Annotated in this window: 217 protein-coding genes and 8 pseudogenes (2 of these 225 only partly in view); 117 read left to right on the top strand and 108 right to left on the bottom strand. The window is 64.7% G+C overall.

The window, feature by feature from the left end; translation table 11 throughout:
• The 3 genes in view from JD971_RS08015 to JD971_RS08005 are tightly spaced (at most 26 nt apart) and all read right to left on the bottom strand, a layout consistent with a single transcriptional unit that may run on beyond the window.
• On the bottom strand, positions 1-722 hold the 5' portion of the coding sequence (locus JD971_RS08015) for a CaiB/BaiF CoA-transferase family protein (protein ID WP_202087142.1). The gene continues 502 nt to the left of window position 1, outside the view; 722 of the gene's 1224 nt are visible here — the first part of the coding sequence; the start codon lies at positions 720-722; its stop codon lies off the left edge, out of view.
• Positions 723-735: 13 nt separating this feature from the next.
• The gene (locus tag JD971_RS08010) at positions 736-1938 is read right to left on the bottom strand and encodes a 3-oxoadipyl-CoA thiolase (RefSeq protein WP_137788344.1); all 1203 of its coding nucleotides are present in this window, start codon (positions 1936-1938) and stop codon (positions 736-738) included.
• Positions 1939-1964: 26 nt separating this feature from the next.
• Positions 1965-2648 carry a 3-hydroxyacyl-CoA dehydrogenase NAD-binding domain-containing protein gene (locus JD971_RS08005; protein WP_202087141.1) on the bottom strand — a complete coding sequence of 228 codons (684 nt, stop codon included), beginning with the start codon at positions 2646-2648 and terminating at the stop codon, positions 1965-1967.
• An 855-nt stretch (positions 2649-3503) separates the two neighbouring features.
• Here JD971_RS08005 and JD971_RS08000 point away from each other — a divergent pair.
• The 7 genes from JD971_RS08000 (at position 3504) to JD971_RS07970 (ending at position 13168) form a co-directional block, all read left to right on the top strand.
• Complete coding sequence (locus tag JD971_RS08000) at positions 3504-4658, top strand: acyl-CoA dehydrogenase family protein (RefSeq protein WP_202087140.1); 1155 nt, start codon at positions 3504-3506, stop codon at positions 4656-4658.
• Positions 4659-4671: 13 nt separating this feature from the next.
• Positions 4672-5421, top strand: a complete 750-nt coding sequence (locus JD971_RS07995; protein ID WP_202087136.1) for an electron transfer flavoprotein subunit beta/FixA family protein — start codon at positions 4672-4674, stop codon at positions 5419-5421.
• A 12-nt stretch (positions 5422-5433) separates the two neighbouring features.
• A complete protein-coding gene (locus tag JD971_RS07990) occupies positions 5434-6366 on the top strand; it encodes an electron transfer flavoprotein subunit alpha/FixB family protein (protein WP_202087135.1) in 933 nt (310 codons plus the stop codon).
• 101 nt (positions 6367-6467) lie between these two features.
• Positions 6468-8099, top strand: coding sequence for an electron transfer flavoprotein-ubiquinone oxidoreductase (locus JD971_RS07985; protein WP_202087133.1), 1632 nt, complete (start codon positions 6468-6470; stop codon positions 8097-8099).
• Between the two features lie 182 nt (positions 8100-8281).
• Positions 8282-9589: a site-specific integrase gene (locus JD971_RS07980; protein WP_202087132.1), complete on the top strand. Its 1308-nt coding sequence runs from the start codon at positions 8282-8284 to the stop codon at positions 9587-9589.
• Positions 9590-9640: 51 nt separating this feature from the next.
• On the top strand, positions 9641-12625 hold the full coding sequence (locus tag JD971_RS07975) for a Tn3 family transposase (protein ID WP_202087131.1): 2985 nt from the start codon (positions 9641-9643) through the stop codon (positions 12623-12625).
• Between the two features lie 6 nt (positions 12626-12631).
• Entirely contained in the window at positions 12632-13168 is a 537-nt protein-coding gene (locus JD971_RS07970) for a hypothetical protein (protein ID WP_202087130.1), read from the top strand.
• On the opposite strand, the gene JD971_RS07965 is transcribed toward JD971_RS07970, so the two are convergent.
• Both JD971_RS07965 and JD971_RS07960 read right to left on the bottom strand, forming a co-directional pair.
• Positions 13123-13722, bottom strand: coding sequence for an MFS transporter (locus JD971_RS07965; protein ID WP_202087129.1), 600 nt, complete (start codon positions 13720-13722; stop codon positions 13123-13125). The genes JD971_RS07970 and JD971_RS07965 overlap by 46 nt on opposite strands.
• 347 nt (positions 13723-14069) lie before the next feature.
• Positions 14070-15425 (bottom strand): IS1380-like element ISPme1 family transposase, encoded by a 1356-nt coding sequence (locus JD971_RS07960; RefSeq protein ID WP_012112698.1) that lies wholly within the window; start codon positions 15423-15425, stop codon positions 14070-14072.
• On the opposite strand from JD971_RS07960, the gene JD971_RS07955 reads away from it, so the two are divergent.
• A complete protein-coding gene (locus JD971_RS07955; RefSeq protein WP_236672347.1) occupies positions 15424-18432 on the top strand; it encodes a Tn3 family transposase in 3009 nt (1002 codons plus the stop codon). The genes JD971_RS07960 and JD971_RS07955 overlap by 2 nt on opposite strands.
• 98 nt (positions 18433-18530) lie before the next feature.
• On the opposite strand, the gene JD971_RS07950 is transcribed toward JD971_RS07955, so the two are convergent.
• The 4 genes and pseudogenes from JD971_RS07950 to JD971_RS07935 form a co-directional block, all read right to left on the bottom strand.
• Complete coding sequence (locus tag JD971_RS07950) at positions 18531-19295, bottom strand: IS6-like element IS6100 family transposase (protein WP_001389365.1); 765 nt, start codon at positions 19293-19295, stop codon at positions 18531-18533.
• A 423-nt stretch (positions 19296-19718) separates the two neighbouring features.
• Positions 19719-21197: pseudogene (gene nylA / locus JD971_RS07945) on the bottom strand (6-aminohexanoate-cyclic-dimer hydrolase).
• Positions 21194-21385, bottom strand: coding sequence for a hypothetical protein (locus tag JD971_RS07940; RefSeq protein ID WP_202087128.1), 192 nt, complete (start codon positions 21383-21385; stop codon positions 21194-21196). The pseudogene nylA and the gene JD971_RS07940 overlap by 4 nt, the downstream one beginning before the upstream one ends.
• Complete coding sequence (locus JD971_RS07935) at positions 21382-22818, bottom strand: amidase (RefSeq protein WP_202087127.1); 1437 nt, start codon at positions 22816-22818, stop codon at positions 21382-21384. Before JD971_RS07935 ends, JD971_RS07940 begins: the two co-directional genes overlap by 4 nt.
• Positions 22819-22997: 179 nt before the next feature.
• On the opposite strand from JD971_RS07935, the gene JD971_RS07930 reads away from it, so the two are divergent.
• Positions 22998-23408, top strand: a complete 411-nt coding sequence (locus tag JD971_RS07930) for a hypothetical protein (protein WP_175217155.1) — start codon at positions 22998-23000, stop codon at positions 23406-23408.
• A gap of 97 nt (positions 23409-23505) precedes the next feature.
• A complete protein-coding gene (locus JD971_RS07925; protein ID WP_202087125.1) occupies positions 23506-24228 on the top strand; it encodes a TolC family protein in 723 nt (240 codons plus the stop codon).
• 18 nt (positions 24229-24246) lie between these two features.
• On the opposite strand, the gene JD971_RS07920 is transcribed toward JD971_RS07925, so the two are convergent.
• The 8 genes from JD971_RS07920 to JD971_RS07885 form a co-directional block, all read right to left on the bottom strand.
• Entirely contained in the window at positions 24247-25011 is a 765-nt protein-coding gene (locus JD971_RS07920) for an IS6-like element IS6100 family transposase (RefSeq protein WP_001389365.1), read from the bottom strand.
• A 155-nt stretch (positions 25012-25166) separates the two neighbouring features.
• Positions 25167-25493: a hypothetical protein gene (locus JD971_RS07915; protein ID WP_202087123.1), complete on the bottom strand. Its 327-nt coding sequence runs from the start codon at positions 25491-25493 to the stop codon at positions 25167-25169.
• Between the two features lie 43 nt (positions 25494-25536).
• Positions 25537-27666 (bottom strand): 3-hydroxyacyl-CoA dehydrogenase NAD-binding domain-containing protein, encoded by a 2130-nt coding sequence (locus tag JD971_RS07910; protein ID WP_202087121.1) that lies wholly within the window; start codon positions 27664-27666, stop codon positions 25537-25539.
• Positions 27667-27925: 259 nt separating this feature from the next.
• On the bottom strand, positions 27926-29305 hold the full coding sequence (locus JD971_RS07905; RefSeq protein WP_202087119.1) for an aspartate aminotransferase family protein: 1380 nt from the start codon (positions 29303-29305) through the stop codon (positions 27926-27928).
• A gap of 179 nt (positions 29306-29484) precedes the next feature.
• Positions 29485-30930, bottom strand: coding sequence for an NADP-dependent succinate-semialdehyde dehydrogenase (gabD, locus tag JD971_RS07900; RefSeq protein ID WP_202087467.1), 1446 nt, complete (start codon positions 30928-30930; stop codon positions 29485-29487).
• A 358-nt stretch (positions 30931-31288) separates the two neighbouring features.
• A complete protein-coding gene (locus JD971_RS07895) occupies positions 31289-32053 on the bottom strand; it encodes an IS6-like element IS6100 family transposase (RefSeq protein WP_001389365.1) in 765 nt (254 codons plus the stop codon).
• 117 nt (positions 32054-32170) lie between these two features.
• Entirely contained in the window at positions 32171-32530 is a 360-nt protein-coding gene (locus JD971_RS07890; protein ID WP_202087117.1) for a hypothetical protein, read from the bottom strand.
• Positions 32527-33129, bottom strand: a complete 603-nt coding sequence (locus JD971_RS07885; RefSeq protein WP_202087116.1) for a nuclear transport factor 2 family protein — start codon at positions 33127-33129, stop codon at positions 32527-32529. The genes JD971_RS07890 and JD971_RS07885 overlap by 4 nt, the downstream gene beginning before the upstream one ends.
• Here JD971_RS07885 and JD971_RS07880 point away from each other — a divergent pair.
• The 3 genes from JD971_RS07880 to JD971_RS07870 all read left to right on the top strand — a co-directional run bounded on the left by JD971_RS07880 (position 33128) and on the right by JD971_RS07870 (position 36222).
• Positions 33128-34483, top strand: a complete 1356-nt coding sequence (locus JD971_RS07880; protein ID WP_012112698.1) for an IS1380-like element ISPme1 family transposase — start codon at positions 33128-33130, stop codon at positions 34481-34483. The two genes, JD971_RS07885 and JD971_RS07880, sit on opposite strands and share 2 nt — an antisense overlap.
• 311 nt (positions 34484-34794) lie before the next feature.
• Positions 34795-35838: an amidase gene (locus JD971_RS07875; protein ID WP_202087115.1), complete on the top strand. Its 1044-nt coding sequence runs from the start codon at positions 34795-34797 to the stop codon at positions 35836-35838.
• Positions 35839-35865: 27 nt separating this feature from the next.
• Positions 35866-36222, top strand: coding sequence for an amidase family protein (locus JD971_RS07870; protein ID WP_202087113.1), 357 nt, complete (start codon positions 35866-35868; stop codon positions 36220-36222).
• A gap of 70 nt (positions 36223-36292) precedes the next feature.
• On the opposite strand, the gene JD971_RS07865 is transcribed toward JD971_RS07870, so the two are convergent.
• On the bottom strand, positions 36293-37735 hold the full coding sequence (locus JD971_RS07865; protein WP_371809747.1) for a xanthine dehydrogenase family protein molybdopterin-binding subunit: 1443 nt from the start codon (positions 37733-37735) through the stop codon (positions 36293-36295).
• Here JD971_RS07865 and JD971_RS17125 point away from each other — a divergent pair.
• The 3 genes from JD971_RS17125 (at position 37664) to JD971_RS07850 (ending at position 39185) form a co-directional block, all read left to right on the top strand.
• Positions 37664-37813 (top strand): ArsR/SmtB family transcription factor, encoded by a 150-nt coding sequence (locus JD971_RS17125; RefSeq protein ID WP_371809746.1) that lies wholly within the window; start codon positions 37664-37666, stop codon positions 37811-37813. The genes JD971_RS07865 and JD971_RS17125 overlap by 72 nt on opposite strands.
• An 83-nt stretch (positions 37814-37896) precedes the next feature.
• Positions 37897-38352, top strand: coding sequence for an SRPBCC domain-containing protein (locus tag JD971_RS07855; RefSeq protein WP_202087101.1), 456 nt, complete (start codon positions 37897-37899; stop codon positions 38350-38352).
• A 266-nt stretch (positions 38353-38618) separates the two neighbouring features.
• Positions 38619-39185 (top strand): recombinase family protein, encoded by a 567-nt coding sequence (locus tag JD971_RS07850; protein WP_202087099.1) that lies wholly within the window; start codon positions 38619-38621, stop codon positions 39183-39185.
• Here JD971_RS07850 and JD971_RS16840 read toward each other — a convergent pair.
• The 3 genes from JD971_RS16840 to JD971_RS07835 all read right to left on the bottom strand — a co-directional run bounded on the left by JD971_RS16840 (position 39171) and on the right by JD971_RS07835 (position 40493).
• Entirely contained in the window at positions 39171-39365 is a 195-nt protein-coding gene (locus JD971_RS16840; RefSeq protein WP_202087097.1) for a recombinase family protein, read from the bottom strand. The two genes, JD971_RS07850 and JD971_RS16840, sit on opposite strands and share 15 nt — an antisense overlap.
• 129 nt (positions 39366-39494) lie before the next feature.
• Positions 39495-39674 (bottom strand): hypothetical protein, encoded by a 180-nt coding sequence (locus JD971_RS07840; protein WP_202087095.1) that lies wholly within the window; start codon positions 39672-39674, stop codon positions 39495-39497.
• Positions 39675-39728: 54 nt separating this feature from the next.
• Entirely contained in the window at positions 39729-40493 is a 765-nt protein-coding gene (locus JD971_RS07835; protein WP_001389365.1) for an IS6-like element IS6100 family transposase, read from the bottom strand.
• A gap of 44 nt (positions 40494-40537) precedes the next feature.
• On the opposite strand from JD971_RS07835, the gene JD971_RS07830 reads away from it, so the two are divergent.
• The 19 genes and pseudogenes from JD971_RS07830 to JD971_RS07740 all read left to right on the top strand — a co-directional run bounded on the left by JD971_RS07830 (position 40538) and on the right by JD971_RS07740 (position 53780).
• Complete coding sequence (locus JD971_RS07830; protein WP_202087464.1) at positions 40538-41284, top strand: flagellar M-ring protein FliF C-terminal domain-containing protein; 747 nt, start codon at positions 40538-40540, stop codon at positions 41282-41284.
• On the top strand, positions 41281-42288 hold the full coding sequence (gene fliG, locus JD971_RS07825; RefSeq protein WP_202087093.1) for a flagellar motor switch protein FliG: 1008 nt from the start codon (positions 41281-41283) through the stop codon (positions 42286-42288). The genes JD971_RS07830 and fliG overlap by 4 nt, the downstream gene beginning before the upstream one ends.
• Positions 42281-42886, top strand: coding sequence for a FliH/SctL family protein (locus tag JD971_RS07820; protein ID WP_202087091.1), 606 nt, complete (start codon positions 42281-42283; stop codon positions 42884-42886). Before fliG ends, JD971_RS07820 begins: the two co-directional genes overlap by 8 nt.
• Positions 42887-42890: 4 nt before the next feature.
• Positions 42891-44240, top strand: coding sequence for a FliI/YscN family ATPase (locus tag JD971_RS07815; RefSeq protein ID WP_202087090.1), 1350 nt, complete (start codon positions 42891-42893; stop codon positions 44238-44240).
• The gene (locus JD971_RS07810; protein ID WP_202087088.1) at positions 44227-44673 is read left to right on the top strand and encodes a hypothetical protein; all 447 of its coding nucleotides are present in this window, start codon (positions 44227-44229) and stop codon (positions 44671-44673) included. The genes JD971_RS07815 and JD971_RS07810 overlap by 14 nt, the downstream gene beginning before the upstream one ends.
• Positions 44666-46285: a hypothetical protein gene (locus JD971_RS07805; RefSeq protein WP_202087086.1), complete on the top strand. Its 1620-nt coding sequence runs from the start codon at positions 44666-44668 to the stop codon at positions 46283-46285. Before JD971_RS07810 ends, JD971_RS07805 begins: the two co-directional genes overlap by 8 nt.
• Before the next feature lie 89 nt (positions 46286-46374).
• Positions 46375-46938 carry a flagellar basal body-associated protein FliL gene (fliL, locus tag JD971_RS07800; protein WP_202087084.1) on the top strand — a complete coding sequence of 188 codons (564 nt, stop codon included), beginning with the start codon at positions 46375-46377 and terminating at the stop codon, positions 46936-46938.
• Complete coding sequence (locus JD971_RS07795; protein ID WP_202087082.1) at positions 46935-47834, top strand: flagellar motor switch protein FliM; 900 nt, start codon at positions 46935-46937, stop codon at positions 47832-47834. The genes fliL and JD971_RS07795 overlap by 4 nt, the downstream gene beginning before the upstream one ends.
• 15 nt (positions 47835-47849) lie before the next feature.
• Positions 47850-48194, top strand: coding sequence for a flagellar motor switch protein FliN (gene fliN, locus JD971_RS07790; protein WP_202087080.1), 345 nt, complete (start codon positions 47850-47852; stop codon positions 48192-48194).
• Positions 48194-48565 (top strand): flagellar biosynthetic protein FliO, encoded by a 372-nt coding sequence (locus tag JD971_RS07785; protein WP_202087078.1) that lies wholly within the window; start codon positions 48194-48196, stop codon positions 48563-48565. The genes fliN and JD971_RS07785 overlap by 1 nt, the downstream gene beginning before the upstream one ends.
• Positions 48566-48606: 41 nt before the next feature.
• Complete coding sequence (gene fliP / locus JD971_RS07780; protein ID WP_202087463.1) at positions 48607-49335, top strand: flagellar type III secretion system pore protein FliP; 729 nt, start codon at positions 48607-48609, stop codon at positions 49333-49335.
• An 11-nt stretch (positions 49336-49346) separates the two neighbouring features.
• Complete coding sequence (locus JD971_RS07775) at positions 49347-49622, top strand: flagellar biosynthetic protein FliQ (RefSeq protein WP_202087076.1); 276 nt, start codon at positions 49347-49349, stop codon at positions 49620-49622.
• A gap of 7 nt (positions 49623-49629) precedes the next feature.
• Entirely contained in the window at positions 49630-50415 is a 786-nt protein-coding gene (fliR, locus tag JD971_RS07770) for a flagellar biosynthetic protein FliR (protein ID WP_202087074.1), read from the top strand.
• On the top strand, positions 50412-51578 hold the full coding sequence (locus JD971_RS07765; RefSeq protein WP_202087072.1) for a flagellar biosynthesis protein FlhB: 1167 nt from the start codon (positions 50412-50414) through the stop codon (positions 51576-51578). Before fliR ends, JD971_RS07765 begins: the two co-directional genes overlap by 4 nt.
• A gap of 45 nt (positions 51579-51623) precedes the next feature.
• A complete protein-coding gene (locus JD971_RS07760; RefSeq protein WP_202087070.1) occupies positions 51624-51779 on the top strand; it encodes a hypothetical protein in 156 nt (51 codons plus the stop codon).
• Positions 51780-51797: 18 nt separating this feature from the next.
• Positions 51798-52190: pseudogene (locus JD971_RS17120) on the top strand (flagellin hook IN motif-containing protein); the annotation flags it as partial.
• A gap of 6 nt (positions 52191-52196) precedes the next feature.
• A complete protein-coding gene (gene fliD, locus JD971_RS07750) occupies positions 52197-53054 on the top strand; it encodes a flagellar filament capping protein FliD (RefSeq protein ID WP_202087068.1) in 858 nt (285 codons plus the stop codon).
• A 4-nt stretch (positions 53055-53058) separates the two neighbouring features.
• On the top strand, positions 53059-53445 hold the full coding sequence (locus JD971_RS07745; protein WP_202087067.1) for a flagellar protein FliS: 387 nt from the start codon (positions 53059-53061) through the stop codon (positions 53443-53445).
• Positions 53446-53516: 71 nt separating this feature from the next.
• Positions 53517-53780, top strand: coding sequence for a DksA/TraR family C4-type zinc finger protein (locus JD971_RS07740; RefSeq protein ID WP_202087066.1), 264 nt, complete (start codon positions 53517-53519; stop codon positions 53778-53780).
• Between the two features lie 98 nt (positions 53781-53878).
• Here JD971_RS07740 and JD971_RS07735 read toward each other — a convergent pair whose 3' ends face one another.
• From JD971_RS07735 to JD971_RS07720, 4 genes are all read right to left on the bottom strand, one after another.
• On the bottom strand, positions 53879-54661 hold the full coding sequence (locus tag JD971_RS07735) for an SDR family NAD(P)-dependent oxidoreductase (RefSeq protein ID WP_202087065.1): 783 nt from the start codon (positions 54659-54661) through the stop codon (positions 53879-53881).
• 85 nt (positions 54662-54746) lie between these two features.
• Complete coding sequence (locus tag JD971_RS07730; RefSeq protein ID WP_236672345.1) at positions 54747-55262, bottom strand: YaiI/YqxD family protein; 516 nt, start codon at positions 55260-55262, stop codon at positions 54747-54749.
• A complete protein-coding gene (locus JD971_RS07725) occupies positions 55262-57103 on the bottom strand; it encodes a DEAD/DEAH box helicase (RefSeq protein ID WP_202087063.1) in 1842 nt (613 codons plus the stop codon). The genes JD971_RS07730 and JD971_RS07725 overlap by 1 nt, the downstream gene beginning before the upstream one ends.
• A 178-nt stretch (positions 57104-57281) precedes the next feature.
• Positions 57282-58982, bottom strand: a complete 1701-nt coding sequence (locus tag JD971_RS07720; protein WP_202087061.1) for a hypothetical protein — start codon at positions 58980-58982, stop codon at positions 57282-57284.
• Positions 58983-59155: 173 nt separating this feature from the next.
• Between JD971_RS07720 and JD971_RS07715 the strand changes: the two genes are divergently transcribed.
• The gene (locus JD971_RS07715; protein ID WP_202087059.1) at positions 59156-62362 is read left to right on the top strand and encodes a helicase-related protein; all 3207 of its coding nucleotides are present in this window, start codon (positions 59156-59158) and stop codon (positions 62360-62362) included.
• A 7-nt stretch (positions 62363-62369) separates the two neighbouring features.
• On the opposite strand, the gene JD971_RS07710 is transcribed toward JD971_RS07715, so the two are convergent.
• The 5 genes from JD971_RS07710 to JD971_RS07690 all read right to left on the bottom strand — a co-directional run bounded on the left by JD971_RS07710 (position 62370) and on the right by JD971_RS07690 (position 66163).
• Positions 62370-62570 carry a hypothetical protein gene (locus JD971_RS07710; RefSeq protein ID WP_202087057.1) on the bottom strand — a complete coding sequence of 67 codons (201 nt, stop codon included), beginning with the start codon at positions 62568-62570 and terminating at the stop codon, positions 62370-62372.
• 117 nt (positions 62571-62687) lie between these two features.
• Positions 62688-63149: a hypothetical protein gene (locus tag JD971_RS07705; RefSeq protein WP_202087055.1), complete on the bottom strand. Its 462-nt coding sequence runs from the start codon at positions 63147-63149 to the stop codon at positions 62688-62690.
• 74 nt (positions 63150-63223) lie between these two features.
• A complete protein-coding gene (locus JD971_RS07700; RefSeq protein ID WP_202087460.1) occupies positions 63224-64417 on the bottom strand; it encodes an NAD(P)/FAD-dependent oxidoreductase in 1194 nt (397 codons plus the stop codon).
• Positions 64418-64422: 5 nt separating this feature from the next.
• Positions 64423-65619, bottom strand: a complete 1197-nt coding sequence (locus tag JD971_RS07695) for an acetyl-CoA C-acyltransferase (protein ID WP_202087054.1) — start codon at positions 65617-65619, stop codon at positions 64423-64425.
• A 91-nt stretch (positions 65620-65710) separates the two neighbouring features.
• Positions 65711-66163 (bottom strand): Lrp/AsnC family transcriptional regulator, encoded by a 453-nt coding sequence (locus JD971_RS07690; RefSeq protein ID WP_202087053.1) that lies wholly within the window; start codon positions 66161-66163, stop codon positions 65711-65713.
• Positions 66164-66371: 208 nt separating this feature from the next.
• Here JD971_RS07690 and JD971_RS07685 point away from each other — a divergent pair, with 208 nt between their 5' ends.
• From JD971_RS07685 to JD971_RS07635, 11 genes and pseudogenes are all read left to right on the top strand, one after another.
• Positions 66372-67649, top strand: a complete 1278-nt coding sequence (locus JD971_RS07685; protein ID WP_371809726.1) for a thiamine pyrophosphate-dependent enzyme — start codon at positions 66372-66374, stop codon at positions 67647-67649.
• Positions 67650-67666: 17 nt separating this feature from the next.
• A complete protein-coding gene (locus tag JD971_RS07680; protein WP_202087459.1) occupies positions 67667-68680 on the top strand; it encodes an alpha-ketoacid dehydrogenase subunit beta in 1014 nt (337 codons plus the stop codon).
• On the top strand, positions 68680-70038 hold the full coding sequence (locus JD971_RS07675) for a dihydrolipoamide acetyltransferase family protein (protein WP_202087051.1): 1359 nt from the start codon (positions 68680-68682) through the stop codon (positions 70036-70038). Before JD971_RS07680 ends, JD971_RS07675 begins: the two co-directional genes overlap by 1 nt.
• Positions 70039-70127: 89 nt before the next feature.
• Positions 70128-70814, top strand: coding sequence for a 2,3-diphosphoglycerate-dependent phosphoglycerate mutase (gene gpmA / locus JD971_RS07670; RefSeq protein WP_202087050.1), 687 nt, complete (start codon positions 70128-70130; stop codon positions 70812-70814).
• Positions 70815-70824: 10 nt separating this feature from the next.
• On the top strand, positions 70825-71313 hold the full coding sequence (gene purE, locus JD971_RS07665; RefSeq protein ID WP_202087049.1) for a 5-(carboxyamino)imidazole ribonucleotide mutase: 489 nt from the start codon (positions 70825-70827) through the stop codon (positions 71311-71313).
• A pseudogene (locus JD971_RS07660) lies at positions 71303-72387 on the top strand (5-(carboxyamino)imidazole ribonucleotide synthase). Before purE ends, JD971_RS07660 begins: the two are co-directional and overlap by 11 nt.
• Positions 72384-72881: a dihydrofolate reductase gene (locus JD971_RS07655; protein WP_202087048.1), complete on the top strand. Its 498-nt coding sequence runs from the start codon at positions 72384-72386 to the stop codon at positions 72879-72881. Before JD971_RS07660 ends, JD971_RS07655 begins: the two are co-directional and overlap by 4 nt.
• Positions 72882-72912: 31 nt before the next feature.
• On the top strand, positions 72913-73839 hold the full coding sequence (locus tag JD971_RS07650; protein WP_202087047.1) for a bifunctional riboflavin kinase/FAD synthetase: 927 nt from the start codon (positions 72913-72915) through the stop codon (positions 73837-73839).
• A 61-nt stretch (positions 73840-73900) separates the two neighbouring features.
• A complete protein-coding gene (gene ileS, locus JD971_RS07645; protein WP_202087046.1) occupies positions 73901-76813 on the top strand; it encodes an isoleucine--tRNA ligase in 2913 nt (970 codons plus the stop codon).
• Complete coding sequence (gene lspA / locus JD971_RS07640; RefSeq protein ID WP_202087044.1) at positions 76810-77334, top strand: signal peptidase II; 525 nt, start codon at positions 76810-76812, stop codon at positions 77332-77334. The genes ileS and lspA overlap by 4 nt, the downstream gene beginning before the upstream one ends.
• A 56-nt stretch (positions 77335-77390) precedes the next feature.
• On the top strand, positions 77391-77804 hold the full coding sequence (locus JD971_RS07635) for a DUF3035 domain-containing protein (protein ID WP_202087042.1): 414 nt from the start codon (positions 77391-77393) through the stop codon (positions 77802-77804).
• A gap of 42 nt (positions 77805-77846) precedes the next feature.
• Here JD971_RS07635 and JD971_RS07630 read toward each other — a convergent pair whose 3' ends face one another.
• A complete protein-coding gene (locus JD971_RS07630) occupies positions 77847-79187 on the bottom strand; it encodes a hemolysin family protein (RefSeq protein ID WP_202087040.1) in 1341 nt (446 codons plus the stop codon).
• A 203-nt stretch (positions 79188-79390) separates the two neighbouring features.
• Here JD971_RS07630 and JD971_RS07625 point away from each other — a divergent pair, with 203 nt between their 5' ends.
• Positions 79391-80068: an OmpA family protein gene (locus JD971_RS07625; protein WP_202087039.1), complete on the top strand. Its 678-nt coding sequence runs from the start codon at positions 79391-79393 to the stop codon at positions 80066-80068.
• A 17-nt stretch (positions 80069-80085) separates the two neighbouring features.
• On the opposite strand, the gene JD971_RS07620 is transcribed toward JD971_RS07625, so the two are convergent.
• Positions 80086-80880, bottom strand: a complete 795-nt coding sequence (locus JD971_RS07620; protein WP_202087038.1) for a 3'(2'),5'-bisphosphate nucleotidase CysQ — start codon at positions 80878-80880, stop codon at positions 80086-80088.
• A 259-nt stretch (positions 80881-81139) separates the two neighbouring features.
• Between JD971_RS07620 and sucC the strand changes: the two genes are divergently transcribed.
• From sucC to JD971_RS07600, 4 genes are all read left to right on the top strand, one after another.
• Complete coding sequence (gene sucC / locus JD971_RS07615) at positions 81140-82339, top strand: ADP-forming succinate--CoA ligase subunit beta (RefSeq protein ID WP_202087037.1); 1200 nt, start codon at positions 81140-81142, stop codon at positions 82337-82339.
• A gap of 71 nt (positions 82340-82410) precedes the next feature.
• The gene (locus tag JD971_RS07610) at positions 82411-83160 is read left to right on the top strand and encodes an electron transfer flavoprotein subunit beta/FixA family protein (RefSeq protein ID WP_202087036.1); all 750 of its coding nucleotides are present in this window, start codon (positions 82411-82413) and stop codon (positions 83158-83160) included.
• A complete protein-coding gene (locus tag JD971_RS07605; protein WP_202087035.1) occupies positions 83157-84086 on the top strand; it encodes an electron transfer flavoprotein subunit alpha/FixB family protein in 930 nt (309 codons plus the stop codon). Before JD971_RS07610 ends, JD971_RS07605 begins: the two co-directional genes overlap by 4 nt.
• Before the next feature lie 72 nt (positions 84087-84158).
• Complete coding sequence (locus JD971_RS07600) at positions 84159-84347, top strand: DUF1289 domain-containing protein (protein WP_202087034.1); 189 nt, start codon at positions 84159-84161, stop codon at positions 84345-84347.
• 22 nt (positions 84348-84369) lie between these two features.
• Here the strand turns inward: JD971_RS07600 and JD971_RS07595 are convergent, their stop codons facing one another.
• From JD971_RS07595 to JD971_RS07570, 6 genes are all read right to left on the bottom strand, one after another.
• Complete coding sequence (locus JD971_RS07595; protein WP_202087032.1) at positions 84370-85125, bottom strand: sigma factor; 756 nt, start codon at positions 85123-85125, stop codon at positions 84370-84372.
• Between the two features lie 107 nt (positions 85126-85232).
• Positions 85233-86474: a DUF445 domain-containing protein gene (locus tag JD971_RS07590; protein WP_236672344.1), complete on the bottom strand. Its 1242-nt coding sequence runs from the start codon at positions 86472-86474 to the stop codon at positions 85233-85235.
• Positions 86475-86510: 36 nt separating this feature from the next.
• Positions 86511-89945 carry an efflux RND transporter permease subunit gene (locus JD971_RS07585; RefSeq protein ID WP_202087031.1) on the bottom strand — a complete coding sequence of 1145 codons (3435 nt, stop codon included), beginning with the start codon at positions 89943-89945 and terminating at the stop codon, positions 86511-86513.
• Between the two features lie 13 nt (positions 89946-89958).
• Positions 89959-91206 carry an efflux RND transporter periplasmic adaptor subunit gene (locus tag JD971_RS07580; RefSeq protein WP_202087457.1) on the bottom strand — a complete coding sequence of 416 codons (1248 nt, stop codon included), beginning with the start codon at positions 91204-91206 and terminating at the stop codon, positions 89959-89961.
• A 258-nt stretch (positions 91207-91464) separates the two neighbouring features.
• Positions 91465-91728 carry a GlsB/YeaQ/YmgE family stress response membrane protein gene (locus JD971_RS07575; RefSeq protein WP_202087030.1) on the bottom strand — a complete coding sequence of 88 codons (264 nt, stop codon included), beginning with the start codon at positions 91726-91728 and terminating at the stop codon, positions 91465-91467.
• Positions 91729-91790: 62 nt separating this feature from the next.
• The gene (locus JD971_RS07570) at positions 91791-92090 is read right to left on the bottom strand and encodes a DUF1153 domain-containing protein (protein ID WP_202087029.1); all 300 of its coding nucleotides are present in this window, start codon (positions 92088-92090) and stop codon (positions 91791-91793) included.
• Positions 92091-92297: 207 nt separating this feature from the next.
• On the opposite strand from JD971_RS07570, the gene mnmA reads away from it, so the two are divergent.
• The gene (gene mnmA, locus JD971_RS07565) at positions 92298-93491 is read left to right on the top strand and encodes a tRNA 2-thiouridine(34) synthase MnmA (RefSeq protein WP_202087028.1); all 1194 of its coding nucleotides are present in this window, start codon (positions 92298-92300) and stop codon (positions 93489-93491) included.
• Complete coding sequence (locus tag JD971_RS07560) at positions 93488-94390, top strand: hypothetical protein (protein WP_202087027.1); 903 nt, start codon at positions 93488-93490, stop codon at positions 94388-94390. Before mnmA ends, JD971_RS07560 begins: the two co-directional genes overlap by 4 nt.
• Here JD971_RS07560 and JD971_RS07555 read toward each other — a convergent pair.
• Complete coding sequence (locus tag JD971_RS07555) at positions 94378-94779, bottom strand: hypothetical protein (RefSeq protein WP_236672342.1); 402 nt, start codon at positions 94777-94779, stop codon at positions 94378-94380. The genes JD971_RS07560 and JD971_RS07555 overlap by 13 nt on opposite strands.
• Positions 94780-94817: 38 nt before the next feature.
• On the opposite strand from JD971_RS07555, the gene JD971_RS07550 reads away from it, so the two are divergent.
• The gene (locus JD971_RS07550; protein WP_202087026.1) at positions 94818-95939 is read left to right on the top strand and encodes a serine hydrolase; all 1122 of its coding nucleotides are present in this window, start codon (positions 94818-94820) and stop codon (positions 95937-95939) included.
• On the opposite strand, the gene JD971_RS07545 is transcribed toward JD971_RS07550, so the two are convergent.
• Genes JD971_RS07545 through pdxH form a run of 3 tightly spaced genes read right to left on the bottom strand, consistent with a single transcriptional unit; the run spans position 95933 to position 98375 of the window.
• On the bottom strand, positions 95933-96733 hold the full coding sequence (locus JD971_RS07545; RefSeq protein WP_202087025.1) for a PhzF family phenazine biosynthesis protein: 801 nt from the start codon (positions 96731-96733) through the stop codon (positions 95933-95935). The genes JD971_RS07550 and JD971_RS07545 overlap by 7 nt on opposite strands.
• 6 nt (positions 96734-96739) lie before the next feature.
• A complete protein-coding gene (locus JD971_RS07540) occupies positions 96740-97735 on the bottom strand; it encodes a cation diffusion facilitator family transporter (protein ID WP_202087024.1) in 996 nt (331 codons plus the stop codon).
• A gap of 10 nt (positions 97736-97745) precedes the next feature.
• Complete coding sequence (pdxH, locus tag JD971_RS07535) at positions 97746-98375, bottom strand: pyridoxamine 5'-phosphate oxidase (protein ID WP_202087022.1); 630 nt, start codon at positions 98373-98375, stop codon at positions 97746-97748.
• A gap of 172 nt (positions 98376-98547) precedes the next feature.
• On the opposite strand from pdxH, the gene JD971_RS07530 reads away from it, so the two are divergent.
• The 4 genes from JD971_RS07530 to JD971_RS07515 are packed head-to-tail and all read left to right on the top strand — an operon-like array spanning position 98548 to position 102333.
• Entirely contained in the window at positions 98548-99525 is a 978-nt protein-coding gene (locus JD971_RS07530; protein ID WP_202087020.1) for a DnaJ C-terminal domain-containing protein, read from the top strand.
• Complete coding sequence (locus JD971_RS07525) at positions 99522-100559, top strand: YihY/virulence factor BrkB family protein (RefSeq protein WP_236672341.1); 1038 nt, start codon at positions 99522-99524, stop codon at positions 100557-100559. Before JD971_RS07530 ends, JD971_RS07525 begins: the two co-directional genes overlap by 4 nt.
• Positions 100556-101392, top strand: coding sequence for an enoyl-ACP reductase FabI (gene fabI / locus JD971_RS07520; RefSeq protein ID WP_236672340.1), 837 nt, complete (start codon positions 100556-100558; stop codon positions 101390-101392). The genes JD971_RS07525 and fabI overlap by 4 nt, the downstream gene beginning before the upstream one ends.
• Positions 101392-102333 (top strand): M48 family metallopeptidase, encoded by a 942-nt coding sequence (locus tag JD971_RS07515; protein ID WP_202087018.1) that lies wholly within the window; start codon positions 101392-101394, stop codon positions 102331-102333. Before fabI ends, JD971_RS07515 begins: the two co-directional genes overlap by 1 nt.
• 8 nt (positions 102334-102341) lie before the next feature.
• Here the strand turns inward: JD971_RS07515 and JD971_RS07510 are convergent, their stop codons facing one another.
• The 20 genes from JD971_RS07510 to JD971_RS07415 all read right to left on the bottom strand — a co-directional run bounded on the left by JD971_RS07510 (position 102342) and on the right by JD971_RS07415 (position 123958).
• A complete protein-coding gene (locus tag JD971_RS07510; RefSeq protein WP_202087016.1) occupies positions 102342-102914 on the bottom strand; it encodes a hypothetical protein in 573 nt (190 codons plus the stop codon).
• A gap of 86 nt (positions 102915-103000) precedes the next feature.
• A complete protein-coding gene (locus tag JD971_RS17115) occupies positions 103001-103882 on the bottom strand; it encodes a cell wall hydrolase (protein ID WP_371809725.1) in 882 nt (293 codons plus the stop codon).
• A 387-nt stretch (positions 103883-104269) separates the two neighbouring features.
• The gene (locus tag JD971_RS07500; RefSeq protein WP_202087012.1) at positions 104270-105826 is read right to left on the bottom strand and encodes a hypothetical protein; all 1557 of its coding nucleotides are present in this window, start codon (positions 105824-105826) and stop codon (positions 104270-104272) included.
• Positions 105827-105853: 27 nt separating this feature from the next.
• Entirely contained in the window at positions 105854-107377 is a 1524-nt protein-coding gene (locus JD971_RS07495) for a cadherin repeat domain-containing protein (RefSeq protein WP_202087010.1), read from the bottom strand.
• A gap of 328 nt (positions 107378-107705) precedes the next feature.
• Positions 107706-107951, bottom strand: coding sequence for a hypothetical protein (locus JD971_RS07490; protein ID WP_202087008.1), 246 nt, complete (start codon positions 107949-107951; stop codon positions 107706-107708).
• Positions 107952-108048: 97 nt separating this feature from the next.
• Entirely contained in the window at positions 108049-109143 is a 1095-nt protein-coding gene (locus tag JD971_RS07485) for an HlyD family efflux transporter periplasmic adaptor subunit (protein WP_202087007.1), read from the bottom strand.
• Between the two features lie 62 nt (positions 109144-109205).
• The gene (locus tag JD971_RS07480; RefSeq protein WP_202087006.1) at positions 109206-111542 is read right to left on the bottom strand and encodes an ATP-binding cassette domain-containing protein; all 2337 of its coding nucleotides are present in this window, start codon (positions 111540-111542) and stop codon (positions 109206-109208) included.
• Complete coding sequence (locus tag JD971_RS07475) at positions 111532-112836, bottom strand: TolC family protein (protein WP_236672383.1); 1305 nt, start codon at positions 112834-112836, stop codon at positions 111532-111534. The genes JD971_RS07480 and JD971_RS07475 overlap by 11 nt, the downstream gene beginning before the upstream one ends.
• A gap of 455 nt (positions 112837-113291) precedes the next feature.
• Positions 113292-113870, bottom strand: coding sequence for a hypothetical protein (locus JD971_RS07470; protein ID WP_202087004.1), 579 nt, complete (start codon positions 113868-113870; stop codon positions 113292-113294).
• Positions 113871-113961: 91 nt separating this feature from the next.
• The gene (locus tag JD971_RS07465; protein WP_202087003.1) at positions 113962-114495 is read right to left on the bottom strand and encodes a demethoxyubiquinone hydroxylase family protein; all 534 of its coding nucleotides are present in this window, start codon (positions 114493-114495) and stop codon (positions 113962-113964) included.
• Positions 114492-114992, bottom strand: a complete 501-nt coding sequence (locus JD971_RS07460) for a disulfide bond formation protein B (protein WP_202087002.1) — start codon at positions 114990-114992, stop codon at positions 114492-114494. The genes JD971_RS07465 and JD971_RS07460 overlap by 4 nt, the downstream gene beginning before the upstream one ends.
• 8 nt (positions 114993-115000) lie before the next feature.
• Entirely contained in the window at positions 115001-116353 is a 1353-nt protein-coding gene (locus tag JD971_RS07455; protein ID WP_202087000.1) for a S41 family peptidase, read from the bottom strand.
• Between the two features lie 76 nt (positions 116354-116429).
• Positions 116430-116924 carry a murein hydrolase activator EnvC gene (locus JD971_RS07450; RefSeq protein WP_202086999.1) on the bottom strand — a complete coding sequence of 165 codons (495 nt, stop codon included), beginning with the start codon at positions 116922-116924 and terminating at the stop codon, positions 116430-116432.
• A 4-nt stretch (positions 116925-116928) separates the two neighbouring features.
• On the bottom strand, positions 116929-117351 hold the full coding sequence (locus JD971_RS07445; protein ID WP_202086997.1) for a 23S rRNA (pseudouridine(1915)-N(3))-methyltransferase RlmH: 423 nt from the start codon (positions 117349-117351) through the stop codon (positions 116929-116931).
• Positions 117352-117396: 45 nt separating this feature from the next.
• Positions 117397-117813 carry a ribosome silencing factor gene (gene rsfS / locus JD971_RS07440; protein WP_202086995.1) on the bottom strand — a complete coding sequence of 139 codons (417 nt, stop codon included), beginning with the start codon at positions 117811-117813 and terminating at the stop codon, positions 117397-117399.
• 129 nt (positions 117814-117942) lie between these two features.
• The gene (locus JD971_RS07435) at positions 117943-118611 is read right to left on the bottom strand and encodes a nicotinate-nucleotide adenylyltransferase (protein ID WP_236672339.1); all 669 of its coding nucleotides are present in this window, start codon (positions 118609-118611) and stop codon (positions 117943-117945) included.
• 29 nt (positions 118612-118640) lie between these two features.
• Entirely contained in the window at positions 118641-119930 is a 1290-nt protein-coding gene (locus tag JD971_RS07430; RefSeq protein ID WP_202086993.1) for a glutamate-5-semialdehyde dehydrogenase, read from the bottom strand.
• Between the two features lie 288 nt (positions 119931-120218).
• Entirely contained in the window at positions 120219-121904 is a 1686-nt protein-coding gene (locus JD971_RS07425) for an AMP-binding protein (protein ID WP_236672338.1), read from the bottom strand.
• A 173-nt stretch (positions 121905-122077) separates the two neighbouring features.
• Positions 122078-122758 (bottom strand): DUF1013 domain-containing protein, encoded by a 681-nt coding sequence (locus JD971_RS07420; RefSeq protein WP_202087451.1) that lies wholly within the window; start codon positions 122756-122758, stop codon positions 122078-122080.
• Between the two features lie 201 nt (positions 122759-122959).
• Entirely contained in the window at positions 122960-123958 is a 999-nt protein-coding gene (locus tag JD971_RS07415) for an NAD(P)H-quinone oxidoreductase (protein WP_236672337.1), read from the bottom strand.
• 185 nt (positions 123959-124143) lie between these two features.
• Between JD971_RS07415 and JD971_RS07410 the strand changes: the two genes are divergently transcribed.
• Together JD971_RS07410 and clpA are read left to right on the top strand one after the other, a co-directional pair.
• Positions 124144-124344 carry a DUF1192 domain-containing protein gene (locus tag JD971_RS07410; protein WP_202086992.1) on the top strand — a complete coding sequence of 67 codons (201 nt, stop codon included), beginning with the start codon at positions 124144-124146 and terminating at the stop codon, positions 124342-124344.
• A gap of 193 nt (positions 124345-124537) precedes the next feature.
• Positions 124538-126920: pseudogene (clpA, locus tag JD971_RS07405) on the top strand (ATP-dependent Clp protease ATP-binding subunit ClpA).
• A gap of 30 nt (positions 126921-126950) precedes the next feature.
• Here the strand turns inward: clpA and coaE are convergent.
• The 4 genes from coaE to JD971_RS07385 are packed head-to-tail and all read right to left on the bottom strand — an operon-like array spanning position 126951 to position 129863.
• Entirely contained in the window at positions 126951-127541 is a 591-nt protein-coding gene (coaE, locus tag JD971_RS07400) for a dephospho-CoA kinase (protein WP_202086991.1), read from the bottom strand.
• Positions 127538-128392 carry a shikimate dehydrogenase gene (gene aroE / locus JD971_RS07395; protein ID WP_202086990.1) on the bottom strand — a complete coding sequence of 285 codons (855 nt, stop codon included), beginning with the start codon at positions 128390-128392 and terminating at the stop codon, positions 127538-127540. The genes coaE and aroE overlap by 4 nt, the downstream gene beginning before the upstream one ends.
• Entirely contained in the window at positions 128389-129012 is a 624-nt protein-coding gene (locus JD971_RS07390) for a nucleoside triphosphate pyrophosphatase (protein ID WP_236672336.1), read from the bottom strand. The genes aroE and JD971_RS07390 overlap by 4 nt, the downstream gene beginning before the upstream one ends.
• Positions 129009-129863 carry a pyruvate, water dikinase regulatory protein gene (locus JD971_RS07385; RefSeq protein WP_202086989.1) on the bottom strand — a complete coding sequence of 285 codons (855 nt, stop codon included), beginning with the start codon at positions 129861-129863 and terminating at the stop codon, positions 129009-129011. Before JD971_RS07385 ends, JD971_RS07390 begins: the two co-directional genes overlap by 4 nt.
• Before the next feature lie 365 nt (positions 129864-130228).
• Here JD971_RS07385 and hemE point away from each other — a divergent pair.
• The 3 genes and pseudogenes from hemE to rho all read left to right on the top strand — a co-directional run bounded on the left by hemE (position 130229) and on the right by rho (position 133254).
• A pseudogene (gene hemE, locus JD971_RS07380) lies at positions 130229-131254 on the top strand (uroporphyrinogen decarboxylase).
• A 61-nt stretch (positions 131255-131315) separates the two neighbouring features.
• Positions 131316-131768 carry a CopD family protein gene (locus JD971_RS07375; RefSeq protein WP_202087446.1) on the top strand — a complete coding sequence of 151 codons (453 nt, stop codon included), beginning with the start codon at positions 131316-131318 and terminating at the stop codon, positions 131766-131768.
• Between the two features lie 229 nt (positions 131769-131997).
• On the top strand, positions 131998-133254 hold the full coding sequence (gene rho / locus JD971_RS07370) for a transcription termination factor Rho (protein ID WP_202086988.1): 1257 nt from the start codon (positions 131998-132000) through the stop codon (positions 133252-133254).
• Between the two features lie 59 nt (positions 133255-133313).
• On the opposite strand, the gene JD971_RS07365 is transcribed toward rho, so the two are convergent.
• Both JD971_RS07365 and JD971_RS07360 read right to left on the bottom strand, forming a co-directional pair.
• A complete protein-coding gene (locus JD971_RS07365) occupies positions 133314-134933 on the bottom strand; it encodes an FMN-binding glutamate synthase family protein (protein WP_202086987.1) in 1620 nt (539 codons plus the stop codon).
• 11 nt (positions 134934-134944) lie between these two features.
• Positions 134945-135643 (bottom strand): dienelactone hydrolase family protein, encoded by a 699-nt coding sequence (locus tag JD971_RS07360; protein WP_202086986.1) that lies wholly within the window; start codon positions 135641-135643, stop codon positions 134945-134947.
• A 103-nt stretch (positions 135644-135746) separates the two neighbouring features.
• Between JD971_RS07360 and JD971_RS07355 the strand changes: the two genes are divergently transcribed.
• Genes JD971_RS07355 through JD971_RS17110 form a run of 5 tightly spaced genes read left to right on the top strand, consistent with a single transcriptional unit; the run spans position 135747 to position 141567 of the window.
• On the top strand, positions 135747-136004 hold the full coding sequence (locus JD971_RS07355; RefSeq protein ID WP_202086984.1) for a DUF6489 family protein: 258 nt from the start codon (positions 135747-135749) through the stop codon (positions 136002-136004).
• 25 nt (positions 136005-136029) lie between these two features.
• Positions 136030-137310, top strand: coding sequence for a tRNA uridine-5-carboxymethylaminomethyl(34) synthesis GTPase MnmE (mnmE, locus tag JD971_RS07350; RefSeq protein WP_202086982.1), 1281 nt, complete (start codon positions 136030-136032; stop codon positions 137308-137310).
• A gap of 54 nt (positions 137311-137364) precedes the next feature.
• On the top strand, positions 137365-139179 hold the full coding sequence (gene mnmG / locus JD971_RS07345; RefSeq protein ID WP_202086980.1) for a tRNA uridine-5-carboxymethylaminomethyl(34) synthesis enzyme MnmG: 1815 nt from the start codon (positions 137365-137367) through the stop codon (positions 139177-139179).
• Between the two features lie 25 nt (positions 139180-139204).
• Positions 139205-139864 carry a 16S rRNA (guanine(527)-N(7))-methyltransferase RsmG gene (gene rsmG / locus JD971_RS07340; RefSeq protein ID WP_202086978.1) on the top strand — a complete coding sequence of 220 codons (660 nt, stop codon included), beginning with the start codon at positions 139205-139207 and terminating at the stop codon, positions 139862-139864.
• On the top strand, positions 139861-141567 hold the full coding sequence (locus JD971_RS17110; RefSeq protein WP_371809745.1) for an AAA family ATPase: 1707 nt from the start codon (positions 139861-139863) through the stop codon (positions 141565-141567). Before rsmG ends, JD971_RS17110 begins: the two co-directional genes overlap by 4 nt.
• Here the strand turns inward: JD971_RS17110 and JD971_RS07325 are convergent, their stop codons facing one another.
• Positions 141568-142050 carry a GAF domain-containing protein gene (locus JD971_RS07325; protein ID WP_202086976.1) on the bottom strand — a complete coding sequence of 161 codons (483 nt, stop codon included), beginning with the start codon at positions 142048-142050 and terminating at the stop codon, positions 141568-141570. It abuts the gene before it with no gap.
• 83 nt (positions 142051-142133) lie between these two features.
• Here JD971_RS07325 and JD971_RS07320 point away from each other — a divergent pair, with 83 nt between their 5' ends.
• Positions 142134-143516, top strand: coding sequence for a sorbosone dehydrogenase family protein (locus JD971_RS07320; protein WP_202086974.1), 1383 nt, complete (start codon positions 142134-142136; stop codon positions 143514-143516).
• Positions 143517-143520: 4 nt separating this feature from the next.
• Here the strand turns inward: JD971_RS07320 and JD971_RS07315 are convergent, their stop codons facing one another.
• Positions 143521-144360, bottom strand: coding sequence for a DUF815 domain-containing protein (locus tag JD971_RS07315; RefSeq protein WP_202086972.1), 840 nt, complete (start codon positions 144358-144360; stop codon positions 143521-143523).
• A 50-nt stretch (positions 144361-144410) separates the two neighbouring features.
• On the opposite strand from JD971_RS07315, the gene JD971_RS07310 reads away from it, so the two are divergent.
• The gene (locus tag JD971_RS07310; RefSeq protein ID WP_202086970.1) at positions 144411-145364 is read left to right on the top strand and encodes an L-threonylcarbamoyladenylate synthase; all 954 of its coding nucleotides are present in this window, start codon (positions 144411-144413) and stop codon (positions 145362-145364) included.
• Positions 145365-145386: 22 nt separating this feature from the next.
• Here JD971_RS07310 and JD971_RS07305 read toward each other — a convergent pair whose 3' ends face one another.
• From JD971_RS07305 to JD971_RS07280, 6 genes are all read right to left on the bottom strand, one after another.
• A complete protein-coding gene (locus JD971_RS07305) occupies positions 145387-145614 on the bottom strand; it encodes a hypothetical protein (protein ID WP_371809724.1) in 228 nt (75 codons plus the stop codon).
• A 173-nt stretch (positions 145615-145787) separates the two neighbouring features.
• Positions 145788-146504, bottom strand: a complete 717-nt coding sequence (locus JD971_RS07300; RefSeq protein ID WP_202086968.1) for a head GIN domain-containing protein — start codon at positions 146502-146504, stop codon at positions 145788-145790.
• A gap of 217 nt (positions 146505-146721) precedes the next feature.
• On the bottom strand, positions 146722-147252 hold the full coding sequence (locus JD971_RS07295; RefSeq protein ID WP_202086966.1) for a CarD family transcriptional regulator: 531 nt from the start codon (positions 147250-147252) through the stop codon (positions 146722-146724).
• 279 nt (positions 147253-147531) lie between these two features.
• Positions 147532-147870 carry a ferredoxin FdxA gene (fdxA, locus tag JD971_RS07290; RefSeq protein WP_202086964.1) on the bottom strand — a complete coding sequence of 113 codons (339 nt, stop codon included), beginning with the start codon at positions 147868-147870 and terminating at the stop codon, positions 147532-147534.
• Positions 147871-147944: 74 nt separating this feature from the next.
• Positions 147945-148253: an RNA-binding S4 domain-containing protein gene (locus JD971_RS07285; protein ID WP_236672335.1), complete on the bottom strand. Its 309-nt coding sequence runs from the start codon at positions 148251-148253 to the stop codon at positions 147945-147947.
• A gap of 13 nt (positions 148254-148266) precedes the next feature.
• Positions 148267-150852 carry a helicase-related protein gene (locus JD971_RS07280; protein ID WP_202086962.1) on the bottom strand — a complete coding sequence of 862 codons (2586 nt, stop codon included), beginning with the start codon at positions 150850-150852 and terminating at the stop codon, positions 148267-148269.
• Between the two features lie 228 nt (positions 150853-151080).
• On the opposite strand from JD971_RS07280, the gene JD971_RS07275 reads away from it, so the two are divergent.
• The 8 genes from JD971_RS07275 (at position 151081) to JD971_RS16835 (ending at position 158532) form a co-directional block, all read left to right on the top strand.
• Entirely contained in the window at positions 151081-152598 is a 1518-nt protein-coding gene (locus tag JD971_RS07275; protein WP_236672334.1) for a M23 family metallopeptidase, read from the top strand.
• A 73-nt stretch (positions 152599-152671) separates the two neighbouring features.
• The gene (gene hemB / locus JD971_RS07270) at positions 152672-153715 is read left to right on the top strand and encodes a porphobilinogen synthase (protein WP_202086959.1); all 1044 of its coding nucleotides are present in this window, start codon (positions 152672-152674) and stop codon (positions 153713-153715) included.
• Positions 153708-154301 (top strand): GNAT family N-acetyltransferase, encoded by a 594-nt coding sequence (locus tag JD971_RS07265; RefSeq protein ID WP_202086958.1) that lies wholly within the window; start codon positions 153708-153710, stop codon positions 154299-154301. Before hemB ends, JD971_RS07265 begins: the two co-directional genes overlap by 8 nt.
• Positions 154298-156505: a fused MFS/spermidine synthase gene (locus JD971_RS07260; RefSeq protein ID WP_236672333.1), complete on the top strand. Its 2208-nt coding sequence runs from the start codon at positions 154298-154300 to the stop codon at positions 156503-156505. The genes JD971_RS07265 and JD971_RS07260 overlap by 4 nt, the downstream gene beginning before the upstream one ends.
• Before the next feature lie 28 nt (positions 156506-156533).
• Positions 156534-157163, top strand: coding sequence for a gamma carbonic anhydrase family protein (locus JD971_RS07255; protein ID WP_202086956.1), 630 nt, complete (start codon positions 156534-156536; stop codon positions 157161-157163).
• Positions 157156-157437 (top strand): DUF167 family protein, encoded by a 282-nt coding sequence (locus JD971_RS07250; protein WP_202086955.1) that lies wholly within the window; start codon positions 157156-157158, stop codon positions 157435-157437. Before JD971_RS07255 ends, JD971_RS07250 begins: the two co-directional genes overlap by 8 nt.
• A complete protein-coding gene (locus tag JD971_RS07245) occupies positions 157430-158188 on the top strand; it encodes a UDP-N-acetylglucosamine 2-epimerase (protein WP_202086954.1) in 759 nt (252 codons plus the stop codon). The genes JD971_RS07250 and JD971_RS07245 overlap by 8 nt, the downstream gene beginning before the upstream one ends.
• Before the next feature lie 35 nt (positions 158189-158223).
• Complete coding sequence (locus tag JD971_RS16835) at positions 158224-158532, top strand: UDP-N-acetylglucosamine 2-epimerase (protein WP_256435299.1); 309 nt, start codon at positions 158224-158226, stop codon at positions 158530-158532.
• Between the two features lie 15 nt (positions 158533-158547).
• Here JD971_RS16835 and JD971_RS07235 read toward each other — a convergent pair whose 3' ends face one another.
• Together JD971_RS07235 and JD971_RS07230 are read right to left on the bottom strand one after the other, a co-directional pair.
• Positions 158548-160149, bottom strand: a complete 1602-nt coding sequence (locus JD971_RS07235) for a cisplatin damage response ATP-dependent DNA ligase (RefSeq protein ID WP_202086950.1) — start codon at positions 160147-160149, stop codon at positions 158548-158550.
• Between the two features lie 18 nt (positions 160150-160167).
• Positions 160168-161223, bottom strand: a complete 1056-nt coding sequence (locus JD971_RS07230) for a ligase-associated DNA damage response exonuclease (RefSeq protein WP_202086949.1) — start codon at positions 161221-161223, stop codon at positions 160168-160170.
• A 221-nt stretch (positions 161224-161444) separates the two neighbouring features.
• Here JD971_RS07230 and JD971_RS07225 point away from each other — a divergent pair, with 221 nt between their 5' ends.
• From JD971_RS07225 to JD971_RS07195, 7 genes are all read left to right on the top strand, one after another.
• Positions 161445-161948: an EF-hand domain-containing protein gene (locus JD971_RS07225; protein ID WP_202086948.1), complete on the top strand. Its 504-nt coding sequence runs from the start codon at positions 161445-161447 to the stop codon at positions 161946-161948.
• 60 nt (positions 161949-162008) lie between these two features.
• The gene (gene dnaQ / locus JD971_RS07220) at positions 162009-162701 is read left to right on the top strand and encodes a DNA polymerase III subunit epsilon (RefSeq protein WP_202086947.1); all 693 of its coding nucleotides are present in this window, start codon (positions 162009-162011) and stop codon (positions 162699-162701) included.
• Between the two features lie 143 nt (positions 162702-162844).
• A complete protein-coding gene (hpf, locus tag JD971_RS07215) occupies positions 162845-163360 on the top strand; it encodes a ribosome hibernation-promoting factor, HPF/YfiA family (RefSeq protein ID WP_371809744.1) in 516 nt (171 codons plus the stop codon).
• Between the two features lie 177 nt (positions 163361-163537).
• Complete coding sequence (locus JD971_RS07210; protein ID WP_202086945.1) at positions 163538-163999, top strand: PTS sugar transporter subunit IIA; 462 nt, start codon at positions 163538-163540, stop codon at positions 163997-163999.
• A gap of 1 nt (position 164000) precedes the next feature.
• The gene (locus tag JD971_RS07205; protein WP_236672331.1) at positions 164001-164519 is read left to right on the top strand and encodes a PaaI family thioesterase; all 519 of its coding nucleotides are present in this window, start codon (positions 164001-164003) and stop codon (positions 164517-164519) included.
• Positions 164476-164865, top strand: a complete 390-nt coding sequence (locus tag JD971_RS07200; RefSeq protein WP_371809723.1) for a DUF1491 family protein — start codon at positions 164476-164478, stop codon at positions 164863-164865. Before JD971_RS07205 ends, JD971_RS07200 begins: the two co-directional genes overlap by 44 nt.
• A gap of 204 nt (positions 164866-165069) precedes the next feature.
• Complete coding sequence (locus tag JD971_RS07195) at positions 165070-165771, top strand: cell wall hydrolase (protein ID WP_202086943.1); 702 nt, start codon at positions 165070-165072, stop codon at positions 165769-165771.
• 82 nt (positions 165772-165853) lie between these two features.
• Here the strand turns inward: JD971_RS07195 and xth are convergent, their stop codons facing one another.
• From xth to JD971_RS07180, 3 genes are read right to left on the bottom strand one after another with little or no spacing between them, the layout of a single operon-like run.
• A complete protein-coding gene (gene xth / locus JD971_RS07190; RefSeq protein ID WP_202086940.1) occupies positions 165854-166630 on the bottom strand; it encodes an exodeoxyribonuclease III in 777 nt (258 codons plus the stop codon).
• 10 nt (positions 166631-166640) lie between these two features.
• On the bottom strand, positions 166641-166973 hold the full coding sequence (gene erpA, locus JD971_RS07185) for an iron-sulfur cluster insertion protein ErpA (RefSeq protein WP_202086938.1): 333 nt from the start codon (positions 166971-166973) through the stop codon (positions 166641-166643).
• Positions 166974-167032: 59 nt separating this feature from the next.
• Entirely contained in the window at positions 167033-167464 is a 432-nt protein-coding gene (locus JD971_RS07180; RefSeq protein ID WP_202086936.1) for a CBS domain-containing protein, read from the bottom strand.
• Between the two features lie 78 nt (positions 167465-167542).
• On the opposite strand from JD971_RS07180, the gene JD971_RS07175 reads away from it, so the two are divergent.
• Positions 167543-167842, top strand: a complete 300-nt coding sequence (locus JD971_RS07175) for a hypothetical protein (RefSeq protein WP_202086934.1) — start codon at positions 167543-167545, stop codon at positions 167840-167842.
• Between the two features lie 18 nt (positions 167843-167860).
• On the opposite strand, the gene JD971_RS07170 is transcribed toward JD971_RS07175, so the two are convergent.
• Genes JD971_RS07170 through JD971_RS07155 form a run of 4 tightly spaced genes read right to left on the bottom strand, consistent with a single transcriptional unit; the run spans position 167861 to position 170949 of the window.
• Positions 167861-168283, bottom strand: a complete 423-nt coding sequence (locus tag JD971_RS07170; RefSeq protein WP_236672330.1) for a ferredoxin — start codon at positions 168281-168283, stop codon at positions 167861-167863.
• Positions 168283-168753, bottom strand: coding sequence for a DUF2497 domain-containing protein (locus JD971_RS07165; protein WP_202086932.1), 471 nt, complete (start codon positions 168751-168753; stop codon positions 168283-168285). The genes JD971_RS07170 and JD971_RS07165 overlap by 1 nt, the downstream gene beginning before the upstream one ends.
• 34 nt (positions 168754-168787) lie before the next feature.
• Entirely contained in the window at positions 168788-170266 is a 1479-nt protein-coding gene (locus JD971_RS07160; protein WP_202086930.1) for a TolC family outer membrane protein, read from the bottom strand.
• Positions 170267-170283: 17 nt separating this feature from the next.
• Positions 170284-170949 (bottom strand): protein-L-isoaspartate O-methyltransferase, encoded by a 666-nt coding sequence (locus JD971_RS07155; protein ID WP_236672329.1) that lies wholly within the window; start codon positions 170947-170949, stop codon positions 170284-170286.
• Positions 170950-171178: 229 nt separating this feature from the next.
• Between JD971_RS07155 and JD971_RS07150 the strand changes: the two genes are divergently transcribed.
• The 3 genes from JD971_RS07150 to JD971_RS07140 all read left to right on the top strand — a co-directional run bounded on the left by JD971_RS07150 (position 171179) and on the right by JD971_RS07140 (position 174960).
• Positions 171179-172705, top strand: a complete 1527-nt coding sequence (locus JD971_RS07150) for a fumarate hydratase (protein ID WP_202087438.1) — start codon at positions 171179-171181, stop codon at positions 172703-172705.
• Between the two features lie 105 nt (positions 172706-172810).
• The gene (locus tag JD971_RS07145; protein WP_202086928.1) at positions 172811-174148 is read left to right on the top strand and encodes a sensor histidine kinase; all 1338 of its coding nucleotides are present in this window, start codon (positions 172811-172813) and stop codon (positions 174146-174148) included.
• A gap of 14 nt (positions 174149-174162) precedes the next feature.
• Positions 174163-174960, top strand: a complete 798-nt coding sequence (locus JD971_RS07140; protein WP_202086926.1) for a LytTR family DNA-binding domain-containing protein — start codon at positions 174163-174165, stop codon at positions 174958-174960.
• Between the two features lie 117 nt (positions 174961-175077).
• Here the strand turns inward: JD971_RS07140 and JD971_RS07135 are convergent, their stop codons facing one another.
• Positions 175078-175425, bottom strand: coding sequence for a UrcA family protein (locus JD971_RS07135; protein ID WP_202086924.1), 348 nt, complete (start codon positions 175423-175425; stop codon positions 175078-175080).
• A gap of 259 nt (positions 175426-175684) precedes the next feature.
• On the opposite strand from JD971_RS07135, the gene JD971_RS07130 reads away from it, so the two are divergent.
• Genes JD971_RS07130 through JD971_RS07120 form a run of 3 tightly spaced genes read left to right on the top strand, consistent with a single transcriptional unit; the run spans position 175685 to position 177742 of the window.
• Entirely contained in the window at positions 175685-175951 is a 267-nt protein-coding gene (locus JD971_RS07130; RefSeq protein ID WP_202086922.1) for a hypothetical protein, read from the top strand.
• An 11-nt stretch (positions 175952-175962) separates the two neighbouring features.
• Positions 175963-176874 carry a diacylglycerol kinase family protein gene (locus JD971_RS07125; RefSeq protein ID WP_202086921.1) on the top strand — a complete coding sequence of 304 codons (912 nt, stop codon included), beginning with the start codon at positions 175963-175965 and terminating at the stop codon, positions 176872-176874.
• Between the two features lie 22 nt (positions 176875-176896).
• Positions 176897-177742, top strand: a complete 846-nt coding sequence (locus tag JD971_RS07120) for a metallophosphoesterase (protein WP_202086920.1) — start codon at positions 176897-176899, stop codon at positions 177740-177742.
• Positions 177743-177835: 93 nt separating this feature from the next.
• Here the strand turns inward: JD971_RS07120 and rpsI are convergent, their stop codons facing one another.
• Together rpsI and rplM are read right to left on the bottom strand one after the other, a co-directional pair.
• Positions 177836-178360 (bottom strand): 30S ribosomal protein S9, encoded by a 525-nt coding sequence (gene rpsI, locus JD971_RS07115; protein WP_202086919.1) that lies wholly within the window; start codon positions 178358-178360, stop codon positions 177836-177838.
• On the bottom strand, positions 178360-178839 hold the full coding sequence (gene rplM / locus JD971_RS07110; RefSeq protein WP_202086918.1) for a 50S ribosomal protein L13: 480 nt from the start codon (positions 178837-178839) through the stop codon (positions 178360-178362). The genes rpsI and rplM overlap by 1 nt, the downstream gene beginning before the upstream one ends.
• A 304-nt stretch (positions 178840-179143) precedes the next feature.
• On the opposite strand from rplM, the gene JD971_RS07105 reads away from it, so the two are divergent.
• Positions 179144-180937 carry a glycoside hydrolase family 15 protein gene (locus tag JD971_RS07105; protein WP_202086917.1) on the top strand — a complete coding sequence of 598 codons (1794 nt, stop codon included), beginning with the start codon at positions 179144-179146 and terminating at the stop codon, positions 180935-180937.
• A 124-nt stretch (positions 180938-181061) separates the two neighbouring features.
• Positions 181062-182141, top strand: a complete 1080-nt coding sequence (locus JD971_RS07100) for an AI-2E family transporter (RefSeq protein ID WP_202086916.1) — start codon at positions 181062-181064, stop codon at positions 182139-182141.
• Positions 182142-182181: 40 nt separating this feature from the next.
• Here JD971_RS07100 and JD971_RS07095 read toward each other — a convergent pair whose 3' ends face one another.
• Positions 182182-182349, bottom strand: a complete 168-nt coding sequence (locus JD971_RS07095; RefSeq protein WP_202086915.1) for a hypothetical protein — start codon at positions 182347-182349, stop codon at positions 182182-182184.
• A gap of 160 nt (positions 182350-182509) precedes the next feature.
• Between JD971_RS07095 and JD971_RS07090 the strand changes: the two genes are divergently transcribed.
• The 6 genes from JD971_RS07090 (at position 182510) to JD971_RS07065 (ending at position 190174) form a co-directional block, all read left to right on the top strand.
• Positions 182510-183448 (top strand): ABC transporter ATP-binding protein, encoded by a 939-nt coding sequence (locus tag JD971_RS07090; RefSeq protein WP_202086913.1) that lies wholly within the window; start codon positions 182510-182512, stop codon positions 183446-183448.
• Entirely contained in the window at positions 183445-184929 is a 1485-nt protein-coding gene (locus JD971_RS07085) for an ABC transporter permease (protein ID WP_202086910.1), read from the top strand. Before JD971_RS07090 ends, JD971_RS07085 begins: the two co-directional genes overlap by 4 nt.
• 109 nt (positions 184930-185038) lie before the next feature.
• Positions 185039-185878: an undecaprenyl-diphosphate phosphatase gene (locus tag JD971_RS07080; protein ID WP_202086908.1), complete on the top strand. Its 840-nt coding sequence runs from the start codon at positions 185039-185041 to the stop codon at positions 185876-185878.
• 123 nt (positions 185879-186001) lie between these two features.
• A complete protein-coding gene (locus tag JD971_RS07075; protein ID WP_202086906.1) occupies positions 186002-186811 on the top strand; it encodes an enoyl-CoA hydratase/isomerase family protein in 810 nt (269 codons plus the stop codon).
• Between the two features lie 100 nt (positions 186812-186911).
• A complete protein-coding gene (locus JD971_RS07070) occupies positions 186912-188354 on the top strand; it encodes an NAD-dependent succinate-semialdehyde dehydrogenase (RefSeq protein WP_202086904.1) in 1443 nt (480 codons plus the stop codon).
• A gap of 323 nt (positions 188355-188677) precedes the next feature.
• The gene (locus JD971_RS07065; protein WP_202086902.1) at positions 188678-190174 is read left to right on the top strand and encodes a CoA-acylating methylmalonate-semialdehyde dehydrogenase; all 1497 of its coding nucleotides are present in this window, start codon (positions 188678-188680) and stop codon (positions 190172-190174) included.
• An 81-nt stretch (positions 190175-190255) separates the two neighbouring features.
• Here the strand turns inward: JD971_RS07065 and asd are convergent, their stop codons facing one another.
• Complete coding sequence (gene asd / locus JD971_RS07060) at positions 190256-191119, bottom strand: archaetidylserine decarboxylase (protein WP_202086899.1); 864 nt, start codon at positions 191117-191119, stop codon at positions 190256-190258.
• A gap of 123 nt (positions 191120-191242) precedes the next feature.
• Between asd and JD971_RS07055 the strand changes: the two genes are divergently transcribed.
• The gene (locus JD971_RS07055) at positions 191243-191950 is read left to right on the top strand and encodes a M15 family metallopeptidase (protein WP_202086897.1); all 708 of its coding nucleotides are present in this window, start codon (positions 191243-191245) and stop codon (positions 191948-191950) included.
• Here JD971_RS07055 and JD971_RS07050 read toward each other — a convergent pair.
• The 6 genes from JD971_RS07050 to JD971_RS07025 all read right to left on the bottom strand — a co-directional run bounded on the left by JD971_RS07050 (position 191929) and on the right by JD971_RS07025 (position 196844).
• The gene (locus JD971_RS07050; RefSeq protein ID WP_202086896.1) at positions 191929-192903 is read right to left on the bottom strand and encodes a nitronate monooxygenase family protein; all 975 of its coding nucleotides are present in this window, start codon (positions 192901-192903) and stop codon (positions 191929-191931) included. The two genes, JD971_RS07055 and JD971_RS07050, sit on opposite strands and share 22 nt — an antisense overlap.
• 78 nt (positions 192904-192981) lie before the next feature.
• A complete protein-coding gene (locus JD971_RS07045; protein ID WP_202086895.1) occupies positions 192982-194166 on the bottom strand; it encodes a sensor histidine kinase in 1185 nt (394 codons plus the stop codon).
• A complete protein-coding gene (locus JD971_RS07040; RefSeq protein ID WP_202086894.1) occupies positions 194163-195170 on the bottom strand; it encodes an ATP-binding protein in 1008 nt (335 codons plus the stop codon). The genes JD971_RS07045 and JD971_RS07040 overlap by 4 nt, the downstream gene beginning before the upstream one ends.
• The gene (locus JD971_RS07035; RefSeq protein WP_202086893.1) at positions 195167-195583 is read right to left on the bottom strand and encodes an ATP-binding protein; all 417 of its coding nucleotides are present in this window, start codon (positions 195581-195583) and stop codon (positions 195167-195169) included. Before JD971_RS07035 ends, JD971_RS07040 begins: the two co-directional genes overlap by 4 nt.
• Entirely contained in the window at positions 195580-195954 is a 375-nt protein-coding gene (locus JD971_RS07030; RefSeq protein WP_202086892.1) for an STAS domain-containing protein, read from the bottom strand. Before JD971_RS07030 ends, JD971_RS07035 begins: the two co-directional genes overlap by 4 nt.
• Positions 195951-196844: an STAS domain-containing protein gene (locus JD971_RS07025; protein ID WP_202086891.1), complete on the bottom strand. Its 894-nt coding sequence runs from the start codon at positions 196842-196844 to the stop codon at positions 195951-195953. The genes JD971_RS07030 and JD971_RS07025 overlap by 4 nt, the downstream gene beginning before the upstream one ends.
• Positions 196845-197003: 159 nt before the next feature.
• On the opposite strand from JD971_RS07025, the gene JD971_RS07020 reads away from it, so the two are divergent.
• The 4 genes from JD971_RS07020 to JD971_RS07005 all read left to right on the top strand — a co-directional run bounded on the left by JD971_RS07020 (position 197004) and on the right by JD971_RS07005 (position 202325).
• Entirely contained in the window at positions 197004-197927 is a 924-nt protein-coding gene (locus tag JD971_RS07020) for an energy transducer TonB (RefSeq protein WP_202086889.1), read from the top strand.
• A gap of 173 nt (positions 197928-198100) precedes the next feature.
• A complete protein-coding gene (locus tag JD971_RS07015; protein ID WP_202086888.1) occupies positions 198101-199408 on the top strand; it encodes an MFS transporter in 1308 nt (435 codons plus the stop codon).
• Positions 199405-200580, top strand: coding sequence for an acyl-CoA dehydrogenase (locus JD971_RS07010; protein WP_202086887.1), 1176 nt, complete (start codon positions 199405-199407; stop codon positions 200578-200580). The genes JD971_RS07015 and JD971_RS07010 overlap by 4 nt, the downstream gene beginning before the upstream one ends.
• Positions 200581-200834: 254 nt before the next feature.
• Positions 200835-202325, top strand: coding sequence for an MFS transporter (locus tag JD971_RS07005; RefSeq protein ID WP_202086886.1), 1491 nt, complete (start codon positions 200835-200837; stop codon positions 202323-202325).
• 38 nt (positions 202326-202363) lie between these two features.
• Here the strand turns inward: JD971_RS07005 and JD971_RS07000 are convergent, their stop codons facing one another.
• The 3 genes and pseudogenes from JD971_RS07000 to JD971_RS06990 form a co-directional block, all read right to left on the bottom strand.
• Complete coding sequence (locus JD971_RS07000; protein WP_202086885.1) at positions 202364-203596, bottom strand: TetR/AcrR family transcriptional regulator; 1233 nt, start codon at positions 203594-203596, stop codon at positions 202364-202366.
• A 107-nt stretch (positions 203597-203703) separates the two neighbouring features.
• Positions 203704-204882, bottom strand: a pseudogene (locus tag JD971_RS06995) (acetyl-CoA C-acyltransferase).
• A gap of 87 nt (positions 204883-204969) precedes the next feature.
• Entirely contained in the window at positions 204970-207978 is a 3009-nt protein-coding gene (locus JD971_RS06990; protein WP_236672328.1) for a TonB-dependent receptor domain-containing protein, read from the bottom strand.
• Between the two features lie 352 nt (positions 207979-208330).
• Between JD971_RS06990 and JD971_RS06985 the strand changes: the two genes are divergently transcribed.
• The 3 genes and pseudogenes from JD971_RS06985 to JD971_RS06980 all read left to right on the top strand — a co-directional run bounded on the left by JD971_RS06985 (position 208331) and on the right by JD971_RS06980 (position 210352).
• Positions 208331-209254 carry an acyl-CoA thioesterase II gene (locus JD971_RS06985; protein ID WP_236672327.1) on the top strand — a complete coding sequence of 308 codons (924 nt, stop codon included), beginning with the start codon at positions 208331-208333 and terminating at the stop codon, positions 209252-209254.
• Positions 209251-209406: pseudogene (locus JD971_RS16555) on the top strand (glutathione S-transferase); the annotation flags it as partial. The gene JD971_RS06985 and the pseudogene JD971_RS16555, both read left to right, overlap by 4 nt.
• A gap of 142 nt (positions 209407-209548) precedes the next feature.
• Complete coding sequence (locus JD971_RS06980) at positions 209549-210352, top strand: glutathione S-transferase C-terminal domain-containing protein (RefSeq protein ID WP_236672326.1); 804 nt, start codon at positions 209549-209551, stop codon at positions 210350-210352.
• An 18-nt stretch (positions 210353-210370) separates the two neighbouring features.
• Here the strand turns inward: JD971_RS06980 and JD971_RS06975 are convergent, their stop codons facing one another.
• Together JD971_RS06975 and JD971_RS06970 are read right to left on the bottom strand one after the other, a co-directional pair.
• Entirely contained in the window at positions 210371-211774 is a 1404-nt protein-coding gene (locus JD971_RS06975) for an aldehyde dehydrogenase family protein (RefSeq protein ID WP_202086884.1), read from the bottom strand.
• A 32-nt stretch (positions 211775-211806) separates the two neighbouring features.
• Positions 211807-212889: a Zn-dependent alcohol dehydrogenase gene (locus JD971_RS06970; protein WP_371809722.1), complete on the bottom strand. Its 1083-nt coding sequence runs from the start codon at positions 212887-212889 to the stop codon at positions 211807-211809.
• A 132-nt stretch (positions 212890-213021) separates the two neighbouring features.
• Between JD971_RS06970 and JD971_RS06965 the strand changes: the two genes are divergently transcribed.
• Genes JD971_RS06965 through JD971_RS06950 form a run of 4 tightly spaced genes read left to right on the top strand, consistent with a single transcriptional unit; the run spans position 213022 to position 217827 of the window.
• Entirely contained in the window at positions 213022-214281 is a 1260-nt protein-coding gene (locus JD971_RS06965; RefSeq protein ID WP_202086883.1) for an acyl-CoA dehydrogenase family protein, read from the top strand.
• A 20-nt stretch (positions 214282-214301) separates the two neighbouring features.
• Entirely contained in the window at positions 214302-215507 is a 1206-nt protein-coding gene (locus tag JD971_RS06960) for a thiolase family protein (RefSeq protein ID WP_202086882.1), read from the top strand.
• Positions 215508-215526: 19 nt separating this feature from the next.
• The gene (locus JD971_RS06955) at positions 215527-216723 is read left to right on the top strand and encodes an acyl-CoA dehydrogenase family protein (protein WP_202086880.1); all 1197 of its coding nucleotides are present in this window, start codon (positions 215527-215529) and stop codon (positions 216721-216723) included.
• A gap of 3 nt (positions 216724-216726) precedes the next feature.
• Positions 216727-217827: an acyl-CoA dehydrogenase family protein gene (locus tag JD971_RS06950; protein ID WP_202086877.1), complete on the top strand. Its 1101-nt coding sequence runs from the start codon at positions 216727-216729 to the stop codon at positions 217825-217827.
• A 103-nt stretch (positions 217828-217930) separates the two neighbouring features.
• Here JD971_RS06950 and JD971_RS06945 read toward each other — a convergent pair whose 3' ends face one another.
• Genes JD971_RS06945 through JD971_RS06935 form a run of 3 tightly spaced genes read right to left on the bottom strand, consistent with a single transcriptional unit; the run spans position 217931 to position 222302 of the window.
• On the bottom strand, positions 217931-219067 hold the full coding sequence (locus JD971_RS06945; RefSeq protein WP_202086876.1) for an acyl-CoA dehydrogenase family protein: 1137 nt from the start codon (positions 219065-219067) through the stop codon (positions 217931-217933).
• Positions 219068-219070: 3 nt separating this feature from the next.
• Positions 219071-220258, bottom strand: coding sequence for an acyl-CoA dehydrogenase family protein (locus JD971_RS06940; RefSeq protein WP_202086875.1), 1188 nt, complete (start codon positions 220256-220258; stop codon positions 219071-219073).
• The gene (locus JD971_RS06935) at positions 220251-222302 is read right to left on the bottom strand and encodes a 3-hydroxyacyl-CoA dehydrogenase NAD-binding domain-containing protein (RefSeq protein ID WP_202086874.1); all 2052 of its coding nucleotides are present in this window, start codon (positions 222300-222302) and stop codon (positions 220251-220253) included. Before JD971_RS06935 ends, JD971_RS06940 begins: the two co-directional genes overlap by 8 nt.
• Positions 222303-222506: 204 nt before the next feature.
• Between JD971_RS06935 and JD971_RS06930 the strand changes: the two genes are divergently transcribed.
• On the top strand, positions 222507-224255 hold the full coding sequence (locus JD971_RS06930) for a class I adenylate-forming enzyme family protein (protein ID WP_202086873.1): 1749 nt from the start codon (positions 222507-222509) through the stop codon (positions 224253-224255).
• Positions 224256-224279: 24 nt separating this feature from the next.
• On the opposite strand, the gene JD971_RS06925 is transcribed toward JD971_RS06930, so the two are convergent.
• From JD971_RS06925 to JD971_RS06910, 4 genes are read right to left on the bottom strand one after another with little or no spacing between them, the layout of a single operon-like run.
• Entirely contained in the window at positions 224280-225062 is a 783-nt protein-coding gene (locus JD971_RS06925; protein WP_202086872.1) for a thioesterase family protein, read from the bottom strand.
• Between the two features lie 33 nt (positions 225063-225095).
• A complete protein-coding gene (locus JD971_RS06920) occupies positions 225096-225911 on the bottom strand; it encodes an SDR family NAD(P)-dependent oxidoreductase (protein ID WP_202086871.1) in 816 nt (271 codons plus the stop codon).
• Positions 225908-226672, bottom strand: coding sequence for an SDR family NAD(P)-dependent oxidoreductase (locus tag JD971_RS06915; RefSeq protein WP_202086870.1), 765 nt, complete (start codon positions 226670-226672; stop codon positions 225908-225910). The genes JD971_RS06920 and JD971_RS06915 overlap by 4 nt, the downstream gene beginning before the upstream one ends.
• 33 nt (positions 226673-226705) lie before the next feature.
• On the bottom strand, positions 226706-227785 hold the full coding sequence (locus tag JD971_RS06910; RefSeq protein WP_202087434.1) for a phosphotransferase family protein: 1080 nt from the start codon (positions 227783-227785) through the stop codon (positions 226706-226708).
• 250 nt (positions 227786-228035) lie between these two features.
• Between JD971_RS06910 and JD971_RS06905 the strand changes: the two genes are divergently transcribed.
• The 3 genes and pseudogenes from JD971_RS06905 to JD971_RS06895 all read left to right on the top strand — a co-directional run.
• On the top strand, positions 228036-228497 hold the full coding sequence (locus tag JD971_RS06905; protein ID WP_202086869.1) for a MaoC family dehydratase: 462 nt from the start codon (positions 228036-228038) through the stop codon (positions 228495-228497).
• Positions 228494-229300, top strand: a complete 807-nt coding sequence (locus tag JD971_RS06900; RefSeq protein ID WP_202086868.1) for a tyrosine-protein phosphatase — start codon at positions 228494-228496, stop codon at positions 229298-229300. The genes JD971_RS06905 and JD971_RS06900 overlap by 4 nt, the downstream gene beginning before the upstream one ends.
• Positions 229297-229544, top strand: a pseudogene (locus JD971_RS06895) (NADPH:quinone oxidoreductase family protein) (it continues 751 nt past the right edge of the window). The gene JD971_RS06900 and the pseudogene JD971_RS06895 overlap by 4 nt, the downstream one beginning before the upstream one ends.

Raw genomic sequence — 229544 nt, 5'->3', positions numbered from 1 at the left:
GCGTGGGCATTGCCCTGGCGATGAGGGACTTTGCCCGAACATAAGTAATTCATGTTCATATTGGCCATCGTCGCCACCTGGACATCAAGCAGGGCCATGTCCACATATTGACCTTCACCTGTCTGGTTACGATAGGCCAGCGCGCCGAGGATACCGATGGTCGTGTAGAGGCCGGTCATGATGTCGGCCACCGCCACGCCTACCTTCTGTGGGCCGCCGCCGGGCAGATCGTCGCGCTCGCCGGTGATGCTCATCAGACCGCCGATACCCTGGATGATGAAGTCGTAGCCAGGCAAGTGGGCCATTGGCCCGGTCTGGCCAAAACCGGTGATAGAGCAGTAGATCAGGCGCGGATTGATCTTCTTCAGCTCATCATAAGACAAGCCGTAGCGCGCCATGTCACCCACCTTGTAGTTCTCAATGAAAACATCGCATTCCTTGACTAGCCGACGGATCACCTCTTGGCCTTCTGGCTTTGAGATGTTGAGTGTCACGGACTGCTTGCCACGATTTGCAGCCAGATAATAGGCTGCTTCCCTAGTGTCATTGCTTACCAGATCCTTCAGGTAGGGAGGGCCCCATCCCCGAGTATCGTCACCACTGCCGGGACGTTCTATTTTGATGACTTCAGCCCCCATGTCGGCCAGCGTCTGGCTAGCCCATGGACCAGCGAGGACACGCGAGAGGTCAAGAACGCGAATATGGGAAAGTGCTCCGGACATGATATTTCCTTGATTACAAGCGTTCGATGACGACAGCTAGGCCTTGGCCGACGCCAATGCACAGACTGAGAACGGCATAACGGCCATTGCGGCGTTCCAGTTCGCGGGCAGCAGTCAACGCCAGGCGGGCACCGGAAGCGCCGAGCGGGTGACCCACTGCAATGGCGCCGCCGTTGGGATTGACGCGCGGGTCATCAAAAGCGACGTTCAGCAGCTTCAGGCAACCGAGCACCTGGGCCGAGAAGGCTTCATTGATCTCGATAATGTCCATGTCCGCCAGAGTCAAGCCAGCGCGGGCCAGCGCCTTGGGAATGGCATAGGCAGGGCCGATACCCATGATGCGCGGCTCGACCCCAGCAACGGCACCAGCAAGGATACGGGCCATCGGCTTGATGCCGGCCCTTTCACCGACAGCCTTGTTGCCAATGAACATGGCGACTGCTCCGTCATTAACACCGGAAGCATTGCCAGCGGTGGTAACGCCGCCCTCAAACAAGGCCTTCAGCTTACCTAACGATTCAAAGGTGCTTTCAGGGCGCGGATGCTCATCTTCGGAAACGATACGCGGCGGCGCCTTGCGACCGGTCGACACTTCTACCGACATGATTTCACCGGCCAGGAAGCCACTGGCCTGGGCGGCGGCGAATTTGGCCTGCGAGGCAGCGGCAAAACGGTCGCTATCCTCGCGGGTGAGCCCCAAGTCGCTGGCGACGTTGTCAGCCGTTTCCGGCATGGTATCGCCACCGTACTGCTTGGTGATGCGCGGATTGGGAAAGCGAGCGCCGATGGCCGAGTCGAAAACCTTGAAGTCCCGACTGAAGGCACTTTCGCTCTTGGCAACGACAAAGGGGGCACGGCTCATGCTCTCGACACCACCGGCGATATAGAGCTCGCCTTCACCGCAACTTACGGCGCGGGCGGCATCAAGCACGGCGGCAAGGCCGCTCGAACACAGGCGATTTACCGTCTGGCCTGGAATGCTAGCCGGCAGACCGGCAAGCAGTGCGGCATGACGGGCAATGTTCCGGCTGTCTTCGCCTGCTTGGCAGGCGCAGCCAAGAACGATGTCTTCGATCTGTTCGGCTGCGAAGGGCGAGTCGGCGACGAGCTTGCGAATGACGCTGGCGATCAGGTCATCGGGACGAACCGTGGCAAGGGCACCTGCCTGGCGACCAAAAGGAGTACGCAGGCCGGCATAGAGATAGGCATCAAGCATATTTTTGTCCTAGAGCAAAAGGTCAGTTATCGGTAGTCAACAGGGAAAGGCTTAGCAGCACAGGGCGTTTCACTGAGGAGGCGCAGAGGTTCAGTCAGGTACCCGCAGCCAGCATAGTTGATTATGAAGCCCGAGGTGTCGCTGGCCCGTACGGGGGTATGCCCCATCTGGCGGGCGATATCGATCAGGGCATCGGCGATATCGTCATTAGTTAGCGGACCGACGATGACTTCGACGATCTTCATCAACGGTACTGGACTGAAGAAATGAAAGTCGGCGACCCGGCCAGGATGAGCACATGACACAGCAATCGCTGTCACCGACAACGATGACGTGTTGGTCGCGAGGATGCACTTGGTGCTGACCACCGCCTCCAACTGCTGGAACAGCTCGCACTTGCTCCTCAATTTTTCGACGATAGCTTCGACGACCACGGTACACGGTGCTAGGTCGGCCAGCGACTCGGCCACGCAGAGACTGGCTACACTCGCCCCAACTGCATCTGCCATCAGCTTGCCCTTGCCCACCAAGGTTTCCAGGGTGGCAACGATGGCGTCCTTCGCCTCCTGTGCACCGCCCGGTCGACTGTCGTGCAGGATGACGGGAATACCTCGTCTTGGGCAGCGATCTGGGCGATACCGCGGCCCATCAGGCCGGTGCCAACAACGCCAAGCAAAGCCGACATCGGGAAATCCGTGTTCATGGATCAACGTCCTGTGTTTGGGTCGTGGCCCAGAAGGTCGAAATGTTCAGCTAACTGACAGCACACACTCTTTACCTGATCACGGGGTGATTTAGCCAAATAACGACAAAACCAGTAGCGTATACCGCCCCGTCTCAATGTTTCGTACAGCGAAATATAGTTTCATTAAACAAACTATTCCGACACGATAATGGAAGAGCAATGAATTGTAAAGAGGCGATAGATTGTGATCTTTCGAGAAATTATCACAAACAAACAGCCTGTATAAAGAGACACACACTTGGCAAGTAACCAATGGGCACGCAGTTTCGCCATGCGAACCGCTATTTCGAAAACTATTGACACAGAGAAAGAGGCTATGACAGGATTCGTTCCAACCCACCCCCGGCTACATCAAAAACCTGCAACAAGGAGAGCTGAGTATTCCAGGGCTTCGGCGTCGATCGGCATCCGCGACAGACTAAGCATGGTTTCTGTCGAAACGATCCGCCGTTCAGCGCCCAGTACGCTGCAAGACGCAGTGGGTGCCCGCCTGGCCCTTGCTGCAACTTCGATAGGGCGAGCCTATGTGGCCGGTCTTCCGGAATTCGAGCGCAACTTTAACTGATGGATCAGATTCGACTGCTTGACGAACAGACAGGGCCCCGGATCAAGGCGGACATCGAGCAAGGACTCCGTGACTACGTCGAGTAGGTGTGCCCTTCCATGCTCCTGATGGCTCAATGATGGCCTTCAACTGCGGCGGCCCAGCATTCATCCTTTCCCGCGAAAAGCTCGAGAGCGACATCGGGCCCAAGCTGGTAAGCCTTGTAAAACGTGTCGGCAGCATCATGGGCCGAACTTGAAATTTTTGGAGACACAGATGATTCGCGACCAGGAAACCCTCACCCTACTTCTGGATACCCTATCCCGCTTCGTGCGGGAACGCCTGATGCCCGCCGAAAACATCGTCGCCGAAACCGACGAAATTCCGGCCGATATCGTTGCCGAAATGCGCGAACTGGGCCTCTTCGGCCTATGCGTTCCAGAGGAATACGGCGGCCTTGGGCTAACCATGGAAGAGGAGGTCCTGGTAGCGTTTGAAATTGCAAAAACATCTCCGGCCTTCCGTTCGTTGATCGGTACCAACAACGGCATTGGCTCGCAGGGGCTGATCGTCGATGGCACTGAAGAACAGAAAAATTATTACCTGCCGAAATTGGCTTCGGGCGAGCTGATAGCCTCGTTTGCGCTCACCGAGCCAGGTTCTGGCTCCGATGCCGCATCGCTGCGCACTTCTGCAGTACGCGACGGTGACTTCTATGTCCTGAACGGTACCAAGCGCTTCATCACCAATGCCCCGGAGGCCGGCATCTATACCGTGATGGCCCGTACCAACCCGGATATCAAGGGAGCTGCCGGCATTTCCGCCTTCATCGTCGAAAAGGGCACACCTGGCCTGTCGTTGGGCAAGCGCGACCACAAGATGGGCCAGAAAGGCGCCCACACCTGCGACGTTATGTTCGATAACTGCCGCGTACCGGCTGCCAATATCATCGGCGACAAGGAAGGTGTTGGCTTCAAGACTGCAATGAAGGTACTCGACAAGGGACGATTGCACATTGCGGCAATTTGCGTCGGCGCTGCCGAGCGCATGCTTGAGGATGCTCTACGTTATGCGATGGAACGCGAGCAGTTTGGCAAACCCATCGCCGAATTCCAATTGATCCAAGCCATGCTCGCCGACAGCAAGGCCGAAATTTACGCGGCACGTTCAATGATTCTTGATGCTGCGCGTCGCCGCGACAACAAAGAGGACATCTCGACCGAAGCCTCCTGCTGCAAGATGTTTGCATCCGAAATGTGCGGTCGCGTTGCAGATCGGGCCGTACAAATTCATGGTGGCGCAGGCTATGTCTCCGACTATGCCATCGAGCGTTTCTATCGTGACGTTCGTCTCTTCCGGATTTACGAAGGCACAACTCAGGTTCAACAACTGGTGATCGCCCGCAACATGATCCGAGACGCCAACCGTTAATGGAAATCCCATCATGAAGATATTCGTACCGATCAAACGAGTTACCGATTACAACGTCAAGGTCCGCATCAAGGCGGATGGTTCGGGTGTTGACCTAGCCAACGTCAAGATGAGCATGAATCCGTTTGACGAAATCGCCGTCGAGGAAGCGGTTCGCCTGAAGGAATCAGGGGTTGCAACCGAGGTCGTTGCCGTATCCTGCGGCGTCTCCGACTGCGTGGAAACCCTCCGTACCGCCATGGCCATTGGTGCCGATCGCGGCATCCTGGTCCAAACTGACGCCGACCTCCAGCCACTAGCCGTTGCCAAGTTGCTCAAGGCATTGTGTGATAAGGAACAGCCACAACTGGTCATCTGCGGCAAACAGGCCATTGATGACGACGCGAACCAAACCGGTCAGATGCTGGCTGCCCTGCAGAACTGGCCACAAGCGACCTTTGCCTCCAAGATCGTGATCGATAACGGCAAAGCGATCGTTACTCGTGAAATTGATGGTGGTCTGGAAACCTTGGCAGTCGGTCTTCCTGCCGTCGTCACTACCGACCTGCGCCTGAACGAACCACGCTACGCCACGCTGCCGAACATCATGAAGGCCAAAAAGAAACCCGTTGATACCGTGACACCAACGGAGCTCGGCGTTGACGTTACCCCACGTCTGGCCACCCTCAAGGTTTCGGAGCCACCCAAGAGAAGCGCCGGTGTTCTGGTTGCCAATGTTGCTGAGCTACTGAGCAAGCTCAAGAACGAAGCCAAAGTGATCTGAGGGAAAATTATCATGACCATTCTCGTCATTGCCGAACACGACAACACCTCCCTCAAGGCCGCCACACTCAACACCGTTACTGCAGCTCAGAAGCTCAGGGGCGAAATCCACGTCCTGGTTGCAGGCGCCAATTGTGCCGCCGTCGCCCAGCAGGCGGCTTGCCTGCAAGGGGTGGTGAAGGTAAAGTTTGCCGACGCGGCACACTACGAAGCACAAACCGCAGAGAACCTGACCTCTCTGATTGTGGCCAACGCTGAAAATTACAGTCACATCCTGGCCCCAGCTACCACCTTCGGCAAGAATCTGCTGCCGCGCGTTGCCGCCTTGCTCGACGTCGCCCAGATCTCCGACATCATCGCTGTCGAGGGCACAGACACCTTTGTCCGTCCGATCTACGCCGGCAACGTCTTGGCCACAGTCAAAAGTACTGATCCGGTTAAGGTCATCACCGTTCGCACCACCGCATTCGACGCCGTTACTAGCGGCGGCACCGCTAGCGTCGGGACCATTGCTGCCACGGCCGATACCGCACAATCCCTGCTCCAGAACAGAGAACTGACCGAGTCCGAACGTCCTGAACTTGGCGCAGCCAAGATTATCGTGTCCGGTGGTCGCGGTCTCGGCAACGGCGAGAACTATCACAAGCTGCTCGAACCGCTTGCGGACAAGCTCGGCGCCGCCCTTGGTGCCTCGCGCGCAGCAGTCGACGCTGGCTTCGTACCAAACGATTATCAAGTTGGTCAGACTGGCAAAATCGTTGCCCCTCAGTTGTACATCGCCATCGGCATTTCCGGTGCCATCCAACACTTGGCCGGCATGAAGGACTCCAAGGTTATCGTTGCCATCAATAAGGATCCGGATGCCCCGATCTTCCAGGTGGCCGATTACGGACTTGTTGGAGATTTATTCGAAATCATGCCGAAGCTAACTTCGGCATTCAACTGATGTGACCTAGGCCTCCGTACCTTCTTCTCCGTGGTCCCTTTGGGGGTGGGAGTAATCTCCCCCCACACTTTTTTAAGCAGATTTATATGCAACGCGAATTCATGGAATTTGACGTCGTTATCGTTGGAGGAGGCCCAGCCGGCCTCGCCTCGGCGATTCGACTGAAGCAATTGGCTGCGGAAAAAGGCAACGACCTGTCTGTCTGCCTGATCGAAAAAGGGGCCGAAATTGGCGCCCATATCTTATCCGGAGCCGTCATGGATCCGCGGGCCCTGACCGAACTGCTGCCCTACTGGCAGACGGATGGTGCCCCTCTTAAAGCCCCCGTTTCCGAAGATCGCTTCTTCATCCTGTCAGAAACCGGCGCCACCAAGGTACCAAACAGTCTGCTGCCGGACTGTTTTCATAATGAAGGCAACTACGTCATTTCCCTGGGTAACGTCTGCCGCTGGCTAGGCGAACAAGCCGAGGCATTGGGTGTCGACATCTACCCTGGCTTTGCTGGTGCCGAAGTTCTGTTCGATGAAAACGGTGCTGTTATGGGAGTCGCCACTGGCGACATGGGGCGTTCACATGATGGCTCGGAAGGTCCGAGTTTTGAGCCCGGGATAGAATTGCATGGTAAATATACCTTCTTCGCCGAAGGCTGCCGAGGCCATCTGGGCAAGCAACTGATCGAAAAGTTCAAACTCAACGCTGGCGCCGACCCGCAAACCTACGGAATTGGGCTCAAGGAGCTGTGGGAAATCCAACCAGACAAGCATCAGCTAGGCTTGGTCATTCACAGTGGCGGCTGGCCAATGCAGTCTGATACCTATGGTGGCGGTTTCCTTTATCATCTCGAGAATAATCAGGTTGCTGTTGGCTTCGTCGTTGGCCTCGGCTACGAGAACCCGCACCTTTCCCCCTACGAGGAATTCCAGCGCTATAAGACACATCCGAAAATCCGCAAATTCCTTGAAGGGGGCAAGCGTATTGCCTATGGTGCTCGTGCCCTGGTCGCGGGCGGCTTGCAAGCACTGCCCAAACTCACTTTCCCTGGAGGTCTACTGGTTGGAGACGACGCCGGTTTCCTGAACGCAGCCCGCATCAAAGGCTCACACTGTGCAATCAAAACCGGCTCTCTGGCCGCAGAGGCCTGCTTCAAAGCGCTGGTAGAGGAGCGCCAGCGTGACGATTTAACAGACTATCCTGAGCTGTTTAAAAACAGCTGGCTGTACGATGAGCTCTACAAGGCCCGTAACTTCAAGCCGTGGATGGCAAAGGGTCTCAAGCTCGGCTCGATCATGTTCGGCATCGACCAACTCGTCTTCCGTGGCAAAGCGCCATGGACCCTACACCACAAAGCTCCGGACCACGCCAAGCTGAAGCCGGCAGCTGAATGCCCAAAGATTATCTATCCCAAGCCGGATGGCATTATCACCTTCGATCGGCTTTCGTCGGTTTTCCTATCCAGCACGAATCATGAAGAAGACCAGCCCTGCCATCTACAGCTGAAAGACGCTTCGGTACCGATCAACATCAATTTGGCCAAATACGCTGCGCCGGAACAGCGCTTCTGCCCGGCAGGTGTTTATGAGGTTTTGCATGACGAGAGCAGCAACAAGCCGAGACTACAAATCAATGCCCAGAATTGCGTGCACTGTAAGACCTGCGACATAAAAGACCCGACTCAAAATATCGTATGGGTAGTCCCGCAAGGTGGCGAAGGGCCGACCTATCCGAACATGTGACAGTTAACTTGTGCTTTGCTGACTATTCTGGTGGTCTATCCGCATCATCATCGCGGAGATGGTGGCCAAACGGAGCGTAAATTGCGGATCAGGACCGATTTTATGCGCATGATTGAGCCTTCAATGGTTGCTTTTCAAGTAAAGCCACCTCAAACAATAGCCCAATTGCATAGCTTGTCTCCATGAAAAAAATTGACGACTACCTCGCAGCAGCCACCCGAGAAAATACGCGGCGTAGTTATTTGACCGCCATTCGGCACTTCGAAGTTGAATGGGGAGGCTTCTTGCCAGCGACAGCTGACAGTATTGCTCGTTATCTGGCCGATCATGCCGAGGTACTGGCGATCACCACGCTACGCCAGCGCCTGGCTGCTCTTGCTCAGTGGCATGTCACGCAGGGTTTCCCCGACCCTACTAAAGCACCAGTAGTACGCAAGGTGCTCAAGGGTATCCAGGCACTCCATCCTGCCCAAGAGAAGCAAGCCACGCCGCTTCAGATTGACCTCCTTACCCAAGTGGTGAATTGGCTGGACCGGGCCATTGAACTGGCGAGCGAGCGCCAAGACACGGGGCGCGTGCTACGTCATGCACGCAACAAAGCCATGCTGCTGCTCGGTTTCTGGCGAGGATTCCGGGGCGATGAATTGGTACGACTGCAAGTCGAGCATGTTGAGGTTGTTCGTGAGCAAGGCATGTCCTGCTACCTCCCGCAGAGCAAGGGGGACCGCAGGCTGCAAGGGCGCACCTACAAGGTGCCAATGCTGTCGCAACTCTGCCCGGTAGCCGCTTACAACAACTGGGTCACGATGGCCGGGTTGTCGAGTGGGCCGGTGTTCCGTGGTATCGACCGCTGGGGGCGTGTACGTGAAACTGGCCTGCACATCAACAGTCTCCTCAAGCTGATGCGCAGCGTATTCAGCCAGGCGGGACTCAACACCCCCGAGTCCTTCAGCAGTCACTCCTTACGCCGAGGGTTTGCCAACTGGGCCAACAGCAGCGGCTGGGACGTCAAAACCCTGATGGAATACGTCGGCTGGAAGGACGTGAAATCCGCCATGCGCTACATCGATGGGACCGACCCGTTTCAACAGCAGCGCATTGAGAAAGACCTGTCCGCCACGCCGCCTTCGCCGGCGTCGGCATCGCCTACAGCTGTAATCGCTTATGTCGAGGATGGGGTCTGTCCTCCGCCGCCGGCGCGGGAAACCGTGCTCGAACTGGATATGGCATTGTCGCGTTTCAGTAGCCAGGTACGCGGATTGACCAAGGCCCACCGGCTGATCGAGGAAATCGGGCTCAGCCCCTTCCGTATGCAGCGGCTCGATAAGGAGGGGACGCACTACCAATTGACCATTACTTCTTCCGATGAAGAGGAACTGGAAGATATTGTCATAAACCTGTTGGACGATATTCACCGGATCGCCGACAATCACCAGTGCTTTCTGGATGCCACACTGCACGATCCAACCGGAGGCCGGCATTGGGATTGAGCCCTGAGCCGACCGATTGACGACTTTGTATTTGCGTTTTCTCGAGCCCGTATGACGACACTGCACGAAACCGCTTATCCAAGGCTCAAGGCCGACCCGACTCCCAAGGAGCTACGGGAGGTTTATACCCCGACTGAGAACGAATTGGCCTTCGTTTTCGATGCCATCCAGCGGCCGGCATCTCGTCTTGCCGTCCTGCTTCACCTCAAACTGTTCCAGCGGTTGGGCTATTTCACCCGCCTAACCGAGGTGCCCGACACCATCAAAAACCATGTTGCCCGCGCGGCAGGCTACCTGAAATTGCCACCAGCGGAGCAACTGGATCGGTACGACGATTCGGGGGCAAAACGTGCCCATATGGGGTTGTTGAGGCAATTCCTCAACGTGCGGGTGCTGGACGACACGGGTAGAACCTGGCTTCGCTCCATTGCAGAAGATGCGGCCGAGACCAAGAATGACGTCCCGGACATCATCAATATCATGCTCGAAGAGCTGGTCCACCATCGGTATGAACTACCGGGCTTCACAACGATGGAACGGATGGCTCAGCAAGCGCGGGAGCAGGTCAATAACAAGTATTACACGGGCATTGCCGATCTGCTTGCTCCCACTGCAAAAACACTAATCGACGACATGCTCAAGGTGCCGACCGGCGCCACGCATAGCGGCTGGCAGGCACTCAAACGGGAACCCAAGAAACCCACCAACAAGGAAGTACGTCAGTACCTCCAACATATTCGCCAGCTGCAGCACCTGGCCGAGCAGTTGCCCGTTATCACCATCCCGGTTCCCAAGCTCCGTTATTTCCGTGCCATGGCCCGAGCCATGAATGCCGCAGAAGTCACCGAACTCAAGCCGATAAAACGCTATGCGCTGGCCGTTATTTTCGTACGCGCCCAGTACAGCAAGACCTTGGATGACGCTGCCGACCTGTTCATCCGGTTGATCCAGAACCTGGAAAACCACGCGCAGCAAAAACTGATCGCCTACCAGCTCGAGCACAGTAAGCGGGCCGACATGCTGATTGGCCAACTGAAGGAGATTTTGCAGGCCTACAGCCTGGAAGGAACCGACACGCAGCGAGTGGACGCTATCGAGAATGTTCTGATCACGGACCTGGTATCGTTGCTGGCCGAATGTGAAGAGCACATGGCGTATGCCGGCAAGAACTACCTGCCGTTCCTGATCCAGCCCTATCGGGCCATACGCGCCTTGCTGCTGAACTGCCTGGAAATCATGGCGCTGCATGCCACCAGTCTGGATCAGACCATGGAGCGCATGATCGCCACGCTCATGTCGCTTCGTTCCAACCGGTTGGAGGTGATCGATACCGCCGCCTTCGGCATTCACCCGGAATCCGATCTGGATTGGTTGTCCGCGCAATGGCGCAAGTTGGTGCTGGTCAAAGCAAAGGGAAAGGACGCGCCGGAAAAGCTCAATCGCAAATACCTGGAACTGGCCATCCTGCTGCAGGTCAAGGACGAATTGAAGTCGGGTGACCTGTGCATCCGCGACGGTGAGCGTTACGATGACTACCGGGAACAACTGATCGATGAGGAGACGTTTTCCCAAGAGCTGGAGGCGTATGGTCAGGTTACGGGATTGTCCACCGATGCAAACGCATTCATTGCCGCCATCAAGAACGAACTGAGCAACTTGGCCGAAGAAGTTGACCGTGGTTTCCCGGAGAATGCCCACGCCGACATCGTAGACGGCCGTCTGGTCCTCAAGAAGGGGCAGCGCGTTGAGGTATCGAGCGTCATCCAGCAACTGGATCAGACGATTACCGATCGCCTGGCCAATCTCAGCATTGTCGATGCGCTTATCGACACCGAACGGTGGCTCAGCCTGCACCAGGACTTCCGGCCGCTTGCTGGCACCGAGAGCCGGCTCGACGATCTGCTGATGCGTTTTATCACGACGCTATTCTGCTACGGCTGCAATCTGGGGCCCACGCAGACCGCCAAGTCCATCAAGAGCTTTAACCGGCGTCAGGTTGCCTGGCTCAACCTCAAGTACGTCACGGAAGAGCTGCTAGACAAGGCGGTCGTCAAGGTGATCAACGCGTACAACCAATTTGAACTGCCCGGTTACTGGGGTAGCGGGAAAAGCGCCTCGGCGGACGGGACCAAATGGAGTGTCTACGAACAGAACCTGCTCTCCGAATACCATATCCGCTACGGTGGGTATGGCGGGATTGGTTATTACCACGTTTCGGACAAATACATCGCGTTGTTCTGCCATTTCATTTCGTGCGGCGTGCACGAAGGTGTCTATATCCTGGATGGCCTGATGGCCAACGCCTCGGACATCCAGCCCGATACCGTACATGGTGACACCCAGGCGCAGAGCTATCCGATATTTGCCCTGGCCCATCTGCTGGGCATCAAGTTGATGCCGCGCATCCGCAACATCAAGGATTTGACGTTTTTCCGGCCTGAGCTTGGGGCGCATTACAAGAACATCGACTCGCTGTTTGGAGGCAATATCGACTGGAAGCTCATCGAAACCCATTTGCCCGACATGATGCGGGTGGCGGTATCGATTAAGTTGGGGAAGATCACGGCCTCCACCATTCTTCGCCGTCTGGGCACCTACAGCCGCAAGAACAAGCTGTACTTCGCGTTTCGCGAGCTGGGCAAGGCTGTACGAACCATCTTTCTGCTCCGCTATATTGGTGATGTCGAGCTGCGCAAGACGATCAATGCCGCCACCAACAAGAGCGAGGAATTTAACGCCTTCGTCAAATGGGTGTTCTTTGGTGGCGAAGGGATCATCGCGGAAAACATCCAGCACGAACAGCGCAAGATCGCCAAGTACAGCCACTTGGTGGCCAACATGCTGATCCTGCACAACGTCGAGCACATGACACGGGTACTTACAGAGTTGAAGCGCGAAGGAATGGACTTGAGCCCGGAGGTGTTGAGCGGCTTGTCGCCCTATCGCACGGCGCACATCAACCGCTTCGGTGATTACACATTGGACTTTAACCGCGAAACCTCCCCACTGGATTTCAGCACCAAGATTCTGGAGTGATGCCGCATGCAGAAAGATGACATCTACCGCCATCACGGCTGGCAATTTGCAGGCAGGAAAGGCATCGACGGCAATGTCCCAGAGGCATGGTTGCCAGTCATCGCCACCCTATGCGCCAAGGTGGCCGCACTTATCCCGGAGGAGCAGCATGGGGAATTTCACTGGCAAGACATCAAGGAGAAGCATGGGAAGCTGGCGGTGGCCTACCATGCGCCGGCAGCCTTGAACGATGCCGTGGATGCTCTGGTCGACCAAGCTGAGTCGGCTTGTGAGCTATGTGCAGAGATGATCCTGACTAAGGTGGATACTATCCGCTGGCAAGACTGCGTCATCCCTATCTGGCGACCGGTAGACAGCCTTGGTAAGCCACTGAGTGGGGGAATCGTCTATCTGGAAGACATGCCTTCCACACTACAGGCACAGTTCAAGGCTTGGCTGGCCCAGCAGCCACTTTCTATTTCCCGTCCACCTTTGGGCCTTCCTCGCCGAGGTGTTAGCTATTTTGCGGCTGACGTTGTAACCGCAATCGAGCAAACGTCCTGATAAGTCTTCAGTCCAAGAAGGGGAGAGCCACCTCCTCGCGCCTTGCAGCAGCGTGGTAAAAATCCATTGAATTTCAATTCACTAGGTGAATTTCGGCTGTTTTTCGTATGAATCCCTGCCGACCCTCCAAAGGCTGTGTGCAGCTTCGCGCTGCCGCGATAGAGCTCAGTCCAGCGTGCCCGCACGAAAGAACTGAAGCTCGGCATGGCGCCGCTGAGCACTGCAAAGGCGAACAGCGTCCAGTTCGGTGCTCTCAAATGGGTTGCCAGCATCAGGCTGATCAGGGCCGACACCGCGACGAACGTTGCCGGCACAAGCACGCGGCGCTGACCATGGCGATCGACGAGCCGCGATACCTGCGGTGCGATCAGGCCGCTCGCCAATGCGAACGTGGCTGCAACGGCGCCCGCGAGCCAGTACTCACCATGCGTCTCGGACAACATCGTCACGATGCCCAGCGTGATCATCGAAAGCGGCATGCGGGCCAGGAAGCCCGCCGCGGAAAACGCCTTGGCGCCAGGCGCCTGGAAAATTTCACTGTATGGATTGCGCATGTAAGTCCCCGAGCACGGAGATAGAGCATTTTGTAGACAAGTGGGATCTCTTGGCATTACAAAAATGCGGCGAAAACAAAAACTTAGAGCGTTTCCGCGTTTCCGTGAAAACCGGAAACGCTCTAGCCGACATTCCCCAAGTGGCCTGCCGCTTGACTTCAAGATCGCCTGATTTTGCTCGCTGGGCAAGCGTTTTTCGCCCCGAGCGGTGTCTGTCGTCGCGCAAACGGCCGAAGTCGGGTGGATCAAGCCTCGAACCCGCAGCATTCTGGCCCGGCAGAGCCGCTTTTCCGCGCGGCAGACGGACCTGTCCTGCCGCTTTCGTTCAGCTTGGGCATGGATCGTGGTCATGCGCATGACGGAGGCGTTCGAAGACGGCGGATGGCGGCAAGGACGGCCCGCACCATCGGGCCGGTGACGGCGACCTCGGCCAACTGGAAGGTAATGGCGCGGGCGTGGCGGACGACGCGGGCGCCGATCTTGATCAGCTTGAGTTGCAGGCTGGTCAACGACCAGTCCGCCATGGCCTCGGGCAGTTCGATGCAGCGCAGGAAGGTTGCCAGGTTGTAGGCCAGCGCGTGCAGTTGCAGCCGCACCTCGTTGTGCCGGAACTTCCGGCATGACAGCCGCGTCCAGCGAAAGGCATATTTGCCTTCCTTGATGTGCTGCTCTGCGGTGCCGCGCTGGTTGTAGAACCTCACCACCCAGTCTGGCTCCATCGGCAGGTTGGTGACGATGAAGCCGACTTTGGGGAACAGCTCGCCCGGATGCCATTCGATCTTGGCGATGACGCGGCGCGGCTTGTCCCAGGACGCCGCCTGATACTCGAAGTCCTCGAAGAACCGTTTGACCTTGGTCAGCGAAGGCCGTCCCACGGGCCGTGTCAGCCGATGCGCGATCTTCTCGCGCAAGACGGCGTTGGCGGGCAGACGGATGGCGTAGAAGAACCTGGCTTCTTCCAGCCGCATATAGATCGCGGGGATCGCGTAGGCAGCGTCGGCCCGGAAGAAGCGTCCACCAAGGTCGCGGCCAGCATATCGGGCAATGACGGGATCAAGGACATCCCGCCAGCCATCGGCGCTGTGGACATTGCCGTTACGCAGGGCGCAGCGCTCCAGCATGCCAAACTGGTTGAACAAGAAGATGGGGTGATAGCAGGTGCAGTCGAAATGCCCGTTCCAGGCAGCACCTTCCTGATCGCCGTGGGTGGGGCTGACCGAGCTGTCCATGTCCAGCACGATGTATTTCAACCCGTTGCGGTCATGAAACCGGTCGATCCATTGGCCGTTCAGATCGGCCAGCGCCGCCCGGTTCGCGGCCAGAGCCAGCGTCTCGGTCTCGAACCGTCCCATCTGCGATGCCGAAGCAGCTTGCGCCTCGACGGCCCTGCCGCCAACGACCTGACGCATCACGGGATCGAGGGCCAAGCGGTCGGCATCGTTCACATCCTCGTATCCGGCCAGTCGTCCGAACACCGATTGCCGGAACAATCCGTCAAGCCGATGGAGCGTGTTCTTCCCGGTGCGGCTGTCTCGCAGCGCCTCCGACGCCAGATTGGACAGGCCGAGCACGTCATCAAGCTCGCGCATCACCAGCAGGCCACCGTCTGAACTGATCTGCGCACCACGGAACTCCAGACGCACACGGCGGTCGAAATCAACCCGATCTCCCCGCGCCAAGCCCGCACCCTCCAGGTGATCCATGAAACGCGCCCCTCGCAGCCGTCAACGCCATGATTTATATGCGAAATATCACGATTACGACAGCGAAATCAGCGACTTACTTGGAGAATGTGGGTTTATGAGTACGGGTATTTCGAGTTCGGACATTGTCGCTCAATGGAGCCTGAGCTTCGCCGACATTGATTTCATCAATTCCAAACCGGCCGCGACGAGGCTCGGCTTAGCCTCGCAGTTGAAGTTTTTCAGCGCTCGCGGTTTCTTCGCTGACGATGGCACATTGATCCCGAACGAAGCTGCCGAATATCTGGCCGAGCAGATCGGCGTCCCAGCCGACGAACTGTCCAGCTATGATTTCGGCGGGAGAACAGCCCGTCGGCATTGCGCCGAGATTTTGCAGTATCTCGGCTTTGGCCGCATGACGCGACAGGACCGCGAAGCGCTTTCTTATTGGATTATCGGCGAGCTTTGCCCGTCCGGACAATCCGTCAGCGCCATGCTTGAGGCGGTGTTCCTCTGGTGCCGGGATCGCAAAATCTACGGTCCGTCTGCCAAGGAGCTTGAACGGCTTGTTCGTTCGCAGCGGCAACAATATCTCGACGGCTGGCTTCATGAGGTGAGCGCAGCGCTTCCGCCTGGGACTGTTGCAGCGATGGAAAGCTCCCTGGCTGACGCGGAAGGGCCGACAGGCTTCAATGCGATGAAAGCAGACGCGGGGCGAGCAACGCTCGACAACATTCTGGAGGTGACCGCTCGGCTTGCGTTCATCCGGAGCCTGAAACTCCCACGGAATATGCTTTCAGCGATCAACCCGGCGTGGATCGAGCATGTTGTCCGCCGCGTTTCCGGCGAAAAGGCGTCGGAGATGCGCCGCCACACGCAGACGCGCCAGCTCGCGCTTTATGCGGTGTATCTGATGGCGCGTGAAACGGCGATGACCGATGCAATGGTCGAACTGCTCGTGGAAACGGTGCACAAGATCGCAACACGGTCGAAACGGAAAGTGGTGGGCGACATCGCCAAGGATGTCGAACGGGTCTATGGCAAGGAACGGCTGCTTGTCGACATTGCCACCGCATCGATTGACGATCCGGACGGTCGCATCTGCGATGTCATCTTTCCGGTTGTCGGCAAGGAAAAGCTGGCGGCGATCATCAAGGAAAGCAGTGCCAAGGGTGCGCTTGACCGCCGCATCTATGCAGTCATGCGCAATTCATGGGCCAATCATTATCGCCGGATGCTACCAAGCCTGCTGTCCGTGCTGGAGTTCCGGTCGAACAATGCGGTTTGGCGACCGGTTTTGTCCGCCCTCGACTGGATCAGGGCGAAGCTGGATGATGGGTGCCGGTTCGTGCCGCAGAAGGATGTGCCGATAGACGGTGTGATCCCGGAAAAGTGGCGCAGTTCGGTCATCGATGGAAATGGTCGCATCAACCGCATCAGCTATGAACTCTGCGTCCTGACCCAATTGCGGGAATGCATCCGGTCCAAGGAAATCTGGGTTGTCGGCGCGGACCGCTACCGCAATCCCGATGATGATCTGCCGAAGGATTTTGCGGTTCGGCGTTCTTCCTATTATTCCCGGCTGAACCTGACGCAAAATGCCCGCGAGTTCGTGGGCTCGATTTGCAAGGAGCTGGAATCCGAACTGCTGCTCCTCAACGAAACAATCCCGCGAAACGAGAAAGTGCGCATCCTCTGGCGCGGCGAAAACCGGATATCGATCACGCCGTCCAAGCCAGCGCCGGAACCGAAGGGGCTGTCCGCCATCAAATCGGAGATTGGACAGCGCTGGCCGATGACGGGCCTACTGGATGTTTTGAAGGAAGCGGCGCTCGACACCGGGTTTCTCGATGCGTTCGAAACCTCGGCCTCCCGTGTCGCCCTTTCCAAGCCTGTTCTGGATCAACGACTGCTTCTTTGCCTCTATGGCCTCGGCACCAATGCCGGGCTGAAGCGGGTGGCCGGTGCCACCACCGATGCCAGCTATGAGGAACTTCTTCATGTGCATCGCCGCTTCATTCACGCGGGCGCTTTGCGGGAAGCCTGCGCTCGGGTTGCCAATGCCACGCTTGCAATTCGCAATGCAGCGGTCTGGGGTGACGCCGGAACGGCCTGCGCATCGGATTCCACGAAGTTCGGGGCTTGGGATCGCAACCTGATGACCGAGTGGCATGCTCGCTATGGCGGGCGCGGTGTCATGATCTACTGGCATGTCGAAAAGCGTGCCACCTGTGTCTATTCCCAACTCAAGCGGTGCTCGTCGTCGGAAGTTGCATCGATGATCGAAGGGGTTCTTCGCCATTGCACCGATCTAGAAATCCAGCGCCAATATGTCGATAGCCACGGCCAGAGCGCCGTTGGTTTCGCCTTCTGCCGCTTGCTCGGCTTTGAACTCGCCCCACGCCTGAAGGCGATTGCCCGGCAGAAGCTGGCACTACCGGATGCGAGCTTCCGGGCAAGTTTGCCGAACCTGCTTCCGATCCTTTCCAACCCGATCAACTGGGAGGAAATCGAGCAGCAATATGACGAAATGGTCAAATATGCCGCTGCCATGCAGACGCGCACGGCCGATCCGGAGGCGATCCTGCGCCGCTTTGCGCGGGCGGAAGTGATGCACCCAACCTACAAGGCGTTGAGCGAACTCGGCCGTGCGGTCAAGACGATCTTTCTATGCCGTTACCTGCGGCAGGAAGCCTTCCGCCGAGAAATCCATGAAGGGCTCAACGTCGTCGAAAACTGGAACAGCGCCAACGGCTTCGTCTTCTTCGGCAAGGGTGGTGAAATGGCGACCAACCGCATTGATGAGCAGGAGGTTTCGGCATTGGCGCTATACCTTCTTCAGGCTTCGCTCGTCTATGTGAACACGCGCATGCTGCAAACGGTGCTTGCCGAGCCAGCCTGGCACGGTCGTATGGCACCGGAAGATTATCGCGGCCTCACACCGCTCATCTACGCTCACGTCAATCCCTACGGCCGGTTCGATCTCGATCTGGACAGCCGGATAGATTTCGGCAAAATCGCAGCCTGAGCGGCGGTGCAGAATGCGCGTTGCAAAACTCAGGCGCAAAATTCGGCTCTGTTGCAAAGATTGGCGGCAGTCAGAGGTAGGCTGTCGCTCTGCGCCGATCAGGCGGCTGCTGCGAAATGGTGGTTGAGCATGCCCATGGCCTCCGTCAGCGCCGAGGGCCCAATGCCAAAAGCTCTCTCCACAAGGCGCACCTCGCCCCTGATGCCGGGCTGCAGGCACCAGGGGCGAGCCTGTCCTTTGCGCAGGGCTCGCATGACTTCGAATCCCTTGATCGTGGCATAGGCCGTGGGGATCGATTTGAAACCGCGCACCGGCTTGATCAGTATCTTGAGCTTTCCGTGATCGGCCTCGATCACGTTATTGAGATACTTCACCTGCCGGTGGGCCGTCTCCCGGTCCAGCTTTCCTTCGCGCTTCAATTCGGTGATCGCTGCACCATAGCTCGGCGCTTTGTCGGTATTGAGCGTGGCAGGCTTTTCCCAGTGCTTCAGGCCTCGCAGGGCCTTGCCCAGGAACCGCTTCGCTGCCTTGGCGCTGCGGGTCGGCGACAGGTAGAAATCGATCGTGTCGCCCCGCTTGTCGACTGCCCGGTACAGGTAGGTCCACTTGCCCCGCACCTTGACGTAGGTTTCATCCAGGCGCCAGCTCGGATCAAAGCCACGCCGCCAGAACCAGCGCAGCCGCTTCTCCATCTCCGGGGCGTAGCACTGGACCCAGCGATAGATCGTCGTATGGTCGACCGAAATGCCGCGTTCCGCCAGCATTTCCTCAAGGTCGCGATAGCTGATCGGATAGCGACAATACCAGCGCACCGCCCACAGGATCACATCACCCTGGAAATGGCGCCACTTGAAATCCGTCATCGTTCCGTCCGTCCAATCTCCGCCAAGCATGCTCAAGCTTCACGATTTTTGCAACAGAGCCCTCTTGCCTGCCGTCGACTGGAAGAGCCCCACGACCGGCTCGATCTGGTAAGCGCATGCTCGAGCGGTACGGCAAGTGGAATACGGCAAGCTCTTCAGTCGGTGGGCGGCGGGTGTGGGAGCGTCTGATCGACGAACTGACGAAGGATTGAGACACTCAGTACCTGATGCTAAGCTCGACCGTGGTGCGAGCTCACAAGCAGGCGACGACAGGCCGGGGTTCCAGCACAGAAAAGAGTGGCCTCAATCCGGCTGTGGGGCGTCCCCGAGGCGGACCTTCACTAAGGCGGTGTGGGGTGCCAGTTGGGGACGAAACCTGGGCCCGGCCCGTATCTGTCAGTAGGACCCCATCTCCCGCAAGCATCAGGCCGCTGGGATCTTCCGCGACGGGTTCAGCAATTGGGGCCGCCGAGCGACCCATGGCAGCGCCCCTTCCAACTGCGCGGCCACCTGAAGGAGGAGGTCCTCGCGTCCATAGGCCGCGACGATCTGCACCCCAATCGGCATCCCATCGCTAGACATGCCGATGGGGAGGGAGATAGCTGCCCCGAAACGTTGAAGGGAACGGTGAAGGCCAGCATCCGCAGACTGCCCGAGATAAGGGCGGTGTGACGCCCTTCCAAGTCGGTTCCCTTGGCGGGCATGAGTTCCCCAATTTCCGGCGTCTGACGCGTTACTGTCGGCAAGATCAGGAGGTCCCAACCCGCCTCCCACCAACGCTCCACCTTCCCAGCGTAGTATCGAAGCTCGTCCACGCACGCGGCGAAGGCGCGCCCCGTGACTTGGTCTGCGCGTTTGACCATTTCCCAACTGGTCCACTCAACGTCATCCTCCGTCAGCGGTACGGCCGATCAGTTCTCCGTTGCGTTCGATCTCTCGCGCGATCGCGACGTCGCAAATCGTCAAGTAGTCCTTGAGGAAGGACCGATCGCCGAGCGCCTCTGGGTAGGCGTCGTTCACGTCATGGCCGAGCGCGGCAAGCGCCGCAGCGGCGCCCCGTGCCGCCGCGGCGCATTCCGGATCCAGAGCGAAGTCGCCAACGGGGTTGTGGGTCAGGACCCCCACGCGGAGACTGCCCGGATTCTCGCTTATGCTCTGGGCGTAGGGCCGTGACGCTGTCGGTGCGCAGAACGTGTCGCCCGGCCGATGGCCGCTGACGACGTCCAGTAACGCCGCGATGTCCCGCACGCTTCGCGCAAAGAGGCCTTCATGGGCGGTTCCTGCGACGTTGTCTGAATCAGTGACCAAGGGGCCTGGGGATATCCGCCCACGCGTCGGCTTGAGGCCGACGACGCCGCAGACGCTGGCAGGTATGCGCACGGAACCTGCCGAGTCATTGCCGTGCGCAACCGGTGACAGAGCCGCGGCTACCGCAGCCCCTGAGCCGCCGCTGGATCCGCCAACCGACCGTCCGAGGTTCCAAGGGTTCCGAGTGGCGCCCCACGCTTCGGGCTCCGTCGTTACCTGCGTGCCCATCTCCGGTGTATTTGTTTTGCCGAGCAAAACGAACCCCGCCGCGCGCATCCGCTGCACGAAATAGGCATCGTGGTCGGCTCTGTAGCCGGACTCTTTCATGCCTTTGATGCTGGACGTGTTGATATCGCCTTGGCTCACGACGGTGAGGTCCTTCAGAAGATAGGGCACGCCAGCGAAGGGCCCGGAGGCCAACTCGCTCTCACGCCGCGCCTTCTCAAAGAGCGGGATGATGACGGCATTGATCTCTGGGTTCACAGCTTGGACATGAGCGATCGTCGCCTCCAGCAGTTCGGTCCGGCTTATCTCTCCCGAGCGCACGAGTTCGGCCTGGGCCGTCGCATCCTGCCAAAGGTCCACCTTGCTCACTGTCGCGCTCCTTCTGTCTGAGCTTGGGTCTGGGTTTGAACCAGCGCCATGCCGCAGCCCAGGGCCAGGGCCGTGCAGACGCGCAAGAATCGTTTCATTGTTTTCCCCTTGATGATGGTGAACTGCGCGAACGGCTGGGTCGACGGCGGCTGCGCCAGCCGCCAACCGATCAGCCGCCGTTGAATCAACGGCCTGGCAACGTCACGGCATGCGCTTGCCAGGGCGCGGCCCGCTCGATCTGGGCCGCCAGCCGCAGAATCTGGTCTTCGCGGCCGAAATGCCCGATCAGTTGGCACGCCAGCGGCACGCCGTCGGGCGTGGCCGCCACCGGCAAGCTCGCCGCCGGCCGCCCCGACGCATTGACGAAGGCCAGGAAGGTGGCGTAGCGCGAAACCGTTTCGCGAAACGCCCAGAAGCCGCCCGTCAGCGCCAGTTCACCCAGGCGCGCCGGCAATTGCGTAAGAGTGGGCGACAGCACCAGGTCCACTCCCTGCATGGCCTGGCTCAAGGCCCGGCCGATGGCATGGAAGCGCTGGATGGCATCCACGTATTGCGTGGCGGCGATGCCCCGGCCGATGTCCAGGCCGTCGCGGATCACGGGTTCCAGGTCGTCATCGCGCAAGGCGCGGCCCAGCACGGCCAGCCGCGCGTCCACCGCCAGCACGATGTTGGTGGCCAGCACCGTGCCATAGGCGCGCACGAAGGCGCCGTAATCGAAATCGGGCAGCGGGCCATCGACCACCTCGTGGCCCAGTTCGCGGCACAACCGCGCGGTGTCTTCCAGCGCCTGGCGGCAGGGATCGGCGATGGGAATGCCGTTGAAGGCGTCGCGCCAGACGGCAATGCGCAAGCGCCCTGCCCCCTGCTCGCGCACCGCATCCAGATACGAACCCGGTAAGGGCGGCGCGGCATACGGCGCACCCGAGGCATAGCCGCTGATCGCGTCCAGCGCCGCGGCGGTATCACGCACGCTGCGCGTGATGACGCCGTCGCACGCCATGCCGCCCCAGCCCTCGCCGCGCGACGGCCCCATGGGCACGCCGCGGCTGGGCTTCAAGCCGAAGACGCCGTTGCAGGCGGCCGGAATGCGGATCGAACCGCCGCCGTCGCTGCCATGGGCCACCGGCACGATGCCGGCCGCCACGGCTGCCGCGGCGCCGCCGCTGGAACCGCCCGTCGAACGGTCGTTGGCGCGCGGGTTGATCGTGGGGCCGCCGTGCACGCTCGATTCGGTGGACGGCCCCATGCACAGTTCGGACACCGTGCTGCGGCCAAAGGGAATCAAGCCGGCGGCGTCGAAGCGTTCGGCCAGCGTCGCGTCGTACGCGTATTCGATATCGGCAAACAGCCGCGAGCCCAGGTTGGACGGAAACCGCCGGCTGGCCAGGCCCAGATCCTTCAATAGAAAGGGAATGCCGCCAAACGGCCCCCGCGCCTGCCAGTGGGCAGCCTCCTGGCGGGCCTGCTCGGGCCGCAGATGTACCAGCGCGCGCAAGGGTGCGCCGCGTTCCTCTGCCAATTGCAGGGCGCATTCCATCAACTGCGCCGAACTCACTTCCTTGTTGGCCAGCATCTCTGCCAGCGCCAACCCATCCAGGGCGGCGTATTGCGCTGCTTGCATGACTTCCTTCCGGCTAGAATCGTTAAGGTATTGTTATGCAATACCTACATACTTCATAAAAATATTCTAGCGGGGCGCTGGCAATTACGGCAACGCGGGCAGCGTCAGGGATTTCCCGGGTCGTTCAAGGAACCCGGAGCCCGCAACCTTCCCATGTGGGAACCGATATACTGGCGCGCATGAATTTCCTGCGTCGGCTTTTCGTCGTGTTGCTGTGCCTGATGCTGCCCCTGACCGGGATGGCAGCCAGCGGGCTGGCGGGCGCCTACGCCATGCCGATGCCGGCCGCGATGGCGGACGATCCCGACTGCGCCCCGATGGCCGACATGCCCGATTGCGCCACGATGGCCCAGGCCTCTTCTCAGGCCTCTCTCCAGGCTTCACCCCAGGCCCCGTCCCACCCCGACGGCCACGGCCATTCTGCCTGCAAGATGACCACCCAATGCCAATTGGGTAGCCTGTACCACCCCACCCCGGCGCCTGCCGCCTACCGCCACGTCGGACTCGCCAGTCCCGTGACGTTCCACTACGCCCAGCCCCTGATCGTCCAGCGCCTGGATGATTTCTGGCGGCCTCCCCGCGTCAATTAACTCCATCGTTCCCAGACGCCCCATCACGGGGTGATGTCGTCCGCTTGTCGGACGCGTGCCTGCGCATTGGCGCAGCGCTTCTCCATGGAGTCGAAAGATGCTTTCGATATTTTCCTCGCCGCATGCGCGGCGCGGCGGCTTGCGCCTGACCGGATGGTTCGCCAGCCTGATCCTCGGCCATGGGCTTGCCTACGGCCAAAGCCCCGGCGTTACGCTCGACGAGGCGGTGCGCCTTGCGACCGTTGAATCGCTTACCATCGAGGCCGCCCAAGCCTCGGTCAATGCCAGTTCGCAAGCGGCCGTGAAGGCCGGGCAACTGCCCAACCCGATGCTGACTGCCGGCATCGACAACCTGCCGATCAATGGCCCCGACCGCTACACCGCCACCCAGGACATGCTCAGCATGCGCCGCGTCGGCGTCGAGCAGGAATGGGTATCGGGTGAAAAGCGACGCTTGCAGTCCGCCTTGGCCCAGGCCATGACGGACCACGAAAAGACGGCCTACCTGGCGCAGTGGGCCAACGTGCGGCAGCAGACCGCCCAGGCCTGGCTGGACGCGGCCTACGCCAAGAAGACCCTGGCGCTGCAACGCGACTGGGTCGACCAGATGCGCCGCGAGGCGGCCGGGGCCAATGCCACGTTGCGCGGCGGCCGGTCCGGCGCCACCGATGCCGCCCGGGCCCAGGCCCTGCTCGCCCAGGCGCAGGACCAATTGCTGGCGGCCGAGCAGCAATGGCGCACCGCCTTGATCCGCCTGTCTCGCTGGACGGCAAGCCCGATCACGGGCTCTGTTGCAAAGATTGGCGGCAGTCAGAGGTAGGCTGTCGCTCTGCGCCGATCAGGCGGCTGCTGCGAAATGGTGGTTGAGCATGCCCATGGCCTCCGTCAGCGCCGAGGGCCCAATGCCAAAAGCTCTCTCCACAAGGCGCACCTCGCCCCTGATGCCGGGCTGCAGGCACCAGGGGCGAGCCTGTCCTTTGCGCAGGGCTCGCATGACTTCGAATCCCTTGATCGTGGCATAGGCCGTGGGGATCGATTTGAAACCGCGCACCGGCTTGATCAGTATCTTGAGCTTTCCGTGATCGGCCTCGATCACGTTATTGAGATACTTCACCTGCCGGTGGGCCGTCTCCCGGTCCAGCTTTCCTTCGCGCTTCAATTCGGTGATCGCTGCACCATAGCTCGGCGCTTTGTCGGTATTGAGCGTGGCAGGCTTTTCCCAGTGCTTCAGGCCTCGCAGGGCCTTGCCCAGGAACCGCTTCGCTGCCTTGGCGCTGCGGGTCGGCGACAGGTAGAAATCGATCGTGTCGCCCCGCTTGTCGACTGCCCGGTACAGGTAGGTCCACTTGCCCCGCACCTTGACGTAGGTTTCATCCAGGCGCCAGCTCGGATCAAAGCCACGCCGCCAGAACCAGCGCAGCCGCTTCTCCATCTCCGGGGCGTAGCACTGGACCCAGCGATAGATCGTCGTATGGTCGACCGAAATGCCGCGTTCCGCCAGCATTTCCTCAAGGTCGCGATAGCTGATCGGATAGCGACAATACCAGCGCACCGCCCACAGGATCACATCACCCTGGAAATGGCGCCACTTGAAATCCGTCATCGTTCCGTCCGTCCAATCTCCGCCAAGCATGCTCAAGCTTCACGATTTTTGCAACAGAGCCCCAATTTCTAAGATATTCTTTTTAAGTTATTGATATATAAATATAATATGATTTTGTGTGCGGGATGATTTTGCGGATCGGACAGGTGTTACTTTTATGTTCGTAATATGGAATTGCATTCCGCATGATAAAACTCTGGTGTGAGGAGATTAAGATACCTGAAGTCGCGGGGGTCAACGAGTTCCTTGGGCGGCGGTTGATTGGCAATCATCACCATAGCGCGTTGGGCGGCGAAGCCCCCGTTGTCGTTGATCTGCATCCCTCCTACACCAATTCCTGCCTGTAGTGAATAGGCCTGACCAGTGGTGACTACATCGGCAGCGGTGGTGCTACAGATCTCGAGCAGGCCGATACACAGAGCGCACGCCTGATCGGCGCCGAAGCGCATATTAGGTATCAGTGAACGTTTCTGATTGAACACCGCCCCCCCTGTCCAAGGGTAAGCGGAGCAACTTTCGTGAAGTTCAACCCTTGGGCTGGTTCAGGCTAGAGAAGTCCTTGCCTTCGGCCACCAGTTCTTCGAGCAGCGGTGCTGGTACCCAGAACAGCGGGTCTTCCTTGGCGAAAGTACGGATGTCATCAAGGATCTTCTGCAGTCCCACCATGTCGGCGTACTGCATCGGGCCACCGCGATGGCGCGGGAAACCGTAGCCAGAGAGGAAAGTCACGTCTACGTCCAGCGGCCGCAACGCAATGCCCTCAGCCACCACCTTGGCCCCCTCGTTGACCATGGCAGCCATGTAGCGACGCATGATCTCCTCGGCGGTAAACTGTCGCGGCGTGATACCCTTCTTCTGACGCTCGGCATCGACGATGGCGAGCACCTCGGGGTCGGGCTGGCCGACACGCGCACCCTGCGGGTAGAGGTACCAGCCGCGACCGGTCTTCTGGCCGAACCAGCCGTGCTCACAGATGCGGTCGGCAATTTCTACATAGCGTGCTTTAGGATCGCGCGTAGCAGCCCGGCGCTTGCGTGCGGCCCAGCCGATGTCGCCGCCGGCCAAGTCCGAGACCTGGAAGGGCCCCATCGGGTAGCCAAAATCGCGTACGGCCTCGTCGATCTCATAGGGGCTGGCGCCGTCCTCCAGGATGTAGTCGGCCGCCTGCCGGTACACGGCCAGGATGCGGTTGCCGATGAAGCCGTCACAAACGCCGGCACGCACGGGCACCTTCTTGAGCCGCTTGGCCAGCGCGAAGGCCGTGGCGACCACGTCGGCGCTGACCTTGGCAGGCACCACGATCTCCAGCAGCTTCATAATGTTGGCCGGGCTGAAAAAATGCAGGCCAATCACATCCTGCGGACGTTGGATGCTCGCGGCGATGGTATCGATGTCCAAGTACGAGGTATTAGTGGCCAGTACGGCGCCGGGCTTGCACACCCGGTCCAGCTCCTTGAACACGGCCTTCTTGACCTCGATGTCCTCGAACACCGCCTCGATAACCAGATCCACGTCAGACAAGGCACCGTAGTCAGTACTGCCAATGTATCGAATCATCACTGCATTCTTGTCCTCCGACGTCATGCGACCCTTGGCGATCAGGCCGTCATAGACCTTCTCAACATTGGAGCGGCCACGCTCGATGGCAAGCTGGTCGCGCTCGACCATCACGACCGGAAAGCCCGCATCGAGGGCTGATACGGCAATGCCCGCTCCCATAGTGCCACCGCCGACGATGCCGATGCGCTCCAGCTGACGTGGCTGCGAAGCCTTGGCCTCGGGTACCTTCGTCACTTCCCGCTCGGCAATGAAGGCATGGATCAGGCCAGCGCGCTGGGGGCTTTCGATGCAGGCGAGGAAGGCCTCGCGCTCCAGCTTCAGGGCCTCGTCGAAAGGCTTGTCCAGCGAGGCTTGCACGGCATCGACGATCTTCATCGGCGAGAATAGGTTGCGCGACTTTTTGGCTGTATCGGCCTTAGCGGCGTCGATGGCGGCCTGTGCAGCGGTACGGTCGGCCAATCCCTGGGCTTCGCTGGTGCGACACATGGCGGCGCCCTGCACCAGCAGTTCCTGCGCGTAGGCGAGACCTGCCGCCAAGGCATCCTCGCCATCCGCAAGACGATCCACAAGGCCGAGCGACAGGGCTTCCTTAGCCTTAACATGGCGGCCACTGAGCATCATGTCCAGCGCCGCCTGTGCACCGATCAGGCGCGGTGTGCGCACGGTCCCGCCGGCACCAGGCATTAGGCCCAGTTGTACTTCGGGCAACCCCAGCTTGGCATCATTCAGCGCGATGCGGTAATGAGCTGACAACGCGATTTCCAGACCACCGCCAAGTGCAGCTCCACGAATAGCAGCAACTACTGGCTTCCCGCAGGCCTCGATACGATTGCACACCTCTGGCAGCGAAGGCGGTTGTGGCGGCTGGCCGAATTCTCGGATATCAGCTCCAGCCACGAAGTTGGCGCCCTCGCCAACGATGACGATGGCCTTGACTGAATCATCGACATCGGCGGCCTCGACCGCCTCCTTCAGTCCGTGACGAATAGCGGAGGAGATGGCGTTGACCGGCGGGTTGTTGACAGTGATGCAGAGCATATCGCCGTGCCGGGTACTGAGAACGATGGCGGCGGGTGCCGAAGGTGTGTCGCTCATTACTTTACCTTAAGGGATAGGGCGACCTCGAAAGGCCAGGACTTTGTGGTGCGATACCGTTACTTGAAAGCGGCGCTATGAACGGACGCCACGTCTGTGCTCAATGCAAGATCTTGTCGAGGAGACCGGGCGCGTCGTGAGTGTAAGGCGCTAGTGTGGCGCCCCCGCTAGTCTTGAAGAGTTGTACCGGCATACCAGCTTGCACGGTGGTCTGAGCAATGCCGGTATGTGGGCACCTTTTCATCCGGTAACGAAGGCTTTATTTCACACCCTGGCTGAGCCAGTGGTCGGTATCTTCAAGTGCTCGACTAAAAGTATCGACTACCAGTTGGATTTCTGCCGCGGTAGAAATCAATGGCGGACAGAACGCGATCGAATCACCAATCGGCCGTGTAATCATGCCGTGCTCCTGCGCACGCCCAGCCAGGTAGCGCCCCATCTTGCCAACCGTTTCCAGCGGTGCCTTGGTCTTGCGATCGGTAACGAGTTCCACCGCAGCGATGAGACCACGGCCACGTACTTCTCCTACCAGCGGGTGATCTGCAAAGTGTGCCAACTTGGCGTGAAGCAATTCACCCATTTCGGCAGCGTGCTCGACCAAGCTTTCCTCTTGGATAATCTTGATGTTCTCCAGGGCGACAGCGCTCGCAACCGGATGGCCGCTGCCAGTGAACCCGTGACCAAGCACCCCGAAGGCACGGCTCTGATCCGCAATCCCTTCGAAGAGCTTGTCGTTGATCAAAATCGCAGCAATCGGTTGGTATGATGAGGACAGTTGTTTGGAGACAACCATGACATCCGGCTGGATTCCGAAGGTCTCGCAGCCGAACATCTTACCTGTTCGGCTGAAGCCACAGATGACCTCATCGGCTACCACTAGGATGTCGTACTTGCGGCAAACCGCCTGAATTTTGTCCCAATAGGTGCGAGGCGGGACAATCACGCCTCCCGCGCCCATCAGCGGCTCGCCATAGAACGCTGCGACGGTCTCCGGGCCCTCTCTGAGAATGACGCTTTCCAGCTCAGCCGCTAGGCGATCCGCAAACTGTTCTTCAGTCTCATCAGGCTTGGCATGGCGGTAGTGGTGCGGGCAGCCGACGTGAAGGAAGCCTGGTAGTGGCACATCAAAGCCACGCTGATTAACTGGCAAACCGGTCAGGCTGGCACTAACAGTAGTAATGCCGTGGTATGCATTCAGACGACTAATGAACTTCTTCTTGGCTGGCTTTCCGATCGCGTTGTTGCGATACCAGATCATCTTCACGACGGTATCGTTGGCCTCAGAGCCCGAATTCGTGAAGAATACTTTGCTCATCGGCACAGGTGCGAGCTCGATAAGCTTCTCCGCTAACTCGATGCTGGGGCTGTGCGCTTTGTGGGTAAAAATGTGATAGAAAGGCAACTTGCGTAATTGCTGCTCTGCAGCTTTGATCAAGCGCTCATTGCTGAAGCCCAGCGCCACACTCCAAAGACCTGACATCGCCTCGATATAACGTTTGCCCTGATCGTCAAAAACGTAGACCCCCTCGCCACGATCAATGATCAGCGGGCCCACTTCTTGGTGCAGCCGGGCATCAGTGTATGGGTGGAGTTGATGCTGAACGTCCTTTTCAGCAAGAGATAGATTCGACTGGTTCATAGCTAACTGCTCCGTTGGTAGGGCTTGGGTGAGCTCGGCAAAGTACAGGTGGATAACCTCCTGGCTTTGGTGGAGTTGCTCATCAGTTGTTAACGATGAGCCTCGCTCTGGTGATTAAGGAGGGTAGGGCGCTATGGACCTGCTCGCTTCACCACCTAGGACAAAGGCTCAACGTCTAGTCAAATACCGCCAAGGCAGAGGTACTTGATTTCGAGGTAGTCTTCGATGCCGTACTTGGAACCTTCACGCCCAATTCCAGACGCCTTGATACCGCCGAAAGGGGCCGTCTCTGCAGAAATGATTCCGGTATTGACCCCTACGATGCCGTACTCCAAAGCCTCGCCAACGCGAAATACGCGGCCCAGATCGCGTGCGTAGAAGTACGCTGCCAGGCCGTACTCTGTGTCGTTGGCTTGTGTAATCACATCGTTCTCGTCAGTGAAGCGGAACAGCGGCGCCAGAGGCCCGAAGGTTTCCTCTTTGGCAACTTTCGCATTCTTGGGGACGTTCACCAGGATTGTTGGTTCGAAGAAATTGCCGTTCAGTCGATTGCCGCCAGCAGCTACTTGAGCCCCCAAAGCAACCGCGTCCTTGATGTGTTCCTCCACCTTGGCCACAGCTTTTTCATCGATAAGCGGGCCAGTCGTTATGCCATCGCTGAGACCATTACCGACCTTCAGCTTCGCTACTGCAGCCTTGAGCTTGTCGGTAAACGCGTCATAGACGCTGTCGTGGATATATAGACGGTTCGCGCAAACGCATGTCTGACCTGCGTTGCGGTACTTCGAGACCAACGCTCCTTCCACGGCCGCATCCAGATCCGCATCTTCAAAGACGATGAAGGGGGCGTTTCCACCAAGTTCCAGAGACACCCTTTTAATGTCATTTGCGCACTCAGCCATCAGTTGGCGGCCGATCTCGGTGGAACCAGTGAATGACAGCTTGCGCACGATCGGGTTACTGGTCAGCTCGCGGCCAACCTCACCAGCGCTGCCGGTCACAACGCTCAACACTCCGCGAGGAATGCCGGCCAGCTCAGCCAAAGCCGCCATAGCCAGTGCCGAGAAAGGTGTTTGGGAAGCCGGCTTAATCACCATGGTGCATCCGGCTGCCAATGCCGGACCTGCCTTGCGGGTGATCATTGCTGTGGGGAAGTTCCATGGTGTGATGGCCGCGGTGACCCCTATTGGCTGTTTGAGTGTTAGTAGGCGTTTGTCAGGCTGGTGGCTTGGGATTATGTCGCCGTAAACGCGCTTACCTTCCTCGGCGAACCATTCGATGTACGAAGCGGCATAGGCGATCTCGCCACGAGACTCAACGAGGGGTTTGCCCTGTTCCAGTGTCATCAGGTGAGCAAGCTCCTCCTGGTTCGCCATCATCAACTCAAACCAGCGTTGCAGTTTCGCTGCACGCTCTTTGGCTGTTAGGGCGCGCCAAGCCGGTAGCGCGCGGTCAGTAGCTTCGATTGCCCGGCGCGTTTCACTGGCGCCCATCTTCGGAACAGTACCTATGATCTCGCCGGTGGCTGGGTTGTTGACCTGGATGGTCTGGCCGTTGTCTGCGTCTACCCAGGCGCCATCAATGTAGGCCTGCTGGCGAAATAAGATTGAGTTGTTCAAAGGCATGTTTCTCTCTCTTTGCTGATTGATCTGGTGACTTTTCGCTCTGGTGCTTTTCGGACACTTGCGGCAACCCGCCATCGTCATTGCTGGACTGCTTGAGGCTGCTGCAGGGCGCCTTCAAGTCACCGCCACGTCCCGCGGAGATGTCATGTTGTTGCCATGCTTGTTCCGATGTACGAAACTGTATTTCGTATTTGGCAATAGTATAGTGAAGGAGGTGCGGGTATGTAAACCACCCGTAGGCGTGAAACTTAACGTATTGCCTAAAAAACTGGCCTATTAAGTGTGGTGAGAGCTTGCTCGGAGGGGCTCTGTTGCAAAGATTGGCGGCAGTCAGAGGTAGGCTGTCGCTCTGCGCCGATCAGGCGGCTGCTGCGAAATGGTGGTTGAGCATGCCCATGGCCTCCGTCAGCGCCGAGGGCCCAATGCCAAAAGCTCTCTCCACAAGGCGCACCTCGCCCCTGATGCCGGGCTGCAGGCACCAGGGGCGAGCCTGTCCTTTGCGCAGGGCTCGCATGACTTCGAATCCCTTGATCGTGGCATAGGCCGTGGGGATCGATTTGAAACCGCGCACCGGCTTGATCAGTATCTTGAGCTTTCCGTGATCGGCCTCGATCACGTTATTGAGATACTTCACCTGCCGGTGGGCCGTCTCCCGGTCCAGCTTTCCTTCGCGCTTCAATTCGGTGATCGCTGCACCATAGCTCGGCGCTTTGTCGGTATTGAGCGTGGCAGGCTTTTCCCAGTGCTTCAGGCCTCGCAGGGCCTTGCCCAGGAACCGCTTCGCTGCCTTGGCGCTGCGGGTCGGCGACAGGTAGAAATCGATCGTGTCGCCCCGCTTGTCGACTGCCCGGTACAGGTAGGTCCACTTGCCCCGCACCTTGACGTAGGTTTCATCCAGGCGCCAGCTCGGATCAAAGCCACGCCGCCAGAACCAGCGCAGCCGCTTCTCCATCTCCGGGGCGTAGCACTGGACCCAGCGATAGATCGTCGTATGGTCGACCGAAATGCCGCGTTCCGCCAGCATTTCCTCAAGGTCGCGATAGCTGATCGGATAGCGACAATACCAGCGCACCGCCCACAGGATCACATCACCCTGGAAATGGCGCCACTTGAAATCCGTCATCGTTCCGTCCGTCCAATCTCCGCCAAGCATGCTCAAGCTTCACGATTTTTGCAACAGAGCCCAAAATTCCAACTTTTGTTGGGAGTTTTGTAACAGCATGCACGGTAAATCTGCCTGTCAGCACGAGCCATGCAACAATATCATATGGTCCCGAGCTTCCATCGCAAGGGCAGGCCACGTTGCCTGATCTTCAGTGACAAGCCACTCCTTCATTCTGCGGTTTCCCATCTGAAGCGGGGTGCCTGTCCCTTTCACGGCAAGGTCGCAAACCCGTTGTGCCGGGAGCTTGACCGCCAGCGCCCCTTGCCATTCCATCGCAAAAACCTTGCCGCCGATTTTAAAGCCGTTCGAGCCGAAGCGGGCTGAACGATAGGCAGGTGTCGTCACGCGTGGGTCGCTCACGAATACATTCTGCAAAAATAGCTGGACAGGGTTTGTCTTCGCTGAGACTGCATTTGGCGGAGTATCATGGCTCATGAGGCTCCCCTGTCAAAGCCGCTTGCCCGTAAAGCGGCAGTGTCGTGTATTTGTTGCAGTCTTGTAATCAGCCCGCTCTGAACCACGAAATGCTCGGCCACTCGGATCGCGCCCAGACCTGTGACATCCATGTCGTAGATTTGCACGACATCATCCCCCTCGGCGAGATCGATAAGCAGGTTAACCCCGATGACCAGCGTTCCGAATCCGCGTAGCGCTGCCGCGAAATCAGCCTTGTGCGGATAGGAGTTGATGGGCGTTTCGATGCGGATTTTCTCCGCGAGCAAGTCGGCGGCAGCGTCAAACCGTCCTGCCGTCCAGTGATCGAAATAAGCTAGCGCAGTGGCTTTGGGTGACGTTTCGGTTGATGGCATGGCCTGATCCTTGTGGGTTAACACAAGTATGGACTTGTATAACGGCGGACATTGTTTCACAAGCTCTGACTTGTGAAATTGCGTTTTTCGTGGCAAGGAAATCAGTATGGACGCCACTCTCGTCATAAACCCACATTCTCCAAGTAAGTCGCTGATTTCGCTGTCGTAATCGTGATATTTCGCATATAAATCATGGCGTTGACGGCTGCGAGGGGCGCGTTTCATGGATCACCTGGAGGGTGCGGGCTTGGCGCGGGGAGATCGGGTTGATTTCGACCGCCGTGTGCGTCTGGAGTTCCGTGGTGCGCAGATCAGTTCAGACGGTGGCCTGCTGGTGATGCGCGAGCTTGATGACGTGCTCGGCCTGTCCAATCTGGCGTCGGAGGCGCTGCGAGACAGCCGCACCGGGAAGAACACGCTCCATCGGCTTGACGGATTGTTCCGGCAATCGGTGTTCGGACGACTGGCCGGATACGAGGATGTGAACGATGCCGACCGCTTGGCCCTCGATCCCGTGATGCGTCAGGTCGTTGGCGGCAGGGCCGTCGAGGCGCAAGCTGCTTCGGCATCGCAGATGGGACGGTTCGAGACCGAGACGCTGGCTCTGGCCGCGAACCGGGCGGCGCTGGCCGATCTGAACGGCCAATGGATCGACCGGTTTCATGACCGCAACGGGTTGAAATACATCGTGCTGGACATGGACAGCTCGGTCAGCCCCACCCACGGCGATCAGGAAGGTGCTGCCTGGAACGGGCATTTCGACTGCACCTGCTATCACCCCATCTTCTTGTTCAACCAGTTTGGCATGCTGGAGCGCTGCGCCCTGCGTAACGGCAATGTCCACAGCGCCGATGGCTGGCGGGATGTCCTTGATCCCGTCATTGCCCGATATGCTGGCCGCGACCTTGGTGGACGCTTCTTCCGGGCCGACGCTGCCTACGCGATCCCCGCGATCTATATGCGGCTGGAAGAAGCCAGGTTCTTCTACGCCATCCGTCTGCCCGCCAACGCCGTCTTGCGCGAGAAGATCGCGCATCGGCTGACACGGCCCGTGGGACGGCCTTCGCTGACCAAGGTCAAACGGTTCTTCGAGGACTTCGAGTATCAGGCGGCGTCCTGGGACAAGCCGCGCCGCGTCATCGCCAAGATCGAATGGCATCCGGGCGAGCTGTTCCCCAAAGTCGGCTTCATCGTCACCAACCTGCCGATGGAGCCAGACTGGGTGGTGAGGTTCTACAACCAGCGCGGCACCGCAGAGCAGCACATCAAGGAAGGCAAATATGCCTTTCGCTGGACGCGGCTGTCATGCCGGAAGTTCCGGCACAACGAGGTGCGGCTGCAACTGCACGCGCTGGCCTACAACCTGGCAACCTTCCTGCGCTGCATCGAACTGCCCGAGGCCATGGCGGACTGGTCGTTGACCAGCCTGCAACTCAAGCTGATCAAGATCGGCGCCCGCGTCGTCCGCCACGCCCGCGCCATTACCTTCCAGTTGGCCGAGGTCGCCGTCACCGGCCCGATGGTGCGGGCCGTCCTTGCCGCCATCCGCCGTCTTCGAACGCCTCCGTCATGCGCATGACCACGATCCATGCCCAAGCTGAACGAAAGCGGCAGGACAGGTCCGTCTGCCGCGCGGAAAAGCGGCTCTGCCGGGCCAGAATGCTGCGGGTTCGAGGCTTGATCCACCCGACTTCGGCCGTTTGCGCGACGACAGACACCGCTCGGGGCGAAAAACGCTTGCCCAGCGAGCAAAATCAGGCGAGAATGTCGGATCCAGAAGCTCTACACAAAGATCTGGACCGATGTGCTGAAGTAAGCGCGCCGAACGCCCCATGATCGGACGGTCGCGGCTGCGCGGCCGTCTTTTCGTCGTTTTCAAAAGGATGTTTCATGACTCTGTCCGATTATTGCCGCCACGATGCAACCGGCCTTGCCGATCTGGTCCGGCGCAAGGAAATTTCGCCCCGCGAACTGACCGCCCTTGCCCGCGCCGCCCATGAGAAGGTCGATCCGGCGATCAATGCCGTCGTCGAATTCTATGCCGACGCGGAAGACGTGACCGGGCCGAAGGAGGGCGCCTTTGCCGGCGTGCCTTTCCTGCGCAAGGATGTCGGGGCGAAGGAGGCGGGGCTGCAGGAATATGGCAGCCGGCTGATGCAGGGCAATGTCGCGACCGAGGACAGCTATTACACCACCCGCGCCAAGGCCGCCGGCCTGCATTATGTCGGGCGCAGCGCCGTGCCGGAATTCGCCTTTGCCGGTTTTACCGAAACCCTGCTCGAAGGCATCACCTGCAATCCCTGGCATCCCGAACGCTCGGCCGGCGGCTCGTCCGGCGGCGCGGCGGCGGCGGTTGCCGCCGGCGTCGTGCCGATGGCGCATGCGTCGGACGGTGGCGGCTCGATCCGCATTCCAGCCGGCTGGTGCGGCCTGGTCGGGCTCAATCCGTCGCGCGGCCGCGTTTCCGGCGGGCCGGATCATCAGGATTCACTGTTTGGCCTCGCACGCGAATTCGTCGTCTGCCGCACGGTGCGCGACATGGCGGCGGCGCTCGATGTGTTCTCCGGGCCGGAGCCGGGCGATCCCTTCATTATTGCCCAGCCCGAGCGGCCCTATCGCGACGAATTGCAGCGCCCGACCGGCAAATTGCGCATCGGCATCGCCCGCACGGCCTGGGGCCGGGTGCCGATTGCGCCGGATGTGCTCGCCGTTCTCGACGAGACGGCAAAATTGCTGGCCGACATGGGTCACGAGATCGAGGAGATCGCCTCGCCGGTCAATCCGGAGGATATCATGGTCGGGGTCATGGGCGGCTTCAATCTCGGCCTTGCCGAAATGCCGGCGCTGGCAAAGATGCTCGGTAGGCCGCTCGATGCCACGACGATGGAGCCGGTGCTCTTGAAACTGACCGAGCAGACCCTGGCCATGTCGTAGGCCGAGATCGTCAATATTTTCGAGGTGATGCGCCGCATCCGCCATGCGGTGGCGATTGCCACGGCGCGATACGACATCCTGCTGACCCCGACGACGCCGGTGACGGCGCCGCCGCACGGCCTCTTCTCGACGACGCGCGAAGACCTGACGGCCGCCGATTTTTCCGAAAGCGATACAACGCTGTTCACCTTCCTCGGCACCTTCAACGCTACCGGCCAGCCCTCCGTCAGCCTGCCGCTCGGCATGAGCGCGGAGGGCATGCCGGTCGGCATCCAGGTCGTCGGCCGCTTCGCCGACGAGGCGACTTTGGTGCGCCTCGCCCGCGACCTCGAGGAAGCCCGCCCCTGGTTCGACCGCCTGCCGCCGATCCACGCCAGCCGGTGAAGATATCGGGGAGGGCATTGTCTTTGACCCCTTCTCCCCACACGGGGAGAAGGGTTTTGCGGACATCGCGTTATCCCAGCGCCGGCAGGAGTTCCTCGATACGAACGGGGAAACGCCGCACCCGCACGCCGGTCGCATGCCAGATGGCATTGGCGATGGCGCCAACGGTGCCGGTGATGCCGATTTCGCCGACGCCCTTGACGCCGATCGGATTGACGAAGGCATCCTCTTCCGGCACCAGGATCGCCTCCAGCGACGGGACGTCGGCATTGACGGGCACATGGTATTCGGCGAGATCCGCATTCATGATCCGACCGGTGCGACGGTCGGTCACCGCCTCCTCATGCAGCGCGAAGGAGGCACCCCAGATCATGCCGCCGTAATACTGGCTGCGCACCGTCAGCGGATTGATGATCCGCCCGGCGGCGAAGGCGCCGACGAGGCGCGTCGCGCGTATCTGCCCGAGATCGGGATCGATGGTCACCTCGGCAAACACCGCACCATGCGAATACATGGCATATGCGGCGGCGGCGGCCGGATCGCGCGCCGTCTTCGCCGTGCCGACCACCTCGCGCATTCCGGCGCGGGCGAGGATTGCGGCATAGGTTTCGCTGCGCCCTTCGTCGTCGCGACGATGCAGGCGGCCGTTTCGGGCGGCGATGCCGATATTGCCGGCGCCGTAAAGCGGCGATTCCGGATCGTTGACCGCCAATGCCGTCAGCGTGGCGATGGCGTCATGCCCCGCCTCGTGCAGCGCCTGGCCGGCGCTGGCGGTATGGCCGGAGCCGCCGGCAATGCCGCCATCCGGCAGGGTGGAAATGCCGGACCGGAATTCGACCTGGGCCGGATCGAGGCCGAGCGCTTCCGCCCCGATCTGGGCCAGCGCCGTCCAGGCACCCTGGCCCATATCGGCGCCGGCGGTCTCGATCAGGGCGCTGCCGTCGGCGCGCAAAGTCGCTCGTGCCGAGGCCGGGAAATGCGGGCAGGGAAACACCGCCGTGCCCATGCCCCAGCCGACGAGGAACCCGTTCTTGTCGCGCATCTGGCGCGGCTGCAGCGGGCGCTTCGACCAGCCGAAGCGTTTCGCGCCCTCGGCATAGCAATCCCGCAGCGCCTTCGAGGAGAAGGGTCGGCCGCTGCCGGGCTCCGTCTCGGCGTAGTTCGCCATCCGGAAGGCGAGCGGATCCATGCCGCAGGCTTCGTACGCTTCGTCCATGGCGACTTCGAGCGCCGCCGAGCCGCTGGCTTCGCCGGGCGCGCGCATCGGCCCCGGCGTGCCGGTGTCGAGGCGCAGGCCCTCATGCTCGACGAGGATCGCCGGGCTGGCATAGAGCGGCAGCGCCGCATTGGCGGCGGGTTCGAGGAACTCATCGAAGCTGGAGGTGGCGGATATGGCATAAACGCTCTTGCTGAGCCGCGCCGTCGCGAAATCTTGCGCATGGTGCGCAATGCCGCTTGCTCCGCAAACGAGCTTCGGGATGCCCTCGACATTACGCAACAGGCCGTGTCTCAACATCTTCACATTCTTGAATCGGCTGGCCTGGTCAGGGCGGATCGTCCCGGCCGTGGTACGATATACGCTGGCGGCTGATGGTATCGATGCTCTCGACAGGTTCCTGAGCGAGCTTTGGCCAGACGGGTTGCAAAGGCTGAAATCCGTCTTGGAGGCCAAGCGTGACAGTTGAACCCTTTCGCCACTCTATTCTTGTCCATGCAAGGCAGGACGAGGTTTTCCGATACTTCATCGAACCCGAAGCGATCGTCGCGTGGATGGGAGATGAGGCATCGGTCGATCCGCAGCCAGGCGGCATTTTCCTGCTAAGGTTTGACGACAAGATTGTCGAAGGCCGATATGTTGAAGTCACTCCTCCCAGCCGGCTCGTCATCGGATGGGGCCGGCAAGGATCGGCATGCTTTCCTCCGCATGCAAGCAGGCTGGAAGTCATTCTCGCAACAGAAGATACCGGCACGCGCGTAACCATTGTTCATCACAGCTTACCTGTTGAGGAACAGGTGCGCCATGCCTTGGGCTGGAAACATTACCTCTCCCGTCTCAAGAAGGTTGCAGCAGGACATGATGTAGAAATCCACAGCGTGCCTTCCGAGTTGACGCAGGGCGTAGACGAATAGGCAGTTCGGTCGCGTGTCGCGGAAATCCTGACTTTTCATTGGAAATATTGCGAGCTGAAATCGCACTCAAATTCGTGTCGCAAATTTCGGTCGTGAAGGTCCGCCTGAAGCGGATGACTTTTGCGACAGCGTTTTGCCTAGCGTCACTTTTGGGTGCGCCCTAAAGTGATATTCAAATGTGACGCGCATGGAGTGTAACAAAAGGGTGCATTTTCGATAAAAGTGACGTTACACTATAGGAACCACCCTAATGTTACAGAATCGATATGGCCCGCATCGGATACGCTCGCGTCAGCACCACAGATCAGGACCTCGATATTCAGAACGAGCGTCTGAAGGCCGCAGGTTGCGAAATCATCCGCTCGGAAACCGGATCAGGGGCGTCCCGAAAGGGGCGCTCCGAGCTGGAGACCATCATGCAGTTTCTGCATGCGGGCGACGAGCTGGTGGTTCTGCGACTTGATCGGCTCGGCCGTTCCACACGCGACGTTCTCAATCTCGTTCATGAGCTTGACGAAAAGGGCGCGTCACTTCGCATTCTTGAGCCCGAAGTTACGACGACCGGAAGTATGGGCCGAATGGTCATCACCATCCTCGGCATGGTCGCGGACATGGAACTCAAGTTCATCAAAGACAGGCAACGAGCCGGCATCGACGCGGCAAAAGCTGACGGCATCTATACGGGTAGGAAAAAGAATGTCGATGACGCGGAAATCCGCAGGCAAATCGCGGCTGGCGCAACGAAAGCCGCCGTTGCGCGTGAGCTGAACATTTCCAGGATGACTGTCTACCGCGCCTTGAAAGGTCAAGGTTCGGAGTCAGCTTCTACGTGACTGCACGTTCGCTATCCGTTCCTTGAGTTGGCCAAAATCGCAGCTTCGGGCCGACTGGGCCTGAAAGATGCGGGAGCAACCGGCGCGCTCTAGCGCGTCGATCTGCAAGCTCATGTCCTGCTCCGGCGTGGACACGCGGGCGTAGCCGATCCGCGCGCCCGATCCGCCGGGCAAGGTCATTTCATGGGTGCGGCCTTCGTCCGCTGGATCACGCAAAGCGCACCTCCTACTTGGCCGGGCCGCGTTGCGAGGCCGGGAAACCCTGCTTGGTCATTTCCTCGTCCATCACCCGGCAAACCTTGGGCTGAGTCATTTTGGTGTTGCCTCCATAAGTTGGCTACGCCGCGCGATCACCCGCACCTGTTCGGCCTCGGGGTAGATCGTTGTTGCGGTCCAGTGGTTGAGATCAACATGCACCTTGCCGTCGCGGGCAAAGCGCACCTCGCAAACGCGGTCCACGAAAGCCGCATGGCCGGGAACGCTCGTCACGGCTCTGTTGCAAAGATTGGCGGCAGTCAGAGGTAGGCTGTCGCTCTGCGCCGATCAGGCGGCTGCTGCGAAATGGTGGTTGAGCATGCCCATGGCCTCCGTCAGCGCCGAGGGCCCAATGCCAAAAGCTCTCTCCACAAGGCGCACCTCGCCCCTGATGCCGGGCTGCAGGCACCAGGGGCGAGCCTGTCCTTTGCGCAGGGCTCGCATGACTTCGAATCCCTTGATCGTGGCATAGGCCGTGGGGATCGATTTGAAACCGCGCACCGGCTTGATCAGTATCTTGAGCTTTCCGTGATCGGCCTCGATCACGTTATTGAGATACTTCACCTGCCGGTGGGCCGTCTCCCGGTCCAGCTTTCCTTCGCGCTTCAATTCGGTGATCGCTGCACCATAGCTCGGCGCTTTGTCGGTATTGAGCGTGGCAGGCTTTTCCCAGTGCTTCAGGCCTCGCAGGGCCTTGCCCAGGAACCGCTTCGCTGCCTTGGCGCTGCGGGTCGGCGACAGGTAGAAATCGATCGTGTCGCCCCGCTTGTCGACTGCCCGGTACAGGTAGGTCCACTTGCCCCGCACCTTGACGTAGGTTTCATCCAGGCGCCAGCTCGGATCAAAGCCACGCCGCCAGAACCAGCGCAGCCGCTTCTCCATCTCCGGGGCGTAGCACTGGACCCAGCGATAGATCGTCGTATGGTCGACCGAAATGCCGCGTTCCGCCAGCATTTCCTCAAGGTCGCGATAGCTGATCGGATAGCGACAATACCAGCGCACCGCCCACAGGATCACATCACCCTGGAAATGGCGCCACTTGAAATCCGTCATCGTTCCGTCCGTCCAATCTCCGCCAAGCATGCTCAAGCTTCACGATTTTTGCAACAGAGCCCTCCAACACACCGCCCCCGCCCACGGGGATCGAGGATGGCGCCCCCGAAGGCACCGCCCCCGGCGCGCCCACCCAGACCACCGGCGAAAGCAGCGCCCGCCGCACCTATGAGCTGGGCCGTGAGGTCGCCGTCTCGAGCAATGGCCCGGGCGGGGTGAAGCGCCTGTCCGTCGCCGTCGCCATCAGCCAGGAGGCGCTCGCCGCCATTGCGCCCGCCACCGGCGCGAATATCGAACGGCTGGTCGCCTCCGCCGTCGGTGCGCAGACGGATCGCGGCGACGAGGTCACCGTCGTCACCGGCGGGTTCGAAGCCGCCGCGATGGAGGAGGCGCCGTTCTGGGAGACCGCGTGGTTTGCCACCGTGCTGCGCAATGTCGTCGCGCTGATCGCGGTGATCTTGGCGCTGGTGTTCGGCGTGCGGCCCATCGTGAAGGCGTTGAAGGAGCGGAACCCGGTCGCCGATCCGCAACCGAACGGCGACACGGCCGAGGAACGCGACCCCGACGCCATCATCGACATCGAAAGCGAAATGCCCGCAGGGTTGAAGGGCAAGCAGGGCGAAAGGCTGCGCGAGCATGTCGCGCTCGCCCGTCAGCTTGCCACCGAACAGCCCGACCGCGCCGTCACCGCGCTGCGCCGCATGTTGGCGGTGCCGTCCGAAACCATTGCCGATGACGACGACGATACATCCGCGCGCGGCAAGGCCGAGCCCGAAAAGGAAGCCGCATGACCGCCGTGCAACCCGCATCCCTGAGCGAGGCCGACCGGGCGGCAATGATCGTGATGCTGCTCGACGACGACAGCGCCGCGAACCTCCTGGCACAGCTCGAACCCGAAGAGCTGGAACGGCTGGGCAGCCACATGGTGAAGCTCGGCGAGATCGAGAGCGATGGCCTGGAAAGCGCCATCGAATCCTTCGTCACCCACGCCGATGCGCAAGGGTTCAGCGTCGGCGACCGGCAAAGCCATCTGTCGCGCGTCATGACCCGCGCCGTCGGCGAGGTGAAGGCGCACGGCATGATGAGCCGCATCGTCCCCACAGCGCCGAGCCGCACGATCGAGATCGCCCGCTGGCTCACGCCGGAGGTGCTCGTGCCCCTGCTCGAAGACGAACATCCGCAGGCGATTGCCGTGCTGCTGCTCATGCTCGATCCCGAACCGGCGGCGCATCTGCTCGCCGCCCTGCCCAAACGGCATCAGTCCGGCGTGGTCGAACGCGTCGCCCGCATCGGCCCTGTATCCTCGCACGCCGTCGCCATGCTCGATGAATTGCTGAACCGGCGGCTTGCCGAACGGTTCGGCAATCGCACGCTCGCGATTGGCGGCGTGCGCGAGGCGGCCGAATTGATGAACCGGGCCGCCGGGGTGGAGAAACACGTGATGCCCGCGATTGCGGAGCGCGACCGCAAGCTCGCCTCCGAGATCGAGGCGGAAATGTTCCGCTTCGACCAGCTCACCGCGCTCGAGCCGATGGCGATGGGTCGCCTGCTGCGCGAGATCGAGAACGAAGTGCTCATCGACGCGCTCAAGGGGCTGGACGAAGACGCGCGCGAACCGTTCTATGCCGCGATGTCGGCGCGCGCCGCCGACGGCGTGAAGGACGAGATCAAGACCCGCGGCCGCCTGCGCCGCGCCGATGTCGAGAAGGCGCAGGAATCCATTGTCGAGATCGCCCGACGCCTGTCGGAGAGCGGCGAGATCATGTTCGGCGCGGATGGTGGCGATTATGTTTAAGGAAAACGCCCTCAACGTTTCCGACGCCGCCTGGATCGATCATACGCGGGCCACCGGCATGTTCGCGCCCGACAGCCGTTTTACCGACACGCCTCCCGAACCGCAGAACGAAAACGACGATACGGAGCAGGAACACGCCGGCCCCGATCCGATCGAACGCGCCTATGGCGACGGGCTGCAGAAAGGCCGGGACGAGGCCGAGGCCGAATTCGCCGAGCGTGAGGCCATCCGCACGCGCCTTGCCGGCGCGCTCACTCGGCTCGACGCCGACGAGCGTGGCCGCTTTGCCGAACGGCTGCGTGAAACGGTGACCCTGCTGTGCGAGGCCGTGCTGGGCGAGGCGGCGGGCGATCCCGGCTTGCTGAAGACACGATGCGACCGCGCGATTGCCGCGCTCGCGGACGGTGAACCGCCCGTGCTGCGCATGCATCCCGCCGATATCGAGATGCTGGACGAGGAATATCGCCTCAGCCGCAGCATTATCGTGGACCCGGCGATGAAGCGCGGCGACCTGCGCGCGGAACAGGGCGGCGGCGGCGTGGTATGCGGGCCGTCCGACTGGATGGTGGCGGTCCGTGCCGCCGTCTACGGAACCTGATCCGATGCGCGCGGCGACGCTCGATGGCGATGTGCTGTGCTGGGATGAGGTGCTGGGCGACATCGCGCCGCGCCCCGTGCCGCCCAAGCGATTCGGTACGGTCGTATCGTGCGACGGGCCGCTGGTCGAAATGGCCGGATTGCCGGTGCCGGTCGGGACGATGTGCCGGATCGCGACGCCGGGCGGCGGCGAAACCTTTGCCGAAACGGTCGGATTTCGCGACGGCCGCGGCCTGCTGATGCTGCTCGGCGATTCGCTGTGCCTGGAACCGGGCGCGCTCGTCCGGGCGGAGGGACAGCCGGGCTCGGTCCCTGTGGGCGAGGCGTTTCTTGGCCGTGCGGTCGACGGGACCGGCGCGCCGATCGACGGCGGACCGCCGGTGCGATCGCTCGAAAGCTGGCCGCTGGCGGGACGGCGGGAAAGCGCGCTCGCGCGGAGCAGCGTCGCCGAAACCTTCGATTGCGGGGTTCGCGCGATCAATGCGCTGACCACGCTGGGCATTGGACAGCGCATGGGCATCGTCGCCGGGTCCGGCGTCGGCAAATCCGTGCTCATCGACATGATCGCGCGCCATGCGGACACCGACATCGCGGTCGTCGCCTTGATTGGCGAGCGCGCGCGCGAAGTGTCCGATTTCGTCAGCCGGCACATGACGGGCGCCGCCGCCGCGCGCACCGTCGTCGTCGCCGTGCCCGCCGACCATGCCGCGAACCTGCGACTGCGCGGTGCGGAAATGGCCATGTCCATCGCCGAATATTTTCGCGAAACGGGGCGGCGCGTCACGCTCATCATGGACAGCCTGACCCGCGTCGCCCATGCGGGCCGGGAAATCGGCCTGCTGCTCGGCGAACCGGGCGCGGCGCGGGGCTATCCGCCGTCCGCCTTGTCGCGCATCACGCGTATCGTGGAACGCGCAGGCAATTCGCGCATGTCGGGCGGGGCGATCACCGGGCTGTTCACCGTGCTGGCCGATGGCGACAATCACGACGACCCCGTGGTCGATACCGCCCGCGCGATCCTCGACGGGCATATCGTACTTTCGCGCGATCTGGCGCAGCGGGGGCAATATCCCGCCATCGACGTGCCCGCCTCGCTCAGCCGGGTGATGCACGACATCGTCCCCCATGAACAGGTCGTCGCCGCGCGGCAGGTCCGCTCCTGGATCGCGGATTACGAGGCGAACCGCGAACTCGTTCTCATGGGCGCCTATCGCGAAGGGGCCGATGTGGCGGTCGATCGCGCCATGGCGATGAACCCGGCGATCCGCGCCTTCGTTTCGCAGGCCGCCGAAGAACACTGCACGATGGGCGACAGCCTTTCGGCCATGCTCGCGCTGGTCGATGAAGCAGGCTGAGGCGCGGGCAGGACGGCTGCGCCTGCTGGCCCGGTTGCGCGGGGCGCAGCGGCTCACCGCGCTGCGCGACGCGGCGGAGGCGGAGGCCGGCTTTGCCCGTCATCACGGCCTGTCCCGGCGCACCGAATCGCTGTGCGCGGAATATTCGGCGCGCCGCGATTGCAGCGACGGCGACGAATTGCGACGGATGCGCGGCTTCGCGAGCGAGATTGCCGCGCTTTCCGTCCGCGCCGCCACCGATGCGCAACGCGCCGCCGCGCAGGCGGAGCAGAAAGGCGCCGCCCTCGCCCAGGCGACCCGCCGCCGCGACATGGCCGACGACAGCGCAAAAGCCGCCATGCGCGACGTGCTTCGACAGCGGCAGGAAAACGGGACCGATCTGGCACGATCCTTGAAAGGTGCGGAGAAGAAGCGCCGCAAGCGGGATGGTTGAACGCATGATGATGAACACGATAGCGAGTGCCCTGGCTTTGAATGCAGGCACGGCACGGTCCGGGGCGATCGCGCCGCCCCTTCCGGGTGAGAATGCGCCGGTTGCGGATGGAATCGGTGCCGATTTCGCCGCCATGATGCGCACGGCGGCCGCCGATCCCGCAATCGCGACCGGCGATATGCCGACCATGCCCGGCGATGGCGCGATGCCCGATGGTGCGGGTGCTGCAATTCTCGACGCGCCGATCGCCCATTCGCCGCCGGGCAATGTCGCATTTGTCGCGCCGCTCATTCCGGGTGAGGAGCCGCGCATGGCCGCGCTGGACGCGGCGGCAACGGACCGCATGAGCCCGGTCGCGCACCCGCAAACCGGCAAGATCCTGCCGCCCGGCAAACCCGGCTTGCCGGACACGGCCGCAGCGGACCTCATCGGCCTGACCGACGTCATGGAGGAGGGCACGCGCCGCGCGGTCATCGCGAACCCGAAGACGGGACCTAAGGCCGTGGAGAACTCCGGCGCATCGGTGCAGCCCACCCCCCTGCCCCCATCGCTCATGCGCGGAAACCCGGGCACAACCAAAGCAGAAATGTTCGCCACCTTGCCGACCAACACCGCCGCGAGCCCGACCATCGCGCCCCCGGTCTTCAACGTATCGGGCAAGGGTGCGGACAAGACCATTGGCACCGGCGCGACGGCGATTACGCCCGCGCTTCCGCCCGCCGTTTCCGTCCTTCTGAGCGGGGCGCAGATCGGCCGGGTGGGCGAAACGCAGCCCGCACCGGTCGTGCCCATCCCGACCGCCCTTGCGACCATCGCGCCGCCCCCGTCGACGGAGCTGCAAGCGCAAACGCTGACCCGGTCGCCGTCGCAGGCACCGGATCTTCTCGCTCCGCAGACCCCGGAAGCGGATATGAAAGCGGTTGCCCGACCGGACCCGGCGGCGCCCGGGGTCGAGGGGAAGGGACGCAGCGAAATTCCGTTCGTCCCGACCGGCGCCCCGTCGGGCACAGCGACGCTGCCTGCGACTATGCCGCCATCCGGCGCGTCGCATTCGCCCGCGCCGATGCTCGCGGCAAGTGGCGACCCCGCACGAATCGCCGCACATGACTTCGGCGCAGTCGTCGACAGGCTCGCCACCGCGCGCGAAACGGCACAGCCGGCCGCGGCGCGCATCGCGGTCACCCACGCCGAATTCGGCCAGGTCGGTGTGCGTTTCGACGGCGCGCATGCGGGCTCTGCCGGCAATGCGACGACGGCGGCGATGCTGAACGTGACGCTGACCAACGCGGACCCGGATTTTGCGCCGGCGGTCATGGCCGCATTGTCCGAACGCGCGGGGGAACGCATGGGCGAGCGTGTCGCGGACCGGGGCACCGAACGATTCGCCGAGCAGGGGCAGTCGGGCACGCGCCACGACGGATCGCCGCACGATCAGCCGGCCCGCCACGGCGACGCGCGCAACCTTGATCGGGGGCAAGGCCGGCCGGGCGACCGGACCGACCGGGACAGCGTGTTCGACCGCGAATTTGCAAACCTTGCGGGCAGCGGCGAACGGAGCCGAAGCCCCGTCCCGACCCCGCGATCGGTGCGTTCGCGCGGGCTCTATATCTGAGCGAACCCCCAACTGGCGTTAACCAAATTTATAGTCGCCGCGCCGCATAATCGCGGACGTTCACAGTCGCACAGGGGAATCGACACGACATGGCCGAGGACAAGGACACCAAGACGAAGAAGGGCGGCGGCAAGCTGAAACTGATCCTCGCCGCCGTCGTGCTGATCGGTGCGGGCGCGGGTGGTGCCTTTGCCGCGGCACAGATGGGCTATCTCGCTCCGGCGGGCCATGCCGCGCCGCAGGGGCCGCAACTCGTCCGCAAGGGCGAGGCCGATCCCTACATGCCCGAAGGCGAAAGCGAAGGAGACGCGGTCGAGGGCGAAGGCGGGAGCGAGTTCCGTACCAATTACTACAGCTTCGAACAGCCCTTCACCACCAATCTGCGCCAATCGCCCGCGCTGGTGCAGGTAAGCCTTGCGGCCAGCACGCGGCGCGACGGGCGCGTGCTGCTATGGCTGGCCAAGCACGAGCTGGCGGTGCGGTCCGCGCTGCTGGCCGAACTCGCCGATACGCCCGAAGACGACGCCTATTCGCAGGAAGGCAAGGCGCGTCTGCAGAAGCGGATGACCGATGCGATCAACGAGGTTCTGGTCCGCACCGAGGGATTCGGCGGCGTCGATGCCGTCTATTTCCGCGAATATATCGTCCAATGAAGGGCAATTTCACCTTCGTCGCCGAGCGTGCGGTGGCGAACCATTGTCCCAGGCTCATTGCCAAAGGTCCGGGCCGCGACGAATTTTCAACGCATCTGACCCGCGCGGCGCGCGATATTGCACGCGGCCTGCGCGGCCCGCTCGCCGGTCTGCTGGGTGATGAGATCCCGCGCGTCGAATGCGGCTATGTCGAATATCTCACGGGCCGCGAGCTGATCGAGCGCGTCGGCCCGCTCGCCGCCAATTGTCTGTTCCAACAGGCCGAAGGCGGACCGCGCATCATGACCAGCGTGGGGGCGCGGGCGGCGCTGTCGCTGACCGACCGGACGTTTGGCGGCAATGGCGATGTGGACGACGAATTGCCGGACCAGTTTCCGATGTCCTCCGAACTCACGCTGAAACGGCTCGAAAAGGCGATCGGCGCGGCCATGCGCGGCATTCTGCCGATGGCGGACGGGCCAGACGCGATCTGTCACCGCGCCGAGGATCTCGCCGCGATGTCGCCATTTGCCGAAGGCGACCCGTCGCAGATGAGCTGCGGGGTCATCACGCTCCGGGTGGAGGAGCAGGGCCGCGACAGCTGGTCGATCCTGCTGGCCATCATGGAGGAGGATCTGAGCACGCTGTTCGCCGGGCATCCGCGGCTGCCCGCGCCGCGCCGCCGGGCGCGCAGTGCGACCGACGCGCCGTTTGCCGATCTTCCCCTCCCGATCGCGGCGCATCTTGCCGAGCTGACCGTGCCGCTCGCGCGTCTCTCCGCGCTGAAACCCGGAGACGTTCTCCCGCTGAGCGCGAGACGCGAAGTACCGATTTCCATCCGGGGCGTGACCATCGCCCTCGGCGCGGTGGGATCACAGGATGGTCGCGTCGCCATCCGTATCACCCGCAAACTTTGATAAAGGACGAAACCCATGATCAACAATTCCAGGCGCGGGATGGATTTGCTGCGCAATGTCGGCGTGTGCCTGTCGGTGGAGCTTGGCCGCACCGACATGCGGCTGAAGGATGTGCTCGAACTGGGTGAGGACAGCATCGTCCCGCTCGACCGGCTGACGGATGAACTGCTCGAAATCCATGTCAACGGGCGTTGTATCGCGCGGGGCGAAGTCGTGACCGAAGGCAATCGCTTTGCCGTCCGCATCGTCGAACTGGCCGAGGGCGAGGACGATGCTCACGATGCGATGGCCGACATGCTCAATGCCGGAAAGACCGATCGCCGGGCCGGCACTCCGGCGGGTGAGACGGATTTCGGCTGATGGGGCTTTACCTCCTCAAGCTATTGATTCTCCTTCCCCTTCTGGGCGGGTTGATCTGGGGCAGTCTCTGGCTGACGAAGCGGATGCAGCAGCGGCTCAACGCGCAGAACGCCGCGGCGGGGCGCCCCGAACGCGCCGCGCGGCTCGTGGAAACCACGATGGTTTCGCCCGGCATACGGCTGGCGGTGGTGGAATTTCGCGGCCGGGAAATCCTCATCGGCAGCACGCGCCACGGGCTCACCCGGCTGGCCGAGGTGGACGCCGCCCCGCGTGCCGATTTCGCCCGCGCGGTCGAGGAAGCACGCGTCGTGGACGCCGAAGCCGAAGATGAACGCACAGACGGTCATGCCACCAAGGACGACCGCCGGTGACCGCGTTTAAGCCCTGGCTTGCGATTTTTTGTGCAGGCCTGCTGATCGCGTGGCCCGACCTTGCGCTCGCGCAGGATGGGACGGGTATCGGCGGCGCGATCGACCGGGCACTGGGCGCCGGCAGCGCGGCGGGAGAGGACGCCCCGCTCAGCCTTTCGCTGCAATTGCTGCTCATCATGGGGCTGCTCACCATCCTGCCCGCGCTGGTGCTGATGATGACGAGCTTTACCCGGATCATCATCGTGCTTTCGATTCTGCGGCAGGCGATGGGCTTGCAGCAATCGCCGCCCAATCAGGTGCTGATCGGACTGTCGCTGTTCCTCTCGCTCTTCGTGATGGCGCCCACCTTGTCGGCGGTGAACGCCAGCGCGGTCGAACCCTATGCCGCGGGGCGCATCGACGCGGAGGTCGCCATTGCCGAGGCAGGCGACGAATTCCACGCCTTCATGATCCGTCAGACGCGGACCACCGACCTCACCATGTTCGCCAATATCGCGGAGGCCGGACAATTTGCCAGCCCGCAGGACGTACCCTTCTCGATTCTGCTCCCCGCCTTCGTCACGAGCGAGTTGAAAACCGCGTTTCAGATCGGCTTCATGCTGTTCCTGCCGTTTCTCGTCATCGACCTCGTCGTGGCTAGCGTGCTGATGAGCCTTGGCATGATGATGCTGTCGCCCACGATCGTGTCGCTTCCGTTCAAGCTTTTGCTGTTCGTGCTGATCGACGGGTGGGCCTTGCTGATGGGGTCGCTGGCGATGAGCTTTAGCTGAGGGAGGCCGCGATGGACGAATCCTCCGCCCTTCTCGCCCTTACGGACAGGATGCTGTGGACGACCGCGCTGGTGGCCGCGCCGATCCTGCTCGCGGCGCTGGCCGTCGGGCTCATCGTCGGGGTGATCCAGGCCGCCACATCGGTCAACGAACAGACGCTCACCTTCGTGCCGAAACTGGCAATGATCGCGCTCGTGCTCGTGCTCATGGGGGCGGGCATGATGGGGCTGATCGGCGATTTCGCGAAGGATATCTTTGCGCAGATCGCCAATATCTCGCTGCTGTGACGGTGCGATGAGCCTCCCCGATTTCGGCTTCGGCAATATCGAGCAGGAGCTGTGGCGCCTGATCTTCACGATGGTGCGGATCGGGGCGGCGCTTATCGCGGCGCCCATTTTCGGCGCGGCGACCGTGCCGGTGCAGGTGCGCATCGTTTTCGCGGGCGCGATCGCGGTCTTCGTGCTGAACTGGACGCCGGCGGGCGCGGTCATGCCGTCGGACCTCCTCGCCATCGAAACGATGATCGCGCTGTTGACAGAGGCGGTCGTCGGTTTTGCGTTCGGCTTCGTGCTGCACCTGTCCTTTGCAGCACCGGTGCTCGCGGCTGAGCAGATTGCGGGCGGCATGGGCATGGCGATCGCGACCGCCGTCGATCCGAACACCGGCGGCCAGTCGGGCGCGCTGGGGCAATATTTCACCGTGGTGCTGACGCTCATTTTCCTGTCGGTGGGCGGGCACCTGTTGTGGCTGCGGCTGTTGATCGAAAGCTATCAGACCTTTCCCCCCGGTGCGGAATGGTTCGGGGCCGATCGCGCGATGATGATCGTGGGTTTCGCAGCGCAGATGTTCGCCACCGCGGTCGCCATCGCGCTTCCGGTGACGCTCGTGCTCCTGCTGGTACAGATGGCGACCGGCGTGCTGTCGCGGTCGGCGCCCTCGCTCAATCTCTTTTCGCTCGGCCTGCCTGCAGGGGTGCTGGCGGGGATTGCGGCGCTGATCGCGGCGATGCCGATGTTGACCGATCTGTTCGTCGCGCTGGCGCTCGATTCGGTCACCCATGTCGCGGAGATTTTCGGATGAGCGACGACAGCGGCGAAAAGTCGCAACAACCGACTGAAAAGCGCCGCAAGGACGCCACGAAAAAAGGCGACGTGCTGCGCAGCAAGGAGCTGGCGACGGCGGCGGCGGTGATGGCGGGCGCATTGTGGCTGCGGTTCGGGGGTGGCTGGATGATGGGGCGGCTGGAGGATTCGGCCCGGGCGAGCCTTTCGTTCGAGCGGGCCGATATCGACGATTTTGATTCCGGCCGGCTCATGCTCGACCTGCTCGTCGCGATGTTGCCGCCGGTGCTGCTGCTCGGCATGGCGGTGATGATCGTCACCGTGATCAGCCAGCTGACCATTGGCGACGGGCGCTTCATGGCGGCCAATCTCCAACCCAAGCCGTCGCGGCTCAATCCCGCCTCCGGGTTCAAGCGCATGTTCGGCCCCAACGGGCTGATCGAGCTGGGCAAGAGCGTGCTGAAGCTCATCCTGCTCGGCGGGATGGCGGCGTGGTGGGCGCGTGATGCCCTGCCCGACGTGCTGGCATTGGGCCGGGGCGACCTCACCGGGCAACTGACCGCCGCGTGGGAGGCGATTACCTCGTTGCTGATGCTGCTTGCCGTGGGGCTGGCGATGATCGCGATGATCGACTTTCCGATTCAGTGGGTCCGCCGCATGGGCCGGCTGAAAATGACGATGCAGCAGGTGCGCGACGAATATAAGGAAAGCGAGGGCAGCCCGGAGAAAAAGGCCGCCATCCGCAACAAGCAGCGGCAATTGTCGCGCGGCGGGGTGGCATCCGCGATGGCGGAGGCCGATTTCGTGCTCACCAACCCGGTGCAGTTCGCCGTCGCCCTGAAATACGATCCGGCGCTGGTAAGCGCGCCCATCGTGCTGGCGCGCGGGCGGGCGGAAAAGGCGGCCGCCATGCGCGAACTGGCGGCGGAGAACCGCGTCCCGGTGCTCGAATATCCGGCCCTTGCGCGTTCGGTCTATTTCACCACGCGCGAGAATCAGGTCATCCGCGAGGAACTCTATGCCGCCGTCGCCAGCGTACTGGCCTTCGTCTTTGCCCTGAAACGCGGGGAACGGCCGGCGCGCCCCGATGTCACCGTCCCGGTCGAGGTGCAGTTCGACGCCAACGGACGCGCCGCGGCCAAACCCGCGAAGCCCGTCCGCAACGCCGATGGCGCGCCGTGATCCCGCCCCCCTTAAACACCACGCGACCGGGACGTTCTTGGCACCATGGATAGCTCAACCACCTCAATCGTAAGCGCGCTGGGCGCAGGCAGCGGCGTCGACATGGCCAAGCTGGCGAGCGACCTCGCCGCCGCGCGCTTCGCGTCGAAAATCGCGCAGCTCGAAAACCGGGCCGAGACGCTGGACCTGCGGATTTCCTAGGCCGCGACGCTCAAATCCTCGCTCAACGAACTGGCCTCGGCGCTGGGCGATCGCATACGCACCGGCGATCTCGCGCCCAAGCCGACGAGCAGCGATCCCGCCGTCGCCACCGCCAAGGTCACCTCCGGCAGCACCGCGAGCGGCAGCTATGCGCTCGAGGTCACGCAGCTCGCCAAGGCGCAGACGCTCGCGCTCGCGCCCTATGGCGCCGCGACCGATCCGGTCGGAGAGGGCACGCTCACCATCCGTTTCGGCAGCACCGCGGGCGGCACCTTTGCCGAGGATACGGCGCAGACGGCGCTCTCCATCAATGTCGCGGCGGGCGATACCCTCAACGATGTCGCCAATGCCATCAACCTGGCGGGCGGCAAGGTCACCGCCTATGTCATCCAGGGCGAGGCCGGCGCGCAGCTCGTGATGAAGGGCGCCGAGGGGCAGAACAACGGTTTCGTGGTCGAGGGCACCGGGGCGAGTGCGGGCGGCGGTGCGCCCGGATCCATCGACTATCTCAACTGGTCGCCCGCCACCGATAGCGGACAGCTCAAACAAGCCTCCGCCGACGCACTTTACAGCTTTGACGGCATTCAGATGCGTTCGCCCACCAATACGGCGACCAACCTGCCCGGCGGGCTGTCGCTCACGCTGACCGGCGTGAACACGGGCAATCCGGCGACGATCACCTTTGCCGACAGAGCCACGCAGATCGAGAGCATGATGGCGGATTTCACCGCCGCGCTGAACGATATTTCCGGGCAGCTTGCGCAGACCGCCGCGCCGCTGGGTGGCGAGCTGGGCAATGATCCCGGTGCGCGCGCGCTCAAACGCGATCTTTCCGCCTTTGCCGGTCTCGTGGTGATGCCCAATGCGGCGCCCGGCGAACCATCCCGCCTCGCCGATCTCGGGCTGACGCGGGACAGAGACGGCACGTTCCGCCTCGATGTGGCCCGGTTGAAAACCACGCTGGCCGACGCGCCGGAGGCCGCGGCCGCCATGTTCACCACCGGGCTTTATGGCGTTTTTTCCACGCTCGACAATCTGGCCCGCCGCACCAGTTCTGCGACCGATCCGGGCCGCATCGGCGGTTCGATCAAGCGGTATACGCGGCAGCGCGAGGCCATTACCGAGAGCCTGACCAAGATCGGCGAACAGCAGGACCGCCTGCGCGAGCAGATGACGAAGACGTTCGCCGCATCCGATTCGCGCGTGGCGCAATCGCAATCGACGCTGTCCTTCCTGAAGAGCCAGATCGCCGTGTGGAACGCGGCGCGGGATTGATGCGGTGCTGGTCTGCCGCGACCCTGCTGAAGCTTATCGCCGGGCGGCATTCGACCTTCGCGTTTCGGGCTCGGACGTCCACGCGCTGACGGCGCTGTGTTTCGAGGAGGCCATCGCGGCGGTCAACCGGGCCTGCTACGCACATCTGCACGGGCATACGTTGCTGCGCGGGCGCGCGATGGCGCGGGCGCGATCGGCCCTCACCGCGTTGAAGGCGGGCGTCGACATCACCCATCCCATGGGGGAACCGCTGCTCACCATTTATGACGCCGCCGATGCGGCGATCGTCCATTCGATGTCGCATTTCGACCGCGACGCGATGATCCGCGTGTCCGACGATCTTCAGGAAATCGCCGGCGCGCTGGCGCAGGCCGCGCGCAACATGGCGTGATCCCGCGCACTGGAAAAATCGCAGCCCGCCCCCATATCGAAACCATCACCCAGCAATGATGGAGGCCCGCCATGGCCGGAGGATGGACCCGCGACGGAGCGGTGCAGGATCAGATCGACGACACGGTGGCCGACGCGGTTTCGGCCGCCCGTTCACGCATGCCGCGCGGCGAGAGCCTCGAATATTGCGCGGTGTGCGGGGAGGATATTCCCGAAAAACGGCGGCAGGCGCTCCCCGGCGTGCGCAATTGCATCGCGTGTCAGTCCACAGCGGACAAGCGCACCGCCCATGCCGGCATCAATCGGCGCGGCTCGAAGGACAGCCAGTTGCGCTGAACCCGGTTGGGCGCGGTGACCATGCCGCGGATGCGGGGCGGCCCGTCGCGATGCGACAGACCCCCCGCCCTATACCTGCCAGCCCCCCTGCCGGAGGATCAGCGCGGCGCCATGCGGATCCCGCCGTCGAGCCGGATGCTGGTCCCGTTGACATAGGCATTCTCGATCAGGGTCAACGCGATGTCGGCATATTCCGACGGCTTGCCCAGGCGTTTGGGGAACGGCACCGACGCGGCGAGCGCATCCTGCACCTTTTCGGGCATGCCTTCCATCATCGGTGTCTGGAAAATGCCGGGCAGGATCGTGTTGATGCGAATCCCCTCCCCCATGAGATCGCGCGCGACCGGCAGCGTCATGCCCAGCACGCCGGCCTTCGAAGCGGTATAGGCGGCCTGGCCGATCTGCCCGTCCTCCGCCGCGACCGATGCGGTGGTGACGATCGCGCCGCGCTCGCCATCCTCGCCCGCGGGCAGGCTCATCATCCCCTGCGCGGCGAGGGCGATGCACCGGAACGTGCCGACCAGATTGATGTCGATCACCTTTTCGAAGGCGCCGAAATCGAAGGTCTTGATGCTGTCGTCCTCGCGGCTGCGCGATGCGGTTTTCTGCGCGACGACGATCCCGGCACAGCATACGAGGATCGTTTCCTGCCCCAGCTTTTCACGCGATTTGGCAAAGGCCGCCTCGATGCTGGCCTTGTCCGTGACGTCGGTTTCGCAGAACAGCCCGCCGATCTCGTCCGCCATCTGCGCGCCGCGTTCGGCATCCCGGTCGAAAAGCGCGACCTTTGCGCCCTTCGCGGCAAGGGCGCGGGCCGTCGCGGCGCCAAGGCCGGAAGCCCCGCCGGTGACGACGGCAACGGTGTCCTTGGTAATCTTCATCGGGCATCTCCTGTCATTCGTGCGTATAACGATCTTGCGGCTGGCCATGCCGAAAGGGCGCCGAGGTGACAAGCTGTCCCATCCGTCAGGACGGCGTCGATCGCGCCTGCCGCCCCAGCCGCACGATTTCGCGGTCCAGCACCTGAAGGAATTGCGAGCGGTCGGATTTGCGAAACGGTGGCGGTCCGCCGATCTGTTCGCCGCCCTGCCCGATACCGGCGCGCAGGTCCGCCATGATCGCGCGCGTGGCGATGGCGCTTCCGATCGAGGCGGTGGTGAACGGCTTGCCATTGGGCGCGATGACGGTGCCGCCCGCCTTCAAGCCGCGGTCGGCCAGCAGGATGTCGGTCGTCACGATCAATGCATCGCCATCGACCCGCGCCGCGATCCAGTCGTCCGCCGCGTCGAAGCCATCGTCCACCACGATCTGCCGCACGAGCGGATGCGCGGGCACCCGGAAATGGCTGTTGCTGACGATGGCGACGGGGACCGCGTGGCGAAAGGCAACCTTGTAGATCTCCTCCTTCACCGGGCAGGCATCGGCATCGACCAGTATCCTGAGGCCGGTGCCGATGTCGCCGATGGTCGCCATGGGGGGCATTACGGCTCCTTGGGTGCGCCCTTGCGGTGGGGTTTGCCCTTCGGCTTGCCCTTGAAGCCGCCAGGCTTGCCGGGACCGCCGTCACGGTCGCCGAACGGCTTGCGGCCACCCTTCGCGAACCGGCCCTTGCCGCCATTCCCGCCATAGGGCGGGCGCGGCTTGCCCCGGCGTTCGCCGTCATCGCCGCCGCCGCGCGGGTCGAAACCGCCGCGACGGTTCTCGCGCGCCTGTTCGCGCGGGGCTTCGTCCGACCGGGTGATGGTCACGTCGCCGCCATCGTCGGTGCCCGCGGTGCGCGCGACCGATGCCTCGAACTTGCCGGCGATCGCGGTCGGCACCTGCACGAAGGTTTCGTTGCCGGCGATGCGAATCGCGCCAACCTCGTTCTTGGTGATATGCCCGCGCCGGCACAAAAGCGGCAGGATCCAGCGCGCGTCCGCGTTCTGACGCCGCCCGATGTCGAGACGGAACCACACGACATCCTCGAAACCGGGGCGGTGGCGTTCCTTCTGCGCGGCCTGGCGTGCCTCGGGCGTGTTGGGGATCAGCTCCTCGGGCTGCGGCATGGCGGCGCGATGGGCGCGGACCAGCGCGGCCGCGATATCCTCGGGCGATTTTTCGGCGATGAGGCGCTGCGCCAATGCGCGATCCTCGTCGTCGAATTCCACCGGCTCCATCAATGCGGAAAGCAGGCGTTCGCGGTCCTGCTTGCGAATGTCGTCGGGGGTCGGGGCGTCGATCCACTCCGCCTCGATCCGGGCGCCGCGCAACATGGATTCGACGCGGCGGCGGCGGGGATAGGGCACGACGATGACCGCGGTGCCCTTCTTGCCCGCGCGGCCGGTCCGGCCCGAGCGGTGCTGAAGCGTTTCGGCATCGCGCGGAATCTCGACATGCACGACGAGCGTGAGGGTCGGCAGGTCGATCCCGCGCGCGGCGACATCGGTGGCGACGCACACGCGCGCACGGCGATCGCGCAGCGCCTGCAACGCATGGTTGCGTTCGTTCTGCGAATGCTCGCCCGACAGGGCGACGGCGGTAAATCCGCGCTCCTGAAGCGTGGCATGCAGGCGGCGCACATTGTCGCGCGTCGCACAGAACAGGATCGCCGTCTCCGCCTCGTGAAAGCGCAGCAGGTTGACCACGGCGGCATCGACGTCGGCGGGCGACACGGTCATCGCCTGATACGCGATATCGCCATGGCCGCGATCGTCGCCGACGGTGGAAATGCGCAGGGCATCGTCCTGATACCGGCGGGCGAGCGCCACGATCGGTTTCGGCATGGTCGCGGAGAACAGCAGCGTGCGGCGACCTTCGGGCGTCGCGTCGAGGATTTCTTCCAGATCCTCCCGGAATCCCATGTCGAGCATCTCGTCCGCCTCGTCGAGGACGACCGCCTTCAGTTCCGACAGGTCGAGCGCGCCGCGTTCGAGATGGTCGCGCAGCCGGCCCGGCGTGCCGACCACGATCTGCGCCCCGCGGCTGAGGTTGCGGCGTTCCTTCGATGCGTCCATGCCGCCGACGCAGGTGGCAATGCGCGAACCTGCCTTGCCATAGAGCCACATGAGCTCGCGGCTGACCTGCAGGGCGAGTTCGCGCGTCGGCGCGATGACGAGCGCGGCGGGCGCGGTGCCGAACACGGTCATGTCGTCCGCGATCAGCAGGTCGGCCATGGCCATGCCAAAGGCGACGGTCTTGCCCGAACCGGTCTGCGCCGACACGATGAGGTCGCGGCCTTTCGCTTCGGGTTCCAGCACGGCGGCCTGCACGGCGGTGGGTTGTTCATAGCCGCGTTCGGCAAGGGCTTCGCCGAGAACCGGCGGGAGTTGGGAAAAAATCATGAGTCTCGCAATTCGGGCCGGGCCGCAATGCGGGTTCGGCCGGGGATGATCGTCGGCCTGAAAGCGGTTCGGCGCCTGTGGCGCGGACCGTCCGGGCGCGATGGCCCGTCTGCCGATGGGCGGGCCATACACGATTCCCCCCGCTTTGGCTTGCGTTAATTGCGCATGCGCCGGCGCGCTACAGGCCGAACGCCTTCAACGCGGTGTCGAACGCCCCTTCGAGGCCGCCGCGCGCGCCGGTTCCGCGCCGTCCGGCCATGGGTGCCTCTTCCACGATGAGGATGCCTGTCCCGCGCTCCACCCTGTCCTTCAACAATTGTTCGCGGTCGAGGAAATAGGGCCAGAACGTCTCCGTCCGGGTCACGGAATAGGCGAGATCGGCGCTGAACCCGACAAGCTGGTCCTGTCCGAAGATGCGCCCGTGTTCGGCCCGTTCGATGCGGACCCCGCGCCCGCCCTTGATCGCCAGCCGGGCCGGCCCGTGAAACACCAGATAGCGCAATTGCAGCGTCAGCCACGCATTGAGCGAGAACAAGCGCCAGTGGCTCGTCACCCGCATCGGCCGGTCCCCCGGATGCGCCACCGCGGCCAGCGCGCGCGGTTGCAGCACGCAAGAGCCGCCTTCGGGCAGGTCCAGCACGGCAATCTCGGCAAAGGGATCGCGCGTGGCGGAAATGGTCGTCACCTCGCCGTCGCCGGTGATCCGCGTCAGGAACGTCATCCCCGCCGCGATACTGGACAAGGGATGGCGCGAATCGAGCAGCCATTGCGTGCGCTTTGCCCCGATGCCGGAGCTTGTCTGCAAGTAATCCTGTCGCACCAGCAATTGCTCCCCGTCGCGCAGGCGAACCGCGACCGACGCGCGGCTTTCCGGCGCGGGCGGGATCGTCGCCCCCGCCCCGCCCGGCACGCGGAGCCGGATCGCGGCCCGCCGCTGCGCCAGCGGGGCAAGCACGAACCAGAACAATAGCCGGATCGCATAGGGCATCAGCACCACGGCCAGAAACGCCCAGCCCGCCGCGCGCAGGATGTCGAACAGGTGCCAGCGCTCCGCCTGTCGCATGGTCCGCGCGCGCAGGGAGTTTTCCGCCGCGCTGCGTTCGGCGGCGAGCGCCGCGTCGAGATCGGCGGTTACATCGTCCAGCGTCCCGGCGGACCATTGGCGCGCCGCGTCATAGCGCGCATCCGCCGCGCGCCACGCATCGTAAAGGGCACGCTTGCGCTGCGCCGTGCGGGCGGTTTCGCACCGTGCATCACGCCGCGCGATGAGCGTGCTGCGTTCCGACCGGAGCAGTTCGCGCACCGCCCCTTCGATCCACGGCCCGCTTTCGAACGCGGCCAGTTCGCGGCGGGCCTCCTCGCACCGGCGCTGCGCCGCGGCGGCGGCGGCGGGGGTCGGGATGGGCCCTGCGGCCCGCACCCGCGCGGCGGCGGCGGCGCGCAGATCGCCGGCGCGCGCCGCGTCCTGCGCCGATTGCAGCGCGGCGATTTCCTGCCGGAGCACGGCGATGCGCAATTCCGCGCGCTTGCGGGCCAGGATCGCGGACGGGTTCACCCGGTCGAGCAGCGCCGGCTCGCCCAGCGCGGCCTCCGCCTCGGCAAGCGCGGCGCGGCGCGTGGCAATCTCTTGCGCCAGCCTTTGCGTCCCGTAATCGCCGAACCGGGCAGCGTCTCGGTTCAGCCGTGCCTGCGCCTCGGCCCGCATCGCATCCACCTGCGCGATGCTGCGTTCGAGCGCGGTGGCATTCGCCTCCGCCTCGCCCCCGCCGTTCCATTCGCGGATCAGCGTGGGGAGCACGAAGCTTGCAAACCCGATGGCGATCACCAACCCCAGGTAAAGCAGCGCCCGCCGCCCGATCCAGCCGAGCAGCGGCCTCACCGCAACGGTCCCCCTGTATCGTCCCGCCGTGCTGCTGTCGCAAATTCGTCCATTCCCGCCGCCATGCCAGCAAACCCGGCCCGCGCCAATCGCGAAGCATGGGGGGCCGGACGGGAACGCACGCCCCATGCACCCGTTCTTGGCGGCATTGCCATGGTGAAAGAATTGCCTTCATGCCCGATGCTGGGCCCGACACGAAAACCGCCGCCGCGCGCCTGACCGCCGACGTGCCCGCCCCCGACCCCGCCCGCGATTTCGGCCTTTGCGAAACCGCCGCCATGCTCGCCGAACGCCTGGTGGAGGGCGATGTCTTCATGGCCGCGCGCGACGAACCGCGTGCCCGCGCCATTGCCGCGTGCCTCAACGCGCTGATGCCTGATGCGCTGGTCGCCTTCGTCCCGCCCAGCGATGCACTGCCCGGCGACGATGCCCCCGCATCCCCCGCCAATGTGGGACAGCGGGTGTCCGCCCTGCGCGCGGTGCATGCCGCGCTTGGCCGCAAGGACCGCCCGGCCATCGCGCTCGTGACCACGGGCGAGGCGCTCGCCCGTGCCTATCCCGCGCCCGGTGCCTATGGCGCGATGCCGCCTGCGGTGCAGGTGGGCGAAACGCTCGATCTCGACGCGCTGGCGCAGCGATTGCAGGCGATCGGCTATTTCCACGACGAACGCGTCGACGAGCCTGGCGAGGTCGCGCTGCGCGGGCAGGTGCTCGACGTGTTTCCCGCCGACGCCGCGCATCCCCTGCGGATCGAGGCGAAGGACGGCACGGTTGCGGCGATCCATGTCTATGACGCCGGCGACCAGCGCACGATCGAGGATTGCGACACATGCGAAATCGGCCGCGCCGCCGAACCGGAGGGCGATGGCGATCTGGTGCCGCTGCTTGCCCATCTGCCCGATGCGCCCGTGATCTTGGCCGAGGGGGCGGACGAAAGGCGGCGGCGTTTCCTCGCGCTGGCCGAGGATGCGGCGAGCCGGCGTTCGGCCCGCGCGCTGCGGATCGTGACGGGGGAGGAGGAGTGGGCCGCCGCGCGCGACCGGCGCGCGACGCAGGAGATCGCCCGCCACGGCGAACCGCCGCCGCGTTTCGTCGAGGCGAAGCGCACGCAGGCCGCCTTTGACAAGTTCGTAAGGGAACGGCGCAAGGCGGGCGACCGTATCGTCCTTCTGGGCAGCGCGCGCGACCTGCGCTTCCTCCGCCGGCGCGCGGCCAGGGCGCTCGGCAAGATTGGCGAGGCGCAGGGCTGGACCGCCGTGCTCGATGCGGAGCCGGGCGCGGTTCTCGCGCTCCCCGCCGCCGCCGACCGCGGCTTCATGCGCGACGGCATCGCCGCGGTTGCCGCCGCCGACCTCCTCGGCAGCCGGGCCGACCGGGGGCAGGATGCCGCCACCCCGTCCCATCGCGAGATTTTCGATTTCGGGGAGATTCGCGTCGGCGATGTCGTGGTGCACGAGGACCATGGCCTCGCGCAGGTCGCCGGATTGCGCGCCATGGAGGGGATCGAGGGTGCGTCTGGCGATGCCATTGCGCTGACCTATGCCGATGACAATACGCGGCTCGTCCCGGTGGATGAGGCCGATCTCGTCTGGCGTTACGGGGCGGAGGCGGATGCCGTCACGCTGGACCGGCTCGACGGGTCGAGCTGGCAGAAACGTCGCGCCGAAATCGACCGCGCCATCGCCGACAGCGCCCGCACGCTCATCGACATGGCCAAGGCGCGTGAAAATGCGAATGCCCCGGTGCTCGACCCCGATCCCGACGCATACGAACGCTTTTCCGCCGGTTTCCCCTTTACCGAAACGCCGGATCAGGCCCGCGCGATCGAAGCCGTGCGCGACGATCTCGCCAGCGGGAAGCCGATGGACCGGCTCGTCGTCGGCGATGTGGGATATGGCAAGACCGAGGTTGCCCTGCGCGCCGCGGCCATCGCCGCCCTGTCGGGCAAGCAGGTCGCCATCGCCGCACCGACGACCGTGCTCGCGCGGCAGCATCTGGAGGAGTTTCGCGCCCGTTTCGCCAGCACCGGGATCGAAGTCGCCGGATTGTCCCGCCTGTCCACCGCCGCGGAGAAAAAGGCGGTCCGGCAAGGGTTGCAGGACGGCCGCATTTCCATCGTCGTCGGCACCGGCGCGGTCGCCGGCAAGGGGGTCGAATATGCCGATCTCGCGCTTGTCATCATCGACGAGGAGCAGCGTTTCGGCACGAAGGATAAAAACGCCCTGCGCGCATTGAGCGCGGGCCACGCGCTTGCGCTGTCCGCCACGCCCATTCCCCGCACGCTGCAAACCGCGCTCGTCGGGTTACAGCAATTGTCGGTCATCGCGACGCCGCCCGCCCGGCGGCAGCCGATCCGCACCGCGGTCGGCGCCTTCGACGGCGAACGGGTGCGCAGCGCATTGCTCCGCGAAAAGGCGCGCGGCGGGCAAAGCTTCGTCGTGGTGCCCCGGATCGAGGACATGGAACCGCTCTCGGCAAAGCTGGAACGGCTGGTCCCCGAATTGTCCGTCGTCACCGCGCATGGCAAGATGAAGGCCGGCGCCATCGACGAGGCCATGGTCGGCTTTGCCCGAGGCGAGGGCGACGTGCTGCTCGCCACCAATATCATCGAGGCCGGGCTGGACGTGCCGCGCGCCAACACGATGATCATCTGGCGCGCCGATCGTTTCGGCCTGTCGCAATTGCACCAGCTTCGCGGCCGGGTCGGGCGGGCCAGCCGGCGCGGCAATGTCATGCTATTGACCGATCCCGATGCGGAGATCGCGCCCGCGACATTGAAACGGCTCCGCACGCTGGAGGCGTTCGACAGGCTGGGCGCCGGGTTCGCCATTTCGGCGCGCGATCTCGACATGCGCGGCGCGGGCGATCTCCTGGGCGAGGCGCAGGCCGGGCACATGAAGCTGATCGGGATCGACCTCTATCAATTCCTGCTCGAATCGGCCCTGCGCACCGCGCGCGGCGAGGTCGTCGAACGCTGGGCGCCGGAACTCAATCTCGGCGTGGAGGGGCGCCTGCCCGCCGAATGGATCCCGGACGAGGAGATCCGCGTGACGCTCTATGCCCGGCTGGCGCGGATCGCCGACACGATCGCGCTGGATGCGTTCGTCGCGGAGCTGGAGGACCGATTCGGCGCGCTGCCCGACGCGGCGGCGACGCTGATCGCGGTGGCGCGCATCCGGGTGGAGGCCCGCGCCGCCGCCATCGCGCGCATCGATGCCGGTCCTGCTGCCATCGCACTCACCCCGCGGGAGGGATTCGAGGGCGATGCAAAGGCGGCGGGGCTGAAGCAAAAGGACGACCGCCTCATCCTTGCCGAGCGGATCGAGGACGAGATGGAACGGCTCGACCGCATCGCCGCGCTGGTGGGGGAGTTGACCTAGCCGGAGGTCAGAAGCCCAGCTTGCCCACCGCGCCACCGATCATGACGCCGGCGGCGAAAAGCATGACACCCACGGCGAAGGCGATGAGAACACGTTCGCCGTTGGTGCGCGCTTTCAGGAACATCTCGACCGGATCGCGTTCCGAAGAGGCCGGTGACGATGTCTTGCGCCTGCCTTCGGGCTCGTTTGTGCATCTTTCATCAGTCATGGCCCGCATCCTACCGGACGCCAATACGCATTGCAAAGGCACGCCGGGGATCGATGATCGCCGGCACGGCCTTGCGAAAGGGGTCGGGCGGATGGCCCGGCCGCAAGAGCACCCGCATCATGGCACAGCGGCGCAATTTTTCAGGCGGATGATCTTCGAAATCTTGTCTCCGACTTCATCCAGTGTCGCGTGAAGCCGGTTGATCTGCGAAACGGACGACGCCAGTTCCGGACCGTACCGCGAAACCAGATATTCCCGCCTCGTCATAAGGTCGCACAAATGCGCGGCCGTCTTGGCTCGCAACACCAGCCCGCATTGTGTTGCGAGTTCCTTTTTTCTGGCGAGGTCATGTTGCGTGCCTCGTACATCCGCCGGGCTGTGCCCGCCACTCAGCAGGAGCGCATTCAGGTAAAGCTCGATCGCCTGAATCGCGAGCAGCCGCATGGGCGCATGCGAAATCGGTTTCCCCCGCGTTCCACTAGGCCGCAGTATGGATGCCGCTTTGCGATATTCGTCGGCAAGAGCCTGAATTTCGTGAACGGAGGCCAGGTCGCCGGGGTAAAGGATCGTGTTTACCATGGCAAAACATTGGCAGGGCAAAAGCTAACAACCCGTTACTGCAAAAGGCGCTGCCGCGAGGATCGAAATTCGTTCTACACCGCCTGCGCCGCGGCCATGCCGCTGGCCCAGGCCCATTGGAAATTATACCCGCCGAGCCAGCCTGTGACGTCCACCGCCTCGCCAATGGCAAAAAGGCCCGGGACGCGGCGCGATTCCATGGTTTTTGACGACAACTCGCCGCACGCGATGCCGCCCACGGTCACCTCCGCCTTGGCAAAACCCTCGGTCCCGTTGGGGGCAAAGCGCCAGTCGCGCAGCCGCGCCTCCGCACCGGCAAGCGCCTTGTCCGGCATGTTGCCCAGCTCGCGCGGCGCATCGATCCGGTCGGCCAGCGTGTCGGCCAGCCGCGCCGGCAGATGTTCGCGCAGCATCGTGCGCAGCGTCGCGCGCGGATGCTCCCGCTTGGCCGCAAGGAGCCACTCCGGGCCTGCATCGGGCAGGAAATCGACGCCGACCGTATCGCCGTGCCGCCAGTACGACGACACCTGCAGGATCGCCGGGCCGGACAGGCCGCGATGGGTAAACAGCGCCGCCTCGCGAAAGCGCGCCTTGCCCGCCGTCGCCGAAATCTCGGTCGAAACGCCCGACAATTCGCGGAACAGCACCTGTTCCCCGCCGAGCGTGAGCGGCACCAGCGCGGGGCGCGGTTCCACGATCTTCATCCCGAATTGCCGCGCAAGGTCATAGGCGAAACCGCTCGCGCCGAGCTTTGGAATCGACGGGCCGCCGGTCGCGATCACCAGCGACGGCGCGCGGAATGCGCCGCCCCCGGTCGCCACCGTGAAGCGCGGATCGGCATGCGACACGCCCGATACCGGCGCGCCGCAATGCACGTCGACCACGCCGCCGGCCGCGCCCGCCTTCGCACATTCGGCGAGGAGGAGATCCACGATCTGCTGTGCCGAACCATCGCAGAACAGCTGGCCCAGCGTCTTTTCATGCCAGGCGATCCCGTGGCTTTCGACCAGCGCGAGGAAATCGGCGGCGGTATAGCGTGACAGCGCGCTTTTCGCGAAATGGCGGTTCGACGAAATATAACGGTCGGGCGCGGTATGGATGTTGGTGAAATTACACCGTCCACCGCCGGATATGAGGATTTTCTTCCCCACCCGGTCGCCATGCTCGACCACGGCGACGCGCCGGCCGCGCTGCCCGGCGAAGGCGGCGCACATCAGCCCCGCCGCCCCGCCGCCCAGCACGATCGCATCGTAATCCTGCGGCTCGATTCCGTTCACAACATCTCGAACGCCATGGCGGTTGCCTCGCCGCCGCCGATGCAGATGCTGGCGACGCCGCGCTTCAGCCCGCGGTTCTGCAACGCGCCGAGCAGGGTCGCGATGATGCGCGTGCCCGATGCGCCGATCGGATGGCCCAGCGCGCAGGCGCCGCCGTTCACGTTGAGCTTATCCCGCGCAATGCCCAGCTCCTTCTCCGCGATCAGCGCGACCACGGCAAAGGCCTCGTTCACCTCGAACAGATCGACATCGTCCACGCTCCAGCCGATCGTCTCCAGCAGCGTGCGCGTGGCGTGAACAGGCGCCGTGGTGAACCATTCCGGTTCGTGCGCATGGCTGGCATGGCCCACGACGCGCGCGACCTGCGTCATGCCCATCGCCGCGGCCGTGCTGGCCCGCGTCATCACGAGCGCCGCCGCGCCGTCGGAAATGGAGGAGGCATTGGCCGCCGTCACGGTGCCGCCGTCGCGGAACGCGGCCTTGAGCTTGGAAATGCGCGCGATGTCCGCCTTGAACGGTTGCTCGTCGGTTTCGACGACGGTTTCGCCCTTGCGCGTCTTCACCGTGACGGGGGTGATTTCCCGGTCGAACGAACCATCCTCGCACGCCTTTTTCGCGCGGGTGAGCGAGGAAATCGCATATTCGTCCTGCGCCTCGCGCGTGAACTGGTATTTTTCGGCGGCATCTTCGGCAAAGGTGCCCATCAGCCGGCCCGTGTCATACGCATCCTCCAGCCCGTCGAGGAACATGGAATCCTTCACCACGTCATGGCCGACGCGCGCGCCCCCGCGATGCTTGGGCAGGATATAGGGGGCACCGGTCATGCTCTCCATCCCGCCGGCGACGATGACCTGCCCGGTCCCGGCCAACAGCGCATCATGCGCCATGATCGCGGTCTGCATGCCCGAACCGCACATCTTGTTCACCGTGCTCGCCGGGACATGGGTGCCGAGACCCGCATGGATCGCCGCCTGCCGCGCGGGCGCCTGCCCCAGCCCGGCCGGCAGGACGCAGCCCATGATGACCTGGTCGACGTTTTCGCCCGCGATCCCGGCGCGTTCGACGGCGGCACGCACCGCCGCGGCGCCGAGGTCGGTCGCCTTCATCCCGCCGAGGCTGCCCTGCAATCCGCCCATCGGCGTGCGGGCATAGCTGGCGATGACGACGGGGTCGTTCCGGTCTTGGTCGGTCATGGTGTCAAACCTTGTGTCTGGTGTCCGCTCGCACGGGTGCGAGACGTTTTGGGGTCCGCTCGCGAGGGTGCGAGACGATGGGGTTGGCGCCTCAGATAGGAAGCCGGCTGGTCAGTTTAACCCGCCGCATCGCAAAGCTGGAATTTACCGAGGAGACCCCCGGCAGATGGACCAGCGTCTTCTTGAGATATCGTTCATATTCCTCGATCGAGCCGGTAATCACGCGCAGGACGTAATCGCTTTCCCCGCCCACCAAAAAGCATTCGACGATATTGGGCAGGCTCTGCACGGCACTTTCGAACGCGTCGAGCGTTTCTGCGTCATGCCGCGACAACCGTATATTGGCAAACACATCGACGCCCAGCCCGAGCTTGCGCTCGTTGAGGAGGAGGCTGCGTCCGCGAATGACGCCGTCTTCTTCCATCCGCTTCAACCGCCGCCAGCATGGCGTGTGCGACAGCCCGACGCGTTCGGACAGGGCATTGATCGACAGGTCGGGGTCGGCCTGCAGCGTTCGCAATATCTTCCAGTCAGTCTCATCCATAATGGCGCGCGCCTTGCATCATGTTGCGTTGCAGCGCAATGCGATTGATGTTTGGCGTCCCTTATTGGGATAGAATTCCTCCGCGATGGGATTATGGGGCAAAGAAAGGAAAGATATACCGCAGATTGCCGTGTAATTTTTTCGCAAAGCACGCGCCCCGCAGCCCGCACCGGGCCGGCGCGCGCACATAGCCGCAAGGATGCCGATTTTGCCCGATTCGAACCTGTCCAAATCCAACCTTCCCCCGCTCAGCCTCTATATCCCGGAACCGCCCGCGCGCCCCGGCGAGGAGGTCAGTTTCGCGCATGTCGACAGGGGCGAACCGGGCGCGGTGCGCCGTCCCGACAGCGCCGAGACGGAAAAGGAGATGCGCGATCTTCCCTACAAGCTGATCCGCGTGCTCGATGACGATGGCAATGCGGTGGGGCCGTGGAACCCGATGCTGGGCGCCGACACGCTCATCAAGGGGCTGCGCGCGATGATGCTGGCCCGCGTGTTCGACGACCGGCTGTTCCGCGCGCATCGGCAGGGCAAGACCAGCTTCTACATGAAGAGCACGGGCGAGGAGGCGATTTCCGCCGCCCAATCGCTCGCGCTGGACAAGGGGGACATGTTTTTCCCCACCTATCGCGCATTGGCGTGGCTGCATGCGCGCAACTATCCGCTGACCACGCTGTGCAACCAGATCTTCTCCAATGCGGAGGATCCGCTCGCGGGGAAGCAATTGCCGATTTTGATGTCGGCGCGCGATTACGATTTCTATTCGATTTCGGGCAATCTTGGCGTGCGTTTCGCCCATGCGGTCGGTTGGGGCATGGCGTCGGCGTACAAGGGCGGGCGCAATATCTCATTGGGCTATGTCGGCGACGGCACCACGGCGGAGGGCGATTTCCACGAGGCAATGACCTTTGCCGGCGTGTTCAAGGCGCCGACGATCCTGTGCATCACCAACAACCAATGGGCGATTTCCAGCTTCGCCGGGTTTGCGCAGGCGGAACAGACGCCGTTTGCGGCCAAGGCGCTGGCCTATGGCATGCCGGGGCTGAAGGTGGACGGCAATGATTTCCTCGCGGTGTGGGGCGCGACGCAATGGGCCGCCGAACGCGCGCGGACCAACAATGGCCCGACGCTGATCGAATTCTACACCTACCGGGCGGAGGGGCATTCCACCTCCGACGATCCGACCAAGTATCGCCCCAAGGACGAGGCATCGAAATGGCCGCTGGGCGATCCGGTCGAACGGTTGAAGGACCACCTCATCGGTCTTGGCGAATGGGACGAGGACCGCCACGCCGCCCTCGTCGAGGAATTGAAGGAAAAGGTCCGCGTCGCGGTGAAGGAAGCCGAAAAGATCGGCACTCTGGGCCAGTCGAAGCCGCCCATCGACGAAATGTTCGAGGATGTGTTCGAGGAAATGGACTGGCGGCTGAAGGAACAGAAGCGCGAATTGCTGCACCGGCGCGGCCTCGATGGAAAGAAAGGCTGACCATGGCCAGCAAACGCATGAACATGATCCAGGCGCTCAATTCCGCGCTGGATGTCACGATGAGCCGCGACGAGAACGTCCTCGTCTTTGGCGAGGATGTCGGCTATTTTGGCGGCGTTTTCCGCGTCACCGAGAAATTGCAGGAAAAGCACGGGCTGCAACGCTGCTTCGACGCGCCATTGACCGAGGGCGGCATCATCGGTGCGGCGATCGGCATGGGCGCCTATGGCCTGCGCCCGGTACCGGAAATCCAGTTCGCCGACTACATCCTGCCCGCCTATGACCAGCTGGTGAGCGAGGCGGCACGGCTGCGCTACCGCTCCAACGGCGAATTCTGGGCGCCGATCACCGTGCGCACCCCCTATGGCGGCGGCATTTTCGGCGGGCAGACGCACAGCCAGTCGCCCGAGGCGATCTTTGCCCATGTGACGGGCCTGAAAGTCGTGATCCCGTCGAACCCCTATGATGCGAAGGGGCTGCTCATCTCCTCCATCGAATGCGACGATCCGGTCGTGTTCCTGGAGCCGAAGCGCCTGTATAACGGCCCGTTCTACGGCCGCCCAGACGAGGAATTGAAGACCTGGGCCAATTCCGACCATGTCGGCGCCGACGTGCCGGAGGGGCATTACGACGTGCCATTGGGACGGGCGTCGATCGTGCGCGAAGGGACCGAGGCGACCGTGCTGGCCTATGGCACCATGGTCCATGTGGCGGAGGCGGGCATCGCCGATTCGGGCGTGGATGCGGAGCTGATCGACCTGCGCTCCATCGTCCCGCTCGACATCGATGCGATCACGGCATCGGTGCGGAAAACCGGCCGCTGCATCATCCTGCACGAAGCGTCGCGCTATGCCGGGTTCGGGGGCGAATTGTCCGCGCTGGTGCAGGAACGCTGCTTTGACTATCTGCGCGCGCCGATCGCGCGGGTGTGCGGATACGACATGCCCTATCCCCATGCCTTCGAATGGGATTATTTCCCCGGACCGGTGCGCCTGTCCGAAGCCTTGAAATCCGCCGTGGAGTATCGCTGATGGGTCGTTACAAGTTCCGCCTGCCCGACATTGGCGAAGGCGTGGCCGAGGCCGAGATCGTCGAATGGCACGTGAAGCCCGGTGACGAAATCGCCGAGGACGATCCGCTGTGCGACGTGATGACCGACAAGGCGACGGTCGACATGACCACGCCGGTCGGCGGCAGGATCATCGCCATCAATGGCGAGGTCGGCGAGATGAAGGCGGTCGGCAGCGTGCTGGTCGAGATGGAGGTCGAGGGCGCCGGCAATGCCGACAACGACGCCCCCGCCGAGACCGCATCGCAACCGTCGGACGGTGCCAGCGATCGCAAGGACAGCGATGGCCAGAACAGCGGCGGGCAGGACGGCGACCACGTGCCGCAGGCGGGCGACCCGGCCCCCGAACCTTCGCCGAAAGCCCCGGCCGACACGCCCAGGCCCAACCCGGCCCCCGCCCCGGCACCAACGCCCGCGCCCCGTGCCAAGGTAACGCCCGCCCCGACGAGTTCCAGCGGAAAGCCGTACTTCGCCCTTGCCGCCCCGGCCACGCGCCGCCGCGCGGCAAAGCTCGGGCTCGACCTGGCCAAGGTGCCGGGCACGGGCCGCAACGGGCGCGTCACCCCCGACGATATCGAGGCCTATCTCGGCAGCGGGGGCGACAGCCGTTATACCGTGCGCGACGCGGTCGAGGAAAAGAAGATCATCGGCCTGCGCCGCAAGATCGCCGACCGCATGGCCGAGGCGAAGCGCAACATCCCGCACATCACCTATGTCGAGGAGTTCGATCTTACCGAGCTGGAAAAGCTGCGCGCCGCGATGAACGAGGACCGCGCCGAGGGGCAGCCCAAGCTGACCATCCTGCCGTTCTTTGTCCGCGCGCTCGTCCGCGTGCTGCCCGATTTTCCGCAGGTGAACGCGCATTTCGACGATGCCAACGGCATGTTGCAGCAATTCGGCGCGGTGCATGTCGGCATCGCGACGGCGACGCCCAACGGGCTGATGGTGCCGGTCGTGCGCAATGCCGAAACGCTGACCGTGTGGGAAAGCGCGGACGAAATCGCGCGCCTGTCCACCGCCGCGCGCGACGGCACCGCCGGGCGGGAGGAGCTGTCGGGCTCCACCATCACGATCACCTCGCTCGGCCCGCTTGGCGGCATTACCACCACGCCGATCATCAACCGGCCCGAGGTCGCGATCATCGGCCCGAACAAGCTGGTCGACCGGCCCGTGGTCGAGGGTAGCTTCATGTCGGTGCGCAAGATCATGAACGTGTCCTGCGGCTTCGACCACCGCATCATCGACGGATATGAGGCCGCCTTGTTCGTGCAGAAGATGAAGCGCCTGCTCGAACATCCCGCGCTGATCTTCATGGATTGAACGCGATAAGCGCCGGGCGCACTTTTCAAACCGCGCCCGGCTCGCTAGGGCCACGGGTGCAACGAATTTTTTCAGGAGCACCGGTAGCCTTGTCCAGCCTGATCCTCGTCCGCCACGGCCAGTCGCAGTGGAACCTCGAGAACCGTTTCACCGGATGGTGGGACGTGGACCTCACCGACAAGGGCGAGGCGGAGGCCAAGGCCGCGGGCGAGCTGATGATGGCGAAGGACATGCGTCCGACCGTCGCCTTCACCTCGCTTCAGACGCGCGCGATCCGCACGCTTCACATCGCGCTGCAGGCGGCGGGGCGGCTGTGGATCCCGGAAACGAAGGACTGGCGCCTCAACGAACGCCATTATGGCGGGCTGACCGGGCTGGATAAGAAGGAAACGGCGGACAAGCACGGCGAGGAGCAGGTGCAGCTCTGGCGGCGCAGTTTCGACACCCCGCCCCCGCCCATGGCGCGCGGCGGGCTGTTCGACCTGTCCGCCGACGACCGCTATGCCAACATCCCCGTGCCCGACGCCGAAAGCCTGAAGGACACGATCGAACGCGTCGTCCCCTACTACCGCGAGGCGATCGTGCCGGTGATGGAGGCGGGCGAAACCGTCATCATTTCCGCCCACGGCAACAGCCTGCGCGCGCTGGTGAAGGAATTGTCGGGCATTCCCGATGACGAGATCACCGGCCTCGAAATCCCGACCGGAAAGCCGCTCGTCTACCCGGTGGAAAACGGGCGGGTGTCGGGCGAACGCTACTTTCTCTCCGACGGCTGAGGCAGGGACAATGGCGGCACCGGTGGCAATCGTGATGGGCAGCCAGTCCGACTGGCCGACGATGAAGCATGCCGCCGACGTGCTGCACGATCTCGCGGTGGATACCGACGTGCGCATCGTGTCGGCGCATCGCACGCCCGAACGCATGTTCGATTTCGCGAAGGGCGCCGCCGACGCAGGGATCAAGGTCATCATCGCGGGCGCGGGCGGGGCGGCGCATCTGCCCGGCATGATCGCATCGATGACGCATCTCCCCGTGCTGGGCGTACCGGTACAGTCGCGCGCGCTTTCGGGGCAGGATTCGCTCCTCTCCATCGTGCAGATGCCCGGCGGCGTCCCCGTCGGCACGCTCGCCATCGGCGAGGCGGGCGCGAAGAACGCAGGGCTTCTCGCCGCCTCGATCCTGTCGCTCGGCGATGCGTATCTCGGCGACCGGCTCAAAGCCTGGCGCCAGATGCAGAGCGATGCCGTCGCGGAGCGTCCGACCGATGCCGGATAAGCGCGTGGCCATCGCACCGGGCGCGACGATCGGCATCTTGGGCGGTGGGCAGCTTGGCCGGATGATGGGCGTCGCAGCGGCGCAGCTCGGCTATCGCTGCCATGTGTTCGCGCCCGATGATCCGTGCGTGGCGGCCGAAACCTGCGCCGCGTTCACGCCTGCCCCGTTCGAGGACGAGGACGCGCTTGGTCGCTTCATGAACGCGTGCGACGTCGTGACCTATGAATTCGAGAACGTGCCGGTCGGTCCGCTGGCCGCGGTGGGGGTGCCCCCTTGCGCGCGCCGATCCGTGCGCTCGAAATCGCGCAGGACCGATTGGCGGAGAAGCGTTTCGTGGCCGATCTGGGCGGGACGCCCGCCCCCTTCATGGCCGTGGACGACGAGGCGGATTTCACCCGCGCGATCGAACAGATCGGCACGCCCGGCATCGTGAAGACCCGCCGCGACGGCTATGACGGCAAGGGGCAGTGGCGCATCATGTCGCCCCGCGATGCGGAGGATGCGGACCTGCCCGCCGCTACGCCGCTGATCTACGAAGGTTTCGTCGATTTCCTCGCCGAATTCTCCGTCATTCTCGTACGCGGAATGGATGGAGAGATCCGGTACTGGGACAGCGCGGAGAACGAGCACAGCAGCGGCGTCCTCGCGCGCTCCACCGTTCCGGCCCGCCCGGACATCGCCGCGCAGGTACCGGCGGCGCGCGACCTCTCGGCCAGCGTGGCGGAGGCCCTGGGCTATATCGGCGTGCTCACGCTCGAATTCTTCGCCACGGCGCAGGGGCCGGTTTTCAACGAAATGGCGCCGCGCGTGCACAATTCCGGCCACTGGACGATCGAAGGCGCGCGCACGAGCCAGTTCGAGAATCATATCCGCGCGATCTGCGGCTTGCCGCTGGGCGATACGGCGACGATCGTGCCGGGCGTGGTGATGGACAATCTCATCGGCGAGCAGGCCAATGGCTGGGCCGGGGTGCTGGCCGACCCTGCGAATCACCTGCATCTTTACGGCAAGGATGTGCGCGAGGGGCGCAAGATGGGCCATGTGACCCGGCTTATCCTGGATGTGGCGGCGTGACCGGGCCGGAGCTTTTCCTCGTCGCCGCGCGGGCCGACAACGGGGTGATCGGCATCGACAATCGCCTGCCGTGGCATATCCCGGCGGATCTCGCCCGGTTCAAGCGGCTGACCATGGGATCGCCGATGATCATGGGGCGCGCGACCTTCGATTCGCTGCCCGGCATATTGCCCGGTCGGCGGCATATCGTCCTCACCCGTCAGGATGGCTGGCAGGCGGACGACGACGATGTGGAGGTGGTCCACGATCTCGACGCCGCGATCCACCGCGCCAATGCCGCGCGCATCGCGGTCATCGGCGGGGCGGAGGTGTTCGCGCAGGTCATGCCGCGCGCCCGCCGGATCGAGCTGACCGAGGTGCATGCCGATTTTGCCGGGGACACGCACATGACCGCGCCCGATCCCGCCGTGTGGGAGGAAACCGCGCGCGAGGATCATCCCGCCGAGGGAAAACGCCCGGCCTATAGCTTCGTCACCCTGAAACGCCGGGGTTGAGCGGCTCGCCCCGTTCCTGCACAGACGCGCGATGATCCGCCTCGACGCCCGTGAACCCATGCCCGACGCGCTTGCCGGCGCGACGATGGCGCTCGGCAATTTCGATGGGGTGCATTCGGGGCACCAGGCCGTCATCGGCGCCGCCATCGCCGATGCGCGCGCCCATGGCCGCCCCGCCATCGTCGCCACCTTCGATCCGCATCCGGTCCGCTATTTCAAGCCGGACACGCCGCCCTTCCGCCTGACCACTCTGGATCAGCGGGAGGAGCTTTTCGCCGCGCTCGGTGCCGATGCGATGGTGGTCTTCGCCTTCGACCGGACGCTGGCGACCACCACGGCGGAGGATTTCGTGGCCGACCTCCTCGCCAGCCGGCTCGCCGCCAGATGCGTCGTGACGGGAAGCGATTTCACCTTTGGCAGGGGGCGGTGCGGCGATGTCGCGGCGCTGCGCACGCTGGGCGCGAAGGTGGGCATGGACGCGATCACGGTCGAACCCGTCACCAATGGCGAACAGATCGTATCGTCGAGCCGTATCCGCGAGGCTTTGAGTGCCGGCGATCCCCGGCTCGCCGCCCGGCTGCTCACCCGCCCCTTCGCCGTGCGCGGCACGGTGCGGCACGGGGACAAGGTTGGGCGCACCATCGGCTATCCCACCGCCAATCTCGATCTCGGGCAATATCTGCGTCCGCGATACGGGATTTACGCCGTGACCGGGCGGCTCCCCGACGGGCGCGTCTTGCAGGGCGCGGCCAATGTCGGCATCCGCCCCAGCTTCGACCCGCCGAAGGAATTGCTCGAGCCGTATTTCTTCGATTTCGCCGAAGATCTTTATGGGCAGGAGATCGAGGTCGCCTTTCACCATTTCCTCCGGCCGGAGGCGAAGTTCGACGATCTCGACGCATTGGTCGCGCAAATGGCGAAGGATTGCGACCGGGCGCGGGCCTTGTTGAACGGGTGAAGCGGGGCGCGACGTCGAACCGGCTTTATCCGCGCGCCATTTCGGTTTAACGCGCCGGACGATGACCGAAAAGCGCGATTATAAAGACACGGTGTTCCTGCCGAAGACCGATTTCCCCATGAAGGCCGGCCTTCCGCAAAAGGAGCCGGGCATTCTGGCCGGGTGGCAGGATGCGAATCTCTACGACACGTTGCGCAATGCGCGGCGCGGGCGGGAAAAATTCATCCTGCACGACGGCCCGCCCTACGCGAACGGGGACATGCATATCGGCCATGCGCTGAACCATGTGTTGAAGGACATGGTCGTGCGCACGCAGACGCTGCTGGGCAAGGATGCGCCCTACGTGCCGGGCTGGGACTGTCACGGGCTCCCGATCGAGTGGAAGGTCGAGGAGCAGTATCGCAAGAAGAAGAAGAACAAGGACGACGTTCCGCGCAAGGAATTCCGCGCCGAATGCCGCGCCTATGCGCAGCACTGGGTCGATGTGCAGCGCGATCAGTTGAAACGGCTGGGCACGATGGCGGATTGGGACAAGCCCTATCTCACCATGGATTTCGAGGCCGAGGCGACGATCGTCACCGAGCTGCTGAAATTCGCCGAATCGGGGCAATTGTATCGCGGTGCGAAGCCGGTGATGTGGTCGCCGGTCGAAAAGACCGCGCTCGCCGAGGCGGAGGTGGAGTACGAGGACATCACCTCGACGCAGATCGACGTCGCGTTCGAAATCGTGGAATCGCCGGTTGCGGAACTGGTCGGTGCGCATGCGGTGATCTGGACGACGACGCCGTGGACGATTCCGGTGAACCAGGCTTTGGCGTTCGATCCCGACAGCGAATATGTGGCCTTTCCTCACGCGGGTAAGCGCTACGTTTTCGGTCGGCGTCTCTACAGTCACATGGCGAAGGCGCTTGGCATCGAAGAAAGCGTTATTGTCGATTGGCTCGATAAGACGGTCGGTGAAGCCAAGCCGGACGAATGGCTGACATCGGAAACCCTCGCCAAGACCAAGGTCCGCCACCCCATGCATCATCTCGGCGGGTTCTATGCCGAGCCGCGCCCGATGCTGCCCGGCGATTTCGTCACGATGGATTCCGGCACCGGCCTCGTCCATATGTCACCCGACCATGGCGAGGACGATTTCGAGCTGTGCAAGGCCTATGGCATCAACCCGAAATTCGTGGTGGAGGCCGATGGCCGCTATCGCGAGGACTGGCTCTGGCTGCCGCGCACGGACGAACGCAGCGCCTCGGTCATCAATCCGAAGTTCAACGCCCCCGACGGCCCGATCTGTTCGGATTTGCGCGATGCGGGTGCGTTGCTGTCGGTTGGCAGTTACGAGCATTCCTACCCGCATAGCTGGCGCTCGAAGGCGAAGATCATCTATCGCTGCACGCCGCAATGGTTCGTGCCGATGGATCGCGCGTTGAGCCATACGCCGGCCAAGGCCGTGAAGGAAAAACGCTGGGAAAACGAAGGCGGCGCGATCGATCCGGCGGATGAGCACCAGAATCAGCCGATGACGCTCCGGGAAACCGCGCTCGCCGCACTCGACGATACGCGGTTCGTTCCGGCCAAGGGGCGTAACCGCATCGGTTCGATGGTGGCCAACCGGCCCGACTGGGTGCTGTCCCGTCAACGCGCATGGGGCGTGCCGATCACGCTGTTCGTCAATCGCGAAACCGGCGAATATCTCGTCGATCCTGCCGTCAACGCGCGCATCGTTGCGGCCATTCGCGAAAACGGCGTCGATGGCTGGGACGAGGAAAATGCCGCCGCCCTGCTCGGCCCCGATTACGATCTCGACGATTACGAGCGGGTCGCCGATATTCTCGACGTGTGGTTCGATAGCGGGTGCACCCATTCCTTCGTCCTGGAATCGGGCAAATGGCCGGACCTGAGCTGGCCCGCCGATCTTTATCTGGAGGGCAGCGACCAGCATCGCGGCTGGTTCCAGTCGTCCCTGCTCGAAAGCTGCGGCACGCGGGGCCGTGCGCCCTATGACGCGGTGCTGACCCATGGCTTCACCATGGACGGCAAGGGCGAAAAGATGTCCAAGTCGAAGGGCAACACGATCAGCCCGCTCGACCTGATGCGCGATTACGGCGCCGACATCATCCGCCTGTGGGCGCTTTCGGTCGATTATACCGAGGATCACCGCATCGGTCCCGAAATCCTGAAGGGTGTCGGGGATCAGTATCGCCGCCTGCGCAACACGTTCCGCTACCTGCTCGGCGCGTTGTCCGATTATGCGGAGGAAGAGGCGCTTCCGGTGTCCGAATTGCCGGAGCTGGAACGCTACGTGCTCGCGCTGCTGGCGAAGCTGGATGCGAAAATGCGCCGCGCCGTCGATGATTTCGAGTTCAACGATTACAACCGGGCGCTCGTCGATTTCTGTAACGAGGATCTGTCCGCGTTCTTCTTCGATATTCGCAAGGACAGCCTGTATTGCGATGCGCCGACCGATACGCGCCGCCGCGCCTATCGCACCGTGCTCGACATGCTGTTCCACGCGCTGGTGCGCTATGCCGCGCCGGTGCTGGTCTTCACGGCGGAGGAGGTGTGGCAGACCCGCTTCCCAGACGAGGACAGCGTGCACCTGCTCGAATGGCCCGGAATCGATCCGGCATGGGACGATGCCGCGCTGTGCGAACGCTGGGCCGGGTTGCGCGAATTGCGCGAGGACGTGAACGAGGCGATCGAACCGCTGCGCCGGGAAAAGACCATCCGATCCAGCCTCGCCGCAGAGGTCCGCGTACCCGCCGATGCGGTGCCCGCCGGATTTGACGATGGCGATCTTGCCGAATTGTTCATCACCGCGACAGTGGAACGCGGGCAGGACGACGCGGTGCAGATCACGCCCACCGACATGGCCAAATGCGGCCGTTGCTGGCGCCATCTTCCCGATGTGGCGGAAGACGGCGACCTTTGCGCGCGCTGTGACGACGTGGTCGGCGATACGGAGGATGCCGCGTGACGCAGGCCGGCACGCAGTCTGTCTGGCGCCACCGGACCACCGGCCTTGCCATCGCAGCCGGGATCGCGCTCGTCGATCAGCTGGTAAAGCTCTGGCTGCTCGGCCCGATGCGGCTGCGCGAACGCGGGGTGATCGACATCGTGTCGTTCTTCGACCTGCGCTATGCCGAAAATCGCGGCATATCCTATGGTTTTCTCACCGCCGACAGCCTGGAGAGCCGGATCCTGCTGTTCGGGATGACCGGGTTGATTGCGCTGGGCGTGCTGATCTGGATGCTGCGGGAAAAGCGGTTCGGCGATATTGTCGCGCTGGCGCTCGTGCTCGGCGGGGCGGTCGGCAATATTATCGACCGGCTGCGCTTTACCTTCGTGGTCGATTATGCCGATCTGCACTTCGGCACGTTTCGCCCCTTTGCCATTTTCAACCTTGCCGATGCGGCGATTACAGGCGGCGTGGTTTTGCTGCTCGCCCGCTCGCTGCTAATACGGGACAAGCCGGAGGACAGCGCGGCGGCCGCATGATGGCCTGCCGCGTCGCTTATTCACAACTGGCCGCCACGGCCCGGAGACGATACCCAATGCGCAAATTTTCCGCTCTCGCCGTTCTGGCCGCGCTGCCCATGCTGGGCGGTTGCGGTGCCGGACTGAACCTGTTCGACCGCGATGCCCCGGACGAGATGATCGTCGCGCGACAGGCGCCGCTGGCTCTTCCGCCAGATTTCACGCTGACCCCGCCCGAACCCGGCGCCCCCCGCCCGCAGGACCCGTCGAGCAGTCAGCAGGCATTGGAAGCGATGTTCGGCGGCCCGGCGAGCCGGAGCGGCGTGGAAAGCACGGCGATCTCGCGCGCGGGCGCGTCCGATGCGGGCATCCGCTCCTCCGTCGGGGATACGGCCACGAACACGGTCGACAAGGGCGTCGTCACCCGCGACATCATCGCCGCGCCGCAGGGCGACGGCGGCGAGGCGCAGGCGGTCATTCCCGAAGGCTGATCGATGGCATGATGTCCGGCGGACGGTTCCGCCGGACCTTGTTCAAACCTCGCCCGGATCGCCGTCTGTCATCGCGTCGGGCGGCGCGGGCACTTCACGACTGACCAGCAGCTTGTCGATCCGGCGCCCGTCCATGTCGACGATTTCGAAGCGCCAGCCCTGATCCGTGAAATGCTCGCCCTCTGTCGGCAGGCGCTTCATCACCCAGAGCGTGAATCCCGCCAGCGTGGCGAATTCGCGATCCTCCGGCACCTCGATGCCGAGAAAATCGGGCAGGCGGTCCACTGGCAATGCGCCGGACAGCAACAGCGATCCGTCCTCGCGCTCCACCACCATCGGATCGTCGCCCTCGTCCGCGTGGCTCACGAAATGCCCGACCAGCGCGGACAGCAGGTCGGCCGGCGTCACGATCCCCTCGAACTGCCCGTATTCATCGTGCACAAGCGCCATGGCGACATCGCCGCGCTGCATGATGCGCAGCGCGTCGAGCGCATCGACCTGGTCCGGGATCACCTCCGCCTTGCGCATGATGCGGGAGATATTGGGACGGCGTCCTTTCATCAGCACGGCCATCGCCTCGCGCACCTTGATGACGCCGATGATGTTTTCGACCGACCCCTGCCCCACCGGGAGCAGCGAATGCGGCGATCTGTTGATGACGGCGTGCAGATCGTCGATGCTCGCCCGCCGGTCGACCCAGTCGATCTCGGTCCGCGGCGTCATCAGCTCGCGCACCGGACGGTCCGACAGGCGCAGCACCTCCGACATGATCGTGCGCTCGGCCTCCTCGATCGCGCCGGACCGCGTCGCCTCCGATATGATGAGGTGAAGCTCGTCCGCGGTGACACCCGATTCGCCGCTCCCGCGCAGGCCGAGCAGGCGCAGCAGCACATCCGTCGACCGGTCGAGCAGCCAGACCAGCGGCAAGGCGATCCGCGCCAGCAACGCCATCAACGGCGCGGTCAGCATCGCGATCCGCTCCCGCCCGCGGAGCGCGATCTGCTTCGGCACCAGCTCGCCCACGATCAGGCTGAGGTAAGTGGTTAGCGCGATGACGAGGATGAAGCCCGCCTCGTCCGCAATATCCGCCGGAATGCCGAGCAGGGCCAGCCGCTCGCCCACCGGATCGCCGAGACTCGCGCCGGAATAGGCACCCGCGACGATACCAATCAGCGTGATGCCGATCTGCACGGTGGAGAGGAACTTGCCCGAATCGCTGGCCAGTGAAAGCGCGATGCGCGCGGATTTGCTGCCCTCCTGCGCCATCCGGCCGAGCCGGGCCGGGCGCGCCGACACGATCGCGAGTTCCGACATGGAGAACACACCGTTGAGCAGGATCAGCCCGACGATGATGAAAAGATCAGTCCAGGGGAAGGGGGACAAGCCGGGCGCCTTTGGCCAGAACGGGAGTGGAATTCGGAATTCGGGTGATAGCGCCCTTTTCCCCCGCCGGGCAAGCGCCGCGATGGCGTGCGCGATGCGGAACCGGCGCCCCGTCCCGCGCGTTATACAGGCCAATAGTCGCCCGAAACCTATTTTCGAATGTTGTCAGTAAACCGCCCGGGCGCGTCAAAGAGGATATTTCCATGGCCAAACGCTATTTCACCACCGCCATTGCCGCTGTGTCGCTGATCGGTCTCGCAGGCTGCGTCACCGACCCCAACACCGGGGAGCAGAAGGTCTCGCGCACCGTTCTGGGCACGGCGGGCGGCGCGGCGGCGGGCTATCTGCTCGGCGGGATCATCGGCGGGAAGACGGCGCGCATCATCGGCGCGGGCGTCGGCGGCGTGGCCGGCGGCGCGGTGGGCTACACCATGGATCAGCAGATCAAGGAATTGCGCGAACAGACCGCCGGCACCGGTGTCGACGTGCGCGAGGACGGCGATTCGATCCTCGTGAACCTGCCGAATGGCGTGACCTTCCCCGTCGACAGCTACACCATTCAGCCGCAGTTCCGCAGCACGCTGGATTCGATCGCGCAATCGCTGCGCACCTATCCCAACAGCCTGATCGACGTGTACGGCTATACCGATTCGACCGGCTCCGACAGCTATAACCTGCAATTGTCGAAGCAGCGCGCCGAGGCCGTCGCCAACTACCTCATTCAGCAGGGCGTCCCCGCCGCGCGCATCGCATCGCAGGGCTTTGGCGAGACGAATTTCGTCGCATCGAACGATACCGAGGCTTACCGCGCACAGAACCGCCGCGTCGAGCTGAAGATCATTCCGATCAGCCAGGAAGAGGTTGACGCCGCGCGCAACTGATCTTGCGCGGATCGCGTTTATGAAGGGCGGGCCCCGGCGGACAGCCGGTCGGCCCGCTCCTTTATATGGGCGAGCGCGGGAGCATGGATGCCGGGCGCGGTGACCAGCGTCCCGAACGCCCGCGGGTCACGCTTGTTATAGGCAAAGGGCTGACCGAAAGCATCGGTGACGATGGCGCCCGCCTCCCGCGCGATCAGGCCGGCGGCGCCGATGTCCCATTCATAGCCCCAGCGCAGCGTCGCAACGAGATCCGCCTCCCCCGCCGCGACCATCGCGATGCGCAGCGCGATGCTGTTGGGCTTGTCGACCATGGTGAAGATCCGGTCGACCTTGGGCAGGGCATCGACGGGAACCCGCGCCCCGACGAGCGATTCGCGCCGCCGCGCGCGCAGGGCGGCGCCATTGCGCGTTGCACCCTGCCCCGCTTCTGCCGACCATGATTCGCCGCGCGCCGGAGCCTGCAACCGGGCGAGGAGCGAGCGGCCCGCGCTGACCAAGGCGACGGAAATGGCCCAGCCCGTCCGCCCGCGCAGGAAATCGCGCGTGCCGTCGATCGGATCGACGAGCCAGATCAGCCCGTCGGCGATGCGGTCGGGCGCATCGGCCGTCTCCTCCGAAAGCCAGCCGGCGGCGGGAAGCAGGCGCGACAATTCCTCCCGCAAAAAGGCGTTCACGGCGATATCGGCCGCGCAAACGGGTGTATTATCGTCCTTTTCCCAGCGTTCCGGCGCATGGCCCGCCCCCGGCCACATGGCCATGGCGATGCCGCCTGCCTCCTGCATGATGCGGTCCAGGCGCTCCTGGTCGATCATCGCGGTTCTGCATTCGCTTTTGTCATCAATCGCCCTTTAACGTCCGGCCCCGAATGGGTGCCGCCGCCTGTCCTGCCTTTGCAATCGCATCGCATTTGCGCATCGCCCCCTCACCAAAGCGGCAGCAGCCCTTTTCAAGCAGGCAATGCTATGCTTTACGCAAATGCAAAATGCGAGCCATGGCTGCAAAATGCGGGACATGGATGCAAAAAGCGGGCAACCGCGCAACCAGACTCACTCTAGACGATAGGGACCGTCCATGAATATCCATGAATACCAGGCCAAGGAACTGCTCGCGGACTTCGGCGTCGGCATCCCCTTAGGCCATGCCGCACTCACCGTCGAGGAAGCGGTCGAAGCGGCCAAGAAGCTGCCCGGACCGCTCTATGTCGTGAAGGCGCAGATCCACGCCGGCGGCCGCGGCAAGGGCAAGTTCAAGGAACTCGGTCCCGATGCGAAGGGCGGCGTCCGCCTCGCCAAGAGCATCGACGACGTGCGCGCCGATGCCGAGGACATGCTCGGCAACACGCTCGTCACCGTGCAGACCGGCGACGAGGGCAAGCAGGTCAACCGCCTCTACGTCACCGACGGCGTCGACATTGCCGAGGAATACTACCTCGCCCTGCTCGTCGACCGGGCCAGCGGTCAGGTCGCCATGGTCGTGTCCACCGAAGGCGGCATGGACATCGAGGATGTCGCGCATTCAACCCCTGAAAAGATCACCACGATCACCATCGACCCGGCGCAGGGCTTCATGCCGCACCACGGGCGCGCGGTGGCCTTTGCGCTGAAGCTGGACGGCGACCTCAACAAGCAGGCGCAGAAGCTGTCGAAGCAGCTTTACGAGGCGTTCATGGCGCTCGACGGCGAGATGCTGGAAATCAACCCGCTGGTGGAAACGAAGGACGGCAAGCTGCTCGTCCTCGACACCAAGATGAGCTTCGACGGCAACGCGCTCTATCGCCACCCCAAGGTGGAGGAACTGCGCGACGAAACCGAGGAAGACCCGGCCGAGGTCGAGGCGAGCAAGCACGATCTCGCCTATATCAAGCTCGACGGCAATATCGGCTGCATGGTGAACGGCGCCGGGCTTGCCATGGCGACGATGGACATCATCAAGCTCAACGGTGCGTTCCCGGCCAATTTCCTCGACGTGGGCGGCGGCGCCACGACCGAGAAGGTGACCGCGGCGTTCAAGATCATCCTGTCGGATCCGGCGGTCGAAGGCATTCTGGTCAATATCTTCGGCGGGATCATGAAGTGCGACATCATCGCCGACGGGATCGTCGCGGCGGCGAAGGAAGTGAACCTGTCGGTGCCGCTGGTCGTTCGCCTCGAAGGGACGAATGTCGAGAAGGGCAAGGAAATCCTTGAAAATTCGGGCCTTCCCATCGTGTCCGGCGACAATCTGGGCGACGCCGCGGAGAAGATCGTCGCGCAGGTCAAAAAGGCCGCGTGAACCATTTGCGGGGCGGTGTGTTATGACCATACCGCCCCTTTGAATTTCTACGAAACTTGGGAGACAAGCGCATGAAGGCTCTCGTACCCGTAAAGCGGGTGATCGATTATAACGTGAAGCCGCGGGTGAAATCCGACGGTTCCGGCGTCGATCTCGCCAATGTGAAGATGAGCATGAACCCCTTCGACGAAATCGCCGTCGAAGAAGCGATCCGTTTGAAGGAAGGCGGCAAGATCGAAGAGATCGTCGCCGTATCCATCGGCCCGGCAAAGGCGCAGGAAACGCTGCGCACCGCGCTCGCCATGGGTGCCGACCGCGCGATCCTGGTCGAAACCGACGACGATGTCGAACCGCTGGCCGTGGCGAAGATCCTCAAGGCGATCGCCGCCGAGGAAGAGCCGGGCCTCATCCTGCTCGGCAAGCAGGCGATCGACGACGATTCCAACCAGACCGGGCAGATGCTCGCCGCGATGATGGAACGGCCGCAGGGCACCTTTGCCAGCAAGGTCGAGATCGACGGCGATGCCGTGACCGTCACGCGCGAGGTGGACGGAGGCCTCGAAACGGTGAAGCTCACGCTTCCCGCCATCGTCACCACCGACCTGCGCCTGAACGAGCCGCGCTATGCTTCGCTGCCGAACATCATGAAGGCGAAGAAGAAGCCGCTCGATACCAAGACGCCCGGCGATTACGGGGTCGATACCGCGCCGCGCCTCGCCGTGACCAACGTGTCCGAACCGCCGGTGCGCCAGGCCGGTGAAAAGGTCGCGGACGTCGATGCGCTGGTTGCCAAGCTGAAGTCCATGGGAGTTGCGAAATGAACACGCTCGTCCTTGCCGATCATGACAATTCCGAACTGGGCGATGCGACGCTCGCCACCGTCACCGCCGCGGCGAAGCTGGGCGATGTGACCGTGCTGGTCGCGGGCGCCGGTTGCGGCGCGGTCGCCGATGCCGCCGCGCAGGTCGCCGGCGTGTCGAAGGTGCTCAAAGCCGACGATGCGGCGTACGAGCATCAGCTGGCCGAAAACGTCGCGCCGCTGATCGCCGGTTTGATGGAAGGGTTCGACGCGTTTCTTGCCCCCGCCACCACCACGGGCAAGAACATCGCCCCGCGGGTCGCCGCGATGCTCGACGTGATGCAGATTTCCGACATTCTCTCGGTCGAGGGGGACAAGAGCTTCACCCGTCCGATCTATGCCGGCAATGCCATCGCCACCGTCGAATCGAGCGATCCGAAGCTGGTCATCACCGTGCGCGGCACCGCCTTTGAAAAGGCGGAAGCGACCGGCGGATCCGCCAGCGTCGAGGATGCGAGCGGTCCGGGCGAATCCGGTCTGTCGAGCTTCGTCGGGCAGCAGCTCGCCGAGAGCGACCGGCCCGAGCTGACCAGCGCGAACATCATCGTGTCGGGCGGACGCGCGTTGAAGGACGGCGAAACCTTCGAAAAGATCATCATGCCGCTCGCCGACAAGCTGGGCGCCGGCGTCGGCGCCAGCCGCGCGGCGGTCGATGCGGGCTATGTCCCCAACGATTACCAGGTCGGCCAGACGGGCAAGATCGTCGCCCCCGAAGTCTATTTCGCGATCGGTATCTCCGGCGCGATTCAGCATCTCGCCGGCATGAAGGATTCCAAGGTCATCGTCGCCATCAACAAGGACGAGGATGCCCCGATCTTTCAGGTCGCCGACATCGGCCTCGTCGCCGATCTGTTCGAAGCGGTGCCGGAATTGACCGGGAAGCTCTGACCCTGTTGCAGGATAAGCGGGAAACCCCCGGCCGCGACATGCGCGCCGGGGGTTTTTCATGAAGGCCCCTCGATGACGATCCCCTCGCCCTGCCGGAAGGTCTGTACGCTCGACGACGCGGGCGAATGGTGCACGGCTTGCGGACGCACACTGGACGAAATCGCGCGATGGGCGATGCTTCCACCGGGGGAGCGAAAGGCGATCATGGCGCAATTGCCGGCACGGCTCGATCGCGGGTCGGGAGAACGGCCGGGGCCGTGACGCGGACGCGTCGCCGCAAGGCTCAGATAGCAGGCGCCTTCGCGCTCAGATGGCGGAGGACCCGCCGGCTGATCTGGCGCTGCTGCTCCGCTGTAAACTCGTCATCGTTCTCAGCGAACTTGTCGTCCTTCCCATCGGCAAAGACATAGCGCGCGACGATCTCGCGTTCCTTGCGCAGCACGCCCTTCATATCGTCGATGGCAGCGGCACGAACCGGACCCGGCCCAGCCCCGCGGGAGCCATCCGCCGCGGCAAGATCCCTGCACAAGCGGTCCATGATGCCGCGTTCGTATTCCGACAGAAGCCGGTCGAGCGCCCCCTGGGCCAGGCGGCGGGCGGCCCCCTGCTCCACGCGCGTCATCGCGGACACGTCGACGAGTTCGATATAGTCCCCCTCGCCATGATCGAGTGGGACGACGCTATATCGTATCGGCGCCTTCGTTTCGCGCAGCTCGGGGCGGACGCGATTGCGCAATGCCTTCAACTCGCCCCTCAGCGGCCATGTCACGAAGGTCGTGAAGCGCGCGATGGCTGGATCATAGTCGTCGATCGCCCGGTGAACCGCGATCGCGCAGGCCTGCTCCGCATCGTCGGCCCATGCGTTGAGCCCGTAGGCGCGCGTCAGATGGCGAATGCGCGGACCGAGCAGCGCCATGATCCGGTCGAAATGCCGGTTTTCTTCCGATTTGCAGCGGCGGTCACGCGTCGCGCGATACTGGGCGCGAGTGGTGCGTGCGCAGGCTACCTCATGCTCGAGCGCATCGGTGATGGCGGACATGACACTCTCCGTCTGCGGGCGGGTTGGTCGCATCGCCCAACGGAAAGAGTATCGATCATGCGCTAATATCGAGAAACGCGCACCTAGCGGTTTTTACCTAAGACCCCTCAGGGGAGCCAGATTTCCAGCGTATGGATCGCCACCCCGACAAGCCCGCCGACCAGCGTGCCATTGATGCGGATGAACTGCAGGTCGCGCCCGACCGCCCGTTCGACGCGGTCCGTAATTGTGGCCGCGTCCCACCCCTTGACCGTTTCGGAGACGAGCCGGACCAGCTGATCGCCATAGCGGCTCGTCACGCCGACCGCGCTGCGCCGGGCAAAGCGGTTGATCTGCAATTGCAGGCGCGGATCGGATTGCAACGCCCGGCCCAGATCGGTGAGCGTCCCGCTCAGATAGCCCGACACCGCCTGCGGGTCGCGGGCCAGCGCGATGAGCTTGTGCCGCATCCGTTCCCAGACGCCCTGCCACCAGGCGCCGACGGCCGGGTTGTTCAGCAATTCGGTCTTGAACCCCTCGACCCTGGCTCGCATCTCCGGGTCGTGGACGAGGTCGTGGGCGAGGCTGTCGAGCCCCTCCTGCGCCTTCGCGCGGAGCGGGTGGTCCGGATCGACCAGCATCTCGGCCAGCATGCGGTAAAGCCCGTCGAGCACCGAATTGGCGAGTTTCGCATCGAGCCCGGTCCAGCGCAGCAGCGAATTGGCCCGGTCGCTGATCATCTGCCGGACGAGCGCCTCGTTATCCTCCAGCGTCAACCCGGCCCAGCGGATCACCCCGTCCATCAACGGAAGATGGCGTCCGTCCGCGATCGCGCCTGCCAGCATCTCGCCCAGCACCGGCGCGATCTCGATTCCTTCGAGCTGGCGTTTGAGCCCGTCCTTCACCTGCGCTCCGAGCCGATCCGGGTCGAGCGATTCCAGCACCTCGGCAAAGAGCGCCGCCGCCCCCGCACCGACATTCGATTGGGCCAGCCGTTCCGGATCCGCGAGGAAATCGCCCGCCGCCTGCGCGAGGTTCATCGGGCGCATGCGCCGCGCCACGACCTGCGGAATGAGGAAATTATGGCGCAGGAAGCTCGCCATATTGTCGGCAATGCGGTTCTTGTTCGTGGGGATGATCGCCGTATGCGGGATCTTCAGGCCCAGCGGATGGCGAAACAGCGCGGTCACCGCGAACCAGTCGGCCAGCGCACCGACCATCGCCGCCTCGCTGAATGCCGTGACGAACCCGATCGCGGGAATGTCGTCGTACCGGCGCGAGACGAAGAACACGACCGCCATGAGCACGAGCAGCCCGGTCGCAAACATGCGCATGGTCCGTCCCCGGTCCTGCACATCGTCCGCGGGCATGGTCGGATTAAGCCGGGGTGCGGTCAAGACGGGCCGTTATGGTGCGGGCTGGACGGCGGGCCCGCCATCGGGACGCGGGGTTTCGGCGGGCTCGGGCTCCCCCTCCCCCGGACGATAGGTGAGCAGCCAGCGGCGCAGGCGCGGGCCGATACGCTTTTCGAACCCGTCGGCAAGGCTGAAACCCGCCGGCACGATGACGAGCGTCAGGAGCGTCGACATGATCAGCCCCCCGATCACGACGATCCCCATCGGCTGCCGCCACGCGCCATCGCCCGAAAGGGAAATGGCCGTCGGCACCATGCCCGCCGCCATGGCCACGGTGGTCATGACGATCGGCTGCGCACGCTTGTGCCCCGCATCGATGATGGCCTCGCGCTTGGGAACACCGGCTTCCATCTCCTCCAGCGCGAAATCGATCAGCAGGATGGAATTCTTCGCCACGATGCCGAGCAGCATCAGCAGCCCGATATACACCGGCAGCGAGATCGGCATCGGCAGGCCGGTCATCGCCCCCACCAGCAGCAACGCCAGCAGCCCGCCCAGCGGCGCAAGCAGAAGCGAGGTCATGTTCACCAGAGGCGACACCACGCGCTTGTAAAGCAGGACCAGCACCGCGAACACCAGCAGGATCCCCGTAATGACGGCGGTGATCATGTTCTGGTTCAATTCCTCCTGCCACTGGGCGTCGCCGACGGGGCGGTTGGATATGCCGGTGGGCAGGTTCTGCATGATCGGCAGCTGGTCGATCTTCTCGCGCACGGGACCGGACACCGCGCCGGCGGCAAGGTCGGCACCGATGAGCACGCGGCGGGCCTGGTTGAACCGCTGAATCTGCGTGGGGCCTGCGCCAAAGCTGATCTCGGCGACGCGGTTGAGCGGGACGGAACCGCCGGTCGCGGTGGGCACCGGCAGATTGGCGATGGTGTCGATGTCGCGCCGTTCCGAACGGTCCAGGATCACGCGAATCGGCACCTGCCTGTCCGACAGCGAGAATTTCGCCGCGTTCTGGTCGATCTCGCCCAGTGTGGCGATACGGATCGCCTGGCTCAATGAGGCAGTCGTCACGCCCAGTTGCGCGGCAAGGTCGAGACGCGGCGTGATGATGAGTTCCGGACGCTGGAGGTCGGCCTCGATCCGCGGGGCGACGACCTCGGGTATGGTGCGCATCTGCTCGATCAACGTCTGCGCCGCCTGATCGAGCTCTTCCGGGTTGGACCCGGTGAGCATGATCGACAGCGCGCGGCCCGAAAATCCGCCGCCCTGCGAGGCGAAGCTGACGCGGGCATCGGCCACTTCCTGAAGCGCGGGGGTGAGCGCGCGCTCCAGTTCGAAGCTTTTGGAGTTGCGTTCGCTGGCCGGGACGAGCGTAATGAACAGCCGCGCGGAGCCTTCGTTCACGCGCTCCATGACGCTGGCAACCTCGGGCTGCTCCTCCAGGAGGGCGGTGACGCGGTCGGCGACGACCTCGGTCTGCTCGATCGTGGTGCCCGGCGGCATGGAAATATCGACACGGCTGTCGTCCGCATCGGTCTGCGGCTGGAACTCCTGCGGCATGTTCATGAACAATGCGACCGTCGCGACGAGCGCGAACAGGCCGATGTAGAATGCCCAGAGCCGATGGTCCCGCGCGCGTGCCTGCGCCCGGTGGCCGAAGCTGCGCGCGCGTCCCATCATCGTGCCCGACCCGAAGAACGCCCCGATGAGCGAAAAGAGAAGCACGATGGCCAGCATGGCGCCAAACGCGATGCCGCCCGCGATCGCGGATTGGAGCAGCGATTCGAAAAGCTCGGCAAACCCGCCCGATGCCAGCATCAGCACAAGCGCGATCGCGAATACCGTGAGCCCGAACATCAGGGCGGGCACGAGAAAGGCGATCGGCGAGGGATGACGCTGCTTGAACGCCTCCGCCTTGTCCGAATCCATCATGAAGCGCAGCACGCGCATGTAGATGTCCATGCCGCGGCCCTCGCCATGTTCGGCATGGCCGTGCGCTTTCAGGAAATAGGCCGCCGCCATGGGCGTGATCATACGCGCGACGGCAAGGCTCATCAGCACGGCGGCCACCACCGTCCCGCCGAAATTCTTGAAGAACTGCCCCGTAAGCCCCGGCATCAACGCCACGGGCAGGAACACCGCGACGATACACATCGTCGTCGCCACCACGGCCAGCCCGATTTCGTCGGCGGCGTCGATGGAGGCCTGGAACGCGGTTTTGCCCATGCGCATGTGGCGCACGATATTCTCGATCTCGACGATGGCGTCATCGACGAGCACACCGGCCACCAGGCTCAGCGCTAGAAGGGACAGCGTGTTGAGCGTGAAGCCCATCAGGTCCATGAACCAGAACGTGGGGATCGCCGACAGCGGAATGGCCACCGCACTGATCAGCGTGGCGCGCCAGTCGCGCAGGAAGAAGAACACGACGACAACGGCGAGGATCGCCCCCTCGACCAGCGCCTCCATCGAGCTGTCATATTGCGATTTCGTGTATTCCACGCTCGTGAACAGCTGCGTGAAATGAATGCCGGGATTTTCCTGCTCGATCGCGTCGAGTTCCTCCAGCGCGGCGTCGTAGACGCTCACGTCCGAGGCGCCCTTGGCCCGCTCCATCCCGAAGGTCACGACCTGCTTACCATTGATCTTGGCGATCGAGGATTGTTCGGAATATCCGTCGTAGACATCGGCGATGTCGCGCAGGCGGATGGCCCGCCCGCCGGGGAGATTGATCCGCGTTTCGCGCAGGTTGTACGCGCTCTCCGCATTGCCGAGCACGCGCACCGATTGCCGCGATCCGGCGATCTCGGTCTGGCCGCCGCCCGCGTCGGTGTTGATCTGACGCAGCGCCGCATTCACCTGCGCCGCGGTGACGCCATAGGCCTGCATCCGCGACGGATCCACGACCACGCGAATCTCGCGGTCGACGCCGCCCGCGCGGCTGACCGAGGCCATGCCCTCGATCGACAGGAGGCGGCGCGAAATCGTGTCGTCGATGAACCAGCTGAGCTGTTCCATCGTCATGTCGTCGGCGCTCACCGCGTAATAGGCGATCGGCCCGTTGCCGCCCGCGTTCACCTTGCTCACCCGCGGTTCCAGGATGCCGTCGGGCAAATCGCCGCGCACCTGATCGATGGCGTTCGACACCTCGTTGACGGCATCGTTCGCATCGACGCCGATCTCGAACTGCACGAAGGTGGAGCTGCTGCCCTCGCTCGCCGTCGACTGAATCTGGTCGACGCCGTTGATCGAACGGACGGCGGCCTCCACGATCTGCGTGATCTGCGTGGTGATTTCCGTCGGGGCCGCACCGGGCTGCACGACGGTCACGGTGACGCCGGGAAAATCGATGTCCGGATTGTTGTTCACGTCCATCCGGTTGAACGCGATGATGCCGGCGAACAGCAATGCGGCAAAGATGACGATCGGCACGATCGGGTTGCGGATCGACCATTCGGAAATGCGATTGACGTTCATGCCGCGAATCCCGTCATCGTGCGGCCTCACGCTTGACCAGGCGGGGTTCGATTTCATCGCCGTCGCTGAGGAAACCGCCCGCGCGCAGGACGACGCGCTCGTTGCCCGAGAGCCCCTCGATCACCGCGATGCCGCGCGGGGTGACGATCCCGGTCCGCACGGCCTTGCGCCGGACGCGGTTGTTGTCGCCCAGAACAAAGACATAGCTGCCGTCCTGATCCGACAGAAGCGCCGATTCGGGAAGTACGGGCGCGCTCGACGTGCCGGCTTGGATGACCGCGCTTGCAAAGCCGCCCGGCCGCAGGGCGCGGTCGTAGGGGAGCGCGATGCGGGCGGTGCCCTGGCGCGTGGTCTCGTCAATGGTGGGGGCAAGCTGCCAGACCTGACCGGCAAACGCCTGCTCGGTGCCGACGGGGGTGACCCGCGCCGGAACGCCGACGGAAAGCCGCGCCAGATCGCTTTCGCTGATCTGTGCGGCCATTTCCATTTCGCCGCCGCTGGCGATGGTGAACAATTCCGTCCCGCCGCCCACGACCTGCCCCGGCTCCACACTGCGCGTAAGGATCAACCCGGACGCGGGCGCCACGATATTGAGCCGCGCATTGCGGGCGTTGAGCTCGCCGAGCTGCGCCTCCGCCACGCGGACACGGGCGGCGGCGGCATCGCGCGTCGCGGTGAGCTGGTCGATGTCGGCCTTGCTGATGAAGCCGCGCTCGACGAGTTGCGACGCACGGTCGAGATTCGCCTGCGCGAGGCGCGCGTCGGAACGCGCCACCTCGACCTGCGCGCGCTGCGCCTCGACCTGGCGGCTTTGCACCGAACGGTCGATCACGGCGAGGATCTGCCCCTGCCGGACCCAGTCGCCCTGATCGACGCGCACGCTCCGCACCTCGCCGCCCTCGCCGACGGAGCCGACGGGAACCGGGCGGCGCGCGGATAGCGTGCCGCTCGTGGTGATCTCGCCTGCGACATTGCTGCGTCCGGGCACCAGCACCGACACGGCGGGCACCTCGGCCCCTGCGGCGATCTCTTCGTCGCCGACCGCCGGCGCGTCGTCCCGCGACAGGAAAAACGCCAGCGCGATCAGCACCGCCACCACCACCACAGCGGTGATGATGATCCGGCGCCGCCGGGCCGAATGGAGGCGTTCGTCTTCTTCGTACTCCGTCACGACGGAGCGATCCGCATCGACGGATTGCGTGTCGGTTTCGCGCGCGAGTTCCCCCCCTGGCGCGGAACCGATCGAATGTTCGTATTGCATATGGCTCACTGCCCGAATCCGCCCCAGCCCCGGACGGGATTTGAAGAATAAGCTGTGTTACACAACTATATCACCCGAAACAAGCCGCACATGCGAAATGCCTGTGTCGCGGAATTCCGTGCCGCGGACCGCTGCGGGGCAACGGTGCCGCTACGCAAATGGGCCCGCCGTATGGCGAGCCCATTGCAGACCGTGACCGGGACAGGCGCGCCGCGGGGGCGCTCTATCGGGTCCGGTACCGGACTTTTCGTTATCGGCTTAGCGAACGCGGCCGCGCTGCACCATGTTCACGATGGCGAGCAGGACAACCGCACCGATGAACGAGAACAGCAGCCCGACGAGATCGAAGCTGGTCAACGTCGAGCCGGCACCGAACAGCCCGCCGATGAGTAGGCCGAGAAACGAACCGACGATGCCCACCACGATATTCCAGAAAATGCCCATCGAGGCATCCCGGCGCATCACGATGCTGGCGAGCCAACCGATGATACCGCCAACGATCAGTGCAATAATAAAACCCATGTCATGCCTCCTTCAATATTGGGAGGGAAACGTGGGCCTGCGCAATATGTTCCGTTGGGGGATCAGTAATTCATCTGCCGCTTGTACTTGTCGCGATATTTCTGAATCCGCGTGACGCGAAGTCCTTTCATGCCGGAACGTTCGACCGCGCGTTGCCACGACGCGATCTCCTCGAGGCTGAGCGCGTAACGGTCGCATGCCTCGTCAATGGTGAGCAGGCCGCCGCTGACCGCGGCGACGACCTCGGCCTTGCGGCGAATGACCCAGCGGCGCGTCGTGGGCGGCGGCAGATCGTCCAGCGTCATCGGTTCGCCTTGCGGCCCGATCACCATGGCCGGGGTGATTTTCTGATTCTCGATCATCGGTTCCTCGTTACGCCTGCGGGTTCTGCCATCCCGCACGGAAGCTCTTGGGGGCGCGCCGCCACCGCCACGTGAACGACGGGCCGGCCCCGCTATCCCTTTATGGTGAGAAGCCTTATCATCGGGTAAACGCGCCGCCCGGTGCGTGGAGCAGGCCCTTTTGCGCCCATCTTTCGCGGCGGCGGGGAAACGTGTATCGCGGGCGCCATGTCCCATCCCGCTTCCGCCCCCGCCACGCATGCCGCTCCCGCGCTTCCCGCCGGTCTCGATGCCGGCGCGCTCTTTCAACTCGGCGGCGCGCCCGGCGACAAACGCATCGTCGTCGCGATGTCGGGCGGTGTGGACAGCTCCGTCGTGGCCGCCCTTGCCGCGGCGAGCGGGGCCGAGGTCATCGGCGTGACGCTGCAACTCTACGATCATGGCGAGGCGGTGAAGCGCAAGGGCGCGTGCTGTGCCGGGGACGACATACGCGACGCGCGCGCGGTGGCCGACCGGCTCGGCATCGCGCATTACGTGTTCGATCATGAAAGCGCCTTTCGCGAAGAGGTCGTCGACCGGTTCGCCGACGAATATCTGGACGGGCGCACGCCCGTGCCCTGCATCCGCTGCAATATCGGGCCGAAATTCACCGATCTGTTCGCGATGGCCCGCGACCTGGGCGCCGATTGCCTGGCGACGGGCCATTATGTCCGGAGGGCGATGGGCGCGCACGGCCCGGAACTCCACCGCGCCGCCGACCCGGCCCGGGACCAGAGCTATTTCCTCTACGCCACCACCGAGGCGCAACTCGATTTCATTCGCTTCCCCTTGGGCGGATTGCCCAAGTCGCAGGTGCGCGAAATCGCCACCGCGCTCGGCCTTGGCGTCGCGGGGAAGCCGGACAGCCAGGACATCTGCTTCGTGCCCGACGGCAATTATGCCGCGCTGGTGCGCAAATTGCGCCCGGAGGCCGAGGACAAGGGCGACATCGTCCATGCGCTGAGCGGCGCGGTGCTGGGCCGGCACAAGGGGATCATCCACTATACGGTCGGGCAGCGGCGCGGCCTCGAAATCGGGGGGCAGGACGAGCCGCTCTATGTCGTGCGGATCGACGCCGATGCGGGGCGCGTGCTGGTCGGGCCAAAGCGATTGCTCGCCGTCGACAGCGCGGTGATCGGTGAAACGAACCGGATCGGCCCCATACCCGACGCTCCCATTACCGCAAAGGTTCGTTCTTTGGCGAAGCCGGTGCCGGTCACGCTCGACGGGCCGCTGGGCGACGGGGCGCGCACGCGCATCCTGTTTGACACGCCCGAATATGGCGTCGCGCCGGGGCAGGCGGCGGTGCTCTATTGCGGGGACCGGGTGATCGGTGGCGGCTGGATCGAGGAGACGGGGGCGAGCGAGGCCCTGCCCGGATGACACGTGCGGGCGTGCTGGTCGCGGCATGGACCGCGCTGGCGCTCGCGGCGCTCATCGATGTGTTGATTGGCGATGAGCCGGAATATGTCGGCCCGCCCCTTGGGCTGCACGTGGCGGAATTGCCGCCTGCTGTCGCCGCGCCACCGCCTGTCGGCGTTACCATTGGAGATCCGCCGTTCGGGGCCGGAACCCTGCTCTCCGCGCCGCAGGCGGACCGGGTGCGGATCTTTGCGCCGATACGTTTTTCGCCGGTGCCGGGCGACCTGTCCGCTCTCGTCAAGCTCTGGATCGTGAATACGCCGCCGCGTCATGTGGTCGCCGTCGACATGGACACCGATGAAAGTTTCGTGGACCTCTATGGCCGCCACCGCATCGTGCTCGCCCGTGGGTGTTTCCGTCTGGATGACGCGGAGGGGCCGCTGCTCGCGTTCTCGCGACAGGCGGGCCTGTTGCGCGACGATGCCAACCGGCTCGCGATCGGCGCCGGGCCGGAGCCGCAGAATATCCTGCGCGTCGGGGCGGAGGGGCTTGTCTATTTTGAGAGCATCGTCCGCGATGCGGCGGTCGAACGGCGCTGGCATGCGGTGTGCGGCGCGGGAGCGATTGCGGCGGTGTCGGAGGTTCGCAACATTCCCATCTGCCGCAATTCGCGCGAAGAGGATGCCCGGTTGCAAGCCGCCTATGACGCCATGCTGACCGCAGAGCAGCGGCGGGCCAGCACCATGCGGGACGAGGCCATCGACCACTGCATGGCGCGGGGTGGCACGCTGAACCGGTGCCAGGCCACGGTTCCGCCGCCGCCGCCCATGCCATCGGCCCCGCCGCCGCCGCTTGCCGGAAACACGGGATGGCCCGAACTGCCGTCGAACCGGCAGGAAGAATGCCGCTATCCCTCGTAAGGGTCGAGCACGCAACCGTATCCCTCGCGCCATGTCGCCGTACTCGATGCGAGCAGGGGCACGCGCGCGGTCACGCTGCGTTCGTCGGCGTCCTCGCTCAACATCACGAGGTCCATGCCCGGTTCGAAATCCTTCCTGCAATCGGACAGGTCACGCCCGCCGATCTGGCGACAGGAGCAGGCCGTGCGCGCACCGAACGCCGTCCCCGCCTCCGCCTGCGCCGCAAGGCCGGGTTGATAGCGATACCACGCCACCCCCGCGGCGATCAGGATGGCAAGCACGATCATCGCGACGGTGCGCGGCGGTTGCCGGATGGGGTGGCGAGCCGGGGAATGCGGCGCGCCCTTGCGTTTCGGCGTGTTACTGGTGGGCATGTCAGTGTCGGCCATTGCCTTTGCCTGCGCTTCGCGGTTGAACGGGCGGCACGATGATGCGCCGCCTCCCTTCTATGCTCGCCCTGCTCTGCGTGCCAGCGCTCGCCGCCTGTTCGCCACAGGAAACCGGCCCGCAGCCGCCAAGTGCCGAATCGCGCGCCGCGATTCCGCGCGGCGCCGATGTTCCCCGCGAAAAGCTCGCCTATGCCATCGACGATGTGTTTGCCGAGGCGGCGGGCGAAACGCGCGCGCTGCTGATCCTGCACGATGGCAAGGTCGTCGCCGAACGCTATGCCGAAACATATGATGCGGACACCGCCATGATCGGCTGGTCGATGAGCAAGACCGTGACCGGCGTTCTCATCGGCATGCTGATCGCGGACGGGGCGCTTTCGCTGGATCATCCGGCGCCGATCCCCGCGTGGCAGCGGCCCGGCGATCCGCGCGGCGACATCACCATCCGCCATTTGTTGCAGATGCGCTCCGGCCTGCGCCATGCCGAAAGCGCGAACCCGGCACAGGATGCCGACACGGTCCGCATGCTCGCCGTGGACGGGCGCGACGACATGGCCGCCTATGCCGAGACGCAGCTGCTCGACCAGACGCCGGGAGAGCAGTTCAACTATGCCACGCCGACGAGCGTCATCCTTGCCGATATTGCGGCGCGGGCGCTCACCCGCTCCACCGACCCCGACCGGCGGCGCGATGCGATGCACCGCTATCTTCAGATGCGGCTGTTCGATCCCGTCGGCATGGATGCGACGATCGCGGAATATGACCGCGCCGGCACGATGATCGGGGGCAGCATGGTCCACGCCCCGGCGCGCGACTGGGCGAAATTCGGGGAGATGCTGCGCAAGGGCGGCATGGCGAACGGGGCGCAGATCGTGCCGCGTGCCTGGGTGCGTTTCATGACGACGTCATCGCCCGGCGATCCGGCCTATGGCGGGCATGTCTGGCTCAACCATTCCCGGCCGGAGGGGCGCAATGCGGTGCTGTTTCCCGCCGATGCGCCGGACACGCTGTTCGCCGCGCTCGGCCATCGGGGGCAATTCACGATCGTTTCGCCGGAACAGGGGCTGACGATCGTGCGGCTCGGCAATTCGGACCGGGTCCAGATGGACGCGCTCAATGCCGCATTGCGCGAAATCGTGACGCTGTTCCCGGTTCAGTAGGCAAATTCGCCCGTCACCACCGTCACGCACGGCCCGCCCAGCCACGCCGTGTCGCCATCGAGCCGGCAGGTCAGCCGCCCGCCCCTGCGCGAGGCCTGAAACGCGGTGAATTCCGCCTGCCCCAGCCGTTTTGCCCAGAACGGGGTGAGCGCGGCATGCGCGCTTCCGGTGACGCTGTCCTCCGCAACGCCGGCGCCGGGCACGAAAACGCGGCTGACCACGTCGGTCGCGGCGCCGGGCGCGGTGCAGATGAACTGCGCATCGCCCAGCGCGGCGAGCGCGGCCATGTCGGGACGCAAGGCGCGCACGGCCTCCTCGCTGTCATAGAGAAAGATGTCGTAGCCATCGGGGTGGCGGTGGATCGCCTGCGGCATCGCGCCCAGCCCGGCAACGGCGGCGGGCCATTCGCCCGGCTGCGTCGGGATCGCGGGCAGCGCGAGCGCGTAACCCTCGCCTCCCTCACCCTGCCGCCGCACGCGGAGTATGCCCGCCCGCCGCGTGGCAAAGCGCAGTTCCGCGCCGCCATCGCGGGTCAGCAACGCATGCCCCGCCGCCAGCGTCGCATGGCCGCACAGCCGGATTTCCGTCTCCGGCGTGAACCAGCGCAGGTGATAATCCGCCTCCTCCCCGTCATACGGCACGACGAAGGCGGTCTCGGCGAAATTGTTCTCCTCGCCGATGCGCTGCATCGTGGCATCGTCGGGAAAGGCGTCGAACAGCATGACGGCAGCCTGGTTCCCCTCGAACGCGCGGGCGGCGAAGGCATCGACGTGCCAGTAGGCTATGCGGGGCATGGCGGCTTATCCCTGTGTCTGGGTTTCGGGGAAATCGGCGTCGACCCCGGCGGTGAGGAGGTCAACCGGGCGCGGCGATCCGGGTTCGGCATGGCCGTCGGGGTCGGGATGGATGAGGAATTCGGTCCCCGGAAATTCGCGGGCCAGCGCGGCCTCGATCTCGTCCATCACCTGATGCGCGGCGGCGACGGTCATCTGCCCGTCGACGTTCATGTGGAATTGCGCGAAATCATGCGTGCCGCTCGTCCGGGTGCGCAGGTCGTGGACACCGCGCAGCGCCGGGTGATCCCGCATCAGGTCGAGCAGCCTTTCGCGCCGTTCTACCGGCCATTCCCGATCCATCAGGTTATCGACCGCGTCCCGGCTCGCGCCCCACGCATTCCACGCCAGCCAGACCGCGATGCCGAGCGCGAAGACCGGATCGGCCCCGGTAATGCCGGCATACTGATCGAGCATCAGCGCCGCGATCACCGCGAGGTTGAGCAACAGGTCCGAGCGGTAATGCACATGGTCGGTCTGTATCGCGAGGCTGCCGGTGCGGCGGATGACATGGCGTTGCCACAACAGCAGGCCCAGCGTCGCGACCATCGCAATGGCGGACACGGCAATGCCGCTCTCCGCCGCCTCCGGCCGTGCACCGCCCAGCCATTGTTCCACCGCGCGGGCCGCGATACCGACCGCGGAAATGGAGATCAGCACGACCTGCACCAGCGCGGCGAGCGCCTCCGCCTTGCCATGGCCGAAGCGGTGGTCGTGGTCGGCGGGCTGCGCCGCGACCCACACGCCAACGAGGGTGGCAAGGCTGGCCACGAGGTCGAGCGCGGTATCGGCAACGCTGCCCAGCATTGCCGCCGAGCCAGTCTGCCACACCGCCCATAGCTTGAGCACGAGCAGCAGCCCGGCCACCGCCATGCTGCCGAAGGCGGCGCTCCGGGTGAGCGAGGCGCGCGTCGCCGGGTCGGGCGCGGCGCGGGCGGGTGCGGCGGAGGGGGCGGTGTCCATGAAACCTCGTCTAGGGGTAGAGCATCGCGCTCGTCCAGCCGCCATCGGCGGCGCGAAACACGCGGCGTTCGTGCAGGCGATGGGGCCGGTCGCTCCAGAATTCGATGGCATCCGGGGTGAGCCGGAACCCGGACCAGAATTCGGGACGCGGCACATCCTGCCCTTCGTAGCGGTCGCGCGCCTGTTCGAAACGGTCAACGAAATCCTGCCGGTCGGGCAGCGGTGAGGATTGGTCCGAGGCATGCGCGCCGAGCTGCGAATCGCGCGAACGGGTCGCGAAATAGGCATCGGCCTCATCATCGGATACCTGCGCGACGCGGCCGGTAATGCGGATCTGCCGGCGCAGGCTTTTCCAGTGGAACAGCATCGCGGCCTGCGGATTTGCGAGCAGTTCGCCCGCCTTGCGGCTGGTCAGGTTGGTGTAGAAGACGAAACCGCCCGGCCCGCGATCCGCCGTGCCGTCCTCGTGCCCCTTGAGCAGGACCATGCGTACGGATGGCGCGCCATCGGGCGTTGCCGTGGCCAGCGCCACCGCATTGCCGTCATTGGGTTCGGATGCGCGCGCCTCGGCCATCCATTGCGTGAACAATCCGTGCGGGTCATGCGCGGGGATGGTGGTCTCGTTCGAAATCTCGGTCATCTGCACGTCCTTTGCCGCGATGCGTGGCGCCTCGTAAATCAAGCGCGCGCGATGCGCAAAGCGTTCCCGTGCCCGAATGCGCCTTCCCGACACGCGCACGGGGCACTGGGTATTGCCGCGTATCGCGCATTGAAACATTGCCTATCGCCCTCCCGCACCCTAGCTATCGGGCATGGCTGATCCCTATTCCACCCTCGGCGTTGCGCGCGGCGCCACCGAAAAAGATATCAAGTCCGCCTATCGCAAGCTGGCGAAGGAATTGCACCCCGATCGCAACTCCGACAACCCGAAGGCGGCGGAACGGTTTTCGGACGTGACGAAGGCGTATGACCTCCTGTCCGACAAGGACAAGCGCGCCCGTTTCGACCGTGGCGAGATCGACATGAACGGCGATCCGACATCGCCCTTCGGTTATGGCCGGGGCGGATCGGGCGGCGGCTTTCGCGGCGGCGATCCGCGCGGCGGCATGGGGGGCATGGGCGGCGGAATGGGCGGCGGCGGCATGCACACCGAAGATGTCGACCTCTCCGACCTGTTCGAGGGGATCTTCGGCGGCGGTCGCTCGTCCGGCATGGGCGGCGGCATGGGCGGGGCCGGAATGGGCGGCGGACGCCGGCGCGGCCCTGCGACGAAGGGGGCGAACGTGCAATATCGCCTCGCCGTGACGCTTCCCGATCTCGCCAATCTCGAAACGCAGCGGATCACGCTGGCCGATGGGAAGACCATCGACCTGAAACTGCCCGCCGGCGCCGAGGACGGCACGCAGATGCGCCTCTCTGGCAAGGGCGAGGCCGGCCCCGGCGGCCATGGCGATGCGATCGTGACCATCGTGGAAAAGCCGCACCCGATCTTTCGCCGCGACGACGATGCGGTGCGGATCGACCTCCCCGTCACACTGGACGAGGCGGTGAACGGCGCCAAGGTCAAGGTGCCCACGGTCGAGGGACCGGTGATGCTGACCATTGCGCCGGGGAGTTCGTCGGGCCGGGTGCTGCGCCTCAAGGGCCGCGGCTTTACCCGCAAGGCCGGCGGGCGCGGCGATCAGCTGGTGACGCTCGTCATCGATCTCCCCGAAAACGATCCCGATCTGAAAGCCCGGCTCGACGGGTGGCAGGATTCCCGTTCGGTCAGGGCAAAGCTCGGCGTGTGAGGCCGCCCCCGCCCCGCGAAGAGGGCGATTCCGCCTCCGTCCACCCGGCCGAATTCACGCCCGAGGGGCGCCGCCGCCATGCCGCCCATCTGCGCGCCGAATTGCGCAAGGGCATCCGCGTTGCAAAACAGGAAGTCGGACCCGGCTCGCGCTTCTTCGCCATTGCGAAGCGCGTGTGGACAGGCGCCTATAATGACGGGTTCATCCACGCGGGCAATCTCGCCTATATGGCCATCCTGTCGCTGTTTCCGTTCTTCATAACAGGCGCGGCGATCTTCTCGCTGTTCGGGGATGCCAGCGACCGGACCGCGGCGATCAATGCATTTCTCCTCGCCGTGCCCGCCGTCGTCGCCGACGTGATCGAACCCGTCGCCCGCGACGTGGTCAGCGCGCGCAACGGATGGCTGTTATGGGCAGGCGCATTATTCGGCTTCTGGACCGTGGGCAGCCTGATCGGGACCATTCGCGATATTCTGCACCGCGCCTATGGCACGCAGCCGACGATCGGGTTCCTGCGTCAGCGGCTCTTTTTCGCAGGGGTCGTGGTCGGCGCGGTCATGCTGTTGATGATGAGCCTCGCCGCGCAATTCTTCATCTCCGCCGCGCAGGAGGTGATCGGCGCCTGGTTTCCGGAGGCGAGCGGCATGATTGGCACGCTGGCGCTGTCGCGCTTCATCCCCGGTTTCGGGCTGTTGCTGTCGCTGTGGCTGCTGTTTCTGTCGCTCACGCCGAAGAAATACCGGGGGCGCGACTATCCCAAATGGCCGGGCGCTGTGCTGGTGACCGCATGGTGGATCACGGTCAGCACCACCCTGCCCCCGGCGCTGCGGCTGATGTTCGCGTATAATCTCACCTATGGCAGCCTTGCCGGCGTGATGATCGCCCTTTTCTTTTTCTGGCTGGTGGGTCTAGGGCTGGTCGTGGGTGCGGAATTGAATGCCGCGCTTGCCGAAACGCCCGAAGAGCGTGAGGTCAGGCGCGAAACCGAGATTCCGAAATCACGAGCCAAGACAGACGCGGACACACATAAATGACAACTGAAACCGGACAGAACAACCCGGCGACCGGCAATCTGATGCAGGGCAAGCGCGGTCTCATCATGGGGCTGGCGAACGATAAATCGCTGGCCTGGGGCATTGCCCGCGCCCTGCGCGCGCAGGGTGCCGAGCTCGCCTTTTCGTATCAGGGCGACGCGCTGGCCAAGCGGGTGAAACCACTCGCCGAAAGCCTGGGCAGCGATTTCCTCATCGAATGCGACGTGTCCGACATGGAGCAGCTCGACATTGCCTTCGCAAAGTTGGAGCAGCGGTGGGACAGCCTCGATTTCATCGTCCATGCCATCGGTTTTTCGGACAAGACCGAATTGCGCGGGCAATATGTCGATACCAGCCTCGACAATTTCCTGAAAACGATGAACATTTCGGCCTACAGCCTCGTCGCGGTGACGAAACGGGCGATGCCGCTCATGCGGGATGGCGGTTCGATCGTCACGCTGACCTATTATGGCGCGGAAAAGGTCATACCGCATTATAACGTGATGGGCGTCGCCAAGGCTGCGCTCGAAACGAGCGTGCAATATCTTGCCAACGATCTGGGGCCGAAGAACATTCGCGTGAACGCGATTTCCGCCGGTCCGATCAAGACGCTGGCGGCGAGCGGGATCGGCGATTTTCGCTATATCCTGAAATGGAACGAGCTCAATTCGCCGATGCGCCGCAATGTCACGATCGAGGATGTCGGCGGCGCGGGGCTCTACCTCCTGTCCGATTTGTCGAGCGGGGTTACGGGCGAGGTGCATCATGTCGATGCCGGCTATCATCTCATCGGCATGAAGCAGGAAGACGCGCCGGATATCGCGCTGAGCTGATGGCGGGCGTGCCCCTGCCCTTCCCCCGCGCGATGCGCCGGGGTGCGGCGGTCCTGGCGGCGCTGGGGCTGCTCTGCGGGGCGCAGGCGCACGCCGATGACAAGCAGAACGCCCTGCGGCAGATTGCGCGGCTCGACCGGACGATTGCCACGGTGGGGCACCGGCTCGCGCGTGGCAATGTCGGGCGCTGTGCCGACCGTGCGTTTCTTCCGGGTTTCAGCGTGCACGATCTGTCGCAATATTCGGCCACGTTTCGCGGTGCGGCGGTCGCGGAGTTTGCGCTTGGGCATGGTCCGCGCATCCTCGCCGTGGTTCCGGGCGGGGCCGCGGATCGGGCGGGGTTGCGGGAGGGCGACCTACTGCGCGCGCTGGACGGTGTTCGCGTGAAGACATCGGCCAGCAATGAGGATGGCGCGAGCAAGGCCGGGATCGAAGCGATCGAGGAGGCGGTGATGGCCGCGTTCGTCGATGGCCGGGGCACGCTCGACATCATGCGCGACGGCAACGCCATGACGGTCGACATCGTCGGCGAGCCGGGCTGTGCCACGCGTTTCCATCTCGAACCGTCGGCGACCTTGAACGCGCGCGCGGACGGCACCTATGTCGTGGTGACCACCGCCATTTCCGGCGTGGTCAGGGACGAGGGCGAGCTAGCCGCGGTACTGGCCCACGAACTGGCGCACAACACGTTGCGTCACCGGGCCTATCTCGACCGGGTGGGGCGCAAATCCGCGAATGTCCGCGCGACCGAGGTCGCCGCCGATCGTGAAAGTATCCACCTGCTTAAAAATGCAGGCTACGATCCGGCGAGCGCGGTGCGTTTCTGGGAACATTTCGGGCCGCGTCGACGCAGCCTGTTTGCCGGACGCGACCATCCCGGCTGGCGCACGCGCGTGCGGCTGATGCGCGCCGAAATCGGGCAATTGCCCGCCGAAGGATAGCGACGGCTTTAACGATTCTTCAGGAACGCACGAAACTGCGGCGAGCGGGCCGCGCTCTCCCAGAATTCCACGACGGCCGGCTGAAACGCGTCGATCGCGCGGCGGCATACCGTCGGTCCGCCCAGCGCGCCGACATCGAACTTGAACCTGTTTTCATGGCGGAACTGCGCCCCGTCTGCCCCGGTAAGCACCACCGCAATATCCCACGCCCCGCCAAATACCGGATCGCGGGTGAAGGACAGCGTCTCGATCGCGCCGTCGATCACGGGGGCATCCTGCTCCGCGTAAAGCCCGCCGACGGTCAATTCCTCGACCAGGGCATTGCGGATATAGCCCGACGGGCCGGTCCAGTCCGGATCGTCCGCGACCTTGAGCGAGCATGCCGAGAACAGGCCGGTATCCGTCGCATCGGCGAGGCTCTCCGGCGTGTTTCCGAACGAACCGACCGATACGCGTGTGCCGCCGACCTGTTGAAGATAGGAAAGGGTATCGCGGGAGGGGGTATAATCGGCGACGCCCGGCGTCTGGCACCCGCCGAGTCCGACCGCGACGAGGGCGATCCCGAATTTCCAAAAGGCCATGATGCTTTCCATCTCGATGCGCGGGGACGAACCTCGCTCTTATGCGGGTGCGGGCCGCGACGCCAGTGTGAGTTGCGGTGCCGCGCTCAATCGAGAACGATCTGCGGCCGTGATCGCGTGGTGGAGGGTCCGGCTGGTCGTATTCCAGACGGCGGCTCTCCTTTCGACATAGGCGCGGACGCACCGGCGGCGGACCGGACCGACGCCGCAATTCGGCGATCGATCGCGCTGGGCGCCGGCTCGCCCGTTTCCCTATAGTCCAGGATCGCGAAGCGGTCGATCTCGGCGGCCTTGTCCTCCGGCGCGACCGGCACGGCGGCAAGCGCGGGGTTGGCCGCCAGACGCTGAGGCACGTCCGCCACAGGATCCGGGGCCGGCGTTGGTTCCGGGCGGGCAGCGTCCTCCCCGGCGTAGCGTTCGGCGAAGGCGGACGGGCGCCCTGCCAGACCGGGCGAGCGGTAGAAGATATGCGTGCCGACCACCGCGGTCTTCAACAGGCTCGGGCTCCAGTATGGAACGACATAATCCGCATGATAATGCGTCGAGAGACCCACCGGAGCATAGACCGATCCCGCAAGGGCATCCTCCGCAATTTTGCGCGCCTGCGCGAGGCGGCGGGGTGCAGGCGCGCGCGCAAGCGAGCCGTCGCAGGTAAAGGTGAACTGACACCCTGTGCGCCGTTCCGCCCCCTGAAATACGACGCCACACACGCTGTTGGGATAGGACTTGTGGCGGACGCGGTTGAGGACGACCTGCGCCACGCCGCGCTGGCCATCGGCGCCTTCCATTCCGGCCTCGTAATAGATCGCCGTCGCCAGGCAATCGACCGCACGGGCGCGCTGCGACGCGGCGGCGAACATTGGCTTGAATGCACGCGAAGGGGTGACGGCCTCGTTCGCAATCGGCTGCTGTGAATTGATGGCGCGGGCATCTTCGGGGACGAGGGGCCGTATCTTGTCCGCGGTCAATTCTTCGAGCTTGACCGGCCCTCGGCTCGTTTCTTCCGATAAGGCAAGCGATGCGGAGTCGGCCTCACCATTCAGAAGTTGGCGGCGAGTGAGGTCGCCTGCGATACCGAGCAGGATGCACACCGCGAGGAGCGCAGCAAATGCATGGCGAGGCTTCAACATCTGTGCGGGAAGGCGCTGCCAAAGGGGCCTGAATAGGGTTGGGCTTGTTTGCACTCGTTCGCAATTTCACTCTGCTGCGCTGGAGTCAAACGATCTACGGGGTTGAAACGGTATGCAGGATGAACCGATGCACATGACCGAGCGTGAAGTGCGCACGAAAAACCCCCGGCCCAACAGGACCGGGGGTCTTTTGCGACAGGATGCCGAAGCATCCGTGTCGATGGATCAGGCCATCATCGCCGAGTCGTCGAGCGAGATGTAACCCGTGCTGTCGAAAGAAACGTTCGATGCATCAACGTCGTTCAGCGTCAGGGTGAAGCCCTGGAAGCTGTTGTTCGAGGCCGAACCCGAGAAGGTTTCGTCTTCGAAGTACATGATCGTGTTGTCGCCGTCCTGCTGGACGAAGACTTCGAGCACGCCGACATTGCCGACATCGGTGTTGGAGACATCGACGTCCGCATCGATGTTAACGACCGTGTAGGTGTTGCCGCCGATGAACAGAACGTCATCGCCTTCCGCACCGAAATCGTCGATGGTTGCCGAACCCGTGCCGTCACCGGTTGCCAGAACGAAGATGTCGTTCTCTGCGGTGCCGCTGGTCAACGACATGTCGTCAACGGTCTGCGGAGCTTCGAAGCCCAGATCTTCGATGGCATCGATGGCGTCGGAAACGTCATCCTGCAGATCGTCGAGCGTATCGGCCAGATCCTGCGCATCGGCAACGTCCTGAGCGAGCTCAGCGCGTGCGTCCTGCAGATTTTCAGCGTTCTCGAGCGTTTCCTGACGCGCCTGCAGCGTGCCATAGAGGTTCTCGGGATCGAGGGCTTCGACGGCTTCCTGCGCCGCAGTCAGTTCGCCCAGCGCATCGAAGTAGTCGCCTTCGGCTTCAACCGAGGTGCGCACTGCGGCCAGCAGCTGAGTGTCGCCACGATCGGTGGTCAGCTCGGGGTTGAGAACGAGCTCTTCCTCGGCGTTCAGGATGATCAAGGGCGTGCCGTCCGCCAGCGTGGCAGTGCCGTTCGACTGGACGTTGATGGCTTCGTCATTGATCGAATTGTAGAACGCGATAGCCGACAGCTCTTCGGCCTGAGCCAGCTCACGAGCGGCGTCGAGTTCCTCAACTTCTTCCGCGAGAGCTTCTGCCTTGGCAATCGCCGCAGCAAGACCCTCGATCTCGGCGATCTCTTCTTCGACCGCATCGACATCGGCCTGCGCCGAGGTCACCGAAGCGGCAACCTGAGCAGCCGTCGGATAGGTGTCGAGCTCATCCGAGAGGTTCTGGAGATTCGCGTCGATTTCGGCTTCGGTATCGAGGTTTGCCGGCTGGCTGTCGAGGAACGCGTCGAGCGCGGCCTGCGCACCCTGCAGCTGCTGAAGCGCAGCGGTCAGAGCGCTGGCATCGTCGTCACCCGCTTCGAGCGTAGCTTCGGTCGTGGTGATCGCGGTGCCGCCAAACATCACGGCGCCGTCTTCGATCATCAGAACGCGTGCATCGTCACCGCCGAATTCAACGGTCAGGCCTTCGGTGCCGACAGGAATGCTGACGGTAGCGCCCGAAGCGATGTTCGTGATGATGACGCGCGAGCCGCTGAGGACTGCGGAGTACTGCTCGGCTTCGCCGGCGAGTTCGATGGTGTCGCCGCCGTTGGCGAACGACGCGTCGAGGGTGACGTTGCCGCTGACGATGGTGACGGTTTCGTCGTTGTTGGTGCCGATTACGTCAACGTCGGGACCGCCAACGGTCACGGCGTCGCCCATACCTTCAAGAATTACACGTGCCATTTTTTATCTCTCTTGTGTCTAATGAAATTAAGCGATGGTGTCCGCAGCGACAGTCACGTCAGCATAGGAGAAGAAGTCGAAGCCGACAGCGGCTTCGGCAGTTGCCTCGTTGAAGATCAGACCAGCATCGTCACCCAGAACGTCGTCGAGAATGATCTCGCTGACCGTGCCGTTGTTGTTGAAGATGATCTGAAGATCGTTCGCATCGTCCGGACCGGTCGAGAAGCTGACGCTGTCCGTGTTCGAGAATTCGATCATGTCGCCTTCTTCGAAGTTGCGGATGATCGTGTAGCTGGCGACTTCGGCATCGTCGGTCAGCAGGTAGTCCATGTCACCCGAGTCGATCAGGTTCGGCGTGTTCGGATTGTTGTCCGTATCCACCGCATCTAGATTGACCGTGGTGATGGCATCGTCGAGGTCGTTCACGTCGATCGTGACGTCCTGGCTCGTCATGTTGCCTTCGGCGTCGGTCGCGGTCACCGTGATGGTGTAGCTGTCCTGCATCTCGAAGTCGGGCGAGGCCACGAAGCGAACTTCGCCATCGTCCGCATCGATCGTGAAGGCGTCGGAATCGTCGCCGTCTTCGATGCTGTAGGTGATGGCATCGCCTTCGGCGTCGACCGCATTGGCATCATAGACGACGGTCGCGACGTCGGAATTCTCGTCGATGGCGACGGTGACGTCGTCACCATTGGCGAACGTCGGCGCGGTGTTCTCGACTACGTCGGTGATCGCGATGTCCACGTCCTGCGAAACCGAATTGCCTTCCGAGTCGGTCGCGATGACGGTCAGCGTGTAGCTGTCCTGCATCTCGAAGTCGGGCGAGGCCACGAAGCGAACTTCGCCGGTGTCGGGATCGATGGTGAAGGCGTCGAAATCGGCGCTGTCGGCATCGATGCTGTAGGTGATGTCATCGCCGTCGGCGTCGGTTGCGGTCGCGGTATAGACCACTTCGCCAGCGTCAGTGTTCTCGGCGAAATCGACATCGGTGCCCGACGTGAAGACGGGAGCAACATTCTCGGGCTCGGGCTCGGGAAGGTCGATGTCATCGTCGTTGTCGTCGAGGACGGCATAAAGGCCGAGACCGGCAGCCGCAACGGCAGCAACGGCCAGGATCGGCGCGCCATTCGAATCGCCACCGAGAGCGGAAGCTTCCTCGCCTTCGTCGCCCGGTGCAGCGCGTGCATCGTCAGCCGCAGCAATCGCTTCGAAAACAGCAGCTTCCGAACCCATTGCGAGATCGACGGGTGCGTCCTGCGCGTCGGCGTCGTCTTCGTCTTCCTTCTCGTCCTCGTCGACCACGGCCTGCGCCTTCGCCTGAGCCTGGGCGGCGTCGGCCATTTCGACGGGAGCTTCTTCCGACTCAACCTGCGGAACGGCGTCTTCCGAAGCGGCGGCGGCGAGCGCGGCGAGTTCGGCGGCGGTCAGCGGCTTCGCGGTTTCGGCAGTGTTCGCTGCGGTTTCCGGAGTGGCTGCTTCGTTCGCGGGTGTTGCGGTCGAACCGGCCTGCTGGCCCTGCTCAACAGCAGTCGGTGCTTCGCTTCGTGTCATAATTCCGCTTTCCCTGAAATTTTGTTCAAGTTGATGTAACACCGGGGGCCATCTTTAATCGGTCCCCTGACGCGCTGTGCATAACAGCTTCAATCGCCCCGCCAAACTGTTTTTTGCCAAAATGGGACAAGGGCGAGTGGCTGGTATGATGTTTGTTATCTAGTCCTTTTTCGGATTAACCGGGGCTGACGCGCCGCGCGGCCTGTTCGAGACGAGGCAGGGGTAGCGAGCGGGTCGTTAATGCTAACGTTTCAATGACCTAAGAGGTTCCCCTTGGTCACGGGCATTCGGTCGCGTCTCCGGAACGTTTTGGCCAGCCCGCCCCGGATCAGGGCGCGAGCCACGGGCGGAAACGCGGCTCTACGTGGCGCATTTGCAACTCTATGTGCTGAACCGTGCAGCCATCCTCGGTCAGCAGGTCGCGGACCGCGGCATCCAGCTCCCGCCAGCCGACTCCTTCTGTCCGCAAACGTGCGAGCAATTCAAAGGCACGGTCCTCGTCCATCGCGTGCGATACGAACAACCGGTCGAGATTGTCGAAACATGCGGCAAGATCGCCGCGCCACGCGGTCATCGCCGTCTCTCCCGCGGGAAAAGAACTTGATCCGTTGTGGAGGTAATGCCCCCGGCCGGCGCATCGTCGCGATGGGCCAGGCCGGGGATCGGGTCGATCATCGTTCTTCCAGTGCCTCGTCCGCCGTCTTGAGGATCGGCTTGGTGAGATAATGGAATACCGTCGTCTCGCCCGTTTTAATCTCCGCGGTCGCGGTCATGCCCGGTTGAATGGCGATGACTTCGTCGGGACGGCGCGGCCGCATCCGGGACGTGTCGACCTCCAGATTGGCGGCATAGTAGCTGACCGGACCGTCGGGCGTTTCCTCGGTCAGCGTGTCGGCGCTGACATAGGTCACCTCGCCCTCCGCCGAACCGTAGATCGATGCGTCATAGGCATCGAACTTGACCGCTGCCTGCTGCCCGGTGCGGATAAAGGCGATGTCGCTGGGCGGAATGCGCGCCTCCACGATGAGCGCGCCGCCGGTCGGCACGATCTGCAACACTTCGTCGCCGGGTTTCAGCACGGCGCCGATCGTGGTGTACTTGACGTTCACGACCACGCCGTCAGTCGGTGCGTAGAGCTCGGTCTGCTGCAACGCCTGCTGCCGCTGCGCGAAGGATTGCTCGGCGGTGGCGAGTTCGCCTTCGATCCGGGCGTATTCGGTCTGCAGCTCCTGAAGATAGGCGTTGCGCCGGTTGGTGATCTGCCCCTCCAGATCGGCCACGGTGCGCTGCATGCGCAGGACCTCGGACCGGCTGACGTCGCCGCTGTCGACGAGCGGCATGTTCATGGCCAGCTCTTCGCGCACGAGTTGCAGCATGGTCTGAAGATTGCTCAGCTCCTCGCGCAGGGCGCGGCGACGCTGATAATAAAGCGCGCGCTGGTTGGCGATGAACTCGCCATCGCGCACGTCCGAGGGGAAGCGCAACGGACGGTCGAACAGCTCGGCTTCGATCCGGGCCATCTGCGTGCGCAGATCCTCGACCGTGGCGACCGATTCCTCGACCGCGGCGGATTGCGTCACCTTGTCGAGCACGACCAGAAGCTGCCCCTTCTTCACCCGGTCGCCTTCGCGCACGAGCATCTGGCTGATGACCCCGCCTTCCGAACTCTGCACGATCTGCGTCCGGGCGGACGGGACCACCGTGCCCGGCGCGCGGGTAATCTGATCGAGCTCGGCCCAGAGCGACCACGCAAGAAAGCCCAGCACGGCCGCGCCGCGAGGGCGATGATGATATTCGATTGCTTGATCATATCGATCCTCGAGAAAACTCAGTAGCCGGAGGGCGGCGTGTCGCCTGCGCCGGGTTTTACGGATGGGCCCGGTTTCGGGGATGCGGATGCGTCGTCACCCGCCTGCGCCGTGTTTCCGGCATTCTGCCCGGCATGGACGTGGCCCGATGCCGCGCGGTCCGGGGCCGGGGTATCCGGCGCGGGGGTATCGGCCGCGCCGCCGCCATTGCCCGATGCGGCGGGCGAACGCCGCACGACCGTCGTTTCGCCGGTCTTGGTGGCGGTGACGCGCTGACGCTTTTGCTGCGTGACCTGTTTCTTGTCGGCCGTATTGCCGCGCAGCTTTTCGAGGACTTCCTTCGGCGGCCCGTCGAGGCGGACCTGTCCGTTGGTGACCACGATCACGCGGTCGACAAGCGAGAGCAGTTGCAGCCGGTGCGTCACCAGCACCAGCGTGCTGTCACTGTCGAGCCCGGATTTCAGCGCGCCCAGCACGCGCGATTCCGTCGCCTGGTCGAGATTGGAGGTCGGCTCGTCGAGCAGCATCACCCGCGGCTTGCCCAGCATCAGCCGGGTCAGGCCGGACAGCGTGCGCTGCCCCCCCGAAAGCCCGCGCCCGCCTTCGGAAATTGGCAGGTCCAGCCCCATCGGGTGTCCCGCGATCATCGGCGCAAGGCCGAGATCGCCCGCCACGCGCATCAGCTCGTCATCGCCCGGATTGGCCATGCCGAGCAGGATATTGTCGCGCAGCGTCCCGTTCAGCATGCGCGTATCCTGCGGCAAATATCCGACATGCTGACGCAGGATATCCTCCGCGACGTGATGCATGTCGAGCCCGCCGATCGTCACCGAACCCTGCGCCGGCGCATAGAGCCCGGCAAGCACGCGCAGCAGCGTCGACTTGCCCGAGCCGATGCCGCCGATGATCGCAACGCGTTCGCCCGGCTTTATCTCCAAATGCGGGATATGCAGCCCCGAACGCGCCCCGGCATAGGCGAATTGCACGTTTTCGAGCCGGATCGGCCCGTCCAGCTTTTCCGGGCGCAGCGGCTCCATATCCGTCGGCCGGTCGAGCGGAAGTGCGAGAATCGCGTCCAGCATGGACAGCGAGGACCGCGCATAGCCCCACTGAATGAGGAAATTGGGAAGCTGGCTGACGAGCGGGCCGTTGATGCGGCCGGCAATGATCGCACAGGCGATCAGCGCGCCCATCGTCATCTTGCCATCGCTGACCTGGATGGCGCCGAGCGCGATGATCGCGACATAGGCGATCTGCTGCAGGCTGCTGAAGATCGAGCCGGCGATCGCCTGCCAGCGTTTCACCGGGTCTTCATGCAGCTGCAGCTCGTCCATGAGCGTGTTCCAGCGCGACAGCATGTGCCACCCGCCGCGATTGGCCTTCACCGTCTCGACCGCGTCGAGCGATTCGACCAGCAGGCCATTCTTGCGATTGCCGCTGACCTGCGCCTTGGCCGTGTCCTTGCGGATCAGCCGGGCAATGGTGAACGCCATGATGAGCGCGACCGGGAAGCTGATGATCGGCACGATGGCGACGATGCCGGCAAGGCTGGCGATGACGAAGATGAAGAACAGCGCAAAGGGCAGATCCGCGATCAGGAAGATCGAGGCCGAGCTGAGCAGCGAGCGTACCTGCTCCAGCCCGCGCAGCTGTGCCGCCATCGTGCCGATCCCGCCCGGCCGCGCATCGAGCCGGACGGCCTGCGCCCGGGCGAAGAAGAATTCCGACACCTCGGCGTCGATCTTGGCGGCCTCGCGCTCGATCATGAGCGAGCGCGTCGTGCGCAGCGCAAAATCGATGAGCAGGGCGAACAGCACGCCCGCGGTAAGCACCCAGAGCGTGGAAAAACCACTGCGCGGGATGACGCGGTCATAGACCTGCATCGAGTAGAGCGAGGTCGCCAGCGTGACGAGATTGATGACGATCGTCGCGACGACGGCGGAAAGGAACACCTTCTTGCGCAGCAAAAGCGAGCGCCAGAATACGGAAAGCGCGCTCGGCACGTCCTCCCGCTCGACCGAGCGGGGCAGGGCGAGTTCGAAGAATCTTACCCCGCTGCGATATTCCCAGCGTTCGTTCTTCTCGCCCGAATAGACGCGCAGCGTCTCGGTGCTTTCCCACTGATCCGCGATGCCCCACCCGCGCGACGGCGAATGGATGAGCAGCGGAAACTGGTTCGGACGCGGGCGCCCGGTGACCTCGGTCGGCTCCTTCCATCCGGCGGCGTCGGCCAGCGCATAGATGGCGGAGGCGTCGTCGGGCTCGTCGTTCTGTGTGTTCGCGTCCCAGTCGGGCGGCAATTCCACCCCACGTTGCCGCGCGAAGACTTCGACGAGTTGCTTGAGTTTACTCTTCACGTTCAGCTTCCATGAGATCGGCAGCGTCCATGCGGTCGCCAGTTTCCATGAGGTCGGGGCGCCATTCGCATGTGCGCAAGAGAAGGCGAGCCGCAGACGCCATCGCGGTCGTCTGCGCATCGACCAGCGTGATCTGCGCCGCCATGCTTTCGCGCACGGCATTCATCACGTCGAGCCAGGTCCGCTTACCGGTGATGAACTGCCGCACGAAGGATTCGGTGACATTGTCGGTGGCGATCGCGGCGGCGTCGCTGCTCTCGATCGTTTCGGCGGACGTTGCGTTTTCCACCACGTCGAGGAGGATGGATTCGCGCAATTCGCGTTCGGCCACGGTGATCTGCAACAGGCTGGCCTGCTCGCGGAGCGCCGCGCCGCGCGCCGCGGCAAACGGCGCAAGCCCGCCAGAGGACTGCGCCGTGACGACCACGCCGAAACGCGTGCCGTAAATCTCGTCATCGGACAATTGCACGCCGACGTTCGGCATGATCTGCGCCTTGGCAAGCTTGCGGTCGGCCTCGGCGACCTGCGCCTCGGCGGCAAAACGCCGGCGCGTCGGATCGCAGGTCAGCGCCTGCAGCACGGCCGAATCGGTCGGCGGGTGGTGCAGGGCGCGCGAATATTCGGGGACCGGCCCCAGCTCGAAATCGGCATTGCCGGTGAGCTGCGCGAGCCGTTGCAGGCTCGTATACCGCTGCGCGATGGTCTGGCTGAGCTGCTGACGGACCTGCGCCGTGCGCGACTTGGCAAGGTCGAGATCGGAGCGCGGGCTGACTTCCTGCTCGACCCGGCGCGTCATCGACTCGACGAGGCGCTGATGCTCGGCCAGGCTGACGTTGAGGATCTTTTCACGCCGGGTGGCGCGCACCGCCTCGTAATAGGCGTTGATCGTCTGCATCGCGAGCTGCTGCGCCGTTTCGGCGAGCTGTGCATCGGCGACGGAAGATACCGCCTCGGCCCGCTCGATATTGCCGGTAATGCGCCCGCCGGTCCAGATCGGCTGCTCGATCTGTATCTGCGGGGCGAAATCGCTGCGCGCGTTGTCGCCGATCCGCCCGCCGACCGAAACGCTGGGAAAGCGCATCCATTCCGCCGCGTCCACATCGGCTTCGCTCGCCCGGATCCGCGCCTGCGCCGCGTCCATCGCGGGGTAGGTCGATACCGTGCGCGCCGCGGCCATGCCGAGCCGGTCCGGAACCGCGGGGGGCAACGGAATCGCCGTGTTCGCGGCGCGTATGTCCGCCGGGACCGGCGGTCCATAGCTATCCTGCGCGGCGGAATGCGCGACGCCGGCCATGAGCACGAGGCTCAGACCGGCGGCAAAACGCGACGCATGTTTCCTGACCGAGCATGAAAGATTACCCGGTTCGGCCTTTGAAACCAAAAGAGACACCTTCCCGAAGAAGCCCCGACCTGCCCGCCGTCAATCGCGACTGGCGAGCGGTCCCTAACACAGCGGCGCGAATATGCCGAACTTGGTTAACCTGTGCTTGCCGCCGGTGGAAATCGGGGCCAGGCCGCGAAAGGCAGACCGTTCGCATCCGTTTCCCTCGGAAACATTCCGGTCGGCCCGGACGCGACCCCCGCATCGCGCCGGTCGCGCCTTTTTTCGAATCGCAAGCTAACGGTTCGGCCCATGCGGTCCGGCCACTCCGGGCCGCAATGGAATGGCCGCTCTCCTATATGCAATTGCCCATATCGCAAGGAGAATTTCGTCGCAGCCGTGCGACAACACCGTTCGGAATCGCGCGATCAGGGGTTGGGGAGCGGCGCGCCCATTTCGCCGGACGTTTCGCCCTCGGCCTCGCTTTCGGCGCGCAGGCGGGCTTCATATTGCTGCTCGAGCTGTTCGACGCGTGCCTGTTCCGCCGCCGCATCCTCGTCGATTTCGGCGAGCCTGCGGGCCCGTTCTTCGGCGATCAGCTGCCCGAAACGCACGTCGGAGCCATTTTCCTTCTCGGCATAGGCTTCATTGATCCGCTCCGCTTCACAACCGGTGTAGCCGCCCGGCCCGACCGTGGAACAGCTTTGCGCACCGGTCGCGCCGACGTCGCGATTCGCCATCACGCGCTCGTTCCAGCTTTCGTTCTGCCGGCTGTCCGACTGTCGCAGCGGGGCGGGGATGCGGTAGGGATCTTCCTGCCGGACGCAGACGGTGATTTCCTGCTCCGTCGATTCGGGGCAGGGCTGATCGCCATAGACGATGACCTGGTTGACCGTCGGTTTAGCCGCATCCTGCGCAGCGGCGGGCATCGCGAAGGCGCCCATCGTCATCGCGGTGACAAGCGCGGCGCCTTTTGCCCAGCGGGTGCGAAACTCAGGTCCGGTCATAATGCGTGCGCCTCCATGCGCGTCTTCATTCGTCTTCATACAGCCGCAAAAGGCGTGAACCGGCGGTGAAGCCCGCCTCTCCGCATGGCCGTCATATGCGTTTCGACACCGCGATCGCCGCCTTGCACCCGAGCCGGATTGCGCCCGAGAGTAGCGCATAGGCAGGCGCGCGTTCGGCGCCGCTTTCGATCGCGGTCTGGTGATGCTCGCGCTCTTCGTCGCGGAACTTGTGAATGATTTGCGAAAGCTCCGCATCATCGTCGCCCAGCGCGTCGAGCTGATCCGAATAATGCTTGTCGATCTCGGTCTCGACCGCGGCGGTGCAGGCCATCGCCGCCTCCGGCCCGATGAGAGCGGTCGCCGCGCCGAGCGCGAAACCCGCCACGTCCCAGAACGGTTGCAGAACCGTGGGCCGCACGCCCCGCTCGATCAGAAGCGCGTCGAAGCGGGCGCGATGTTCCGCTTCCTGCGCGGCCATGGCGGCGATTTCATTGCTGCCCGGCGCGCGGTCGCCCATCACGGCGAGCTGCCCGGCATAGATGCGGGTGGCGCCGAATTCGCCGGCGTGGTCGACGCGCACCATGGCGTCGATGTCGTTCTGCCTGTCTTTCACCGCCTGTGTCATGCCCTATCAACGCGCAAACCGGCGCGCGGTGCCGAAAAGATCAGCGCGGCGATCGCCGCACCCGTCGAAATGAGGAAATTCCACCCCGCGAGCGATATTCTGAACAGGTCCCAGGGCGCCACGTCGCACCGGGTGATCGGCGCGTTCATGATCGCGTCGAGCGCGTTGCCGCCGCCGGTATCGGCATTCATCGCGCAGCTCGTCATGCCTTCCCACCAGCCATATTCGACGCCCGCGTGAAACCCGCCGAGCAGCCCCGCGACAAGCAGCAGCACCGCGGCGATCCGCACCAGCCAGGGCCGCATGTCGCCGCCCACGACAAAGGACAGCACCGCCGGCACCAGCGCCGCGAAATGCGCGTAACGCTGCCACCAGCACATTTCGCACGGGAACAGGCCAAAGCCATATTGCGACACATACGCACCCGTCAGCAGCGCCGCAGGTACGATTGCGACGATAGCCTGCGCCTTTCGCAGGGGACCGGGGCGAGGCGGCATGGCGATGCTCAATTGCTGCGGCGCTTGACCGGGACATTGGCGAGCCGCGTATTGCGCAGCGTCTGGATCGCGTAATGCAGCTGGAAATCCTCGATGCCGCGCTCTTCGAGCTGCTCCGCCGTCAATTGAAAGCGGGGATCCTCCATGAGATCGGCCTCCAGCTCCTTGTCGTCCAGCTCCAGCTCGTTGATGAGATGGCCGCGCAGGTCGGATTCGCGCACGGTCCGCGCGGCACGGGCGCGGGCATCGGGGTCGGAAATCTGCGGCACGCGAATATCGGGCGCGATCCCGCCCTCCTGCACCGACCGGCCCGAGGGCGTGTAATACCGCGCCGTCGTCAGCTTGAGCGCGCTGTCGTTCGACAGCGGCACGAGCGTCTGCACGCTGCCCTTGCCGAAGCTGCGCTCGCCCATGATCAGCGCGCGATGGTGATCCTGCAACGCGCCGGCGACGATTTCGGAGGCCGAGGCCGAACCCGCGTCGATGAGCACGACGACCGGGATATTCTTCGCAATATCGCCCGACCGTGCGGAATAGCTTTCATTGTCGCGCGCGAAACGGCCACGCTGCGACACGATCTGCCCTTTTTCGAGGAACAGGTCGGACAGGCTGATCGCCTCGTCCAGCAGCCCGCCGGGGTTGGAGCGCAGGTCGAGCACGATGCCTTCCGGCGCGCCGCCCATCTCCGCCCGGATCGATTCCATCGCGCGTTCCACCTCGCGGCCGACATTCGCGCTGAACGTAGAGACGGTGATGATGCCGATCTTCCCTTCGACCGCATGTTCGACCGGGCGCAATTCGATGATGTCGCGGGTAATCTCCACCTCGAACGGTTCATCGCGGCCGGGGCGGAACACGGTCAGCTCGATACCCGTGCCGGGCAGGCCGCGCATCTGTTCCACCGCCTCGTCCAGCGTCCCGCCATAGACCAGCTTTCCGTTGAGATGGGTGATGTAATCGCCGGCTTTCAGCCCCGCCTCGTCCGCCGGGCTGCCGCGGGTGGGGGCGATGATCTTGACCACCCCGTCCTCCATCGTGACCGAAAGGCCGAGCCCGCCATAGCTGCCCTCCGTCTGCGTGCGCAGGTTTTCGAAATCGGTCGCATCGAGATAGGTCGAATGGGGGTCGAGGCTGGCCAGCATGCCGTCGATCGCACCGCGGATCAGCGTTTCGCTATCGACCTCGTCGACATAGGTGGACTGGATCCGTTGGTACACCGCCATCAATTCGCCGAATTGCGGCGCGCTGCGTCCATCGACGGCGGCAAGCCCCGCCGTCGCCACGGGCAGAAGCGCGAGCCCCGCCACCAGCGCCCCTGCGCGCAGGCGGGATTTGAAACGATGCGAAAGGGGGCGGGTCATCGTGGAAATGGCGAAATCCTTTGTCTTCGATCGCGCGTTCTATAGCCGATTGCGACTGAACGCCAGATGGCCTTTTTCACCGGTCCTCGCCTTCTGAAACGCGCAGCGGATCGATGGGCCTCCCATCACAGCGAATCTGGTAGAAGATGCGCGCCGGATCGCCGCCAGCCCGGCCCAGCAACGCGCCCCGACCCACCGGCTGTCCCGGCACCACCGCCAATTCGCCGAGCCCGGCGATCACGCTGGTCAGCCGGGCCGGGTGGCGGATGATGACGACCATGCCATGGCCGCGAAACGGCCCGGCGAACGCGATTTCGCCGGCCCGCGGTGCGATCACCGGGGCGGAGGCACGGGCCGCGATGGTGACGCCGGGATTGCGCAAACCGGCCGCATCCCGCGCATGATAGGCGGACAGGATCGTACCCTCCACCGGGAGCCGCCGGTTCGCGGCGGTGTCCCTGTCGCGCGGCGCGGGGCCATGTCCGGGCGGTTCGGCAGCAGATGCGCCAGACCCTGCCGCGGACGCGAGCGGCATGGAAAGCGATACGAGCAGGATGACGACGCCCCGCACGCATTCATCCCGAGCGGTGGTAGGGGTGGCCAGCCACGATGCTGGTCGCACGCCACAATTGTTCGGCGAGCATGGCCCGCACCATGAGATGCGGCCAGGTCATGGGACCAAAGCCGAGCAGGAGGTCCGCATCCCGGCGCGCCGCATCGCCATGGCCATCGGCGGCCCCGATGACAAAGCGCGCCTCGCGCACGCCGGTATCGCGCCATTTGGACAGCAGTGCGGCGAAATCTTCCGACGACATCTGCTGCCCGCGTTCATCGAGCAGGATTTCGCGCGCCGGGGTCTGCGCCGCGGGAATGGAACCGCCGCTATCGGGCAGTTCGGTGAGACGGACCGGCCAGGCGATCCGCTTCATATAGCGGTCGACGAGCTCGGCTTCGGGGGAGCGGGCGATCTTTCCGCGGGCGATGATGTGCAAACGCATCGCGCGACCCTATCGCCCCGTCTCCCGCCGGTCCAGCCGGTCGGCTCAGGCCGTGCCGCCCTCGCCGAAGCCCCACATCCGCTCCAGATTGTAGAAGGTGCGGACCTCGGGCCGGAAGAGATGGACGATCACGTCGCCCGCATCGACCAGCACCCAGTCCGCCGCGGGCAAGCCTTCGATCCGCACGGGGCCAAAGCCGCCCTGCTTCACGCGCTCGGACAGTTTTTGCGCCATGGCGGCGACCTGCCGGCTCGACCGGCCCGATGCGATGACCATGTGATCCGCGATCGAGCTTTTGCCCTCCAGCGGGATGGTCACGGTTTCCTGCGCCTGATCGTCGTCGAGCGATTGCAGGACGAGTTCGTGAAGCGAGCCCGGCTCTGCGTCGGCGGGGCTGGCATAACCGGCATCGCCGGTGGGGGTGTTGCCGGACGGTTCCGGCGTAGTGTGCGCCTCATTCATTATGGGGTGTTTAGGCCTCCCGATGTGGTCAAAAAAATGGGGTCGCGGAAAAAAGGTTCATCGATTCGCCGATGGACCGGTCGTGGCCGCGCCTTGCGCGTATGAATGTGGCCCCTCTTGGGCCGCGGCTCAACCCTTTGGTTGCGATATGATGCGGCGGGTCACGCCGTCGCGCGGTCGCAGAGATGCGTGATCCGTTGCCCAGCCCGGCGATTTCGCGCGAATGGCGGTGGCCGAACGCGGGTCGGGATCGAACCGCAGAAACGCCCAGGCTGGACGCTGCGCAGACCCGCGGGTATGGCCCTTGTCCTGCAGATGCGCCGGCGACACGCGATAGCGGCGGAGCCACGCCATCGCCGGGCTGCGCAGCGCAGCCGCATCATATCCCGGCCGTGCGATGACCGCGATCGGCAACAGCCGGGCAATCGTGCGCCAATCGCGCCAGCGGTGAAACTGCGCCAGATTGTCCGACCCCATTAGCCACACGAATCGCCGTCCGGGATAGCGCCGGATGAGCGCACGCAGCGTATCGACGGTGTAGCGGGTCTGCATCTGCGCCTCGATCGCGGTGGCACGGATGCGAGTGCCGCGCGCCATATCGCGCGCCGACGCCAGCCGGGCGGGAAGGGGGGCCATGCCCGCCTTTGCCTTCAACGGATTGCCGGGCGATACCATCCACCACACCTCGTCGAGGTGCAGCGCATCCATCGCGAACAGGCTGATCCGCCGGTGGCCGCCATGGGCGGGATTGAAACTCCCGCCCAGAAGCCCGGTGTGCACGGGATGCATGGCGGGCATTCAACCCGCCATGCGCATCAAATGGCGCATCAGGGGCGCGTCTGCCCCGTGCCGCGGACCTGCCATTTATAGGTCGTCAACCCTTCGAGCGCGACCGGACCGCGTGCGTGGAGGCGGCCGGTGGCAATGCCGATTTCCGCGCCGAGTCCGAATTCGCCGCCATCGGCGAACTGGCTGCTCGCATTGGCCATGACGATGGCGCTGTCCACTTCGTTGAGGAAGCGTTCGGCGGTGTCGGCATCGCCGGTGACGATGGCATCGGTGTGGCCCGACGAATGCGCCGAGATGTGCGCCAGTGCCTCGTCCAGACCGTCGACGATCTTCACCGCGAGGATCGCATCGAGATATTCGGTGTCCCAATCCTCGTCATCGGCGGCGTCGATCCGGCTGTCGAGCGAACGCGCCCGGCTGTCGCCGCGAAGGGCGCAACCCGAATCGAGAATTTTGCTTAGAAGCGCCTCGCTCTTGGGATAGTTCGCGTCGAGCAGCAGCGTTTCCAGCGCCCCGCATACGCCGGTCCGGCGCATCTTGGCATTGACGGCGACCGCCTCTGCCATGTCGGGCGCGGCAGCGGCGTGGACATAGGTGTGGTTGATCCCGTCGAGGTGCGCGAGCACCGGCACGCGCGCCTCTTCCTGCACCCGCGCGACCAGCGACTTGCCGCCGCGTGGCACGATCATGTCAACCTTGCCCGCCGCCTTGAGCAGCGCGCCGACCGCGGCACGGTCCTGCGTCGGGATCAGCTGGATGGCGCCTTCGGGCACGCCCTTCGATAGAAGGCCGCGCGACATAGCGGCGTCGATGGCACGGTTGGAATGCACCGCCTCGCTCCCGCCGCGCAGCAGCGCCGCGTTCCCGGCCCGCACGCAGAGTGCAGCGGCATCGGCGGTCACGTTCGGGCGGCTTTCGTAAATGATGCCGATCACGCCGATGGGCACGCGCACGCGCGACATCTTGAGGCCGTTGGGCATTTCGGAACGGTCGATCACATCGCCGACGGGGTCGGGCAGGGCGGCGACGTTTTCCACCGCGCTGGCAATCCCTTCGAGCCGTTCCTCGTCCAGCTTCAACCGGTCGAGCATGGCAGGGGGCAGATCGCGTTCCTTGCCGGCGGCAATGTCCTTGGCATTGGCGGCGAGGATGGCATCCTTGTCCTCCCGCAGCGCGGCGGCGGCGGCGCGCAAGGCATCGGCCTTGTCGCCATCGGCCATGCCGGCGAGCACGCGCTGTGCGGCGCGGGCATCCTTGGCCAGGCGGGAGATCAGGTGTTCGGGCGTTTCCGCCTTCGTTTCGGGTTCGAGCGTCTCTGTCATGTTCATGGCCCATACATAGCATGTTGCACTGCAAAAGTCAGGGGCAAGCCCGGAATTTACGGCAGGATGTGCGGGATGCATGATCAATGCAAGGTTGCCGCACGATTCGCGCGACGGACAGGTTGGGCACGGCGAGGGTTCCACGCCCGACCTCACAAAGCCTGCAATTCGCCGCAAACGTCACCAAACCGCTATTGCCCGTGCCGTCGTATGGGTGTGGCGTTTCGATCCGCCCCCGCCGCCGGTGACGCCGAGACTCTCCACCATCCTATTTCACGTGAAACACCCGTACGCTCATGCCGGAACCGCCTCCAGCGCCCGCAAAGCCTTGCGGTCGAGCTTTCCGATCATGGTTTTCGGCAGTTCCTCGCGAACGACGACCCCGACGACACGCTCATGCTTGCCCAGACGCGCGTTCAGCCGGTCCTTGAGCACATCGCCATCCTCGGCAAACCCGTCGTTCAGCGTGACGAACGCCTTGGGGCTCTCGCCGCGATAGGCATCGGGCACGCCGATCACCAAAGCTTCCTTCACCGCGTCGAATTCGAGCAAGATGTCCTCGATCTGGCTGGGGAACACCTTGAACCCGCCGACGCTGATCATGTCCTTGATCCGGTCGACGATGTTCAGGAACCCCTCCGCGTCGACGGTCGCCACGTCGCCGGTGCGGAAATAGCCATCGGCGAAATCATCGCCGGATTCCCTGCCCCAGTAACCCTTCATGATCTGCGGCCCCTTGATCGCGAGCTCGCCCGGCTCACCGGCCGCGGCCATCTGCGACGGGTCTTCTTTGTTCAGCAGGCGAATGCGCGTGCCGGGCAGCAATTGCCCGATCGTCCCGACCTTTTCGCCGTCTTCATAAGGATTGGCCGACACCACGCCCGAACTTTCGGTGAGCCCGTAACCCTCGATCAGTTTCGCGCCGGTCGTGTGCTGAAACTTCTCCTTGAGCGGGAGGGGCAGGGGCGCCCCGCCGGCTATACAGACGCGCAAGGACGAAAAATCGGTGTGCGCGGCTTCGGGCCGGTCGATCAGCGCCTGATACATCGTCGGAACGCCGGGCAGAGAGGTCGCCTCGACCCGCTCGATCGTTTTGAGCGTATCGCGCGCATCGAATCGCGGCAGCATCGCAATCATCCCGCCGGACAGCACGGTGCGATTGAGCACGCAGGTATTGGCGAACACGTGGAACAGCGGGAGCACGCCGACGATCACGTCGCGTTCGCCGCGATGCGCGTCGATCCGTGCGACCTGCCGCGCATTGGCGGTAAGGTTCTGATGCGTGAGCATGGCGCCCTTCGGAACGCCGGTGGTGCCGCCGGTATATTGGATCAGCGCGACATCGTCCATCGGGTCGAGTTCGACTGGTTCGGGATCGGTATGGCCCGCCATGAACGCCCAGAGGTCGACGATGCGGTCGTCATCGGGCAGGTCCGACACCTGCTTTCGCCCGAACGCCCGCAAAAGCGCGCTCTTGCCGATGGGCAACATGTGCTTCAGCCGCCCGACGATGAGCCGTTCGAGCCGCGACTGGTCCAGCACCTTGCACGCGGTGGGGAAAAGCGCGCTGCTGTCGAGCGTGAAGAGCGTGTCGATCCCGGAATCCGCGACCTGCGCGGCGAGTTCTTCGACGGTGTAGAGGGGTGAGAAATTCACCGCCGACGCGCCTGCGATCATGATGCCGTAATAGGCGCTGACGTACATCGGCACGTTCGGCAGGAACAGGCCGACGCGGTCGCCCTTGCCGATGCCCCGCGCCTGCAGCGCGGCGGCGATGCGCGATGCCTCCCGGTGCATCTCGCGATAGGTGAAACGGCGTCCGTAAAAATCGACCAGCGCATCCCCGCCCGCACGGTCCCGCGATGCCGCGAACATGGCCGGCACCGTCAACGGCTCGAACTGCTGATCCCAGCTTCCCGGGTGGCGGTAGTTTTCAACCAGTGCGGTTTCGCCCGCATCCTGCGGGGGCCATTCGGACACGTGCACACTCTCCTACTTACATCTTTGTAAGCTATTTTGCACAGTCCGCCCGTTCCTGCAAGCCGATCCGGCACCGGTTTCGCGCCCGCCGCGCGCATGAAAAAGCCCGGCTCCCGCAATGGGGGCCGGGCTTTTTCAAGCAATTGCCGGATTGTCGCGGCCGATGGCGCGGATCAATCCTGCGCGTTGCCCTCGGCCTTGCGGGCGTCGAGCCAGGCCTGCGCCTCGGCTTCCTGCGCGGCTTCGACCGCGTCCTGTGCCGCCTGTACGCGCTCGGCCTTGAGCTCGTCGATGAGCGCCTGGCGATCGTCGGTGAGGCGGGTGTCGGTCTTGGGCTCCGCCTCGTCGGTGCCGGCCTTCTTCGCCGCCTTGGTGACGGCGGCGTCGAGCTCGCGCTGCGAACACAGGCCGAGCGTGACCGGATCCTTGGGATTAATGTTCTGAATGTTCCAGTGCGAACGGTCGCGAATCGCGGCGATCGTATTGCGCGTGGTGCCGATCATCTTCGAAATCTGCGCGTCGGAAATTTCCGGATGGTTGCGCAGGATCCACGCGATGCCATCGGGCTTGTCCTGGCGCTTCGACACCGGGGTATAACGCGGGCCCTTGGTGCGCTGCATCTGCACCGGCGCCTTGTGCATCTTCATGCGGTAGGACAAATCGTCCTGCGCCTTCTCGATCTCGGCATGGGTGAGTTCGCCGGCGCGGACGGGATCGCGCCCGGTGTATTTCTGTCCTGCCATGTCGTCGGCCATCGCCTGCACCTCGAGGATGTGGAGGCCGCAGAAGTCGGCGATCTGGTCGAAGGTCAGGGCGGTGTTGTCCACCAGCCAGCTCGCGGTTGCATGCGGCATCAGCGGAGTTGCTTGGTTCTGGCTCACGGGAAAACCCTCTGGCTTGGCCCCGGCGGGCCGGGAACGGCCTGCGCGCGGGGGTTGAATACGATAAGGGCCGCCCCTTCCCGGAGCGGCCGCTTGCCCGTGCCGATTACGCCATAGAGCGCACAAGGGCAAGCATTAGTGGCAGACCGGGGGCAGGGGCGCCAGCCCGCGCACTCACCCCTCAACGTCGAGCACGACCTTCCCGATATGATCGCCGCTGTCCATGTAGGCATGCGCATCGGCCACGTCGGCAAGCGCGAAACGGCGGTCCATGACCGGGCGCAGCTGTCCGTTTTCGACGAAGGGCCAGACCACCCGGCGGATTTCCTGCGCCAGCGCGGCCTTGAAATCGGCGCTGCGCGGGCGGAGCGTGGAGCCGGTGAGACGGAGGCGCTTGCGCATGACATTGCCCATATTGATAGTCGCCTTCGCGCCGCCGAGCACCGCGATCGTCACGTGCCGCCCATCGGGCGCGAGGCATTCGATGTTGCGCGCAACATAATCGCCCGACACCATGTCCAGCACGACGTTCACGCCCTTGTCCCCGGTGATGCGGGCGGTTTCGGCGACGAAATCCTGCGTCTTGTAATTGATGGCATGATCCGCCCCGATGCGCAGCGCGGCCTCGCATTTTTCATCGCTTCCGCAGGTCACGATCGTGCGCACCCGGAACAGTTTCGCCAGCATCGCGGCCATCGTGCCGATGCCACTCGTCCCGCCATGCAGCAGCATCGTATCGCCATCCGCGGCCGATCCGCGGTCGAACACGTTGTGCCACACGGTGAACAGCGTTTCGGGCATGGCCGCGGCCTCCGCCATGGACAGCCCGTCCGGCACCGGCAGGCAATGGCGCGCATCCGCCACGCAATATTGCGCATAGCCACCACCCGATACCAGCGCGCAGACCCGGTCCCCTTCCGCCAGCGTATCCACCCCGTCGCCCAGCATCGCGACCGTGCCCGATATTTCGAGGCCGGGAATGTCCGGTGCACCGGGCGGCGGGGGGTATTTGCCCTCACGCTGGATGATGTCGGGTCGGTTCACCCCGGCATGGGCGACGCGGATGAGCACCTGCCCCGGACCCGGTTTCGGACGGGCCACGGTCTGCGTCCGTGCGACTTCGGGACCGCCGGGTTTTTCGAAAAGCACCGCGGTCATCTCGTCCTGCGTCATCGCAATTCCTTCCATCACTGGGAACGGGCCATCGTGGGGCGGGGCGGGCGCCTCGCATGCCGGCCCATGCACTTAGAGACGGATCGTCCACGCACGGATGGCATGTGGATTTCGCGCCACAATCGAACCGTTAACGCGCTACCGTGTTGACAGCAAGCCGATCACGGCCAACATTGTGCACTGCAATGGACGGCGACGATCTTCCACGCACAAAGGGCGACCTGGCGAGCATGCTCGCAGCCGAATCGCTCGATTCCCTGTCACAGGATGAATTGCGCGATCGTATCGGGCGCCTCGAACTGGAAATCGCGCGCACCCGTTCCCACATGGATAAAGCGGACCGGCACCGTCGGGCGGCAGAGCTCTTGTTCAGGCCGCCTGCGTGATGGTTCGCGCCGCCTCGCCCATGCGAATGGTGGCGTGCGTTTCGCCTGCGCGTATCCCCGGACAGACCCGCCTGGAAAGACCCGCGATGAATCGCGCGGAAGCCCGTGCGGACCATGGCATTCGCGATCCGTTCATACCCGGTATCGTATCATCGGTCCCGCAATCAGATTTCGGCAAGGATTGAAGTAAGATATGCCCTCATTTGCCCAGAGCCTCGAAAAGACGCTGCATACCGCGCTCGCCAATGCGGCAGAGCGCAGTCACGAATATGCGACTCTGGAACATCTCCTGCTCGCACTCATCGGCGATGACGATGCCGCGCAGGTCATGGAAGCCTGCGGCGTCGACACCTCCGAACTGGGCGGCGTGGTCAAACAATATCTCGATCAGGAGTATCAGTCGCTCAAGACCGCGGAAAAGGCCGACCCGTCCCCCACCGCCGGGTTTCAGCGGGTGATTCAACGCGCGATCCTGCACGTGCAATCGTCGGGCAAGGATACCGTGACGGGCGCGAACGTGCTGGTCGCGCTGTTTTCCGAACGTGATTCCTATGCCGTCTATTTCCTGCAGCAGCAGGACATGAGCCGCCTCGACGCGGTCAGCTTCATCAGCCACGGCATCGGCAAGACCGGCCGTGCCGAAGCCCCCGGCCAAGGGCGCGGACGACGAACCCCGCGCCGAGGACAAGGCCGACGGCAAGGGCAAGAAGGAAACCGCGCTCGACCAGTTCACGGTCAACCTCAACGAAAAGGCGCGCGGCGGGAAGGTCGATCCGCTCATCGGCCGCAATTCCGAGGTGGACCGCACGGTGCAGATCCTGTGCCGCCGGTCGAAGAACAACCCGCTCTATGTCGGCGATCCCGGCGTGGGCAAGACCGCGATCGCGGAGGGCCTGGCGCGCAAGATCGTCGAGGGCCAGGTGCCCGAGGTGTTGCAGGATGCCGTCATCTATTCGCTCGACATGGGCTCGTTGCTCGCGGGCACGCGCTATCGCGGCGATTTCGAGGAGCGGTTGAAGCAGGTCGTCTCCGAGCTTGAGAAAATGCCCGACGCGGTGCTGTTCATCGACGAGATCCACACCGTGATCGGAGCTGGCGCGACCAGCGGCGGGGCGATGGATGCGTCCAACCTGTTGAAGCCGGCGCTGTCGTCGGGTGCGATCCGGTGCATCGGGTCGACGACCTACAAGGAATTCCGCAACCATTTCGAAAAGGACCGCGCCCTGCTGCGCCGGTTCCAGAAGATCGACGTCAACGAACCGTCGGTCGAGGATACGGTGAAGATCCTGCGCGGCCTGCGCACCGCGTTCGAGGATCACCACAAGGTGAAATACACCCCCGACGCGATCAAGACCGCGGTGGAACTGTCCGCGCGTTACATCAACGACCGCAAATTGCCGGACAAGGCGATCGACGTGATCGACGAGGTCGGCGCGATGCAGATGCTCGTGCCCCCCAGCCGCCGAAAGAAGACGATCACCGCCAAGGAGATCGAGAAAGTCATCTCCACCATGGCCCGCATCCCGGCCAAATCGGTGTCGAAGGACGACAAGAAGGCGCTCGAAAACCTGAGCCGCGATCTCAAACATGTCGTGTTCGGACAGGACCGCGCGATCGAGGTGCTGTCCACCGCAATGAAGCTGAGCCGCGCGGGGCTGCGCGATCCGGACAAGCCGATCGGATCGTTCCTGTTTTCCGGCCCCACCGGCGTCGGCAAGACCGAAGTCGCGCGGCAGCTGGCCGACATCATGGGCATTCCGCTGCAACGTTTCGACATGTCGGAATATATGGAGCGGCATTCGGTTTCGCGGCTGATCGGCGCGCCTCCGGGCTATGTCGGTTTCGATCAGGGCGGCCTGCTCACCGATGCCATCGATCAGCAGCCGCATTGCGTGCTTCTGCTCGACGAGATCGAGAAGGCGCATCCCGACCTCTTCAACATATTGTTGCAGGTCATGGATAACGGACGCCTGACCGACCATCACGGCAAGACGGTCGATTTCCGCAATGTCGTGCTGATCATGACGACCAATGCGGGCGCCGCCGACATGCAGCGCAGCGGCATCGGTTTCGGCGACGTATCGAAGGACGATGCGAGCGAAGAGGCGGTGAAGAAGATGTTCACCCCCGAATTCCGCAACCGTCTCGATGCGATCGTGCCCTTCGCCTATCTCGGCAAGACGATCGTCAGCCGCGTGGTGGACAAGTTCATCCTGCAGCTCGAACTGCAACTCGCCGATCAGAACGTGCATATCCAGTTCGATAGCGATGCCCGCGAATGGCTGGGTGAACGCGGTTACGACCGGCTCTACGGTGCGCGCCCGATGGGCCGGCTGATCCAGGAAAAGGTGAAGCAGCCGCTGGCCGAGGAGCTGTTGTTCGGGAAGCTGGCGCAGGGCGGCGAGGTCCATGTCGGCGCGAAGGATGGCGAGGACGGCAAGCCGGTGCTGAATTTCGAGCTGACGCCCGCCCCTCCCAAGGCGGTGAAGAAGCGCAAGAAACCGAAAAAGGACGCGCCGGGCGAGGAAGGCTCCGAAACGGGCACGACTTCCGGCGAACCCAGCGCCGAGGATTGAGTGAAAAGGGCGGCCCGCGGGTCGCCCTTTTTATGGCCGGATTTTCGCGATCAGCGCGGCGACCGCACCGCGCGTTTCCTCCAGCGTCGTGCCGGTGTCGATAACGTAATCGGCGCGCGCGCGTTTCTCGGCGTCCGGCACCTGCAATCCGAGAATATGATCGAATTTTTCCGCCGTCATGCCGGGGCGCGCCATGACGCGGGCACGTTGCACCTCGGGCGGAGCGGACACCACCGCCACCGCGTCGAGCCCGGCAGTGCCCGTCTTTTCATAGAGCAAGGGGATGTCGAACACGATCAGCGTCGCATTCGCATTATCGCCCATGAACGTGTCGCGCTCCTCGCGCACGGCGGGGTGGATGATCGCTTCCAGCCGGGACAGCGCGGCCGCATCGCCGAACACCATGTCGCCCAGCGCGGCGCGCCGCACCCCATCCGGCCCGGTGCTGCCCGGAAATTCCGCTTCGATCGCGGGGAGCAGGCGTCCGCCCGGCCCCTGTAACCTGTGCACCACCGCGTCGGCATCGAAGACCGGCACGCCGGCCGCGCGAAACATGCCCGCGACCGTCGATTTGCCCATGCCGATCCCGCCGGTCAGGCCGAGGATGAAAGGCTTGCTCATGCCTTCAACCGCCGCCGCAATTCCTCGTCTTCGCCGCGCGGCGGATGCGCGCCGAAAAACCGGCGAAAGGCATGGTCCGCCTGCCCGATGAGCATGGAAAGGCCGTCCACCGTGCGATATCCGCGCCGCGACGCCTCGTTAAGAAAGGGCGTGCGCGCGGGCGCGGTGACGATATCATAACAAATGCTGCGCGGCGGGACATGGCTGAAATCGAAGGGGAGGGGCGGTTGGCCGGTCATGCCCAGCGGGCTCGCGTTGATGACGAGGTCGAGACAGCCCTCCCGGTCGTCGAACGCGAAATCGGTCGGCTCCGCGAAATGGGACAGCGGCACGGCGTGATGCTCCCCACCGGGATCGAGCGTGTCCAGTATCGCCCGCGCCTTGGCCGGGTCACGGCCCGCCAGCACCAGCACCGCCCCCGCGTCGGCCAGCGCGGCGACGATCGCCCGCGCCGCACCGCCCGTGCCCAGGATGCGCGCCATGCGGAACAGATGCGTCTGCGCCAGATCGCGCCGCAACGGTTCGAGAAATCCCGGCGCGTCGGTGTTGTAGCCGACAAGCGCGCCATGCTCGCGCACGACGGTATTCACCGCACCGATCTGCGCGGCCATCGCATCGACCCGGTCGAGCAGCGGAATGATCGCCTGCTTGTGCGGCATGGTCACGTTGCACCCGCGCCAATCGGCATTACCGCGTCGTTCGTCGAGATAGTCGCGCAGATCGCCCGCGGTCACGTGAAACCTGCGATACGCAGCCTCGATACCGAGCCGTTCGAGCCAGAATCCGTGGATCGCCGGCGATTTCGATTGGGCGATGGGATCGCCGATCACCTCGGCAAAGGGAATGCTCATGACCGCAACGCTCCGAACCGGCGCAGCGCCGAAAGCACCGGGAACAAAGGCATGCCCAGGATGCAGAAATAATCGCCATCGACCGATTCGAACAATTGCACACCGGGCCCCTCGATCATGAAAACGCCGACGCAGGCGCCGACGTCCGGCCACTCGCTGTCGAGATAGGCGGCGATGAAATCGTCGGACAATTCGCGCACGTGGAGGCGGGCAAGCGCGGCATGGCGCCATTTTACCGCTTTATGCTGCACCAATGCTGCACCGCTATGCAGTTCCATCGTCCTGCCCGAGAACCAGCGCAAATGCTCTGCCGCCTGTTCGCGGCTCTCCGGCTTGTCGAACAATCGTCCGCCGCACTGGACCAGCGAATCGCTGCCGAGCACGAGCGCATCCCCGGCGTCTCCGGCAATGGCCAGTGCCTTTGCATCGGCAAGCGCCTGCGCGATTGTTTCGGGCTCTTCGCCCGCCATCGCGATCTTCATCGCGGCCTCGTCCACATCGGCGGGGCGCGCGGTATAGGCCACGCCCGCCCCGTCGAGCATGGCCCGGCGCGAGGCGGAGCGCGACGCGAGTACGAGGTCCGGCGGCGATGGCGCCCTGCTCCTATCGGCCATGCTCATATCGGTTTCGTCCCGCCGATGTTGTCCGGGTCGGCGGCGAGCCTTGCCTTGCGTTCATTATAAAGCTTGATCACGGCGGCGGCGGTTTCCTCGATCGAGCGGCGCGTGACGTCGATCACCGCCCAGCCGTTGTCGGCGAACATACGGCGGGCATATTTCACCTCCTTCTCCACGCGATCCTTGTCCACGTAATCGGTTTCCGGCGTCTGGTTCAGCGAGAGCAGCCGGTTGCGCCGCACTTGCACCAGCCGGTCGGTCGAGGTGGTGAGCCCCACGACCATCGGATGGCGCAGGCCGAAAAGCGCGTTCGGCGGCGGCGATTCCACCACGATCGGGATATTGGCGGTGCGAAAACCGCGATTGGCGAGATAGATCGACGTCGGCGTCTTCGACGTACGCGAAACGCCGGCGAGCAGGATGTCGGCCTCCTCCCATTCTTCCCAGAGCAGGCCATCGTCATGCGCGATGGTGAACTGGATCGCCTCGACCCGCTCGAAATAGGCATCGTCGAGCACGTGTTGGCGTCCCGGCCGATGCACCTTTTCCTTGTCGAGCAGGCGCGCCAGCGGATCGGTCACGGAATCAAGCGCGCTGACCGTTTTCAGACCCGCCTCGGCACAGCGTTTCTCAAGACTGTCGCGCAGGGCCTCGTTCACCACCGTGAACAGGACCAGCCCCGGTTTCGTCACGATCTCGTTCATGATCCGGTCGAGATGCTGCTGCGAGCGGACCATCGGCCAGAAATGCCGGTCCACGATCGCATTCTCGAACTGCGCGAGCGCAGCCTTGGCGATCATCTCCAGCGTTTCGCCCGTGGAATCCGACAGCAGATGGAGATGAAGGGGGGTCAAGCGAACGTCCTCTTTCGTCTGTTTTTGCCCATCGGGTGAATGGGCCGGGCAGGCTGTGCACAGATCCGCCGATAAACCACGGGACAGGCTTGTGGACAAGTCCGGGCTGCGGAGCTGTCCCCGCTATGCCGGAATCGGTGCTGCGGGTTGTGGACAGGGCGGCGAAACGTGCACAGCCTGTGCATAAGGCGGACAACTATGCTTTGACTCATGCCGGGTCGGGAGTCGCAGTTGCAATTGCCCGTGGCCATCGGGTGATATTTCGGGCAGGCGCCATGTTTCCCCGATATCCACAGGGTCAACAACTCTCATCATCCTTATCTAGAATCTTATTATTCTGTATTCTGCGCGGAGCTTTTCAAAAAATGGCCGGACTTCTCCTCGACACGCTGAATGGTGCGAACCTTGCCGAACGCCCGCTCTGGCTCATGCGGCAGGCCGGGCGCTACCTCCCCGAATACCGGGCGTTGCGCGCGGAAAAGGGCGGATTTCTGGCGTTGGTTTACGATAGCGAGGCCGCCGCGGAGATCACGATGCAGCCGATCGACCGGTTCGGGTTCGACGGGGCGATCCTGTTTTCCGACATCCTCATCGTGCCCTACGCCATGGGGCAGGACCTGCAATTCCTCGCAGGGGAGGGGCCGCATCTCTCGCCCCGGCTCGCCGATCATGCGCTGGGGGCGCTCCAGGCCGTGCCTGAGCGTCTTGAACCGATCTACCGGACCGTGGCCCTGGTGCGGGAACGATTGGGCGCGGAGCGGACGATGCTGGGCTTTGCCGGCGCGCCGTGGACCGTCGCGACCTACATGGTGAACGGCGAAGGCAGCCGGGATCAGCATGCCACCCGCGCCCTAGCCTATCGCGATCCGGTCGCATTCGGCGCGATCATCGATGCCATCGCCGATGTGACGGTCGAATATCTGGTCAAGCAGGCACAGGCGGGCGCGGAGGCAGTGCAATTGTTCGACAGCTGGTCCGGCACGCTCGCCCCCGATGAATTCGAACGCTGGGTCATCGCGCCGACGGTGCGCATCGTGGAGGCGTTCAAGGCGCAATGCCCCGACACGCCCTTCATCGGCTTTCCCAAAGGCGCGGGCGAGAAGCTGGCCGCCTATGCCCGCGAAACCGGGATCGATGCGGTCGGCGTCGACGAAACGGTCGATCCGCAATGGGCCGCGCGCGAACTGTAGGCCGGCATGCCAGTGCAGGGCAATATCGATCCGCTGCTGCTGCTGGTCGGCGGCGAGGCGATGACGCGCCGCGCGCAATTTATCCTCGATTGCTTTGCCGATCGTCCGCACGTGTTCAACCTTGGCCACGGCATCGGCAAGGACACGCCGATCGCCCATGTCGAGCAATTGTTGCAGGCCGTGCGGGGCTGGCGGCGCTAAGCGGGAGCGTTTAAGGCGGGGCTTTCGGCAGGGGCCGTGATGCCCTATCTGCGTGGCTATGATGGAAGGTATCGCCGTGCTCTATCCCTGGCTCAAGGTTGGCCATCTGGTCTTCGTCATCTTCTGGATGGCGGGCCTGTTCATGCTGCCCCGATTCTACGTCTATCATCAGGAAGCGGTCGAGGGATCGGACGAGGCGGCCCGCTGGGTCGAGCGCGAGGCGAAGCTGCGCACGATCATCCTCAACCCCGCGATCGTGGCGGTCTGGGGCTTCGGGCTGGCGCTGGCCTTCGTGACCGACGCGTGGAGCGCGCCGTGGTTCCACGTGAAGCTGCTGCTGGTGCTGCTGCTCTCGGGCTATCACGGCTGGATGATCGGCTATGGCAAGAAACTGGCGCGCGGCGAAAAACGCCTTTCGGGCAAGGCGCTGCGCCTCGTCAACGAGGTGCCGGGCATTGCCGTCATTCTCATCGTGACGACGGTGATCGTGGTCCGCCTGTACCTGCCGGGCTGAACCGCCGGGATCCGGGGTTTGCTCGAATCCGGATTGACGATTTGCGCGCGGGCGCGTAATTCGCAAAGCCAAGACGGCGTCCTGCCGCTCCTCGTCCTCCCGGACGGCACGGTCTGCGCCCATCGCGGCGGTACGATCCAATTTCCTATCGTCGATCCGGCCTGCGGGCATCCGCAACGCGATCGTCCATTCCCATGACACCCGGCCTCCGCGCCACGGAACAAAGCCCATGCATCTTAAAGAACTCAAACAGAAAAAACCCGCCGAACTGGTCGAAATGGCCGAGGAAATGGGCGTCGAGGGCGCGTCCACGCTCCGCCGTCAGGACCTCATGTTCGCCATCCTGAAAGAGGTTGCGGACGATGGCGAGGAGATCCTCGGCATCGGCACGATCGAGGTCCTGTCCGACGGATTCGGTTTCCTGCGCAGCCCGGAGGCGAACTATCTCGCCGGGCCGGACGACATTTACGTCTCGCCCAACCAGGTCCGCAAGTTCGGCCTGCGCACCGGCGACACGGTCGAGGGCGAGATCCGCGCACCCAAGGACGGCGAACGCTATTTTGCGCTGACCAAGCTGCTGAAGATCAATTTCGACGATCCGGACGTCGTGCGTCACCGCGTCAATTTCGACAATCTGACGCCCCTCTATCCCGAAGAGAAGCTCACGCTCGACATTGCCGACCCCACGGTGAAGGACAAATCCTCCCGCGTGATCGACATCATCTCGCCGCAGGGCAAGGGGCAGCGCGCGTTGATCGTCGCGCCGCCGCGCACCGGGAAGACCGTGTTGCTGCAGAACATCGCCAAGGCGATCACCGACAATCACCCGGAGGTGTTCCTGCTCGTCCTGCTGGTCGACGAACGGCCTGAGGAAGTCACCGACATGCAGCGTAGCGTCAAGGGCGAGGTCATCTCCTCCACCTTCGACGAGCCGGCCACGCGCCACGTGCAGGTCGCCGAAATGGTGATCGAGAAGGCGAAGCGCCTGGTCGAGCACAAGAAGGATGTCGTCATCCTGCTCGATTCCATCACGCGTCTCGGCCGGGCCTACAACACCGTCGTGCCGTCCTCGGGCAAGGTGCTCACCGGCGGTGTCGATGCCAATGCGCTGCAGCGGCCGAAGCGGTTCTTCGGTGCGGCCCGCAATATCGAGGAGGGCGGTTCGCTCTCCATCATCGCGACCGCGCTGATCGACACGGGCAGCCGCATGGACGAGGTGATTTTCGAGGAATTCAAGGGCACCGGCAATTCGGAAATCGTCCTCGATCGCAAGGTGTCGGACAAGCGCATCTTCCCCGCGCTCGACGTCGGCAAGTCCGGCACGCGCAAGGAAGAGCTGCTCGTCGACAAGGACAAGCTGTCGAAGATGTGGGTGCTGCGCCGGATTCTCATGCAGATGGGCACGATCGACGCGATGGAATTCCTGCTCGACAAGATGAAGGATTCCAAGACGAACGAGGATTTCTTCACGACGATGAATCAGTAAAGATCGCACAGGGGACCGTCGCTGGCGGCGGTCCCCTGTTTCGCGCATCGAAGCGGAGGTTACGCCGTACGGACCCGGAAACTGTCCGCCTGCGCCGCTTTCCAGTGGCGCAGATATTGCGTATCGCCCGGATCGTTCAGCAACTCGCCCGGTTTGAGGAAATTGTAGAACCGGTCCATCGAATCCGACCGCACCGTGTTGAACCGCTCGCCGATATGATGCGGCGCGATCTGCCACGGGTTTTCCAGTCCCATCGCCACGACGATCTCGCGCAGGCCGTGGAGCGTGTGGCTTTGAAAGCGGGCGACGCGCTCTCCCTTGTCCATCACGACGAGGCCGCGTTGGCGCGTGGCATCCTGCGTCGCGACACCGGTGGGGCAGGTGTCGTCGTGGCACCGCATCGATTGCACACAGCCCAGCGCGAACATGAAGGCGCGCCCGGCATTGCACCAATCGGCGCCCAGTCCGAAATTCATCGCCATCTGCGCGCCGGAATGCACCTTGCCCGCCGCGGCGATCTTTACATGCCGTTTGAGGTCGGTCCCGACCAGCGCATTGCGCACCATGATCAGCCCTTCGCGCAGCGGCATGCCGACGCGGTTCGACAATTCGATCGGCGCGGCGCCGGTGCCGCCCTCGGCACCGTCAACGGTGATGAAATCGAGATAGATCCCGGTGTCGAGCATGGCCTTCGCAATGGCGAAAACCTCGTGCGGCTGTCCGACGCAGAGCTTGATGCCGACGGGCTTGCCCCCTGATTTCTCCCTCAGGCTTGCCGCCCATTCGAGCATTTCGATCGGCGTCGAAAAGGTCGAATGACCGGGCGGCGACAGGCAATCCTCGCCGATTTTCACATTGCGTGCCTCGGCAATTTCCTGGGTTACCTTGCTGCCGGGCAGCATGCCGCCGTGACCCGGCTTCGCGCCCTGGCTCAGCTTGATCTCGATCATCTTGACCTGCGGATCCTGCGCGACATCGGCGAAACGCGCGGGGTCAAAGCCGCCGTCATCGGTGCGGCATCCGAAATAGCCGCTCCCGATTTCCCAGACCAGATCCCCATTGTGCGACCGGTGATAGCGCGAAAGCCCGCCTTCGCCCGTATCGTGGTAGAAATTGCCCATGGCCGCACCCTTGTTCAGCGCCATGATCGCATTGGCGGACAGCGAGCCGAAGCTCATCGCCGAAATATTGAGCAGCGAGGCGTGATACGGTCGCGAACATTGCGCATTGCCGACCGGAACGCGCCATTCCGAAGGCGCGTCGGCATTGGGGACGATCGAATGGCTGAGCCACTCATATTCATCGGAATAGACGTCGAGCTCGGTGCCGAAGGGATGCGCGTCGAGCTGCCCCTTTGACCGGGCATAGACGAGCGCGCGCTCGTCATGGTTGAACGGCCGTCCCTCCAGATCGCTTTCGACGATATAGCTGCGCAGATAGGGTCGCAAATCCTCCATGAGCCAGCGAAACCGCGCGATGAGCGGGTAATTGCGGCGCAGCGTATGGCGCTTCTGAAAAAAATCGAACACCGCAATGGCCAGCAGCGGCAGCAGAAGGAGCAACGCCCAGCGCGTCGGCTCCCATATCAACGCGAGGCCGGACAGCACCAGCAGGACCGCAGGAGCGAGGAAGCGGCGGACCAGGTTTGCCGAACTGCGGGCGTTCGATTTGTTGTCCATGCTGCGCTGGTTCAACCCAGATGCTGCGCAAAAAACTCGTCGGTCCGGCGATCGGCGAGCATGGCTGCATCCTCGTCCCGGCGCGATCCGTCCGCGGTTGCGAATCCATGGCCGAGCCCTTCGTAATCGTGCAGCGTGACCTTGGGATGATCGTCGAGTCCGGCATGCATCCGGGCCTGCGCATCGGGACCGACGAAATCATCCGCGGTCGGGATATGCAGCATGAGCGGTTTTGCGATCGCCTCCTTCTCGTCCAGCATTTCGTCGATGGCGACCCCGTAATAGCCGACCGTCGCATCGACATCGGTGCGCGCCGCGGTCATGTAGGCGATCTTCCCGCCGAGGCAGAATCCGACGGCGCCGACCTTGGCAATATTGCGCTCGGCGCGGAGCCAGCGGATCGTGGCTTCGATATCCTCGACATTGCGGTCGGGATTGTTCTTGCCCATCATGTCGAACGCTTTCTGCCGTTCGTCTTCGTCGTCCCAGCTGGTCTCGACGCCCGGTTCCACGCGCCAGAACAGGTCCGGCGCGATGGCGAGATAGCCTTTTGCGGCCCAATCGTCGCATTTCTTGCGAATGCCGTCGTTGACGCCGAAGATCTCCTGGATGACGATCATCGCCGCCTTCGGATTTCCCGCCGGCTTTGCGACATAGGCGGCAAATTCCTGATCTCCGTCGAGTGTCTTGATCCGGGTGTCGAGAGTCATCGCGTATCTCCTTCGTGGCGTTTACGATTAAGTAGGGGGCCGCGATGGACTTTGCAAAGCCGCTGTGACAGCGTGAGGAGCGTCAATAAAAGAGGAGAGCATTATGAAAGGTCATTTCGAGTTCGAGTGCTCGCCAGAGGAAGCGCGGCGGTTTCTCGGTCTGCCCGATGTCTCGCGTGCCAATGATCTTTATGTCGACAGCCTCGTCAACGCGATGAAGGGCACCGGCAATATCGAGCAGCTTCAGGACATGATGAAGCAATTCGCCCCCATGGGCGAGCTGGGGCTGAAGATGTTTCGTCAGATGATGGAAAACAGCGCAAATGCCGCATTCGGCAAGAGCAGTTCCCGCAAAGACTGACCTCGTTTCCAACGTCGAGCGCGAGATGACCGATGCGACGATTTTCGCGCTGTCGAGCGGGCGACCCCCGGCGGCGATTGCGGTGCTGCGCATAAGCGGACCACGGGCGACGGATGCGCTCGTCGGTATGGCGGGCGGAATGGTGCCGCCCCGAAAAGCGAGCGTGCGCCACCTGCGCGACAGCGAAGGCGCTATCCTCGACAAGGCGATCGTCCTCTTTTTTCCCGGCCCGGCGAGTGCGACGGGGGAGGACAGCGTCGAATTTCACCTCCACGGCGGGCGCGCGGTCATCGCCGCTGTGGAGCGGGAGCTGAGCACTCTTCCGGGATTTCGCCCCGCATCAGCCGGCGAGTTCACGCGGCGCAGCTTCGCGAACGGGCGCCTGGATTTGAGCGAAGCGGAGGGTTTGGCCGACCTGCTGGAGGCTGAAACGGAGCTACAGCGACGGAACGCGCAGAGCCTTGCTGATGGCGCCCTTTCGCAGCAGGTCGCCGAATGGCGCGAAACCGTCCTCATGCTCGGCGCAGAAGTCGAGGCGGTTCTCGATTTTTCCGACGAGGAGGATGGGGAGGATCTATCACCGACGTTTCACGTGAAACGCGCTGCCCTGCAGGCGGAACTCGAACGATGGGCCGATGCACCGCGGCTTGAGGCATTGCGGGAAGGATTTCGGGTGGTTATTGCGGGGCCGCCGAATATAGGAAAAAGCAGTCTTTTCAATGCAATCCTGCGCGAAGATGTGGCCATCGCGACGCCCATCGCGGGCACGACCCGTGATGTGCTGTTCCGTCCGGTTGCGATTGACGGAATTCCGTTTCAGTTCGTGGATACGGCGGGGATCCGGAATGAGACGACGGACCAGGTTGAGAAAATTGGCATCGAACGTGCGAAATCGGCCCTCGCGACCGCGGATGTCGTTCTCTGGCTTGGACCGGAGGGTGAGGGGCCGGCGGGCGCTTGGGAGATTGAAACCAAATCCGACGTTGCGAATCGCCGCATGAAGGAAATGCCCGTCGCCGTCGTGTCCGCCCGTACCGGGGCGGGTGTCGATGATCTGGTTCGCGATCTCGTGACACTCGCGCGTGACCGTATGCCCGCGCCGGGATCGGTGGCCATCTCGAATTTTCAGCGCGCACAGATTTGCGATGCTCTGGATGCATTGTGCGACATTCCGGCTTCGGAGGACATGCTCGTTTTCGCCGAACGTCTGCGCTTGGCGAGGGTGGCGTTCGATCGGCTTACGGGCAAGAGCGATGTGGAAGCGATGCTCGATCGGCTTTTCTCGCGCTTCTGCATCGGGAAATAACGTTTCACGTGGAACGCGGTTTTCGCGAAGACGATCTTCGGTTATAGACGCGCCATGCGCACATTCGACGTCATAGTCATAGGGGGCGGCCATGCCGGCTGCGAAGCCGCCGCCGCCGCGGCCCGTACCGGCGCGTGCGTTGCCTTGATCAGTTTTGACAAGGAGCGCACGGGCGCCATGTCCTGCAATCCGGCCATTGGCGGATTGGGCAAGGGCCATCTGGTCCGGGAAATTGACGCGCTCGATGGCTTGATGGGCCGCGCTGCCGATGCGGCGGCGATTCATTATCGCATGCTCAACCGCTCCAAGGGGAGCGCGGTGCAGGGCCCGCGAATTCAGGCCGATCGCGTTCTTTTCCGACGCGCAATACAGAATATGATCCGCGCCTTGCCCAATCTGGAGGAGATCGAGGCGGAAGCCGCGGGGTTGATCTTCGAAGGATCGCGCGTTTCGGGTGTCGTCACCGGGGCGGGCGACAGGATTAGTGCGCGTTCGGTCGTCCTGTGCACGGGCACGTTTCTCGGCGGAAGGCTGTTTCGCGGGGAAGAGCGGTTCGAGGGCGGGCGGATCGGAGAATCCGCTGCGTCGATTCTTGCACAGCAATTGCGGGACGCTGCGCTTCCGATGGCGCGGCTCAAGACCGGCACTCCGCCTCGGCTTGATGGGCGCACGATCGATTGGTCCGAGCTTGAGCGGCAGCCTTCGGATGAAGATCAATGGACCATGTCGCCATTGTCGACCCGGCGATGCAATCCGCAATTGTCCTGCGCGATCACCCGGACGAACGAGGCGACTCACGACCTCATTCGGCGCAATCTCGACCGCTCACCCTTGTTCGGGGGGTCGATTTCCGGGGTGGGGCCGCGCTATTGCCCGTCGATCGAGGACAAGATCCATCGCTTTGCCGACCGGACCGGGCATCAGATTTTCCTGGAGCCGGAGGCGCTGACCGGCCATCTCGTCTACCCCAACGGGATCAGCACGTCACTGCCCGTCGATGTTCAGCATGCCATGGTCCGCACGATTGCGGGGCTTGAGCAGGTTGAGATCGTGGAGCCGGGCTATGCCGTCGAATATGATCACATCGACCCGCGTGCGCTCAAACGCTCGATGGAGTTGAAGGACATCGAAGGGTTGTTCTGCGCTGGTCAGATCAACGGCACGACCGGCTATGAAGAGGCGGGCGCGCAGGGTCTCGTCGCCGGAATTTCGGCCGCGGCGGTGGCGACCGGATCGCGCACGATCCCGCTCGATCGCGCCAACAGCTATATCGGTGTAATGATCGACGATCTGACGCTTCATGGCGTGACCGAACCGTACCGCATGTTGACGTCCCGGGCGGAATATCGCCTCCGCCTCAGGGCGAATAATGCGGCGACGCGGCTGACCGAACTGGCAATCGAGGCCGGGGCCGTGGGCGCCGAACGCAGCGCGTGGTTCGCCGCGCGAAAGGATGCGGTTCGCCGCGCCGAAGAGGAATTGCAGGCGGTCTATACCGGAAAGCAATTGCGCGATGCCGGCGTGGACATCCGCGGCCATGACACGATGCCGCTTTCGGATTGGCTTCGGCATGATCTTGTCGCAACGAATATTGCCGCACTGGTCGACACCGATGTCGCGGATGCCGAGGTATGGGACGGCCTGATCGAGGATTGTCGCTACCGTCCCTATTTGCAACGCCAGGACGCCGAATTGCGCGACCTGCGGCAGAGCGAAGCGCTCGCGATCCCGTACACGTTCGATTTCGCGCAGGTGCCGGGTCTTTCTGCCGAAATGGTCGAGCGCTTGACGCAGGCCCGGCCCGAAACGCTGGCATCGGCGGAGCGGGTGAGGGGGGTGACACCTGCGCCGTATAGGCCGTACTTGTAGCGCTGCGCAAGTTCGAGATGGTGTCATGACCGATGCGGTCGATCCCAGAGACCGTGACGAGAGTCTGGTCCGCATCCGCCAGATACCGCGGATGGATGTGGCTAGGGTTCCCTTGCTCGATGACTATGTGGCGGCGTTGCTCGCGGAAACTGGGCATCAGAACCTTATCGCACGGTCCACCGTCGGGAACATCTGGTCGCGTCATATCCTTGATTCGGCGCAGCTCATCGGCTTCGTTCCACGTGAAACACGGTTCGAGTCATGGGTTGACGTCGGGACGGGTGCCGGATTGCCGGGAATGGTCTGCGCCATTTTGCTGCCGGATTGCGAATTCACATTGATCGAACCGCGCACGAAGCGGGTTGAATTTCTTCGGAGCGTAGTGGGCGCGCTATCCTTGGGCAATGTTCGTGTTGAGCCATCGACGATACAGAATGTCGTTCGGGATAAGGTCGATGTCATTTCGGCGCGCGCGGTTGCCGCAACGGACAAGCTCGTCGCGATGGCCAGCCACCTTGCCCGTCCCGATACGTTCTGGCTTCTTCCGAAAGGGCGGGGAGCCTTTTCCGAACTGGACGGGATAGCCGCGCCGCATGGATTTCACGTGGAACACTCGGTGACCGATCCACAATCCGGTGTTATAGTGGGCACCATGCGAAACTTATCGGGAAAATCGTGTTCATGATTACGGTATCGGTCGCGAACCAGAAGGGCGGTGTCGGAAAGACGACGACTGCGATCAACTTGGCGACGTCTTTCGCGGCGATCGGGTGGCGCACGATGCTTATCGACCTCGATCCGCAGGGCAACGCATCGACCGGCGTGGGGATCGAAACGAACAATCGCGAACGTTCGAGTTACGATTTGCTGATCGACTGCAAATCGCTCGACGCGTGCAAGATGGCGACGCAGATTACCGGGCTCGACATCGTGCCCGCGACGGTCGATCTTTCGGGCGCCGAGATTGAGATGGTGGGATATGACAATCGCACGCGTCGTCTTCAAACCGCGCTCGATGCGGCGAGTGATTACGATATCTGCTTCATCGATTGTCCGCCCTCACTTGGGCTGCTGACGCTGAATGCGCTGACTGCGTCGCATGAAATTCTCGTCCCGTTGCAATGCGAGTTCTTTGCGCTTGAGGGGTTGAGCCAGCTCATGCAAACCATTGAATTGGTTAAGGAACGTTTCAATCCGGCTCTTAATATCATTGGCATTGCGTTGACGATGTTCGACCGCCGCAACCGTTTGACGGAGTCCGTTTCCGATGACGTTCGCGCCGTACTGGGCGATGTGGTCTTCGACACCGTGATCCCTCGTAACGTCCGCCTTTCCGAAGCGCCGAGCTATGGTTTGCCGGCAATCGTTTACGACCATCATTGCGCCGGATCGCGCGCCTATATGGAACTGGCGCGCGAGCTGATCAGCCGGCTACCCCGAACAGAGGAAGGCCGCATGAACGACGCGACGAAAGCACCAAAGAAGCGAGCCGCGCTCGGTCGCGGGCTTGGCGCGCTACTCGGTGATACACAAACCGAGCGGCCTGTTTCACGTGGAACAAATACGTCCGAAGACACCGGGCGGAAGGACGGCCTGACCGTATTGCCGGTCGCCTCGATCGAGCCGCATCCCGAGAATCCGCGCGTCAATTTCGATGCCGATGCGCTTGACGATCTGGCCCGATCCATCGCGAGCAGGGGCGTCATTCAACCTGTGATCGTGATGGCGAGCGGTCACGGGCGTTACCGGCTCGTCGCGGGTGAACGACGCTGGCGCGCGGCGCAGAAGGCGCAATTGCATGAAATTCCGGCGATCGTTCGCGATCTCGCCGACCGCGATGTCGCGGCGCTCGCCCTGATCGAGAATATTCAGCGTGAGGATCTGAATCCGGTGGAGGAGGCGCGCGCTTACCACCGTCTCCATACCCGTAACGACATGTCGCAGACCGAGATCGCGCGCATGGTCGACAAGTCGCGCAGCCATGTTGCGAATCTCATGCGCCTGCTCGCCCTGCCGGAGCCGGTTCTGACCATGGTGGAAGCGAACGCATTGTCGATGGGCCATGCGCGTGCGCTCATCAACGTGGATAATGCGGAAGAGATTGCGCAGACCGTCGTCGATGACAATTTGTCGGTGCGCGATGTCGAAAAGCTGATCCGTCGCCGCAATGCACCGGTGAAGGAGCCGCGCCACCGCGCCGCGCGGCCCGGCACGCGCGAAAACGATGCCGATATTCTGGCCATTCAAAAGCAGCTGGAGGAGTTTCTCGGCCTGCCCATCCGGATCGAGCCCGACGGGTCGGAGCAGGGCGGTGCCGTTACCGTGCGCTACAAGACGCTCGATCAGCTCGATCTCGTCTGTCAGCGGCTTTCGGGCGGTGAAATCTAACTAGATTCGCGCGGCGAGGATCGCGGCAAGCGCTTCGAAACCGTCCCGGTCCTCGTCATCGAAACGCGACGGCAGCGGGCTGTCGAGATCGATGATTGCCTTCACTGTGCCATCGACGACGATGGGCACGACGAGCTCTGAACGGCTGTTCGCGTCGCAGGCAATATGGCCGGGAAAGCTGTGCACGTCCTCCACCAGGACGGAGCGTGCCTCCCCCGCCGCGGTGCCGCATACGCCCTGGCCGAGTGGAATGCGGATACAGGCCGGGCGCCCCATGAACGGGCCAAGCACCAGCCCATCGCCGATCACGCGGTAGAACCCGGCCCAGTTGAGGTCCGGCACGAAGCCCCAGACCAACGCCGCGACATTCGCCATGTTGGCGATCCCGTCAGGCTCGCCCGAGGTCAGCGCATCGGCGGCCTCGCACAATTCGCGATAGAGGAGCGGTTTGTCGGCGGCGTCGGAGGGGGCGAAATCGAACATGACACCGCCTTAACGATCCCGGCGGCGGACGCAATGCGAAGCTGCCCATTGCCGGGGGTCGTGGCACGGACTATTCTTCGCCCATGACATCGAAAACCCGCAAGACGATTATCGTCATTGGCATTGTCGTCCTGGTGGCGGCCATCATTTTCTACCTCGTTCTGCGCCCGACCCGCGCCGAATATACCGATGCGCAGCTGACCGGCCCCGACCCCGTCATTGCCGAGGCGGACGAGGAAACCTTCCCCAGCATCGCACTCGCCGAACCGGCCGGGTGGGCGGCGGATGCCACGCCGACGGCGGCGGCGGGCCTTTCCGTCGCACGCTTTGCCGAAGGGCTCGATCATCCGCGTTCGGTATTCACGCTTCCCAATGGCGACGTGCTCGTGGCCGAAACGCGCGGCCCGGCGAGCGCGGATGGCGGCGGTATCACCGACTGGATCATGGGGCTGTTCATGGACCGGGTCGGGGCGGGCGGCGTGTCGGCGGACCGTATCACGTTGCTGCGCGATAGTGACGGGGACGGGCAGGCGGATCAACGCTCGGTCCTGCTCGACGGCTTGCACTCGCCTTTCGGCATGGCGCTTCGCAACGGGCGGCTGATCGTTGCGAATACGGACGCGCTCCTGTCCTTCCCATTCGAAGTGGGGCAGGGGCGGATCACGGCGGAGCCGGAAAAGCTCATGGATCTGCCCGGTGGCGGCAATCACTGGGTCCGCAACGTGCTTTATGATGCAGAAGGCGACCGGCTTTTCATCACCGTCGGTTCGGCCAGCAACGTGGCCGAAAACGGCATGGCGGAGGAAACCGGCCGCGCCGCGATCCACGAATATGATTTCGCGACGCGCAGCCACCGCCTCTTTGCCGTAGGCCTGCGCAATCCGAACGGGCTCGCGATTCAACCGTCGAGCGGCGAATTGTGGACCACGGTGAACGAACGCGACATGATCGGGCCGGACGTTCCGCCCGATTATCTGACGAACGTGCCCGTGGGCGCGCAATATGGCTGGCCCTGGGTGTATTGGAAAACCTACGTCGACGAACGGGTCGAGGAGCCGATGCCCAATTTCCTCACCGAATATACGCGGCGTCCGGAATATGCGCTGGGTACGCATGCGGCGCCGTTGGGGCTGGTGTTTGCGGACGGGAACGGGCTTGGCGGCGCGTATGACCGGGGCGCGTTCGTGGCGCGGCACGGGTCGTGGAACCGGGTGCCGAAATCGGGCTATGACGTGGTGTTCGTGCCGTTCGATGCGCGGGGCAATCCGGAAGGGGAAACGCCGCTGCCCGTGCTGACCGGATTTCTGACCGAGGATGGCGAGGATGCGCATGGCCGTCCCACCTGGCTCGCATGGGACAACGCGGGCGGTCTTCTGGTGAGTGACGATACGGCGGGCATCATCTGGCGCGTGACGGGCGCGCGCTCACCGGCGTCGGCGAGGGCGGGGTCCGAACCGACACGCTGACCTCTTAACCGAGGTTACGGCCTGCCTGCCCGGCGAGTTCGGTGACGAATTGCCGGGCGACACGGCCCGACCGCGCCCCGCGCCGCTGTGCCCAGGCGAGCGCATCGGCCGTCTCATAGTGCAGCGCATGGGCATCGGCATAGGCCGCGACGATGGCGAGGTAATCGTCCTGCGACACCGCGTGAAAGCCCAGCACGAGCCCGAACCTGTCGGCAAGAGCCAGCGCATCGTCCACCGCGTCGCGCGGATTGATCGGGTCGTCCTGCTCGCCCGCGTGGCGCGCGACAATGGCCCGGCGGTTGGCGGTCACGGCGAGCCGCACATTGGTGGGCCGCGGTGCCACGCCCCCCTCCAGCAGCGATCGCAATTGCCGCACGGTGCGTTCCTCGCCCGGCGCGAAACCCAGGTCGTCGATGAACAGAACGAAACGCCGCCCCGCGTCGTTCAACATGGCAAGCAGGCGCGGAAGGCTGTCGAGGCTGTCCGCGCTCGCCTGCACCAGCGCGATGTCGCCATGCGCAGCCGCATCGCGCACCGCGGCACGGACCAGCGCGGATTTTCCCGTGCCCCGCGCACCCCAGAGCAACACGTCATGCGCGGCGGACCCGGCGGCATGGCGGCGCATGTTGGACAGCACCGCATCGCGTTGCCGGTCGATCCCGCACAGCAGGGGCGTCTCCGGCGCGTCGATCCGCGGCACCGCGGTAAGCCCCGATGCGTCCCAGCGATAGGCCGGGGCGGCATGCAGATCGACAGGCGGCGCAGGCGGCGGCGCCATCCGGTCGAGCGCGTCGGCAATCCGCAAAAGCAGTCCCGAAAGTTCCGAACCCGATTCCCCACCCATCGCGCATTGCTCCTGTCCAGCGGCGTGTGCGCAGCCTATAGACCTGCGCAATGAAGGACGCCACACACCCTGATCCCGGCGAAGACACCGCCGCCGTCCCGGACGCGATCATTGCCGAGGCGGCCGCCCGGCTCGACAAGGGCGAAATCGTCGCGCTCCCGACCGAGACAGTATACGGTCTCGCCGCGCGCGCCGACGATGCAGCGGCGGTCGCGCGGATCTATGCCGCGAAGGGTCGGCCCTCGTTCAATCCGCTGATCGTGCATGTGCCCGACGGGGCGTGTGCGCGGCGTCTGGTCCATGTCGGACATCGTGCGGCGCTTTTGATGGACAGGTTCTGGCCGGGGCCGCTGACGCTGGTCCTGCCGGCGCGCGATCCGTCGCCGCTGGCGCCGGCGGTGCGGGCCGGGCTTCCCACCATTGCGGTGCGCTGTCCGGCGCATCCGGTCATGCGGGCGGTGCTGGCCCGCTGCGCCGCGCCTCTGGCCGCGCCCTCCGCCAATCGCAGCGGGGGGGTCAGTCCGACCTGTGCCGCGCATGTCCGCGATTCGCTCGGGGAAAACGTGCCGATGATCGTCGATGGCGGGCCGACGCGTGCCGGGCTCGAATCCACGATCGTGGCGATCCGCGATCGGGGGTGGAGCATGCTCCGCCCCGGTCCCGTGACCGGCGCAGCGATCGCCGGACTGCTCGGGCCGGCAACGGGCGAAAGGTCCACCGGCATCGAAGCACCGGGCCAGCTCAGCAGCCACTACGCACCGGGAAAGCCGGTCCGGCTCAACGCCTCTCATGCCGAGGCGGGGGAATTCCTCATCGGGTTCGGAGCGGTGCGCGGGGATTTCGACCTGTCGCCGGGCGGCGATCTGGTGGAGGCGGGGAGCCGCCTTTACGACGCGCTCCACCGCGCGTCGCACGCGGCGGAGGAGCGGATCGCCGTCGCGCCCATACCCGACGAGGGCATCGGGGCCGCGATCAACGACCGACTACGCCGCGCCGCATTCTGAAACCGCGCCAGCACGCAGGGCGTCAGCGCGGCTGGCGTTCCATTTCCTCGAACAGAACGCGCGCCCGGTCGCAGGCACGCGCATCGCCGTCGTCGCAATCGCGCAGGGCACGGCGGTATTTCCGGTCCAGCGCGCCGAGACGCTCCTCCTGCTTGCGCAGCGCGCGGCCGCGTTTCTCGTCGGCTTCGGACTGGCTCGTGGTGGCAAGGTCGATGGCCTTGCCCGCGACCCTGACGGGCGCGGTCGCCACGTCGAAAGCAGCCTTCGCAAGGCAGGCGGACAAAAGCGGTATCATCGCCGCCAGCACTGCCCATCTCGTCGCGCGTCGCCGGGAAACCATGGGCCATCCTTTGCAAAACAAGGCCGTTGTCGGCTCAGGCTGTCGCATGACCGATGGCGGAATGCTGAACGCGGTTCAATCGATCACGAACCGGCGCAAAGAACCGCCCCGGATCCCAGCGTATTGATGTCGCACACGGGATTTCCATCGACCTGAACCCGGCCCGACCCCACGATCGTCGCCGTGACGGTCCCCTCGGACCGAAACTGACCCGTGCCCGATCCGGTTATGCTGATGCTGGCCATTTCGGTCGTCAGCGTGCCCATGTCCGCCACGCCCGACCCCGCAATGTCGAGATTGAGCGCACGTGCGTGCCCCGTCCCGGCGAAGGTGCCGGAGCCGCCGATGCGCACGTCGAGCTTCGCGGTCTTCACCTGGCGCGCGGTCACCGTTCCCGATCCGGCAACCGTGACCCGGGCGCCCCCTTCGGCAAGGGCGGGAACGCGTACTTCGCCGCTTCCCGCCATCGAGACGCTGCTTGGCGCCGGCATGGTCACGGTGACGGTGGCCGGTGCATCGGTCGTGCCCTTGCGCACGATGACGAGCGTGCCATCGGCGATCGAGAAGCGCAGGGCATCGCTCGATTCCGGTTCACCATCGACCGAAATGGCGAGTTTGTCGCCCTCCCGTACAGTCACCGTGTCGGGTCCGTGCAGGGTCAGGCTATCGGGCGCGGGCACGTCGAGCTCAAGCTCGCTCAGCGGTATGCCCTGCCGCCCCGACACGGTTTTCGTATCGTCGCCGCACGCGGCGGTCGTCGCGATCAGGGCCATGATCAAAGGCGCGGTCGAAATACGCATGGCGATACTCCTCGTTCGGCGTCGGCGCGCCATGACATGGCGCGGTCTGTCATTTCGTGCTGCGACCCCTGCGTATCATTCCAGAGAATATGGAGCGCGATTCGACAAGAGGCGATTGCAAACCGACGGGCAACACGTCCCATCGCCCATGGCACCTGCGCGAAAAAAAGGCCGCCGGCATGACCGGCAGCCCTTTTTCCGATCGAGAAGCGCCGGGTCAGGCGGGCTGCTGCTCGTAATATTTGGGTGCGTGCTCGTTCAGCACCTCGAGAATCTTGGCGAGCGCGGTCGGCTCATCCGTGTTTTCCATCGCCGCGAGCTCGCGGGCGAGACGGCTCGACGCCGCTTCGAAAATCTGACGCTCGGAATAGCTTTGTTCCGGCTGATCGTCGGCGCGGAACAGGTCGCGCGTGACCTCGGCGATGGACACCAGATCGCCCGAATTGATCTTCGCTTCGTATTCCTGGGCGCGGCGCGACCACATGGTCCGCTTGACCTTGGGCTTGCTCTTCAGCACGTCCATCGCTTCGCGCAGCGTCTTGTCCGAGGACAGCTTGCGCATGCCGATGGATTCCACCTTGTTGGTGGGAACGCGCAACGTCATGCGTTCTTTTTCGAAGCGCAGCACGTAGAGTTCGAGCTGCATGCCGGCGATTTCCTGGCTTTGCAGTTCGATGACGCGGCCGACGCCGTGCTTGGGGTAAACGACATAGTCTCCGACGTCGAAGGCATTCGCCTTGGCAGTCATGCATTGTCCTTTCTATGGCGTTCGTATCCCACAAATGCCATAGGGCATCGAGAGGACCGAAAACCCGCCCGACCGGATGACACCGGCCCGATGGCAGGTCAGATCTGCGGGATATCGCCGTTACTGACGGGGCCGCACGATGGGTGTATCGCCCGGCACTGACGCCCCATTACCACAGTGCAAGCGCAAACGCCAGCATTTGCGTATTGCGCACGACGACGCGCGCCCTCCGCTGTGCGCAGGGGCGCCCGCCGCCGCAAAGCCCGCCGACCGGAGCGATCAGTCGCCTTCGCCGGCGTCCGCGCTGAAATATTTCTCGAACTTGTTTTCTTCGCCCTTGTGCGCGTCGGCGTCGTCGGGCGAATCCTTCTTCACCGTGATATTCGGCCATTCCGCCGAATATTGCGTGTTCAGCTCAAGCCATTTTTCCAGCCCGTTCTCGGTATCGGGAAGGATGGCTTTAGCCGGGCATTCCGGTTCGCAAACGCCGCAATCGATGCATTCGCTGGGATTGATGACGAGCATGTTCTCGCCCTCATAGAAGCAGTCGACGGGGCAAACCTCGACGCAATCCATATATTTGCACTTGATGCAGTCTTCGGTGACGACGTAGGTCATGCGTGTTCCCCTGGCCCCTTTGCTGGCCGCTTAATCGGTGTTTCAGGCCGGGTTATGGCGGCTTTGGGCCGGCGTCAAGCATCGGTGGCTTGTTGCGAGACACTCTCGATTTCATGATAGTGGCGCCGCGCTTCGTCCGCCGGGCCGCGCCGGGCGGGCAGGGCGTCGATCGCGATGACGCGCACCCCGCTCGCCATGGGGAGGACCAGCACGTCGCCGGTGCCCACCCCGCACGCGGCGCGCAGCACTCGCCGCCCGTTCAAACGCACATGACCCTTCGCGACCAGCGCCTGCGCCTGGCTGCGCGTCTTTGCCATGCGCAACATCCACAGCAGCCGGTCGATCCGCAGGGTTTCGCGCGGCGGATCGACAGGGGGCTTCATCGCGCCGCCGCCGTTACGGGAGCAATTGGGCAAGTTCGGCAAACGGATTGCCGGCGCGCGGCACCGTGCGGGTGCCGGGCTTGCTCGGCCCGGCCCGCGGGCGCCGCGCATCGGGACGCCGCCGCGGTTTCCAGTGCCAGCGGGGCGGGGCGGGCGGGCCGAACATCCGGTCGGGGAGGGCGGGCGGAACGTCGGCGACAAAGCCGGCCTGCCGCAACAGATGCGCATAGCTTTGCGTCGTGAGGCCCATGGAAAGCGCCTGCGTCGGGTCGAGGGTGAAGCGCGGGGTTCGCGGCGCCGCGCGATTCGATCGCTGGCGGCGGGGCGGCCCGGCCCAGCGGGCCCGGCGCTCATGGGCGGCGGCAAGAAGCCGCTCCGCCATGTCGACGCGGATATGCTGCGGCCCGGCGCGGCGGTATCCGACAGGCGGCGGACCGTCGGCATCGCGCGCGGGCGAGAACGGGTCGGCGACGGCGCGCTTCATCCCGCCGCAAAGCGCACTGAGCACGGTCCAGCGTTGCAAGGGCGCAGGCCGCAGCATCGCCGGCACGAAGAGGTCGAGCGCGCCGATCCTCACCCCGAGCTTTCGCATGCGGTGTTTCTGCGCCTCGTCGAGCGCGTCGAGCCCGGACAGATCCCGCGCGACCACGCCGCCCGCATCGACCATGGCGATGAGCAGCGCGCGCAGTTCCGGCCCGGCGTCCTTGTCCTCAGCCGCGTCGGCCAGGCGGCGCAGCGGTTTCAGATCGCGCGATATGGCACGGTGCAGCCATTCGGTCAGCGCCTCGCCAATCCGCGCGCGGGTCGGCGCCGGAAGCAGGCTGAGACCGGGATCGAGCCGGACCTTCGGACCGAACAGCCTGCGTCCGCCCTCGATTTTTGCGATGGCGGTGCCGCGCCATACGATCTCCGCATCCTGCCACACGGGCGCCGCGTCATCCGGTGCATCGGCGGCGCAATCCGAGATCAGCGCCTCGGCCCGGCGTTGCAGCAGGCCGGGCAGGTGCCGCTCCGCCGCGGCGAGCAGCAGGCGCCGCGTTTCGAGCCGCGCCTGCGGATCGACCTCGAACCGGAAACCGTCGAGCTTGCCGATCTCCTCGCCATCGACCTGCACCGCGTTTTCATCGTCGATCTTGACCGGCAAGAGCCCCGTATCCGCGCCGAGCTTGCGCAGCAGCACCGTGGTGCGGCGATTGACGAACCGTTCGGTCAGCCGTGCGTGCAGCGCATCGGACAGCCGGGTTTCGACCGCGCGCGCCCGCTCCGCCATCTCTTCGCGGTTCAGCACCCAGTCGGGACGCTGCGCGATATAGGCCCAGCTGCGAATGGCGGCGATGCGTCCCTGAAGCGTGTCGATATCGCCGCTCGTCTGGTCCAGTTCGGCGATCTTTCCGGCGACGAAATCATGCCCCAGCCGTCCCGTCCCCTTCGACAGATCCTGCCACAGGCGCGCCACGAACCGTGCATGATTATCCGCGCCCAGCGACCGGAAATCGGGAAGCGAGCACACGTCCCAGAACCGCTTCACCATCGCGCGCCCGCGCACCGTGTCGGCAATGGCCGGGTCGGAGGACAGGATCTTGAGCACGGAAAGGTCGATGGCTTCGGGCGCCGCGGCCAGCGCATCGTCATGCGGCGCGGCTTCCAGATCGCCGATCAACATGCCGAGATTGTCCATGCGGGGCCGTGCGTCGCGCCAGAACAACCGGTCGAGCGGGGCAAAGCGATGCTCCTCGATGGCGAAGATCTCGTCCTCGGTAAACTCCGCCCCTTCGCCCGCCAGCGTGCCGAAGGTGCCGTCCTTCTGATGCCGTCCGGCGCGCCCAGCGATCTGCGCCATTTCGGGAATGGTGAGCCGCCGCCTGCGCACCCCGTCGAACTTGGCAAGCCCGGCAAAGGCGACATGCGCGACATCGAGGTTCAGCCCCATGCCGATGGCGTCGGTCGCGACGAGGTAATCGACCTCGCCCGACTGGAACAGTTCGACCTGCGCATTGCGGGTCTGCGGGCTCAATGCGCCCATGACCACCGCCGCGCCGCCGCGAAACCGGCGCAGCATTTCGGCCACGACATAGACCTGCTCGGCCGAAAAGGCGACGATGGCGCTGCGCGGCGGAACACGGCTCAGCTTCACCGGTCCTGCATGCGACAATGTGGAAAAGCGCGGGCGGGTGACGATCTCCGCCTCGGGGATGAGCGTGTCGATCACGGGCGCCAGCGCGGACGAGCCGAGGATCATCGTCTCCTCCCGCCCGCGCATGTTGAGCAGGCGGTCGGTGAACACGTGCCCGCGCTCGCGATCCGCGCCGAGCTGCGCCTCGTCGATGGCCATGAAGGCGAGATCAGCATCGCGGTCCATCGCCTCCGCCGTGCACAGTTTCCAGCGCGCGCCGGGCGGTTCGATCCGCTCCTCCCCGGTGATGAGCGCGACCTTGTCGGCGCCCTTGATCGCGACGACCCGGTCGTACACCTCCCGCGCGAGCAGGCGCAGGGGAAAGCCGATGGCCCCGCTCGAATGCGCGCAGAGCCGTTCCACCGCGAGATGGGTCTTGCCCGTGTTGGTCGGTCCCAGGACCGCCTTGATGACCCCGTCATGCATGATCGTCCCAATGTGGCACCACCGCCGCCGCACCGCAAGTGGAGCCGGATAGGGCCCATGGAGCAGCATGCTTGCGGTTCACCGCATCTGTGCCTCGGCCTGCCGACGGCATCGTGCGATCAAGGCGATATTAACTTTTGAACGCCACGAATTTGCGTCAGTCGAAGGCGGATCGAAAAACAAGGGCGGGCGCATGGGTGCAAAAACCCGCGCGAAATCAGGATGGTCATGACGGGGGATATCAAGGGCGAGCGGAACGCGGGACGGCGCGGATTTGGCCGGCGCGGCGTGGGTGCTGCCGCCGCACTGGCGCGCCCACCGGCCCGGTTGGTGAGCGATCTTGCCAGCGGGATCGGCACGTTGCGCTGGTTCCGGTCGCTGGGCATCATGCTTGCGCTGATGGCCGCGGCGCTGGCGTTCTGGCCCGATTTTTCCACCGTGAGTGCCGCGCCGACCACGAACCTGACCCGGTCTGAACGCGATGAATATCGCAGCCAGATGATCATGCCGCTGGCCCTTGGCGCCGATAGCGGGCGGCGGATGGGGCCATCGCGGCTGGTCGTGCCGCTGGCCGCGGCGCCCGAACGTCCGGTGGTGGAATTGACCAGCACGCTGGGCGCCGGCGACAGCGTGATGGCGATGTTGCGCCGCGCCGGGGTCGGCGAAGGCGATGCGGAGCGCGCCGCCGCGCTCATCGGCGGGGCGATGCCGGAAAATGCGATTGCGGACGGCACGGCCTTCGATCTGCGGCTGGGACGGCGGCCTTCGCCCGACATGCCGCGCCCGCTCGAGCGGCTCGATTTCCGGGCGCGCTTCGATCTGGAGCTTGGCGTGGCGCGCGATGGCGGGCCGCTCGCGCTCATCCGCAAGCCGATCCGCGTGGACGATACGCCGCTGCGCATTCGCGGCAAGGTGGGCGCGGGGCTTTATCGCGCGGCGCGTGCCGCGGGTGCCCCGGCGCGCTCGGTGCAGCAATATCTCGCCGCGCTGGACGAGGCGGTCGATCTCGATCGCGTGGTCGGCGCCGACGACGAATTCGACATGATCGTCGCCTATCGCCGCGCCGCCACGGGCGAGGTCGAGGTTGGCGATCTCCTCTATGCCGGGCTGTCGGGCGGCGGCAAGGCAAAGGCGCAATTGCTGCGCTGGGGCCGGGAGGGGCGCTTTTTCGACGCCAATGGTACCGGCGAATTGCGCAGCGGGATGATCGCGCCGGTCAACGGGGCGATCTCGTCGCGTTTTGGCATGCGGCGTCATCCGATCCTCAAATACAAACGCATGCACAATGGCGTCGATTTTCGCGGGCGGACCGGTACGCCGATCTATGCCGTGACCGACGGGCGCGTCATCCGGGCCGGACGCAATGGCGGGCACGGCAATTACGTGCGCATCGATCACGGCGGCGGGCTGGCGAGCGGGTATAGCCACATGAGCCGGATCGCGGTGTCGAACGGCGCGTCGGTCCGGCGGGGGCAGGTCATCGGCTATGTCGGCTCCACCGGCCTGTCGACGGGGCCGCATCTTCATTACGAGCTGTATCGCGGGGGCCGCAATATCGACCCGCTCTCGGTCAAGTTCGTGACCCGTGCCCTGCTGTCCGGCGCCGAGCTGAAGCAGTTCCGCGCCCGCCTTGCCCAATTGCGCGAGGTCGAGCCGGGCGCCGCGCTGCGTCCGCTCGTCCCCGATGCGGCGCGGGAGGCGGAACCGGTGCGGGAGATCGACCGCCTGTCGAACGCGCCGGATTGAGGGCGACCGAATTCACGTATCGGACCAACTCGCCCCTTCCATCGCAGGCGCCCTTGGGGCATCACCCCGCGCCATGACCGACAGCGCAAAACCCGAAACTGGCACGATCCATCCCGAATTCCGTTCCGATCCGCGCGGGCGCAAACGGCTGCGCCGCACGCGCCGGCATGGGTGGAGCAGGGCGATGCAGCGCGAAACCCGGCTCAGCCCCGCCGATCTCATCTGGCCGCTCTTCGTATGCGACGGGCAGGGGGTGGAGGAGCCTGTTGCCGCACTCCCCGGCGTGTCGCGCGGTTCGGTCGACGTGATCGCGGCACGGGCGAAGGAAGCAGCGGCATTGGGCATTCCCTGCGTCGCGCTGTTCCCCAATACCCCGGCCCATCTGCGCGATGAGACGGGGCGCGAGGCGTTGAACCCCGACAATCTGATGTGCCGCGCCATCCGCGCGATCCGCGACGCGACCGGCACCGATCTCGGCATCCTGACCGATGTCGCGCTCGACCCCTATACCAGCCATGGGCAGGACGGCATCCTCGATGCGTCGGGCTATGTCACCAATGACGTGACGGTGGACCGCCTCGTGGCGCAGGCCCTGGTCCAGGCGGAAGCGGGCGCCGACATCGTCGCGCCGTCCGACATGATGGACGGGCGCGTGGGCGCGATCCGCGACGCGCTCGAACATGGCGGGCATCATAATGTGCAGATCATGGCCTATGCCGCGAAATTCGCCAGCGCGTTCTACGGCCCGTTCCGCGATGCGGTCGGGTCGGCCGGATTGTTGAAAGGCGACAAGAAAACGTATCAGATGGACCCCGCCAACGGCGATGAGGCCCTGCGCGAGGTCGCCGCCGATATCGAGGAAGGCGCCGATAGCGTGATGGTGAAGCCGGGCGCCTGCTATCTCGACATCGTGCGCCGCGTATACGAAAATTTCGACGTGCCGGTGTTCGCCTACCATACCAGCGGCGAATTCGCGATGATCGAGGCCGCGGCCAAGGTCGGCGCAGGCGACCGCGACGCCATGGTGATGGAGGTCATGACCGCGTTCAAGCGCGCGGGCGCAACGGGCGTCCTCACCTATCACGCGCCTCTCGTCGCAAAGCTGCTGAATGGTTGAGGACCACGCCGCCGACACAGGCGAAGCGTTTCACGTGGAAACATCGCGGCTGGTGCTGCGCGACTGGAGGGCGTCGGATTGGGCGCCGTTTTTCCGGCACACCAACACGCCCGCCGTCATGCGCTGGCTCGGCGGTGTGCTCGACGCGGAGAAGCAAACAGCGGTCAGGGACCGGCTGCTGTCCTATCGCGCGGATCATGGTTTCACCTTCTGGGCCGTGACGCGCAAGGGTGATGGCGGACATATGGCGGGCGAATTGCTCGGCTTCTGTGGGTTGAAGCGGTCCAATCTCGAACCCGGACCCATCGGCGAGATGGAGATCGGCTGGCGCCTGCGCGAGGATGCGTGGGGCCATGGCTATGCCGCGGAGGCCGCGCGAAAATCGCTGGCCCTCGCGTTCGAGCGTTTCGGGGCGCCGCATGTGATCGCGCTCACCGTGCTCGAAAACATGGCGAGCCGGCGCTTGATGGAACGGCTCGGCATGACACGCCGCGCGGCCCGCGATTTTCGCGCCGAGGGCGACGCCGCATGGGCGGAAAACATCATCGTCTACGACATCACCCGCGAGGATTGGGCCGCACAGTGACCGCCATCGTTTCCACGCCGCCGCGCCGCGCCCTGTTCGTGCTCGTCATCCTGACAGGGAGCTTCCTGCTTTTCCTGGTGCAGCCGCTCGTTGCGCGGTTTGCGCTGCCGCTGCTCGGCGGGGCGCCCAATGTCTGGAACAGCGCCATGCTGGTGTTTCAGGCGCTGCTGCTCGGCGGCTATGCCTATGCCCATGCGCTGTCGCGAATGCCGGTGCGGCGGCAGGCGGTGTGGCATCTGGGGCTGATGGCGCTGGCGGGGCTGACGCTGCCGATTGCGCTCGCCGACCTGCCGCCGCCCGCACCGGGGTGGGAGGTGCTCTGGGTGCCCGCACTATTCGCGGTCACGATCGGGCCGGTGTTCCTGCTGGTTTCGGCGCAGGCGTCGTTGATGCAACGCTGGTTCGCGGCGTCGAGCGCAGCGGGCGATCCCTATCCGCTCTATGCCGCGTCCAATCTCGGCAGTTTTGCAGGATTGCTGACCTGTCCGCTCTGGCTCGAACCGCGGTTTTCGCTGGGGGTGCAAAGCTGGATCTGGACGGCGGGATACGGGCTCCTGTTCGTGCTGGTCGCGCTGGCCGCCGCGTCGCGCTGGCGCGGCGGAGCGGATGCCCCGGTCGACGCGGTGGCGGAGGATGACGCGCCGTCTGCCGAACCGGTTTCGCCGCGCCGCATCGCGATGTGGGTCGCGCTGGCGGCGGTGCCGTCGGGGCTGATGCTGTCGACGACGACATTGCTGACGACCGACATCATGGCGATGCCGCTGCTCTGGGTCATTCCGCTCGGGCTTTATCTCCTGAGCTTTTCGGTCGCGTTTTCGCAAGGCGGCGACTGGGCCGCGATCCTGTCGCGCTATGCGCCGCTGATGCTGCTGCTCGTCGGGAGCCTCGCCATGGGATCGGGCGGGCAATCCAATCCGGCGGTGGCGCTGGCGATGGTGGCGCTTCTCTTCATCCTCGCCGTCGCGCTTCACAACCGGCTCTATCTGTTGCGGCCGGATCCGTCGCAACTGACGTTCTTTTACCTCGTCGTGGCGGCGGGCGGTGCGCTGGGCGGGGTGTTCACCGCGCTCGTCGCGCCGGTGCTGTTCGACTGGGTCTATGAACATGCGATCCTGCTGCTCTGCGCGGCATGGCTGCTCGGCGACCGGCAGATCCTCCCCATGGCGGAGGGGTTCTGGGACGGGTTGCCGCGCCGGCGCATCATGGTCGGCCTCGTCGTGGCCGCTGTGCTGGTGGCGTGGGGCATCGCCTCGCTCGACGCGCTGACGCAGGCGGATTTCCTGCTGATCCTGGTGTTCGTGATGGCGGCGCTGGGCGTGATCGCGCTGGGCGTGCGCTGGGCCTTTGCGGCGATCTTTGCCGCGCTGATGATCGGGAACGGCGGCTGGGCGACCATGGGCAAAAGCCTCGACGGTGCACGCACGCGCAGCTATTTCGGGATCTACGAGGTCACGCTGGCGAAGGATGGCGCGCTGCGGCAGCTGACCCATGGCACCACCTTGCATGGACAGCAATGGACCGACCCTGTCCGCGCGCATGAACCGACGAGCTATTACGGTCATTCCGCCGGTATCGGTCTCGCGCTCGACAATGCCGACGCCCTGCTGGGTCCGGGTGCGCAGGTCGGCGTGGTGGGGCTGGGGACCGGCACGCTCGCCTGCTATCGCGGGCCGGGGCAGGACTGGACCTTTTTCGAGATCGACCCCACCGTGCTCGCCTATTCGGAGGGCGGGACGTTTACCTTCCTGCGCGATTGTGCGCCGGACGCGGATGTCGTCATCGGCGATGCCCGGCTCAAGCTGGCGGAGCAGCCGCGCGGGCGGTTCGACCTGCTCGCCATCGATGCGTTTTCCTCCGATTCCATCCCGATGCATCTCATGACGAAGGAAGCCTTCGCCACCTATGGCGAGGCGCTCGCGGAGGATGGCGTGTTGATGGTCCATGTCTCCAACCGCTATATCGACCTGTCGCCGATGATCGCCGCATTGGCCCGCGCCGATGGCTGGCACGGGCGGGTGCGGCGCGACCTCACCGGTCTGGGCGAGGCGATCACCCCGTCGATCTGGATCGCGCTCGCCCGGAACGAAGCGGTGCTCAATGCGCTGGAACAGGAGAGCCAGACCGATTGGGAGGCCTTGCCGCCGCCCGCCCGACGCGCGTGGACCGACGACAATGCGTCGATCCTGCCGCTGATCCGCTGGTAGAACGAAGCCGCGAACGAAAGGACATTTCATGCCCAAACCGAGCCTTCCCCGCCGCACCCGCAACCGCCTGCGCGGGCGGTCCCGGCGTCGCCATAATCCGCGTCCGGGCGTGACGATCCTGCCGTTTGGCGGGAAGCGCCCGCGCATCCACGACAGCGCTTTCATCGCGCCGGGTTGCCGCATCATCGGCGATGTCGAGATCGGCCCCGACGTCAGCATCTGGTACAATTGCGTCATCCGCGCCGATGTGAACCATATCCGCATCGGCGCGCGCACCAATGTGCAGGATGGCTCCGTCATCCATTGCGACAGCCCCGATGCCGGGCATCCCGACGGCTATCCCACCATCATCGGCGAGGACGTGCTGATCGGCCATCTCGCCATGGTGCATGGTTGCGAGATCGAGGATCGCGGCTTTGTCGGGCTGGGCGCCGTCGTGCTGAGCGGCGCGAAGATCGAGCGTGAGGGCATGCTCGGCGCCAATGGCATGCTGACCGCGGGAAAGACCATCGGCGCCCGCGAACTGTGGACCGGAAGCCCGGCCAAACACATGCGCGAATTGTCCGACGGTGCGCTTGCCGAAATGGCGACGGGCACGGCGCATTACGTGGAAAATGCCCGCCGCCACAAGGCAGAGATCGAAAAGGCCATTGGCTAGACCCGCGCCCGAACTGCCCGATGCCGATGCCATCCGGGCGGCGATGACAGGCGACATGCTGGCCGTGCGCGTGACGCCGCGCGCCGATCGCGACGCGTTGCGGATCGCGGATGGCACGGTGTCCGCCCGCGTGCGCGCCGTGCCCGAGGATGGCCGCGCCAATGCGGCGGTTGCCGCGCTGATCGCGCGTGCCATGGGCGTGGCGAAGGGCCGCGTCATGCTGATCGACGGGCAGACGTCGCGGCTGAAACGCTTCCGGATCGCGCATGGCTGAAGCTTTGCGCATTCTGACCGTTTTGGGCACGCGTCCGGAAATCGTGAAGCTGGTGCCGGTGCTGTGCGCGTTGCGCGACGATGCCGGCGTGGACAGCCGCCTTTGCCACACGGGGCAGCATCGCGATCTTGGCTCTGGCTTGCTCGACGCGTTCGGCCTTTGCGCCGATGACACGTTGCATCGCTCGCCGGCGGGCGGGCTGTCGGGCCTGTTCGCGTCGCTGCTGACCGGCATTGGTGCGGTGATGGACCGGGGGCGGCCCGACTGCCTCATCGTGCAGGGGGACACGGCGAGCGCGGCGGCGGCGGCATTATGTGCCTTTCACCGCGGCATACCCGTCGCCCATGTGGAGGCGGGGCTGCGCAGCGGCGATCTGTCGCAACCCTGGCCGGAGGAAGGCTACCGGCGGACGATCACGCAGCTCGCGCGCTGGCACTTTGCGCCGACGCCGGCGGCGCGCGCCAATCTGCTCGCCGAAAACACGCCCGCCGCCCATGTGCACGTGACCGGCAACACGGTCATCGATGCACAGCGCATGGCACGCGAAATGCTGCGCCGCGATCCCGCGCGCGGCACGGCGGCGGACGCGGTGCTCGCACGCTTTGCCGGGCGTCCCTTTGCGCTGGCCACGGTGCATCGGCGCGAACATGACGCGGCGGCCCTGCGCGCGATCGCGGAGGCGCTGTGCACCCTCTCGCGGGACATTGCGGTCGTGCTGCCGGCCCATCCCTACCGCAGAGCCGCATCCTGACCGAACGGCTCTCGGATTGCGACGACGTGGCGGTGGTGCCGCCGTTCGACTATTTCGCGTTTCTGCGGTTGATGGACGCGTGCCGCATGGTGCTCACCGACAGCGGGGGGATACAGGAGGAGGCCGTCGCGCTGGGCCGGGGCGTCGTCGTGCTGCGCGATGTGACGGAGCGGGGCGAGATCCTGCACCACGGGCAGGCCACGCTGGTGGGACATGACGAGACCGCGATTCTCGCCGCGGCGCGGGCGATGCTGTCACGCGACAGGCCCGCGCCCGATCCGGTGTTTGGCGATGGCCGAGCCGCCGAAAGGATCGTGGCGGTGCTGACGAAAGAGGCGGGCTGAGCGCGCGAGACAGGATCAGTCGCGGACCATCTCGCGCAGGGTTTCGATCCGGTCGGCCTCGTGCGCGGGCTTGTCCGTGCGGATGCGATGGATGCGGGGAAAGCGCATGGCCAGGCCCGATTTGTGGCGCTTGCTGTCATGCACCGAATCGAATGCGATTTCGAGCACCAGCGACTTGTCCGTTTCGCGCACCGGGCCAAAGCGATTGATCGTGTGCCCGCGGACATGGCGGTCGAGCATTTTCAGCTCCTCGTCCGTAAACCCGAAATAGGCCTTCCCCACCGGGAGCAGTTCGCCATCCGCATCGGGATCGCCGGACCAGCATCCGAAGGTGAAATCGGAAAAGAAGCTGGACCGCTTGCCCGAGCCGCGCTGCGCATACATCAGCACGCAATCGATGAGCAGCGGATCGCGTTTCCACTTGTACCAAAGCCCGGTGCGCCGCCCCGCGACATAGGGCGATGTCCGGCGTTTCAGCATGACGCCCTCGATCGCGTCGTCGCGCGCCTTCTCGCGTATGGCGGTGAGGTTTGCAAAATCGTTTTCGGGGATGATCTGCGACAGGTCGAACCGTTCGGGATCGAGGCGGTCCATCATCGCCTCGAGCCGGGCGCGGCGGTCCTCCCACGCGCATTCCCGCAAATCTTCACCGTCGAGCAGCAGCACATCGTAAAGCCGCACGAAAGCAGGCGCCTCGCGCAGCATTTTCTTCGACACGGTCTTGCGGCCCAGCCTTTGCTGCAACGCGTTGAAACTGGCCGCGCCGCCTTCCTCGCCGCCCTGGTGCGTCCCGCGCACGAGCAATTCGCCGTCGAGCACGGCGGGGAAGGGGAGGGCGCCCGCGATCTCGGGAAAGGTCGCGGAAATATCGTCGCCCGAACGGGAATAGACCCGCGTCTCGCCATTCACATGCACGATCTGCACGCGGATGCCGTCCCATTTCCATTCCGCGACATATTCGGCCATGTCGACCTCCGCCTCTTCCAGCGGATGGGCCAGCATGAAGGGCCGGAACAGCGGCAGCAGATCCGTGCGCGGCGGCTCCGCGCCATCGGCGGCCCAGGCGAATAATTCGGTATAGGGCGGCTCCTGCCCGTGCCAGTATTCCTCCACCGCGTCGACGGACACGTCGAACGCCTGCGCAAAGGCGACCTTGGCCAGCCGCGCGGAAATGCCGATGCGCATGGCCCCCGTCGCCAGCTTGATCAACGCGTAGCGTTCGTTCGCGTCCAGCCGGTCGAGCAGCGGCGGCAGTTCCGTCATGACGGTGGCGCGCGTCATGCTGCGCAGCATGGCGACGGTATCGGCCACCGAAAGCGCGTCCGGCACCACATCCTGCGCATCCGGCGCGGGCCACAGCAGGCTCGCCGTTTTGGCCGTATCGCCAACGTAATCCCGGCTCAGCGCATAGAGCACCGGGTCCACCCGCTCGGTCAGCAGTTTTCGCACCGTGCTGCTCTTCACCGCCGGAAAGTCGAGCGCATCGGTCAAGGCGGCAAGCGCCCAGCCGCGATCGGGGTCCGGCGTATCGCGCAAATAATCCGCGATCAGCGACAGCTTCATGTTGCGGCCATTGGTATAGGTCAGCCGGTCCATGAGGATGGAAAACGCGCGCATCAGCGGATCGCCCCGCGCTCAGTCATCCTCGTCCTCGTATCCCACCATGGCGAGCGCCCGTGCGCGCCGCTGATGCAGCTGGCACCAGCGCAGCAACGCTTCCTCCCGCCCGTGGGTGATCCAGCTTTCGCGCGGGTTCACCTCCGTAATCGTCGCGGTCAGTTCGTTCCAGTCGGCATGGTCCGAAATGATAAGCGGCAATTCGACATTGCGCTGCCGCGCGCGTTGCCGCACCCGCATCCATCCCGATGCCATCGCGGTGATCGGATCGGGCAGGCGGCGGCTCCACCGGTCGTTCAGCGCGGCGGGCGGACACACGACGATCGCCCCGCGCATGGCGTCCTTCGTCGCGCCGGTGGCGGGCCGCAATTCGCCGAGATTCACGCCGTGCTCTTCGTAAAGCGCGCACATTTTTTCGAGCGCACCGTGCAGGTAGATCGGATCGTCATGGCCCGCCGCGCGCAATTCGGCGATCACGCGCTGCGCCTTGCCCAGCGCGTAGGCGCCCACCGCGACGCAGCGGTCCGGATTGGCGGCCAGCGCATCGCGCAATTTGGCGATCTCGCCGCCAATGGGCGGATGGGTGAAAACGGGCAGGCCGAATGTCGCCTCGGTAATGAAGATGTCGCAGGGCACCACCTCGAACAATTCGCAGGTCGGATCGGCGCGGCGCTTGTAATCGCCCGTCACCACCACCCGTTCGCCCCTATGTTCGAGCAGGATCTGCGCCGAGCCGAGCACGTGCCCCGCCGGAAAATAAGTCGCCGTCACGCCGCAACCCAGATCGACCGGTTCGCGCAAGGGGACCGGCACACCTTCGCTGCCGCCATCCGCCCCCACGCCGTAACGCAATTGCATGATCGCCAGCGTTTCCGGCGTTGCGAACACCCGCCCGTGCCCGCCGCGCGCATGATCGGCATGGCCATGGGTGACGAGAGCGGTCGCGACCTCGCGCGCGGGGTCGACCCAGGCATCGCAGGGCACGACGTGAATGCCCCACGGTTCGGCGCGGATCCACCCGAACGGGCGGGCCGGCTCGGCACTTGATACGGATGTGGGCAAGGCGGCGGGCATGGTCCGATGGAAATGGACCGGCCGGGCAATTCGTTCCGGCCACGCTGCGTTAAGATCGGTGCCGCGATGTCCGTCATCGCGCCATTGCACCGCCGGGCGAAGGTCCTATCTTGCGCCGCAGGGGTATGGGCGCAATAGCGGCGGCAGGGTCGGCAGAAGAAGGGATCGAAGGAATGCGCAGGCGAATCGAGGGCCGGACACGGAAAAGGGCCGCGCCCGCGTTGCTGCTGTCCCTGATGCTGGCGGGCGCGCTTTCCGCATGCGGCGAGAAGAACACCGGCCCGCAGACCGAGGTGGACGATACCACCGCCCCCGATGTTGCCAGCCCCGTTCCCGCCGCGACCGAAAATCCGGACGGCACGCGCCGCATGTTCTCTTTCGACGGGCTGGACGCGGACGGCAATGGCTTCGTGTCGTCCGCCGAATATGCGCAAGGATGGTCCCGCACGTTCGAGGCGATGGACAGCGATGGCGACGGAACGCTCACGGTCGAGGAACTGGACGCCGCGCGCACCGCGATCGGGCGGCTGAGCACATTGTCCTCGGAACGGCTGATCGAACTCGCCGATCAGGATAACACCGGCACGCTCACGCTTGCCGAATATGTCGGCGCGGCCAACACGAATTTTCAACGCCGCGATCTCGACGGTGACGGCCATATCAGCCGCGAGGAATGGGAACGCTCCGGCTCCGGAGAGGCGGACACGCTCCTTCCGCAGGATTGAACGCGGGCTAAGGGGCTGCGCCGACTTGCCAGCATCGCACGCAGGTCGCATAGTTGCCTCATGCGTGAAATCGTCTTCGATACGGAAACCACCGGCCTTGACCCGCATAGCGGCGATCGCATGGTCGAGATCGGCTGTGTGGAAATGGTCAATCGCGTGGCGACGGGCCGCGTGTTCCATGCCTATTTCAATCCCGACCGCGACATGCCGGCGGAGGCGGAGGCCGTGCACGGCCTGTCGATCGGGTTTCTTTCGCAAAAGGAACGCTTCCACGAACGAGCCGAGGAATTCCTCGCCTTTATCGAGGATGCGCCGCTGGTCGCGCATAATGCCCGCTTCGATTTCGGCTTTCTCAATGCGGAGCTGAACCTGTGCGAACGCGCGCCCATCTGCGACAGCCGGATGGTCGACACCATCGCCCTTGCAAAAAAGAAGCACCCCGGCGCGAAGCTTTCGCTCGACGCGCTGTGTACCCGTTACGGCATCGACCGCAGCCACCGGACGAAGCACGGCGCCCTGCTCGACGCCGAATTGCTGGCGCAGCTTTACGTGGAACTGACCGGCGGGCGGCAGATCGGGCTGGAGCTGGCCGCGCTCGACCAGGCGGCGCAGACATACGAAAGCGCGCCGATGCCGGTGCGGGTGGACCGCGTTTTCCGCACGCCCCGCCCCCATGCGGCCAGTGCGGCGGAACTATCCCGCCACGCGGCCTTTGTTGCGACATTGAACGATCCGCTCTGGGAAACGGCCTGAGGCCTGCCCCGGCGCATTCGTTCATTACCGAATCGCCGCGTCATGCGGCGGCGCCCCGGTCCCGGCGCAAAGGGATTTTAAAGATAAAGGAGTTATCGATGGATATTCGCGTTTCCGGTCATCAGGTCGAAACGGGCGCCGCCTTGCAGGATCACGCCAGCCAGCGTTTAAGCGATATTGTCGATAAGTATTTCAAGCGAGCGATCTCCTCCAACGTCACCATCGGCAAGGGGCCGCACGACAGCTTTACCGCCGATATCGTGACCCATGTGACGCAGGGTCTCATCCTCAAGGGGCACGCCGATGCGCAGGACGCGCATCAGGCCGTGGACAAGGCCGCCGACAAGATCGAGAAGCAGCTGCGCCGGTACAAGCGCCGGTTGAACGACCATCATCAGCACGCCGGCGAGGCGCAGAAGCGCGAAGAAGCCGCCTATACCGTGTTCGAGGAAGAGCAGGAGGAGGAAGTCACCTCCGATGCGCCCGCCATTGTCGCCGAAACGCGGGTCGACATTCCCGAAACTTCGGTCGCAACCGCGGTGATGATGCTCGATCTTCAGGATACGCCGGCGCTGTTCTTCAAAAATTCTGGCACCGGACGGCATAATATGGTCTATCGCCGCGCAGATGGTTCGATCGGGTGGGTTTCCCCGTCCTGAACGCCGCGTGCCGCCTTCTTGGGGCATGACCGGAGCCTGATAAGGCTTCGGTTGCCGGGCGGGCTATAGTCTGGCGGGCGGCGGCCGTTCTCAACAGGACGGCGCCGGCCCGCGTCGCCTGATCATCACGGGCCCTTTCGCCCGGCCATCGAGTGAAACGCTGTTCGACAAGAAAAGATGATCCCGACCTATACCATCGCCCCCGCCGCCATCGGCCGCAGCACCGCCCAGACCAAGGCGCAGCTGCTCTCCGACCTGGCCGATCGCTTTGCCCATGCCTATCGGCTGGACAGCGCGGAGGTGCTGGCCGGGCTGAAAGAACGCGAAAAGCTTGGCAGCACGGGTTTCGGCCGCGGCGTTGCCATGCCCCATGCGCGGATCGCGGGCATCTCGGAACCGGTGTGCGCGCTGGTGCGGGTGGCGGCGCCGGTCGATTTCGATGCCGCCGATACGCTGCCGGTGGATCTGGCCTTCGGGTTGCTGTCGCCGATGCGGGCGGGGGCGGAACATCTTCACGCGCTGGCGGCGATTTCGCGGCTGATGCGCGACGACCGGGTGCGCGAACGGCTGATCGATGCGCCGAACGACGAGGCGGCCTATGCGCTCCTGTCGGATGGCAGCGCGCAGGATGCGGCCTGACATGGCGGAGCACGGCGCCGACGGACATTCTGGTGCCGGCGCGGCGGCGCATTGGCGCGCACTGGAATCGCTGTACCGGTCCGCGCCGATCAATTCGACCTTTCCGTCGCGGCTCACGATCGGGGGCGAGGGCGTGGCCAGGATCGTGTTCGATGTGGACGAGCGGCATTTCCACGCCGCGGGCGCCGCGCATGGCACGCTCTATTTCAAGATGCTGGACGACGCGGCCTTCTACGCCGCGAATACCATGGTGTCGGACCGTTTCCTGCTGACCACCGCGTTCAACCTGCATTTCAGCCGTCCGGTTCATGCCGGGCGGATCGTCGCGGAGGGCCAGTGGATCAGCGGGCGCCGCCGTGTTCTCGTCGCGGAATCGCGGCTCGTCGATGAAGACGGGGTGGAAGTCGGGCGCGGAACCGGCACCTTCATGCGGTCGCAGATCGCGCTGTCCGGACTGCCCGGCTATCGGCTCGCGGATGGCCGTAATCCTGATTCGCGCGAATCGATTCGCTCCGATTAGGGCGATGGAAGGCCGTCTCCCCGCCCATCTGGAAATTTCCGGCCTCCTGCGCTCCGTGAATGGTGAAGGCGGCTTTGCAACGATCCTGCAAAGGGGGGAGCGCGATGCGGGCACGATTATGGTCGTGATGCGCGGCCCGGGTGAAACTTCGCGTCTCTATGAACGGATGCCCCAATTGGACGGAAATCGGGCATGGACCCTGACGAAGTCGGAAGATGTTGAAAATAAACAGGAATTTCATGATTACCTGAATCGGAGGTCCGCGCAGGACCGCGATTTATGGTTAATAGAGCTGGATATCGCACGGGCTGAACGCTTCATCGGCCTATCGCCCCGCGAAGCTTGACACATTTGCGCCATATTCCCAAAGAGCGACCCGGACGAAACGCGTAGGCAGTCGTGCAGGCAATTCCGCCTGTGCGATGAGCGCGCAGACGGGGAATGGCCGGCAGTGTCATTTCGGGAAGTTACAAGCGAGTAGCTGCGGGATCGGCTGCTCTTGTCCCGAAACGCATTGCGCAGGACGTTCACCGCTCAAGATCGATAGTCGATGAGCCGTAAGCTTAAGGGTGCCAGCGTGATGTCGCTGGTCGCAACATTGAGTGTAATGATGTTCGGCGCGGAGAGTTCCCGTGCCAATGCGGAAGTCGTGAATTACGCGCCGGAGGCCGTCGCGGCCCAGACCGCAGAGGCGATCGACATGGTCGCCCCCGCTCCGACCCCGACCGAGGGCGAGAGCGAAACTAAGACCGTTTTCGTGTCCGAACCGATGGTTCAAACCGTGCCGCCGCAGCCGGAACCGGCCGAGGAAACCGCCCTGGCCGCCCATGGCGCGAATTCGCTGGGCGAGCTTGTCTCTTCGGTGGCGGCACCCGCCACACTGGACGAGCAGCTGAAATGCCTCGCCGGGGCAATCTATTTCGAATCGAAGGGCGAATCGCTCGCCGGACAGCTGGCCGTGGGCCGCGTCGTGATCGCCCGCGCCGAAAGCGGCAAGTTTCCCGACAGCTATTGCGGCGTCGTCTATCAGCGTTCGCAGTTCAGCTTCGTGCGCGGTGGCCGCATGCCCCGCATCAACACCGCGAGCCGCGCCTGGGAAAAGGCGAAGAAGCTCGCTCTCATCGCGCATCAGGACGCTTGGGAATCGGAAATCGACGGCGCGCTTTATTTTCACGCTCGCTATGTCGCGCCCGGCTGGCGCAATCGCATGACGAAGCTGGCGCAGATCGACAACCACATCTTCTATCGCTGAACGCGCATCGGCGCATCGCGATGGCAAAAAGGCCGCCGGGGCATTCCCGGCGGCCTTTTCCTTGTTCGCAAACTGCGGCGGATCAGTCCGCCAGTTCGATCCAGACCGGCGTGTGGTCGCTGCTCTTTTCCCGGCCGCGATACTCCCGGTCGACGCCGCTCGCCACCAGCCGGTCGGCGAGTTCGGGTGACAGCAGCGCATGGTCGATGCGAAAGCCGTGGTCGCGCTGCCACGCCGCCGCCTGATAGTCCCAGAACGTCCAGATGCCGCCCTGCGGATGGTGCGTGTCGATGGCATCGGTCCATCCATCGTGCAGCAGGCGGAAATATGCATCGCGCGATTCCGGCTGCATCAGCGCATCGCCCGCCATCGCCTGTGGGGACCACACGTCCTTGTCCTGCGGTATGACGTTGTAATCGCCGAACACCACGGACGGAATTTCCTGCGCGCGCAGATCCGCCATGCGGGCGCGCAACCGTTCGAACCAGCGCAGCTTGTAATCGAATTTCGGGCCGGGATGCGGGTTGCCATTGGGCAGGTAGATGCACGCGATCCACACGCCGCCGACCTCCGCCTCGAGATAGCGGGACTGCACATCCTCGTCATCGCCCGGAAGGCCGCGCATGGTTTCACGCGCCGGCTCGTCCCCGCGGGTCAGTATGGCGACGCCGTTGAAACCCTTCTGCCCGTGCCAGATCGCCTGGTATCCCACGTCGGGAAACGCATCGCCGGGGAAGGTTTCGTCCGACGATTTGATCTCCTGCAGGCAGGCGACGTCGGGCTTCGTCTCGTCCAGCCATTCGAGCAGGCGGGGCAGGCGTGCCTTCACCCCGTTGATATTGAAGCTCGCGATTTTCATGGATGCGGCATCACACCGCGAAGCTGGAGCCGCAACCGCAACCGGCGGCGGCCATCGGGTTTTCCACCCGGAACGCCGACCCGCCGAGCGATTCGACGAAATCGACGGTGCTGCCGCGCACGAGATCGAGGCTGACCGGATCGACGAGCAGGGTCACGCCGTCCTCCTCCACCGCGATATCGTCATCCTCGCGCGTGTCGGCGAGGCCGAATCGGTACTGAAACCCCGAACATCCGCCGCCTTCCACCGAAAGGCGCAGCATCGCGGGCTGCTCCTGCCGTCTGGCGATGGCGGCGACACGTTGCGCGGCGGCGGGGCTGAGGCTGATGGGCGCTTGTTCCATGCCTCCCAAGATAGGGCGCGCGGCCCCGTGCGGCAAGATGCGCGTGCGGCCGCGCCGCCTCAGGCGTTATGGATGTAGCTGCGCATCGCCTTGGCCTCGGCCTCGATCGCGTCGGTCTTCGCCTTCACCAGATCGCCGATCGATACGAAATCGACCATCGTGTCCCCGTCCATTACCGGCAAATGGCGAAAGCGCCGCTGTGTCATGAGCGACAATGCCTCATCCTCGGTCGTGTCGGGCGACACGGTAATCGCCGGGGCGGTCATCGCGCTCGACACCCGGTGGTCCATCGCCGCGGCGCCATGCACCTCGAGACAGCGGATCACATCGCGTTCCGAAAATATGCCCGCCACGCCGCCGGTATCGTCGATGACGGGCATGGCCCCGATGCTTTGCGCGGACAACAGCGCGACGGCCTCGGCAACGGTCATGTCGGGCCGGCATGTGACGATGTCGACATTGCGGGCATCAATGATTGTGCGAATGGTCATGGTCGTTCTCCCCATGGGTATCATGCCATCAAACGCCGCCCCTTGCCAGCATCGCGCAATACGCCCATCTTGGCGCCTATGACATCACGGTCCCCCCTCGACGATCCGGACAATTCCTCCTTCGCGTGGGGCCGGTACAAGCGTCTGATGCGCTTCATGGTCGTGGTGACCGTCGTGGTCGTGGCCGTATCGCTCGGCCTGCTGTACTGGCGCAACGGGCTGGTCTCGATCCATTTCTACATCGCGACGGGGCTGGGCATCGGGCTCGCCATGATGCTGATGGCGGGATTGATGGGGCTGGTTTTCCTGTCCAGCGGGACCGGCCATGACGAAGCGGTGGACGACCGGCTCGGCGAGGATGCAAAGGATCTGTGGTAAGCGCAGGCGCGCCGCCGATCAGCTTTCGACGATAGCGTCATCCGGTGTGCGCAGGCGATAGGCCTCGACCGGCTCGCCGCCGATGAGGTGCTTCTGGATGATTTCCTCCAGCACTTCCGGCGTGCAGCCCCAGTACCAGACATTGTCGGGATAGATGACGGCCAGCGGTCCCGACTGACACACGCGCAGGCAATTCGCCTTCGTGCGCATCACGCCGCCCTTGCGGTCGAGACCAAGCTTCGACAGCCGTTTTTTAAGATAGTTCCAGCTTTCGATGCCGACCTCTTTGGAGCAGCACTTCGCCTTCGTCTGATCCGCGCAGAGGAAAATGTGCCGCTGCATCGCGTCACCCCCGACGGAGCGCAGGCAGGCCCGCGCCTTCGGCAGTTTCTCCTGCGCCCTGGCAAAGGTTTCTTCCATCGTCCGGGGGTGCTTTCCCATTACGAGCGGCCCGTGATGCGACGCACTTCGCGCTGTACGATGCGTTCGACGATCTCGGGCAGGTTGTCGTCGAGCCATTGCTTGAGCATGGGGCGCAGCATCTCGCGGATCATCTCCTCCAGCGCATTGTTCGGCGGCCCGTTCGCCGACGGCGGCGTTGCCGACAGACCGGACAAGGCGGCCAGCGATTCGCCAATGGCGTCGCGCGCTGCATTCTCGATCAGGGGGGCATCGCCATCCGCCTCGCGCCCGTCTTGTGCGAAGTCGTCCGGCATGTCATTCGACGCGGCGCGATCGGCCCTATCGCGTTCGTGCCAATCCGCGTCCTGCGCGCCGGCATCATGGCGGGCCGGTTCGTTGCGGCGCGGCATCGGTGCATCGCCGCCGGACGGGTGACGATCGTCGCGGATGATGACCTTCTTGATCGAACGGAGAATTTCGTCGACCGATTGTTCGCCGTCCTGTGGCAATGAAATCCCTTTCGCTGTGCCCGGTCGAGGCACCCTATTGCGGGGTGAGCACCGGCTGTTCCGGGATTCTGGCGTCTTGTGCCGGCGTGTCAACGGTGCGGGTCGATTGCGCGACCGGATCGTCGTCGCTGGCCCAGTCCCACCAATTGCCGGTCACGCGATCATATCCGGCGATCGGATCGTAAAGCGGCCCGACGTCGAGCGCGAGATCCTCCGCCTCCGCCTTCCCCATCGCGGCGAGCAGCGAGAACCCCGCGACATAGGCGTTGCGCCGCGCGGTGACGAGCTGCACCTGCGCATTGAGGAATTCGCGTTCGGCATCGAGAATATCGAGCACGGTGCGATTGCCGACCGTATTTTCCGCGCGCACCCCTTCGAGGCTGAGTTCCGCGGCATCGACGGCGGTGGTGGACGCGTCGATCACCTGCCGCGCCGCGATCCACGAGGCGTAGGAGGCGCGCACCTGCGCGATCACGTCACGCTCGATCGCGATCTCGTTTTCGAGCTGCGAGGAGGCACGGGCCTGCGCCTGCCGTTCGAGCGCGGCGGGCCGGCCGCCCTGAAAGATCGGCACGCGGAGCCGGGCGCCTGCCTGCGCCGTGGTTTCGGCCTGCTGGATGAGTGCGGAGTTCACCCCGCCGAGCGTGCCGAAGAAATTCTGATAGGCCCCGCTGGTATAGACCTCGAGCGTGGGGAGACGGCTTACGCCGGCCACGCGAATGTCGTATTGCGCCGCCTGGCTGCGTTCGCGCGCGGCGAGCAGGTCGGGATTTTCGCTTAAGGCGACCTCGACCGCGGCCTGCGGGCTATCGGGAAGATTGGGGAGCGGCGGCGGCGGTTGCAGGTCGGTCGGCGCCTCTCCGACAAGCTGAATATAGCGTTCGCGGCTCGCGATGAGATTCGACTGCGCGGTGAGCAGGTCGCTCTGTGCAAGGGCGAGACGCGAGCCCGATTGCGCGACATCGGTGCGCGTGAGGATTCCGATCTCGAACCGGTCGCGGGTCGATTGCAGGTTGATGCCCAGCGCATCGACATTCTGCCGGTTGAGCCGGACGACGGCGGAATCGCGGATCACGTCCATGTAGGCGGCGACGACCTGGTTGAAGATCGTGCTTTCCGTACCGCGCAGGTCGGCGCGCCCGGCCTGCACCCGTTCCTTGGCCGCGCGGATCGAATTGCGCACCGACCCGCCCTGATAGATCGGCACGGACAGTTCGAGCCCGCCGTTGAACGCGCGGTCGGGCGCGGTGAAGGCGTTCGAACTTTGCCGCAGGAATTCGATATAGGTGCCGGTTGCCGCTACATTGGGGCGTTCGTCCGCCTCGTTGATGGCGACATTGGCGTCCACGGCGCGCAAATCGGCCCGCGCGGCCTGCACCGTCGGATTCGACCGATACGCCTTGGCCAGCGCTTCCTGCAGCGTATCGGCATGCGCCGCCGTGCCGAATGCCAGGGCCGAACATGCCGCGACGCGGACGAGCAGGCGCGCAGCCGTCCGGGGAGGCGAACCCATCGCGCCGCGCTGCATGGTTAGAAGCTCCAGCTTTTCGGTTTCGCGAAGGCGGAGAGAATCGGAAAGCCCATTTCGGCGAGCGGCTGTACCGCGATGGCATCGCCGGATTTGCGGCCGATCGCGATCCGCGTCACGCCGCGGGTCACGGTGCCCATGACGATGCGGCCATTATCGCCCAGCTGATTCGCGAAATCGGCGGGAAGTGCCTCGACCGCGCCGTCGATCACGATGAGGTCGTAGGGGGCGCCATCGGGCAGCCCGTTTTCAAGCGGGGCATTGTGCCAGTTGCCGCGCCCGTTGTGCGGACAGGCGCCCGACAGGCGGGCATCGGGTTCGACCACGTCGAGCGTTGCGACACGCGGGCCGAGCAGCGCGGCGAGATAGCCGGTCCCGCCCGCGATCAGAAGCGCGCGGTCGTCATCGCGCGGGCGTGCCTCCTGCAACAGTCGCGCCTGCGCAAAGGGGGAGGACATCGCGCGCCCTTCGCCCAGCGGCAGCGACCGGTCCATATAGGCGACGGAACGCAGGTCGGCGGCGACGTAATCCTCACGCGGGGCGGTGCCCATCGCGTCGAGCAGCCAGTCGGCGGTAATGCCGCTGGGGCGAAGCTGGCTGTCGATCATGGCGCGGCGGGCGCGGGCGAAATCTTGGGGAGTGACGGTGTCGGCGGGGGCGGTCGCCATGGTGATTCTCTTCTTTCGCAAAAGGATCCGGTTCGGGCACTGTCTTAGCACAATAATACAGTCATGCAATCGCCCGATGAGCGCGGGCGTTACCCGATCGCGCGCGCGGGTAAAAGACCCGATGTGGCACGCCATCTTGGCAATCGCGGGACGGGCGGGTAGAGGCGCCAGAATACAGGTAACGGGCATGAGCAACGGGCGCGAGGCGCCGCATGACGGGGACAAGACGATGGCGCAGATGGTGACAATCGAGGAAGCGGACCTGATCGACAGCGTGGCCGACGCGCTGCAATACATCAGCTTCTATCACCCGATGGACTACATCAAGGCGCTCGGCGAGGCGCATGATGCCGAGGCGAACCCCGCCGCCAAGGACGCAATCGCGCAGATCCTCACCAACAGCCGCATGTGCGCCGAAGGGCACCGCCCGATCTGCCAGGACACCGGCATCGTCAACGTGTTCGTAAAATGGGGTCAGAATTGCCGCCTCGCGTCGGATCGCAGCATGCAGGAGGTCGTGGATGAAGGGGTGCGCCGCGCCTATAACAACCCGGAAAACAAGCTGCGCGCCTCGATCCTCGCCGATCCGGCCTTCACCCGCCGCAATACGAAGGACAACACCCCGTGCGTGCTGTCGGTCGAAATGGTGCCGGGCGACACGGTGTCGGTCGATGTCGCGGCGAAGGGCGGCGGCAGCGAGAACAAGTCCAAGTTCAAGATGATGAACCCGTCCGACAATATCGTCGACTGGGTGCTCGACATGATCCCGCAGATGGGCGCCGGCTGGTGCCCGCCCGGCATGCTGGGCATCGGGATCGGCGGCACGGCGGAACATTGCGTGAAGCTGGCGAAGCAATCGCTGATGGATCCGATCGACATGGGGCAGCTAAAGCAGCGGGGGCCGCAGAACGATATCGAGAAGCTGCGCATCGAGATTTTCGACAAGGTCAACGCGCTCGGCATCGGGGCGCAGGGGCTGGGCGGGCTGTCCACCGTGCTCGACGTGAAAATCCTCGACTGGCCGTGCCACGCCGCGGGCAAGCCGGTCGCGATGATCCCCAATTGCGCCGCGACCCGCCATGCGCATTTCACCCTGGACGGCAGCGGGCCCAGCTTTATCGATCCGCCCAAGCTCGACGAATGGCCCAAGGTCGGCTGGAAGCCGGACGATTCGGCGCGCCGCGTCGATCTCGACACGCTGAGCGCGGAGGAGGTGCAGAGCTGGAAACATGGCGACCGGCTGCTGCTTTCCGGCCACATGCTCACCGGGCGTGACGCGGCGCACAAGCGTATTGCCGACATGCTGGAGCGCGGGGAGGAGCTGCCGGTCGAATTCAAGGGCCGGGCGATCTACTATGTCGGGCCGGTCGATCCGGTCGTGGGCGAGGTGGTCGGCCCCGCCGGCCCCACCACCGCGACGCGCATGGACAAGTTCACCGACATGATGCTCGATCTCGGCCTGCTCGCCATGATCGGCAAGGCGGAGCGCGGGCAGGGCGCCGTCGACGTGATCGCAAAGCACAAGGTCGCCTATCTGATGGCGACGGGCGGCGCGGCCTATCTCGTGTCCCGCGCGATCAAGGATGCGAAGGTCGTCGGGTTCGAGGATCTCGGCATGGAGGCGATTTACGAATTCCGGGTCGAGGACATGCCCGTCACCGTCGCCGTCGATGCAGAGGGCAAGAACGTGCACACGCTCGCCCCGCTGGTCTGGCGTGAGAAGATCGCGAAGGAAGGGCTTCTCACCGCCGGTTGAGCCGGCATGGTGCGCGCGCGTCATTCGACGGGCGACAGACTGGCATCGACAGGCGACATGCGCGCGCTGGCCTATTGCGTGCGGGCGCGATAGCAAAGGGCCGGTATGGATGACGACGCACCGATAGGGCCTGCCCGCGTACCGCTTCCCACCGTCCTTCTGTCGATGGCGGGGCTGTGGGCGTGCTATTTCGCGCTCGTCACCGCGCGCGGCTGGCTGCTCGAACTGGAGTATCAGGGCGAATTGCTGGCGCTGCGCGGGGCGGTGTCGCTGGCGAGCATTGCGGTGACGGTGCTGCTCTGGCTCGTGCTGCGCGGGTTCGACGACCGGCGGATCGGGCTGCGCGTGTTCATCGCGCTGTTCGCGGCATTGCCGGCGGCGCTCCTCCTCGCCGTGATCAATCAGCGCGTGTTTGCCGATGTCGAGATGCGGGTGAATACGCGCATGGCGGAAAAGCAGGGCCTGCGCATGCACCGGGACGAGGCGGGCAATCTGCTCGTCGATCTGCCGGGCCTGCGCGCGCCCTCCGACATCGCCCCGCCCGAGGCGCCTTCTGTGCCCAATGGAGATACGAGCGCCTTGCCCGATGGCGATACCAGTGCGCCGCCGCCGCCTGCGGTGCCGATGCCCGACGACGCGACCTCCGGCACCATTACCATCGACAGCCTCTCCCGCGAGGAGATGATGTGGCGGCAGCTCACCGATATTGCGCTCGGTCGGTATTTCCTCCTGATTGCGTGGGCGGCGCTTTATATCGCGCTGACGCAGGCGCAGAACGCGCGCACCGCCGAACGGCGCGAGGGCGAATATCGCCGCGCGGCGAAGGCGGCGGAGCTGCGCTCGCTCCGGTATCAGGTCAACCCGCATTTCCTGTTCAACACGCTCAACTCGCTGTCCGCGCTGGTCATGACGAACCGGGCGCAGCAGGCCGAAACCATGATCCAGTCGATCAGCACGTTTTACCGCCGCAGCCTGTCGGGCGATCCGTCGGGCGACGTGCCGCTGGCCGAGGAGATCGAATTGCAGCGCGCCTATCTCCGCATCGAATCGGTGCGCTTTCCCGAACGGCTGCACACGACTTTCGACGTGCCCGACGCGCTTGGCGATGCGCGGGTGCCGGGCATGATCCTGCAGCCGTTGATCGAGAACAGCGTGAAATATGCGGTCGCCCCGCTCACCCGCCCGGTCACGATCCGCGTGGCGGCGGAGGAGGAATATGGCCGGCTCGTCCTCACCATCGCGGATGACGGGCCGGGCGACACGCTGACGGGCGCCAAGGCGGAAGGGTGCGGCATCGGCGTGGACAACGTCCGCAACCGGCTCCGCATCCGGTACGGCGAAAACGCCACCGTCGTCAGCGGGAGCACCGGCGCAGGCTGGCGCACGGTGATCCGCATGCCGCTCGAACGGGTCGGTCCGGCACGCAGGCGGGCCGAGGGGTGAGCGGGGAGGCACGCATGTTGCAGACGCTGATCGTCGATGACGAACCTCTGGCGATCGAACGGTTGCAGGTCATCTGCGCGCGTATCGAGACGCTGCGGATCGTGGGCACCGCCGCCGACGGGGCCGCCGCCCTGCGCATGATCGACGCGCTGCGCCCCGATCTCGTCCTGCTCGACATGACGATGCCCGAACTCGACGGGCTTTCGGTCGCGCGCCACATCGCCCTTGCATCGCGCGATGCGGCGGGCGACGCGCCTCGCCCGGCGGTGATCTTCGTCACCGCGCACGACAGCTTTGCGGTGGAGGCATTCGACCTCGACGCGGTGGATTACGTGCTGAAACCCGTGGCGGCGGACAGGCTGGAACGGGCGGTGACGCGCGCCCTCTCGCGGCGGGAGGGGAGCGGCGGTGATGGTCGGGGCGGCGACGGGCCGCGCGAAACGCAAGCCGGTGCCCGCTCCGATCCTGTGGGGGGGCAGGACCATATCGACGAATTCTGGGTGCCGCATCGCTCCGAATTGCTGCGCATTGCGGCACGCGACGTGCAGCGCATCGATGCGGAGCGCGATTATGTCCGCCTGCATGTGGGGGAGGTCAGCTATCTGCTGCTCGAAACGATTGGCGGGCTGGAGGAAAGGCTTGCGCCTGCCGATTTCATCCGCGTGCATCGCTCGACCATATTACGCCGCGATTTCATCGCCGGGCTGCGCCACGAAGGGCTGGGCGTATGGTGTGCAGAGCTTGCCGACGACAGCGCGGTGCGCATCGGGCGGACCTATTTAAAGGCGGTAAAGGCGATGGCGGGCCGTTGAACCCGGCACGATGCGCGCATAACCCGGCGCAATGCGCGACCGGGCGCGCGATACGCGAAAGCGCCCGGACCGGGGGACTGGTCCGGGCCGGGCGCCGACGGCTGATGCTTGGGGCGTTCAGCCGCCGTAACGGGCGTTGTTGATCGCGGTCGCCATCTGTCCCTCGCTGCGCTGAAGCGCGATGCGGACACAGGCTTTCTGCTCGTCCGGCGTGGCGACCATGCCGCTCACGGTGTAGAGGCACACGTCGTAGGCGGCGGCCTTCACGCGCTTTTCGAGCATGCGCTGACCCTCCTCGGTCGACAGGTCGAGGTCGTTCACCTGGACCATTTTCGTGGCGCCCACGTTGTCGCCGCGCTGCACCCAGGGGCCGGCGTGGGCGGGCGTCGCGATCAGCGGCGCGGCCAGCACGGCGGCGGCGGTCAGGGCGGGGGCGAACGTTTTCTTGAAAGTGCGTGCAAACATGGTTTCGGTTCCTTCTCGTTACGGCCTCGCGAAGGTGTCGGAAGAAGCGAGTGCCTGTTGACGAAGACCGGTCTATGCCGCCGCCCGCCGCGCCGCACGCCGCCTTCGCCCAGCGGCGCATCCGGGTCGTCCGGCGTCGAGCATGGCCGACGAACGACCGACCGGCATCGGCAAACGACATGGCCGGGTTTGGGGCGACTCCCCAAAGCGCGTGTCGGCGGTGGGCGAATCGCCGCGATGGGCGTAGGCTGCGGCCGCAATGGCGCTGATCCTTCCCTTCCTCCTCGGCATGATCAATTTCGCGATGCAGCGGGCCGTCCTCGAAAGCGGGCATCCGGCGCTGGGGCGGATGCCGTGGTTCGTGCACAAGCTGGGCGGGCGGATCGCGCTCGGCAGCGAGTTTGCGATCCTGCTCGCCGCGATGCTGATGGTGGGGACCGGGGCCATGTGGGCGGGCTGGGTCTATGCCGGCTATACCGCGGTGAATGCGGTGGCGGTCTGGCTCATCGTGACGCGGCGGGTGTGAACGATCCGGCCATGCCGGGTGCAATATATTCGGGCGAGGGGGGAACCGGCCCGGCGATGCCGCGCTGTGATGGCATGAGTTCGCACATGCCTTTATGGCTTCTGGTCAACGGAACCAGCGGCAGCCATCAGCAGGGCCGCATCGAAATGCTGCGCGAGCGGCTCTCGCTTTCGGGGCGCGGCCCGGACCGGATTCTCGATTGCCAGACAGACGGCATGCCCGATCGCGCCGCGCTCGAAGGCGCGGGCGTCGGCACGCTGGCGGTGCATGGCGGCGACGGCACGATCAATGGCGCGGTCACCAATGTGGAGGGGTGGGACGGGCAATTGCTCCCCCTGCCGGGCGGAACGGCCAATCTCCTGTGCCACAGGCTCTATACCGACGTGGATCTGGAACGGATCGTCGCGCAATTCACCGCCGGCAACCTGTCGCGGCGGCGCATCGGCTGCGTGTGCTGCGACAAGGGGCTGGCGCTTTCGGAGATGCTGCTCGGCCCCGGCGCGAAATGGGCCGACGTGCGCGAGGACATGCGCGGCTACGATATCGGCAAGTTCGTGGAGGACGCGCTCGACGCCGCGGGGCAGAGCGTGAACGGGCCGATGGTCCGGCTGGTGCGCCCGGCACTGGGCAAGGCGGCTGGCTATTCGGGGGTGCGGCTGGTTCCACGCGTCGACGATTTCGCGGTGGAGGGGTACGGCCCCGAAACGCTGGCCGATTTCCTTGCGCAGGGGGCCGCCGTCATCGCCCGCAATTTCCGCGAGGGTCCGCACGAAACGCTCGCCTGCGTCGACACGCTGGATTGCGAGACCGAGGGCGGCGCGCCGATCGCGATGATGATGGACGGCGAACGCTGCGAAGCGGACAGCCCGGTCACGCTCTGGCATCGGCAGCTCGATCTCGACATATTGGGCGAGCGCGCGTGACACGCCACCAACAGGGAACACCATGCTTCTATTTCATCTGAGCGATATTCATTTCGGGCTGGAGGACGTGGCCGCGCTGCGCTGGGTCGCCGACGAGATCGAAAGCCAGCGCCCCGATGCGGTCGCCATCACCGGCGATCTGACCATGCGCGCGCGGCACCGCGAATTCGACGCGGCGTGCAAATGGATCAGCGCGCTCGATGTGCCCGTCACGGTCGAGGTCGGCAATCACGACATGCCCTATTTCAACCCGATCGAGCGGTTCTTTTCCCCCTACAAGCGGTTCCGCGCGATCGAGAGCCTGCTGGAAAAGGAGCTCGATCTGGCGGGGCTGGCCATCGTGCCGCTGAAAACCGCGGCGCGGGCGCAATGGCGGCTCAACTGGTCGAAGGGGTGGGTCACCGATGCGGCGTTGACGCACACGCTTGACGCGCTGGACCGCCTGCCGCCGGGCACGCGCGCGCTCGTCACCTGTCACCATCCGCTGGTGGAGGTGGGGACGCGCGGCACTGCGCTGACCCATGGGGGCGACAATGCGCTGCGCGAACTGGCGAAGCGCGGGGTGCTCGCCGTCTTGTCGGGACATGTGCACGACGCGTTCGATCTGGTGCAGGATACAGACGCCGGGCCGGTGCGCATGATCGGTGCGGGCACGCTGTCGCAACGGCTGCGCTCGACGCCGCCCAGTTTCAACGAATTGCGCTACAACGGGGGCGAACTCACCGTCAATGTCCGCAATCTGGAGCGGTTCGCCACCCCGGACATGCAGATCCGCGACGTGCCGGAAAATGCGAAGCCGCCGCGCGACCCGGACGAACCCGTCGCGCCGGCCAATGCGGTGCCCAAGGTCGATCCGCCTGTGCATTGATGCCCGGCCGATCCGCCACGCGCGTCGCTCGCGCATGAAAAAAGGGCCCGCCGCAATGGCAGGCCCTTTTCTTTTGCGATGGCGCGCGAGCGATCAGCGCTTCGAGAACTGGAAGCTGCGGCGTGCCTTCGCACGGCCGTACTTCTTGCGCTCCACGACGCGGCTGTCACGGGTGAGGAAACCCTCGGCCTTGACGGCGCTGCGCAGGGCAGGCTCGAACTTCGACAGCGCCTGCGCGATGCCGTGCTTGACCGCGCCGGCCTGACCCGAAAGACCGCCGCCCTTTACCGTGGCGACGACGTCGTACTGGCCTTCACGCTCGGTCACGCCGAACGGCTGATTGAGGACGAGACGCAGGGTGGGACGTGCGAAATACACTTCCTGATCGCGGCCGTTGACCGTGATCTTGCCGCTGCCGGGCTTGAGCCAGACGCGGGCGGTCGCATCCTTGCGGCGGCCGGTGGCGTAGGCGCGGCCCTGTGCGTCCAGCTCCTGCTCGCGCAGCGGCGCGGTCGGGGCGGCGGGCGCGGTCGGCGCGGCGGTTTCGGTGTCCGCGATCTCGGTGCCTTCGGTCAGATCCTTGAGATCGGACAGGTCTTTCACTTCATTGTCAGCCATTACGCACTAACCTTGTTCTTGCGATTGCGGGCGGCGACGTCGATCACCTCGGGCTGCTGACCATCGTGGGGATGTTCGGTGCCGTTGTAGAGATGCAGCGCCTTCATCTGCTGACGGCCGAGGGGGCCGCGCGGGATCATGCGTTCCACGGCCTTTTCGAGCACACGCTCGGGAAAACGCCCTTCCAGGATCTTGGCCGGGGTGGTTTCCTTGATGCCGCCGGCATAGCCGGTGTGCTTGTAATAGACCTTGTCGTTCATCTTCTTGCCGGTGAAGCGGACCTTGCCCGCGTTCAGCACGATGACGTGGTCGCCGCAATCGACATGCGGGGTAAAGCTCGGCTTGTGCTTGCCGCGCAGGATATTGGCGATGATCACCGCGACGCGCCCGGCGACGAGGCCGTCCGCATCGATGATGTGCCATTTCTTTTCGACCTCTACCGGCTTGATCGACCGGGTCTGGGTGCTGAGCGCCTTCATGGCTTCAGTTCCTTCGATTGGAATAATACGAGAATCGCGCCGGAACGAATCCGAGCGCGAAGTGGGGGCGCTTTCGCCGTTTCCCATGTCCAAGTCAAGCGAATGCGGGGGTTTGCGGAGAGGTAAAATAATACCGTCGCAATCGCTGGCCCTGTCGCGGGCGGTATTTGCCGCGCCCCGGCAACGGGCGCCGAGGAACGAAGATCATGCCCGGGTTTTATCCTCGCATGATCCTTGCATTCCGCCCATCCGTCACGTTCCGCCGCCATCCCGATCCTCTGCGGCGGACGGGTGGACGACCGCGATGAGCCAGCGCAGGATCGCCGATTACGCGATGATCGGCGATGGGGAGACGGCGGCGCTGGTCGGGCGCGACGGGGCCATCGAATGGCTGTGCTTCCCCCGTTTCGACGGGGAGGCGTGCCTGACCGCACTCCTGGGCGATCACGAAAACGGGTGCTGGCGCATGATGCCAGACGGCCCGATCACCGCAACCGACCGGCGCTATCGCGGCGAGAGCCTGATCCTCGAAACCGATCTCACCTGCGACACCGGCACGATCCGCATCGTCGATTTCATGTCGGAGCGGGGCGACACCCCCGATGTCGTCCGCATCGTCGAATGCATCGACGGCGAGGTCGCGCTGAAGAGCGAACTGGCGCTGCGTTTCGATTACGGGCGGGTCCATCCGCTCGTGAGGCAGGAGGACGGCGCGCGCGCCCTCGCGATCAGCGGGCCGGACGGCGTCGCGCTCGATTTCGACGATCCGATCGAATTTGCGGACCGGCGTTTCTGCACCCATCGCCGGTTGAAGAAGGGCGAAAAGAGCCGCTTCGTGCTGAGCTGGTATCCCAGCCATGAGGAGGCGCCCTGCCGCGTCGACCCGGACGAGGCGCTGCGCGAGACCGAGGCGTTCTGGGCCGGCTGGATCGGCGAACTCGATTACGAGGGCGGGCATCGCGCCATCGTCGTGCGATCGCTCATCACGTTGAAGGCGATGATCCACCGGCGCACCGGCGGCATCGTCGCCGCGCCGACCGCGTCGCTTCCCGAAGAGCTCGGCGGGGAGCGGAACTGGGACTATCGCTTCTGCTGGCTGCGCGATGCGACGCTTTCGCTGCTCGCGCTCACCCGGATGGGGTTCGGCGAGGAGGCGCGCGCGTGGATCGAATGGCTGCGCCGGGCGGTCGGCGGCGATCCGATCGACGTGCAGCCGTTCTATACTGTCACCGGCGACCACCGCACGCTGGAATGGGAGGCGCCCTGGCTTCCGGGGTTCGAGGAATCGACGCCGGTCCGCTTCGGCAATGGCGCGGTGGAGCAATTGCAGCTCGACATCTATGGCGAGGTGATCGACGCGCTTTACCAGGCAAAACAGGAAGGCATCGCCGACGGCGAGACGAGCGATCAGCTCATGCGCCTGCTCACCGCGCGGGTCGAGGATTTGTGGGAGGAGCCCGACGCCGGCATCTGGGAAAGCCGCGGGCCGCTGCGCCATCACACCTATTCCAAGGTCATGTGCTGGGTCGCGTTCGACCGCGCCGCGTGCTGGTTCCGCGAGGACGATCCCGACCTGTCCGCGCATTATTGCGACCTTGCCGACAGGGTAAAGGCGCTGGTGATGGAAAAAGGGTGGAACGCGGAGCGCGGCAGTTTCGTCGGCGCGTTCGACCGGCCCGAACTGGACGCGGCGGTCCTGCGCCTGCCGACAGTGGGCTTCATCGACGCATGCGATGACAAGATGATCGCCACCGTCGCCCGGATCGAGGCGGAACTGTGCGAAAGCGGGCTCGTGCGCCGCTACGATCCCGAGGACACCGACGACGGGCTGACCTGCGGCGAGGGCGCGTTCGTGGCGGTGTGCTGCTGGCTCGGCGACGTGCTCTATCTTCAGGGGCGCAAGGACGACGCGCGTGCGATGCTCGACCGGCTATGCGCACGGTCCAACGATCTTGGCCTGCTCGCCGAACAGCTCGAAACCGGCGGCGACCGCCAGCTCGGCAATTTTCCGCAGGCGCTTTCCCATCTGGCGCTTATCGGGCTGGCGGCGCGGATCGATTCGGCCCGCGGGCTCGACCGGCACACGGACGGGCGTTAGGCGCCCCGGCTTTCAGCTCCGTCGGGAACAGAGCGGTCGCTGGCCATTGACGCGCGGGGCTGTCCGGTGAAAGACCGCGCCTTGTGACCCGGTGGGCACTTTGCCGGCAAGAAGGCTGCACGACATGAACAACGACAATGCCAAACGTCCGTATCGGCGCGGGGTGGAACGGGGCGGCTTCATCGTCTTCCTCGCGCTCATCACGCTCGCCATGGTGTGGGTATCGTGGCCGTTCGTGTCGGCGGTGCTATGGGCGATGCTGGCCGCCATCATGTTTCAGCCGCTCTACCGCCGCATCCTCGTCAATCTGGGGGGGAAGGAGAACCGTGCCGCGATCCTGACGCTGCTCGTCATCACCTTTGCGATCGTGGTGCCCGCCATCGCCATCGGCACGATCGTGGTGGAGCAGGCGACGGCGATCTATTTCTCGCTGCTGGAAAATCCGGTCGACATCTCCGATTACTACGTGATCCTGCATGACAGCCTGCCGATCCGCATCCGCGCGATGATCGACCAGTCGGGCTATGGCGATTTCGCCGCGATACAGGAGCAGGTGCTCGATTTCCTGCGGCAGAGCGCCGGCATCATCGCCAGCCAGGCGGTCAGCATCGGGGGCAGCGCGTTCTCCTTTGCCCTCACCTTCGCGGTCGGGCTCTACGTCACCTATTTCCTGCTGCGCGACGGGCGCCACATGGTGCCGATCATCCGCGATTCGCTGCCGATGGACGCCGCCATCGCGCGCCGGTTGATGGATAGTTTCACCACCATCGTGCGCGCCACGATCAAGGGATCCGTCGTCGTCGGCCTGGTACAGGGGGCACTGGGCGCCGTGACATTCTGGATCGTGGGGGTGCCGTCGGCGCTGCTGTTCGGATTGCTGATGGCGCTGTTCTCGCTGCTGCCGGCGCTGGGTCCGGCCATCGTGTGGGTGCCGGTGGCGATCTGGCTGCTGGCGACGGGTGCGATCTGGCAGGGGCTCGTGGTGATCGCGTCGGGCGTGCTGGTCATCGGGCTGGCCGACAATGTGCTGCGCCCGATCCTGGTGGGCCGCGATACGGGCATTCCCGACTGGCTCGTCCTCGTCAGCACGCTGGGCGGGATCGCGACGATGGGATTGTCGGGGATCGTGGTCGGACCGCTTCTGGCGGGCTTGTTCCTGTCCGGCTGGGCGATCATGCGCGAAAGGCGGATGGCGCTCGATTGAGCGGCACCCGCCTTGGAATCATGTAACGTCGGGACTGGCGTTAACGCGCGCCGTTGCTGCCCCGGCGGTTCTCGCCCTCGGCACCGCGCGAGGTGTCGGTACCCTTGGGGAAATCGCCGCTGCGCTGGACCGAGCCGTTCTGCTCGCCGGTCTGATGCGCCGGGTTCTTGTCCACGGTGTTCTTCGGTTCGTTGCCGTCCTTGCTCATCGTTCTCTCTCCATTCGTGTCGTTACCCGTTCAACCGCCGGGCGCCGGCATGGATCCTGTGCATGCGGCAGGGCGGGCATCACGTCCCACCATTCGAAGATGCGCATTGAACCGGGGCGCCAAGCCCTGCTATCGCGCAGGGCACATGTCCGGGGGAAGCATGGATATTCTCAAAGTCACGCATCTGACCAAGCGGTTCGGCGACGTCCGCGCGGTCCACGATCTCAGCTTCGCGGTGCAACCGGGGCGCATTTTCGGCTTTCTGGGCGGGAATGGCGCGGGCAAGACGACGACGCTGCGCATGGTGCTCGACATCATCCGCCCGACCGAAGGGCAGATCGAGATCGCCGGATGCGCCCCCGACAAGCGCGACAGCGCCGCGATCGGTTTCCTTCCCGAAGAGCGCGGCCTTTACGACAACATGTCCGCGATCGACGCCATCGTCTATTTCGGGCGGCTCAAGGGTATGGACCGGCATGATGCGCGGACCCACGGGATGGAACTGCTCGACCGGTTCGACCTTGCCGACCGGGCCAGGACGAAGCTTTCGGCCATGTCGAAGGGCATGGCGCAAAAGGTACAGCTCGCCACCGCGCTGGTGAACCGGCCGCGGCTCCTGCTGCTCGACGAACCGTTTTCGGGGCTGGACCCGGTGAATCAGGGGCTGCTGGAGCGGGAGATTCTCAATGCCGCGGCCGATGGCGCCGCGGTGCTGTTTTCCACCCATGTGATGCAGCATGCCGAACGGCTGTGCGATACGCTGCTCCTGCTCAAGAAAGGGGAGAAGCGTTTCGAGGGCACGCTCGGCGAGGCGCGCGCGATGCTGCCCGCCCGGATCGAGGCCATCGCCCACGACCGCATCGCGGCGCTTCCCGGCATTCGCGCAGCCGAGGCGCAGGACGAGCGTGGCGAGGTTGGGCCCGGCGGGGACGGACCATGGCGCCGCTACATGCTGGAGCTGGAACCCGGCGTCGATGCGGGCGACGTGCTGGAGGCATGCACGGCGCAGGGCGTCCCGCTGCGGCGGTTCCAGGAACGACAGGCCAGCCTGCACGAGGTGTTCGTGCAGCTCGTCGGCGATGCGGAGATCGAGAAATGAAGGATATCCTGCTCGTCGCGGGGCGCGAATTCCGGCAGATCGTATCGATGCGCAGCTTCTGGCTGACCCTGCTGCTGCTTCCGGCGGCGCTCGCGCTGGGGCCGATCATCGCGCAATATCTGGAGGATGACGAGCCCACGCGCATCGCCATCGTCGACCGCGCCGGCGGCGGGGGCGGGCAGGCCATCGAGGACCGCATCGCACTGGAACAGGGGCGCGCCGCGCTTGCGGACCTGTCGCGCCACGTCGCCCGCTACGATCTGCAATCCGCCGATCCGCAGGCGCCATGGGCGATGGGCGAACGCTGGTTCACGGGCGACGACGTGGCCCGGTTCGAGGCGGACGGCGGTATGGACGCGGCGATGGCCCGGCTGAAACAGGCCAAGCCGCCCGCGACGCCCGAATACGAACCGCCCGCCGCCGATTACGCGATCGTGCCCTTGCCGCCCGCGTTGTCCGAGGCTCCGGAGGCGTCCTTTGCCGACCGGGCGCAGGCCTATCTGGAGGATACGGACGACGACACCGGCCCCGAACTCATCGCCGAGATCGGCAGCGGCTGGCCGCAGCAGCCGGTGGTCCGCATCATCTCGGGCGATCGCCCGCGCGGCAGCTTCGTCACCATGGTGCAGGACGTGCTGACCCGCGATTTGCGTTCGCGCGCGATGACGGCGGCGGGCATGAACGCCGATGCCGCCGACGCGGTGCAGGACGCCGCACCCGCCATCGCCATCGTCACCCCGGCACCGGGCGGCGGGGCCACCGAAACCATGCTGGTGCGCTCCATCGTGCCGCTGGCCCTGTCCTACGTATTGCTCATGGCGCTGCTGCTTTCGGGGAGCTGGATGCTGCAAAGCTCGATCGAGGAGCGCACCAACAAGCTGATCGAATCGCTGCTCGCCTGCATCCGGCCCGAAGATCTGATGTATGGAAAGCTTGTCGGCACGGTCGCGGTCGGGCTGGCGATGATCGTGTTCTGGGTGGTGTGCGCGGCCATCGCCATCTTCGCGGCGCAGGGGGTGGTGTCGCAATTCGTCGGGCCGGCGCTCGAACCGCTGGCCTCGCCGGGGATCGTGCTCGCCATCGTCTACTTCTTTATCGCGGGCTATGTGCTGGTCTCGATGCTGTTCCTTGCGATCGGGTCGCTCGCCAATTCGATGAGCGAGGCGCAGGGCTATCTCATGCCGGTGATGCTGGGCATCATGCTGCCCGTGTTCTTCACGCTTCAGGCCGTGATCAGCGGGAATGACGGCTTCGTCGTGCAGCTGTTCACCTGGGTGCCGCTCTGGGCGCCGTTCACCGTGCTGGCGCGGCTCGGCACGGGGATCGAGACGTGGCAGATCGTGGGCACGGGCATCGTGCTGGCGCTGTTCCTGGTGGCGGAGTTCATCTTGCTGGGCCGGTTGTTCCGCGCGAGCCTGCTTTCGCAGGGGCAGAAGGCCGGTTTTGCCGAGCTGATCGAGCGGATGAAGCGCAAGGCATGAGCCGCGAGGCGGCGCAAAACCCGCCTCGACACCGCGCCGGGCGCGGCTTAGGACGTTCCGCAGCCGACGCGGCCCTTCTCGCTCTCGACACAGAAAGCAACCGACGACCATGAACAGCTGGCTAGAGGCCGCCATCCTTGGCCTGATTCAGGGGCTGACCGAGTTCCTGCCCATCTCGTCGAGTGCGCATCTGCGCATCGCGGGCGCGCTGCTCCCCTCGGGCGAGGATCCGGGCGCCGCCTTCACCGCGATCAGCCAGATCGGTACCGAAGCGGCGGTCATCATCTATTTCTGGAAGGACATCTGGCACATCGCGATGGCGTGGCTCCATTCGCTCACCGGGATCGGCGGGGATGCGGCGCGCGATGAAAACGCGGCGCGCATGGGCTGGCTCGTGATCATCGGCACGCTGCCCATCGCGATCCTCGGCCTGCTGTTTCAGGATGCGATCGAGACGTCGCTGCGCAATCTCTACATCACGGCGACCATGCTCATCGGCTTCGGCATCGTGCTCGGCCTTGCCGACCGGTTCGGCGCGCGGGTCAAGACGCTCGACCGGCTGAGCTGGCGCGACGGCATCCTTTACGGGTTTGCGCAGGCGATGGCGCTGATCCCCGGCGTGTCGCGGTCCGGCGGCACGATCAGCGCGGGCCGCGCGATGGGATATACGCGCGAGGCGGCGGCCCGCTATTCCTTCCTGCTCGCCATTCCCGCCGTGCTGGCATCGGGGTTTTACAAGCTGTTCGACAGCTGGGGCGAATTCGGGCGGCTGGGCGTCGGGGAAACCGCGCTCGCGACGCTTGTGGCGTTTGTCGTGGGCTATGCGGTGATCGTGATGTTCCTGCGCTATATCTCCACGCGCAGCTTCAACATCTTCGTGATCTATCGCGTGGCGGCGGGGCTCGGCCTGCTGGCGCTGCTCTGGACAGGGGTCGTGCCCGCGCAATAATGGCACGATGCGCGACGCGGGCTGACCTGTTGGGCAGTTTCCGAGGGCGCAGCGAAAGGTCTACGCCTGCAGGGCCGCGCGATGCGACGGGCGGCCACGACCCATGCAAAAGGAGCGACGAGGATGCAGGCAGACCATTCGGAAACGGACGACGCGCCCGTTCGGATCGAACGCGACGGTGCGGTGGCGCGCCTCGTGCTGAACCGGCCGAAGGCGGGCAATGCCATCGGCCTGTCGCTGGCGAGTGCGTTGCACCGCGCCGCGATCACGGTCGGCGACGATCCCGATGTGCGCTGCGTCGTGCTGACCGGTGCGGGGCGTCTGTTTTGTGCGGGCGGCGATCTGCCGGAAATCATGGGGGCGGGTGACGGCCGGGCGTCCCATCTGCGCGCGCTGGTGGGCACGCTCAACCTTGCCGTGGCGCGGCTCGCGGCGTTGGAGAAGCCATTGCTGTGCATCGTCAACGGTCCGGCGGCGGGCGCGGGGATGAGCCTTGCGATCGCGGGCGATGTCGTGATCGCGGCGCAATCGGCGCATTTCACCGCCGCCTATGGCGCGATCGGACTGACGCCCGACGGGGGGATGAGCTGGACCCTGCCGCGGTTGGTCGGCCTGCGCGCGGCGCAGCGGATCGTGTTCGAAAACCGGCGTATCGGCGCGGATGAAGCCGCCACGATCGGCCTCGTCACCGAAACGGTCGCCGATGACGAACTGGCCGAGGTGGCGGCCGCGCGGGCGCAGGCGCTGGCCGATGCGCCGTCGCGGGCATGGGGCGCGGCACGCGGCCTGCTCTATGCCGGGATGCAGAACGATTTGCCCACGCAGCTCGAACTCGAACTGCGGTCGATGGCGCAGGCCGGCGCCGGAGCCGAGGCGCGCGAAGGGATCGGCGCCTTCGTGGACAAGCGAAAGGCGGATTACCGGTCGATCTGAAACGGGCGGGGAAACGGCGGGCGGCGGAACATCCGGCCCGGTCGCACGCTTTTGGCAGATACGCCGCCGATCTCGCGCGCTTTAGGAGGACCGAAACCCCATGCAATACACCGATTTCATCCGCGAGACCTGCCCCATCGGCGGCGAATGGGTCGGCGCCGATGGCGGTGGCCGCATTGCCGTCACCGATCCGGCCACCGGCGAAACGATCGCCCACGTCCCCGACATGGGCAGCGCGGAAACGAAACGCGCCATCGCCGCAGCCGAGGCCGCGATGCCGGAATGGCGCGCGAAAACCGCAGGCGAGCGGTCCGCCATCCTGCGCCGCCTGTTCGAGCTGATGATGGAGCACAGCCAGGCACTCGGCGAGCTGCTCTCGCGCGAGCAGGGCAAGCCGATGGCCGAGGCCGTGGGCGAGATCGGCTATTCCGCCAGCTTCATCGAATGGTTCGCGGAGGAGGGCAAGCGCGCCTATGGCGAGATCATCCCGCCGCACGACGCGGACAAGCGCATCCTGACCTATCGTCAGCCGGTCGGCGTCGTGGGCGCGATTACGCCGTGGAACTTCCCGTCGGCGATGATCGGGCGAAAGCTCGGCCCCGCGCTCGCGGCGGGCTGCACTTTCGTGCTGAAACCTGCGTCGCAAACGCCGCTCTCGGCGCTGGCGCTGGCGGTCCTTGCCGAAAAGGCGGGGGTTCCGGCGGGCGTGTTCAACGTCGTCACCGGGAGCGCATCGGCCATCGGCGGCGCGCTCACGCAGAGCAGGACGGTCCGCAAGATCAGCTTTACCGGATCGACCGAGGTCGGGCGCGAGCTCATGCGGCAGAGCGCCGACTCGATCAAGAAGATGTCGCTCGAACTGGGCGGAAACGCGCCGTTCCTGGTGTTCGACGATGCCGATCTCGATGCCGCGGTCGATGGCGCCATCGCGTCGAAATTCCGCAATGGCGGGCAGACCTGCGTGTGCACCAACCGGTTCTATGTGCAGGATGGCATTTACGACACGTTCGCCGACCGGCTCGTCGAACGGGTGCGCGCGATGACGATCGGGCGCGGTATCGACGATGGCGTCGATATCGGTCCGATGATCGATGAAAAGGCGCTGTCCAAGATCAACGAACATCTCGGCGATGCCAGGGAAAAGGGCGCCACCGTCCTCATCGGCGGGAAGCAGCCCGACTTGGGCGGGACATGGTTCGAACCCACCGTGCTGTCGGACGTGACGCAGGATATGCAGATCACGCGCGATGAAACCTTCGGTCCCGTGGCGGGCCTCGTCCGCTTTACAGACGAGGCGGATGCGATCCGCTGGGCCAACGATACCGAGTTCGGTCTGGCCAGCTATGTCTACACCCGCGACCTGTCCCGCATGTTCCGTGTATCCGAAGCATTGGAGGCAGGGATGGTGGGCGTGAACACCGGGCTGATCTCCACCGCGGTCGCGCCCTTTGGCGGGGTGAAGCAATCGGGTCTCGGGCGGGAGGGATCCTCCCACGGGCTCGACGATTATCTGGAGATCAAATATGTCTGCATCGGGCTGTGATGGTGCCACGCCGCGACCCTATGATAGTGACCAGTTCCCGTTCCGCCGCCGGCTGGACTATGGAAGGTCCGCGGCTGCATGTCCCCGCCGTCAGACGCGCAGCGCGTGGCGTTATTGACCAGGCTTTGTACGCTAGCGTATGGGAAGCATCGTATCATCATCGCAACCTGTCCCGCCACGGCAGTGAAACGAGTACGGGTCGGTCGGTCGTTGCAAGAACGGCCGCACTGACCCGATGAAATATCCGCTGCCCGCGCTTCGCCCCCACGCGGGTCCGAAACGCGGGCGAGGCGAACGAAAACGAGCAAGGGAAGGAATACACATTGCGCCACGTTGACCATTTCATCACCGGAACCGTGCCACAGGGCACCGGCCGCACGCACAAGATCTGGAACCCGTCCACAGGCCAGGTCCAGGCCGAGGTGAAGCTGGGCGACAAGTCCGTGCTCGACGCCGCGGTTGCCGCGGCGCAGGCCGCGCAGCCCGCATGGGCCGCCACCAATCCGCAGCGCCGCGCCCGCGTGATGTTCCGTTACAAGGAGCTGATCGAGCAGAACATGCAATCGCTCGCCGAACTCCTCGCGAGCGAGCATGGCAAGGTGGTCGACGATGCGAAGGGCGACGTGCAGCGCGGTCTCGAGGTCGTCGAATTCGCCTGTGGCATCCCGCAGGTGCTCAAAGGCGAATATACGCATGGCGCGGGGCCGGGCATCGATGTCTATTCCATGCGGCAGCCGCTCGGCATCGGGGCGGGCATCACCCCGTTCAATTTCCCGGCGATGATCCCGCTGTGGATGTCGGCGATGGCCATTGCGGTGGGCAATGCCTTCATCCTGAAACCGTCGGAGCGCGATCCGTCCGTGCCGGTGCGTCTCGCCGAATTGTTCGTGGAGGCCGGCGGACCCGAAGGCATCCTGCAGGTCGTGCACGGCGACAAGGAAATGGTCGACGCCATTCTCGACCACGAAGCCATCGCGGCGGTCAGCTTTGTCGGGTCGTCCGACATCGCGCATTACGTCTACAACCGCGGTGTCGCCGCCGGCAAGCGGGTGCAGGCGATGGGCGGTGCGAAGAACCACGGCATCGTCATGCCCGATGCCGACCTCGACGTGACGGTCAACGACCTCGTCGGAGCGGCCTTCGGTTCGGCGGGCGAACGTTGCATGGCATTGCCGGTCGTCGTTCCGGTGGGCGAGGATACGGCCGAGCGGCTAAAGGAAAAGCTCATCCCCGCGATCGAGAAGCTGCGCGTCGGCGTGTCGAACGATCCCGAGGCGCAATACGGCCCGGTCGTGACCCCGGAGCACAAGCAGCGGATCGAGAACTGGATCGCCACGGCGGAGAAGGAAGGCGGCGAGATCGTCATCGACGGCCGCGGCTTCAGCCTGCAGGGGCACGAGGATGGTTTCTTCGTCGGCCCGACGCTGATCGACCGGGTCACCACCGACATGGAAAGCTACAAGGAAGAGATTTTCGGCCCCGTCCTGCAAATGGTGCGTGCCGACAATTTCGAGGATGCCGTCCGCCTGCCGAGCGAGCATCAATACGGCAATGGCGTCGCGATCTTTACCCGCAACGGCCATGCCGCGCGCGAATTCGCGAACCGGGTGCAGGTCGGCATGGTCGGCATCAACGTGCCGATCCCCGTGCCGGTCAGCTATCACAGCTTTGGCGGGTGGAAGCGGTCCGGTTTCGGCGACCATAATCAGTATGGCATGGACGGCATGCGCTTCTGGACCAAGGTGAAGACCGTGACGCAGCGCTGGCCCGACGGGTCGGCGACGGGCGAAAACGCCTTCGTCATCCCGACGATGGGATAGGACGGCCCGGCTGTCTGCGCGAAAAAGGCCCCGCTCCGCATCGTCGGGGCGGGGCTTTTTCATGGCATGGTGGAGACGGGGTCAGGCACCGCCGCTGGAAAGAGCATCGCCCATCTTCTCACCGAGACGGACGGAATGCTCCGGCGCCCAGTCCTCGTTAAAGGCGATGGTGTCCGCCTCGAACAGCATGATGACCGTCGATCCCAGGAGGAACCGGCCCATCTCCTCCCCCTTGGCGAGGACGATGTCATGCTTGCCATAGGCCCATTCGGCCATGCGCCCGGTGCGGCGGGGATTGACCACGCCGTGCCATACCGTGGCCATGCTGCCCACGATGGTCGCCCCGACGAGCACCATGACGAACGGCCCATGCTCGACCGATTCGAAGACGCAGACGATCCGCTCGTTCCGCGCGAACAGCCCCTTCACCCCGCGCGCGGTGGCGGGATTCACGCTGAACAAGGCGCCGGGGACGTAGATCATGCGGATCAGCCGCCCGTCGCACGGCATGTGGATGCGGTGGTAATCGCGCGGCGACAGGTACACGTTGGCGAAGCTGCCATGGCGGAACCGCGCGGCGAGATCGGTATCCCCGGCGAGCAGTTCCGTCGTGGTGAAGCTATGCCCCTTCGCCTGCACCATGCGGTGGTCGTCGATGGCGCCGAACTGGCTCACCGCGCCGTCCACCGGGCTGACGAAGGGGGCATCGGCGATGGGGCGCACCCCGTTGCGCAAGGGGCGGGTGAAGAATGCGTTGAAGCTGTCATAGCTGGCGAGGTCGGGATCCTGCGCCTCTGTCATATCGACATCGTACCGTTTCACGAACCAGCGGATGAGCGCCTGCGTCCACGCGCCGCCCTGTGCCCCGGCGACGCGCCCGGCAAATTGCGTCATGCGCCGTTTCGGCATCAGATGCTGTGCCCAGATTTTCAGTCGGTCGGCCATTCGCGTTCCCCGTGCGGCGGGCGCGGCGGGGATGCTGCGACCCTGTCGTCCCGTTGGTGTAGGCCCTGCACACTCTTGCGTCGAGGCGCGCGGGGCGTGTAGATCGTTGCCATTCCCCCGATCATGGAGGCGCGCGGCATGGCGATGATGGACCGGTTCGAGATGTCCGACGGCCTCGTGCTCGTGCCCTGCGCCCGCATATTGAACCCACGGGTTTTCGCAATCGTTCCCGCCTATGCCGATCCGGCGTGCCCGGTGAACGGTTTCGGCGCGCTCTATCGGCGGGACGTGACCATGCTGGGGGAGGCGGGTTTCCTCGCCGCGTTCGATGTCGCCGGGCGCATCTATCACGAGGCGACGGGCCATCGCATACGCGTGCTCGATTGTTTCCGCCCGGTCGAGGCGCAGCAGGCGATGGCGGCGCTCCGTCCCGATGTGCCGGGCCATCTGCTCGCCGTGCCGGGCACCGGCGCGCACCCGCGCGGCATGGCGATCGACATTCAACCGTTCGGCGATGCAGGCGATCTGGATCTCGGCACGCCGTTCGACGATTTCACGGAATCAGGCCAGCGCCAATCGGATCGCGCCCATGATTTTGCCGATGTCGATCCCGACCGGCGCGCTGTGATCGCGGAAAATCGCCGCGCTCTGGACGCCGCCGTGCGGGCGGCCGCGGGCGAAACGGGCGTGCCGCTCGTCGGGCTTCCCTCCGAATGGTGGGATTACCGCCTGCCAGCGGCCGATTACGAACGATACGCGCCGGTCTCGGATGCGCAATTGCCGCCCGAATGGCGCTATCTGTCGCGGGATCAGGCGGCGGCGTCGGGATAGGCGTCGCGGTTCAGCTCCGCCTTCGCGGCGTGATACTCGCGCGAAAGCCGCTCGACCTTGGCGGCGACGGGTTCGACGGCCTTCACCGTGCCGATGCCCTGGCCGCATCCCCACACGTCCTTCCACGCCTTCGCCTTCGACCCGCCGAAATCCATCTTGGACGGGTCGCTGGTCGGAAGATCGTCGGGGTCCATGCCGGCGTTTTCGATCGACCCGCGCAGGTAATTGCCGTGCACGCCGGTGAAAAGATTGGAATAGACGATGTCGGAGGCGCCGCTGTCGACGACCATCTGCTTGTATCGTTCGTCCGCGTTCGCTTCCTCGGTCGCGATGAACATCGAGCCCGAATAGGCGAAATCGGCCCCCATCGCCTGCGCCGAGAGGATGGAGCGGCCCGTCGCAATCGCGCCCGAGAGCGCCAGCGGCCCGTCGAACCAGTCGCGGATTTCCTGCATCAGGGCAAAGGGCGAGAGCGCGCCCGCGTGCCCGCCGGCACCCGCCGCCACCGCGATCAGCCCGTCGGCGCCCTTTTCCACCGCCTTGTGCGCGAAACGGTTGTCGATGACATCGTGCATGGTGATCCCGCCCCAGCCATGGACGGCCTGGTTGACCTCCTCGCGCGCGCCGAGCGAGGTGATGACCATCGGCACCTTGTGCTTTTCACAGACCGCCATGTCGGTTTCCAGCCTGTCGTTGGAGCGGTGGACGATCTGATTCACGGCAAAGGGCGCGGCGGGGCGGTCCGGATTGTCGCGGTCCCACGCGGCCAGCGCCTCGGTAATTTCATGGAGCCATTCATCCAGCATGGCGGCGGGCCGGGCATTGAGCGCGGGAAAGGAGCCGACGACGCCGGCCGTACATTGCGCGATCACCGTGCGCGGGTTGGAGATGATGAAAAGCGGCGCGCAGATGAGCGGAAGGCGCAGGGAATCGAATAGCGCAGGTCGGGCCAAGGCATGTCTCCAACGGTTTTGCCGCCGGTCTACAGGACAGCCTGCCCCCATGCCAGCCCGCCGGCGGCAAAAGCGGCATTACCCGTCCGTATCGGCGGTATTCGGCGCGCGCACGACCGACTGGGGAAAGGTGATGGCGCAGCAGAACCCGTCGCTGCCGTCGGTTTCGATATTGGCGGCGTGGCGCGCGGACATCGCCCGGATCATGCGCCAGCCCAGCGATTGCGGGCGGTCCGGGCGCGCATCCTCCGGCGTGCCGACCCCGTCGTCCCGCACGATCAGGACCCAGCCCGGATCGGTCCCCTCCGTGCGATCGAAGCGGATGGCGATGCGGCCCTTGCTGCGCCCCTCGAACGCATGTTTGAACGCATTCGTTATCAATTCGCCCACGATCAGGCCGAAATCGATGGCCGTGCTGCTCACGACCTCCACCGGTTCGCTTACCACGTCGATGTCGACGGAAAGATTGACACTGGAAAAAGCGTCGCTCGCATGTTTCGCCACGTTTTCGAGCAGGGGGAGCAATTCGATTCGGTCGCTCTGCTGTGCACGTTGGAGTTCCTGATGCACGCGGGCGACGGAATGCACCCGCGCCTCCAGCTCCGCCATGGCCTGCCGCGTTTCGGGGGAGGCGGCCTTGCGCTTGCTCATCTGGATGAAGCTGACGATGAGGGCGAGATTGTTGCCGGTGCGGTGGTGCACCTCGTCGATGAGCAGTTCGCGCTCCGCCATCGCGGCGGCAAGCTCGCGGTTCTGACGCGAGAGTTCGGCGATGGGGTCCGCACTGCCAAGGCCGAGCACCGCTTCGGCCGCCGCGGCTGCGCGCCGGGCGATTTCGTCGGCGGGGACGGGCACGAAAAAGGCCATCGCCACGCGCGTCCCCTGCGGCGAGGAGGCGATGTCGAAATTGTCGGCGAGCCGCTTAACCCCGCTCAACCCCAGGCCCAGCCCGCGGGTCGCGGCCTTCGTTTCGAGATAGGGGCGCCGCTCGCGCTCGAATGCGGCGGGATTGTCGATGCCGGTGCCCTGATCGGTGACGCGCACGCCGATTTCGGAACCGCCCGGTTTCGGCGTGGCGGAAAAACGCACCTGCCCGCCGCCCCCGTATTGAAGCGCATTGCGCGAAATTTCGAGCACGGCGGTCACCATGCGGGTGCGCGCGAAGCTTTCCAGGCCGAAGGATTGCGCGACCTTGTCGGCAACCTGCCGGACGCGGGCGATATCGGCCTCCGCGGCGATGCGGACGGTGATGATGTCGATCATTCGCCCACCCTCGCCGGGGTCATGCGGGCGGCAAGAATGCTGGCATCGTCGCGGCCGCGCGTGTTTTCGTCCAGCAGGGTCGCGGCGATGACCGGCGCGCTGCGATAAAACAGCGGACCGCGCCGCTCCAGTCCGCGCAGCGTGCTCACCCCGTCCGAATGCATCAGCACGGTCGCATCGGGCGCAATCGCGCATTGCTCGGTATGGGGGGACGCCGCCCGCCCGCCGAGCAGGCCGTCCCGCACCGGCAGCCGCTTGATCGCGCCGCCCTGCACGATCATCGTCGAGATATTGCCGATGCCGGCATAGGACAGCGCCCCCTGCGCCCGGTCCACGGTCACGACCGCGGCCACCGCCCCGCGCGTGCCCGCAAGCCCTGTGCCCATCGCGGCGAGCAAAGCGGCCGGATCCTCCCCCGGCGTGTCGAGAAACACGCGCCGTGCGGTGTCCGCGGCGACGGCGGCCTTCGCCCCATGGCCCAGCCCGTCGCACAGCATGTAGATGCTCACCGGGCCGGCCTGCTTCATCGCGATCTGGTCGCCGCATTCCCGCTCTCCCGGAAAAGGGGTGCGCATGCCGGCCTCGTCGCAAAGATCGCTCATCGCGGCGGTCTTGGGCACGAACTCGCTCATGACGGTGGTGCCCTTGCCCCGCGCGGTCATGATGTCGAACCGGTCGGACAGGCGCGCGATCGCGCCGAGCCCGGTCCCGGCGGAATGGCGGGTGGACACGCCGTCCTTCATCATCCGGCCGAGCCGTTCGATGCCCGGCCCGTCGTCGATGCCGATCACATGCAGCCGCACATGCCCCGCCCCACCGGTGATGCAGGTCAGCATCCGGCCCCCGCCGCCGTGGCGCAGGATGTTCTGCGCGATTTCGGTGGCGACGATGGCGACATGTTCGGTGGCGATCGAGCCGAGCCCCGCCGCACCCGCATGGCGGCGCGCACGGCGGCGCGCCTCCGCAACCGTGCTGGGTTCCGCGATCTTGAGCCATTCGCTCATCGTGTGTTCTGCAATCCGGTCATGCGGACAATGGTGCCTGTTTCTCCATGGGTATCGATCTCGAACTCATGAGACAGCCTTTTGGCTCCACCCAATCCGCGACCGAGGCTGTCGCGCGTCGAAAAACCGTCGGTCATCGCCTGCTCCACATCGGCGATGCCCGGCCCCTCGTCGATGCATTCGATGCCGATCTTGCGATTGCCCGGAAACTCGTAGATCGCGAGCCGCCCGCCCCCGCCGTGCACGATGGCATTGCGGGCGATCTCGCTCACCGCCGTGACGAAACGCGTCTGCATCAATTCGCGGCATCCGCGCTTTGCCATGGCATCGCCGACCCGCCGGCGGGCGATGGCGACGTCGCGATCGGTGACGAGGTCCAGCAGCGCGATCCTGCGACCGCCCTTGAGGATCATCCGGCGCTATCGTCCGTCAGCCCGTCCTCACGCATCCGGGCCAGCGCATGGCTCAGCGTGAGGGCGGTGCGATTGCCGGGCAGATACATGCCCAGTTCGACCAGCGTCATGGCGACCGCAGGCCGCATGCCGACGACATAGGTTTCGGCATCGAGCAGCTTCGATATGGACGTCACCTGCGCCAGCACGCGGCCCACGAACGTATCCACGATGTCGAGCTCGGCAATGTCGATCACCACGCCGCGCGCGCCCGTATCGGCGATCCGCTGCGACAGGACATCCTGCAGATCGATGATGTCGCTGTCGGCGATGTCGGCCCGGATCGAGACCAGCAATATGCCCTCGACCGAATAGATGGACGCGGCGTTCATTTTGCCGTGACGCGGTCGAGCCGCTCGATCGGGAGAATGGCCACGCCCACGGCGGTGAGCGCATCGGTGAGCGCATTGCGGATCGACGAGCGCGTCTTCACCTCGCCCACGTCCACGCCGAGCTGCACCATGGTCTGCGCGATCTTCGGGCTGATCCCGCTCACGATGCATTGCGCGCCCATGAGCCGGACGGCGGCGGCGGTGCGCAGCAGATGCTGTGCCACCTGCGTATCCACGGTCTTGACCCCGGTGATGTCGACGATGACGACCTCCGCCTGCTTTGCCACGATCGCCTCGAGCAGGTTTTCCATCACCTCCTGCGCACGCAGGCTGTCGAGCGTGCCGATGAGCGGGAGGGTGAGCACCTTGTCCCACAATTCGACGACCGGGGTCGACAGTTCCAGCATCTCGTCACGCTGGCGTTCGATGACCTGCTCGCGCTCGCGGATGAACACCTCGGTCGTGTAGATGGCAAAGGCGTCGATCGCCTTCGTCACGAGCAGGATTTCACTGACCAGCCGGTCCGGCTCATCTTTCAACCGTTCCTTGAGCCGCTCGAACATGGTCGCCTTGAGGCTGAGCACGAAGGAGGCCATCTCGCTCGGCAACACGCCGCGTTCGACGCGTTCATACGTGATTTCCGCCAGGATCCCGCGCAGATCGGCCCAGTAATCGTCCTCCAGATCGAAATCGCCGTCGCGATATCCGTCGCGCACGCCGGAACGGAACGCGCGCAGCAGGCTCGCGGCCTGGTCGCGTTCCTCGCGTTCGGAGAACAGGTCGCTGCGCTTGGCGCCGTCCTCGTCGGCCTGTTCGATCCAGTCGGTGAGGACGCCCGTCTCATCGTCCTTGAGGATGTCCAGCACGGTCTTCAAATTGGTTTCGGGCATGAAGCGCTTTCGAATTTTTCGGAGAATATCGATTCCTCTGATCGTGAAAAACCGGGAGCATGGCAAGCGGCAATGACATCGTTTGCGGACTATTCCCCGCTGGTGCGGGACAGACGGGGCATGATAGGCGATGGCCCGACGAAGGGGAGAACGACCGCCATGCGAAGTACACTGGGCATCGCCGCCGCCGCCGCCAGCATCGCATCGGCGCAACCGGCCGCCGCGCGCGATCCTCTCGTGCTTCGCCCCACCGAACCATGGACGATGAACTATGGCGAGGACAGCTGCCAGCTCGTCCGGATATTCGGGGAGGGCGAGGATGAAACCGCGCTGATGATCGAACAGTTCGGGCCGTCCGAGCGGGTGCGTATCACTCTGATCAGCCGGTATGCGCAGCTGCGTGTGCGGCCCTATCCCCATTACGCGATCGATCGAAAGACCGCGCGTAGCGTCAGCCCGCCGCAGATCGGCGTGCGTTTCGGCAAAACCGGTGAAGCGATGGAGGCGCGGGTAAAGAGCGCGAGCATGGCGGACGGACGGTTCATCACCGTGGCGAGCGCCGTGCGGCCCACCCTTCAGGGACCGGAAACGGAAAAGGAGCAGGACGAGCCCTACCACCTGCCCGCCCTTTCCATCGATGCGTTGGCAGGGTCGGACCGTGTTGCGTTCGAAGGGCTGGCGGATGGCGATCTGATTCTCGCAACCGGGCCGCTCGCCGCCGCGACGAAAGCGATGAACGCCTGTTCCGAAAACCTCCTCTCCCACTGGGGCCTCGATGTCGCTGCGCATCGCACGCTGCGAAGCCCGGTCAGGATGGTCGATGAAACCGTCCCTTGGCTGAATTATCCCGAGCAGCAGAGTTTCGAGAGAATGGAAGGGCTGATCGAGTATCGCGTGATGGTCGACAGCGCAGGCCGTGCGACGGGATGCCATGTTCAGTCCGGTGGCGGCCCCAATACCGATTTCGGCGATGCGGTATGTCACGGCATGATGAACGCGGTCGCCTTCGAACCCGCCATCAATGCCGATGGCGAACCGATCGCGAGCTATTTTCGCGGAACGGTTGATTTTCGTTTCCTGTGAAGTCGTTCCGGTTCTTTCGACCCCTGCCAGTGCACATAGGCCGAGTGAATAGCGCGGCATCGCCCATTGATCGGCGCAGGTCGGCCGAACGGATTACACGATGATGACGCTTGCCATCGAAGGCGGGAAAGGACAGAAGATCGCCCGATAGAAACAAAATTGGGAGATTGGGTATGTCGACGGCCGCTGTGCGTGAAACCCCCCGTCCACGCGGGCTCGTGCTCGCCATGCTGCTCCTTGTCTATATCTTCAATTTCCTCGACCGGCAGATCCTCGCCATTCTCGCCCCCCCGATACAGGCCGATCTCGGCCTGTCCGACGGGCAGATGGGCCTGCTCGGCGGGTTCGCCTTTGCGCTGTTGTATTCCACGCTCGCGGTGCCGCTGGCCTCGGTCGCGGACCGCACCAGCCGCAGCTGGGTCATCACCATCAGCCTCGTGATATGGAGCGGGTTCACCGCGCTGTGCGGGCTGGCGCAGGGGTTCTGGCACATCTTCCTCGCCCGGCTCGGCGTCGGGGTGGGGGAGGCGGGCGGCGTCGCGCCGTCCTATGCGATCATCGGCGATTATTTCCCGTCGAACAAACGCGCCTTCGCACTCGCCATCTACTCCATGGGTATCCCGCTCGGTTCGGCGGCGGGCGTGCTCGTCGGCGGCTATATCGCCGCGACGGTGGACTGGCGGCTGGCGTTCTTCGTCGTGGGCATGGCGGGCGTCGTGCTGGCCCCGCTGTTCAAATATGTGGTAAAGGATTTTCCGCGTGCGAACCCGGTGGACGCCGCGGCGCGGCAGGCGGCGTCGGACAATGCCTCCATCGGCCATGTCGCGCGCATCCTCGCGAAGAAACCGTCGTTCTGGTTCCTGGCGTTCGGCGCGGCGAGCGGGTCGATGCTGGGCTATGGCGTGTTGTTCTGGAAACCCAGCCTGTTGCAGCGCAGCTTCGGGCTGTCCTTGCTCGAAACCTCCTATTTCCTCGGCGCGCTGATGCTGATCGGGGGGATTTCCGGGGTGCTGGCGGGCGGGTTCTTCGCCGATCGGCTGGGGCAGGCGAACAAGGCGTGGTATGCGCGGCTGCCTGCGCTCGCCTATATCGTCGCGGTGCCGCTGTTCTCGGCGGCGGTGCTTACCGATAATGTGACGCTCGCGTTCTTCCTGTTCCTCATTCCGCAGGCGCTGGCCTATATCTGGCTCGGCCCGGTGCTGACCGCGGTGCAGCATCTCGTCATCCCGGCGCAGCGTTCGACGGCCTCCGCGCTGTTCCTGCTCATCAACAACCTGCTGGGGCTGGGCGGCGGAATCTATGCGCTGGGCGCGGTGTCCGACCTGCTGACCCCGCATTTCGGGACGGAGGCGCTGCGCTGGTCGATGCTCGGCTCGCAATTGCTCTACGTGATCGCGGCGATATTGATGGTCATGGCGGCGCGGCGGCTGCCCGGTGACTGGGTGGCGGAGGTCGAGCCTGAAATGGAGAAGACAGCGTGATTGGTTTCAACTGGGACGACCCGTTCGACCTCGCCGGGCAATTGCACGAGGACGAGCGCATGATCGCCGATGCCGCCCGCGCTTTCGCGCAGGGCGAATTGCAGCCGCGCGTGATCGCGGCCTATCGGGAGGAGCGCGACGCCCCCGAACTGTTCCCCATGATGGGGGAGGCGGGCCTGCTCGGCGTCACGCTGCCGGAGGAATATGGCGGGGTCGGCGCGAGCTATGTCGCCTACGGTCTCGTCGCGCGGGAGATCGAGCGGGTCGATTCGGGCTATCGCTCGATGGCGTCGGTGCAATCCAGCCTCGTGATCTACCCCATCCACGCCTATGGTTCGGAGGAACAGCGCCGCAAATACCTGCCCGCGCTGGCATCGGGGCAGGCGATCGGCTGTTTCGGCCTGACCGAGCCCGATGCCGGATCGGACCCATCGTCGATGCGGACAGTCGCGCGGCGCGATGGCGACGGCTTCATCCTCGACGGGACGAAGACGTGGATTTCCAACGCCCCCTTCGCCGACGTGTTCGTGGTGTGGGCAAAGTCGGAGGCGCATGGCGGCAAGGTCCGCGGCTTCATCCTGGAAAAAGGGATGAAGGGGCTTTCCGCGCCGAAGATCGGCGGCAAGATGAGCCTGCGCGCATCCACCACCGGACAGATCGTGATGGAGGGCGTGCGCGTCGGGTCCGATGCGCTGCTCCCCGATGTGGAGGGGATGAAGGGGCCGCTCGGCTGTCTCAATCGTGCGCGCTACGGGATCAGCTGGGGCGCGATGGGCGCGGCGGAGTTCTGCTTTCACGCGGCGCGGCAATATGGCCTTGATCGCAAGCAGTTCGGCCGGCCGCTCGCCGCGACGCAGCTTTACCAGAAAAAACTCGCCGAGATGATGAGCGACATCGCCTTCGGCCTGCAGGCGAGCCTGCGCGTCGGGCGGTTGATGGACGAGCATCGCTTCGCCCCCGAAATGGTGTCGATGGTCAAGCGCAACAATGTCGGCAAGGCGCTCGACATCGCGCGAATGGCCCGCGACATGCACGGCGGCAACGGCATTTCGGAGGAATATCAGGTCATCCGCCACATGATGAACCTGGAGACGGTCAACACCTATGAAGGGGCGCATGACGTGCATGCGTTGATACTCGGCCATGCGATCACGGGGTTGTCCGCGTTCTGAATCGTTCGCCCCGCGGACAAGGCTTGCCCTCATTAATATATCGGGTATGTTTCTCCAAACGCCTGCACAAGCAGGCTGGCGGAGAGGCCGATGCACAGTCACAGCAATTTCGAACAACCGGTCCATTCCCGGATTTGTTGCAGATGCGGCGAGGACAGCCTGTTCTGCCTTCCTCCCGCGGATGCACCGGCCACCGGGAATTGTCGTGCGATTCTCCGCCCTGCTGAAGATTCGGTATGGGCCGGGTGCGCGGCATGAGCGGCGCCGAAATCGAAACCCGCACGATCCCGCGCGGCCCCCGCCTGTGCTATGGCTTCGGCGCGGTCGCGACCGGGGTGAAGAACGCGGCCTTCTCCACCTATCTGCTGCTTTTCTACAATCAGGTCGTCGGCGTGCCCGCCGTCGTCGTATCGACCGCGATTGCGCTCACGCTGCTGGTCGATGCGGTGGCGGATCCGTTCATCGGGCGCTGGTCCGACGTGACGCGGTCGCGCATGGGCCGGCGGCATCCGTTCATCTTCGGCTCCGCGGTGCCGACGGCGTTCTTCTTTGTCGTGGCATGGTTTCCGCCGGGCGGGCTGACCGATTTGCAGATGGGGGTGTGGATCTTCACGCTCGCCGCACTGACCCGCATTTCGATCAGCGCGTTCGAAATCCCGGCCACCGCGATGAACCCCGAACTGACCGACGATTATGCCGAACGCACGCGATTGTTCTCGCTGCGCTACTGGTTCGGATATGTCGGCACGTTCGGTTTCGCGGCTTTCAGCCTCGCCGTGTTTTTCGTGGCGACGCCGCAGTTCCCGACGGGACAGCTCAATCCCGCCGGCTACGTCCGTTTCGCGATCAGCGGCGGAATCCTCATCTTCATCGCGATCCTGGTCTGCGGGCTCGGCACGCGCGGTCAGGTGCAACACATGCGGCAGGCCGACACGCCGCAGCACAAGGCCAGGCTGAGGGACCATGTGCGCGAAATGGCGTCCGCGTTCGGACATCGCGCCTTTCTCGCCATTTTCGGGTTCGGCGTGTTCAAATATACCGCGATCGGGCTGTATAGCGCGTCGACCTTGTATTTCAGCACCTATGTCTTCGACCTCACCGCGCCGCAGATTGCGTTGCTGACGCTGGAATCGCTCGTGTCCGCGACGTTGGCGGCGCCGCTCGCGCCGCGGTTCTCGCGCTGGCTGGGCAAGCGCAATACGTCGATGATCATGGCGATTGCGGGCATCTGCCTTGGCATCTCGCCGCTGGCGCTGACCTATCTCGGGCTGTTCTTCCGACCGGGGGACCCGCTGCTTTTGCCCACGCTGTTCGCCATTGGCGCGGTCTATGGCGCGATGATCGCCATTTCGCTGATCAATACCAGCTCCATGCTCGCCGACGTGGTGGAGGATCATGCCGTGCGCACCGGCAAGCATGCCGCCGGCGTGTTCTTTTCCGCATCCAGCTTCATGCAGCAATGTTCGACCGGGCTGGGGATTTTCGTTGCCGGGCTGGTGCTCAACGCGTCGGGTTTTCCGGAGAAGGTCGTGCCTGGCGACGTGACCCGCGCGATGGAGCAGAGCCTGCTCATCCACTATATCCCGGCGTCACTCAGCCTGTGGATCGTGGGCTGCCTGTTCCTGCTGTTCTATCCCATCACCGAGGAACGGCACCTGCAGAATATCGCCCGGCTGCGCGCGACGGCGGCCGCCGCGCGGGAGCAGACGGTGCGCGATGGCGGCTTTGGCGGGCCGGCGCGATAGCGGGCCGCGCCACGCTTGATACGCCGGTGGGGTGAGCCTCAGCCCGTCGGCGGATCGGCGAACACGCCGGCACACAGGCTCCACGCGTAATATTTCACCGCCTTGGCCGGTTCGTCGAACCGCGCGGCCCATACCCGTGCCTCATACGCGGAATTGAGCGTGGACATGATGAGCTGGCTCGCAATGAGCGGGTCGATCGCCCGGACCGAACCATCCGCGATGCCGTCGATCAACATGCCCGCGAACCGCCGGGCGAGCCGGTTGGAGCGCAGCACGACATCCTCGCGCTCTGCCTCGGGCAGGCTTTGCAGCGCGGTGGTGCGCAAGAGCGGCATGTCGTCGAAGAACTGCACATCGATCAGCTCGGCCAGCGTGTTGCACAGCCGGGTCCAGTAATCGCCGTCGCTTCCGATCCCGGCGATCTGCACCGCCGACATGCGATCATAGCTGCGGGTAAAGCAGCTCGACACCAGATCGTCCTTCGCGTTGTGATGATGGTAGAAACTGCCCTTCGTCACGTTCAGCGATTGCGCGATCCGGTTGACCGACGCCCCGCGATAGCCGCGCTGATTGATGAGCGTGGTCGCCGCGCGCAGGAATTCGTCCAGCGTTTGCGGATCCTCCTTCGCGGCAGAGCGCCATTCCGTGCCCAGGGGATGGGGCGCCCATTCGCTGCCGCGACCAGCAAGCCCGTGCTCCAGAATATCGAACCAGCGATCCTCCACCCGTTCGAAATCGCGGATGGAATAGCGCGTCGACCACACCGGCCACCAGAACACCGCCTCCAGCAGCGTGTGCGCGCGGGCGGTGTTCAAAAGCTTTGCATCGAGATCGGTGGTTGGGCCGAAGAAATCCCGCACCGTGTTGCGCACGCGCCGGTAATGATCGAGCAGCGGTTTCTGGGCCTCGTCCTCCAGCGTGCAGATCTCGGCCAGCACGGTGACGAGGCCGCGCTCGCCCTCGCGGATCCGGCGGCGCAGCGCGATATGCGCGTGGAGGAAATGGCGCACCCGCGCGCGCGGATCGGGCTGCGCCAGCGCCTCTGTCGCCATCTGTTCGAGGAAATCGAGCGTGGCTTCGTACACCGCGGTGACGAGCCGTTCCTTGCGCCCGAAATAATAGGTGATGCTGGTCGCATTCAGCCCGACAGCCTGCGCGACGTCGGAAAAGGTCATGCCCTTCACGCCGACATCGTTGATGAGAGTGGACGCGGCGTGGATGACATCCTGCCGTTTTCTGCCAAATCGTTCGGTTTCCGCGGTGCTCATCATCCGACCCTTCGTATCCGGCCATCCGGGCCGCGCCGTCCCTAGAGCAGCCCGTTTAATTCCGCCAGTCCCTTGCTTCGAAACTGGCGGAATGGAGGGGAGCGAGGCGCTTACATGACTTCGAAAAGGCCGGCTGCGCCCATGCCGCCGCCCACGCACATCGTCACCACCACATGGCGCACGCCGCGCCGCCGCCCCTCGATCAGTGCATGGCCAACACAGCGTGCGCCGGTCATGCCGAACGGATGGCCGATGGAGATCGAGCCGCCATTGACGTTGAGCCGGTCGTCCGGAATGCCGAGCCGGTCGCGGCAATAAAGCACCTGCACCGCGAACGCCTCGTTCAATTCCCACAGCCCGATGTCGCCGACGGAAAGCCCGAACCGCTTGAGCAGCTTCGGCACGGCAAAGACGGGACCGATGCCCATCTCGTCCGGCTCGGTCCCCGCGACGGCCATGCCGACATAGCGGCCGAGTGGTTCGAGACCGCGCGCCTTCGCCGCCTCCGCCTCCATCAGCACGGCGGCGGACGACCCGTCGGAAAGCTGGCTCGCATTGCCGGCGGTAATCGTGTGACCCTCGCCCATGACGGGGTCCAGCCTGGCCAGCCCTTCGAGCGTGGTGTTCTACCGGTTGCAATCGTCCATCGCGATCGTGACGTCCTGCTGCGTGACGTCGCCTGTTTCCTTGTCCTTCACGTTCATGCGGGTGGAGACGGGCACGATTTCCTCGTCGAGGCGGCCCGCCTGCTGCGCCGCCGCCGTGCGTTGCTGCGACTGCAGCGAATATTCGTCCTGCGCCTCGCGGCTGATGCCGTAGCGTTTGGCGACCACCTCGGCGGTGCCGATCATCGGCATGTAGGCCGCCGGGTGCATCGCGATCAGCCCCTCGTCCGGCACGATATTCGTCTTGCCCGCGCGCAGGGCCGACACCGATTCCACCCCGCCCGCGACGCAGATGTCCATGCGGTCGACGATGATCTGCTTGGCCGCGGTGGCGATGGTCATCAATCCCGACGCGCATTGCCGGTCCATTGTCATGCCCGCGACGCTCACCGGCAGCCCGGCACGCAGCGCGACCAGCCGGGCGAGATTGGGGGCCTGTTGCCCTTGCTGCATCGCCGCACCGATCAGCACGTCATCGACCTCGGCGCCATCGATGCCTGCGCGTTCCACCGCCGCCGCGACCGATAAGCTGCCCAGTTCGACGGCGTGGGTGGCGTTGAAGGCGCCGCGCATGGCCTTGGCGAGCGGGGTTCGTGCGGTCGATACGATTACGGCGTCGCGCATGGGGTGGTCCTTTTCGTCTGTGTGCTTGCTATGTCGGGAGGGCGGCGAGCCTGCGCCGGGGTTTTCGCCGCAGGCTCGCGCGAGGGATCAGAACGTGACCTTCGCCCCCAGCTTGTAGGTCCGGCCCAGCGCATTGCCGATGAACGGATCGTAGCTGTATTCGAGCCGCGCCGCCGAGGGATCCTCGTCCAGGATGTTTTCCACCCCGGCGGTGAACCGCACCTTCGCCCGCGCGATCGGCACGGTCAGATTGGCGAAGATATCGTGCTTCGAAAACGAATCCACGGTGCGGCCGAAATCGGTGGGGCCGAATTCGGGCGTCTGCGTGCACGGCCCGTCGTCGGGACAGCGATTGTCATCCACCCCGTCGATGAAGGTGAAATTATAGCTCAGCCCGAATGCCCCCATGCGCGCATTGGCAAAGGCGCTGGCCCGCCAGGGCGACACGGTGCCCGGATCGCGGTTGTAATTGGCAAATCCGCTGGCCTCGTATCCATTGTCGAAGAGCAGCCCTTCATATTCGAAATCGGAGAAGCTGTATTCGAGGACATGCGTGGCATTCGCGCCGAAGGACAGGTCGATCCCGCCGACGGGGCGGCTGTAACCGATGCTGAAATCGAGGCCGCGGGTCGTGACATCGGGGCCGTTCACGGTCTGTGTGCGGATGCGCGAAATATCGTTTGCCACCGTATTGGCGTCGCATATGCCGCCGGCAAAGGTGATGAATTGCGCAAACGGGCTGGCGCAATTGACGCTTTGCGTGCCGTCGCTGACCGCGCTGTTCGAAATCGCGCTGGCGATCGCCTGCACCGGGAGCAGCGCGAAGCGGCCCTCGAATTCATAGGTCCAGTAATCCACGCTGAAATTGAAACCGCGATAATCGATGAGCGCGCCGACGCTGTAGGTGAGCGCGGTTTCGGGCTCCAGCTCCGGATTGCCGACCGTGTCGGTCGCCTTGAACGCGCCGCCGGCCGCGTCGATGCCCTGCACAAAGCTGGTGCCCGCCGGGCTGATGTCGGCGGCGAGCGGCCCGCGGAAGGTGGTGCCGATCGAACCGCGGAACGAAAGAAAGTCCGTCGCCTCGAACAGGGCCGACACCTTCGGATTGACCGTGGCGCCCACCGGGTCGCCGTAATCCTCGTACCGGACGGCGCCCACGATCTCGAGCGTGTCGAACGGGTTCACCCGTGCTTCGGCAAACAGGGCATAGACGCTCTGATTGAAGATGGCGGTGGGGAACTGGCCGGGGAAAGTGAACGGGCCGGTCGGGAAATTATTGTCGTTGGGATCGTCGAGGCAGGAAAAATCCCCCTCGATCGCGCAGGGCACCTGCGTGGGATTGGAGAAGCGGTTGATCCCCCGGCTCACGAACTCGGTCTTGCGATATTGCCCGCCGAACGCATAGCCGACGGGCAGGCCGACAAGCTCCGTCTCGCCATTGAAGACGAGATCGACGATGAACTGCTCCTCCGATTCGTTGGTGCCGCTGGGCTGGCGCAGGTAATCGAGCAAGGCGGGATCGTTTTCCAGCCCCGGCACATAGGCGGGGTTGTCGAGGCCGAGCGCCGGATTGCCCGGTGCGCTGTTGATGAAGGGATTGAAATAGAGGCAGCCGTTCTGCCCCGGCGTGGTGCCGGTACAATCCGGACCGCCAAAGCCGTTCAGCGCATCCTGCAACCGCCCGCCGAGGAAATCGAGGCTGAAGGCGGTGCGCTCGCTGCGGATGAACGTGCCGTAGAGCGAGCCTGCGAAATCGGGCGTGAAATCCTTCTCAAGCCCGGCAGAGATGCGATAGGCGTCGCTCTTCGCCTGGCCAAAGCCGGAGCCGCGCGGGTCGGTCGGATTGCCGCCCAATGCGAAGGGCCGGCCGAGCAGGATCGAGGCATAGCCGGCAAAGGCGGTCGGGCTGCCCTGCGGAAAGGTCTGCTGCAAAAAGGTTTCGAAGCCGGGGTTCGACCGCGGCACGAAAAACGCCTGCGTGCTGCCGGGGCCGCGGGGGCCTTGTGTCGGCGGATAGCTCGGCGAATAGCCGATGCTGGGCAATTCGGTCCGTGACCAGAGCGCCGATGCGAAGAAGGCAAGGTCGTCCGACAGGTCGACATCCATCTGCGCATAGACCTGGTACCGGTTTTCCTCCTCCACCAGATTGGCGAAGGGGACGTAATTGTAACGGCACACCGGAAGCACCGCGGTCCCGGTGGGGAAGCCCCCCTCGATCCCGCCAAGCGCGGAGCACGCGTTCAGCAATTGCCCGTCGACGCCAAGGCCCAGGTTCTGTCCCGCGACGCCTTGGCCGATCGGGCCGAGTTTCGGGATATAGGTCGCCGGATTGGACAGGAAGGAATAGCCGGTCGGATTGACGGCATAGGGCACCTGCGTGAAATCGCGCTCGGTCGTGGCGAGTTCGCTGCGGTGCTGCCACCCGGCGCCGATCATGATATTGGCGGCGCCGAAATCGAACCCGGCCAGCGCACTCAGCCGGTAATTGCCGTCCGATCCGTCGATGAACTGATAATCGGCGTCGAGTTCGAGGCCTGTGAAATTGCGCTTCGTGACGAAGTTCGCAACGCCGGCGATCGCATCTGAACCATAGGTCGATGCCGCCCCATCCTTCAGGATTTCGATCTGCGACAGCGCGAACAGCGGGATGAGGTTCGTGTCCGACAGCCCTTCGCCCGGCTGCGGCGCGAAACGGCGCCCGTTGAACAGCACCAGCGTGCGCTCCGGCCCGAGGCTGCGCAGGTTGATCGAGCCGACGCCCTGCGATTGTCCGGCGGCATACTGGTTCGTATCGCCCAGCACCGGGCCGACCGAGGGCAAGGTCTTGATGAATTCGAGCGGGCTGTCGATGCCGCGCGTCTCCAGTTCCTCCGCGCCGAACACGTCGACGGGGAGGGGGCCGTCCTCGACCTGTCCGCGGATATAGCTGCCGGTGACGACGATGGTGTTCTGCGGCTCGAACGCCGTGTCGGCGGGTTCTGCTGCCGGGGCGATGACCGCCGGGTCGGCGTCCTGCGCCGAGGCTTGTGCCACCATCATCGTGCTGGCCGAAACCCCCAGCATTGCGGAAACCAGGATCCGTTGCTTCGCCTTCATGATCGTCCTTCCCATTGTCCGCCGGTTCGACCGGTCGTGATCTTGCGCCGAAACGATTGCGTTTCCGGGGGGTGGCGCGGGGCGGGGGGTCATGCCGCCGCCATTTTCGCGTTCCACCATACCGTGAACATCATTTCTGCCTGCGAGCGTAGTCCAACTCGGGGCCGCTGCCAACCGCTTTATCAAAGATAGGGTATGGCGATGACGGTGCTCTATGCCCAATGGGTAAACCTATCGACGCTTGCGTTCGAATAATGGGTGTTACATCATGACCGTACCAGAAACGGACCGACCGGGCATACCCTAAGTTTAGATCGGCGGGCAAACCAGAGTGTGATTGGGGGCGGGCGACATGAATCTTGGCGAGATATTGCGCGTTCGGCGCGGCGGCGACGGGGTCATGACCGGCGCGTCCGGGCCGAGCATCGGTCCCCGCGTTTTTGGCGGACAAATCGTGGCGCAGGCAATGCTGGCCGCCGCCATGGCCGAGGGCGGCGCGTCGGAAAGCGGGCCTTCGGTAAGCGAGCCGTCGGAAAGCGGGGGGCGGGCGATCCATTCCGTCCACGCGCATTTCCTGCGCGCGGGCGATGTGGGCGAGCCGATTGCCTACGCGGTGAACGACCTGTCCGACGGTCGCAGCTTTGCCGCGCGGCAGGTGACCGCGCGGCAGTCATCGGGCGCGATCTTCACCGCGATCGTGTCCTTCCACGCGGCCGAGCATGGCCCGATGCACGCCGCCCCGCCGCGCGCGCACGGCGAACTGGAGCAGGCGCGGCGCCGCCTTTCCACATGGATCGCAGGGGATACAGGCGACGCGGCACGCTGGGTCTCGCGCCTGACGGAGAGGCCGATCGAACTCGTGCCGCTCGACCCGGAGGCCACGTTCGGGGCGGTTCGGGCGTCGCCGCGCGGGGGATGGTGGATGCGCCTGCGCGAAAGGGGCGAGCATTCCCCGGTGATGCAGCGCGCGCTGCTCGCCTACGCATCGGATCTGATGTTCCTGCGCACCGCATTGCTGCCGCATGGCGTGCGTCCGGGCAGCGGCGCGATCCAGTCGGCGAGCCTCGACCACACCATATGGTTCCATGACACGCCGGATATGAACGACTGGCTCGTCTTCCTCACCGAAAGCCCGTGGGCGGGGCATGCGCGCGGCTTGAACCAGGGGCATATCTTCGACGCATCCGGGCGCATGATCGCCACCGTGATGCAGGAAAGCCTGATGCGTCCGCGCGGGCCAATCGATGCGCGTATGGCGGGAGAGACTGCCCGATGACCCATGTCCTCTACGGCCTGCCGCACTCGCTCTATTCCGGCAAGGCGCGCGCCTATCTGCGCAGGAACGGCATTCCGTTCGTCGAGCGCAGCCCGGCGGACGCCCGGTTCCACAACGACATCGTGCCGCAGATCGGGCGCGTCATCATCCCCGTGCTGGAAACCGGGGACGGCGCGGTGATCCAGGATACGGCCGACATCATCGACCATTTCAGAATCGGGGATCCGCCATTCGGCCACGCCCCCCGGCCCCCGGCAAAGGGCGATCGCGCATCTTGTCGATCTCTACGCCGTGGTGACTCTGGTGCGGCATGCGATGCATTACAGGTGGAGCTATCTCGGTTCGCAGCAACGCTTTCTCACCCATGCGTTTGGCGGCGATACACAGGTGATGGCGCGCATGCAGTCCTATCTCCCGATGCTGGGCGTGACCGCGGCGACGATCCCGGAAATCGAGCGAAGCCTGGCCGATCTGCTGCGCATTCTGGACGCGCATTTCGCGCAGCATCCGTATCTCCTCGGCGGGCAGGCGTCGCTTGGCGATTACGGGCTTTTCGGGCCGATGTTCGCGCATCTGGGCCGCGATCCGGTGCCTCTCGCCATCATGCAGGCGACCGCACCGAACGTGTTCCGCTGGACCGAACGCATGCATGCGCCGGGGCCGGACATGGCGGAATTCGGCGATTATCCGGCGGGCTTTGCGGCGGATGATGCGGTGCCGGACACGCTGCTTCCGCTGCTCGACCTGATTGCGCAGGAAATGGTCGGCGAACTTGTCGACAAGGCCGCCGCGCTCGCCGACCATGTCGCGGCGCACGATCCTGCCGAAGGGGCGCCCGTGGCGGACCGCCCGCACCGCCGCACGATCGCCGCGGTCACGACCCGTTTTCGCGGCGTCCCGTTCGAGGCCGGGCTGCAGCCGTACCAGTTCCTCGTGTGGCAGCGGCTTTGCGATGCCGGGCTTGCCGATGAAGGCGCCGCCGACGACCCGGTGCGGGCGCTGTTTGCGGGGCACGGGCTGCTGCCGCTGCTCGACACGCGCCGCGCCGCGCGGGTGGAACGGCGCGGCAATATCGAGGTGTGGGGCCGGATCGGCTGAACCCGGCCCCAACCTCGGTCACAGCGCGACGTTGATGATCTTCGCCTGCGTATATTCGTGCAGCCCTTCCTCGCCAAGCTCGGTGCCGAGGCCCGATTCCTTGGCACCGCGGAACGGCACTTTGGGGTTGAGCGCGAGATGCTGATTCACCCAGACCGTGCCCGATTCGACACGCTCGGCAATGCTGGCCGCGCGTTCGACATCGCCGCCCCACACCGACCCGCCCAGCCCGAAGCGCGTGTCGTTCGACCGGGCCAGCACCTCCTCGATATCGGCATAGCGCAGCACGGGGAGCACGGGGCCGAACTGTTCCTCCTGCACGATGCGGGCATCGTCGCCGACATCGCGGATGACGGTGGGCTGGACGAAATATCCGTCGCGTTCGATCGCGGCGCCGCCGGCGATCACCGTGCCTTCGTCGCGGCTTTCGTCGAGCAGTCGTTTCAGCTTCTCGAACTGCGCCTTGTTCTGCACCGGGCCCATCTGCGCGCCCTGCTTCGTGCCGTCGTCGACCACCGCCGCATTGGCAAGCCGGGCCAGCTCGTCGCAGAACGCATCGTAGATCGCATCGGCGACATAGGCGCGCTTGATCGCGATGCACACCTGGCCTGCATTCGCCATCGCACCCTGAAACACCTTGCGCGCGGTGGCGACGGGGTCCGCATCGTCGAGCACGATCGCCGCATCGTTCCCGCCCAGCTCCAGCGTCACCCGCTTGATCGAGGCGGCGGCGGCCTCCATCACCTTGCGGCCCGTGGCGGTGGAGCCTGTGAATGCGATCTTGTCCACGCCCGGATGCGCGGTGAGCGCCGCGCCCAGATCATTGTCGTCGCAGATGACATTGACGACGCCTGCCGGCAGCACATCGGCGCAAATCTGCGCGAATTTGAGCGCGGTGAGCGGCGTCGTCGGCGCAGGCTTCAGCACCACCGTATTGCCCGAAACGAGCGCCGGGCCGATCTTGTTCGCGAGCATCATCACCGGGAAATTCCACGGGCAGATCGCGGCCACCACGCCCAATGGCCGACGGATCTCGGTAATGCGGGCCTTGCCGTCATCCTTGAGGATGCGCGGCTCCATCCGCATGGCGGCAAACGCCTTCAACGTGAAGGCGGCGCCCATGATCTCCATCCCCGCCTGTTCGAGCGGCTTGCCCTGCTCGGTCGTGAGCAGGCGGGAAAACTCGCCGGCCTGCTCCTGCATCGTGTCGGCAATCTGCATCAGCATCGCCGCACGCTCGTCCTGCGACAGGGCGGACCATGCGGGAAAAGCGGATCGCGCCGCCGCGACCGCCTCGTCGAGCTGCGCCTCGTCCGCGACCGGGCAGCGGGCAAACGCCTGCCCCGTCGCGGGGTTGATCACGTCGATGCTGCGCGCGCCCGCGACGAACTCACCGCCGATATAGAGTTTGAAATCGTCCATTGTCATATCCTCTCCCGTTGCGTTCACGCCGCTCAATCGAACGTGATGACCGATCGCGCGATCGCGCCGGTTTCCATCTCCTCGAACGCGGAATCGATGTCGGAAAGCCCGATCCGGCGGGAGATCAGCTCGTCCAGCTTCAGCTTCCCCTGCATGTAGAAATCGATAAGCCGCGGAATGTCAACCGGGAACACGTTGGACCCCATGTTGGAGCCGCGCATCACCTTCTCCTGCAGGAATTCATATCCGTTGAGCGTTACCTTCTGTCCCACCGGGATCATGCCGATGATCGTGGCCGTGCCTGCGCGGCGCAGCATCTTGAAGGCATCCTCGGCCGTTGCCGGCAGGCCGATCGCCTCGAGCGCGTGGTCCACGCCGCCGTTCGTCATGTCGCGGATCTTTTTCACCGTGTCGCCATCGGACGCATCGACGAAATCGGTCGCCCCGAATGCGCGGGCCATGCTTTCCTTCGCGGCGACGCGATCGACCGCGATGACGCGCCCCGCGCCCGCCAGCGCGGCGGCATTGATGGTGGAAAGCCCGATCCCGCCGCAGCCGATGACGGCCACCGTTTCGCCCGGCCGCACCTTGGCCGTGTGCACGACCGAGCCATAGCCCGTCACCACCGCGCACCCGATGAGCGCGGCGCGGTCGAGCGGCATGTCGGGCCGGATCGCGATGCAGGCGTTTTCGTGGATCAGCATCTGTTCGGCAAAGGCCGACAGGTTGAGGAACTGCGCAAGTTTTTCATCGCCCTTCGCGATGCGCGGGGCCTCGCCCTTGCCGCGCGCGACATCGGGTTCCTCGCACAGCGACAAATGCCCGGTCACGCAATATTCGCAATGCCCGCAAAAGGCGGAGAGGCAGGTCACGACATGGTCGCCCGGCTTTACCGTCCGCACTTCGGACCCGACCTGTTCGACGACGCCGGCGCTTTCATGGCCGAGCACGGTGGGCAGTTTCGTCGGGTAATGCCCTTTCAGGAAATGGAGGTCCGAATGGCACACGCCGGTCGCATGGGTGCGGATGAGCACCTCGTGCGGGCCGGGTTTGGCAATGGCGACATCCTCGATTTCGAGCGGGGCGCCCACGGCGCGCATGACGGCTGCTTTCACGATCTTCTCCCTTTGTGTTGATTCGCAAAATAAAGATTCCGGAACGCTTGCCAAGCGCCAAATTCCGTGAGATTTTGCATTTATCGAAAAATGCGTATGTTAAGCCGCACCAAAAAGGCGGGGAGGAATGTCTTGGATTTTGAACTGAGCGACCGGCAGCGCGAATTTCGCGACCGGGTGCGGAATTTTATCGAGAGCGAGATTCGCCCGCGTAATGCCGACTATCGTGCGCAGCATGACGAAGGCGACCCGTGGAAGACGATCCCCGTGATCGAGGAGCTGAAGCCAAGGGCGCGCGCCGCCGGGCTGTGGAACCTGTTCATGCCGCCGCGCGCGGGCCGTGCCCATGTCGACGACAGCTTCGCCTTCGAAGGGGAGCAGCTGACCAATCTCGAATATGCGCTGTGTGCAGAAGAGATGGGGCGGCTGCCCTGGTCGTCGGAGGTGTTCAACTGCTCCGCCCCCGACACGGGTAACATGGAAGTATTGCTGCGCTATGGCACGCGGGAGCAGAAGGACCGCTGGCTCGATCCCTTGATGAATGGCGAGATTCGCTCCGCCTTTCTGATGACCGAACCGCAGGTGGCGTCGTCCGATGCGACGAACATCCATGCCTCCATCATTCGCGACGGCGACGAATATGTCATCAACGGGCGCAAATGGTGGTCTTCCGGCGTCGGAGATCCGCGGTGCAATCTCGCCATCGTCATGGGCAAGTCCGATCCCGACGGGTCGCGCCATGGCAGCCAGTCGATGATCCTGATGCCGATGGATGCCAAGGGCGTGACCATCGAACGCATGCTGTCGGTCTATGGCTACGACCATGCGCCGCACGGCCATGGCGAGGTCGTGCTCGACAATGTGCGCGTGCCGGCGAACAACATGCTGCTGGGCGAAGGGCGCGGATTCGAGATCGCGCAGGGCCGGCTCGGCCCCGGGCGCATCCACCATTGCATGCGCACCATCGGCGCGGCGGAGGTTGCGCTGGAGGCGATGTGCCGCAGGCTCACCGACCGGGTTGCGTTCGGCAAGCGCATCGCCGAACATTCGGTATGGGAGGAACGCGTCGCGCGCGCCCGCATCGATATCGAGATGAGCCGGCTGCTCTGCCTCAAGGCCGCGGACATGATGGACCAGGCCGGCAACAAGGCCGCCCGCAACGAAATCGCCATGATCAAGGTGCAGGCCCCGTCGATGGCGCTGTCGATCATCGACGACGCGGTGCAGGCGCACGGCGGCGCCGGGGTGAGCGGCGATTTCCCGCTCGCCGGCATGTGGGCGAATATCCGCACGCTACGCTTTGCCGACGGCCCGGACGAGGTGCACGCCCGCGCCATCGCCCGCGCCGAATTCGGCAAATACGCCGACATGAAGAAAAAACCGCAGCCGTAAGCGCAAGGAGAAAACACGCCATGGTTCGCGAAGCCGCCATCGTCGCCACCGCACGCACGCCGATCGGGCGCGCGCATCGCGGCGCGTTCAACGATACCAACCCGGACGTCCTGGCCGCGCATGTCATGAATGCGGTGGTCGAACGGGCCGGCATCGACCCTGCCCGCATCGACGACGTGTTCTACGGCACCGGCAATCAGTACGGGACGCAGTTCTACAATATCGGGCGGATGAGCACGTTCACCACCGGCCTGCCGCAAACCGTGCCGGCCTTCACGCTCGACCGCAAATGCGCGAGCGGGCTGAGCACCGTGGCGCTGGCCGCGCGGTCGATCGTGGCGAACGACGCCGATGTCATCCTTGCGGGTGGGGGCGAATCCATATCCTCCACGATGAAGCCCGGCCTGGTCGATCCGTCGTGGCGTTCGGGCACCGTGATCGAGGCCGAACCCGATGCCTATATGGCGATGATCGAGACGGCCGAAATCGTCGCCGAACGTTACGGCATCGACCGCGAGGCGCAGGACCGTTTTGCCGCCACGAGCCAGCAACGCGCCGCCGCCGCCGTCGAGGCGGGCCGGTTCGCGCAGGAAATCGTGCCGATGACGGCGACGAAGGCGATCCGGGCCAAGGACGGGACCGTCACCGGGCACGAGGAGGTCACGCTGACCCATGACGAGGGGATCCGCGCCGATACCACGGTCGAGGCGCTGGCGGCGCTCAAACCCGTGTGGAAGGGGGGCAACACCATTGCCGAGGGACGCCACGTCACCGCCGGCAATGCGAGCCAGCTGTCCGACGGGGCCAGCGCGCAGATCGTCATGGACCGCACCACCGCCGAGGCCGAGGGCAAGGACATTCTCGGCATCTTCCGCGGGTTTCAGGCTGCGGGTTGCGGGCCGGAGGAAATGGGCATCGGCCCGGTCTTTGCCATTCCGCGCCTGCTCGAACGTGCCGGGCTGTCGGTGGACGACATCGGCCTTTGGGAAATCAACGAGGCGTTCGCGTCTCAGGCGCTCTATTGCCGCGACAGGCTCGGCATCGATCCCGAAAGGCTCAACGTCGATGGGGGCGCGATCGCCATCGGCCACCCCTTCGGCATGACGGGGAGCAGGCTCGTCGGCCATGCGCTCATCGAAGGGCGGCGGCGCGGCGTGCGCCATGTCGTCGTGTCGATGTGCGTGGCGGGTGGCATGGGTGCCGCCGGACTTTTCGAAATCATCTAAGCCAAATGGGATATCCGCGATGGATCTGAACTTTACCCCCGAAGACGAAGCCTTCCGCGAGGAGGTTCGCGCATTCCTGAAGGACAAGCTGCCCGCGCGGCTGTCCGACAAGGTGCGCACCGGCAAGCATCTGACCAAGCAGGACATGGAGGAATGGCACGCCATCCTCAATGAACGCGGCTGGCTCGCGCCGCACTGGCCGGAACAATACGGCGGCACGGGGTGGAGCGTCACGCAGCGTTTTATCTTCGAGGTGGAAACGGCGATGGCGCATTCGCCGCGCGTCGTACCCTTCGGCCTGTCGATGCTGGCCCCGGTGCTCATCAAATATGGCAGCGAGGCGCAGAAGGATCACTGGCTGCCGCGCATTCTCGACGGGACCGACTGGTGGTGTCAGGGATATAGCGAGCCGGGCGCCGGCTCCGACCTTGCCAGCCTCAAGACGCAGGCCGTGCGCGAGGGCGATCATTACATCGTCAATGGACAGAAGACCTGGACCACGCTGGGGCAGTTTGCGGACCATATCTTCTGCCTCGTGCGGACCGACAATTCGGGCAAGAAACAGGAGGGCATTTCCTTCCTCCTCATCGACATGGCGACGCCGGGGATCGAGGTGCGCCCGATCCGCCTGCTCGACGGGGATGCGGAGGTGAACGAGGTGTTCTTCACCGATGTGAAGGTGCCGGTCGAAAATCTCGTGGGCGAGGAGAACAAGGGCTGGACCTACGCCAAATATCTGCTGACCTACGAACGCACCAATATCGCGGGCGTGGGAATGAGTATGGCCGCCTTCGAACAGTTGAAGGAGGTCGCGCAGCGCCAGACCCGCAATGGCAAGCCGCTCGCCGAAAACCCGATGTTCGCCGCGCGCATGGCGAAGCTGGAAATCGACCTTGAAAACATGAAGACGACGAACCTGCGCGTCCTCTACGAAGCGGGGCAGGGCAAGGCACCGATGGCCGAAAGCTCCATGCTGAAAATCCGGGGGACCGAGATCCGGCAGGAAATTTCGGACCTCATGCGCCGCGCCGCCGGGCGTTATGCGCAGCCCTTCATTGGCGAGGCGCTCGAGGAAGGCTTCAACGGCGAACCGGTCGGTCCGGCATTTGCTGCGCCTGTATCCGCGCAATATTTCAACTATCGCAAGCTATCGATCTTCGGCGGCTCCAACGAGGTGCAGCGCGAGATCATCAGCAAATCTATTCTGGAGCTTTGAGCCATGGATTTTTCCCTTGGGCAGGACCGGCAGATGCTGGTCGATTCGCTCGGCCGATATCTGTCGGCGAATTTCGATTTCTCGACCCGCGAAAAGGCGCTCGTCTCGGTGGAGGGGTTTTCCCGTGACATGTGGGCGGGCCTGGCCGAGCTGGGCGTGATCGGTGCTTTGTTCACCGAGGATGCCGGCGGTTACGGCGGCGGTGCGTTCGACATTGGCGCCGTGTTCGGCGAAATCGGTCGGGCCATCGCATTGGGCCCGTTCCTCGGCACCTTGATGGCGGGCCGTGTCCTGCAGGCCGCGGGTGAAACCGATGTGATCGAATCGCTGATTTCGGGCGAGACGATCGTGACCTTCGCGCACGAACCCGCCATCGATGGCGAGGGCGTCATGGCCGATCCGGCAAGCGCGACCCGCGCGGGCGAGGGGTGGACGGTGTCCGGCGCGAAGGGGGTCGTGCCCTATCTCGCCGGGGCGGACGTCATCCTCGTCACCGCGGAAACCGACGGCGGCCTGTCGACCTTTCTCGTCGAGCGGGGCGCCGACGGCGTGACGGTCAGCGATTACCCCCTCGTCGATGGCGGATCGGCGGGCGAGCTTTCCATGAAGGACGCGCCGGCGCGCCTGATCGGCGAGGCCGGCGCGGCGCAGGATGCCATCGACGATGCGATCGCCGCAGGGCTGGTCGCGCTGTCGTGGGAGGCGGTCGCGGTCATGGACGTGCTGCGCGCGAGCACGCTCGATTACATGAAGACGCGCAAGCAGTTCGGCATCCCCATCGGCAAGTTTCAGGCGCTGCAGCATCGCATGGCGACCGTCGCTCTGGAAATCGAGCAGGCGCGCTCTGCCGCGATCAATGCCGCCGCCATGCTGCATGAAGACCCGGTGAAGCGCGACCGCGCCGCATCGGCCGCGAAATACACCGTCGGTAAGACGGGCGTGCTCGCGGCGGAAGAGGCGCTGCAACTGCATGGCGGGATCGGCATGACGTGGGAACTGCCGCTCTCGCACTATGCAAAACGCATGATCATGATCGGCAGCGAGCTCGGCGGCGAGGACGAGCATCTGGAACGCTTCATCGCACTGGGTCAGAAAGCGGCCTGACATAACGACGAAGGGGGCCGACTGCGCCCCCTTCGCCATCCATCCTCATCGGCCATGCTGCGCTCCTGGCTCCGCAGCATGGCCGTTTTTCGTGTCGATCGCGTCAGTAGCCCGACAGGCGCGCGAGCCGGTCGGCATGGTAATCCGCATCGCCGAACATTTCGGCCAGGACCCGCTGCCGCTTCATGTAGAAGCCGACGTCATATTCGTCGGTCATACCGATGCCGCCGTGCATCTGCACCGCCTCCTGCACCGCGAGCGCCGCGCTGTTGCTAGCCATGGCCTTGGCGACATGGACATGCCGCTCCGCCTGCGGATCGCTTTCGTCGAGCGCCTGCTGCGCCTTGAGCACGGCGGCGCGCGCCACCTCCATCTCGCAATAGAGATGCGCGGCCCGGTGTTGCAGCGCTTGAAAACTGCCGATGATCTGGCCGAACTGCTTGCGTTCGCGCAGATAGGCGGTCGTCATGTCGGCGGCACCGCTGGCCACGCCGACAAGCTCCGCCGCCGCGCCCGTGCGCACGGCGCCGAGCACGCGATCGAGCACATCGGCCCCGCGCCCTACCTCGCCCACGACCGCATCGCTATCGACTTCCACGCCATCGAACGTAACGCGCGCCGCCATGCTCGCATCGGCAAGCCGGTCGGCATCCGCCGTCACGCCATCGGCATCGCGCGGCACGGCGAACAGCGTGATACCGTCACGATCTCCCTCGTCACCCGAACTGCGTGCCGTGACGAGCAGCACGTCCGCGACATGACCGTGCGCGACGAATTGCTTGGCCCCGTCGAGGCGGAAGCCATTGCCGCTTTTCGTTGCGGTCGCGGCCACGCGGTGCGGGCGATGGCGTGTGGTTTCATCAAAGGCGAGCGCCGCCACGCTTTCGCCCGCGACGATTCCCGGCATCCAGCGATGGCGGATAGAGTCGCCCGCCATGTTCAACGCGGTCACCGCGCCGACCGCCGTCGAAAGAAACGGCGAGGGCGTAAGGTTGCGGCCGATTTCCTCCAGCACGATGCCCGCCTCGACATGGCCGAGGCCGAGCCCGTCATCGGCCTCGCCCGCCAGAATGCCGGTAAAGCCCATTTCGGCGAACTGCCGCCAGACATCGGGCGAAAACCCGTGGGAATCGCCCGCATCGCGCAAGGCCCGCATGTGCGACACCGGCGCATTCCCGGCGATGAAGGGGCGCGCGCTATCGGCGAGCATGTCCTGATCTTCGTTCCAGTACATCGGCATGGGTCAGGCGCCCGGCAGGTTCAAGATGCGCTTGGCAATGATGTTGAGCTGAATCTCGGAGGTGCCCCCCTCGATCGAATTGGCCTTCGTGCGAAGCCAGCTTCGCGCGGCCGCGCCGCCATGGCTGCGCCCGCTGTCCCATTCCAGCGCGTCGGCGCCGCCTGCCGCCATCATCAGCTCGTGACGGTCCTTGTTGAGCTCGGTACCGTAATATTTCATCATCGAGGGCTGCGCCGGATCCGCCTTGCCGGCTTTCAGCATGTCGATGAACCGCTCCGACATCGCCTGAAACGCGGCGGCGCGGACTTCGAATGCTGCGATCCGTGCGCGCAGCATCGGATCGTCGAGCCGTCCGTCCGCCTCCGCGCCGAGATGGGCGAGCGCCCGTTCGGGCAGCGATTGTTCGCTCGCCCGAAGCCCCATGCCGGAGATCATTTCCCGTTCGTGGCCGAGCAGATATTTCGCCACGTTCCAGCCCTTGTTGATCTCGCCGACGACGTTTTCCTTGGGCACTTTCACATCGTCGAAGAACGTTTCGCAAAACGGTGAATTGCCGGAGATCAGGAGGATCGGCTTGGTCGAGACGCCGGGCGATTCCATGTCGAACAGGAGGAAGGAAATGCCCCCCTGCTTCGACGATGTATCGGTCCGCACAAGGCAGAAGATCATGTCCGCCTTGTCCGCGTAGCTGGTCCACACCTTCTGCCCGTTGACGAGGAAATGGTCGCCCTTGTCCTCCGCCCGCGTGGCCAGGCTGGCGAGGTCGGAGTAGGCGTTCGGCTCGCTATATCCCTGGCACCAGCGGATTTCGCCGCGCGCGATTTTCGGCAGGTGCTCCTTCTTCTGCGCTTCGGTTCCGTATTTCAGCAGGGCGGGGCCGAGCATCGAAATGCCGAAGCTGTAGAGCGGGGTGCGGCACCCGAGCGCGGCCATCTCCTGTTTCAGCACCTTGGCCTCAGCAGGCGCAAGGCCACCGCCGCCATATTCGGTCGGCCAGTCGGGCACGGTCCACCCGCGCTCGCCCATGATGCGCAGCCAGTCGGCCTGCGCCTGCGACGAGGGTTCGAACCGCCGCCCGCCCCATGCGACATCGTCGGCGCTTTTGGGCGGCGTGCGCATTTCGGGCGGGCAGTTCGCCTCCAGCCAGCGGCGCGTTTCGCGGCGGAAATCGTCGAGCGCGGCCTCAGCCATTGAACCGCTCCCCCTTGGCGGCCTTGTCCTTCATCATCTGCGACAGCTTGAGGCCCGGCATGCGAGCCCCGTGTTTTTCAAGGCCGGCGACCACGGTATCCAGCCCGATCGTATCGGCCCAGAACATCGGCCCGCCGGTATAGGACGGCCAGCCATAGCCATAGAGCCACACCATATCGATGTCGGAGGCCCGCTGCGCGATCCCTTCCTCGAGAATGAGCGCGCCTTCGTTCACCATGGGGTAGAGCAGGCGTTCGCGGATTTCCTCGTCCGAAATCTCGCGCAGTTCCTTGCCCGATTTGCGGGCGAAATCGCGGACGATCTCGTTGACTTCCTCCGAGGGGGTGCGCTGGCGTTTTTCGTCGTAATCGTAGAAGCCCTTACCGGTCTTCTGTCCCCAGCGGCCCCGTTCGCACAGCACTTCGCGCACGGTCGAACTGCTCGACGTTTCCTTTTTCCAGCCCAGGTCCAGCCCGGCAAGGTCGCCCATCTGGAACGGGCCCATCGGGAATCCGAAGTCGAGCAGCACCCGGTCGATCTGGTCGGGCAGCGCCCCTTCCATGAGCAGGGCATTGGCCTGTTCCTGCCGCGCGGACAGCATGCGATTGCCGATGAAGCCGTGGCACACGCCGGAAATGACCGCGACCTTGCCGATGGTCTTGGCCAGCTTCATCGACGTCGCGAGCACGTTCGCCGCGGTCTTGTCCCCGCGCACGATTTCGAGCAGTTTCATCACGTTCGCGGGCGAGAAGAAGTGCAGGCCAATGACCCATTCCGGGCGCCCGGTGCATGCCGCGATCTCGTTCACGTCGAGATAGCTGGTGTTGCTGGCGAGGATCGCGCCGGGTTTCGCGATGGCATCGAGCTTGGTGAAGACCTCCTTCTTGATCTCCATCAGCTCGAAGACCGCCTCGATAATGAGGTCGCAATCGGCCAGATCGTCATAGCTGAGCGAGGGGGTGAGGTGGCCCATCGCCTGTTCGACCTGCGCGTCGGTGATGCGGCCCTTCTTCGCGGTGTTCTCGTAATTCTTGCGGATGATGCCGGTCCCGCGGTCGAGCGCCTCCTGCTTCATCTCGACGATGGTGACGGGGATGCCCGCGGACAGGAAATTCATCGCGATGCCGCCGCCCATGGTGCCCGCGCCGATGATGCCGACCTTCTTGATCGGCAGGATCTCGGTATCCTTGGGCAGGTCGTCGATCTTCTGCGCCGCGCGTTCGGCGAAGAACACGTGGCGCAGCGCGGCCGATTGCGTGCCGTTCATCAGCGTCATGAACAATTCACGCTCGACCTTGACGCCCTCCTCGTACGGTTTCGCGACCGCGGCCTCGACCGTCTGGATGCAGGCTTCGGGCGCGTCGAAGCCTTTGAGCTTGCGGGCGTTCTTCTGCCGGAACTGCGCGAACACGTCGTCGGGTGCGGCTTGGATGCGGTCGTCGCGGCGGCTGGACACCGGGTGGCTGTCGCGACCGGCGATGTCGCGGGCAAACGCGATGGCGTCCGCCTCCAGCGTGTCGGCATCGGTGAGCCTGTCGACGAGACCGAGCGTTTCGGCCTTTGTGGCGGAAATCGGATTGCCGGACACGATCATGTCGAGCGCGGCCTCCACCCCCACCACGCGGGGCAGACGCTGCGTCCCGCCCGCGCCGGGGAGCAGGCCGAGCTTCACCTCCGGCAGGCCCAGCTTCGCCGATTTCGCCGCGATCCGGTAATGGCAACCCAGCGCCACCTCCAGCCCGCCGCCCAGCGCGGTCCCGTGGATCGCCGCCACGACCGGCTTGGTGCAAGCTTCGATCGTGTCGATGACGGTCGGCAGGCCGGGTTCGACCGGCGGCTTGCCGAATTCGGTGATGTCGGCGCCCGCATGGAACGTGCGCCCGTCGCACCGGATGACGACCGCCGCGACCGCGTCGTCGTTGCGCGCCTGTTCCATGGCGGCGGACAGCCCCTGGCGGACCGCGGCGCCCAGTGCGTTGACCGGCGGGTTGTCACTCGTGACGATCAGGACATTGCCGTCGATGCGGGTGGATACAGCGGACATGGGCTCTCCTTGGAAAATTTATGAATCTATCGTTGGCGCGCGGCTGCGCGGTGCATACCTCACATTCTAACATACGACGGAGCAAATCAAGTGCCCTTTGCAGAATTGACTTGAAACGTAACGGACGCAGCCATAGCCTGTGGAACGAAGCTCGGGATAAAACAGCAAACCCGAACTATGAAATCCTGCAAAAAGGATCGGGACATGGATGCGCAATCGGCACGGATCGAAGCGGCGGGCGGCGCGGCCGGCTGGCCCGCGATGACCATTGCGGAGGCGACGGCGGCGCTGACCGCGCCCGGCGCCCTTTTCGAAATGGAAGACGTGGAGATCGGCGGCAGGCCGCTGCGCACGTGGAAGAATCAGCCTCGCACGCTCGCCGCGCTGGCCCGGCGCGCGCGGGACATGTTCGGCACCCGCGAATTCATCATCTACGAAGACGACCGCGTCACCTATGACGGGTGGTTCCGGGCGGTGTGCGCACTGGCGCTCGCCTTGCGGGATGCCGGGGTGGGCAAGGGCGACCGCGTCGCCATCGCCATGCGCAATCTGCCGGAATGGCCGGTCGCCTTCTTTGCCGTGACCGCCATCGGCGCCATCGCCGTCCCGCTCAATGCATGGTGGACCGGGGGCGAGCTGGCCTATGGTCTCGCCGATTCGGGGGCAAAGCTGCTCATCTGCGATTATCGGCGGTCGTGCGATATCGCCCCGTTTCGTGGGCAGCTTTCCGAATTGCGGGAGGTGTGGGTCGCGCGGGCGCAGGGTCGCGCCTTGGCCGACGATACCACGCCGCTGGAATCGCGGATCGGGCCGGCAGCGGGCTATGGCGACCTGCCCGAACGCGATCTTCCGGACGAAAATGCCGATCCCGACGATGGCGCCACGATTTTTTATACCAGCGGCACGACCGGAAAGCCCAAAGGGGCGCTCGGCACCCACCGCAACATATTGACCTGCACGCTGACCGGCGCATTCGCATCGCAGCGTTCGGCGCTGCGCCGGGGCGAGGTTCCGGCGGAAAAGCCCGCGCGCACGGGGCTGCTCGTCATTCCGCTGTTTCATGTGACGGCCTGCAATTCCTCGCTCATGGGGACGTTGATGGCGGGCAACCGGCTCGTGATGATGCGCAAATGGGACGCGGGCAAGGCGCTCGCGCTGATCGAGCGGGAGAACGTCAACACGACCGGCGGCGTTCCCGCCATCGCCTGGCAGATCATCGAGCATCCGGACCGGGAAAAATACGATCTCTCATCGCTCGAACTCATCTCCTATGGCGGGGCGCCATCCGCGCCGGAACTGGTGCGGCGCATCGGCGGCGATCTGAAATCGCTGCCCGGCAATGGATATGGCATGACGGAGACGTCGGCGACCGTAACCTTCCACGGGGCAGAGGATTACGTGAACCGGCCCGAAAGCTGCGGCCCGCCGATGCCCGTGACCGATCTCAGGATCATGGACGTGGACACGGCGACGCCCCTGCCCACCGGCGCGGTCGGCGAATTGTGGGTACGGGGGCCGCAGGTGGTCAAGGGATACTGGAACCGGCCGGAGGAGACGGCCGAGGCCTTTGTCGATGGCTGGGTCCGGACCGGCGACATCGCCCGGCTCGACGAGGAAGGCTTTCTCACCATCGTCGACCGGGCGAAGGACATCGTCATCCGCGGGGGTGAGAACATCTATTCCTCGGAGGTGGAAAACGTCCTCTACGAACATCCCGCCGTCACCGATGCCGCGCTGGTCGGCATTCCGGACAAGGTGCTGGGCGAGCAGCCGGCCGCCGTCGTGCATTGCGCACCGCGCCGCACCGCGAGCGAGGCGGAACTGCAGCAATGGGTGCGCGAACGGCTCGCCGGGTTCAAGGTGCCGGTGCGCGTGCTGTTTCAAAGCGAACCGCTGCCGCGCAACGCCAATGGCAAGATTTTGAAGGCGGAGCTCAAACGGCTGTTTGCCTGAACGCCGGTATGCCGGGGCAGGGCGTCAGGCGAAGATGCTGACCGTCTGGGAGCCGATGGCGACCGGCTCGCCGTCCGCGTTCCAGATCGCCATGGATTGCGTGGACATCCCGCCTTCGGCCTGATCCGTCCGGGTTTCGAGCAGCCACCAGCCGTCGCGCGTGCGAGGCTCCGACACGAGCAGATCGATGCTCCACATCGCGGAGGAAACCGGCCCCGGCTCCTTCATCAGGGTCAGCGCTCCCGGCGGCAAGGCATCGCCCACGAGAAGCAATTCGGCAAACGGATCCAGCCCGCCGCGATCGCGCAGCCGGACCCAGTGGCGCAGCATCGGCTCGGTCCCGTCCTTGCCAGGCGAAGCGTCGGCATAGTCGAAATGCTGCGTGAAGGCCGGCGCATGTTGCCGTCTGGTCGCGGGTGCCTCTTCGGGCGGGACGACGAACGGCGCGGATGCGGACTTCAGCAAAACGGACGAATCGCGCGTCGCGGTGAACAGGAACGTGCCATGCCACGCGGCCGCATCGCCGCTGTGCAGATCGGCGGTGACGAACGCGCTCGACCGGCCACGCCGCAGCATTCGGGCCTCGGCGCGCACGGTGCCCGATATCGGCCCTGCGAACGCGATCTGCGCGCTTCGCAGCGGGGGCAGGTCGGGTCCGGCGGACCGTGCCGCGCAATAGGCCGCGGCCGTGCTCAACCCGCCATAGGCCGTGCGCCCCTGGGTCCAGCCTTCGGGCACCGCCATCGCCAGCGTGCCCGCATCGTCGAGGGCCGCATCGAGCAATCGGGCCAGGTTCGGGGTTTGCATCGTCGCGTCACTCTTTCTCGTACAACAGGCCGGTTACCAGGCGGCCGCACCCTTGTTTCCGCCCGGTCGCCGCGCGGTGGGATGCGAGGTGGACAGCCCGCCGTCAACCGCAATCGCCTGCCCATGGACATAGCTTGCCTCGTCGGAGGCGAGGAAGAGCGCGGTGTGCGCGATTTCCTCCGGCTCGCCGCCGCGCTGCAACGGGTTGAGCTGGCCGATCCGGTCCGCCTTGCCCGCCGTGCGCGCCTGTTCATATGCGCTGCGCGTCATGCCCGTCTCGATAAGGCCCGGACAGATCGCATTGATCCGCACCCCCGTCCCGGCGAGCTGCTGCGCCGCGGTCTGTACCAGGTTGATGACGCCCGCCTTCGACGCGGAATATTGCGCCGGTCCCGCGCCCGATCGCAGGCCGGCGACGCTCGCGGTGCACACGATCGCGCCGCCGCCACGCTCCGCAATCGCCGGCGCTGCAAGCTTCACCGCAAGGAACGGCCCGATCACATTGACGCGCAGCACATCCATCCAGTCCTCGGCACTGGCATCGAAGAAACCGCCGCGCGGGCCCCCGGTGATCCCCGCATTGGCGTAAAATATGTCCAGCCCGCCAAAATCGTCCTTCGCGCGGGCGATGGCGATACCGATGTCGTCCTCCGACGCCGCATCGCCCGTCACGGCCACGGCCTGCCCGCCATCGCTGCGGATCGTATCGACGGTCGCGGCGACGTCCTCGGCCCGGTCGAACGCGACGATGGATGCACCCTCGCGCGCGAACAGAATCGCGCTGGCCCGGCCGATGCCCGATGCGGCGCCCGTGACGATGGCGACCTTGCCGGAGAGACGCGCGCTCATATCGTGATGCCGCCATCGACGACCATCATCTGGCCTGTCATCCATGCGCCCGCCTGCGACGAGAGGTAGATCGCCGCGCCCGCAATATCGCGCGGATCGCCGAGCCGGCGCATCGGCGTGCGTGCGGCGGTGGCGTCGTGCACCTTTTCATCCTCCCAAAGGGCGCGGGCGAAATCGGTCTTCACCACGCCGGGCGCGATCGCGTTGACGCGCACATTGTGCTTGCCGTTTTCCACCGCGTAATTGCGGACGAGCTGAAAATCCGCGGCCTTCGACACGTTATAGGCGCCGATGGTGTCCGACCCGCGCAGCCCCCCGATGCTCGACACGATGACGATGGCGCCGTCCTCCTTCGCGCGCATGTCGGGGAGCGCCATCTGGCACAGCCAGTGGTTCGACAGCACGTTATTGTCGAGAATCTTGCGGAACTGGTCATCCTCGATCCCGTCCATCGACCCGTAATAGGGATTGCTCGCCGCGTTGCAGACCATGATGTCGACCGGGCCGAGATCGCTGCGCACCTTGTCCATCATGGCTTGCAACGCATCTTTGGACGAGATGCTCGCCGCGATGGGAAGCGCGGTGCCCTTGCCGTGGCGGTCGTCGATTTCGCGGGCGACATCCTCGCACGCGTCCTGCTTGCGGCTGCTGATGACGACTTTTGCGCCATGGGCGGCCATCTCCTCGGCGATGGCGCGACCGATCCCGCGCGAGGATCCGGTGACGACGGCGATTTTTCCGGTGAGGTCGAAAAGGGACATGGGTAAACTCCTGACGAATATGGGGAAAGGGCGTCAGCCGCGCGCGCCGGCGGCCTGCGCGAAACGCCACGCCTGCTGCGCGAGCGGAACGAGCCGTGCTACGGTCCGCTCGGCCTCGGCGCTGGAGGCATTGCCGTCGATCATGCGCTTCTTGATACCCTGCACGATGCCGACGAGGCGGAACAGATTATACGCGAAATACCAGTTGAGATCGGGAACGTCGGTCATGCCCGTCCGCTCGCAATAGATTCGCGTTGCCGTATCGAGCGAGGGAATACCCAGCGCGTCGAGATCGAGCCCGCCAAGCTGCGCCCCGCGGTCCCCGTGCGGCATCGCCCAGTTCATCGCGAGATAGGCAAAATCGGCCAGCGGATCGCCCAGCGTCGACAATTCCCAGTCCAGCATGGCGCGTATCGCGGCGCTGTCGGGTGCATAGATCAGGTTGTCGATGCGGTAATCGCCGTGGATGATCGCGGTACGCCCCTGCGGCGGGAGCGTGGTAAGCAACCATTCGATCAGTCGTTCGACCTCCGCAATCTCGTCCGTCTGGGAGGCGCGATATTGCTTGGTCCAGCGGCGCACCTGCCGTTCGAAATAGTTGCCGGGCGCCCCGTAATCGCCCAGCCCCGCCGCAACCGGATCGACATTGTGCAGCGTGGCGAGCGCCTCGATCATGCTGCGGTAGATCGGCCCTCGTTCCTGCGGCGTGCAATCGGGCAGGTCGCCGCGCCAGAACGTGCGCCCCTCCACCATGTCCATGACGTAGAACGCCGAACCGATGACATCGTCGTCCTCGCACAGCGCATAGGGTTTCGCGACCGGCACATCGGTGGGATAAAGCGCGCCGATCAACCGGTATTCCCGCTCCACCGCATGGGCGGACGGCAGCAGCGGGCCGAACGGCTTGCGGCGCAGCACGTAGCGGCGTTCCGGCGTGTCGAGCCGATAGGTCGGGTTCGATTGCCCGCCGGCGAATTTCGTCACCGAGGAAAGCTGCGAAAAACCGGCGACATGCGTCTTCAGCCAGGATTGCAGCCGCGCCTGGTCGAGTTCGGCACCGCGGGCCGCGTCTGCGCCCGTATTGCCGCCATTGTCTGGCCCGTCGTCCGTCATGGTCAAAACCGTCCCATCCTCTGTCCCGTGTTAATCTGTTTGGGGATACTCTATGTTCAAATCGCGCGTGGACGCAACCCGGTACGCGCGATTATGGTCCGCCGCATCCGGCGCGAAGGGACGATCTGCGTTGCGTGCATCGCCATCGAACGCGATTGGCCCGTGGATTGTACCGAATATTCGAAAAGGGGTTGTCGGGGCGGGCGGTACTCCCTTATCCCTGTGCGCGGAATCATCCGGGGGACGACTTATGGCCATCGATGCGGACACGATCATCGCCGATCTGGTGGGGCAACGCTACCTGTCCGACTGGCTCACCGTGGATCAGCCGATGATCGACCGCTTCGCCGATGCCACCGGCGATCATCAATTCATCCACGTCGATCCGCAGCGCGCCGCGAAAACCCCGTTCGGCGGGACCATCGCGCACGGGTTCCTGCTCCTGTCCTTATTGCCCCGCTTGCAGGGGATGGCGGACCGGCCGGAGATTCCGGGGCTTGCCATGGGGATCAATTACGGCACCGACCGCATTCGTTTCGTCCGCCCGGTGCATGCGGGAAGCGACGTACGCGCCGCGTTCCACATCGCCGAGGTCACGCAAAAGGCACCCGACCGGTTTCAGCAGACCATCGATGTCGAACTCCACACCCGCGGGCAGGATGGGCCCGCCTTGATCGCACGCTGGCTCGGGCAATTCGTGGTGAGGGGGTGAGCGGCGCCGCGCACATGCTGCGCGACCGGCGCGTGCCATTGGAGGGGGCGCGCAATTTCCGCGATTTCGGCGGCTATGCCGGTGCGGACGGGCGGCGCGTGCGGCGCGGCATGCTCTATCGCGCGAACCGTTTGTCGAAACTGACGCCCGGCGACATCGCCATGCTCGACACGCTCGCCATCGGGACCGTCTTCGACCTGCGCGCCCGGCGCGAACGGGAGGCCGACGTCACCGTGTGGACCCCGCCAGCGTTGCAGACCCATCATTTTCGCCCCGGGCACAAGCGCCGCTTGGTCGACATGGCGATGGACTATCCCGCGACGCGCGCCGGTGCGGCGGCCCTGATGCACGATTTCTATGCCGAGATGCCCTTTACCATGGCGCATGTCTTCGGCGAGATTCTCGCCCGCATTGCCGATGGCGCGGTGCCGTGCGTGATCCATTGTTCGGCGGGCAAGGACCGAACCGGCATGGCGGCGGCGCTGATCCTCGCGGCGCTGGGCGTGTCGCGGGACGATATCGTGACGGACTACACGCTCACCGCGCTCGCGCGGCAGGACGTGTCGGATCAGGCCCGCGCGGTTCAGGGGGATGGTTCGCGCAGCGCGTTCTACGAACGATTCGGCGCCGAGGCGGTGGCGGTCATGATGGACGCGCATCCCGATTACATCGGTGCGGCCTTCGATGCGATCACGGAAAAACACGGTTCGGTCGAGGGGTATCTCGACCATCTCGACGTCAACGAAAACATGCGGGACCGGCTGCGTACCGCCCTGCTGATAGAAGGAGAGGACACGCCATGAAAGCATTACTGTCGACCGCGGTGGGCGGGCCCGAAACGCTGGAGCTTCAGGATATTGCCGCGCCCGAACCGGGCGAGGGGCAGCTTGCCGTCAGGGTTCTGGCCTGCGCGATCAATTACCCCGATGTGCTCATCATCGAGGACAAGTACCAGTTCAAGCCCGAACGCCCCTTCGCGCCGGGCAGCGAAATCTGCGGCGAGGTGACGGCCATCGGCGCCGGGGTCGAGGGGTGGAGTGTCGGCGA

This window comes from Croceicoccus sp. YJ47, assembly GCF_016745095.1.
Taxonomy (GTDB): Bacteria; Pseudomonadota; Alphaproteobacteria; order Sphingomonadales; family Sphingomonadaceae; genus Croceicoccus.
Note: the sequence above shows the minus strand (reverse complement) of the source record. Positions and strands in the feature narration are given on the sequence as shown.

Coding starts and splice junctions, on each gene's coding strand:
- JD971_RS08010 (WP_137788344.1), bottom strand. CDS start 1,938: ATGCTTGATGCCTATCTCTATGCCGGCCTGCGTACTCCTTTTGGTCGC.
- JD971_RS08000 (WP_202087140.1), top strand. CDS start 3,504: ATGATTCGCGACCAGGAAACCCTCACCCTACTTCTGGATACCCTATCC.
- JD971_RS07995 (WP_202087136.1), top strand. CDS start 4,672: ATGAAGATATTCGTACCGATCAAACGAGTTACCGATTACAACGTCAAG.
- JD971_RS07990 (WP_202087135.1), top strand. CDS start 5,434: ATGACCATTCTCGTCATTGCCGAACACGACAACACCTCCCTCAAGGCC.
- JD971_RS07985 (WP_202087133.1), top strand. CDS start 6,468: ATGGAATTTGACGTCGTTATCGTTGGAGGAGGCCCAGCCGGCCTCGCC.
- JD971_RS07980 (WP_202087132.1), top strand. CDS start 8,282: ATGAAAAAAATTGACGACTACCTCGCAGCAGCCACCCGAGAAAATACG.
- JD971_RS07975 (WP_202087131.1), top strand. CDS start 9,641: ATGACGACACTGCACGAAACCGCTTATCCAAGGCTCAAGGCCGACCCG.
- JD971_RS07970 (WP_202087130.1), top strand. CDS start 12,632: ATGCAGAAAGATGACATCTACCGCCATCACGGCTGGCAATTTGCAGGC.
- JD971_RS07965 (WP_202087129.1), bottom strand. CDS start 13,722: ATGCGCAATCCATACAGTGAAATTTTCCAGGCGCCTGGCGCCAAGGCG.
- JD971_RS07955 (WP_236672347.1), top strand. CDS start 15,424: ATGAAACGCGCCCCTCGCAGCCGTCAACGCCATGATTTATATGCGAAA.
- JD971_RS07960 (WP_012112698.1), bottom strand. CDS start 15,425: ATGGATCACCTGGAGGGTGCGGGCTTGGCGCGGGGAGATCGGGTTGAT.
- JD971_RS07950 (WP_001389365.1), bottom strand. CDS start 19,295: ATGACGGATTTCAAGTGGCGCCATTTCCAGGGTGATGTGATCCTGTGG.
- JD971_RS07935 (WP_202087127.1), bottom strand. CDS start 22,818: ATGCAAGCAGCGCAATACGCCGCCCTGGATGGGTTGGCGCTGGCAGAG.
- JD971_RS07930 (WP_175217155.1), top strand. CDS start 22,998: ATGAATTTCCTGCGTCGGCTTTTCGTCGTGTTGCTGTGCCTGATGCTG.
- JD971_RS07925 (WP_202087125.1), top strand. CDS start 23,506: ATGCTTTCGATATTTTCCTCGCCGCATGCGCGGCGCGGCGGCTTGCGC.
- JD971_RS07920 (WP_001389365.1), bottom strand. CDS start 25,011: ATGACGGATTTCAAGTGGCGCCATTTCCAGGGTGATGTGATCCTGTGG.
- JD971_RS07910 (WP_202087121.1), bottom strand. CDS start 27,666: ATGAGCGACACACCTTCGGCACCCGCCGCCATCGTTCTCAGTACCCGG.
- JD971_RS07905 (WP_202087119.1), bottom strand. CDS start 29,305: ATGAACCAGTCGAATCTATCTCTTGCTGAAAAGGACGTTCAGCATCAA.
- gabD (WP_202087467.1), bottom strand. CDS start 30,930: ATGCCTTTGAACAACTCAATCTTATTTCGCCAGCAGGCCTACATTGAT.
- JD971_RS07895 (WP_001389365.1), bottom strand. CDS start 32,053: ATGACGGATTTCAAGTGGCGCCATTTCCAGGGTGATGTGATCCTGTGG.
- JD971_RS07890 (WP_202087117.1), bottom strand. CDS start 32,530: ATGAGCCATGATACTCCGCCAAATGCAGTCTCAGCGAAGACAAACCCT.
- JD971_RS07880 (WP_012112698.1), top strand. CDS start 33,128: ATGGATCACCTGGAGGGTGCGGGCTTGGCGCGGGGAGATCGGGTTGAT.
- JD971_RS07885 (WP_202087116.1), bottom strand. CDS start 33,129: ATGAAACGCGCCCCTCGCAGCCGTCAACGCCATGATTTATATGCGAAA.
- JD971_RS07875 (WP_202087115.1), top strand. CDS start 34,795: ATGACTCTGTCCGATTATTGCCGCCACGATGCAACCGGCCTTGCCGAT.
- JD971_RS07870 (WP_202087113.1), top strand. CDS start 35,866: ATGCGCCGCATCCGCCATGCGGTGGCGATTGCCACGGCGCGATACGAC.
- JD971_RS07850 (WP_202087099.1), top strand. CDS start 38,619: ATGGCCCGCATCGGATACGCTCGCGTCAGCACCACAGATCAGGACCTC.
- JD971_RS16840 (WP_202087097.1), bottom strand. CDS start 39,365: ATGACCTTGCCCGGCGGATCGGGCGCGCGGATCGGCTACGCCCGCGTG.
- JD971_RS07835 (WP_001389365.1), bottom strand. CDS start 40,493: ATGACGGATTTCAAGTGGCGCCATTTCCAGGGTGATGTGATCCTGTGG.
- fliG (WP_202087093.1), top strand. CDS start 41,281: ATGACCGCCGTGCAACCCGCATCCCTGAGCGAGGCCGACCGGGCGGCA.
- JD971_RS07820 (WP_202087091.1), top strand. CDS start 42,281: ATGTTTAAGGAAAACGCCCTCAACGTTTCCGACGCCGCCTGGATCGAT.
- JD971_RS07815 (WP_202087090.1), top strand. CDS start 42,891: ATGCGCGCGGCGACGCTCGATGGCGATGTGCTGTGCTGGGATGAGGTG.
- JD971_RS07810 (WP_202087088.1), top strand. CDS start 44,227: ATGAAGCAGGCTGAGGCGCGGGCAGGACGGCTGCGCCTGCTGGCCCGG.
- JD971_RS07805 (WP_202087086.1), top strand. CDS start 44,666: ATGGTTGAACGCATGATGATGAACACGATAGCGAGTGCCCTGGCTTTG.
- fliL (WP_202087084.1), top strand. CDS start 46,375: ATGGCCGAGGACAAGGACACCAAGACGAAGAAGGGCGGCGGCAAGCTG.
- JD971_RS07795 (WP_202087082.1), top strand. CDS start 46,935: ATGAAGGGCAATTTCACCTTCGTCGCCGAGCGTGCGGTGGCGAACCAT.
- fliN (WP_202087080.1), top strand. CDS start 47,850: ATGATCAACAATTCCAGGCGCGGGATGGATTTGCTGCGCAATGTCGGC.
- JD971_RS07785 (WP_202087078.1), top strand. CDS start 48,194: ATGGGGCTTTACCTCCTCAAGCTATTGATTCTCCTTCCCCTTCTGGGC.
- JD971_RS07775 (WP_202087076.1), top strand. CDS start 49,347: ATGGACGAATCCTCCGCCCTTCTCGCCCTTACGGACAGGATGCTGTGG.
- fliR (WP_202087074.1), top strand. CDS start 49,630: ATGAGCCTCCCCGATTTCGGCTTCGGCAATATCGAGCAGGAGCTGTGG.
- JD971_RS07765 (WP_202087072.1), top strand. CDS start 50,412: ATGAGCGACGACAGCGGCGAAAAGTCGCAACAACCGACTGAAAAGCGC.
- JD971_RS07760 (WP_202087070.1), top strand. CDS start 51,624: ATGGATAGCTCAACCACCTCAATCGTAAGCGCGCTGGGCGCAGGCAGC.
- fliD (WP_202087068.1), top strand. CDS start 52,197: ATGAAGGGCGCCGAGGGGCAGAACAACGGTTTCGTGGTCGAGGGCACC.
- JD971_RS07740 (WP_202087066.1), top strand. CDS start 53,517: ATGGCCGGAGGATGGACCCGCGACGGAGCGGTGCAGGATCAGATCGAC.
- JD971_RS07735 (WP_202087065.1), bottom strand. CDS start 54,661: ATGAAGATTACCAAGGACACCGTTGCCGTCGTCACCGGCGGGGCTTCC.
- JD971_RS07730 (WP_236672345.1), bottom strand. CDS start 55,262: ATGCCCCCCATGGCGACCATCGGCGACATCGGCACCGGCCTCAGGATA.
- JD971_RS07725 (WP_202087063.1), bottom strand. CDS start 57,103: ATGATTTTTTCCCAACTCCCGCCGGTTCTCGGCGAAGCCCTTGCCGAA.
- JD971_RS07715 (WP_202087059.1), top strand. CDS start 59,156: ATGCCCGATGCTGGGCCCGACACGAAAACCGCCGCCGCGCGCCTGACC.
- JD971_RS07710 (WP_202087057.1), bottom strand. CDS start 62,570: ATGACTGATGAAAGATGCACAAACGAGCCCGAAGGCAGGCGCAAGACA.
- JD971_RS07705 (WP_202087055.1), bottom strand. CDS start 63,149: ATGGTAAACACGATCCTTTACCCCGGCGACCTGGCCTCCGTTCACGAA.
- JD971_RS07695 (WP_202087054.1), bottom strand. CDS start 65,619: ATGACCGACCAAGACCGGAACGACCCCGTCGTCATCGCCAGCTATGCC.
- JD971_RS07690 (WP_202087053.1), bottom strand. CDS start 66,163: ATGGATGAGACTGACTGGAAGATATTGCGAACGCTGCAGGCCGACCCC.
- JD971_RS07680 (WP_202087459.1), top strand. CDS start 67,667: ATGAACATGATCCAGGCGCTCAATTCCGCGCTGGATGTCACGATGAGC.
- JD971_RS07675 (WP_202087051.1), top strand. CDS start 68,680: ATGGGTCGTTACAAGTTCCGCCTGCCCGACATTGGCGAAGGCGTGGCC.
- purE (WP_202087049.1), top strand. CDS start 70,825: ATGGCGGCACCGGTGGCAATCGTGATGGGCAGCCAGTCCGACTGGCCG.
- JD971_RS07650 (WP_202087047.1), top strand. CDS start 72,913: ATGATCCGCCTCGACGCCCGTGAACCCATGCCCGACGCGCTTGCCGGC.
- ileS (WP_202087046.1), top strand. CDS start 73,901: ATGACCGAAAAGCGCGATTATAAAGACACGGTGTTCCTGCCGAAGACC.
- JD971_RS07635 (WP_202087042.1), top strand. CDS start 77,391: ATGCGCAAATTTTCCGCTCTCGCCGTTCTGGCCGCGCTGCCCATGCTG.
- JD971_RS07625 (WP_202087039.1), top strand. CDS start 79,391: ATGGCCAAACGCTATTTCACCACCGCCATTGCCGCTGTGTCGCTGATC.
- JD971_RS07620 (WP_202087038.1), bottom strand. CDS start 80,880: ATGATCGACCAGGAGCGCCTGGACCGCATCATGCAGGAGGCAGGCGGC.
- sucC (WP_202087037.1), top strand. CDS start 81,140: ATGAATATCCATGAATACCAGGCCAAGGAACTGCTCGCGGACTTCGGC.
- JD971_RS07610 (WP_202087036.1), top strand. CDS start 82,411: ATGAAGGCTCTCGTACCCGTAAAGCGGGTGATCGATTATAACGTGAAG.
- JD971_RS07605 (WP_202087035.1), top strand. CDS start 83,157: ATGAACACGCTCGTCCTTGCCGATCATGACAATTCCGAACTGGGCGAT.
- JD971_RS07600 (WP_202087034.1), top strand. CDS start 84,159: ATGACGATCCCCTCGCCCTGCCGGAAGGTCTGTACGCTCGACGACGCG.
- JD971_RS07595 (WP_202087032.1), bottom strand. CDS start 85,125: ATGTCCGCCATCACCGATGCGCTCGAGCATGAGGTAGCCTGCGCACGC.
- JD971_RS07590 (WP_236672344.1), bottom strand. CDS start 86,474: ATGCCCGCGGACGATGTGCAGGACCGGGGACGGACCATGCGCATGTTT.
- JD971_RS07585 (WP_202087031.1), bottom strand. CDS start 89,945: ATGAACGTCAATCGCATTTCCGAATGGTCGATCCGCAACCCGATCGTG.
- JD971_RS07580 (WP_202087457.1), bottom strand. CDS start 91,206: ATGCAATACGAACATTCGATCGGTTCCGCGCCAGGGGGGGAACTCGCG.
- JD971_RS07575 (WP_202087030.1), bottom strand. CDS start 91,728: ATGGGTTTTATTATTGCACTGATCGTTGGCGGTATCATCGGTTGGCTC.
- JD971_RS07570 (WP_202087029.1), bottom strand. CDS start 92,090: ATGATCGAGAATCAGAAAATCACCCCGGCCATGGTGATCGGGCCGCAA.
- mnmA (WP_202087028.1), top strand. CDS start 92,298: ATGTCCCATCCCGCTTCCGCCCCCGCCACGCATGCCGCTCCCGCGCTT.
- JD971_RS07560 (WP_202087027.1), top strand. CDS start 93,488: ATGACACGTGCGGGCGTGCTGGTCGCGGCATGGACCGCGCTGGCGCTC.
- JD971_RS07555 (WP_236672342.1), bottom strand. CDS start 94,779: ATGGCCGACACTGACATGCCCACCAGTAACACGCCGAAACGCAAGGGC.
- JD971_RS07550 (WP_202087026.1), top strand. CDS start 94,818: ATGATGCGCCGCCTCCCTTCTATGCTCGCCCTGCTCTGCGTGCCAGCG.
- JD971_RS07545 (WP_202087025.1), bottom strand. CDS start 96,733: ATGCCCCGCATAGCCTACTGGCACGTCGATGCCTTCGCCGCCCGCGCG.
- JD971_RS07540 (WP_202087024.1), bottom strand. CDS start 97,735: ATGGACACCGCCCCCTCCGCCGCACCCGCCCGCGCCGCGCCCGACCCG.
- pdxH (WP_202087022.1), bottom strand. CDS start 98,375: ATGACCGAGATTTCGAACGAGACCACCATCCCCGCGCATGACCCGCAC.
- JD971_RS07530 (WP_202087020.1), top strand. CDS start 98,548: ATGGCTGATCCCTATTCCACCCTCGGCGTTGCGCGCGGCGCCACCGAA.
- fabI (WP_236672340.1), top strand. CDS start 100,556: ATGACAACTGAAACCGGACAGAACAACCCGGCGACCGGCAATCTGATG.
- JD971_RS07515 (WP_202087018.1), top strand. CDS start 101,392: ATGGCGGGCGTGCCCCTGCCCTTCCCCCGCGCGATGCGCCGGGGTGCG.
- JD971_RS07510 (WP_202087016.1), bottom strand. CDS start 102,914: ATGGCCTTTTGGAAATTCGGGATCGCCCTCGTCGCGGTCGGACTCGGC.
- JD971_RS07500 (WP_202087012.1), bottom strand. CDS start 105,826: ATGGCACGTGTAATTCTTGAAGGTATGGGCGACGCCGTGACCGTTGGC.
- JD971_RS07495 (WP_202087010.1), bottom strand. CDS start 107,377: ATGACACGAAGCGAAGCACCGACTGCTGTTGAGCAGGGCCAGCAGGCC.
- JD971_RS07490 (WP_202087008.1), bottom strand. CDS start 107,951: ATGACCGCGTGGCGCGGCGATCTTGCCGCATGTTTCGACAATCTCGAC.
- JD971_RS07475 (WP_236672383.1), bottom strand. CDS start 112,836: ATGGCCGGCGTCGCGCATTCCGCCGCGCAGGATAGCTATGGACCGCCG.
- JD971_RS07470 (WP_202087004.1), bottom strand. CDS start 113,870: ATGACCGGACCTGAGTTTCGCACCCGCTGGGCAAAAGGCGCCGCGCTT.
- JD971_RS07465 (WP_202087003.1), bottom strand. CDS start 114,495: ATGACACAGGCGGTGAAAGACAGGCAGAACGACATCGACGCCATGGTG.
- JD971_RS07460 (WP_202087002.1), bottom strand. CDS start 114,992: ATGCCGCCTCGCCCCGGTCCCCTGCGAAAGGCGCAGGCTATCGTCGCA.
- JD971_RS07455 (WP_202087000.1), bottom strand. CDS start 116,353: ATGACCCGCCCCCTTTCGCATCGTTTCAAATCCCGCCTGCGCGCAGGG.
- JD971_RS07445 (WP_202086997.1), bottom strand. CDS start 117,351: ATGCGTTTGCACATCATCGCCCGCGGAAAGATCGCCCGCTCCCCCGAA.
- rsfS (WP_202086995.1), bottom strand. CDS start 117,813: ATGAATGAGGCGCACACTACGCCGGAACCGTCCGGCAACACCCCCACC.
- JD971_RS07435 (WP_236672339.1), bottom strand. CDS start 118,611: ATGCCCGCCATGCATCCCGTGCACACCGGGCTTCTGGGCGGGAGTTTC.
- JD971_RS07430 (WP_202086993.1), bottom strand. CDS start 119,930: ATGAACATGACAGAGACGCTCGAACCCGAAACGAAGGCGGAAACGCCC.
- JD971_RS07420 (WP_202087451.1), bottom strand. CDS start 122,758: ATGCCGCATGCAACCGCGAGCTGGCTGGTGGACAACACCGCCCTGACC.
- JD971_RS07415 (WP_236672337.1), bottom strand. CDS start 123,958: ATGACGCAGGACGAGATGACCGCGGTGCTTTTCGAAAAACCCGGCGGT.
- JD971_RS07410 (WP_202086992.1), top strand. CDS start 124,144: ATGGACGGCGACGATCTTCCACGCACAAAGGGCGACCTGGCGAGCATG.
- coaE (WP_202086991.1), bottom strand. CDS start 127,541: ATGAGCAAGCCTTTCATCCTCGGCCTGACCGGCGGGATCGGCATGGGC.
- aroE (WP_202086990.1), bottom strand. CDS start 128,392: ATGAGCATTCCCTTTGCCGAGGTGATCGGCGATCCCATCGCCCAATCG.
- JD971_RS07390 (WP_236672336.1), bottom strand. CDS start 129,012: ATGAGCATGGCCGATAGGAGCAGGGCGCCATCGCCGCCGGACCTCGTA.
- JD971_RS07375 (WP_202087446.1), top strand. CDS start 131,316: ATGGAAGGTATCGCCGTGCTCTATCCCTGGCTCAAGGTTGGCCATCTG.
- rho (WP_202086988.1), top strand. CDS start 131,998: ATGCATCTTAAAGAACTCAAACAGAAAAAACCCGCCGAACTGGTCGAA.
- JD971_RS07365 (WP_202086987.1), bottom strand. CDS start 134,933: ATGGACAACAAATCGAACGCCCGCAGTTCGGCAAACCTGGTCCGCCGC.
- JD971_RS07360 (WP_202086986.1), bottom strand. CDS start 135,643: ATGACTCTCGACACCCGGATCAAGACACTCGACGGAGATCAGGAATTT.
- JD971_RS07355 (WP_202086984.1), top strand. CDS start 135,747: ATGAAAGGTCATTTCGAGTTCGAGTGCTCGCCAGAGGAAGCGCGGCGG.
- mnmE (WP_202086982.1), top strand. CDS start 136,030: ATGACCGATGCGACGATTTTCGCGCTGTCGAGCGGGCGACCCCCGGCG.
- mnmG (WP_202086980.1), top strand. CDS start 137,365: ATGCGCACATTCGACGTCATAGTCATAGGGGGCGGCCATGCCGGCTGC.
- rsmG (WP_202086978.1), top strand. CDS start 139,205: ATGACCGATGCGGTCGATCCCAGAGACCGTGACGAGAGTCTGGTCCGC.
- JD971_RS17110 (WP_371809745.1), top strand. CDS start 139,861: ATGATTACGGTATCGGTCGCGAACCAGAAGGGCGGTGTCGGAAAGACG.
- JD971_RS07325 (WP_202086976.1), bottom strand. CDS start 142,050: ATGTTCGATTTCGCCCCCTCCGACGCCGCCGACAAACCGCTCCTCTAT.
- JD971_RS07320 (WP_202086974.1), top strand. CDS start 142,134: ATGACATCGAAAACCCGCAAGACGATTATCGTCATTGGCATTGTCGTC.
- JD971_RS07315 (WP_202086972.1), bottom strand. CDS start 144,360: ATGGGTGGGGAATCGGGTTCGGAACTTTCGGGACTGCTTTTGCGGATT.
- JD971_RS07310 (WP_202086970.1), top strand. CDS start 144,411: ATGAAGGACGCCACACACCCTGATCCCGGCGAAGACACCGCCGCCGTC.
- JD971_RS07300 (WP_202086968.1), bottom strand. CDS start 146,504: ATGCGTATTTCGACCGCGCCTTTGATCATGGCCCTGATCGCGACGACC.
- JD971_RS07295 (WP_202086966.1), bottom strand. CDS start 147,252: ATGACTGCCAAGGCGAATGCCTTCGACGTCGGAGACTATGTCGTTTAC.
- fdxA (WP_202086964.1), bottom strand. CDS start 147,870: ATGACCTACGTCGTCACCGAAGACTGCATCAAGTGCAAATATATGGAT.
- JD971_RS07285 (WP_236672335.1), bottom strand. CDS start 148,253: ATGAAGCCCCCTGTCGATCCGCCGCGCGAAACCCTGCGGATCGACCGG.
- JD971_RS07280 (WP_202086962.1), bottom strand. CDS start 150,852: ATGCATGACGGGGTCATCAAGGCGGTCCTGGGACCGACCAACACGGGC.
- JD971_RS07275 (WP_236672334.1), top strand. CDS start 151,081: ATGACGGGGGATATCAAGGGCGAGCGGAACGCGGGACGGCGCGGATTT.
- hemB (WP_202086959.1), top strand. CDS start 152,672: ATGACCGACAGCGCAAAACCCGAAACTGGCACGATCCATCCCGAATTC.
- JD971_RS07265 (WP_202086958.1), top strand. CDS start 153,708: ATGGTTGAGGACCACGCCGCCGACACAGGCGAAGCGTTTCACGTGGAA.
- JD971_RS07255 (WP_202086956.1), top strand. CDS start 156,534: ATGCCCAAACCGAGCCTTCCCCGCCGCACCCGCAACCGCCTGCGCGGG.
- JD971_RS07245 (WP_202086954.1), top strand. CDS start 157,430: ATGGCTGAAGCTTTGCGCATTCTGACCGTTTTGGGCACGCGTCCGGAA.
- JD971_RS07235 (WP_202086950.1), bottom strand. CDS start 160,149: ATGCGCGCGTTTTCCATCCTCATGGACCGGCTGACCTATACCAATGGC.
- JD971_RS07230 (WP_202086949.1), bottom strand. CDS start 161,223: ATGCCCGCCGCCTTGCCCACATCCGTATCAAGTGCCGAGCCGGCCCGC.
- dnaQ (WP_202086947.1), top strand. CDS start 162,009: ATGCGTGAAATCGTCTTCGATACGGAAACCACCGGCCTTGACCCGCAT.
- JD971_RS07210 (WP_202086945.1), top strand. CDS start 163,538: ATGATCCCGACCTATACCATCGCCCCCGCCGCCATCGGCCGCAGCACC.
- JD971_RS07205 (WP_236672331.1), top strand. CDS start 164,001: ATGGCGGAGCACGGCGCCGACGGACATTCTGGTGCCGGCGCGGCGGCG.
- JD971_RS07200 (WP_371809723.1), top strand. CDS start 164,476: ATGGCCGTAATCCTGATTCGCGCGAATCGATTCGCTCCGATTAGGGCG.
- JD971_RS07195 (WP_202086943.1), top strand. CDS start 165,070: ATGAGCCGTAAGCTTAAGGGTGCCAGCGTGATGTCGCTGGTCGCAACA.
- xth (WP_202086940.1), bottom strand. CDS start 166,630: ATGAAAATCGCGAGCTTCAATATCAACGGGGTGAAGGCACGCCTGCCC.
- erpA (WP_202086938.1), bottom strand. CDS start 166,973: ATGGAACAAGCGCCCATCAGCCTCAGCCCCGCCGCCGCGCAACGTGTC.
- JD971_RS07180 (WP_202086936.1), bottom strand. CDS start 167,464: ATGACCATTCGCACAATCATTGATGCCCGCAATGTCGACATCGTCACA.
- JD971_RS07175 (WP_202086934.1), top strand. CDS start 167,543: ATGACATCACGGTCCCCCCTCGACGATCCGGACAATTCCTCCTTCGCG.
- JD971_RS07170 (WP_236672330.1), bottom strand. CDS start 168,283: ATGGGAAAGCACCCCCGGACGATGGAAGAAACCTTTGCCAGGGCGCAG.
- JD971_RS07160 (WP_202086930.1), bottom strand. CDS start 170,266: ATGGGTTCGCCTCCCCGGACGGCTGCGCGCCTGCTCGTCCGCGTCGCG.
- JD971_RS07155 (WP_236672329.1), bottom strand. CDS start 170,949: ATGGCGACCGCCCCCGCCGACACCGTCACTCCCCAAGATTTCGCCCGC.
- JD971_RS07150 (WP_202087438.1), top strand. CDS start 171,179: ATGGCGCAGATGGTGACAATCGAGGAAGCGGACCTGATCGACAGCGTG.
- JD971_RS07145 (WP_202086928.1), top strand. CDS start 172,811: ATGGATGACGACGCACCGATAGGGCCTGCCCGCGTACCGCTTCCCACC.
- JD971_RS07140 (WP_202086926.1), top strand. CDS start 174,163: ATGTTGCAGACGCTGATCGTCGATGACGAACCTCTGGCGATCGAACGG.
- JD971_RS07135 (WP_202086924.1), bottom strand. CDS start 175,425: ATGTTTGCACGCACTTTCAAGAAAACGTTCGCCCCCGCCCTGACCGCC.
- JD971_RS07130 (WP_202086922.1), top strand. CDS start 175,685: ATGGCGCTGATCCTTCCCTTCCTCCTCGGCATGATCAATTTCGCGATG.
- JD971_RS07125 (WP_202086921.1), top strand. CDS start 175,963: ATGCCGGGTGCAATATATTCGGGCGAGGGGGGAACCGGCCCGGCGATG.
- JD971_RS07120 (WP_202086920.1), top strand. CDS start 176,897: ATGCTTCTATTTCATCTGAGCGATATTCATTTCGGGCTGGAGGACGTG.
- rpsI (WP_202086919.1), bottom strand. CDS start 178,360: ATGGCTGACAATGAAGTGAAAGACCTGTCCGATCTCAAGGATCTGACC.
- rplM (WP_202086918.1), bottom strand. CDS start 178,839: ATGAAGGCGCTCAGCACCCAGACCCGGTCGATCAAGCCGGTAGAGGTC.
- JD971_RS07105 (WP_202086917.1), top strand. CDS start 179,144: ATGAGCCAGCGCAGGATCGCCGATTACGCGATGATCGGCGATGGGGAG.
- JD971_RS07100 (WP_202086916.1), top strand. CDS start 181,062: ATGAACAACGACAATGCCAAACGTCCGTATCGGCGCGGGGTGGAACGG.
- JD971_RS07095 (WP_202086915.1), bottom strand. CDS start 182,349: ATGAGCAAGGACGGCAACGAACCGAAGAACACCGTGGACAAGAACCCG.
- JD971_RS07090 (WP_202086913.1), top strand. CDS start 182,510: ATGGATATTCTCAAAGTCACGCATCTGACCAAGCGGTTCGGCGACGTC.
- JD971_RS07085 (WP_202086910.1), top strand. CDS start 183,445: ATGAAGGATATCCTGCTCGTCGCGGGGCGCGAATTCCGGCAGATCGTA.
- JD971_RS07080 (WP_202086908.1), top strand. CDS start 185,039: ATGAACAGCTGGCTAGAGGCCGCCATCCTTGGCCTGATTCAGGGGCTG.
- JD971_RS07075 (WP_202086906.1), top strand. CDS start 186,002: ATGCAGGCAGACCATTCGGAAACGGACGACGCGCCCGTTCGGATCGAA.
- JD971_RS07070 (WP_202086904.1), top strand. CDS start 186,912: ATGCAATACACCGATTTCATCCGCGAGACCTGCCCCATCGGCGGCGAA.
- asd (WP_202086899.1), bottom strand. CDS start 191,119: ATGGCCGACCGACTGAAAATCTGGGCACAGCATCTGATGCCGAAACGG.
- JD971_RS07055 (WP_202086897.1), top strand. CDS start 191,243: ATGGAGGCGCGCGGCATGGCGATGATGGACCGGTTCGAGATGTCCGAC.
- JD971_RS07045 (WP_202086895.1), bottom strand. CDS start 194,166: ATGATCGACATCATCACCGTCCGCATCGCCGCGGAGGCCGATATCGCC.
- JD971_RS07040 (WP_202086894.1), bottom strand. CDS start 195,170: ATGAGCGAATGGCTCAAGATCGCGGAACCCAGCACGGTTGCGGAGGCG.
- JD971_RS07035 (WP_202086893.1), bottom strand. CDS start 195,583: ATGATCCTCAAGGGCGGTCGCAGGATCGCGCTGCTGGACCTCGTCACC.
- JD971_RS07030 (WP_202086892.1), bottom strand. CDS start 195,954: ATGAACGCCGCGTCCATCTATTCGGTCGAGGGCATATTGCTGGTCTCG.
- JD971_RS07025 (WP_202086891.1), bottom strand. CDS start 196,844: ATGCCCGAAACCAATTTGAAGACCGTGCTGGACATCCTCAAGGACGAT.
- JD971_RS07020 (WP_202086889.1), top strand. CDS start 197,004: ATGCGAAGTACACTGGGCATCGCCGCCGCCGCCGCCAGCATCGCATCG.
- JD971_RS07015 (WP_202086888.1), top strand. CDS start 198,101: ATGTCGACGGCCGCTGTGCGTGAAACCCCCCGTCCACGCGGGCTCGTG.
- JD971_RS07005 (WP_202086886.1), top strand. CDS start 200,835: ATGAGCGGCGCCGAAATCGAAACCCGCACGATCCCGCGCGGCCCCCGC.
- JD971_RS07000 (WP_202086885.1), bottom strand. CDS start 203,596: ATGATGAGCACCGCGGAAACCGAACGATTTGGCAGAAAACGGCAGGAT.
- JD971_RS06990 (WP_236672328.1), bottom strand. CDS start 207,978: ATGAAGGCGAAGCAACGGATCCTGGTTTCCGCAATGCTGGGGGTTTCG.
- JD971_RS06985 (WP_236672327.1), top strand. CDS start 208,331: ATGAATCTTGGCGAGATATTGCGCGTTCGGCGCGGCGGCGACGGGGTC.
- JD971_RS06975 (WP_202086884.1), bottom strand. CDS start 211,774: ATGGACGATTTCAAACTCTATATCGGCGGTGAGTTCGTCGCGGGCGCG.
- JD971_RS06960 (WP_202086882.1), top strand. CDS start 214,302: ATGGTTCGCGAAGCCGCCATCGTCGCCACCGCACGCACGCCGATCGGG.
- JD971_RS06955 (WP_202086880.1), top strand. CDS start 215,527: ATGGATCTGAACTTTACCCCCGAAGACGAAGCCTTCCGCGAGGAGGTT.
- JD971_RS06950 (WP_202086877.1), top strand. CDS start 216,727: ATGGATTTTTCCCTTGGGCAGGACCGGCAGATGCTGGTCGATTCGCTC.
- JD971_RS06945 (WP_202086876.1), bottom strand. CDS start 219,067: ATGCCGATGTACTGGAACGAAGATCAGGACATGCTCGCCGATAGCGCG.
- JD971_RS06940 (WP_202086875.1), bottom strand. CDS start 220,258: ATGGCTGAGGCCGCGCTCGACGATTTCCGCCGCGAAACGCGCCGCTGG.
- JD971_RS06935 (WP_202086874.1), bottom strand. CDS start 222,302: ATGTCCGCTGTATCCACCCGCATCGACGGCAATGTCCTGATCGTCACG.
- JD971_RS06930 (WP_202086873.1), top strand. CDS start 222,507: ATGGATGCGCAATCGGCACGGATCGAAGCGGCGGGCGGCGCGGCCGGC.
- JD971_RS06925 (WP_202086872.1), bottom strand. CDS start 225,062: ATGCAAACCCCGAACCTGGCCCGATTGCTCGATGCGGCCCTCGACGAT.
- JD971_RS06920 (WP_202086871.1), bottom strand. CDS start 225,911: ATGAGCGCGCGTCTCTCCGGCAAGGTCGCCATCGTCACGGGCGCCGCA.
- JD971_RS06915 (WP_202086870.1), bottom strand. CDS start 226,672: ATGTCCCTTTTCGACCTCACCGGAAAAATCGCCGTCGTCACCGGATCC.
- JD971_RS06910 (WP_202087434.1), bottom strand. CDS start 227,785: ATGACGGACGACGGGCCAGACAATGGCGGCAATACGGGCGCAGACGCG.
- JD971_RS06905 (WP_202086869.1), top strand. CDS start 228,036: ATGGCCATCGATGCGGACACGATCATCGCCGATCTGGTGGGGCAACGC.